The organism is Paraburkholderia sp. J7 (assembly GCF_905220155.1).
Classification (GTDB): domain Bacteria; phylum Pseudomonadota; class Gammaproteobacteria; order Burkholderiales; family Burkholderiaceae; genus Paraburkholderia.
This window is the reverse complement of the sequence record NZ_CAJMYZ010000022.1, coordinates 1-180,474: the sequence shown is the minus strand read 5'-3', so window position 1 is coordinate 180,474 and position 180,474 is coordinate 1. Positions and strand designations below refer to the sequence as shown.

At 64.3% G+C, this 180,474-nt stretch carries 164 protein-coding genes, 7 tRNA genes, 1 other RNA gene, 1 pseudogene and 1 riboswitch; of the genes and pseudogenes, 90 read left to right on the top strand and 83 right to left on the bottom strand.

Going from position 1 to position 180,474, the window contains the following annotated elements:
* A partial coding sequence (locus U5A58_RS30980) for an ATP-binding cassette domain-containing protein (RefSeq protein ID WP_321964278.1) occupies nucleotides 1-328 on the top strand: 328 nt, incomplete at its 5' end.
* A gap of 95 nt (nucleotides 329-423) precedes the next feature.
* On the opposite strand, the gene U5A58_RS30975 is transcribed toward U5A58_RS30980, so the two are convergent.
* The 3 genes from U5A58_RS30975 to U5A58_RS30965 all read right to left on the bottom strand — a co-directional run bounded on the left by U5A58_RS30975 (nucleotide 424) and on the right by U5A58_RS30965 (nucleotide 3,496).
* On the bottom strand, nucleotides 424-894 hold the full coding sequence (locus U5A58_RS30975; protein WP_321964277.1) for a GNAT family acetyltransferase: 471 nt from the start codon (nucleotides 892-894) through the stop codon (nucleotides 424-426).
* Between the two features lie 18 nt (nucleotides 895-912).
* The gene (locus tag U5A58_RS30970) at nucleotides 913-2,097 is read right to left on the bottom strand and encodes an acetylornithine transaminase (protein WP_321964276.1); all 1,185 of its coding nucleotides are present in this window, start codon (nucleotides 2,095-2,097) and stop codon (nucleotides 913-915) included.
* 367 nt (nucleotides 2,098-2,464) lie between these two features.
* Nucleotides 2,465-3,496 (bottom strand): CDP-6-deoxy-delta-3,4-glucoseen reductase, encoded by a 1,032-nt coding sequence (locus tag U5A58_RS30965; RefSeq protein WP_321964275.1) that lies wholly within the window; start codon nucleotides 3,494-3,496, stop codon nucleotides 2,465-2,467.
* Between the two features lie 131 nt (nucleotides 3,497-3,627).
* Between U5A58_RS30965 and U5A58_RS30960 the strand changes: the two genes are divergently transcribed.
* Nucleotides 3,628-4,713: an NAD-dependent epimerase/dehydratase family protein gene (locus tag U5A58_RS30960; protein ID WP_321964274.1), complete on the top strand. Its 1,086-nt coding sequence runs from the start codon at nucleotides 3,628-3,630 to the stop codon at nucleotides 4,711-4,713.
* Nucleotides 4,714-4,747: 34 nt separating this feature from the next.
* On the opposite strand, the gene U5A58_RS30955 is transcribed toward U5A58_RS30960, so the two are convergent.
* Nucleotides 4,748-4,936 (bottom strand): hypothetical protein, encoded by a 189-nt coding sequence (locus U5A58_RS30955; protein ID WP_321913949.1) that lies wholly within the window; start codon nucleotides 4,934-4,936, stop codon nucleotides 4,748-4,750.
* 155 nt (nucleotides 4,937-5,091) lie between these two features.
* On the bottom strand, nucleotides 5,092-5,799 hold the full coding sequence (locus U5A58_RS30950; RefSeq protein WP_321964273.1) for a 16S rRNA pseudouridine(516) synthase: 708 nt from the start codon (nucleotides 5,797-5,799) through the stop codon (nucleotides 5,092-5,094).
* A gap of 267 nt (nucleotides 5,800-6,066) precedes the next feature.
* Between U5A58_RS30950 and poxB the strand changes: the two genes are divergently transcribed.
* Nucleotides 6,067-7,785, top strand: a complete 1,719-nt coding sequence (poxB, locus tag U5A58_RS30945) for a ubiquinone-dependent pyruvate dehydrogenase (RefSeq protein ID WP_321964272.1) — start codon at nucleotides 6,067-6,069, stop codon at nucleotides 7,783-7,785.
* 21 nt (nucleotides 7,786-7,806) lie between these two features.
* Here poxB and U5A58_RS30940 read toward each other — a convergent pair whose 3' ends face one another.
* The 3 genes from U5A58_RS30940 to hemN form a co-directional block, all read right to left on the bottom strand.
* Nucleotides 7,807-8,028: a hypothetical protein gene (locus tag U5A58_RS30940; protein ID WP_321935109.1), complete on the bottom strand. Its 222-nt coding sequence runs from the start codon at nucleotides 8,026-8,028 to the stop codon at nucleotides 7,807-7,809.
* Between the two features lie 206 nt (nucleotides 8,029-8,234).
* Nucleotides 8,235-8,319, bottom strand: a tRNA-Leu gene (locus U5A58_RS30935).
* A 110-nt stretch (nucleotides 8,320-8,429) separates the two neighbouring features.
* Nucleotides 8,430-9,815, bottom strand: coding sequence for an oxygen-independent coproporphyrinogen III oxidase (gene hemN / locus U5A58_RS30930; RefSeq protein WP_321964271.1), 1,386 nt, complete (start codon nucleotides 9,813-9,815; stop codon nucleotides 8,430-8,432).
* 246 nt (nucleotides 9,816-10,061) lie between these two features.
* Here hemN and U5A58_RS30925 point away from each other — a divergent pair, with 246 nt between their 5' ends.
* The 3 genes from U5A58_RS30925 to U5A58_RS30915 all read left to right on the top strand — a co-directional run bounded on the left by U5A58_RS30925 (nucleotide 10,062) and on the right by U5A58_RS30915 (nucleotide 11,982).
* Nucleotides 10,062-10,373, top strand: coding sequence for a YkgJ family cysteine cluster protein (locus U5A58_RS30925; protein ID WP_321964270.1), 312 nt, complete (start codon nucleotides 10,062-10,064; stop codon nucleotides 10,371-10,373).
* A gap of 79 nt (nucleotides 10,374-10,452) precedes the next feature.
* On the top strand, nucleotides 10,453-11,040 hold the full coding sequence (locus U5A58_RS30920; RefSeq protein ID WP_415774319.1) for a DUF1439 domain-containing protein: 588 nt from the start codon (nucleotides 10,453-10,455) through the stop codon (nucleotides 11,038-11,040).
* Nucleotides 11,041-11,127: 87 nt separating this feature from the next.
* Nucleotides 11,128-11,982 carry an undecaprenyl-diphosphate phosphatase gene (locus tag U5A58_RS30915; protein WP_321964269.1) on the top strand — a complete coding sequence of 285 codons (855 nt, stop codon included), beginning with the start codon at nucleotides 11,128-11,130 and terminating at the stop codon, nucleotides 11,980-11,982.
* Nucleotides 11,983-12,043: 61 nt separating this feature from the next.
* On the opposite strand, the gene trmB is transcribed toward U5A58_RS30915, so the two are convergent.
* The 5 genes from trmB to U5A58_RS30890 form a co-directional block, all read right to left on the bottom strand.
* Nucleotides 12,044-12,826: a tRNA (guanosine(46)-N7)-methyltransferase TrmB gene (trmB, locus tag U5A58_RS30910; RefSeq protein WP_321964268.1), complete on the bottom strand. Its 783-nt coding sequence runs from the start codon at nucleotides 12,824-12,826 to the stop codon at nucleotides 12,044-12,046.
* Between the two features lie 307 nt (nucleotides 12,827-13,133).
* Nucleotides 13,134-13,343, bottom strand: a complete 210-nt coding sequence (locus U5A58_RS30905) for a hypothetical protein (RefSeq protein WP_321964267.1) — start codon at nucleotides 13,341-13,343, stop codon at nucleotides 13,134-13,136.
* 249 nt (nucleotides 13,344-13,592) lie between these two features.
* Nucleotides 13,593-13,667: transfer RNA gene (locus U5A58_RS30900), tRNA-Gly, on the bottom strand.
* A 119-nt stretch (nucleotides 13,668-13,786) separates the two neighbouring features.
* Complete coding sequence (locus U5A58_RS30895) at nucleotides 13,787-14,350, bottom strand: YggT family protein (protein ID WP_321913940.1); 564 nt, start codon at nucleotides 14,348-14,350, stop codon at nucleotides 13,787-13,789.
* Nucleotides 14,351-14,455: 105 nt separating this feature from the next.
* Nucleotides 14,456-14,776 (bottom strand): EthD family reductase, encoded by a 321-nt coding sequence (locus U5A58_RS30890; RefSeq protein ID WP_321913939.1) that lies wholly within the window; start codon nucleotides 14,774-14,776, stop codon nucleotides 14,456-14,458.
* A 326-nt stretch (nucleotides 14,777-15,102) separates the two neighbouring features.
* Between U5A58_RS30890 and U5A58_RS30885 the strand changes: the two genes are divergently transcribed.
* Both U5A58_RS30885 and U5A58_RS30880 read left to right on the top strand, forming a co-directional pair.
* Nucleotides 15,103-15,540 carry a hypothetical protein gene (locus U5A58_RS30885; RefSeq protein WP_321964284.1) on the top strand — a complete coding sequence of 146 codons (438 nt, stop codon included), beginning with the start codon at nucleotides 15,103-15,105 and terminating at the stop codon, nucleotides 15,538-15,540.
* Between the two features lie 427 nt (nucleotides 15,541-15,967).
* Nucleotides 15,968-16,282 carry a hypothetical protein gene (locus U5A58_RS30880; protein ID WP_321913937.1) on the top strand — a complete coding sequence of 105 codons (315 nt, stop codon included), beginning with the start codon at nucleotides 15,968-15,970 and terminating at the stop codon, nucleotides 16,280-16,282.
* Nucleotides 16,283-16,408: 126 nt separating this feature from the next.
* Here U5A58_RS30880 and U5A58_RS30875 read toward each other — a convergent pair whose 3' ends face one another.
* The 3 genes from U5A58_RS30875 to U5A58_RS30865 form a co-directional block, all read right to left on the bottom strand.
* On the bottom strand, nucleotides 16,409-17,083 hold the full coding sequence (locus tag U5A58_RS30875) for a LysE family translocator (protein WP_321964266.1): 675 nt from the start codon (nucleotides 17,081-17,083) through the stop codon (nucleotides 16,409-16,411).
* An 82-nt stretch (nucleotides 17,084-17,165) separates the two neighbouring features.
* Entirely contained in the window at nucleotides 17,166-18,638 is a 1,473-nt protein-coding gene (locus U5A58_RS30870; RefSeq protein ID WP_321964265.1) for an NAD-dependent succinate-semialdehyde dehydrogenase, read from the bottom strand.
* Between the two features lie 172 nt (nucleotides 18,639-18,810).
* A complete protein-coding gene (locus U5A58_RS30865; RefSeq protein ID WP_321964264.1) occupies nucleotides 18,811-20,388 on the bottom strand; it encodes a UbiD family decarboxylase in 1,578 nt (525 codons plus the stop codon).
* A gap of 669 nt (nucleotides 20,389-21,057) precedes the next feature.
* Between U5A58_RS30865 and U5A58_RS30860 the strand changes: the two genes are divergently transcribed.
* Nucleotides 21,058-22,278 carry a lytic transglycosylase domain-containing protein gene (locus U5A58_RS30860; RefSeq protein ID WP_321964263.1) on the top strand — a complete coding sequence of 407 codons (1,221 nt, stop codon included), beginning with the start codon at nucleotides 21,058-21,060 and terminating at the stop codon, nucleotides 22,276-22,278.
* 81 nt (nucleotides 22,279-22,359) lie between these two features.
* On the opposite strand, the gene U5A58_RS30855 is transcribed toward U5A58_RS30860, so the two are convergent.
* The 4 genes from U5A58_RS30855 to ribBA all read right to left on the bottom strand — a co-directional run bounded on the left by U5A58_RS30855 (nucleotide 22,360) and on the right by ribBA (nucleotide 25,807).
* The gene (locus U5A58_RS30855; protein WP_321964262.1) at nucleotides 22,360-23,553 is read right to left on the bottom strand and encodes a pyridoxal phosphate-dependent aminotransferase; all 1,194 of its coding nucleotides are present in this window, start codon (nucleotides 23,551-23,553) and stop codon (nucleotides 22,360-22,362) included.
* A gap of 83 nt (nucleotides 23,554-23,636) precedes the next feature.
* Complete coding sequence (gene nusB / locus U5A58_RS30850) at nucleotides 23,637-24,071, bottom strand: transcription antitermination factor NusB (protein ID WP_028205233.1); 435 nt, start codon at nucleotides 24,069-24,071, stop codon at nucleotides 23,637-23,639.
* A complete protein-coding gene (gene ribH, locus U5A58_RS30845) occupies nucleotides 24,068-24,583 on the bottom strand; it encodes a 6,7-dimethyl-8-ribityllumazine synthase (protein ID WP_321913930.1) in 516 nt (171 codons plus the stop codon). The genes nusB and ribH overlap by 4 nt, the downstream gene beginning before the upstream one ends.
* 57 nt (nucleotides 24,584-24,640) lie before the next feature.
* A complete protein-coding gene (gene ribBA / locus U5A58_RS30840) occupies nucleotides 24,641-25,807 on the bottom strand; it encodes a bifunctional 3,4-dihydroxy-2-butanone-4-phosphate synthase/GTP cyclohydrolase II (RefSeq protein WP_321964261.1) in 1,167 nt (388 codons plus the stop codon).
* 235 nt (nucleotides 25,808-26,042) lie between these two features.
* Here ribBA and U5A58_RS30835 point away from each other — a divergent pair, with 235 nt between their 5' ends.
* Both U5A58_RS30835 and U5A58_RS30830 read left to right on the top strand, forming a co-directional pair.
* Nucleotides 26,043-26,324 carry a type II toxin-antitoxin system RelE/ParE family toxin gene (locus U5A58_RS30835; RefSeq protein ID WP_321947112.1) on the top strand — a complete coding sequence of 94 codons (282 nt, stop codon included), beginning with the start codon at nucleotides 26,043-26,045 and terminating at the stop codon, nucleotides 26,322-26,324.
* A gap of 11 nt (nucleotides 26,325-26,335) precedes the next feature.
* Complete coding sequence (locus U5A58_RS30830; protein ID WP_321913927.1) at nucleotides 26,336-26,641, top strand: HigA family addiction module antitoxin; 306 nt, start codon at nucleotides 26,336-26,338, stop codon at nucleotides 26,639-26,641.
* A 43-nt stretch (nucleotides 26,642-26,684) separates the two neighbouring features.
* On the opposite strand, the gene U5A58_RS30825 is transcribed toward U5A58_RS30830, so the two are convergent.
* The 5 genes from U5A58_RS30825 to U5A58_RS30805 form a co-directional block, all read right to left on the bottom strand.
* Entirely contained in the window at nucleotides 26,685-28,520 is a 1,836-nt protein-coding gene (locus U5A58_RS30825; protein WP_321964260.1) for an ABC transporter ATP-binding protein, read from the bottom strand.
* A 407-nt stretch (nucleotides 28,521-28,927) separates the two neighbouring features.
* Nucleotides 28,928-29,566 (bottom strand): riboflavin synthase, encoded by a 639-nt coding sequence (locus U5A58_RS30820; RefSeq protein ID WP_321964259.1) that lies wholly within the window; start codon nucleotides 29,564-29,566, stop codon nucleotides 28,928-28,930.
* A gap of 35 nt (nucleotides 29,567-29,601) precedes the next feature.
* Nucleotides 29,602-30,720: a bifunctional diaminohydroxyphosphoribosylaminopyrimidine deaminase/5-amino-6-(5-phosphoribosylamino)uracil reductase RibD gene (gene ribD, locus U5A58_RS30815; protein ID WP_321964258.1), complete on the bottom strand. Its 1,119-nt coding sequence runs from the start codon at nucleotides 30,718-30,720 to the stop codon at nucleotides 29,602-29,604.
* A 79-nt stretch (nucleotides 30,721-30,799) separates the two neighbouring features.
* Entirely contained in the window at nucleotides 30,800-32,125 is a 1,326-nt protein-coding gene (gene hemL, locus U5A58_RS30810) for a glutamate-1-semialdehyde 2,1-aminomutase (protein WP_321964257.1), read from the bottom strand.
* 178 nt (nucleotides 32,126-32,303) lie between these two features.
* Nucleotides 32,304-32,933: a hypothetical protein gene (locus U5A58_RS30805; RefSeq protein WP_321964256.1), complete on the bottom strand. Its 630-nt coding sequence runs from the start codon at nucleotides 32,931-32,933 to the stop codon at nucleotides 32,304-32,306.
* Between the two features lie 209 nt (nucleotides 32,934-33,142).
* Between U5A58_RS30805 and U5A58_RS30800 the strand changes: the two genes are divergently transcribed.
* Nucleotides 33,143-34,375 (top strand): Bcr/CflA family multidrug efflux MFS transporter, encoded by a 1,233-nt coding sequence (locus U5A58_RS30800; protein WP_321964255.1) that lies wholly within the window; start codon nucleotides 33,143-33,145, stop codon nucleotides 34,373-34,375.
* Nucleotides 34,376-34,445: 70 nt separating this feature from the next.
* On the opposite strand, the gene U5A58_RS30795 is transcribed toward U5A58_RS30800, so the two are convergent.
* The 3 genes from U5A58_RS30795 to zwf form a co-directional block, all read right to left on the bottom strand.
* Complete coding sequence (locus U5A58_RS30795) at nucleotides 34,446-36,362, bottom strand: bifunctional transcriptional regulator/glucokinase (protein ID WP_321947101.1); 1,917 nt, start codon at nucleotides 36,360-36,362, stop codon at nucleotides 34,446-34,448.
* A complete protein-coding gene (gene pgl, locus U5A58_RS30790; protein ID WP_321913919.1) occupies nucleotides 36,343-37,044 on the bottom strand; it encodes a 6-phosphogluconolactonase in 702 nt (233 codons plus the stop codon). The genes U5A58_RS30795 and pgl overlap by 20 nt, the downstream gene beginning before the upstream one ends.
* A gap of 93 nt (nucleotides 37,045-37,137) precedes the next feature.
* The gene (zwf, locus tag U5A58_RS30785) at nucleotides 37,138-38,607 is read right to left on the bottom strand and encodes a glucose-6-phosphate dehydrogenase (RefSeq protein WP_321947099.1); all 1,470 of its coding nucleotides are present in this window, start codon (nucleotides 38,605-38,607) and stop codon (nucleotides 37,138-37,140) included.
* A gap of 576 nt (nucleotides 38,608-39,183) precedes the next feature.
* Here zwf and U5A58_RS30780 point away from each other — a divergent pair.
* The 4 genes from U5A58_RS30780 to U5A58_RS30765 all read left to right on the top strand — a co-directional run bounded on the left by U5A58_RS30780 (nucleotide 39,184) and on the right by U5A58_RS30765 (nucleotide 43,506).
* Nucleotides 39,184-40,431, top strand: coding sequence for an ABC transporter substrate-binding protein (locus U5A58_RS30780; RefSeq protein ID WP_321947097.1), 1,248 nt, complete (start codon nucleotides 39,184-39,186; stop codon nucleotides 40,429-40,431).
* A 133-nt stretch (nucleotides 40,432-40,564) separates the two neighbouring features.
* The gene (locus U5A58_RS30775; RefSeq protein ID WP_321913916.1) at nucleotides 40,565-41,506 is read left to right on the top strand and encodes a sugar ABC transporter permease; all 942 of its coding nucleotides are present in this window, start codon (nucleotides 40,565-40,567) and stop codon (nucleotides 41,504-41,506) included.
* Complete coding sequence (locus tag U5A58_RS30770) at nucleotides 41,496-42,353, top strand: carbohydrate ABC transporter permease (protein WP_233882460.1); 858 nt, start codon at nucleotides 41,496-41,498, stop codon at nucleotides 42,351-42,353. Before U5A58_RS30775 ends, U5A58_RS30770 begins: the two co-directional genes overlap by 11 nt.
* Before the next feature lie 31 nt (nucleotides 42,354-42,384).
* Nucleotides 42,385-43,506 (top strand): sn-glycerol-3-phosphate ABC transporter ATP-binding protein UgpC, encoded by a 1,122-nt coding sequence (locus tag U5A58_RS30765; RefSeq protein ID WP_321964254.1) that lies wholly within the window; start codon nucleotides 42,385-42,387, stop codon nucleotides 43,504-43,506.
* A gap of 99 nt (nucleotides 43,507-43,605) precedes the next feature.
* Here the strand turns inward: U5A58_RS30765 and U5A58_RS30760 are convergent, their stop codons facing one another.
* Nucleotides 43,606-44,382 carry a Smr/MutS family protein gene (locus U5A58_RS30760; RefSeq protein ID WP_321964253.1) on the bottom strand — a complete coding sequence of 259 codons (777 nt, stop codon included), beginning with the start codon at nucleotides 44,380-44,382 and terminating at the stop codon, nucleotides 43,606-43,608.
* Between the two features lie 200 nt (nucleotides 44,383-44,582).
* A complete protein-coding gene (gene trxB / locus U5A58_RS30755) occupies nucleotides 44,583-45,578 on the bottom strand; it encodes a thioredoxin-disulfide reductase (RefSeq protein WP_321935123.1) in 996 nt (331 codons plus the stop codon).
* A 416-nt stretch (nucleotides 45,579-45,994) separates the two neighbouring features.
* On the opposite strand from trxB, the gene U5A58_RS30750 reads away from it, so the two are divergent.
* Nucleotides 45,995-48,316, top strand: a complete 2,322-nt coding sequence (locus U5A58_RS30750; protein ID WP_321964252.1) for a DNA translocase FtsK — start codon at nucleotides 45,995-45,997, stop codon at nucleotides 48,314-48,316.
* A gap of 81 nt (nucleotides 48,317-48,397) precedes the next feature.
* Entirely contained in the window at nucleotides 48,398-49,105 is a 708-nt protein-coding gene (gene lolA / locus U5A58_RS30745) for an outer membrane lipoprotein chaperone LolA (protein WP_321913910.1), read from the top strand.
* A gap of 83 nt (nucleotides 49,106-49,188) precedes the next feature.
* On the opposite strand, the gene U5A58_RS30740 is transcribed toward lolA, so the two are convergent.
* A complete protein-coding gene (locus tag U5A58_RS30740) occupies nucleotides 49,189-50,259 on the bottom strand; it encodes an MBL fold metallo-hydrolase (RefSeq protein WP_321913909.1) in 1,071 nt (356 codons plus the stop codon).
* Between the two features lie 126 nt (nucleotides 50,260-50,385).
* Between U5A58_RS30740 and U5A58_RS30735 the strand changes: the two genes are divergently transcribed.
* The 10 genes from U5A58_RS30735 (at nucleotide 50,386) to bioB (ending at nucleotide 62,035) form a co-directional block, all read left to right on the top strand.
* Nucleotides 50,386-50,832, top strand: coding sequence for a MerR family DNA-binding transcriptional regulator (locus U5A58_RS30735; protein ID WP_321964251.1), 447 nt, complete (start codon nucleotides 50,386-50,388; stop codon nucleotides 50,830-50,832).
* Between the two features lie 31 nt (nucleotides 50,833-50,863).
* Nucleotides 50,864-52,666 (top strand): bifunctional isocitrate dehydrogenase kinase/phosphatase, encoded by a 1,803-nt coding sequence (aceK, locus tag U5A58_RS30730; RefSeq protein WP_321964282.1) that lies wholly within the window; start codon nucleotides 50,864-50,866, stop codon nucleotides 52,664-52,666.
* Nucleotides 52,667-52,739: 73 nt separating this feature from the next.
* A complete protein-coding gene (locus tag U5A58_RS30725; protein WP_158758403.1) occupies nucleotides 52,740-53,936 on the top strand; it encodes an acetyl-CoA C-acetyltransferase in 1,197 nt (398 codons plus the stop codon).
* Nucleotides 53,937-54,022: 86 nt separating this feature from the next.
* Nucleotides 54,023-54,700 carry an SDR family oxidoreductase gene (locus U5A58_RS30720; RefSeq protein ID WP_321913906.1) on the top strand — a complete coding sequence of 226 codons (678 nt, stop codon included), beginning with the start codon at nucleotides 54,023-54,025 and terminating at the stop codon, nucleotides 54,698-54,700.
* A gap of 62 nt (nucleotides 54,701-54,762) precedes the next feature.
* On the top strand, nucleotides 54,763-55,227 hold the full coding sequence (locus U5A58_RS30715) for a YchJ family protein (protein ID WP_321964250.1): 465 nt from the start codon (nucleotides 54,763-54,765) through the stop codon (nucleotides 55,225-55,227).
* Between the two features lie 566 nt (nucleotides 55,228-55,793).
* Nucleotides 55,794-57,176 carry a dienelactone hydrolase family protein gene (locus U5A58_RS30710; protein ID WP_321935125.1) on the top strand — a complete coding sequence of 461 codons (1,383 nt, stop codon included), beginning with the start codon at nucleotides 55,794-55,796 and terminating at the stop codon, nucleotides 57,174-57,176.
* 422 nt (nucleotides 57,177-57,598) lie between these two features.
* Nucleotides 57,599-58,987 carry an adenosylmethionine--8-amino-7-oxononanoate transaminase gene (gene bioA, locus U5A58_RS30705; RefSeq protein WP_321964249.1) on the top strand — a complete coding sequence of 463 codons (1,389 nt, stop codon included), beginning with the start codon at nucleotides 57,599-57,601 and terminating at the stop codon, nucleotides 58,985-58,987.
* Nucleotide 58,988: 1 nt separating this feature from the next.
* Complete coding sequence (gene bioF, locus U5A58_RS30700; protein ID WP_321964248.1) at nucleotides 58,989-60,209, top strand: 8-amino-7-oxononanoate synthase; 1,221 nt, start codon at nucleotides 58,989-58,991, stop codon at nucleotides 60,207-60,209.
* Nucleotides 60,206-60,916: a dethiobiotin synthase gene (bioD, locus tag U5A58_RS30695; protein ID WP_321964247.1), complete on the top strand. Its 711-nt coding sequence runs from the start codon at nucleotides 60,206-60,208 to the stop codon at nucleotides 60,914-60,916. The genes bioF and bioD overlap by 4 nt, the downstream gene beginning before the upstream one ends.
* Nucleotides 60,917-60,958: 42 nt before the next feature.
* Nucleotides 60,959-62,035, top strand: a complete 1,077-nt coding sequence (bioB, locus tag U5A58_RS30690; RefSeq protein ID WP_321964246.1) for a biotin synthase BioB — start codon at nucleotides 60,959-60,961, stop codon at nucleotides 62,033-62,035.
* An 84-nt stretch (nucleotides 62,036-62,119) separates the two neighbouring features.
* Here the strand turns inward: bioB and cytX are convergent, their stop codons facing one another.
* Nucleotides 62,120-63,436, bottom strand: coding sequence for a putative hydroxymethylpyrimidine transporter CytX (cytX, locus tag U5A58_RS30685; protein WP_321964245.1), 1,317 nt, complete (start codon nucleotides 63,434-63,436; stop codon nucleotides 62,120-62,122).
* 235 nt (nucleotides 63,437-63,671) lie between these two features.
* Here cytX and U5A58_RS30680 point away from each other — a divergent pair, with 235 nt between their 5' ends.
* From U5A58_RS30680 to U5A58_RS30670, 3 genes are all read left to right on the top strand, one after another.
* Nucleotides 63,672-65,003 carry a replication-associated recombination protein A gene (locus tag U5A58_RS30680; RefSeq protein WP_233882442.1) on the top strand — a complete coding sequence of 444 codons (1,332 nt, stop codon included), beginning with the start codon at nucleotides 63,672-63,674 and terminating at the stop codon, nucleotides 65,001-65,003.
* Between the two features lie 77 nt (nucleotides 65,004-65,080).
* Nucleotides 65,081-66,373, top strand: coding sequence for a serine--tRNA ligase (serS, locus tag U5A58_RS30675; protein ID WP_321964244.1), 1,293 nt, complete (start codon nucleotides 65,081-65,083; stop codon nucleotides 66,371-66,373).
* A 146-nt stretch (nucleotides 66,374-66,519) separates the two neighbouring features.
* A tRNA-Ser gene (locus tag U5A58_RS30670) sits at nucleotides 66,520-66,610 on the top strand.
* Nucleotides 66,611-66,687: 77 nt separating this feature from the next.
* Here U5A58_RS30670 and U5A58_RS30665 read toward each other — a convergent pair.
* Nucleotides 66,688-67,482, bottom strand: coding sequence for a hypothetical protein (locus U5A58_RS30665; RefSeq protein ID WP_321913897.1), 795 nt, complete (start codon nucleotides 67,480-67,482; stop codon nucleotides 66,688-66,690).
* A gap of 212 nt (nucleotides 67,483-67,694) precedes the next feature.
* Here U5A58_RS30665 and map point away from each other — a divergent pair, with 212 nt between their 5' ends.
* The 8 genes from map to U5A58_RS30625 all read left to right on the top strand — a co-directional run bounded on the left by map (nucleotide 67,695) and on the right by U5A58_RS30625 (nucleotide 73,803).
* Complete coding sequence (map, locus tag U5A58_RS30660; RefSeq protein WP_158758391.1) at nucleotides 67,695-68,480, top strand: type I methionyl aminopeptidase; 786 nt, start codon at nucleotides 67,695-67,697, stop codon at nucleotides 68,478-68,480.
* A 142-nt stretch (nucleotides 68,481-68,622) separates the two neighbouring features.
* The gene (locus tag U5A58_RS30655) at nucleotides 68,623-69,171 is read left to right on the top strand and encodes a GNAT family N-acetyltransferase (protein WP_321913896.1); all 549 of its coding nucleotides are present in this window, start codon (nucleotides 68,623-68,625) and stop codon (nucleotides 69,169-69,171) included.
* Between the two features lie 235 nt (nucleotides 69,172-69,406).
* On the top strand, nucleotides 69,407-70,282 hold the full coding sequence (gene minC, locus U5A58_RS30650; RefSeq protein WP_321964243.1) for a septum site-determining protein MinC: 876 nt from the start codon (nucleotides 69,407-69,409) through the stop codon (nucleotides 70,280-70,282).
* A 92-nt stretch (nucleotides 70,283-70,374) separates the two neighbouring features.
* A complete protein-coding gene (gene minD / locus U5A58_RS30645; RefSeq protein WP_028205181.1) occupies nucleotides 70,375-71,190 on the top strand; it encodes a septum site-determining protein MinD in 816 nt (271 codons plus the stop codon).
* A 14-nt stretch (nucleotides 71,191-71,204) separates the two neighbouring features.
* A complete protein-coding gene (gene minE / locus U5A58_RS30640; protein WP_027795398.1) occupies nucleotides 71,205-71,459 on the top strand; it encodes a cell division topological specificity factor MinE in 255 nt (84 codons plus the stop codon).
* Between the two features lie 231 nt (nucleotides 71,460-71,690).
* The gene (locus U5A58_RS30635; RefSeq protein WP_321964242.1) at nucleotides 71,691-72,008 is read left to right on the top strand and encodes a YXWGXW repeat-containing protein; all 318 of its coding nucleotides are present in this window, start codon (nucleotides 71,691-71,693) and stop codon (nucleotides 72,006-72,008) included.
* A 381-nt stretch (nucleotides 72,009-72,389) separates the two neighbouring features.
* On the top strand, nucleotides 72,390-73,397 hold the full coding sequence (gene waaC, locus U5A58_RS30630; protein ID WP_321964241.1) for a lipopolysaccharide heptosyltransferase I: 1,008 nt from the start codon (nucleotides 72,390-72,392) through the stop codon (nucleotides 73,395-73,397).
* 280 nt (nucleotides 73,398-73,677) lie between these two features.
* Nucleotides 73,678-73,803, top strand: a complete 126-nt coding sequence (locus U5A58_RS30625) for a hypothetical protein (RefSeq protein ID WP_256094537.1) — start codon at nucleotides 73,678-73,680, stop codon at nucleotides 73,801-73,803.
* A gap of 171 nt (nucleotides 73,804-73,974) precedes the next feature.
* Here U5A58_RS30625 and U5A58_RS30620 read toward each other — a convergent pair whose 3' ends face one another.
* The 7 genes and pseudogenes from U5A58_RS30620 to U5A58_RS30590 form a co-directional block, all read right to left on the bottom strand.
* Nucleotides 73,975-74,154 carry a hypothetical protein gene (locus U5A58_RS30620; protein WP_321964240.1) on the bottom strand — a complete coding sequence of 60 codons (180 nt, stop codon included), beginning with the start codon at nucleotides 74,152-74,154 and terminating at the stop codon, nucleotides 73,975-73,977.
* A gap of 155 nt (nucleotides 74,155-74,309) precedes the next feature.
* Complete coding sequence (locus U5A58_RS30615; protein ID WP_321964239.1) at nucleotides 74,310-75,626, bottom strand: MFS transporter; 1,317 nt, start codon at nucleotides 75,624-75,626, stop codon at nucleotides 74,310-74,312.
* Between the two features lie 386 nt (nucleotides 75,627-76,012).
* Entirely contained in the window at nucleotides 76,013-76,534 is a 522-nt protein-coding gene (locus tag U5A58_RS30610) for a TonB family protein (protein ID WP_321964238.1), read from the bottom strand.
* A 128-nt stretch (nucleotides 76,535-76,662) separates the two neighbouring features.
* Nucleotides 76,663-76,875: a hypothetical protein gene (locus tag U5A58_RS30605; protein ID WP_321913890.1), complete on the bottom strand. Its 213-nt coding sequence runs from the start codon at nucleotides 76,873-76,875 to the stop codon at nucleotides 76,663-76,665.
* Nucleotides 76,876-77,385: 510 nt separating this feature from the next.
* Entirely contained in the window at nucleotides 77,386-78,273 is an 888-nt protein-coding gene (locus U5A58_RS30600) for a hypothetical protein (RefSeq protein WP_321964237.1), read from the bottom strand.
* 1,360 nt (nucleotides 78,274-79,633) lie between these two features.
* Complete coding sequence (locus U5A58_RS30595; protein WP_321964236.1) at nucleotides 79,634-81,022, bottom strand: hypothetical protein; 1,389 nt, start codon at nucleotides 81,020-81,022, stop codon at nucleotides 79,634-79,636.
* Between the two features lie 489 nt (nucleotides 81,023-81,511).
* A pseudogene (locus tag U5A58_RS30590) lies at nucleotides 81,512-81,670 on the bottom strand (IS3 family transposase); the annotation flags it as partial.
* A 124-nt stretch (nucleotides 81,671-81,794) separates the two neighbouring features.
* Between U5A58_RS30590 and U5A58_RS30585 the strand changes: the two are divergent.
* The 4 genes from U5A58_RS30585 to U5A58_RS30570 all read left to right on the top strand — a co-directional run bounded on the left by U5A58_RS30585 (nucleotide 81,795) and on the right by U5A58_RS30570 (nucleotide 86,037).
* Nucleotides 81,795-82,835, top strand: a complete 1,041-nt coding sequence (locus tag U5A58_RS30585) for a hypothetical protein (RefSeq protein WP_321964235.1) — start codon at nucleotides 81,795-81,797, stop codon at nucleotides 82,833-82,835.
* Between the two features lie 18 nt (nucleotides 82,836-82,853).
* A complete protein-coding gene (locus tag U5A58_RS30580; protein WP_321964234.1) occupies nucleotides 82,854-83,279 on the top strand; it encodes a hypothetical protein in 426 nt (141 codons plus the stop codon).
* 62 nt (nucleotides 83,280-83,341) lie between these two features.
* On the top strand, nucleotides 83,342-84,682 hold the full coding sequence (locus U5A58_RS30575) for an alkaline phosphatase family protein (RefSeq protein WP_321964233.1): 1,341 nt from the start codon (nucleotides 83,342-83,344) through the stop codon (nucleotides 84,680-84,682).
* A 518-nt stretch (nucleotides 84,683-85,200) separates the two neighbouring features.
* A complete protein-coding gene (locus U5A58_RS30570; RefSeq protein WP_321964232.1) occupies nucleotides 85,201-86,037 on the top strand; it encodes a hypothetical protein in 837 nt (278 codons plus the stop codon).
* 285 nt (nucleotides 86,038-86,322) lie between these two features.
* Here the strand turns inward: U5A58_RS30570 and U5A58_RS30565 are convergent, their stop codons facing one another.
* From U5A58_RS30565 to rph, 5 genes are all read right to left on the bottom strand, one after another.
* Entirely contained in the window at nucleotides 86,323-87,255 is a 933-nt protein-coding gene (locus U5A58_RS30565) for a DUF6538 domain-containing protein (RefSeq protein WP_321964231.1), read from the bottom strand.
* 103 nt (nucleotides 87,256-87,358) lie between these two features.
* Nucleotides 87,359-87,448, bottom strand: a tRNA-Ser gene (locus U5A58_RS30560).
* Between the two features lie 65 nt (nucleotides 87,449-87,513).
* The gene (gene hemW, locus U5A58_RS30555) at nucleotides 87,514-88,683 is read right to left on the bottom strand and encodes a radical SAM family heme chaperone HemW (RefSeq protein ID WP_321964281.1); all 1,170 of its coding nucleotides are present in this window, start codon (nucleotides 88,681-88,683) and stop codon (nucleotides 87,514-87,516) included.
* Between the two features lie 44 nt (nucleotides 88,684-88,727).
* Complete coding sequence (rdgB, locus tag U5A58_RS30550) at nucleotides 88,728-89,375, bottom strand: RdgB/HAM1 family non-canonical purine NTP pyrophosphatase (protein ID WP_321964230.1); 648 nt, start codon at nucleotides 89,373-89,375, stop codon at nucleotides 88,728-88,730.
* Nucleotides 89,368-90,108, bottom strand: a complete 741-nt coding sequence (rph, locus tag U5A58_RS30545; RefSeq protein ID WP_321935136.1) for a ribonuclease PH — start codon at nucleotides 90,106-90,108, stop codon at nucleotides 89,368-89,370. Before rph ends, rdgB begins: the two co-directional genes overlap by 8 nt.
* Nucleotides 90,109-90,411: 303 nt before the next feature.
* Between rph and U5A58_RS30540 the strand changes: the two genes are divergently transcribed.
* From U5A58_RS30540 to U5A58_RS30520, 5 genes are all read left to right on the top strand, one after another.
* Nucleotides 90,412-91,350 (top strand): YicC family protein, encoded by a 939-nt coding sequence (locus tag U5A58_RS30540; RefSeq protein ID WP_321964229.1) that lies wholly within the window; start codon nucleotides 90,412-90,414, stop codon nucleotides 91,348-91,350.
* A 14-nt stretch (nucleotides 91,351-91,364) separates the two neighbouring features.
* The gene (gmk, locus tag U5A58_RS30535; RefSeq protein WP_321964228.1) at nucleotides 91,365-92,078 is read left to right on the top strand and encodes a guanylate kinase; all 714 of its coding nucleotides are present in this window, start codon (nucleotides 91,365-91,367) and stop codon (nucleotides 92,076-92,078) included.
* A gap of 40 nt (nucleotides 92,079-92,118) precedes the next feature.
* Nucleotides 92,119-92,322, top strand: coding sequence for a DNA-directed RNA polymerase subunit omega (gene rpoZ, locus U5A58_RS30530; protein ID WP_006400783.1), 204 nt, complete (start codon nucleotides 92,119-92,121; stop codon nucleotides 92,320-92,322).
* Nucleotides 92,323-92,422: 100 nt separating this feature from the next.
* Complete coding sequence (locus U5A58_RS30525; protein ID WP_321964227.1) at nucleotides 92,423-94,789, top strand: bifunctional (p)ppGpp synthetase/guanosine-3',5'-bis(diphosphate) 3'-pyrophosphohydrolase; 2,367 nt, start codon at nucleotides 92,423-92,425, stop codon at nucleotides 94,787-94,789.
* Between the two features lie 192 nt (nucleotides 94,790-94,981).
* Nucleotides 94,982-95,461: a phage protein NinX family protein gene (locus tag U5A58_RS30520; protein WP_321913885.1), complete on the top strand. Its 480-nt coding sequence runs from the start codon at nucleotides 94,982-94,984 to the stop codon at nucleotides 95,459-95,461.
* 89 nt (nucleotides 95,462-95,550) lie between these two features.
* On the opposite strand, the gene U5A58_RS30515 is transcribed toward U5A58_RS30520, so the two are convergent.
* Nucleotides 95,551-95,627: transfer RNA gene (locus U5A58_RS30515), tRNA-Arg, on the bottom strand.
* 81 nt (nucleotides 95,628-95,708) lie between these two features.
* Nucleotides 95,709-95,785 (bottom strand) — tRNA-Arg (locus U5A58_RS30510).
* 132 nt (nucleotides 95,786-95,917) lie between these two features.
* Here U5A58_RS30510 and greB point away from each other — a divergent pair.
* Entirely contained in the window at nucleotides 95,918-96,481 is a 564-nt protein-coding gene (greB, locus tag U5A58_RS30505) for a transcription elongation factor GreB (RefSeq protein ID WP_321964226.1), read from the top strand.
* A gap of 89 nt (nucleotides 96,482-96,570) precedes the next feature.
* Here the strand turns inward: greB and U5A58_RS30500 are convergent, their stop codons facing one another.
* Complete coding sequence (locus U5A58_RS30500) at nucleotides 96,571-97,719, bottom strand: porin (RefSeq protein WP_321913883.1); 1,149 nt, start codon at nucleotides 97,717-97,719, stop codon at nucleotides 96,571-96,573.
* A gap of 197 nt (nucleotides 97,720-97,916) precedes the next feature.
* Between U5A58_RS30500 and U5A58_RS30495 the strand changes: the two genes are divergently transcribed.
* Nucleotides 97,917-98,105: a hypothetical protein gene (locus tag U5A58_RS30495; RefSeq protein ID WP_321964225.1), complete on the top strand. Its 189-nt coding sequence runs from the start codon at nucleotides 97,917-97,919 to the stop codon at nucleotides 98,103-98,105.
* Between the two features lie 150 nt (nucleotides 98,106-98,255).
* Here the strand turns inward: U5A58_RS30495 and U5A58_RS30490 are convergent, their stop codons facing one another.
* Complete coding sequence (locus U5A58_RS30490) at nucleotides 98,256-98,456, bottom strand: hypothetical protein (RefSeq protein ID WP_321964283.1); 201 nt, start codon at nucleotides 98,454-98,456, stop codon at nucleotides 98,256-98,258.
* A 412-nt stretch (nucleotides 98,457-98,868) separates the two neighbouring features.
* On the opposite strand from U5A58_RS30490, the gene U5A58_RS30485 reads away from it, so the two are divergent.
* On the top strand, nucleotides 98,869-99,072 hold the full coding sequence (locus U5A58_RS30485) for a cold-shock protein (RefSeq protein ID WP_028205165.1): 204 nt from the start codon (nucleotides 98,869-98,871) through the stop codon (nucleotides 99,070-99,072).
* 277 nt (nucleotides 99,073-99,349) lie between these two features.
* Nucleotides 99,350-100,516 carry an exonuclease domain-containing protein gene (locus U5A58_RS30480; protein ID WP_321935140.1) on the top strand — a complete coding sequence of 389 codons (1,167 nt, stop codon included), beginning with the start codon at nucleotides 99,350-99,352 and terminating at the stop codon, nucleotides 100,514-100,516.
* Between the two features lie 3 nt (nucleotides 100,517-100,519).
* On the opposite strand, the gene U5A58_RS30475 is transcribed toward U5A58_RS30480, so the two are convergent.
* The 3 genes from U5A58_RS30475 to U5A58_RS30465 all read right to left on the bottom strand — a co-directional run bounded on the left by U5A58_RS30475 (nucleotide 100,520) and on the right by U5A58_RS30465 (nucleotide 103,207).
* Nucleotides 100,520-101,110, bottom strand: coding sequence for a chorismate mutase (locus tag U5A58_RS30475; protein WP_321964224.1), 591 nt, complete (start codon nucleotides 101,108-101,110; stop codon nucleotides 100,520-100,522).
* Nucleotides 101,111-101,387: 277 nt separating this feature from the next.
* Nucleotides 101,388-101,537, bottom strand: coding sequence for a hypothetical protein (locus U5A58_RS30470; protein WP_027795377.1), 150 nt, complete (start codon nucleotides 101,535-101,537; stop codon nucleotides 101,388-101,390).
* Between the two features lie 551 nt (nucleotides 101,538-102,088).
* Entirely contained in the window at nucleotides 102,089-103,207 is a 1,119-nt protein-coding gene (locus U5A58_RS30465; RefSeq protein WP_321935142.1) for an aldo/keto reductase, read from the bottom strand.
* A 117-nt stretch (nucleotides 103,208-103,324) separates the two neighbouring features.
* Here U5A58_RS30465 and U5A58_RS30460 point away from each other — a divergent pair, with 117 nt between their 5' ends.
* Complete coding sequence (locus U5A58_RS30460; protein ID WP_321964223.1) at nucleotides 103,325-104,287, top strand: LysR family transcriptional regulator; 963 nt, start codon at nucleotides 103,325-103,327, stop codon at nucleotides 104,285-104,287.
* Between the two features lie 148 nt (nucleotides 104,288-104,435).
* Entirely contained in the window at nucleotides 104,436-106,256 is a 1,821-nt protein-coding gene (locus U5A58_RS30455; RefSeq protein ID WP_321964222.1) for a tetratricopeptide repeat protein, read from the top strand.
* An 84-nt stretch (nucleotides 106,257-106,340) separates the two neighbouring features.
* Here the strand turns inward: U5A58_RS30455 and U5A58_RS30450 are convergent.
* The 3 genes from U5A58_RS30450 to pepN form a co-directional block, all read right to left on the bottom strand.
* A tRNA-Thr gene (locus U5A58_RS30450) sits at nucleotides 106,341-106,416 on the bottom strand.
* Nucleotides 106,417-106,483: 67 nt separating this feature from the next.
* The gene (locus tag U5A58_RS30445) at nucleotides 106,484-107,500 is read right to left on the bottom strand and encodes a class 1 fructose-bisphosphatase (protein ID WP_321964221.1); all 1,017 of its coding nucleotides are present in this window, start codon (nucleotides 107,498-107,500) and stop codon (nucleotides 106,484-106,486) included.
* Nucleotides 107,501-107,755: 255 nt separating this feature from the next.
* Nucleotides 107,756-110,446 carry an aminopeptidase N gene (pepN, locus tag U5A58_RS30440; RefSeq protein WP_321964220.1) on the bottom strand — a complete coding sequence of 897 codons (2,691 nt, stop codon included), beginning with the start codon at nucleotides 110,444-110,446 and terminating at the stop codon, nucleotides 107,756-107,758.
* Between the two features lie 374 nt (nucleotides 110,447-110,820).
* On the opposite strand from pepN, the gene U5A58_RS30435 reads away from it, so the two are divergent.
* The gene (locus tag U5A58_RS30435; protein ID WP_321964219.1) at nucleotides 110,821-111,507 is read left to right on the top strand and encodes a DUF4136 domain-containing protein; all 687 of its coding nucleotides are present in this window, start codon (nucleotides 110,821-110,823) and stop codon (nucleotides 111,505-111,507) included.
* 5 nt (nucleotides 111,508-111,512) lie between these two features.
* Here the strand turns inward: U5A58_RS30435 and U5A58_RS30430 are convergent, their stop codons facing one another.
* From U5A58_RS30430 to U5A58_RS30395, 8 genes are all read right to left on the bottom strand, one after another.
* The gene (locus U5A58_RS30430) at nucleotides 111,513-112,085 is read right to left on the bottom strand and encodes a TMEM165/GDT1 family protein (protein WP_321935148.1); all 573 of its coding nucleotides are present in this window, start codon (nucleotides 112,083-112,085) and stop codon (nucleotides 111,513-111,515) included.
* Nucleotides 112,086-112,177: 92 nt separating this feature from the next.
* A riboswitch (yybP-ykoY riboswitch) is annotated at nucleotides 112,178-112,333 on the bottom strand.
* Nucleotides 112,334-112,379: 46 nt separating this feature from the next.
* Nucleotides 112,380-113,687: a guanine deaminase gene (guaD, locus tag U5A58_RS30425; RefSeq protein ID WP_321964218.1), complete on the bottom strand. Its 1,308-nt coding sequence runs from the start codon at nucleotides 113,685-113,687 to the stop codon at nucleotides 112,380-112,382.
* A gap of 193 nt (nucleotides 113,688-113,880) precedes the next feature.
* Nucleotides 113,881-114,954: an adenosine deaminase gene (locus U5A58_RS30420; RefSeq protein ID WP_321964217.1), complete on the bottom strand. Its 1,074-nt coding sequence runs from the start codon at nucleotides 114,952-114,954 to the stop codon at nucleotides 113,881-113,883.
* 40 nt (nucleotides 114,955-114,994) lie between these two features.
* Nucleotides 114,995-116,053 carry a xanthine dehydrogenase accessory protein XdhC gene (gene xdhC / locus U5A58_RS30415; protein WP_321964216.1) on the bottom strand — a complete coding sequence of 353 codons (1,059 nt, stop codon included), beginning with the start codon at nucleotides 116,051-116,053 and terminating at the stop codon, nucleotides 114,995-114,997.
* A gap of 78 nt (nucleotides 116,054-116,131) precedes the next feature.
* Nucleotides 116,132-118,504 (bottom strand): xanthine dehydrogenase molybdopterin binding subunit, encoded by a 2,373-nt coding sequence (gene xdhB / locus U5A58_RS30410; RefSeq protein WP_321964280.1) that lies wholly within the window; start codon nucleotides 118,502-118,504, stop codon nucleotides 116,132-116,134.
* Nucleotides 118,505-118,527: 23 nt separating this feature from the next.
* Entirely contained in the window at nucleotides 118,528-120,093 is a 1,566-nt protein-coding gene (xdhA, locus tag U5A58_RS30405; protein WP_321964215.1) for a xanthine dehydrogenase small subunit, read from the bottom strand.
* Nucleotides 120,094-120,466: 373 nt separating this feature from the next.
* Nucleotides 120,467-120,997: a disulfide bond formation protein B gene (locus U5A58_RS30400; protein WP_321913866.1), complete on the bottom strand. Its 531-nt coding sequence runs from the start codon at nucleotides 120,995-120,997 to the stop codon at nucleotides 120,467-120,469.
* A 162-nt stretch (nucleotides 120,998-121,159) separates the two neighbouring features.
* On the bottom strand, nucleotides 121,160-122,584 hold the full coding sequence (locus U5A58_RS30395) for an amidase (RefSeq protein WP_321964214.1): 1,425 nt from the start codon (nucleotides 122,582-122,584) through the stop codon (nucleotides 121,160-121,162).
* A gap of 160 nt (nucleotides 122,585-122,744) precedes the next feature.
* Here U5A58_RS30395 and U5A58_RS30390 point away from each other — a divergent pair, with 160 nt between their 5' ends.
* The 3 genes from U5A58_RS30390 (at nucleotide 122,745) to U5A58_RS30380 (ending at nucleotide 127,083) form a co-directional block, all read left to right on the top strand.
* Complete coding sequence (locus U5A58_RS30390; protein ID WP_321964213.1) at nucleotides 122,745-124,502, top strand: cation:proton antiporter; 1,758 nt, start codon at nucleotides 122,745-122,747, stop codon at nucleotides 124,500-124,502.
* 173 nt (nucleotides 124,503-124,675) lie between these two features.
* Nucleotides 124,676-126,019: a gamma-glutamyl-gamma-aminobutyrate hydrolase family protein gene (locus U5A58_RS30385; RefSeq protein WP_321964212.1), complete on the top strand. Its 1,344-nt coding sequence runs from the start codon at nucleotides 124,676-124,678 to the stop codon at nucleotides 126,017-126,019.
* Nucleotides 126,020-126,306: 287 nt separating this feature from the next.
* Nucleotides 126,307-127,083, top strand: a complete 777-nt coding sequence (locus U5A58_RS30380; protein WP_321964211.1) for a DUF2968 domain-containing protein — start codon at nucleotides 126,307-126,309, stop codon at nucleotides 127,081-127,083.
* Between the two features lie 113 nt (nucleotides 127,084-127,196).
* On the opposite strand, the gene U5A58_RS30375 is transcribed toward U5A58_RS30380, so the two are convergent.
* Both U5A58_RS30375 and U5A58_RS30370 read right to left on the bottom strand, forming a co-directional pair.
* Complete coding sequence (locus U5A58_RS30375; protein WP_321964210.1) at nucleotides 127,197-128,354, bottom strand: hypothetical protein; 1,158 nt, start codon at nucleotides 128,352-128,354, stop codon at nucleotides 127,197-127,199.
* Between the two features lie 184 nt (nucleotides 128,355-128,538).
* Nucleotides 128,539-129,069, bottom strand: a complete 531-nt coding sequence (locus tag U5A58_RS30370) for a GNAT family N-acetyltransferase (RefSeq protein ID WP_321964209.1) — start codon at nucleotides 129,067-129,069, stop codon at nucleotides 128,539-128,541.
* 345 nt (nucleotides 129,070-129,414) lie between these two features.
* Here U5A58_RS30370 and U5A58_RS30365 point away from each other — a divergent pair, with 345 nt between their 5' ends.
* On the top strand, nucleotides 129,415-130,710 hold the full coding sequence (locus U5A58_RS30365; protein ID WP_321964208.1) for an MFS transporter: 1,296 nt from the start codon (nucleotides 129,415-129,417) through the stop codon (nucleotides 130,708-130,710).
* A gap of 87 nt (nucleotides 130,711-130,797) precedes the next feature.
* On the opposite strand, the gene U5A58_RS30360 is transcribed toward U5A58_RS30365, so the two are convergent.
* Complete coding sequence (locus U5A58_RS30360) at nucleotides 130,798-132,747, bottom strand: tetratricopeptide repeat protein (protein ID WP_321964207.1); 1,950 nt, start codon at nucleotides 132,745-132,747, stop codon at nucleotides 130,798-130,800.
* 142 nt (nucleotides 132,748-132,889) lie between these two features.
* On the opposite strand from U5A58_RS30360, the gene U5A58_RS30355 reads away from it, so the two are divergent.
* The 3 genes from U5A58_RS30355 to U5A58_RS30345 all read left to right on the top strand — a co-directional run bounded on the left by U5A58_RS30355 (nucleotide 132,890) and on the right by U5A58_RS30345 (nucleotide 136,092).
* Entirely contained in the window at nucleotides 132,890-133,210 is a 321-nt protein-coding gene (locus U5A58_RS30355) for a metalloregulator ArsR/SmtB family transcription factor (RefSeq protein ID WP_321964206.1), read from the top strand.
* Nucleotides 133,207-134,277: a cation diffusion facilitator family transporter gene (locus U5A58_RS30350; RefSeq protein WP_321964205.1), complete on the top strand. Its 1,071-nt coding sequence runs from the start codon at nucleotides 133,207-133,209 to the stop codon at nucleotides 134,275-134,277. The genes U5A58_RS30355 and U5A58_RS30350 overlap by 4 nt, the downstream gene beginning before the upstream one ends.
* A 120-nt stretch (nucleotides 134,278-134,397) precedes the next feature.
* A complete protein-coding gene (locus U5A58_RS30345) occupies nucleotides 134,398-136,092 on the top strand; it encodes an FAD-dependent monooxygenase (RefSeq protein ID WP_321964204.1) in 1,695 nt (564 codons plus the stop codon).
* A 55-nt stretch (nucleotides 136,093-136,147) separates the two neighbouring features.
* Here U5A58_RS30345 and U5A58_RS30340 read toward each other — a convergent pair whose 3' ends face one another.
* From U5A58_RS30340 to U5A58_RS30325, 4 genes are read right to left on the bottom strand one after another with little or no spacing between them, the layout of a single operon-like run.
* Nucleotides 136,148-136,393 carry a formate dehydrogenase subunit delta gene (locus U5A58_RS30340; protein WP_321964203.1) on the bottom strand — a complete coding sequence of 82 codons (246 nt, stop codon included), beginning with the start codon at nucleotides 136,391-136,393 and terminating at the stop codon, nucleotides 136,148-136,150.
* A gap of 4 nt (nucleotides 136,394-136,397) precedes the next feature.
* Nucleotides 136,398-139,334, bottom strand: a complete 2,937-nt coding sequence (gene fdhF, locus U5A58_RS30335) for a formate dehydrogenase subunit alpha (RefSeq protein WP_321964202.1) — start codon at nucleotides 139,332-139,334, stop codon at nucleotides 136,398-136,400.
* A 13-nt stretch (nucleotides 139,335-139,347) separates the two neighbouring features.
* A complete protein-coding gene (locus U5A58_RS30330; protein WP_321947053.1) occupies nucleotides 139,348-140,907 on the bottom strand; it encodes a formate dehydrogenase beta subunit in 1,560 nt (519 codons plus the stop codon).
* The gene (locus tag U5A58_RS30325) at nucleotides 140,904-141,419 is read right to left on the bottom strand and encodes an NAD(P)H-dependent oxidoreductase subunit E (RefSeq protein WP_321913987.1); all 516 of its coding nucleotides are present in this window, start codon (nucleotides 141,417-141,419) and stop codon (nucleotides 140,904-140,906) included. Before U5A58_RS30325 ends, U5A58_RS30330 begins: the two co-directional genes overlap by 4 nt.
* A gap of 130 nt (nucleotides 141,420-141,549) precedes the next feature.
* Between U5A58_RS30325 and U5A58_RS30320 the strand changes: the two genes are divergently transcribed.
* The 5 genes from U5A58_RS30320 to U5A58_RS30300 all read left to right on the top strand — a co-directional run bounded on the left by U5A58_RS30320 (nucleotide 141,550) and on the right by U5A58_RS30300 (nucleotide 145,366).
* Nucleotides 141,550-142,632 (top strand): substrate-binding domain-containing protein, encoded by a 1,083-nt coding sequence (locus U5A58_RS30320; RefSeq protein ID WP_321913852.1) that lies wholly within the window; start codon nucleotides 141,550-141,552, stop codon nucleotides 142,630-142,632.
* 112 nt (nucleotides 142,633-142,744) lie between these two features.
* Nucleotides 142,745-143,011 (top strand): hypothetical protein, encoded by a 267-nt coding sequence (locus tag U5A58_RS30315; RefSeq protein WP_321964201.1) that lies wholly within the window; start codon nucleotides 142,745-142,747, stop codon nucleotides 143,009-143,011.
* Between the two features lie 481 nt (nucleotides 143,012-143,492).
* The gene (locus U5A58_RS30310; RefSeq protein WP_321964200.1) at nucleotides 143,493-144,323 is read left to right on the top strand and encodes a TIGR04255 family protein; all 831 of its coding nucleotides are present in this window, start codon (nucleotides 143,493-143,495) and stop codon (nucleotides 144,321-144,323) included.
* Nucleotides 144,320-144,865, top strand: a complete 546-nt coding sequence (locus U5A58_RS30305; protein WP_321964199.1) for a hypothetical protein — start codon at nucleotides 144,320-144,322, stop codon at nucleotides 144,863-144,865. The genes U5A58_RS30310 and U5A58_RS30305 overlap by 4 nt, the downstream gene beginning before the upstream one ends.
* Nucleotides 144,866-144,877: 12 nt before the next feature.
* Nucleotides 144,878-145,366, top strand: a complete 489-nt coding sequence (locus tag U5A58_RS30300; RefSeq protein ID WP_321964198.1) for a hypothetical protein — start codon at nucleotides 144,878-144,880, stop codon at nucleotides 145,364-145,366.
* A gap of 79 nt (nucleotides 145,367-145,445) precedes the next feature.
* Here U5A58_RS30300 and U5A58_RS30295 read toward each other — a convergent pair whose 3' ends face one another.
* The 11 genes from U5A58_RS30295 to ompA all read right to left on the bottom strand — a co-directional run bounded on the left by U5A58_RS30295 (nucleotide 145,446) and on the right by ompA (nucleotide 152,695).
* Nucleotides 145,446-145,829 carry a hypothetical protein gene (locus tag U5A58_RS30295; RefSeq protein WP_321964197.1) on the bottom strand — a complete coding sequence of 128 codons (384 nt, stop codon included), beginning with the start codon at nucleotides 145,827-145,829 and terminating at the stop codon, nucleotides 145,446-145,448.
* The gene (locus U5A58_RS30290; RefSeq protein WP_321964196.1) at nucleotides 145,826-146,248 is read right to left on the bottom strand and encodes a hypothetical protein; all 423 of its coding nucleotides are present in this window, start codon (nucleotides 146,246-146,248) and stop codon (nucleotides 145,826-145,828) included. The genes U5A58_RS30295 and U5A58_RS30290 overlap by 4 nt, the downstream gene beginning before the upstream one ends.
* Nucleotides 146,245-146,748 carry a hypothetical protein gene (locus U5A58_RS30285; protein WP_321964195.1) on the bottom strand — a complete coding sequence of 168 codons (504 nt, stop codon included), beginning with the start codon at nucleotides 146,746-146,748 and terminating at the stop codon, nucleotides 146,245-146,247. Before U5A58_RS30285 ends, U5A58_RS30290 begins: the two co-directional genes overlap by 4 nt.
* Nucleotides 146,745-147,365: a helix-turn-helix domain-containing protein gene (locus U5A58_RS30280; RefSeq protein WP_321964194.1), complete on the bottom strand. Its 621-nt coding sequence runs from the start codon at nucleotides 147,363-147,365 to the stop codon at nucleotides 146,745-146,747. The genes U5A58_RS30285 and U5A58_RS30280 overlap by 4 nt, the downstream gene beginning before the upstream one ends.
* 5 nt (nucleotides 147,366-147,370) lie before the next feature.
* Nucleotides 147,371-147,607 carry a helix-turn-helix transcriptional regulator gene (locus tag U5A58_RS30275; protein ID WP_321964193.1) on the bottom strand — a complete coding sequence of 79 codons (237 nt, stop codon included), beginning with the start codon at nucleotides 147,605-147,607 and terminating at the stop codon, nucleotides 147,371-147,373.
* Nucleotides 147,608-147,743: 136 nt separating this feature from the next.
* Complete coding sequence (locus tag U5A58_RS30270; protein WP_321964192.1) at nucleotides 147,744-148,412, bottom strand: hypothetical protein; 669 nt, start codon at nucleotides 148,410-148,412, stop codon at nucleotides 147,744-147,746.
* Nucleotides 148,409-149,653: a tyrosine-type recombinase/integrase gene (locus U5A58_RS30265; RefSeq protein ID WP_321964191.1), complete on the bottom strand. Its 1,245-nt coding sequence runs from the start codon at nucleotides 149,651-149,653 to the stop codon at nucleotides 148,409-148,411. Before U5A58_RS30265 ends, U5A58_RS30270 begins: the two co-directional genes overlap by 4 nt.
* 173 nt (nucleotides 149,654-149,826) lie before the next feature.
* Nucleotides 149,827-150,196, bottom strand: a transfer-messenger RNA (tmRNA) gene (gene ssrA / locus U5A58_RS30260).
* Between the two features lie 121 nt (nucleotides 150,197-150,317).
* The gene (locus U5A58_RS30255; RefSeq protein ID WP_321964190.1) at nucleotides 150,318-151,040 is read right to left on the bottom strand and encodes an HAD-IA family hydrolase; all 723 of its coding nucleotides are present in this window, start codon (nucleotides 151,038-151,040) and stop codon (nucleotides 150,318-150,320) included.
* 86 nt (nucleotides 151,041-151,126) lie between these two features.
* A complete protein-coding gene (gene ubiG / locus U5A58_RS30250) occupies nucleotides 151,127-151,825 on the bottom strand; it encodes a bifunctional 2-polyprenyl-6-hydroxyphenol methylase/3-demethylubiquinol 3-O-methyltransferase UbiG (protein WP_321935161.1) in 699 nt (232 codons plus the stop codon).
* 225 nt (nucleotides 151,826-152,050) lie between these two features.
* On the bottom strand, nucleotides 152,051-152,695 hold the full coding sequence (ompA, locus tag U5A58_RS30245) for an outer membrane protein OmpA (protein WP_321913848.1): 645 nt from the start codon (nucleotides 152,693-152,695) through the stop codon (nucleotides 152,051-152,053).
* Nucleotides 152,696-153,258: 563 nt separating this feature from the next.
* On the opposite strand from ompA, the gene gyrA reads away from it, so the two are divergent.
* The 17 genes from gyrA (at nucleotide 153,259) to cysM (ending at nucleotide 172,755) form a co-directional block, all read left to right on the top strand.
* Nucleotides 153,259-155,868, top strand: a complete 2,610-nt coding sequence (gene gyrA / locus U5A58_RS30240; protein ID WP_321964189.1) for a DNA gyrase subunit A — start codon at nucleotides 153,259-153,261, stop codon at nucleotides 155,866-155,868.
* A gap of 206 nt (nucleotides 155,869-156,074) precedes the next feature.
* Nucleotides 156,075-156,683 carry a DUF2059 domain-containing protein gene (locus tag U5A58_RS30235; RefSeq protein ID WP_158758339.1) on the top strand — a complete coding sequence of 203 codons (609 nt, stop codon included), beginning with the start codon at nucleotides 156,075-156,077 and terminating at the stop codon, nucleotides 156,681-156,683.
* 225 nt (nucleotides 156,684-156,908) lie between these two features.
* Complete coding sequence (serC, locus tag U5A58_RS30230) at nucleotides 156,909-157,991, top strand: 3-phosphoserine/phosphohydroxythreonine transaminase (RefSeq protein WP_321913846.1); 1,083 nt, start codon at nucleotides 156,909-156,911, stop codon at nucleotides 157,989-157,991.
* Between the two features lie 63 nt (nucleotides 157,992-158,054).
* Nucleotides 158,055-159,140, top strand: a complete 1,086-nt coding sequence (pheA, locus tag U5A58_RS30225) for a prephenate dehydratase (RefSeq protein WP_321913845.1) — start codon at nucleotides 158,055-158,057, stop codon at nucleotides 159,138-159,140.
* Nucleotides 159,141-159,322: 182 nt separating this feature from the next.
* Nucleotides 159,323-160,444 (top strand): histidinol-phosphate transaminase, encoded by a 1,122-nt coding sequence (gene hisC, locus U5A58_RS30220; protein WP_321964188.1) that lies wholly within the window; start codon nucleotides 159,323-159,325, stop codon nucleotides 160,442-160,444.
* Nucleotides 160,440-161,420, top strand: a complete 981-nt coding sequence (locus tag U5A58_RS30215) for a prephenate dehydrogenase (RefSeq protein ID WP_321964279.1) — start codon at nucleotides 160,440-160,442, stop codon at nucleotides 161,418-161,420. The genes hisC and U5A58_RS30215 overlap by 5 nt, the downstream gene beginning before the upstream one ends.
* A gap of 77 nt (nucleotides 161,421-161,497) precedes the next feature.
* Complete coding sequence (aroA, locus tag U5A58_RS30210; protein WP_321964187.1) at nucleotides 161,498-162,802, top strand: 3-phosphoshikimate 1-carboxyvinyltransferase; 1,305 nt, start codon at nucleotides 161,498-161,500, stop codon at nucleotides 162,800-162,802.
* A gap of 28 nt (nucleotides 162,803-162,830) precedes the next feature.
* A complete protein-coding gene (gene cmk / locus U5A58_RS30205) occupies nucleotides 162,831-163,526 on the top strand; it encodes a (d)CMP kinase (protein WP_321913841.1) in 696 nt (231 codons plus the stop codon).
* A 182-nt stretch (nucleotides 163,527-163,708) separates the two neighbouring features.
* Nucleotides 163,709-165,439 (top strand): 30S ribosomal protein S1, encoded by a 1,731-nt coding sequence (gene rpsA / locus U5A58_RS30200; RefSeq protein ID WP_321913840.1) that lies wholly within the window; start codon nucleotides 163,709-163,711, stop codon nucleotides 165,437-165,439.
* A gap of 25 nt (nucleotides 165,440-165,464) precedes the next feature.
* Nucleotides 165,465-165,788: an integration host factor subunit beta gene (locus tag U5A58_RS30195; RefSeq protein WP_027817382.1), complete on the top strand. Its 324-nt coding sequence runs from the start codon at nucleotides 165,465-165,467 to the stop codon at nucleotides 165,786-165,788.
* Nucleotides 165,789-166,085: 297 nt separating this feature from the next.
* Nucleotides 166,086-166,379, top strand: a complete 294-nt coding sequence (locus U5A58_RS30190) for a LapA family protein (RefSeq protein ID WP_321964186.1) — start codon at nucleotides 166,086-166,088, stop codon at nucleotides 166,377-166,379.
* A gap of 64 nt (nucleotides 166,380-166,443) precedes the next feature.
* Nucleotides 166,444-167,619 carry a lipopolysaccharide assembly protein LapB gene (lapB, locus tag U5A58_RS30185; protein WP_321964185.1) on the top strand — a complete coding sequence of 392 codons (1,176 nt, stop codon included), beginning with the start codon at nucleotides 166,444-166,446 and terminating at the stop codon, nucleotides 167,617-167,619.
* A gap of 86 nt (nucleotides 167,620-167,705) precedes the next feature.
* Entirely contained in the window at nucleotides 167,706-169,103 is a 1,398-nt protein-coding gene (locus U5A58_RS30180; protein WP_321935163.1) for a UDP-glucose/GDP-mannose dehydrogenase family protein, read from the top strand.
* On the top strand, nucleotides 169,075-170,079 hold the full coding sequence (rfaE1, locus tag U5A58_RS30175; RefSeq protein WP_321964184.1) for a D-glycero-beta-D-manno-heptose-7-phosphate kinase: 1,005 nt from the start codon (nucleotides 169,075-169,077) through the stop codon (nucleotides 170,077-170,079). The genes U5A58_RS30180 and rfaE1 overlap by 29 nt, the downstream gene beginning before the upstream one ends.
* A 105-nt stretch (nucleotides 170,080-170,184) precedes the next feature.
* Nucleotides 170,185-171,177 (top strand): ADP-glyceromanno-heptose 6-epimerase, encoded by a 993-nt coding sequence (gene rfaD / locus U5A58_RS30170; RefSeq protein WP_321913836.1) that lies wholly within the window; start codon nucleotides 170,185-170,187, stop codon nucleotides 171,175-171,177.
* Nucleotides 171,178-171,250: 73 nt separating this feature from the next.
* Nucleotides 171,251-171,601, top strand: a complete 351-nt coding sequence (locus U5A58_RS30165; RefSeq protein ID WP_321913835.1) for a ComEA family DNA-binding protein — start codon at nucleotides 171,251-171,253, stop codon at nucleotides 171,599-171,601.
* Nucleotides 171,602-171,852: 251 nt separating this feature from the next.
* Nucleotides 171,853-172,755, top strand: coding sequence for a cysteine synthase CysM (gene cysM, locus U5A58_RS30160; protein WP_321964183.1), 903 nt, complete (start codon nucleotides 171,853-171,855; stop codon nucleotides 172,753-172,755).
* A gap of 69 nt (nucleotides 172,756-172,824) precedes the next feature.
* Here cysM and mltB read toward each other — a convergent pair whose 3' ends face one another.
* Entirely contained in the window at nucleotides 172,825-174,132 is a 1,308-nt protein-coding gene (gene mltB / locus U5A58_RS30155; protein WP_321964182.1) for a lytic murein transglycosylase B, read from the bottom strand.
* A 272-nt stretch (nucleotides 174,133-174,404) separates the two neighbouring features.
* On the opposite strand from mltB, the gene U5A58_RS30150 reads away from it, so the two are divergent.
* Together U5A58_RS30150 and U5A58_RS30145 are read left to right on the top strand one after the other, a co-directional pair.
* Complete coding sequence (locus U5A58_RS30150; protein ID WP_321964181.1) at nucleotides 174,405-175,331, top strand: histone deacetylase family protein; 927 nt, start codon at nucleotides 174,405-174,407, stop codon at nucleotides 175,329-175,331.
* A 64-nt stretch (nucleotides 175,332-175,395) separates the two neighbouring features.
* Entirely contained in the window at nucleotides 175,396-176,190 is a 795-nt protein-coding gene (locus U5A58_RS30145) for an enoyl-CoA hydratase (RefSeq protein WP_321964180.1), read from the top strand.
* 13 nt (nucleotides 176,191-176,203) lie between these two features.
* On the opposite strand, the gene U5A58_RS30140 is transcribed toward U5A58_RS30145, so the two are convergent.
* Entirely contained in the window at nucleotides 176,204-177,094 is an 891-nt protein-coding gene (locus U5A58_RS30140) for an alpha/beta hydrolase (protein WP_321964179.1), read from the bottom strand.
* A 281-nt stretch (nucleotides 177,095-177,375) separates the two neighbouring features.
* Between U5A58_RS30140 and U5A58_RS30135 the strand changes: the two genes are divergently transcribed.
* From U5A58_RS30135 to U5A58_RS30120, 4 genes are all read left to right on the top strand, one after another.
* Entirely contained in the window at nucleotides 177,376-178,410 is a 1,035-nt protein-coding gene (locus tag U5A58_RS30135; protein ID WP_321964178.1) for a methionine ABC transporter ATP-binding protein, read from the top strand.
* Nucleotides 178,400-179,053: a methionine ABC transporter permease gene (locus U5A58_RS30130; protein WP_158758320.1), complete on the top strand. Its 654-nt coding sequence runs from the start codon at nucleotides 178,400-178,402 to the stop codon at nucleotides 179,051-179,053. The genes U5A58_RS30135 and U5A58_RS30130 overlap by 11 nt, the downstream gene beginning before the upstream one ends.
* 55 nt (nucleotides 179,054-179,108) lie before the next feature.
* On the top strand, nucleotides 179,109-179,906 hold the full coding sequence (locus U5A58_RS30125) for a MetQ/NlpA family ABC transporter substrate-binding protein (RefSeq protein ID WP_321964177.1): 798 nt from the start codon (nucleotides 179,109-179,111) through the stop codon (nucleotides 179,904-179,906).
* Between the two features lie 223 nt (nucleotides 179,907-180,129).
* On the top strand, nucleotides 180,130-180,474 hold a 345-nt coding region (locus tag U5A58_RS30120; RefSeq protein WP_415774318.1), incomplete at its 3' end, for an electron transfer flavoprotein subunit beta/FixA family protein.

The following is a 180,474-nucleotide window of genomic DNA, read 5'->3' as shown; positions in this document are numbered from 1 at the left end:
ACGCGCCACGCAGCTCGCCGGCACGCTCTCGGGCGGCGAGCAGCAGATGCTGGCCATGGCGCGCGCGATCATCAGCAAGCCGAAGCTTCTGTTGCTCGATGAGCCGTCGATGGGTCTCTCGCCAATCATGGTCGAGAAGATCTTCGAGGTGGTGCGCACGATCTCGTCGGAAGGCATCACGGTGCTGCTCGTCGAGCAGAACGCGCGCCTCGCGCTGCAGGCGGCGAACCGCGGCTACGTGATGGACTCGGGCCTCGTGACGATGGAAGGCGAGGCCAAGCAGATGCTCGACGATCCGAAGGTGCGCGCCGCGTATCTGGGCGAGTAAGCTGCACGGCGTTGCGGTCCTCGCGGCCGCATAAAACAAAAGCCGCATGGGTGGGTCACCCATGCGGCTTTTTTCATGCCATCGACGAACCAGGCTCAGGCGAGCGCTTCGGACTCCTGCACGGCGAGCCGCTTGCCGAGACTCACTACGGCGTCGGCGCGATAGCCGAGCCGCTCGTAGAACGCGAGCACCTCGGCCTTGTCGGTGAGCACCTGAAGGTTGAGTTTCAGGCAGCCCATCGCGGCGAGCGCATCTTCCGCGTGACGCACGAGCCGCGTGCCGAGACCGTGACGCCGCGCTTCGGGCGCGACGGCGACCGAATAGAGCCAGCCGCGATGCCCGTCGTAACCGGCCATCGCCGTGCCAACGAGTGCGCCGTCAACGTCGCCGTCGTTGCGAATCGCGACGAAGAAAAGCTCCGGCTGCGTGCCGAGCTTGTTCGCGATCGACAGCCGCGGATTGCGGTGCGGCCGGCTCGTGTCGTTGTACTCGGGAAACGCCTGCAGCCAGAGCGCGATCACGGCTTCCGTATCGGCTTCGCTGAACACGCGGATCGTGACGGTCATCGCCCGTGCTCCGTCCGATTACAGCGCGTCGAGAATCGTGCGCAGCATCGCCATCATCTGGTCGATTTCCTGCGTCGTCACGTTCAGCGCAGGCATGAAGCGCAGCAGGTTCGGACGCGCGGCGTTGAGCAGCAGGCCGTCGGGTTGCATGAGGCGCGCCTTCTCGACAATCTCCGGGCCGATGTCCTTGCCGAGCAGCAGCGCGCGCAGCAGGCCTTCGCCGCGCTCGCCCTGGAAGCCACGTTCGGCCGAAAGTTCGAGCAGCTTTTCACGCAGATATTCGCCGCGCGCGCGCACGCCTTCGAGGAAGCCGGGCGCAACCAGTTGCGAGATCACCGAATGGCCCACGGCCGTCATCAGCGGGTTGCCGTTGTACGTGCCGCCCTGGTCGCCCGCTTCGAACACGGCGATTTCCTTCTTCGAGAGCAGCGCCGCGAGCGGCACGCCGCCGCCGATGCCCTTGCCGAGCGTCATGATGTCCGGCTCGATGCCCGAAAGTTCGTAGGCGAAGAGGGTGCCGGCACGACCGCAGCCGCTTTGCACTTCGTCGACGATCAGCAGGATGCCGTGCTTTTTCGTGAGCGCGCGCAGTTGCTGCATGAATTCGCGCGTGGCGGGAATGACGCCGCCTTCGCCCTGGATCGGCTCGAGCATCACGGCGACGGTCTTCGCGTTGATGAGCTTTTCAACCGAGGCGATATCGTTCAGGTCGGCCTTCGGGAAGCCCGGCACTTGCGGCGCGTAGATCGTGTCCCAGCCCGGCTTGCCGCTCGCCGACATCGTCGCGATCGTGCGGCCGTGGAAGCTGTGGTCGAACGTGATGATCTCGTAGGCGCCGTCGCGATGCTTCTTGCCCCACTTGCGCGCAAGCTTGATCGCGCCTTCGTTGGCTTCCGCGCCGCTGTTGGCGAAGAACACCTTGTCGAAGCAGCTGTGCTCGGTGAGCAGGCCCGCGAGCTTCGCCATCGGTTCGTTGTAGAAGGCCGGCGACGGGTTGATGAGCAGACGCGACTGCTTTTCCAGCGCCTCGATCATGCCTTCGTTGCAGTGCCCGAGGCTGTTGACGGCCCAGCCCTGGATGAAGTCCAGATATCGCTTGCCTTCGTTGTCGTAGAGCCACGACCCCTTGCCATGCGTGAAAACGATTTCGGGCCGGTTGGTGATGTACATCAGCGACTCGATCGGGTACTCGGAATAATTCATGGCAACGGGCTCCGCGTTGGGGCTGCTAAAGGGTTGAGAACGGGGTTGCAAACGGGGTTACAAACGATACGGCGGAAAAACAAAAAGCCACGGACTGGCCGTGGCTTTCGTGATTCGAACTTGCTGTGCGTTGCGAAGTGCAACGCGCGTCCGCGAGTAGCCAGGCCCTAAAGATGGGGCGAGCGGCGACGTCGGAGGGCGGACAGGATGCAGTTCATGGGCGCAAGAATACGACAAGCCGAACGGCGATGTAAACCGTCAATGTGCCGATTTTGTCCAATCGGCCGAAGAATTTTTCGTGACGGCCAGCTTTGCCGGTCGATGCGGGTCATTGCATTGTGCACGCAACGACCCGCCCCAACGACGTTCAGACGGCGTTCGCGAGGTCCGCGGCGCTCGTGAACGAGTCCGCGTAGAACTCGTCTTCGGGCAGACCGTGATGTTGCGTAAAGTCGCGCTGCGCCGACTCGACCATCACCGGTGCGCCGCACGCATAGACCTGATAGCCCGAAAGGTCCGGCAGATCCTCGATCACGGCGCGGTGCACGAAGCCCGTGCGGCCGGTCCAGTTGTCGTCGGCGGCGGGCTCGGAGAGCACCGGCACGAAGCGGAAGTTCGGGATGTCCTTCGCCCATTGTTCGGCGAGGTCCATCAGGTACAGGTCCTTCTTCTGGCGCGCGCCCCAGTAGAGCGTCATCGGGCGGTTCAGGTTCTTGTGGACCGCGTGCTCGACAATCGCCTTGAGCGGCGCGAAGCCGGTGCCCGAAGCGAGCAGCACGATGGGCTTGTCGGATTCCTCGCGCAGGAAGAAGGTGCCGAGCGGCGCTTCGAAGCGCAGGATGTCGCGCTCCTTCATCTGCGAGAAGACATGGTCGGTGAACTTGCCGCCGGGCATATGGCGGATGTGCAGCTCGATCGGGCCTTCCTCGTGCGGCGCGCTCGCCATGGAGTAGCTGCGGCGCGTGCCGTCCTTGAGGATGAATTCGAGGTACTGGCCGGCGAGATACTGCAGACGCTCGTTGGCGGGCAGCTGCAGCTTGAGGACGACGACGTCGTCGGCCTTGCGTTCGATGGCGGCGATGCGCGTAGGCAGCTTGCGCACCTGCACGTCGCCCACGCCCGCCACTTCGCGGATATCGATTTCGAGGTCGGTTTGCGCCGTCGCACAGCAGAAGAGAGCCATGCCGCGCGTCCTTTCGTCATTGGACAGCGCCGAAGCCGCGTGAGCGCGCTGCTCCACTTCGCCGTGGCAGACCGTGCCCTTGCACGAGCCGCACGCGCCGTTCTTGCAGCCATACGGCAGGCCGATGCCCTGGCGCAGGGCCGCGTTGAGAATGGGTTCGTCGGGCTCGACCTGGAATTGCCGGCCGCTTTGCTTGAGCGTTACGTTGAAAGCCATATTCAGGGAAGTGTAAGTCTGTATCCGAGGGTTGATTCCGGGTGCGGGCCAGTTCCGGACTTTTCCGGCTAGTGTCCGCGTTTGCTTGCCGGCCTTCGCCGCGAGGCCCGGGCCGCTAAAATGGTTCCACCATGATTGCCACACGAACCTTGCGCCGTGCGCGCATCCTGATTGTCGGTTGCGGCGACGTCGGCCTGCGCTGCGTCGCCCAGTTGCGCGAGCGGCCAGACCGCGCGCGCGTGTTTGCGCTCACGCGCCGATCCGAGCGCGCAGACGCGGTACGGGCCGCGGGAGCAACGCCAGTGCACGGCGACCTCGATTTCCGCACGAGCCTCACGCGGATCGCGGGCCTGGCTAGCACCGTCCTGCACCTGGCGCCGCCGCAAAAAAACGGCGACGACGACCTGCGCACGCGCCGCCTGCTCGCAGCACTCGCGGCGCGCCGCCGTGCGAGGGCGCGGCCTGTGCTGGCGGGTGTGGCACCGCACGCATTGCGGCCCCCATTACGTGCTCTCGCGGGCCGCATGCGCCGCAGCGCTTTCGGCCCCGCTACAGGCGCGGGAGCATCCGTTATTGTACCCGAGCGCATCCGGCGGTTTTCTCGGCCCCGGCGCCAGCGTCTCGAACGCACGAAGCTCGTATACGCAAGCACGACGGGCGTGTACGGCGATTGCGGTGGTGCGCGCATCGACGAAACCCGCACGGTGCAGCCGGCTAACGCCCGCGCCAAACGCCGGGTATCGGCCGAACGGCAACTGCGGCGCGCAACGGCGCGCGGCGGCGTGCTGAGCGCCACGATCGCGCGCATTCCCGGCATTTACGCAGCGAACCGCCTCCCGCTCGCACGGCTCGCGAAGCGCACGCCGGCGCTCGTCGTGAGCGACGACGTCTATACGAGCCACATCCACGCGGACGATCTTGCGGCGATTCTCCGGCGCCTCGCGACACATGGCCGCCCGGGGCGCACCATCCACGCGACGGACGACAGCGAACTGAAGATGGGCGAGTATTTCGACCGCGTAGCCGATGCCTTCGGCCTTGCGCGCGCACCACGCGTGAGTCGCGCGCAGGCCGAGCGCGAACTCGAGCCCGTCTTGCTGTCGTTCATGCGCGAGTCGCGCCGGCTCGCCAATACGCGTCTGAAGCGCGAACTGGGCGTGCGTTTGCGTTATCCGGATGTCGATGCTTTCTTGCGCACGCTGCCGCCGCACCCGTGACTTCGGGCGGGCGGCGCGGCGCAAAGCGTGCCGTTCACGTGATGGCCGGCAGCGCTTCGAGCAGGAGGAAGCACATTAGCGCTCCGATAAGCGCCCCGATGAGGTTCGGATGGTACTGATGTCGCATATGCATCGACGCGAGCAGGCCCCCAATCAGAACCGCCCCAAGCGCCATGAAGGCCATCAACACGAGTGAGATTTCGAATGAGCCGTTGATGATCATGATGCCCCTCCTTGCAACTTGTAATCGTTCTACAAACGAGTATAGGGCGGAAGCTCGGCAAGGACATGCTGCGGCGCGGCGATAACGATGCCAGTTTGCAAGCATCGGTGCGTCAGCACACTGAGCGGCGGGCGCTCGCGCCGCCCGGTGGTGGTTTACCCCTTGTTGCGCAACGCGTCGAGCGCGTCGTCGTCGAGCCATTGCCAGGCGCCGGGAGCCAGTCCGGCGGGCAGGGAAAAGCCGCCGATGCGCTCGCGGTGCAACGCCTCGACGCGGTTGCCGGCCGCCGCCACCATCCGTTTGACCTGGTGATACTTGCCTTCGAGCACGGTCAGCTCCAACTCGTGGTCCGCCCGTGCGTTGGCCGCGACGGCGGCGCTCGGCTGGCGCTCGCCGTGCAGAAGCACGCCTTCGCGCAGGGCGTGCAGCTGGGTTTCGTCGAGCGGGTGGCGTGTCGTCGCCACGTAGAGCTTTGGCACCTTGCGCTTGGGTGACGTGAAGGCATGCACGAACTGGCCATCGTCGGAAAGCAGCAGGAGGCCGGTCGTATCTTGATCGAGGCGGCCGACGCATTGCACGTTGCGCTCGGCGAACTGTGGCGGCAGCAGATGAAACACGCTCAGGTGATGCTGCGGATCGCGCGAGCACTCATAGCCCGCGGGCTTATTGAGCGCGATGTACGCGCGCTCGTGAAACGGCCACGGCGTGCCGTCCACGCTGAAGACGAGGCCCGCCGTGTCGAACGTGGCGAGCGGGTTGGTGCACGGCTCGCCCGCGATGGCGACCCGCGCGTCGGCGATGAGCGTGCGGCATTGGCGGCGTGAGCCGAAACCCTGAGTGAAGAGAATGCTTTCGAGATTCATGACGGACGGCGAACAGCGTAGAGCGGGGTATTTTATCCGTCGCGACGTGTAGCGCGCCCCCGCGCGATCCAGGCACGCCCTGCCAATTCGCCGCGCACGGCTTGACCACGTATTTCGGGCGGATGGCGTAACGTAGCGCGAGGTATTGGCAGGCCCGGCCCGGTTGCCGGGCCTGGACGCCTACGTATTTGACCCCCCAAGTATCTTCTCGCGCAGCGCCCGGCCTCGGTGCGCGCGCTGCGCGTTACGGCTCACGTGGAGAACACCATGGCGAAGACGATAGCGGATCATCTGGCAAAAACGCTCGAGGCGGTTGGCGTCGAGCGCATCTGGGGCGTGACGGGCGACAGCCTGAACGGGTTGTCGGCGAGTCTGCGCAAGCTCGGCACGATCCGCTGGATGCATACGCGGCACGAAGAAGTCGCCGCTTTCGCGGCGGGCGCCGAAGCCGCGGCAACCGGCCGGCTCGCAGTGTGCGCGGGCAGTTGCGGGCCCGGCAACCTGCATCTCATCAACGGCCTTTATGACTGCCATCGCAACCGTTCGCCGGTGCTTGCGATCGCGGCGCACATTCCGTCGACGGAAATCGGCCTCGGCTATTTCCAGGAAACGCACCCGACCGAACTCTTCCGCGAGTGCAGCCATTACGTGGAACTGGTGACGAACGCATCGCAGTTTCCGCGCGTGCTCGACACCGCGCTGCGCACGGCGATCGACCAGAAGGGCGTCGCCGTGATCGTGCTGCCCGGCGACGTGGCGCTTCTGGATGCGTCCGACGAGGAGCCGGCGTGGGCCCAGGCGGCGCGTCCGGCGACCTTGCCTTCGTCGGCGGATATCGACCGGCTCGCCGAACTGCTCAATCGTTCCGAGGCGGTGACGCTGCTATGCGGGAGCGGCTGCAAGGGATCACATGACGAAGTGGTGGCCTTCGCGGACGCGCTCGGCGCGCCGACGGTGCATGCGCTGCGCGGCAAGCAGTATGTCGAATGGGATAACCCATACGATGTGGGGATGACCGGGCTGATCGGCTTCAGCTCGGGCTACCACGCGATGATGTCGTGCGACACGCTCGTCATGCTCGGCACCGACTTCCCGTATCGCAACTTCTATCCGCAGCACGCGAACATCGTGCAGATCGACCGCGACGCGGCCGCGCTCGGCAAGCGCGCGCCGCTCACGCTCGGACTCGTCGGCGACGTGCGCGAAACGCTGCGCGCGCTCACGCCGAAGCTCACGCGCACGACCGACCGGCGCTTTATCGATCGCGCGCGCGAGCACTACGCGAGCGCGCGCAAGGGGCTCGACGAACTCGCGCGCCCGGCTGCCGCGGGCAAGCCGCTGCATCCGCAGTACGTGGTGTCGCGGCTCGATGCGCTCGCCGAGGACGACGCGATCTTCGCGGTCGACGTGGGCACGCCCACGCTCTGGGCCGCGCGCTACCTGACGATGAACGGCCGGCGCCGTCTGCACGGCTCGTTCAATCACGGCTCGATGGCGAACGCCATGCCGCAGGCGCTCGGCGCGCAGGCGGCGCACGCCGGGCGGCAGGTGGTCTCGCTCTCCGGCGACGGCGGTCTTTCGATGCTGCTCGGCGACATTCTCACGGCGCGCCAGCTCGATTTGCCGATCAAGATCGTTGTCCTGAATAATGGCTCGCTCGGTTTCGTCGCCATGGAGATGAAGGCTGGCGGCTACGTGGAGACGGGCACCGATCTGGTCGCGACCAACTTTGCGGATATTGCGAAAGGCGCGGGGCTCTTCAGTGTGCGCGTGGAGACGTCCGAAGCGCTCGATGAGGCGTTGCGCGCGGCCTTCTCGCACGCAGGACCGGCGCTCGTCGACGTGGTGACGACGAAGCATGAACTGGCCATGCCGCCGAAGCTGCAGTGGGCGCAGGCGAAGGGGTTCAGTCTCTACATGCTGCGCGCGGTGCTGAGCGGGCGCGGAGACGAGGTGGTGGAGCTGGCGCAGACGAATTTGCGCTGAGGCTCGTGCGGCAGACCTGCGTCAGTCAGTGATCGAGACGCAGGTGTTGTCCTCGGGGTGGGTGATAAATTCATCGACCCGGCCAGCGCGCACGTCGAGCAGCAACCGGTCCAGCACTTCGAGCCTGGCGGATCGGTCGTTGCCCGATTTGATCAGCGTCGCTGCGGTGCGTCCAGAGACGGACTCGTGGGCCTCGATGAGGATGCGTATGGCTTCCTCTCGTGTCATGAAAATGCGGTCCATCGTGCTCTCCCGGCGTGCTATCTCAATAACACCGATAACGATAGCAGCGGGGTGCGGCGAGACACGCGGCATCTGCGAGATGCTTGATCTTCGTCCAATAACAGGCGTGTCGTATTCGAGCGGGCAAGAAAAAACCCGCGAAGCCGTGAGCTTTCGCGGGTTTCTGGATTCCGGCGGCAAGTGCTGAAACCTGCCGGAAAGTATTCTGGTGCCTCGGGCCGGAATCGAACCGGCACTCCTTTCGGAACCGGATTTTGAGTCCGGCGCGTCTACCAATTTCACCACCGAGGCGTGTGCTCGCGTGCTGCGAGCAACCGAGCGCACACGTGTGCGCGCTCGAAGTAGCCGTAGATTATGACGCAAATTGTCCGCCCGGGCAACTACACGGCGGCCGCAAGCCCTCAAATCGTCCGCGAGAACCGTTCGGGCTGCTGTGCGCCAAGATAGCGGTCGAACACCATCGCAATGTTGCGCACGAGCATGCGCCCGGCGGGCAGTACCTCGAGCCGGTTGGCGCTGCGCGCGACGAGACCGTCGCGCTCGAACTCGCGCAGCCGTTCGAGCTCGGTCGCAAAGGTCGCCGGAAACCGCACGCCGTAGGCAGCCTCGAACTCGTCGTAGCGCAGTTCGAGATTGCACATGAGTTCCGTAATGATGTCGCGGCGCAGACGGTCGTCGGCAGTGAGGCGCACGCCTTTCGCGGTCGCGAGCTTGCCCGCGTCGATGGCCGCGCCGTAGCCGATCAGGTCCTTCGCGTTCTGCGCGTAGACGTCGCCGACCTTGCCGATCGCCGAAGCGCCAAAGCCGATCAGGTCGCAGTCGGCGCGCGTGCTGTAACCCTGGAAATTGCGATGCAGCGTGCGTTGCGCCTGGGCGCGCGCGAGCTCGTCGGTGGGCAGCGCGAAATGATCCATGCCGATGTAGACGTAGCCCGCTTCGGTTAGCTGCTCGATCACGAGCCTCAACAGCGCCATGCGCTCGGCGGGCGAGGGCAAGGTGGCTTCATCCATCTGACGCTGCATCTTGAACAAATGCGGCATGTGCGCGTAGCCGAACACCGAGATGCGATCGGGCGCGAGCAGCAGCATCGTCTCGAGCGTGCGGCCGAATGTTTTGACGTTCTGGTGCGGCAGGCCGTAGATCAGATCGACGCTGATCGATTCGAACCCGTTCGCGCGCGCGGCGTTCATGACGTCGACGGTCAGCTCGAGCGGCTGGATGCGGTTGACCGCCTTCTGCACAACCGGATCGAAGTCCTGAACACCGAGGCTCAGCCGGTTGAAGCCGAGCGAACGCAGATGCGCAATGGTCTGCGCCGTGGCTTCGCGCGGATCGATCTCGATCGAGTATTCGCCGGCGTCGTCGGGCTGCAGCGCGAAGTGTTCGCGCGTGGCGGCCATGAGCGCGCTCATTTCGTCCAGCGAGAGAAAGGTGGGCGTGCCGCCGCCCCAATGCAGTTGCGAAACCGGGCGCTTCGTGTCGAAGAGGGCGGCCTGCAGCTCCAGTTCGCGGATCATCTGCGCGAGATACGGTTTCGCGCGGCCGCGGTTCTTCGTGATGACCTTGTTGCAGCCGCAATAGAAGCAGACTGTGTCGCAAAACGGGACGTGGAAGTACAGCGAGAGGTCTGTATCGCTTGCGCCCGGATCGGCAGCCGCACGGCGGTAGTCGGCGGGATCGAAGTCGTCGCGGAACTGCAGGGCGGTGGGGTAGGACGTGTAGCGCGGGCCGTTGGCGCCGTATTTGGCAAGCAGGTCGGGGCGAAAGAGCAGGTCTGCGTCGCTCATGCAAAGCTCACTTGGAAGGGCGGCGCACGGGTGGGCAGCGTCCGGCGCCGCGGAACGCCGCGCACAGGTGGCCTGTCCTTTGTCCTACAGCGCCAGATTGACAAAGTGTACGAGCGGGTAGGAAGAAGCGATTGTGTAAAAAGGTCGCATGCGGGCAATGGCACAATGCGTCTGGTCCGTCGCGGCATGGTGTCGTAGTCTCCAGCGCGCCTCGGACACAATTTGTCAGAGTTCCAGGAAGCCGAAGTGAGTACCGTTTTTCCCGCTGATGTCTCAGTGCATGCATGCCGCCCCGGTTGCGGCGCGTGCTGCATCGCGCCGTCCATTACGAGCCCGATTCCGGGCATGCCCGCAGGCAAGCCGGCCGGCGTGCGCTGCGTTCAACTCGGCGACGACCTGCGCTGCATGATCTTCGGCTCGCCATTGCGCCCGGCATGCTGCTCGGGGCTGCAGCCGCAGCCCGAGATGTGCGGAGCATCGCGCGAGGAGGCCATCGTCTGGCTCACGCGTCTCGAGGCGCAAACGCAACCGCAATCGCAGACGCCGGCCACGCGCTGAACCGGCGCAAACTGCGGCGGCCAGCCGTGATGCGCCAGAATGACGGCGCATCAAACCCGGCCAAACAAGGAGATTTCGCATGATCCACACCGCAACGCGCGTTTCCCGGCGCGCCTTCCTGTTCACAGCCTGCGCTGCGGCGGGAACGGCGATGTCGCTCGGCGCGTGTGCGACGGGGATTTTCCCGTTCATTCCCGATCACTACACGTTTTCGCAACAGCAGGTGCAGGACGCGGTGCAGCGCAAGTTTCCTTATCACCGCTCGATGCAGCAGATTTTCGACGTCTCGCTCACGAATCCCGTGGTCACGCTGCAGCCCGATCGCAACCGCGTGGCGGTGCGGCTCGATGCGCACCTCGAAAGCCCGTTGATGCAGCAACCCGTGAGCGGCGCGTTCACGGTGTCGAGCGAACTCGCCTACGACAGCGCGAGCCGCGCCGTGGTGCTGCGCTCGCCTTCGGTCGATGGCGTCGACATGACAGGCAACGCCGCCGCCTATGCGTCGCAGGTGAGCGCGGTCGCCGCGCTCGTCGCCACGCAGTTGCTCAACAACTATCCGGTCTACACGTTCAAGCCCGACCAGCTCCAGTTTGCCGGCGTCAACTACGAACCCGGTACAATCACCATCCTTACAAACGGCATACGCGTGCAGATCGTCGAGAAGTAAGCAGACGGAACACCGGCACACGCGGCCGTCGTCGGTCGCGTGGCGCGGCGTGCGCCGTCCCGACGCTCAAAAAGAGGGATAAAAGGGATGGACTGGTTTTTGACCTGCAAGGCGTTGATTCTTGGCATCGTCGAGGGGCTGACGGAATTTCTGCCCGTTTCGAGTACCGGGCATCTTATTGTCGTCGGCAGCTTGCTCAACTTCGAAGGCGACTATGCGAAGACCTTCTACGTGGTGATCCAGTTCGGCGCGATCCTCGCCGTGTGCTGGGAGTTCCGGCGCAAGATCGGCGAGGTCGTCGTCGGGCTGCCCTCGCGGCCCGATGCGCGGCGCTTCACGCTCAACGTGATCGTCGCCACCATTCCGGCAGTCGTGCTCGGTCTGATGTTCGAGAAGGCGATCAAGTCGGTTCTCTTTGCGCCGGTGCCGGTCGCGTTCGCGCTCGTAGGCGGCGGCCTTGTCATCCTGTGGGTCGAAAATCGCCTGCGCGGTCCGAAGGGACTGCCGGTCGCGGCGCAACACAGCGCGCGCGTGAACTCGATTGACGAGATCACGCCGCTCGACGCGTTCAAGGTGGGTTGCGCGCAATGTTTCGCGCTGATTCCGGGCATGTCGCGCTCGGGCTCGACCATCATCGGCGCGATGCTGTTCGGCCTCGAGCGGCGCGTCGCGACCGAGTTCTCGTTCTTCCTTGCGATTCCCGTGATCTTTGGCGCAACCGTGTATGAGCTATACAAGAGCTGGCACGAGCTTTCCGCGGACTGGCTCGGGCTCTTCGGCGTTGGCTTCGTCGCCGCATTCGTCAGTGCGTTCGCATGTGTGCGCTGGCTGCTGCGCTTCGTCGCGTCGCACGACTTCACCGCTTTCGCCTGGTACCGCATCGCGTTCGGTCTTGTGATCCTGCTGTTCGGCTATGGCGGCGGCCTCGGCTGGGACGACTAAAAACACAACGGGCGCCGCGTGATATCGCGGCGCCCGTCGTTTTACTGCAGGGTTCCTGGTTTCAGTCCGCGCGGCGACGGAATACGAGATCCCACACGCCGTGGCCGAGCCGCAGACCGCGGCGTTCGAACTTCGTCACCGGTCGGTAGTCGGGGCGCGGCGCGTAGTCGGCGGCCGTGTTCTCGAGAGCGGGTTCCGCGCTGAGTACTTCGAGCATCTGCTCGGCGTAGTTCTGCCAGTCGGTTGCGCAATGCAGGTACGCACCCGGCTTCATGCGCGAGACGAGGTGCGCGACGAACTTCGGCTGAATCAGGCGGCGCTTGTGATGGCGCGTCTTGTGCCACGGGTCGGGGAAGAAGATGTGCACGCCGTCGAGGCTCGCCGGCGCGATCATGTGCTCGAGCACTTCCACGGCGTCGTGCTGGATGATGCGGATGTTCTCCAGATTCTGCTCGCCGATCAGCTTCAGCAACGCTCCCACGCCAGGTTCATGGACTTCGACGCCGAGGAAGTCGTCCTCCGGGCGCAATGCGGCGATTTCCGCCGTGCTCGCGCCCATCCCGAAGCCGATCTCCAGGATGCGCGGCGCGTGCCGCTCGAACACGGCGTCCCAGTCGGTGGCTTCCGGCGCGTAGGGCACGACGAAGCGCGGGCCGAGTTCGTCCATCGCACGACGCTGGCCGGTCGAGACACGGCCGGCGCGAGTCACGAAGCTGCGGATGCGGCGGTGGTGCAGCGCGTCGCCGGCGGGCGACCCGGATTGCTCGTTCGTGTCGGAGGCGGCGTCTTGTGCGTCTGACGATGTGCTGTCGGGACGGGCGGCGTCGTTGGGTTCGTGATTCATCTTCGCGGGTGGGTGTGAGAGCGGCGGATTTCGCGGCTGTCGATAATCGGGGCAGGCTTGGTGCTGGCCATTTCGCGGGCTGTTCAGGGCAGCATATTGCCCGGCGCGAGGCGCCACGGTGTGGCCTGATGCCTTGTGGGCCGCTTTTGCGTTCGCCAGAACCGGCGGCGGCCATCGGCCCGGCGGGGCGGGCGCGGCGCACGTGAAGCGCAGCGGCTCCAAAGCCGTCGCGCATTATATCAGCGCACTCGCACGGGTCCGGCGGCTGGCGGGCGGCGGCGGGGTGGCTGCTCCTCGCAGCGGCACCTCAATCGGCCGAAACCACGACCCGCATGCGCGTGGGTTCGTTCAGCTCGAACGCGTTCGCACGCCCGGCGCGCACGTCGAACAGGAGTCGCGTGAGGTCGGCGGCAGTGGCGCGCAGGCGCTCGGCTTCGGCTAATGGGCGTTCGTCGGCGTCGGCGAGAAGGGATTGGCGCGAGCGCACGATCAGGGCGATCGCGCTCGGCCGGGACATGAAAAATTGATCCATCGGAGGACTGGTGCGCCATAGGGCGCGCAGCGAGTCGTTATGCGGCAGTCGAGCGAAATGCGTGGCGGCTGACCTGCTCGCGGCGCGTGCGGGAGGACCCGAGGAGCGCCAGAGTGCATAGTGCAACGGAGGAATTCAGGTCGTGCCCGGCATGTGCCGGTCGGGCGGGCAAGGCGTCCCGGGAGGGGCGCAGTTCAAAAGCCCTGGCCTCGAAGAGAGGTCGGCAAGCCGACGTGGAGCGGGCGATGGGAATCGAACCCACGTCATCAGCTTGGGAAGCTGAGGTAATGGCCATTATACGACGCCCGCAGAGCGCGCCATTTTACGCGGTTTTGACCGCTTTGCGCAACGCTGCGGTCAAACTACGCGGCGCGCTGGGCGCGCCGCCGGCGCACTGGCGTGTGCGTGGATACGTCCCCGGACGCCGCTCAGATACCAAACAGCGTGAGCGAAACAGCTGCGCGCGTGACCACCATCAGCAGCACCTGCACGATCACGAAGAGCAGGATCGGCGAGAGGTCGAGGCCGCCCAGGTTCGGCAGGATACGGCGCAGCGGATTGAGGAACGGCGCCGTCAGCTGGAACAGCACCGGCATCGCCGCCGAGCGCGGATTGAGCCACGAGAGCAGCGCCATCAGGATCGTCAGCCAGATCAGCAGGTTCAGCGCCCACTTCACCAGCGTGAGCACGGCAACGATGAGAAGCGTCGGCAACAGAGCTAGCGGGTCCACGCCCGCGATCCAGACCATGAGCAGCACGTAAGCAATGGCCGAGATCAGCGCGGCGACCACGCTTGCCCAGTCGATGCCGCGCACGCCGGGAATCACGTGCCGCAGCGGCAGCACCAGCCAGTTGGTGACCTGCTGGATCGCGTGGGTCACGGGGTTGTACGGCGGCACACGCACGTACTGGAGCCAGGCGCGCAGCAGCAGGGCGGCGCCGAACAGCGTGAAGACCGTATTGAGCAGAAAGCGGGCGATATCGCCGAACATCGGTGTTGTTTCCTTCTTGTGTTGGGTGGCGGCGCACCTGGCGTGTGGCGGCCGATGAAAGGTCTAGTCGAAGTCCGCTCGTCCCTGCAGGCCGAGCGGAGCACGTCAGACGGACACCTTGACCTCGCTGATCAGAATGGTGCCATTTCCGCCGTCGGTGTAGTTGGGAATGTCGTCGAGGAGGGTGTCGGCATTCGGTTGAAATGCCGCGTAGAACGCGTCCATCGTCTCGAACAGAAAGTGTCCAGCCGCGACGTACGGCGGCGGCGTGCCCGGCGGCCCCGCATTGATGCCGATGTCGACCGACCAGCCCTTGAGCGATTCGCCAAAGAGCTTTGCCGCGAGCGGCATGTGGTGCGTGCAGTAGTACCCGGTGTCGAAACGCCCGTTCTCGCGATACGGATAGAGGATGCTGACCTTGATCATTGTGCGTTCTCGTCGGTGAGTCCCAAGGGCGCGCGTTGCGTGCGGTTGCGATGCGCGCGCCGTCGCCACATTACCACGGCTCACGCCTCGCCAGTATGGGCGAACGATGCAGCCGCACGGGTTTGGCGCGCAGCTGCAGGTGCGGTTTCCGGCGTGCGCGCCGCACAGAATGGCTGCACTCGCAGCAGGCTTTTCTGCGAACAGATACAGTGTTTCCGACAGACCGCGTCAGACAGGGGCCTTACGACCCGAGTGTTGCGCCGCAGCCGCGCGGTGCGAGAAATGTTCGCTTTCGTACCGAGCACGTGCCGACCGAGCGACTACAAATGACACGGACGGGCGCGACGTCGCTACCGACCGCTTCACGCGGCACGGTTTCTGCTGATGGCTGGCGGGCGCGCCTGTGCGCAGCACCCGAGCCCAGCACGGGGCAGCCGCAACGAACAGTGCGCGGCGCGTATACGGCGCCCGTGAGGCTATCTCGCAACACTGCCATTGTTGTCGCGGAATCTAAGCACAATACTTTTCATTGTTTCGGTTTCGTTGTTGCAGTCGTGCAATTGGGTTTGTTCCTGTCGGTAGTCCGATTCGGGGAGTTCACCATGAGCATCTTCGCTTACCGAAAGCATCTGCGGTTTCTCACGCCATTTCAGCGCCGCCGCTGGTGGGATCAGAAGAAGCGCCTGACACCGCGCGTTCGCATCAGCGGCGCCTATGTGCCACCGAACGTCACGCGCGAGTTCACCTACGTGAAGGTCGGATAGCGGAGAGTGTGTTCCAGTGCGGCGGCGGATTGCGCGCCGTCGGCAAGTCGGACGAGATGCCCGGTTCCAGAACCGGGCATCGTCGTTTACAGTCTCGCCGCGCGCAGGCGGCTGCGGTCGAAGGTCGGCAGCCCAACCAATTTGTAATCAAACATTACCGGGAGACTCGCCTCCTGACGCCCTCGCGCAGGTAACAATGACAGCGCCCTCGTTTTTGTAACGAATGGCGTCGTGACCGGCCGCGTGTGCGGTGATTTTTCACGGCAGCCGCGCCCACTGGGCTTGACGCGCTGTTAAGCGCCCCCCAAGTCGCATTGCAATTCGAAACAAATGGCTACCAATGCCGGCCGCCGTTTTCGATACATTGAATGCGTGGGCAGTGCCCGTAATATGCGCGTCGCCGCTGGCGGCCGCCAGGAGAAGAGAAGTGAAAAAGACCGTATCGTTCATCGTTGCCGCCGCGCTGGGTGTGGGGTTCGTCAGCGCGGCCCAGGCGCACGTCTCGGTGGGTATCGGCATTGGCATTCCGGTGGCCCCGGTTTATCCCGTCTATGCTGCGCCGGTCTACGCACCGCCGCCCCCGCCCGTGGTCTATGCGCCGCCGCCGGTGGTGTACGCTCCGCCGCCTGCTGTCGTCGTTGGCGGCTACTACGGCCGTCCGTACTGGCATCACGGCTACTACCGCGGCGGCGGCTATTACGGCCATGGGTACTACGGCCACGGCGGCTACTACCGTCGTTGAGCGTGACGGGCGGGGCACGCCGCCCGGCCGCAAGTTTGACGAACAGCGCAACGCCGGCTCACGCCGCGTTGCGCTGTTTGTTTTTTGGCCCCGCTTTCACCGGCGGCACTGCGCGCTTGACGCGGATTACGTCACGCCCGCGCCCTGCAGGATCAGGTCGCGATAGCCGTGCACGATCACGCTGTACGAGAAGTATGCGAACAGCAGCGCCGAAAGCACGTGACAGGCGCGCAGCAGACCGGTGCCGGCCCGCTTGCGGCCGTGACTGGCCAGTCCGCAAAGGAACAAGGTCCAGCCGAGCCCGCCCGCAAAAAAGCCCAGCAGAAAGAGCGAAGCAGCGCCGGCGCTCGTTGCTCCCGACTTGGCGATAAGCGCGCCGCCGACAGCGGCAAACCAGAGAATGGCGCTCGGCGACGAGAGCGCGAGCAGCACGCCGCGCCCGAAACTGCGCCATGGGTTGGGCAGCGGCGCGGCGTTGTCGGCTTCGCCTTCCACGGGCGGCGCCGATGCCGGATTGAGCGCTTCGCGCGCCATCTTCCACGTGAGCATGAGCAGCAGGGCGGAGCCGCCGATCCACACGATCCAGCGCACGGGCGAAAACTGCAGCAGCGCGGCCATGCCCGCAAGCGCGAGCGCGGCATAGATGAGGTCGCCGAGACACGAGCCGAGCCCCAGCCAGAAGCCCGAACGGAAGCCGTGCGTGAGCGTGAGCGAGATGATGGCGACGTTGACGAGACCGATGTCGAGGCAAAGCGAAAGCGACAGAAAAAAGCCGTCGGAAAGCAGGGAAACGTGAGACATGAAAACGATTTCTTGTTGGTATGGGACTGCGTGCCGCGCACGCCCGCATCGCAGGAAGCGGGCGTCGCGGCTCAAACGTGCTTCAAACGCCGATGCACAGATACTTCAGCTCGACATATTCGTCGATGCCATATTTCGACCCCTCGCGCCCGAGGCCCGACTGCTTCACGCCGCCAAACGGCGCGACCTCGTTCGAAATGAGTCCGGTGTTGATCCCGACCATGCCGTACTCGAGCGCTTCCGCCACGCGCCAGACGCGGCCGATGTCGCGGCTATAGAAGTAGGAGGCGAGGCCGAATTCGGTGTCGTTGGCGAGGCCGATGACTTCGGCTTCGTCGCTGAAGCGAAATACCGCCGCGACCGGGCCGAAGGTTTCCTCGCGCGCGATCAGCATGTCGCGCGTGACGTCGGCAAGCACGGTGGGCTCGACATAGCGCCCCGAGCTGACCTTGCCGCCCGCCACGAGCCTCGCGCCCTGGGCAGTTGCGTCGCTAATGTGCTGCACGACCTTGGCGACGGCCGCGTCGTCGATCAGCGGCCCCTGGTTCACGCCATCTTCGAAGCCGTTGCCCACCGTGATCTTGCGTGAGGCGGCGGCGAGCTTCTCGACGAAGGCGTCGTACACCTTGTCGTGCACATAGAAGCGGTTCGTGCAGACGCAGGTCTGGCCCGCGTTGCGGTACTTCGAGATCATTGCGCCTTCCACGGCGGCGTCGAGATCGGCGTCGTCGAACACGATGAAGGGGGCGTGGCCGCCCAGCTCGAGGGCGATTTTCTTGACTGTCGGCGCGCACTGTTCCATGAGGATGCGGCCCACTGGCGTCGATCCGGTGAACGAGAGATGGCGCACGACATCGCTTTCGCACAGCGCTTTGCCGATCTCGATGGAGTTCGCCGAGTCGGCGGTGACCACGTTGAACACGCCCTTGGGCACACCCGCGCGCTGCGCCAGTTCTGCGAGCGCGAGCGCGCAAAGCGGTGTTTGCTCGGCGGGCTTCACGACGATCGTGCAGCCCGCGGCGACGGCTGGCGCGACCTTGCGCGTGATCATCGCGATCGGGAAATTCCACGGGGTGATCGAGGCGCACACGCCGATCGGCTGCTTGAGCACGACGAGCTTGCGGTCGTTGGCGGGGCTCGCGAGCACGTCGCCGTTCACGCGCTTGGCCTCTTCGGCAAACCACTCCAGGAACGACGCGCCGTAGATCACTTCGCCGCGCGCTTCGGCGAGCGGCTTGCCTTGCTCGGCGGTCATGATCGCGGCGAGGTCGTCGGCGTGCTCGATCACGAGGTCGAACCAGCGCCGCAGCACGGCCGCACGCTCCTTGCCGGTCTTCGCGCGCCATGCCGGCAGTGCGGCATTCGCGGCCGCGATGGCGCGATGCGCCTCATCGGCGCCGAAGTCGGGCAGGCTCGCGATTTCGCTGTTGTCGGCGGGGTCGAGCACGGCGAACGTGGCCGCTCCGCCACTCCATTCGCCGTCGATGTACGCGCGGGTCTTGAAGAGGGCGGGATCGTTCAGTTGTGTCAGGCGCTCCGATGCGGACAAGCTCATCTTAGAGTCTCCTCAGGTTCACTGGCGCCGCGGCTCGTGCCTTGCACGAGGCGCGACGCGGTAAGCGCGGCGTCGCGAAAAAGGCGTCGCGGATCAATCGGCCGGCGTGGCGCTCGAGGCTTCACGCCTGGCAATCAACGCCCGGTAACGCCGGGTCGCGAGGCCCGGCGCGCTAGCTGTGGCCAAGGCCGAGCTCGTCGTAGAGACGGTCGACGCGCGTTTTCACGGCCGCATCCATCTCGATGGCGCGGCCCCATTCCCGGTCTGTTTCTCCGGGCCACTTGTTGGTGGCGTCCAGCCCCATCTTCGAGCCGAGACCGGCCACTGGAGAAGCGAAGTCGAGATAGTCGATCGGCGTGTTCTCGACGAGGACCGTGTCGCGCGCAGGATCGATGCGCGTGGTGATCGCCCAGATCACTTCCTTCCAGTCGCGGATGTCCACGTCATCGTCGACTACGACGATGAACTTTGTATACATGAACTGGCGCAGGAAGCTCCATACCCCGAACATCACGCGCTTGGCGTGCCCGGGGTAGCTCTTCTTTATCTGCACGATCGCCATGCGGTAGCTGCACCCCTCGGGCGGCAGATAGAAGTCGGTGATCTCGGGAAACTGCTTCTGCAAGAGCGGCACGAACACTTCGTTGAGCGCAACGCCGAGCACTGCCGGCTCGTCGGGTGGCTTGCCCGTGTACGTCGAATGGTAGATCGCATCGCGTCGCATGGTGATGCGCTCGACCGTGAAGACGGGGAACCACTCCTGTTCGTTGTAATAGCCCGTGTGGTCGCCGTAGGGGCCTTCGAGCGCGTGCTCGTACGAGGCGCTCGCGCCTTTGGCGGGGCGCGGCGGCGCACCAGCAGGTGCGGGGCCGGGCTCGCCCGCGTGCGGGTAGATGAAGCCCTCGAGCACGATCTCGGCGCGCGCGGGCACCTGGAGCGTGTCGACGCCGGGCGTCAGGCATTTCGCGAGCTCGGTGCGGGCGCCACGCAACAGGCCCGCGAACTGGTATTCGGACAGCGTGTCAGGCACCGGCGTGACGGCACCGAGGATCGTGGCGGGGTCGGCGCCGAGCACGACCGCCACCGGATACGGCTTGCCGGGGTTCTTCAGCGCAAACTCGCGGAAGTCGAGTGCGCCGCCGCGATGCGCGAGCCAGCGCATGATGAGCTTGTTGCGGCCAATGAGCTGCTGGCGGTAGATGCCGAGATTCTGGCGCGTCTTGTTGGGACCGCGCGTGACAGTCAGGCCCCACGTGACGAGCGGTCCGGCGTCGCCGGGCCAGCAGGTCTGGATCGGCAGCTTCGCAAGATCGACGTCATTGCCTTCCCAGACAATCTCCTGGCAGGGTGGCGCGCTCACGGTCTTCGGCGCCATGTCCCAGACGGCCTTGGCGAGTGTGAGGAGTTTGCCTGCGTCCTTCAGGCCGCGCGGCGGCTCGGGCTCCTTGAGTGCCGAGAGCAGGCGTCCCACGTCGCGCAGCGACTCCAGCGCAGCGCCGTCGCCGCCGCTTTCCGGCGCGTCGATGCCCATGCCGAGTGCGACGCGCCGGGGCGTGCCGAACAGATTGCCGAGCACCGGGAACGCGTGCGTCGAACGGTTCTCAAAGAGTAGGGCCGGGCCGCCGGCGCGCAGGACGCGGTCGCACAGCTCGGTCATTTCCAGCACCGGAGAGACAGCTTGCGGAACGCGGCGCAATTCGCCGAGCGTCTCCAGGCGACCAACGAAGTCGCGCAGGTCTTTGTATTTCATTGGGGGCCAGTCTTGGACAACTCAGTGGGCAACTCGCTGGGCAACCCGGCAGGCGCGGCTCGCGCCGCCAGTACAGGGGCTGGATCGAACAGCTGCACGGCGGTTGCAGGATTGCTGCGGTTCACGGCCGGCGCTTGAAGCCGGGCGAAACGCGGCGTAACGATTGTCGATTTTACCTGTGTTGGTTGGCGCACGCTGATAGCCAATCCGCATAACAAGCCGCAGACCCCCTTGGCGCGCGGTTTCCGACCGATTGAACGGTGTTCATCATTACAATTAGTTATAGATTTGACAATCTATAGTATTGACGATCTATAACAGGCTGCTAGAATCCGTCCACACTGGTTGCAGGGTTTGAAATTTTTAACCACCTTCCCGGCCCTTCAGACGCAACGCGTCGCCGTTTTGCCGAACCCCTGCACGGCTTGCATACGGTCTAGATTGGTTGTTCTTGTCAGCGCCCCTTTGCGCTGGCTTTTCGCGTGAGAACTCCCGGCGCGCGCACATTGCGTGCCTGGTTGTCCAGGAGGAGTTCCACTCACGGCGACTTGCCGTTTTCCCGACACCGCTGCCGCACCAGCCAGGGCGCGCGGTGTCTTGATCCTGTGATTGGCCGTCTGCCTTGTGCCGACTCCTTAGCCGGATCATGCAACATGGGGAGATCTGTAGATGAATACCTGGTTATCGTGGTGGCGCGCCGACGAGCGTGTAGCTCTGGGTCTGCGTGCGCTGCTGCGTCGTGGCACGCGTCTTAGCCATCACCTGTTCAGCATTGTTGGCGGCTGTGCCGTTCTGTTCGCGCTTGCCGTCTGGCTGCTGCCCACGTGGCGCGGCACGCTGGCCGCTCGCGTGATGCCCTTCGTTTCCGCGGCGGTGCAGGCCGGTCCGGCGCGCCTGCTGCAAGGCAACCCGCTGCCCTCGTTCGCGCCCCGCGGCGCCGCGACCAACGACGACAACGCCGACGGCGCGATGCTGCCCACGGCGCTCGCACCCGCTAACGGTGCCGCCGGCCCTGTTGGCGCCACGGGCGTTGCGCCCGCGGGCTCCAACGGCCCGGTCGCGAAGGTTGCGACCGCCGTGTCGAACGGCGGCATCGCCACACTCGACGCTGTGGCGCTCAACGGCCTCGATCCGCGTGCGCTGCCGAGCAACGTCGGCTCGCTCGCGCGCATGATTCCGCCCCAGCGCATCACGCCCGACGCACGCGACGACCGCGTGCTCGTTTCGGCGCGCGAACAGGCGCTCGTCGCCACCTATCTGGCGCGCCGCTACCGCGTTGCGCAGGAGCCGGTTGGCGAACTCGTAAAGGCGGCGTTCGACACCGGCCGTGAAGTGGGGCTTGATCCGCTGCTGCTGCTCGCCGTGATGGCGATCGAATCGGGTTTCAACCCGTACGCCGAAAGCGGTGTGGGTGCGCAGGGCCTCATGCAGGTCATGTCGAAGGTGCACTCGGACAAATTCCAGTATTTCGGCGGCCAAAGGGCGGCGCTCGATCCGCTCGCGAACATCAAGGTCGGTGCGCTGGTGCTCAAGGATTGCATCGCGCGCGGCGGTTCCCTGCCGGGCGGCCTGCGCCTCTACGTCGGTTCGAGTTCGCCCGACGACGGCGGCTACGGCGCCAAGGTAATGGCCGAGCGCGGGCGTCTGCGCGACGTCGCACGCGGCCGCAACGTGCCGATCAACGCGCCGCAGGCGCCCGTCACCAGCACGGCCAGCACGCCTGCGCCGCAGAAGGTGGCGAGCATCAACGGCGAGAAGCGCGTGCACGTGACGCTCGACAACGCCCACGCGATGGTCGAGAAGTCGTCGGCGAACAGCGGTTCCGAGCAGGACGACGCCAGCACGAGCACGACGGCTCAGAAACACGGTTCGTCGGAACTGGGCGCCTGAGTACCGGGCTGAAAGATCAGACGTAACAAAAAAGGCACCCTCGGGTGCCTTTTTCTTTTTCTGTTTGCCGACCCGCGCGGATCAGCGGCCGAAGAACGTGTGCAGCCGGCCGACCGCTTCTTCCAGACGCTCGTACGCCGTGGCATACGAGAGCCGTACATATTGGCGCGGCGCGGCGACGCCAAAGTCCATGCCGGGCACCATCACCGTGCCCGCGTCATGCAGCATCGCGCGGGTGAGCGCGTCGCTGTCGCCGGCGGTGGGGTGCGCGACATTCGAGCAGTCGGCGTAGACGTAGAACGCGCCGTCCGGCACCACGGGCACCGTGAAGCCGAGCGACTCGAGCGCCGGCACGATGAAGTCGCGGCGGCGCTTGAATTCGAGCCGGCGCGCTTCGTAGATCTTGAGCGTGTCCGCCTCGAAGCAGGCAAGCGCGGCATGCTGTGCAAGCGCCGACGCGCAGATGAACAGGTTCTGCGCGAGCTTCTCGAATGCACCCACCAGCGAGGGTGGCACCACGAGCCAGCCCAGGCGCCAGCCGGTCATGTTGAAGTACTTCGAGAAGCTGTTGACGGTCACCACGTCGTCGCCGAACGAAAGCGCGGAGACGGGCGGCGCGTCGTACGAAAGCCCCTGATAGATCTCATCGACGATCGTAAAGCCGCCGCGCGCGCGTACGGTTTGCACGATGCGCCTGAGTTCGTCGGGCTCGATCGACGTGCCAGTGGGGTTCGACGGCGAGGCGAGCAGCACGCCGCGCGTGCGCGGCGACCACAGGTGCTCGACATCGGCGGCGGTGAGCTGGTAGCGCGCCTCCGGGCCGCTCGGCACGAGCACCGGCTTGCCTTCCGCGGCGGCCACGAAGTGCCGGTTGCACGGATAGCAGGGGTCGGGCATCAGCACTTCGTCGTCGCGGTCGACGAGCGCCGTGCATGCGAGCAGGAGCGCCGCCGAGGCGCCCGCCGTCACGACGATGCGCGCGGGGTCGACCGTGAGGCCGTAGGCGAGCTGGTAATGCGCGGCGATTGCCTCGCGCAGCGCGTGGATACCGAGTGCGCTCGTGTATTGGGTGACGCCGCGACGCAGCGCGGCGGCGGCGGCCTCGACGACGGGCTCGGGCGCCGTGAAGTCCGGTTCGCCGATGCCCATGTGGATGATGTCGCGTCCGGCGCGCTCGAGCTTTGCGGCTTCCTTCGCCAGTTCCATGACGTAGAAAGGCTGGATCTCGTCGACGCGCGCGGCTAGCCGCAGCAGCGGTTCGGCAACGATGTTCATGCGGGTAGTTCCAGTACTGACAGATCACGCGGCGCGCGGGGCAGGGCGCTCAGGCGCACCGCTTGCCCCGGCGGCTCGCGTTCTTACGACTTGCGGGCGTTTTGTGCTTCGGTGGCGCGCAGTTGCGCCGCGAGCTTGTCGAGCACGCCGTTCACGTACTTGTAGCCGTCCGAGCCGCCAAAGGTCTTCGTGAGCTCGACCGCCTCGTTGATCACGACGCGATACGGAATGTCGACGTGATGCTTGAACTCGTAGGTCGCGACGAGCAGCACAGCGCGTTCGACCGGCGAAAGCTGCTCGATCGGACGGTCGAGGCACGGCGTGATGGAGGCGGACAGTTCGTCCGACTCGCGGATGACGCCGTGCAGGATCGCGTCCAGATGCTCGTGATCGGCCTTGTCGTAGCCCTGCGAACCGCGCAGCTGCGCGTCGATCTCGCCGGCGGGCACACCCGACAGCAGCCACTGATACAACCCCTGCGTGGCCAGTTCGCGGGAGCGGCGGCGCGCGCTCTTCATTGCTGTTCCTCTTCGTCTTCCTCGTCTTCTTCTTCGTCGTCGCCGCCGTCAAGCTGCTCCAACGCCACCGTCAGGTTCGCCATTTCAACGGCGACACGCGCGGCGTCACGACCCTTTTCCGTCATGCGGGCCACGGCCTGCTCGTCGTTTTCGGTGGTGAGCACGGCGTTTGCGATAGGCACGTTGAAGTCGAGCGAGACGCGCGAGATGCCCGAGCCGCTTTCGTTCGAGACGAGTTCGAAGTGGTACGTCTCGCCGCGCACGACCGCGCCGAGCGCGATGAGGGCGTCGAACTGGCCGCTTTCGGCGAGCTTTTGCAGCGCGAGCGGGATTTCGAGTGCGCCCGGCACGGTGACGAGCAGCACGTCTTCGCCCGTCACGCCGAGGCGCTCGAGCTCTTCGATGCAGGCGTCGGCAAGGCCGTTGCAGACGGGTTCGTTAAAGCGCGACTGGACGATGCCGATGCGCAGTCCGTCGCCGTCGAGGTTCGGTTGGTATTGTCCGATTTCCATGTGGTGTCCGTAAGTTCGGTTGAGCGTGGTGACGCGTGAAATGAGCGCGATGCGACTTCAGGCGCGCGACGAGGCAGGGTCAGCGGCTTCCGGCGGGCAGGGCGCTTCTGCATTGCCGCCGGGCATCGGCACGAAGCCGGTGACTTCGAGGCCGTAGCCCGACATGCTGCCGAGGCGGCGCGGCTTCGAGAGCACCTGCATGCGGCCCACGCCGAGTTCGCGAAGGATCTGCGCGCCGATGCCGTAGGTCTTGAAGTCCACGGGCCGGCGCGCGAGCGCCTCCGCGCGCTCTTTCTGGTCGAACGCCTTGAAGACGTCGATCAGGTGTTCCTTGGGTTCGCCGCAGTTGAGCATGACGATCACGCCCACGTCGCGCGAGGCGATCTCGCGCATGGCGGCGTCGAGCGTCCAGGAATGCGTGGACGAGCCCGTTTCGAGCAGGTCCAGCACCGAGAGCGGCTCGTGCACGCGCACGGGCGTATCGATGCCGGGCTTGGGCGTGCCGCGCACGAGCGCAATGTGCGGCGTGCGCGTGGGGTGATCGACGTACATGATCGCGCGGAACGGGCCGTGCGCCGTTTGCATGGTGCGTTCGGCCACGCGCTCGACGATCGATTCGGTACGGCTGCGATAGTGGATCAGGTCGGCGATGGTGCCGACCTTCAGGCCGTGCTCCTGCGCGAACTCGATGAGGTCGGGCAGGCGCGCCATCGTGCCGTCGTCCTTGATGACCTCGCAGATCACGGAGGCAGGCGTCAGGCCCGCGAGCGCCGTGAAGTCGCAGCCCGCTTCGGTGTGGCCCGCGCGCACGAGCACGCCGCCCGGCTGCGCCATGATCGGGAACACGTGGCCGGGCTGCACGATGTGCTCGGCGCGCGCGTCGTGCGCAACGGCGGCCTGGATCGTGCGCGCGCGGTCGGCGGCGGAAATGCCGGTCGTGACGCCTTCTGCGGCTTCGATGCTGACCGTGAACGCCGTGCCGTACTGCGTGCCGTTGCGGTAGGTCATGAGCGGCAGGTTGAGCAGCTTGCAGCGCTCCTGGGTGAGCGTGAGGCAGATCAGCCCGCGGCCGTACTTTGCCATGAAGTTGATGGCTTCAGGCGTGACGAACTCCGCAGCGATGACGAGGTCGCCCTCGTTTTCCCGGTCTTCTTCGTCGACGAGGATGACCATCTTGCCGGCTTTGAGCTCGGCGATGATCTCAGGGGTGGAGGCGAGCGTCATGTTGGGATTCTGGCTGCGATTCTGGCTGGAAAGGCCACATTTTACGCCACGCGGGCGGGCGCGTCGCCCAGAACGCGGGACAGCGCCACGCCTTTTGCCTGGTGGCCCTGTGTTCCGGCGTATCTGCGCGGCGGCGGGCGGGCTTCCGTGTTGGCCGAACGGCCGACTGGTGCGCGAATCGCACATATTCCACACTAGTAACGCTTGACGTTATTAACGCGAGACGTTACTATCCATGCCGATTACTTCCTTTGCATGCCGCGACACCGCGGCGCTTTTCGCCGGGCGACGTGTCGCCCGCTTCGTTGCCATTGAAACGGTCGCGATGCGCAAGCTGCAGCAGATCCACGCGGCCGCCACGCTCGCGTTCCTGAGGGCGCCGCCGGGTAACCGGCTGGAGAGTCTCTCCGCGGAGCTGGAAGGCTGGTACAGCATCCGCATCAACGGGCAGTGGCGCATCTGCTTTCATTTCGCTGGCGGCGAGGCATCGGACGTACGCATCGTGGACTATCACTGAGGAGCAAAACCATGGCACGTGAAGTACCGCTTGCCACACCGGGCGAGATTCTGAACGAAGAGTGGCTCAAGCCGATGGGCATCAGCCAGTACGCACTCGCCAAGGCGATCGGCGTGCCGCCGCGCCGTATCAACGAGATCGTGCTCGGCAAGCGCGCCATCACGGCGGACACCGCAGTGCGCCTTGCGGTGTATTTCGGCACCGACGCGCGCAGCTGGATGGAACTGCAGGCGCACTACGACACGGAAATCGCCAGCGAAGCGCTGGCCGAGGTGCTCGCGCGCATCACGCCGCACGCGCGCGCCGTTCCCGCCTGAGCCGGCTTGCGGCGGGAGGGCGCGAGCACCTGGGCGTGCGGCGTCAGCGCAGGATCACGTCGTCGGCGAGCCCCTTTGTCAGTTCCAGCGCCTGGCGCTCGAACAGGCGCCGGTACAGGCCGTTCTCGCGGCGCACGAGGGCGTCATGCGTGCCTTCCTCCGCTACGCGTCCGCGCTCGAGCACCAGCAACCGGTCGAGCGCGCGCACCGTCGAAAGCCGGTGTGCGACAACCACGGTCGTGCGGCCCTCCATGAGTCGCTCCATGGCTTGCTGGATCAGCACTTCGCTTTCACTGTCGAGACTCGAGGTCGCTTCGTCGAAGATCAGGATCGGTGCATTTGCGAGAAACGCGCGCGCGATCGCCACGCGCTGGCGCTCACCGCCCGAGAGCTTCACGCCGCGTTCGCCCACGAGCGTGTCGTAGCCATGCGGCAGCGCCACGATGAAGTCGTGGGCGCTAGCAAGCTTCGCCGCACGCTCGATCTCGGCGTGTGTGGCGCCAGGCCGGGCGTAAGCGATGTTCTCGGCAAGCGAGCGGTGAAACAGCACCGGCTCCTGCTGCACGATGGCGATCTGCGAGCGCAGCGACGTCTGCTGTACGCGCGCGATGTCCTGGCCGTCGATCGTGATGCGCCCTCCGGAAACGTCGTAAAGGCGCTGGATCAGCTTGATGAGCGTGGTCTTGCCGGAGCCCGAATGACCGACGAGGCCCACGCGCTCGCCCGGTGCGATGCGTAGCGTAAGGTTCTCGTAAAGCGCCCTCGCGTCCGCGTTCGCGCCATAGCGGAACGTCATGTTCTCGAAGCGGATGTCGCCCTGATCGACCACGATCGGCGGTGCGTCGGTCAGGTCCTCGATGCCGAGCGGCGCCGCGTCGAGCGAGACGAGCTCTTCCATGTCGTTGACCGAGCGCTGCAGGTTGCGCACGTGCATACCCACATCGCGCAGATAACCCTTGAGCAGGAAGAACAGCGTGAGCGCGAACGTAATGTCGCCCACGCTCGCGAGACCGCGTGCCCAAAGCAGCAGCGCTGCGCCGAGGATGGCCGCCTGCATGCCAACGAGCAGCGCGCCCTGCACGCCACCATTGAGCGTGCCGCGCCGCCACGTGCGCCGCGTGCGGCTGCTCCACTTCGATACGACGCGCGCGAGCCGCGCTTCCTCGCGCGTTTCCGCGCCGAAGGCTTTCACGACGGCGTTGCACGAAATGGCGTCGGCGAGTGCGCCGCCCATCTTCGTGTCCCACTGGTTCGCGAGCCGAGCCGAAGGCGCAACGTAAAAGAGCGACAGCGAGACCGTGATCGCCAGATACACCGCCGAGCCAAGGCCGACCACGAGGCCCATGACATGCCACTGCACCGCGAGCAGGATGGTCGAGCCGACCAGCATGACGAGCGACGGGAAGAGGGCAACGAGCAGCGTGTCGTTGAGCAGGTCGAGCGCCCACATGCCGCGCGTGACCTTGCGCACCGTGGAACCCGCGAAGCTGTTCGCGTGCCAGTCCGTCGAGAAGCGTTGCACGCGGTGAAATGCCTGCGTGGCGATCTCGCTCATCATGCGCAGCGTTAGCGTGATGATGTTGCGGTACGCGGCCTGCCGCATGATCGTGCCGGCGAGCCCGAGCGCCGTGAGCGCCCAGAACGCGACGACCGCCGCATGCCATGCGGCAGCGCTGCTCGCGGCGCCGTCGTGGGTGAGGGCGTCGACGAGCTGGCCTGCGTAGTGCGGCGTAAGCACGTCCGCGAGCGCGCCGAGCAGCGAGGCGAGCGCCACGGCCGTCACGCGCGCAGGCTGGCGCGCCCAATGCCGGAAGGTGAAGCCCAGGACCTTGCGGAACGTTTGTCCGCCCGATTCGGGTTTGTTATTTAGCTCTGTCATGGACAGCATGCCCCGGACGTGGCGCCCGAAGACTCTCCTGAAGGAAGCATGAAGCGTTGAGACGGAAAACGGGACTAGCGCGCCCTGGCATGTGTTGCCGGACGGCCTGACCGCGAATTCTCGGAAATACACGGCGCGGCGTTTGAAAACAGGCCGCGCGGGACGCGCTATGGCTGCGCTGGAAGCGGGAAGGTCGCGTGGCGAGACGCGACTTGCAACATCACCCGGACCATCGGCATGGCGGCGCTCGTTTCAATCGTTGCCAACTGTGCCTCCTTGTTCGATTCGGGTGATGGGAACGCGGCAGGCCGTGCGGCGAGCGCGTAGGGAAAGGCTAGATTCTATCAGCGCCCCGGCGCGCGTGCTTGCGCGCGCCCGGGGCATGCATTGCGCTGGCTCAGCCGTTTTCAGTCCTGTGCGGCCGAACCGGCTGCCTTGTCGGCCGAGAGCATGCGCTCCACATACCGCGCAATCAGATCGATCTCGAGATTCACCTTCGTGCCAGCCTGAAGATGCTTGAGCGTGGTCACTTCCACGGTGTGGGGGATCAGGTTGATCGAGAATTCGCAGCCGTCGGCGCGATCGTCGACCGAGTTGACCGTGAGGCTCACGCCGTTCACGGTGATCGAGCCCTTGTAGGCGAGATAGCGGCCGATTTCCGCCGGCGCGAGAATGCGCAGCTCGTGCGACTCGCCCACGGGCGCAAAGCGCGTGACGGTGCCAAGACCGTCCACATGACCCGAGACGATGTGGCCGCCCAGACGGTCGTTTGCGCGCAGCGCCTTCTCGAGGTTCACTTCGCCCGTTGCTGCGAGGCCCACGGTGCGGTTCAGGCTTTCGCGCGAAACATCGACGTCGAAACTCGTTGCCGACTTCTCGATGACGGTCATGCACGCGCCCTGGATCGCGATGCTGTCGCCGAGCTGCACGTCGTCGAGGCCGAGGTCGCCCGCGTTGACGGTCAGGCGCACGCCGGCGTCGGCTTCGGTGCCGAGCGGTTTGATCGATTCGATGCGGCCCACTGCCGCGACGATTCCGGTAAACATCGTGCTGTTCCTTGTGTTCAGTGCATCAGTGAGGGTCAGGCGTCTTGCGTCGTGACGACGCGCGCAAGAATGCGCAGGTCGTTGCCGAGACGATCGACGGAATGAAATGCGAGGCGCGTGCGCTCGTCGAGCGTTGCGGGCGCGGCGATGTCGATCATGCCGAGCGAGTTCGTGCCGAGCAGCGACGGCGCCACGTACACGAGCAACTCATCCACGCAGCCTTCGCGCAGGAGCGACCCGTTGAGCTTGTAGCCGGCTTCCACGTGCAGCTCGTTCACGCCGCGCGCGGCGAGTTCCGCGAGCATGGCCGGCAGATCGACCTTGCCTCGATCGTTGCCAAGCGCAACGATTTCGGCGCCGCGCACGCGCAGCGCTTCGGCGCGTTCTTCGTTGCTCGCATCGAGCGCCGCGCAGAACACGAGTGTCGGCGCGCCCACGAAAATTTGCGCGAGCGGCGAGACGTCGAGCCGGCTGTCGATCAGCACGCGCTTGGGCTGGCGTGGCGTGTCGACGGCGCGCACGGTCATGCGCGGATCGTCTTCCTTCACCGTGCCGATACCCGTGAGAATGGCCGAGGCGCGCGCGCGCCAGGCGTGGCCGTCGGCGCGCGCGGCTTCGCCCGTGATCCATTGGCTTTCGCCCGAGGGCAGGCCGGTGCGGCCGTCGAGCGATGCGGCCATCTTCATGCGCACCCACGGGCGCTTGCGCGTCATGCGCGAAACGAAGCCGATGTTCAGCTCGCGCGCCTCGTTGGCGAGCAGCCCGCAGCGCACGTCGATACCCGCGTCGCGCAGGATCGACAGGCCACGGCCCGATACGAGCGGGTTCGGGTCCTCCATCGCAGCGATGACGCGTCCGACCTTCGCTTCGATCAACGCGTTCGCGCAGGGCGGCGTGCGGCCGAAGTGGCTGCACGGCTCGAGCGTCACATAGGCCGTCGCGCCGCGCAGGTCGTGGCCGCGCGCGCGGGCGTCCTTCATCGCCTGGATTTCGGCGTGGTCCTGTCCCGCCGGCTGCGTGAAGCCCTCGCCAATTACCACGCCGTCCTTCACCAGTACGCAACCCACGCGCGGGTTCGGGTCGGTCGTGTACAGGCCGCGCTGCGCGAGCGCGAGTGCACGCTCCATGTGGACGAAATCGGATTGCGAAAACATCGTCAGGCTTTCTCTCGGGCGGCGGTCAGGTGGTGGGCCGGCGGGCGGGCGCCGCGCCGGCTGTCGATAGCGTGAAGCCTTACTGTGTCACGTTCTCAGCCGCGGCTTCCGCTGCGAACGCGCTGCGCGCCGCGGCGATCGTCTCGTCGAGGATCGCATCGTCGTGGGCGCTCGAGACGAAGCCGGCCTCGTAGGCCGAAGGCGCGAAGTAGACGCCCGCGTCCAGCATGCGGTGGAAGAAGCGGTTGAAGCGCGCGATGTCGCTCTTCGTGACTTCGGCGAAGCTGCCTGGCACCTTGTCCGCGAAATAGAGGCCGAACATGCCGCCCACCGAATCCGCCACGAACGGCACTTTTGTTTCGTGCGCGGCTGCTGTTAGCCCCTTCGCGAGGCGTTCGGTCTTCGCCGTGAGTTGCTCGTAGAAGCCCGGCGCCTGGATGAGCTGCAGCGTCTTCAGACCAGCCGCAACCGCGATCGGGTTGCCCGAGAGCGTGCCCGCCTGGTACACCGTGCCGTTGGGCGCGAGATGATCCATGATCTCGCGACGGCCGCCGAACGCGGCCGCAGGCATACCGCCGCCGATCACCTTGCCGAGGCACACCAGATCCGCCTCGACGCCGTAGAGCGCCTGTGCGCCGCGCAGACCCACGCGGAAGCCGCACATCACTTCGTCGAAAATCAGCACGCTGCCGTGCTTCGACGTCAGGGCGCGCAGCGTGTGGATGAATTCGGGTGTGGCCTTCACGAGATTCATGTTGCCGGCGACCGGCTCGATGATCACGGCGGCGATTTCGTCGCCGAACGCCTTGAACGCTTCTTCGAGTGCCGCGACGTTGTTGTATTCGAGCACCGTGGTGTGCTTCGCGATGTCCACGGGCACGCCGGCCGACGTCGGGTTGCCGAACGTGAGCAGGCCTGAGCCCGCCTTCACGAGCAGGCTGTCGGCGTGGCCGTGATAGCAGCCTTCGAACTTCACGATGCGATCGCGCTTCGTGAAGCCGCGCGCGAGACGCAGCGCGCTCATGGTCGCCTCGGTGCCGCTCGACACCATGCGCACTTGCTCCATCGACGGGACGATCTTGCAGATTTCCTCGGCGATCTCGATCTCGGCCTCGGTGGGCGCGCCAAACGAGAAGCCGTTCGCGAGCACGCGCTGCACGGCTTCGAGCACTTCCGGATGCACGTGGCCGACGATCATCGGGCCCCACGAGCCGATGTAGTCGATATAGCGCTTGCCTTCGGCGTCCCAGAAGTACGGCCCCTGCGCGCGCTCGACGAAGCGCGGCGTGCCGCCGACCGAGCGGAACGCGCGCACGGGCGAGTTCACGCCGCCCGGAATGGTGCGCTGGGCGCGCTCGAAGAGGGCTTCGTTGCGGTTCTGCGTGCTGGACTGGGTGCTGGACATGAGTGCGGGACCTGCGAAAGTGGTGTGGCGCGCGGCCCTGACGAAAGGGGCCGGCGTACGGACCCATGCGGCGCCGCAAGGGCGCGGGCGATGGGGCTGTTCTCTCGAAATTGTACCGGAGTCGCGCGGATCGGGCCGGAGCCCCGGGTTGGCTCGGTGCACCTCCGGGCAGCCGCATTCAGCGCATTGGCTGCCTGCGTTTGCGCGCTGGCGGCGCGAGGTGCGGCGCCGTGTCGCGCACTTCGACTTTGGCGGCCGCGCGTTTGCGGGCGGGCCGAATTGCGCCCGGTGCGGGTGCATCGTTCGCCGCCGATGCCGCGTGCGCGTCGTGCCACGCCTGCATGGCCGCGAGCGCCGGCGCCGGCATCGGCCGCCGCCCGGTCAACTCCGCCCAGCGCTTTTCCAGCGCGCCTTCGGCAACCGGCTTGATGACCGTGCCCGAACTCTGCGCGTCCCAGGTTTGGACCGAAAACGGATGCGCCCGCAAATTGTCGCGGGCGATCACGACTTCCTCGCCCGCGTCGACGAGCCAGTCGTAGACGAAGTCGATGCACAGCCGGTAGCCGCGCTTGTACGCGGCGTCCGGCACCTCGTAGGGCGCGCGCGTGACGTAGCCGGAACCGAAGAGCCCGCGCGGCTCGGCGGCCACGCGGTGCAGGAACACCCGGTCGCCCGGCAGGATGCCGCGTGCGAAGCCGCATCCCCAGGTGTCGGCGACAGCCTCTCCAGCGCGCACGCGGCGCGCGAAGTCGGGCAGTTCGGGCCAGGGCCACTTCTTGGGGCTCCAGATGAGCAGGAAGGCGGTCATGTCGGCGACGTGGCAAGTTGGGCGAAAGCGGGCAGCTTAGCGCAAAGCCGCGGCGATGCCGCATGGGGAGCGGCGAAGGGCGGAGAAAGGGCGTCAGGTACAATTCGACGGCACTGCGTTGCCGTTTTGTCCGCTCCCGCAGCGACGGATAGAACGGCCCATGACATCGAGCACGCGCGAGCCGCGCGTGTTCCGCCGCCCTACACACCATGTCACATTCCCCGCGCCGCCGGCCCGATGGCCGGCTGATCCTGTTGCTGGGCGCACTCGCCGCCTGTGGCCCGCTCGCCACCGACATGTATCTGCCAAGCCTGCCTGCCATCGCGCAGTCGTTCGGCGTGAGCGCCGCCGCCGCGGCCTCGACGCTCACGAGCTTCATGGCCGGCTTCTCGATCGGCATGCTGCTCTACGGCCCGGTTTCCGACGCCTATGGCCGCCGCCCCGTCCTGCTCGGCGGCATCGCGCTTTTCACGCTCGCGAGCATTGCCTGCTGGCTTTCGTTCTCGGTGGGCGAGCTTGTGATCGTGCGCTTTCTTCAGGCGCTCGGCGCGGGCGCGGCCTCGGTGCTTTCGCGGGCTATCGCGCGCGACGCCCACGAGCCTTCCGACGCCGCCAAAGTCCTCTCGATGGTCGCGATCGTCACCGCGATCGGGCCGCTGCTCGCGCCGCTCATCGGTGGACAGTTGCTGCTGATCGGCGGCTGGCGCGTGGTGTTCGTCGTGCTCACGCTCTTCGGCCTCGCGTGCGCCGTGGCGGCCTACCTGCGCGTGCCTGAAACCTGGCCGCCGGAAAAGCGCGAAAGCGCAGCCGTGCTGCGCTCGTTCGCGGCTTATGGACGCTTGCTGCGCGATCCGCTCGTCTGGGGGCACATGCTCTGCGGCGGCATGGCGTTCGCCTCGATGTTCACCTATATCTCCGCCACGCCGTTCGTCTACATCGAGTATTTCCACGTTTCGCCGCAGCACTACGGGTTCTTCTTCGGCGCGAACGTGTTCGGCATCATGCTCGGCAACTTCCTCAACACGCGTTTCATCGGGCGTCTCGGCACGCTGCGCATGGTGTCGATCGCGTCAGGCGTGAGCATCGTTGCGTCGCTGTTCGTCGCGCTCATGTGCGTAACCGGCTGGGGCGGTCTGTGGTCGATCGTGTTCGGCCTCTTCTTCGTGGTGAGCGTGGTGGGCCTACTCGGCGCGAACTGCGCGACCGATCTCATGTACCGCTATCCGAAGAACGCGGGCGCGGCGGCGGCGGTATTCGGCGCGACGCAGCTTGCTCTCGGCGCGCTCGCAAGCGCCGTGGTGGGCTGGTTCCCGGGTATCTCGCCGTTCGGCATGGGCGTGACGATCGGTGTGTGCGGCTTGATGACGTGGGTGGGGCGCGCGCTCGTCGTGAAGTGGCACGGCACGCCGGCGCCGGATACGGTGCAAACGGCCGCGCCGTGAGGGCGAAGTCGCGCAAAACGAAAATGGGACGCCGAGGCGTCCCATTTTTTATCGCTTGATTAAGCGGACTTCAGTCGCGCGCGGTAGGCGAGGCGCCATGGCTCAGCCAGTCGAGCACGGCCGAGGCGTCGTCGTCGGCATGCTCGCGTGCCTTTTCGACGGCGTTGCCGAGATCCGCATCGGGCGAAGCGCGGCGAATCGCGACGCCCACCGCGAGGATGTCGATCATCAGCAAATGCAGAATGCGCGAGATCATCGAAAGCTGCGACTCGCGCATCTCGATGTGATCGGTTTCGAGCGCCACGGTCGCGCGCTTGGCGAGCGGCGTGTTGCTCGACGTGATGGCGATCACCTTCGCACCGGCCTGCATCGCGACGTCGAGCACGCGCAGCAGTTCCGGCGCGCGGCCCGATTTCGACACGGCCACGATCACGTCGCCCTTGCCGAGCAGCGCGGCGGAAGCGGCCTGCATGTACAGGTCGCCATAGGCGATGGTCGGGATACCGAAGCGGAAGAACTTGTAGTGCGCGTCCTGCGCGACGATGTGCGAGTTGCCGAGACCATAGAACTCGATGCGGCGCGCGCCGTTGAGCAGCGTGATCGCGTTCTCGACCTGCTCGAAGTTCAGGTGTTCGCGCAGTTGCAGGATGGCCGAGACGGTGTTGTCGAGCACCTTGGCGCCGAAGTCGGTCGCGGTGTCGCCCAGATGCACCTGGCTGTGGCTCACCGGAATCGTGCCGGTCAGGCCCGTGGCGAGCTTGAGCTTGAAGTCCGAGAGGCCCTGGCAGCCCAGCGAGCGGCAGAAGCGGATGACCGTGGGCTGGCTCACGTCGGCCTTGCGCGCAATATCGACGATCGGATCGTTGATGATCGAGCGCGGATGGTTGAGCGCGAGGTCGGCCACACGGCGCTCGGCGGGCGTGAGCGCGTCGCGCATCTGGCGAATGCGTTCGAACACGGCCGACGATCCGCCGCCCGCGCGATTCGAAAGCTGCTCCGCGAGAATGGCCGACACGCCGAGGAACGCCGGATACTCCGCCGTGATGACGTAGGTGGGCACGTTCGCGAGATAGGTGTCGAAGCGGCCTTTCGACTCGAAGCGCTGACGGAACGACGAGCGCGTGAACAGATCGCCCAGGCGCGGCACCACGCCGCCGCCGATATAGATGCCGCCGAGCGAACCGAGCGTCATCGCGATGTTGCCCGCGAAGCTGCCGAGAATGCCGCAGAAGCATTCGACGGTCTCGAGCGCGAGCGCTTCGCCTTCGTGTGCGCGCTTCACGACTTCGGCCGGGTTGAGGTCCGCGGACACCTTCTTCTTGTCGCGTGCGGCGAGCGCGCGATAGATGAGCTCGACGCCGGGCCCCGCGCATACGCGCTCGAACGACACATGCGGCCACTTCTTGCGTGCGAACTGCAGCACGATGTCTTCGCGCTCGTCCTGCGGCGAAAAGCTGGCGTGGCCGCCTTCGCTGCCGAGCGCGATCCAGCGGTCGTCGGCGGGAATGAGACCCGAGACGCCCAGACCCGTGCCCGGACCGAGCAGGCCGATCACGCTGTTCTGGCGGCGCTGGCCGCCGCCCACCTGCACGCGCTGCGAGTCGGTCAAGCCGGGCAGCGCCATGGCGAGCGCGGTGAAATCGTTGACGACCAGCAGCGTGTCGAAGCCGAGCGCGCGGCGCGTGGCTTCGATCGAGAAGGTCCAGTCGTGATTGGTCATGCGCACCTGGTCGCCGTCGACCGGATTCGCAATGGCGATGGCCGCATGATTCACGCGGCCGATCTTGTTGTCCTTCAGGTATTGCTGGATCACTTCCGCAACGCCCGGATACTGCGCGCACGGATACACGCGCACCTGGCCGATCTCGCCAGGACCCGTTTCCAGCGCGAAGCGCGCGTTGGTTCCGCCGATGTCGGCGAGCAGCCTCGGACCGTCGGCGTGCTGGCCTGCGCCAGGGGCGTTTTTATTAGGCGCACCAGTAGACATCGAGTCTCACTCCCTTGTCGTTCGCCAGCTTCGAGATGGCGTTGTTTTGTTCGGCCGCGGCGGCCTGTTGCAGCACTTCGAGCTTGCGCTGTCCCGCGATCAGCAGGAACAGCCGGTCGACCTGGCGCAGCGCCTGCATCGACCACGAAACGCGCGCGTGCGGCGCGGCCTGCGGATGCACGGCCACGAATGGGCGCGCCGTGGTGATCGCCTCGTGCCATTCGGGGGCGTCGGCGAAAATCGAGGCCGTGTGGCCATCCTCGCCCATGCCGAGCACGGCGACGTTCGGAAGCTTGCGGGCCGGGTCGGCGTTGAGCGCGGCGACGTGCGCGTCGAGATCCTGCGCCACATCGACGAGCGGCAGGAAGCGCGCGTTGGCCGCTTCGTGCGTGAGCAGCGTCTCGCGCGCGAGGCGCGCGTTGCTCGCGGAGTCGGTGTCGCTCACCCAGCGGTCGTCGACGAGCGTGACGTCGATGTGTGCCCAGTCGAAGCGGTGCGTCGACAGGGTCTCGAGGAAGGGGCGCGGGCTCGTGCCGCCGGAGACGGCAAGCGTTGCACGGCGCACGGCAGTACCGGGCGCCGCTTGCTGAGCGGCGAGCGACGCATGTAGCGCGTCGCCCACGGCTCGCGCCAGCGCGTCGGATTGGACGCGCGGGTCGTCGAATACGTGAAGCTCGATCACTTCTCCTCCATGCTGCTTTTTTGTAGGTCTACAGGGTCGTTCATCTGTCCGGTCCGACTTCGCGCTCGCGGTGCGCGAAGCCATGCAATGCCATCAGTTCTCTTCTTCGAGCCAGCAGGTGCCGTGCTGCGCGAGCATCGCGCTTGCCGCCGCCGGCCCCCACGTGCCGGCCGCGTACGGCTTGGGCGCACGCGGCGAAGCCGCCCACTCGTTCAGGATCGGCTCGACCCACGTCCACGCCGCTTCCTGCTCGTCGCGGCGCACAAAGAGGGCGAGGCGGCCGTTGATCACGTCGAGCAGCAGGCGCTGGTAAGCCTCCATCTGCCCTTCGCGGAAGAACTGGTCGAACGCGAGATCCAGATGCACGCTCGCGAGATTCATGCCTTCGCCGGGCTGCTTCGCGAGGCAGTAGAGGCGGATGTTCTCGTTCGGCTGCAGGCGGATCACGAGGCGGTTCGCACCGGGACGCAGCGCCGGCGCGCCGAGCGCCGAATGCGGCACCGGGCGGAAGTTCACGACGATCTCGGCCACGCGGTCGGCAAGACGCTTGCCGGTGCGCAGGAAGAAGGGCACGCCCGCCCAGCGCCAGTTCTCGATCTCCACCTTCAGCGCCACGAAGGTCTCGGTGTGGCTTTCGGGCTTCACGCCATGCTCGGTCGCATAGCCCGGCACCGCCTGGCCGCGGATCACGCCCGCGTGATATTGCCCACGCACCGCAACCTTGCTGATGTCGAGCGGGTTGATCGGCTTGAGTGCACGCAGCACGCGCAGCTTCTCGTCACGCACCGAATCCGAATCCATCGAATGCGGCGGTTCCATGGCGACGATCGAGAGCAGCTGCAACAGGTGATTTTGCACCATGTCGCGCAGCGCGCCAGTGTTGTCATAAAAATCGCCGCGCGCTTCCACGCCCAGTTCTTCGGCAATCGTGATCTGGATGCTCTCGACCCACTCGCGGCGCCACAGCGGCTCGAAGAGCGCGTTGCCGAAGCGCAGCGCGAGCAGGTTCTGCACCGGTTCCTTGCCGAGGTAATGGTCGATCCGGTAGATCTGGCCTTCGGCGAAGATCTCGCCCACGGCGTCGTTGATCGCATTGGACGACTTGAGGTCGTAGCCGAGCGGCTTTTCCAGCACGATGCGCGAGTTCTCGTTCAGACCGACGGCGGCGAGCGCGCGGCAGATCGGCACGAAGAGGGACGGGCCCGTAGCCAGATAGAACACACGAATGCCGGGCAACGACGCAATGCCGTCGCGCAAGTGAGTGAAGTCTTCGGCGCGCGAGAGGTCGAGCTTCACGTAGACGATGCGCTCGAGGAAGCTCGCCCACGCGTTGTTGTCGAAGCCGCCGTTCTTCGTCACATGCGGCTTGACGTGCTCGTCGACCCACTGGATGTACGCCGCGCGATCCTCTTCGTGGCGCGCGACGCCCACGATCTTGCCCGACTCCGCGAGCATGCCTGAACGGTGCGCTTCATACAGGGCCGGGAGAATCTTGCGCATCGACAGGTCGCCGGTGGCGCCGAAGAGCACGAACGTGAAACCTGAATCGATCTGGTTTTGCATGAGTCTCAGTCAGAGTCCTGGGGGGCCGCTGCAGGGTACATCGGGAGCCCATCGATGTGGGCGATCGGGCGGCCGTAGTCCGATAAAATTTTTTTTGACACTGAATTGTAGTTTAACTACAATCCAAATCAAGAGGTAACGTTCATTCGATGAAAAAAGCGTGAAACGCAGCCAGCAAGGCGGTTTGCGCGGTTTCGCGAGCGGACGGAATGCCCCCTCATGTTAACGGAGAACCACGCGGGACTCAGCCGGCTTGCCAGTGAGTCGTGCGCCCGGTTCACCAGCGTGCGGAGGCTTCAAGGCCGTGTGACGCAAGCGGCGCCTCGGCCGGCCAGGTGGCCGGTGAAAATCAAAAGAGGAGACAGTCAAGTTGCATTCAGATCCACTCATCTCTTGAGCGTCCTGCGGCCGGTAACCGGCACGCGGCCCGCGCGCATCTAACGAAAAGCACGCGCGCGCGGCACTCCGGCGCCCGTCCGTCCAGTGTTTTGCCTGTTTTGCCTGTTTGACCAACCACCGCACCCTGGCGATCAGGGGCCAATCGTTTTTTGTTCAGGTGTCTGGAGGAGATAAGCAATGAAATTCCGCGCGATCATGGGCGCCCTGTGCGCAGCAGGTCTGTTGGGCGGCGTCGCCACGGCGCAAGCAGCCGAGTCTCTCGAAGTGCTGCACTGGTGGACCTCGGGCGGCGAGTCGAAGGCCGTTGGCGTGCTCAAGGACGACATGACGAAGCAGGGTTATGTGTGGAAGGACTTCGCGGTCGCCGGTGGCGCGGGCGCGGCGGCCATGACCGCACTGAAGACCCAGGTGATCTCGGGCAATGCGCCTTCGGCAGCCCAGATCAAGGGTCCGCTGATCCAGGAATGGGCCGAGCAAGGCGTGCTGGTGCCGATCGACCCCGTCGCAGGCGACTGGAAGGCCAACCTCCCGCCGCAGATCGACAAGATCATGCACGCAGACGGCCACTACGTCGGCGCACCGTTCTCGGTGCACCGCGTGAACTGGGTCTGGATCAACAAGGCCGCGCTCGACAAGGTGGGCGGCAAGGCGCCGACCACGTGGCCGGAATTCTTTGCACTGGCTGACAAGTTCAAGGCCGCGGGCATCCAGCCGGTCGCCGCCGGCGGTCAGCCGTGGCAAGACCTGACGCTGTGGGAAGACGTGGTCCTCTCGCAGGGCGCGGACTTCTACAAGAAGGCGCTCGTCGACCTCGACCAGAAGACCCTTACGTCGCAGCAGATGGTCGGCGTGTTCGACACGGTCCGCAAGATCGAGTCGTACATGGATAACGCCCGCACGGGCCGCGACTGGAACCTCGCCACGGCCATGGTCATCAACGGCAAGGCCGGCATGCAGTTCATGGGCGACTGGGCAAAGGGCGAGTTCGCGAGCGCGAACAAGCAGCCGGGCACGGACTACGTCTGCGCAGCAGTGCCGGGCACCGCAAAGGCCTACACTTTTAACGTCGACTCGTTCGTGTTCTTCCAGCAGAAGGGTCAGAAGGCGGCAACGGCGGGTCAGCTCGCGCTCGCGAAGACGATCATGAGCCCGGAATTCCAGGAGCAGTTCAGCCTGTACAAGGGTTCGATCCCGGTTCGCCTGGGCGTGGACATGAGCAAGTTCGACGACTGCGCCAAGAAGTCGTACGCGGATGAGCAAACCGCGATCAAGGCCGGCGGCTATGTGCCGTCGCTCGCGCACGGTATGGCTCAGCCGGACGCGACGGCCGGTGCGATCACCGACGTCGTGACGAAGTTCATGAACTCGAACCAGGATTCGAAGAGCGCGGTGGAAGCGCTCGCGAAGGCTGCGAAGACGAAGTGAGCGAAGTGAGCGTAGAAGGTTAGTGCTGTAAGACGGGGTGCGCCACACGTGGCGCACCCCGGGCATGACGGTTCACCCTCTGAACCCCATCATCGTGCGGAAGATGTTTTCGCACCGTACCAGGAGTTGCGCAGTGACTGCTTCTCTTAGCGGCAACGGCAAGGCTGCTACGCCTGCTACCCGCCGCGCGTCGCCGATGGCGGCGCTCGCAGACCGCTGGATCCCGAAGCTGGTGCTTTCGCCCAGCATTCTGATCAGCCTTGTATTCGTCTACGGCTTTATCCTCATCACCGGCTACCTGTCGCTGTCGACTTCGCGACTGATGCCGCGCTATGACTTCGCGGGTCTCGACCGCTATCGCGAGCTGTTCTCCAACGACGTCTGGTGGACGTCGGCGCAGAACCTCGGATGGTTCGGCATCCCGTTCATCGCGATTTGCGTGGCACTCGGGCTGTTCCTCGCGATCCTGCTCGACCAGCAGATCCGTCAGGAAGGCGCGTTGCGCGCGGTGTTCCTCTATCCGATGGCGCTTTCGTACATCGTGACGGGCACGGCATGGCAATGGATTTTCAATCCGGACCTCGGCATTCAACAGGTGATGCACAGCATCGGCTGGACGAGCTTCCAGCTCGACTGGCTCAACAACCCGGACCGCGCCATCTTCTGTATCGTGGTCGCCGCCGTGTGGCAATCCACGGGCTTTTGCATGGCGTTGTTCCTGGCCGGCCTGCGCGGTGTCGATAGCGAAATCTTCAAGGCGGCCCAGGTGGACGGCGCGACGCTGCCCACGATCTACCGCAAGATCGTGATCCCCAGCATGCGTCCGGTGTTCTTCTCCGTGCTGCTGATCCTGTGCCACATCACGATCAAGACGTTCGACCTCGTTGTCGCGCTCACCGCGGGCGGCCCGGGTACGTCGTCGTCGCTGCCGGCCATCTTCATGTACACGTTTTCGTTCAACCGCGGGCAGCTCGGCGTCGGCGCAGCTTCGTCGATGATGATGCTCGCCACTGTCGTGGCCGTGCTCGTGCCGCTCATGTATCTGGAATCGAGGAGCACGCGCAATGCAGCCTAAGATGACTGTGAGCCGCGTGGTCGTGTACGCGGCGCTGATCCTGTTCGCGCTGTACTTCCTGTTCCCGCTCTACGTGATGCTGTCGACGTCGTTCAAGTCGCTCGACCAGATTCACTCGGGCACCATGCTCTCGCTGCCTACGAGCCCGACCTTCGCGCCGTGGATCAAGGCGTGGAGCGAAGCGTGTACCGGCGTGCGCTGTGACGGCATGCAGCCGTTCTTCATGAACTCGGTGAAGATGGTGATTCCGGCCGTGCTGATCTCGTCGATCATCGGCGCGTTCAACGGCTACGTGCTCACGCACTGGCGCTTTCGCGGCGCGGACGCGCTCTTCACGATGCTGCTGGTTGGCTGCTTCATTCCGTTCCAGGCCATCCTGCTGCCGATGGCGCGTCTCGAAGGCTTCCTCGGCCTGTCGAACACGATCGGCGGTCTGGTGCTGGTGCACGTCGTGTACGGTATCGCGTTCACCACGATGTTCTTCCGCAACTTCTACGTGAGCGTGCCCGCTGAACTCGTGAAGGCCGCGCGCATCGACGGCGCCGGTTTCTTCATGATCTTCACGCGCATCATGATGCCGATCTCGCTGCCCATTTTCATGGTGTGCCTGATCTGGCAATTCACGCAGATCTGGAATGACTTCCTGTTCGGTATCGTGTTCTCGGGTGTCGATTCGATGCCGATCACGGTGGCGCTGAACAATCTCGTGAACACGTCCACGGGCGTGAAGGAATACAACGTCGACATGGCCGGCGCGATCATCGCCGCGCTGCCCACGCTGCTCGTCTACGTAATCGCCGGCCGCTACTTCGTGCGCGGTCTCACGGCGGGCGCGGTGAAGGGCTAAGAAGCTCTATTCGATTAAAAGGATTCATAGCATGGCAAGCCTTTCCATTCGCGACGTCTACAAGACCTACCCGAACGGGGTCCCCGTCCTCAAGGGCGTGAACATCGACATCGAAGACGGCCAGTTCCTGATTCTGGTCGGCGGCTCGGGTTGCGGTAAGTCGACGCTGCTCAACATGATCGCCGGTCTCGAAACCGTGACCAAGGGCGAGATCTGCATGGACGGCAAGGTGGTGAACAACCTCTCGCCGAAAGATCGCGATATCGCAATGGTGTTCCAGTCGTACGCGCTCTATCCGTCGATGACGGTGCGCGAGAACATCTCGTTTGGCCTGAACATCCGCAAGGTGCCGAAGGCCGAGCAGGCGCAGATCGTCGACCGCGTGTCGAGCATGCTGCAGATCCAGCATCTGCTCGACCGCAAGCCGGGCCAGCTTTCGGGCGGCCAGCGCCAGCGCGTGGCGATGGGCCGTGCGCTCGCACGCGACCCGATCATGTTCCTGTTCGACGAACCGCTCTCGAACCTCGACGCCAAGCTGCGTATCGAGATGCGCTCGGAAATCAAGCTGCTGCATCAGCGCGTGGGCAAGACGATTGTCTATGTGACGCACGACCAGATCGAAGCAATGACGCTCGGCGACCGTATCGCGGTCATGAAGGACGGCATCGTGCAGCAGTTCGGCGCGCCGCAGGACATCTACGACTCGCCGTCGAACCTGTTCGTCGCGGGTTTCATCGGCGCGCCGCCGATGAACTTCATCGAAGGCAAGCTGGTGGAACAGGGCTCGGGCGTCGGCATCGAACTCGACACGGGCGTCGCGCGCAACGTGCTGAACCTGCCGCTGTTCGACGCGAACAAGCTGCGCAGCTACATCGGCCAGGAAGTGGTGCTGGGCCTGCGTCCGGAGCGCATCACCGACGCGCGCAGCTCGCACGACGGCCACGGCCACGAACTGCAGCGCCACTCGGTGAAGGTCGACGTGATCGAGCCGACCGGCCCGGACACGCTCGTGTTCGCGCAGGTCAACGGCAAGCGTATCGTGAGCCGCGTACACCCCGGCTCGAACCCGCAGCCGCTCAACAGCATGGAACTGCTGTTCGACGTTTCGAAGGCCGTGCTGTTCGACCCGAAGACGGAAGCGCGCATCGCCTGATGTTCGTTCGCCAGATAGTGCTGGCGCGATAAAAAACCCCGTTGGCTGCGTGAGCAGCAACGGGGTTTTTTCATCTCGACACGCCGATAACGGGTTCGGTCAGGGCGCGTGATGATGATGCTGTCCGTGCCCGACCGGATGCGGCTGCAACAGCACGAGCACCGCACCCGCGCCGCCGTCGTGCGGCCGTGCCTGGCAGAACGCGATCACTTCTTCCTTCTGCACGAGCCACGCGCGCACCTTGCCCTTGAGCACCGGCTCCTTGCCGACGGAGCCTAGGCCCTTGCCGTGGATCACGCGCACGCAGCGCAGCCCGCGCTTGCCTGCTTCGCGGATGAAGTTCTGCAGCGCCTCGCGCGCCTCTTCGCGGCGCATGCCGTGCAGGTCGAGCTGCGCCTGCACGATCCACGTGCCGCGCCGCAGCTTCTTGACGACTTCCTCGGAAACGCCGGGGCGGTGGTAGTACAGCGAGTCGTCGGTGTCGAGCAGCGCTTCAGGGTCGAATTCGTCGGAGATCGCTTCGTGCAGCACGGCCTGCTCGTCCAGGCGCGTTTGCAGCGGCAGCGGCACGGGGGCTTCGCGGCGCGGCTGCGCGCGAGCCGGCTGCTTGAGCGGCACGATCTGGCCGATCTCGCGGCGAAAGAGGTCGCTGTCGGCGGCGGCTTCGACGCGCGCCGCCTGCGCGGCCACGCGTTCGCGCTCGCGCTGACGGGTTTGCACCTTGAGCGCGTCGCGCAGGCTGCCGAGGCCGGCGAAGCCGGAAGCCGCCTTGCCGGGCGTGGCTTCGTCTGCTGCGGGGGCAGGCGTGGGCGCCGGTGCAGGGCGCGCCGAGGCGGGGCGCTTGGGCTCGCCCGGATGGGGCACGTTCTTGGGCATGGCGAAAGACGCTGGGTAAATCGGCTGGGGAATCGTTGGCTGCGCGCAAACCGCCGCAAAAGCAAAGGGCCGCCGGCTGACTGGCCGCGGCCCTCGTTGCTGCTGCGCCGCCGGGCTTCAGACCGCTATTTTAGCGGCGTGGCGCCCCGCGCGTTTGCGTACCGCCCGATCGAAGTGTCGGGCGGTACACCGTTCGCTGATTAGCGTTCGGCTTCGGCGCTCATCACATGCGCCTGACCCAGCTCGTTCACGGTCTCGAGGTAGCGCTGCGCGTCGAGTGCGGCCATACAGCCCGTACCCGCGCTCGTGATCGCCTGGCGGTACACGTGATCCTGCACGTCACCGGCCGCGAACACGCCCGGCACGCTCGTGCCGGTGGCGTTGCCGTTCAGGCCGCCGTTCGTGATGATGTAGCCGTTCTTCATCTCGAGCTGGCCTTCGAAGATGTCCGTGTTCGGCTTGTGGCCGATCGCGACGAACAGACCCTGCAGATCGAGATCGGTCGATTCGCCCGTCTTCACGTTCTTGATGCGCAGGCCGTTCACGCCGCCTTCGTTGCCCTTCACTTCGTCGAGCACGTGATCCCACTTGATATCGACCACGCCTTCCTTTTCCTTTTCCAGCAGGCGGTCGATCAGGATCGGCTCGGCGCGGAACTTGTCGCGGCGGTGAATGACCGTGACCTTCTTCGCGATGCCGGAGAGATACAGCGCTTCTTCAACGGCGGTGTTGCCGCCACCGATCACGGCGACGTGCTGGTTGCGGTAGAAGAAGCCGTCGCAGGTCGCGCAGGCCGAGACGCCGCGGCCCATGTACAGCTCTTCGCTCGGCAGGCCGAGGTATTGCGCCGACGCGCCGGTCGCGATGATGAGCGAGTCGCAGGTGTACTCGGCCGAGTCGCCGATCAGGCGGATGGGCTTTTCATTGAGCTTGGCCGTGTGGATGTGATCGAACACGATTTCCGTGTTGAAGCGCTCGGCGTGCTCGAGAAAACGCTGCATCAGCTCGGGGCCTTGCACGCCGTTCGGGTCTGCGGGCCAGTTTTCGACGTCGGTCGTCGTCATGAGCTGGCCGCCTTGGGCGAGGCCGGTGACGAGCAGCGGCGAAAGGTTCGCGCGCGCCGCATAGACGGCAGCCGTGTAGCCGGCGGGGCCGGACCCGAGAATCAGAACTTTGGCGTGTTTGGTTGCAGACATGATCGAATTCCGTAGAAAGACGCTGCGTGGCGCGATATATCGGGCGGCCGGCTCAGGTGCGGCCGGCCTGGGCGCGCCCGGCGTTGTGGCGGGGCTCACGCATGTAGTTGGGCATCAGCCCGCAATTATAAAGGCGGGGGAAGACGGCCGCTCGATGAAGCTTACTGATCGCAGCGATAGCCTGAGTGCTGTCGCGGCGCGGGCAGGGCGGCGGATCGCCGCGTCTGGCGCAGCCTGACGCCACCCCCACACCGTTGTCAGTTACCGTCATTTACAGCGAGGGGCCGCCGGGGCCGAAACAACGCGTTTACAATAGGCCGGATCGGACGACGGCGGCCGCGCCCGTCTGCCCGGGGTTTCGGGCACACGGAAGCACTGGCGGACCGCAAACGCATCAAGAATCAGCCCAGGATTCAATGGCCAAAGCTCCTTATTCCGCGCAGGCGCAGGCATTGCCTCACCGCATGTCGCGCCTTTTCACCGAAATTCGCTGGATCCTGCAGGTCGCGCTAGGCGTGTTCCTGCTGATGGCGCTCATCAGCTACAGCCGCCACGACCCGAGCTGGACGCACGCGGCCCAGGTCGACCACATCTCGAACTGGGCGGGACGCGTCGGCGCGCGCGTCTCGGACATCCTGCTGCTGCTGTTCGGCCTGTCCGCCTACTGGTGGATCGTGCTGCTCGCGCGCCTCATCTCGGCGAACTATCAGCGCATCACGCGCAACGAGGCAATTGCCGACGATGACGACGACAAGCCGCGCGACATCAGCTGGGTCGCCGAAGCCTTGTCGTTCGTGCTCGTCATGCTGTCGAGCTGCGGCATCGAGGCGCTGCGCATGTGGTCCCTCAAGGTGCAACTGCCTCAGGCGCCCGGCGGCGTGGTGGGCGGGGCGGTGGCGCGCGGCGTTTCGCACGCACTTGGCTTCACGGGGGGCACGCTCGCGCTGTTGCTCGCGCTCGCGATCGGCCTTTCGCTCTATTTCCGCTTCTCGTGGCTTTCGGTTGCCGAAAAAGTCGGCGAATCCATCATCAACGCCGTGACCATGGCCAGACTGCGCCGCGAGGCGGGCCGCGACCGCAAGCTCGGCGAAGCGGCGGCCGTGAAGCGCGAAGGCAAGGTCGAGCGCGGCCGCGTGAAGATCGAGGAGCACGAGCCGGTCACGATCGTGCCGCCGGTGGTCACGCCGCAGCGCTCCGAGCGCGTGGAAAAAGAGCGCCAGGTGCCGCTCTTCAAGGACCTGCCGGGCGACTCCACGCTGCCGGCAATCTCGCTGCTCGACCCGGCTTCGGCCACCCAGGAAACCATCTCCGACGACACGCTCGAATTCACCTCGCGCCTGATCGAGAAGAAGCTCAAGGACTTTGGCGTGGACGTAGCCGTGGTGGCCGCGTATCCGGGCCCGGTCGTCACGCGCTACGAGATCGAGCCGGCCACGGGCGTGAAGGGCAGCCAGATCGTGAACCTCGCGAAGGACCTTGCGCGTTCGCTCTCGCTCGTCTCGATCCGCGTGGTGGAAACGATTCCGGGCAAGAATTTCATGGCGCTGGAGTTGCCGAACCAGCGCCGCCAGACCGTGCGCCTTTCCGAGATTCTCGGCTCGGCGGTCTATGCCGACGCGCCTTCGGCGCTCACCATGGGCCTTGGCAAGGACATCGGCGGCAAGCCGGTTTGCGCCGATCTCGCGAAGATGCCGCACTTGCTCGTGGCCGGCACGACCGGCTCGGGCAAGTCGGTGGGGATCAACGCGATGATCCTCTCGCTGCTGTACAAGGCGAGCGCCGAGCAGGTCCGCATGATCCTCATCGACCCGAAGATGCTCGAAATGAGCGTCTATGAGGGCATTCCGCATCTGCTCTGCCCGGTCGTGACCGACATGCGCCAGGCCGGCAACGCGCTGAACTGGACCGTGGCCGAGATGGAGCGCCGCTACAAGCTCATGAGCAAACTTGGCGTGCGCAATCTCGCGGGCTACAACAACAAGATCGAAGAGGCGAACAAGCGCGAGGAGAAGATCCCGAACCCGTTCAGCCTCACGCCGGACGATCCGGAGCCGTGCCAGAAGCTGCCGCATATCGTCGTCGTGATCGACGAACTCGCCGACCTCATGATGGTGGTCGGCAAGAAGGTCGAAGAGCTGATCGCGCGTATCGCGCAGAAGGCGCGTGCGGCGGGCATTCACCTGATTCTCGCGACGCAGCGCCCGTCGGTGGACGTGATTACGGGTCTCATCAAGGCCAACGTGCCCACGCGTATGGCGTTCCAGGTGTCGTCGAAGATCGACTCGCGCACGATTCTCGACCAGATGGGCGCCGAGTCGCTGCTTGGCATGGGCGACATGCTCTACCTGCCGCCGGGCTCGGGCATGCCCGTGCGCGTGCATGGCGCGTTCGTCTCCGATGACGAGGTGCACCGCGTCGTCGAGAAGCTCAAGGAGCAGGGCGAGCCGAACTATATCGAGGGCATCCTCGAAGGCGCCGTGGGCGGCGAGGGCGACGAGGGTACGGCTGCGGGAACCAGCGGCACCGGCGACGAGTCCGATCCGCTGTACGATCAGGCCGTCGAGGTGGTCATCAAGAATCGCCGCGCGTCGATCTCGCTCGTGCAGCGGCACTTGCGCATCGGCTACAACCGCGCGGCGCGGCTGCTCGAACAGATGGAGCAATCCGGGCTCGTTTCGGCGATGTCATCGAGCGGCAACCGCGAGATCCTCGTGCCCAACCGCGGCGACGCCGACTAGGCCACGCCGCGCCTGGCCGCCGCTTTGCCAACCTTTCCGGCATTTCCGGCGGCCAAAGTCACACCTCTTGGAGAACGATAGATGCAGTATCCGGCTGGACTTCCGACCCGCTTTGCGCGCACCGCGCGCCGCATGCTGTTCCTTGCGCTTGGCGCGTCGGTCCTGATGGTCTCGCAGGCGTATGCGAGCGGCACCGATCAACTGAAGCAGTTCGTCTCGCAGGTCCACTCCGCGCGCGGCAGCTTCGTGCAGCGCGAACTGAAGGCGCCTTCGGGTGCGAAGAACGCCAGCGACGCCATTGCCACGGCCACGCTGAACGCCAAGACGTCGAGCGGCACGTTCGTGTTCGCGCGGCCCGGCAAATTCATCTGGTCGTACGAGAAGCCGTATCAGCAGCTGCTGCAGTCGGACGGCGACAACCTCTACGTCTACGACAAGGACCTGAACCAGGTGACCGAGCGCAAGCTCGGCGGCGCGCTCGGCGCGAGCCCGGCGGCGATCCTGTTCGGCAGCAACGATCTCGACAAGAACTTCACGCTCTCGGATGCGGGCGTGAAGAACGGCATCGACTGGCTGGAGTTGATTCCGAAGTCGAAGGACACGCAGTTCAAGAGTGTGGGTATTGGCTTTCGCGACGGGAACCTCGAAGCCATGGAACTGCACGACGTGTTCGGCAACGTGACGCTGCTCACGTTCTCCAACATCGAAAAGAACCCGTCGCTGCCGGCTTCGACCTTCAAGTTCGTGCGGCCGCAAGGCGCCGATCTGATCACGGGCGGCTCGAACTAAGTCACGCGGCTCGCGCTGCGCGCCACGTAAAAACGGGCGGCTCCTTGCGGGGCCGCCCGTTTTTGTTTGTGTGCGCCAGGTAATCAGGCAGCGAACCGGATTACCCCGTCCGCGCCGGTCGAGCGCGTGACTTTGCCCGCGAGCCACAGCAAGTTCAGGTGCGCGAGCGCTTCGCCCATGGCGAAGGTCATCTGGTGGATGTCGAGCTCGCGCTTGAACATCATCGGCACGATGTCGGCGGCGCTTTGCGGTGCTCGCTCGCAGGCTTCCATCACTTCGGCAAGGCGCGCGTCATGGTGCGCGCGCAGTTGCGCGATACGCGTGCGCACGCCCCTGAACGGCTTGCCGTGCGAGGGCAGCACGAGCGTATTTTCGGGCAGCGTTTCGTAGCGGCCGAGCGATTCCAGGTACAGGCCGAGCGGATTGCCTTCCGGCTCCATGTCGAACACGGAGACATTGGTCGAGATGCGCGGCAGCACCATGTCGCCGGAGATCAGCACGCCGGTTTCCTCGCAAAAGAGGGCGCAGTGCTCGGGCGAATGGCCGTAGCCCGTGATGACGCGCCAGCCGCGCCCGCCGATCGCCACCGTATCGGCTTCGCGCAGGCGGCGGTACTGCGTGGGCAGCGCAGGGACGAGGCTGCCGTAATAGCCGCGGCGGTTGCGCAGCTTGTCGAGCGACGCTTCGTCCGTGAGGCCGTGGCGCGCGAAATGGCGCGCCGCCCCTTCGCCGCCCGCGTTCGAGCCGTCGCCGGCGGCCATCACGCGGGCCTGCATATATTCGCCGAGCGTGGCCCACAGGCGCACGTCCCAGCGTGCCTTGTCGCCGCCCGCGCAGATCCAGTGAGCGAGGCCGATATGGTCGGGATGGCAATGCGTGACGAGCACGCGCAACACCGGCAGGCCTTCCAGCTGGTTTTCGAACACCGCTTCCCAGCGTTCCTTGATGGTGTCGTTGGTGATGCCGCAGTCCACCACGGTCCAGCCTTGCTGGCCGTCGATCTCGTCGCGCAGCAGCCACAGGTTGATGTGGTCGAGCGCGAACGGCAGCGGCATACGCAGCCATTTCACGCCGGGCGCGACGTCGAAGGCCAGGCCGGGCTCCGGCAGGGTGTCGGCGTAGGGATAGTCGAGTTGGTGTTCGAGGGCGTTCATTGTGGGTGTCTTCTCCAGTCTTCGCCGGTTGCGCAACCGCGTACTTGACGATAACGTAAACGTCGATTCTATCGTTCCTCGCGCTGTCGTGCAGACCACAGCCGGGCCAGCCGCCTTCCGCACATCATGACGACCCAGTACACGATTACCGAACTTGCCCGGGAATTCGACGTAACGCCGCGCGCAATCCGCTTCTACGAGGACCAGGGCCTCCTTGCGCCGAGCCGCGAAGGCGCGGGGGGGCTGAAGCGCGTCTTTTCGGGGCGCGATCGCACGCGGCTGAAGCTGACGCTGCGCGGCAAGCGGCTCGGCTTCACGCTTTCGGAAATCCGCACGCTGCTCGATCTTTACGAGTCGCCGACCGACACGCTCCCGCAGCTCCAGGCGTTCCTCGACACGGTGGTCCATCACCGCGAGATACTCGAGCGCCAGCGCGCGGACCTCGACGCGACGCTCGAAGACCTCGCGCAGTACGAGACCCAGGCGCGCGCGTTGCTCGACCGGAATGCGGCGCAAGCGAGCGCGGTGCAGGAAAGCGTGGCGCACGAAAGCGGCGCTCCCGCGAAAACCTGACGCTCGCGCTTGCGAAACGGGCATGGCCGCCATGAAACACTTCCCGAAACTGCTCTCTTCGCAGATCGGCTTCGATGTCGCGCAGACCATGCTCGACGGCTTCAACCGTCACTACCGCAACTTCTGCGACGCGGCCGTGCGGGCGCGCACGCTCTTCGAAGCCGCCGACTGGCATGCGCTGCAGCAGCTCGCGCGCGAACGTATCGCTTCGTATGACGAACGCGTGAAGGAGTGCGTGGTCGTGCTCGAAGACGAATACGGCACGGAGAGCATCGACGACGAAGTGTGGCAGCAGATCAAACTGCACTATATCGGCCTGCTCACGACGCACCGGCAGCCCGAATGCGCGGAGACGTTCTTCAACTCCGTGTGCTGCAAGATCCTGCACCGTTCGTACTTCAACAACGATTTCATCTTCGTGCGGCCCGCCATCTCGACGGAATACATCGAGAACGACGAACCTGCCGCGAAGCCCACGTACCGTGCGTACTATCCGGGCAAGGACGGGCTCGCGGCGACGCTCGAGCGTATCGTCACGAACTTTCAGCTGGAAACGCCGTTCGAGGACCTCGGGCGCGACGTCGACTGCATCATGCAGACGATGCTCGACACCTTCGGCGTGGTCGAGCCCAAGCCGAACTTCCAGATTCACGTGCTTTCGTCGCTGTTTTTCCGGCATAAAGGCGCGTACATCGTCGGGCGCATCATCAACGGCGATCTGCTCGCACCGTTCGTCGTGCCGGTGCGTCACGTGGAAGAGGGCAAGCTCGCCTTGGACACGGTGCTGCTGCGCCTCGAGCAACTGCTCATCCTCTTCAGCTTTTCGCACTCGTATTTTCTGGTGGACATGGAAGTGCCGTCTGCCTATGTGGAGTTTCTGCGCACGATCATGCCGCGCAAGGCCAAGGGCGAGATCTACACGTCGCTCGGGTTGCAGAAGCAGGGCAAGAACCTGTTCTATCGCGACTTGCTGCACCACCTCAGGCATTCGAGCGACCGGTTCATGATCGCGCCCGGGATACGCGGCATGGTGATGATTGTGTTCACGCTGCCTTCGTTTCCGTACGTGTTCAAGGTCATCAAGGACAGCTTTCCCGCGCCCAAGGAAACCACGCGCGAGCAGGTGGTGCAGAAGTATCAGCTCGTGAAGCGCCACGATCGCCTCGGGCGGCTCGCCGACACGCTCGAATATTCGAGCGTTGCGCTACCTGTTGCGCGCCTTGACGAAGCGCTCGTGCGCGAACTGGAAACGCTTGCGCCGTCGATGATCGAGTACGAGGGCGACAACCTCGTCATCCGCCATGTCTACATCGAGCGGCGCATGGTGCCGCTCAATCTCTATCTGCAGAACGGCAGCGACGCCGAAGTCGAGCACGGCATTCGCGAATACGGCAATGCGATTAAGGACCTGCTGCGCGCGAACATCTTTCCGGGCGACATGCTCTACAAGAATTTCGGCGTGACGCGCAACGGCCGCGTGGTGTTCTACGACTACGACGAGATCGAATATCTCACCGATTGCAACGTACGTGCCGTGCCGCCGCCGCGTAATGAGGAAGACGAACTATCGGGCGAGACATGGTATCCGGTCGGCCCGCGCGATATTTTTCCTGAGACGTACGGCACCTTCCTGCTCGGCGACCCGCGCGTGAAGCGCGCGTTTCTCGCGCATCACGCAGATTTTTTCGAGCCCGCGCTCTGGCAGGAGAGCCGCGCGAGGCTCATCGCGGGCGAGGTGCCGGACTGCTTTCCCTACGACGCATCGATACGGTTTAGCGTGCGTTACCCCGAACGATTCGCGCGTGACGACGCGCCGGTGGTGCGCGTCGCTTGAGCGCGGCTAACGAGTCAAAACGGATTCACAAGGATTCACAAGGATTCAAACAGATTCATCAAGGAGCAGAAACATGAGTGAGACACAAAAGCAGGACGCCATCGTGATCGTTTCGGCGGCGCGTACGCCGATGGCGGGTTTTCAGGGCGATTTCGCATCGCTCACCGCGCCGCAGCTTGGCGCGGCAGCGATCGCGGCGGCGGTCGAGCGCGCGGGCCTGAAGCCTGAGCAGGTCGACGAGGTCGTGATGGGCTGCGTGCTGCCCGCAGGGCAGGGCCAGGCGCCCGCGCGTCAGGCGGCGCTCGGCGCGGGGCTCCCGCTTGCCGCCGGTGCGACGACCGTTAACAAGATGTGCGGCTCGGGCATGCGCGCGGCGATGTTCGCGCATGACATGCTGCTGGCAGGCTCGGCCGATGTGATCGTCGCGGGCGGCATGGAGAGCATGTCGAACGCGCCTTACCTGTTGCCGAAGGCGCGCGCCGGCATGCGCATGGGCCACGGCCAGGTGCTCGATCACATGTTCCTCGACGGTCTCGAAGACGCCTATGACAAGGGCCGCCTGATGGGCACGTTCGCGGAAGAATGCGCGGGCGAGTTCGACTTTTCACGCGAGCGCCAGGACGCGTTCGCAATCGAGTCGCTCAAGCGCGCGAAGCGTGCGAACGAGGACGGTTCGTTCGCGTGGGAAATCGCGCCGGTGAAGGTCGCCTCGCGTGCGGGTGAAACGACCATCGAGCGCGACGAGCAGCCGTTCAAGGCCAACCTCGACAAGATTCCGACGCTCAAGCCCGCGTTCAGCAAGACCGGCACGGTGACGGCGGCGAACTCGTCGTCGATCTCGGACGGTGCGGCGGCGCTCGTGATGATGCGGGAATCGACGGCGAAGCAACTCGGCCTCACGCCGCTCGCACGCGTGACGGGTCATTCCACCTTCGCGCAACAACCCGCGAAGTTCACAACCGCGCCGGTGGGCGCGATCACGAAACTGTTCGAGAAGACCGGCTGGAAAGCGAGCGACGTCGATCTCTACGAGATCAACGAGGCTTTCGCCGTGGTCACGATGGCCGCGATGAAGGAGCACGATCTGCCGCACGAGAAGGTCAATGTGAACGGCGGCGCGTGTGCGCTCGGTCATCCGATCGGCGCTTCGGGGGCACGCATTCTCGTGACGCTGATCGGCGCGTTGCGCGCGCGCGGCGGCAAACGCGGCGTGGCGACGCTGTGCATCGGCGGCGGAGAAGCCACGGCGATGGGCGTCGAACTGCTGTAGGCTAGCGCCAGGTGAAGCGCGCCGCGTCGAGAGCGGCGAGGCGGCGCGCTGCAGCGTTTCAATGCACGGACAAAAAAGGTGACGAGATGAAAACAGCGTTGATCGTGGGCGCGTCGCGAGGCCTGGGTCTCGAGTTCGCGCGGCAGTATGCGAAGGCCGGCTGGCGCGTGCTGGCCACGGCGCGCGGGCCCGAAGCGCTCGAAGCCTTGCGCGCAATCGGCGCGCAAACCTTCCAGCTCGACATCGCGCGGCCCGAGGAAATCGAAGCGCTCGGCTTGAAGCTCGACGGCGTGCGGCTCGACGTGGCGCTCGTCGTCTCGGGCGTTTATGGCCCGCGCACCGAAGGCGTGGAAACCATCACGGCCGAAGACTTCGAATATGTGATGAACACCAACGTGCGCGGCCCGATGCAACTGATCCCGATCCTGCTGCCGCTCGTCGACGAGGCCCACGGTGTGCTCGCCGTGCTGTCGAGCCGCATGGGCAGTATTGCGGAGACCACGGGCACGACGGGCTGGCTGTATCGCGCGAGCAAGGCCGCGCTCAACGACGTGCTGAAGATCACCTCGCTGCAAACGCGCCGCGCCACCTGCGTCGCGCTTCATCCGGGCTGGGTGCGCACCGACATGGGCGGCGCGCACGCGGCGATCGACCCGGAGGCGAGCGTCGCCGGCATGCGCGAGGTGGTGGCCGAGGCGGCCGCTGCGCGCGACGTCTTCAACGGCCGCTTCTTCCAGTACGACGGCACGGAACTCGACTGGTAAGCCTGGTAAAGCGCCGCTTGTCTGCGCTACGCTTGCGGGCTCTCGCAACGGAGCCCTGACTCATGAACGCTGAAACCGCCCGCGGCACCGGGAAAACCACCCGCCCCGCAGACTGTCCCTGCGGCGGCGCCGCGCCCAACCAGAAGCCGGGCGCGAGGGCGCCGCGCTACGCGCAGTGCTGTGGCCGCTTCATCGACGACGCTGCGGTGCCCGCCACGGCGCTCGAATTGATGCGCTCGCGCTACACGGCATATGCACTGGGCGACGAAGCGTACTTGCGCTCGACGTGGGCGAGCGAGACCTGCCCCGCCGATCTCGACGTGGACCCCGCGGCCGTTGGCGCCCCGCGCTGGCTCGGACTTGCCGTCAAGCGCCACGAACAGCGCGACGACACGCATGCGATCGTCGAATTTGTCGCGCGCTACAAGACGGGCGGCCGCGCGTTCCGGCTGCACGAAACGAGCCGCTTCACGCGCGGCGAGGATGGCCGCTGGCGTTATGTTGACGGCGAGGTTTCATCAAGCTAACGAATAACTAACTGCCGCCGTAATTTGCCGCGGCGAGTTCCCATCCCGGTTCGCCGTCATGGCGCCGGAAATAATGCCTTTGCAAACAAGCGCTTACTGAGCAATCGCGCGGCTGTTGTCCGCGCGCGACGCTCGCCTCCCGGACCTTTTTAAAAATTCCCGCGTTCGCGACTGATCGAAAGCCGCGTGTGCGCCATGCCTCATAGGGCCGCGCGCGGTTGGCATGCCTTATGCCGGGTTACCCCTGAATTGCACAACAAATATTTGTCGTGCGAGTATCTAATCACGGTGCCCTGCACAATACGTAAGTGCATAGTGAAAAACCTTTTTCACGCATGCATGTATTGACTGCAAATGGGTGCTGGCGGCGGGTCTGATCGACGATAGAACTGCGCCGCGCAGGTGTTCTGATCGATGCAATCCCACGTGACGGGTCACACGCCCGCTCCTGGTCTCGCGACCATGAGCAACGGTGTCTCGTTGTGCCCTGAAACGGGCGAAGCACGGGCAATGATCGGACGGTTGGCGGATTCACAGCAGCAGGTTTTTTGCAGGTGGTGTAGCGCATGGCGTTCAGGAAGCTCCTTACCGGATGGGTCGTAGCCGGCACCGCGTGTGTGCTTTCGGTTGCGCACGCAGCGTCGCTTTCCGATCCGGCAAATGCGAGCGCGAACCCGCAACTCGCCGCCAACACTTCCGCAGCGCATTCCGCCAGTCTCGCGGGCGGTCCCCTCGGCAGCGCCAACGTGCCGCGTATTGCGCTCGACGACGCGTATCTGCCCGTCGTGCCCGCCAGCATGAACGAGCAGGTGATCCGCGTTCCCGTCGACGCATCCGGCGACGTCACGCTCGAAACCACGATCTATCGCCCGAACGGCCCCGGCCCGTTCCCGATGGTGATCTTCAACCACGGCAAGATTCCCGGCGACCCGCACCTCCAGGCGCGCAGCGACCCGCTTTCGTTCGCGCGCGAATTCGTGCGCCGCGGCTATGTCGTCGTCGCGCCGAACCGCCAGGGCTTCGCGGATTCGGGCGGCTCGTATCAGCAGGACGGTTGCGATGTTGCGAGCAACGGCCTCGGCCAGGCGGCCGATGTCGCTTCGACGATCGCCTACATGTCGAAGCAACCCTATGTGGACGCAACCCAGATCATCGTCGCGGGCACCTCGCACGGGGGCCTCGCCACGATGGCCTATGGCACCGAGGCGGCGAGCGGCGTGCGCGCGCTCATCAACTTCTCGGGCGGTCTGCGCCAGGACGCCTGCACGGGCTGGCAAAACAACCTGACCCAGGCGTTCGGCGACTACGGCGGCAAGGCTCGCGTGGCCTCGCTCTGGCTCTACGGCGACAACGACTCGGTCTGGTCGCCCGATCTCGTCACGAAGATGTTCGCCGCTTACCGCGACGCGCAAACGGGTGAGGACCACCCGGCCGCGACGGCGAAGCTCGTGGACTTCGGCGCGTACAAGAACGATGCGCATCGCCTCGTGGGCGATCGCGACGGTGTGAAGATCTGGTGGCCCACGGTCGAGGCGTTCCTCGCCAACCGTGGCCTGCCGACGGCGGTGCAGTACCGCGTGGCCACGCAGGCTGCGCCCCGCGGCACCGGCTTCGCGCAGATCGACTCGGTCGGCGCGGTGCCGTTCGTCGATCAGGCGGGCCGCGACGGCTATCGCAACTTCCTCAAGCAGTATCCGAGCCGCGCATTCGCGGTGTCCGACTCCGGCGCATGGTCGTGGGCCGAGGGCGGCGACAATCCGATGGCCGTGGCAATCTCGAACTGCGAAAAGCACAGCTCCGATCCGTGCCGTCTGTATGCCGTGAACAATACGGTGGTCTGGAACAACGGCGGCACGCAGACCGCTCAGAACGGCGACAGCGACACGACGCGCGCCACGGCGGACAACGACAACGCCGACGAGAGCGACCACGCACTGGCGAGCCGCTAAGCGTTGCCATCCGGCTGCTGCCGGGCTCAAATTCCGATCACTGCAGTACAGCGCGGCCCCAATGCGGGCCGCTTTGCTTTTCATTCCCCTCAAGTCATTTCCTCGCACGCAATCCCATCGCGGCGCGCCATATCGTCTGACCTTCGCACACCTGCGCACTTACCACGCGTCGCCAAAAATATCCGTTACGCCGTCCCGCGTTCTGCAATTTCGCACCGCGGCACAGATTTTTTTGCATAAGGCGGGTTCACTTTGCCGTCGTCATCTCCGCGCATTTCTGGTCTTTGTTTTTCATCGGTCACGAGTTGTCCCGAACGGCTCGAAACGCCGTGCCGTCGGGCGTTCGAGCGCAATTTCAGGGGTAGTGCATTGCGGCAGCGAACACGTTAATCTCGGTCCCGCTGTCGTATCGGGAGTCGTATTTGAATTCGCAATCGCACACTGCGCACCCCGCGCACCTTGCCCGCGAAGACCGCGGCGCGACCGACTGGGTCGCTCGCAGCCTGCGCGCCGTGTGGCACCCCTGCACCCAGATGAAACATCACGAGCGCCTGCCGCTCGTGGCTGTCGCGCGGGGCGAGGGCCCGTGGCTTCATGACCGCGAAGGCCGTCGTTATCTGGACGCGATCAGTTCGTGGTGGGTGAACCTCTTTGGCCACGCCAATCCTGCGATCAATGCCGCGCTCAAGGCACAGCTCGACACGCTCGAGCACGTCATGCTCGCGGGCTGCACGCACGAGCCCGCCGTGGAGCTTGCCGAGCGTCTTTCGGCGCGCACGGGCGGCGTGCTCGGCCATGCGTTCTTCGCATCCGACGGCGCGTCGGCCGTCGAAATCGCGCTCAAGATGAGCTTCCACTCGTGGCGCAACCGCGGCGAGAGCGACAAGCGTGAATTCGTCTGCCTGGCCAATAGCTATCACGGCGAAACGATCGGTGCGCTCGGCGTGACCGATGTGAAGCTCTTCAGGGATGCTTACGATCCGCTGCTGCATCACGCGCATGTGGTCGCTTCACCCGACGCACGCGCCACGCAGCCCGGCGAAACGGCGGCGGATGTCGCGGCCCGCGCGCTGGCCGATGTCGAGCGTCTTTTCATCGAGCGCGAAGGCCGCATCGCCGCGCTGATCGTCGAGCCGCTCGTGCAATGCGCGGCCGGCATGGCGATGCACGATCCCGCGTATCTCAAGGGCCTGCGTGCGCTATGCGACCGTCACCGCGTGCATTTGATCGCAGACGAGATCGCCGTGGGCTGCGGGCGCACCGGCACGTTCTTCGCGTGCGAGCAGGCCGACATCTGGCCCGATCTGCTTACGCTTTCGAAGGGCATTAGCGGCGGGTATCTGCCGCTTTCGATCGTGCTTTCGCGCGACGCCATCTACGAATCGTTCTACGACGACGACACCACGCGCGGTTTCCTCCATTCGCATTCGTACACGGGCAATCCGCTTGCGTGCCGCGCGGCGCTCGCCACGCTCGACCTGTTCGAACGCGACGACGTGCTCGTTGCGAACGCGCGCAAATCGGCGCAACTGCGCGCACTGTTCGAGCCGTTCGCCGCGCACCCACTCGTGCGCAACCTGCGCCAGTGCGGCACGATCCTCGCGTTCGACGTAGCGCTGGCCGACCCGCAGCGCGCGGCGACGTTCTCGCGGCGCTTCTTCGAAAACGCGCTGCAGCGCGAACTGCTGCTGCGCCCGATCGGCACGACGGTTTATGTCATGCCGCCATATATTCTGGACAACGAAATGCAGGCGTTCCTCGCAACACGCACGCGCGAGACCTTCGACGCCACCGTCGCGGAGGACCTCTGATATGGCGCATCACAATCTGTTGCTCGATACCCTCGAACAGGGCTTGCGCGACATCGACGCGCGCGGCCTGCGCCGCCGCCGGCGCACCGCCGACACGCCGTGCAGCGCCCACATGCAGGTGGACGGCCGCGCGACTATCGGCTTTGCCAGCAACGACTATCTCGGTCTCGCCGCGCATCCTCAACTGGCTGCGGCCATCGCCGAAGGCGCGCAGCGCTACGGCGCAGGTAGTGGCGGCTCGCATCTGCTGGGCGGCCACTCGCGCGCGCATGCGCAACTCGAAGACGATCTCGCAGCATTCGCAGGTACCTTCGTCGATGCACCGCGCGCGTTGTACTTCAGCACCGGCTACATGGCGAATCTGGCCGTGCTCACGGCGCTCGCGGGCCGCGGCACGACAATCTTCTCCGACGCGCTCAACCACGCCTCGCTGATCGACGGCGCACGGCTCTCGCGCGCCGATGTCCAGATCTATCCTCATGCCGATATGGCAGCGCTTGCTTCGATGCTCGAAAGCTCGGACGCGAGCGCGAAAGTGATCGTGAGCGACACGGTGTTCAGCATGGACGGCGATATCGCGCCGCTCGCGCGCCTCGTCGAACTCGCGGAAAAACATGGCGCCTGGCTCGTGGTCGACGACGCGCACGGCTTCGGCGTGCTCGGCCCGCAGGGCCGCGGCGCGCCGGCGCAAGCCGCGCTGCGTTCGGAACATCTCGTGATGGTCGGTACGCTCGGCAAGGCGGCCGGCGTTTCGGGCGCGTTCATCTGCGCGCACGGCACCGTGATCGAATGGCTCGTGCAGCGCGCGCGTCCGTATATCTTCACGACAGCTTCGTCGCCGGCAGTGGCGCATGCGGTGTCCGCGAGCCTGCGTCTGATCGGGGGCGAGGAGGGCGATGCGCGCCGCGCGCATCTCAAGCATTTGATTGGCCGCACGCGTTCGCTCCTGCAGGAAACCTGCTGGCAGCCCGTCGATTCGCATACCGCCGTGCAGCCGCTCGTCATCGGCGCCAACGAAGCGACGCTCTCGCTGCAGGCCAAGCTCGAGGTCGACGGTCTGTGGGTGCCGGCCATCCGTCCGCCCACCGTGCCCGAGGGCACGTCGCGCCTGCGTATTTCGCTTTCCGCTGCGCATTCGGATGCGGACCTCGATAGGCTGAACGCATCGCTGCAACGCGCGAGCCTCGAAGCACGCGCAAACGCGCAGGAGTTCGCGCAATGACGGTTTCGCTTTTCGTCACCGGCACCGATACCGAGATCGGCAAGACCTTCGTGAGCGCCGCGCTCTTGCGCGGCTTCGCCCACGCGGGGCTGCGCGCGACCGCGCTCAAGCCGATCGCCGCGGGCGCGTACGAGCGCGACGGCGTCTGGCACAACGAGGACGCCGATCAGCTCGACGCCGCCGCGAGCGTGCTGCTGCCGCCGGAGATCCGCACGCCGTTCCTGCTTAAGGAGCCCGCCGCGCCGCACATCGCCGCTGCGCTCGAAGGGGTGACGCTCGACATGGCGCGTATCGTCGATGCTTACCGCGCGGCTCGCGAGCGCGCGGATGCCATCGTCGTGGAAGGCGTGGGCGGCTTTCGCGTGCCGCTCACGGCGACCGAAGACACCGCCGATCTCGCCGTCGCGCTCGGTCTGCCCGTGGTGCTCGTGGTGGGCATGCGCCTTGGCTGCATCAGCCACGCGCTGCTTACGGCCGAAGCGATTGCCGCGCGCGGATTGAAGCTCGCGGGCTGGGTCGCGAACCGGATCGACCCGGCCATGACGTTCCCCGAAGAAAACATCGACTCGCTGCGCGAGCGCCTCGCCGCCCAGTACGGCGCGCCGCTCGTCGGCGTTGTGCCGCATATGCCCGGCGCGAGCGCCGATGACGCAGCAGAACATCTGAACATCGACGCGTTGCTAGCGCGCTTGCGCGCCGACGCTTGACGCACATTCAAGCACAGTCACGTAAAGAAGGACCACGACACCATGACGCAAACCCACATCGACATTACTTCGCTGAAGGCGACCGCGCCGAGCGCCCACGCCGCCGCTGAAGCCGCCGCGCGCTGGAAGGTCGCCGACGTCGCCGCGCTCTACGAGCTGCCGTTCAACGACCTGATGTTCCGCGCGCAGCAGGTGCATCGCGAGCATTTCGACGCGAACGCCGTGCAGCTTTCCACGCTCCTCTCGATCAAGACCGGCGGCTGCGAGGAAGACTGCGCGTACTGCCCGCAGTCGTCGCACTACGAAACCGAACTCGAAGCCGGCAAGCTCATGGCCGTGGACGCCGTGCTGGAAGCCGCGCGCGCGGCCAAGTCCAACGGCGCGACGCGCTTTTGCATGGGCGCGGCGTGGCGCAATCCGAAGGATCGCCATCTGGAGCCGATCAAGGACATGATCCGCGGCGTGAAAGCGATGGGTCTGGAAACCTGCGTGACGCTCGGCATGCTCGAAGATCACCAGGCGAAGGAACTCGCCGATGCGGGCCTCGACTACTACAACCACAACCTCGATACGTCGCCGGAGTACTACGGCAAGATCATCACGACGCGCACCTACGAGGACCGCCTCGAGACGCTCGAACGCGTACGCGACGCGGGCATCAACGTGTGCTGCGGCGGCATTGTCGGCATGGGCGAGTCGCGCCGCGAGCGCGCGGGCCTGATCGCGCAGCTTGCGAACATGGAGCCGTATCCTGAGTCGGTGCCCATCAACAATCTCGTGCAGGTCTCGGGCACGCCGCTCGAAGGCACCGAGCCGATCGATCCGTTCGAGTTCGTGCGCACGATCGCCGTGGCGCGCATCACGATGCCCAAGGCGATGGTGCGCCTCTCGGCGGGCCGCGAGCAGATGGACGACGCGCTCCAGGCGCTGTGCTTCATGGCGGGCGCGAACTCGATTTTCTACGGCGACCAGTTGCTCACCACGAGCAATCCGCAAGCGGAAGCCGACCGCAAGCTGCTGCAGCGTCTGGGCATCACGGCGCAGGCCGCGCAGCACCTGCCCGCTGATGACCACGAGCATCACGACCATTCGCACGGCGGCTGCGGCCACTGCGAGTAACGCCGCGCACGTTGCCGGAAGCAAAAACGCCACGCTGCGAAGCGTGGCGTTTTTCATTGCGCGGGGGACGGGGAGTGCGGCGCCTTAAGCGTAAGCCGCGCGCCGGCGCCCCGCGAGCACGAGATAGCACAGTGCGCCGATCACGAGCGACGGCAGCGTCGCGCCGAGGTTCGGCAGCCACTGGTTGAGCGCCTGATACGCGCCGAAGCCGACCGCCCAGGCAACGAACGCGCTCACGTGCCAGCCGCCCGAATAGCCATACACGCCGTTCAGGTCGGCGAGCGCCTGCGGATCGATACGGCGACGGCGCACGATGAAGTGATCGGCGAGCACCACGCCAAAGAGCGGCGCGAACACCGAGCCGATGAAGAGCAGGAAGTTCTCGTATTTCGCCATCGGCACGACGAGGCCGATCAGCGTGCACAGCGCGCCGAAGGCTGCCGAGAGCCAGGGCACGCTGGCGCGCGTCCAGAACGTGCCGGTCGAGACGGCGGCCGAGTGGATATCGGCGAACGCATTGTCGATTTCGTCGATCAGCACGAGCAGCAGAGCAAAGCCGCCGCCGGCCTGCGCGAGCGCCGTGGTGAGGAGCGCGTCGCCGCCGCCCGCAGCCAGCCCGTACACGGCGCCGAGCGCATAGAACCAGAGGTTCGCGATGCCATAGCCGAACAGCGTGCCGCGGAAGGTTTCGCCCGCTTTGCGGCCGAAACGCGTGTAGTCGGCGATGAGCGGCAGCCACGAGAGCGGCATCGCCACCACGAGGTCGATGGCGCTGCCAAACGGCATTTCGCCCGTGCCGGGGCGGTGCATCAGCGCGCCGAGGTCCTGTTTGACGAGCAGGCTCCACGTGAGCCAGGCCGCGCCCGCGAGCAGCAGCCAGATTCCCCACGTGCGCAGGAAGCGCCGCACGAACGAGAGCGGGCCGCTCACGGCGAGCAGCGTAGCGAGCACGCCGAAGATCACGGTCCAGACGAGCGGCATCGACAGTCCGAAGGCCTGTTTGGCGAGCGCATCGGCGGAATCGCGCATCACGATGATCTCGAACGAGCCCCAGCCCACGAGCTGCACCATGTTGATGACGGCCGGCACCGACACGCCGCGAACGCCGAGCGTCGGGCGCAGCGACGCCATGGCGGCAAGGCCCGTATCCGTGCCGATCACGCCCGCGAGCGCGAGCAGCACGACGCCGATCACGCTGCCGATGGCGATGGCCACGAGCGCGTGCGGCAGCGACAGGCCCGGCACGAGCAGCGCGCCCGCCTGCGCGACCAGCAGGCCGATGCCGAGCGAAAACCACAGCGCGAAGGCGTCGCCGGTGCGGAACTGCCGGCGCGCGTCGGGCACGGGCACGTTCGGCGCGTAGGTGGAGCCGGCCTCGCCGGCGTGCGAATCTTGAGTCATGTGGAACGCTTTCCTCTGTGTCGTGTGGTTTGTCTGTTTTATCCGGGCTCGTCAGCATGAGCGGCTCGGCCCGCGCTTCGCGCCGCGGCACTCGCTGTCATAATGCACGACTGCATCCGGTGCGGCAGGCCGTTTTGTAGTGTCGGACGTTGTGTCCCCGAATCTGCCGCTGACCAGGCATCCTGGGCAGCTCACGCTCGGCCAGCCGGAAAGCCGTCATTATCGCGAAAACGTCATGTTTGAAGAAACCCGTGCCAACGTCCCGCTCGCCGAACGGCTGCGCCCGCGCTCCATCGACGAGGTTATCGGCCAGAAGCATCTGCTCGGGCCCAACAAGCCGCTGCGCGTCGCGTTCGAGTCCGGCGAAGCGCATTCGATGATCCTCTGGGGGCCGCCGGGCGTGGGCAAGACCACGCTCGCGCGCCTTATGGCCGATGCGTTCCACGCCGAATTCATCGCGCTCTCCGCCGTGCTCTCGGGCGTGAAGGACATCCGCGAGGCCGTGGAGCAGGCGCAGTTGCATCGTGCGCGTGGCCACCAGACGCTCGTGTTCGTCGACGAGGTGCATCGCTTCAACAAGAGCCAGCAAGACGCCTTTCTGCCCCATGTGGAGTCGGGCCTCTTTGTGTTCATCGGCGCGACGACGGAAAACCCGTCGTTCGAAGTGAACAGCGCGTTGCTCTCGCGCGCGGCTGTGTATGTGCTCAAGAGCCTCGACGAGGAGGAGCAGGGCGAACTGCTTGCGCGCGCGAGCGAGGAGCTGGGCGGCCTGACCTTCACGGACGAAGCGAAAAAGGCGCTGATCGGTTCCGCTGACGGCGACGGGCGCAAGCTCCTGAACAACCTCGAAATCGTCGCGCGCGCGGCCGCGCAGCAAAAGAAGACCGAGATCGACGGCGAGCTGCTCGGCAGCGCGCTGGCCGAAAACCTGCGCCGCTTCGACAAGGGCGGCGACGCGTTCTACGACCAGATCAGCGCATTGCACAAGTCGGTGCGCGGCAGCAACCCGGACGGCGCGCTCTACTGGTTCTGCCGCATGCTGGATGGCGGCGCCGATCCGCGTTATCTCGCGCGGCGCATCGTGCGCATGGCGTGGGAGGACATCGGGCTCGCCGACCCGCGCGCCGGGCGCATCACGCTCGACGCCGCCGAGACCTACGAGCGTCTGGGCTCGCCCGAAGGCGAACTCGCGCTCGCGCAGGCCGTGATCTATCTGGCCGTCGCGCCGAAGTCGAACGCGGGCTACAACGCCTATAACGAGGCGCGGCGCTTCGTGAGCAAGGACCAGTCGCGCGCGGTGCCCATTCACCTGCGCAACGCGCCGACCAAGCTCATGAAGGAACTCGGCTACGGCCACGAATACCGCTACGCGCACGACGAGCCCGACGCCTACGCGGCCGGCGAGACCTACTTGCCCGACGGCATGCGCGAGCCGCGCTGGTATCAACCCACGCCGCGCGGGCTCGAAGGCAAGATCGGCGAAAAGCTCGCGCGCCTCGCCGACCTCGACGCGCAATGGCGCGACGAGCATCGCGACGAAATCCGCGAAAGGAAGCGCAAAGGCTGATGCCAGTCCCGCCGGGATGCCCCGGCCGGTGCGCTAAAATCGTCCCTTCACACAACGAAACTGCGTCTCACAATCCCATGCTCGACATCCAGCTGCTGCGCAAAGACCTCGACGGCGTCGCGAAGCGCCTCGCCGACCGCGGCTACACCCTCGACGTCGCCGCCTTCTCCGCGCTCGAAGCGGAACGCCGCGCCATCCAGACCCGCACCGAAGAGCTCCAGGCACGCCGCAACAGCCTGTCGAAGCAGATCGGCGCGATGAAAGGCCGCGGCGAGGACACCTCGGCGGTCATGGCCGAAGTGGGCGGCATTGGCGACGAGATGAAGACGTCGGCAGCCAAGCTCGACGAGATCCAGTCGAAGCTCTCGGACCTGCTGCTCGGCGTGCCGAACCTGCCGCACGAGAGCGTGCCAGCAGGCAAGGACGAGGCCGACAACGTGGAAGTGCGCCGCTGGGGCACGCCGCGCGCGTTCGACTTCGAGGTGAAGGATCACGTGGACGTCGGCACGCCGCTGGGCCTCGACTTCGAGACGGGCGCGAAGCTCTCGGGCGCGCGCTTCACGATGCTGCGCGGCCAGATCGCGCGCCTGCATCGTGCGCTGGCGCAGTTCATGATCGACACGCACACGCTCGAGCACGGCTATACGGAAACGTACACGCCGTACATCGTCAACCCGGAAATCCTGTACGGCACGGGCCAGTTGCCCAAGTTCGCCGACGACATGTTCCGGGTGGAAAAGGGCGGCGGCGAGAACACGGTCACGCAGTACCTCATTTCGACCTCGGAAATCTCGCTCACGAACACGGTGCGCGAGAGCATCGTGGAAGGCAGCGCGTTGCCGATCAAGCTCACCGCGCATTCGCCGTGCTTCCGCTCGGAAGCCGGTTCGTACGGCCGCGACACGCGCGGCATGATCCGTCAGCACCAGTTCGACAAGGTCGAAATGGTCCAGATCGTTGCGCCTGAAACGTCGTACGACGCGCTCGAGCAGATGGTCGTTCACGCGGAAACCATCCTGCGCAAGCTCGGCCTGCCGTATCGCGTCATCACGCTGTGCACGGGCGATATGGGCTTCTCGGCTTCCAAGACCTACGACCTCGAAGTGTGGTTGCCGGCGCAAAACACGTATCGCGAAATTTCGAGCTGCTCGAATACGGAAGCTTTTCAGGCGCGCCGTATGCAGGCGCGTTACCGCAACGCGCAGGGCAAACCGGAGCTCGTGCATACGCTCAACGGCTCGGGCCTTGCCGTGGGCCGTACGCTCGTTGCCGTGCTGGAGAACTATCAGGAAGCGGACGGCTCGGTCACCGTGCCGGAAGCGCTGCGGCCGTATATGGGCGGCGTGGCGCGCCTTGCAGTGAGCGCCTGAGGCACTGCTTCGCGAACAGAACATGGGATTGGCTTGCCCTCGAAACTTTTTTCCAAAGAGGGCTTGCGGAATTCAAAAAATGTTCTATAATCTTCGCTTCTCTGGTCGCCGACCAAGATCAGAGAGGCAGTAAATAGCAGTACACCGGAGAGGTGGCAGAGTGGTCGAATGTACCTGACTCGAAATCAGGCGTACGGTTTCCCCGTACCGTGGGTTCGAATCCCACCCTCTCCGCCAAATTCAGAAAACCCCTGCATGCTTAACCGCTGCAGGGGTTTTTGCTTTTCTGCGCAGTGCGCGCGCAGGTGCACGCACTACTGCTGCATATGCCCGCGCATCTCCAGCGCACGCAGGTACGTTCCGGAAATCGACGACCCGCCGTGATGCACGATCTTCTCGTCGACGAGCGCCCACACCGATTTGCCTGCCGCACGCACGCGCCGGCAGAACGACAGGTCTTCCGAGAGGTACACGCCTTTTTCGCCGACGGTGTCGAAGAACGCATAGAACTTGCCGTCCGGCAGGTAACCCGCGTATTGCGCAGGCGGGCGGTATAGCTCCGTGTGCGCCACGATCGACTCGAGTGCGTCGCGCCGCACGAGGAAGATGCCCGTGCCGATATGGCTCACCTCCGCCCAGCCATCGGACACGAAGCTGCTGCCCGCTTCGTCGGCGAGGATCGCCGTGTTGTAGTCCACCGTTTTTTCCTGCCATTCGCGCAGTGTGAGCCCCACATCGGCGGTCGTGATCTGCTTTTCCCGGTCGAAGAAGCGGTACGGGCAGGCAATGCCGGCCACCGGCTTGTCGCCGGCGATCAGGCGCAGAACCGCTTCGCGCGAGAAGTCCATGTCCGTATCGAGAAAGAGGAGATGGGTGAACTCGGGATGGCTCAAAAAATAATTCGCAAAGAAATTGCGCGCGCGGATGATATGCGACGAAGCCGTGTGGATGTACTCGAAGCCGATGCCGCGCTCCTTGAGCGTTTCCATGAGGCGGGCAAGCGCCATGGCGAAGTCGAAATGCACCGAGTTGTCGTAGGTGGGCAGCGCGATCAGGACGTTGAGCGCCGTGTTCGGAGTGGAGGAGGGGGCGGGATGACTTGAGGTCATGATCGGGCTTCCTGCTTGCGATGTAAGATATTTCTCATTTTTGACGGTGGGTTGCGCTCGAACAATCGGAGATATCTGAAAATTCCACGCCCGGCGTCATGGCGATGACGCGCCTTGCTGCGCTAGCGACGCTGCAGCGCCGGTACAATCGCTCCTTTGAATTTGCGGCGAAGCGTTCTCCAGCACACCGCCGCGCCTACTTCGGTCCACAGATGCCTATCACCTACAAGTCTGCCGACGATCTCGCCCGCCTGCGCATTTCGGGCCGGCTCGCCGCCGACGTGCTCGCGATGATCGGCGAGCACGTGAAGCCGGGCGTCTCCACCGACGACCTCGACGCCCTCTGCAACGACTACATCGTCAACACGCTCAAGGCCGTCCCGGCCAATGTCGGCTACCTCGGTTTTCCGAAGACGATCTGCACGTCCGTCAATTCCGTGGTCTGCCACGGCATTCCGAGCCGCGGCGAGGTGCTCAAGGACGGCGACATCATCAACATCGACGTGGCCGTCATCAAGGACGGCTATTTCGGGGACACGAGCCGCATGTACTGCGTCGGCACACCGAGCACGGTGGGCCGCCAGCTGATCGACACGACCTACGAAGCGATGCTCGCGGGCATCCGCCAGGTGAAGCCCGGTGCGACGCTCGGCGACGTCGGCAACGCCATCCAGAAGCGCGCGCAAAGCGATGGCTTCTCGATCGTGCGCGAGTATTGCGGCCACGGTATCGGCAAGGTCTATCACGAAGAGCCGCAGGTGCTGCACTACGGCCAGCCGGGGCAGGGCGTGCGACTGAAGCCGGGCATGGTCTTCACGATCGAGCCGATGGTCAACGCAGGCCGCGCCGGCACGACGGTGCAGCGCGACGGCTGGACGGTCGTCACCAAGGACCGCTCGCTCTCGGCGCAGTGGGAGCACATGGTTGCGGTCACCGACGACGGCTACGAACTCCTCACGCCCTGGCCGGACGGCACAGGCGCCTACGAGGCCCCGTGAGCGCGGTTGTGCGGCCTCTGCGGCCGTCTGTCAAGGATCGCGCGCGAGGCGTGGTCTGCAGGCAATTGTCAAATAAGGATTTGACTCTCAAGCCAGTTCGGTTAAAGCTACGCGTTAGCGCTTTATTGGGGTTTACGACTGCATGAGTCCGTCACTGACCGTTCGCCGTATCGCCGCCGATCAGGGTGCCGTGCTCCGCGAGCTTCGAACAGCATCGCTGCGCGACGCGCCTTATGCATTCGGCGACACGCTCGAAGACGCGCTATCGGCCGATGCCGCCGTTTTCGACGCCGCGGCGGCCCGCCATGCGGTTTCGCACACCGGCACGTCGTTCATTCTCTATACCGAGGGCCATCCGGCCGGGCTGATCGGCGCGAGCTTCGAAAGCGCGCCGGCGCGCCGCGCGTTCGTTTCGGCGCTGTGGGTCGCGCCTGCGGTGCGTCATCTGCGCGGCGGCGAACTGCTTCTGAACAGCGCCATCGAATGGCTCGTGAGCGAAGGCGCAACGCAGGTCTACGCCTGGGTGACCGACGCGAACACCACGGCCATGCGTTTCTACGAGCGCCTCGGCTTTGTCGCCACCGGCGATCACGCGCGCAGCCAGCAACAGCCCGAGCAATGGGAAACGTTGCTCATGCGCGCGCTCGGCGAGCACGCGAAGTCCGCTTCTTCACCGGCTTCTTCGCCATAACACGTGCCGTTCGCGCCGCTGTGCGCGGCGGCGCTCCTGCTTCACTTCCCTCCGTACGACACACCGAACCCGATCGTTCGCGCTCGCGGTCTCGCTTCGCGCGCTTTTTTTGCGCCATTTTTGTTTGTGCGCGGGTTGTGCGTATCGAGCAGGGAATTTGGCCGAATACACCATTAAAAATAATGGCCGTGTGCGTCCGCGCCTGTAAAATACGCAAAATTTTTAGCCGAACGCCATGTCGCCCAGGAAATCGCCATATTTTGAACTGAAGAGCGGTTCAGTCGATACGCTTCTGTTCGTGGTCAAGACGACCGAGCTCGATGCCATGCGCGCAGAACTTACGCGGCGCTTCGAGGCGACGCCTGAATTCTTCGCAAACGACACCGTCGCGATCGACGTGCGGCGTCTCGCCGACGGCGAGCAGGTCGCGCTCGGCGACATCGCGCGTCTGCTGGAAAGCGTGCGCATGCGCCCGGTCGGCGTGGTTGCACAGCCTGAGCAACATGGCTGGGCCGCTGCAGCAGGCCTGCCTTTCCTCGAAGCGCGCGACCGCCGCGGCGCGGGCACGAAGCCGGCCTTCGATGAAGCGGCGAGCGACGGCGAGGCTTCGAATGCGCCTGCCACTGCATCTGCCACCGCCACCGCATCGGCCGCGCCGCAAACCACTGCTGCACAGCCCGAACTCTTTCCCTCCGAAACGGACCCGGCCGCCGCCCAGGCGAGCGCGGCGGCTACGGTGAGCGCCGCGGCGTCGCTCGAAGCCGGCGCACGCGCGGAACCCACGCTCGTGGTCGACCGGCCGCTGCGTTCGGGTCAACGCATCTACGCAAAGGGCGATGTGGTCGTGCTCGGCCTCGTTTCCAACGGCGCGGAAGTGATCGCAGAGGGCAACATCCACATCTACGCGCCGTTGCGCGGCCGCGCGCTCGCTGGCGTGCACGGCAACCACGACGCACGCATTTTCTGCACGAGCCTCGAGGCGGAACTGATTTCGATTGCGGGCATCTACCGTACCACTGAAGTCCCACTCGCCGACGACGTACGCGGCAAGCCGGCTCAAATCCGGCTCGAGGAAGAAAAGCTGTTGATCGAACCGTTGAGGCTCACCTGAGTCGCAGCTCGAGCGTCGTGCGCAGGCGAGCAGGGGCATGAGCGGCACGCGATGAGACCAAACTGAGAAACTGACGAACGCAAGGTAAGGGAATGGCAAAAATCATTGTGGTGACTTCGGGCAAAGGTGGTGTCGGCAAGACGACCACGAGCGCGAGTTTCGCATCGGGCCTCGCGTTGCGCGGCCACAAGACCGCGGTCATCGACTTCGACGTGGGCCTGCGCAATCTCGACCTCATCATGGGTTGCGAGCGCCGCGTCGTGTACGACCTGATCAACGTGATCCAGGGTGAGGCGAACCTCAATCAGGCGCTCATCAAGGACAAGAAGTGCGAAAACCTTTTCATCCTGCCGGCCTCGCAAACACGCGATAAAGACGCGCTCACGAAGGAAGGCGTGGAGAAGGTGATCGAGGACCTGCGCAAGATGGACTTCGAGTACATCGTGTGCGATTCGCCCGCCGGTATCGAGTCGGGCGCGCTGCTTGCGATGCACTTCGCCGACGAAGCGCTCATCGTGACGAACCCGGAAGTGTCTTCCGTGCGCGACTCGGACCGTATTCTCGGCATGCTGTCGTCGAAGACGAAGCGCGCGATCGACGGCAAGGACCCGATCAAGGAGCACCTGCTCATCACCCGCTACAACCCGAAGCGCGTGAGCGAAGGCGAAATGCTCTCGCTGAACGACATTCAGGAGATTCTGCGCATCGAACTGATCGGCGTGATTCCCGAATCGGAAGCGGTGTTGCACGCATCGAACCAGGGTCTGCCGGCCGTGCATCTGGATGGCACCGACGTTGCCGAATCGTACAAGGACGTCGTGTCGCGCTTTCTCGGCGAGGACAAGTCGCTTCGCTTCACCGATTACCAGAAGCCGGGCCTCTTGCAGCGCCTCTTCGGTAGCAAGTAAGGGAGGCGAACGTCATGTCGTTTCTTTCGTTTTTTCTCGGCGAGAAGAAGAAGTCCGCCTCGGTAGCGAAGGAACGCCTGCAGCTCATCATTGCTCACGAGCGCGCAGGCGGCCATCCGCCCGCCGACTATCTGCCGGCCCTGCAACGCGAACTGGTCGCGGTGATCTCCAAGTACGTGAAGATCTCCGATGAAGACATTCGCGTGAGCCTCGAACGTCAGGACGATCTCGAAGTGCTCGAGGTCAAGATCGAGATTCCGCAGGCTTGAGTCTTAAGCGCGCGCAGCCGCTGTGCTGCGCGCGTGGTTTGTCGTATCGCTTCGCTTTTCCTTCGCGCCTTGCTTTCTCGCGCGCTGCGCGCCAACGCCCCGTTGCGCCTTACCGAAATATTCGGTTTCACTTCACCCTGCGCCGTTACACCGCCGCTGTCAGCGCAACGCCCTGTTCGTGCATTGATCGGGTAACGCCAATCATGGCGTGCACATTCAAGGGTGATCAACATGAACAACTCCATTCGCCTCTTCATCGCCAAGGCCGCGATCGTTGCTGCGGGCACATGCGCTGTCGCGGCTCCCGCGCTTGCCGAAATCGTCGTGATCGAGCCGAGCGCGCCGCCGCCTGCCGAACGCGTGGAAGTCATGCCGGCGCCGCGTGCGGGCTATGTCTGGGACAAGGGCCACTGGCGCTGGGATCACGGCCAGTACGTGTGGGTGCGGGGCCATTGGCAGGCTGAGCGTGTTGGCTATCACTGGGTGCCGGGCCACTGGATCGCGCACGGCCCGAACTGGCGCTGGGTCGAAGGCCATTGGGCCGCTTGATCGTTCGAGCCCGAGGGGAGCCTTGACATGAGTAAAAAACTGCTCGCGGCAGCCGTGCTCGCGCTTACGCTGGCGGGCTGCATCGTCGTACCGGCGCGGCCCATGTACGTGAGACCCGCGCCGGTCGTCATCTACTAGCCGTTGACCGTTGTTATCGATCCGTCGACGGGTCGTCCATTCCGGGCCCGACGCGCTTTTGGCGCGTCGGGCCCGGTGTGTTTTGCGGTGCGCGTTGTCGATGCCACACGTCGTTTGAGTAAGAAAGGGACAGATATCGTTCGCATCGAATCGACTATTCGCAGGTTGACGCAAGGTTCGTCCGCTAGAATCTCCGGAAATCCCTTGAAGACTGGAATATCGGGCCCCGCGGTCCGCAGCACAATGAAACGAGTTTTGATTGTCAAAGTGACTTCGCTCGGCGACATCGTCGAAGCGCTTCCGGTTGTCGCCGACGTGCAGCGCGCCTTCCCTGGCGTCAAGGTCGATTGGGCCGCGGACGAGGCCTTTGCCGATATCGTGCGCTGGAACGCAGGCGTCGACCGCGTGCTCTGCGCGCCGCTGCGCCGCTTCAAGAAGGCGCGCCGCTGGAGCGACTTCAAGGCGATCTGGGCATCGATTTCGGAACTGCGCGCTTACCGCTACGACGCGGTCGTCGACATTCACGGCGTGTACAAGAGCGCGATCATTGCGTTTATCGCGCGCGGGCGGCGCCGCTTCGGCTATCTGTCGCAGGACCTCGGCGAGCGCGGCGCGGCCTTCGCGTACAACGGCCGTTTCGGGCCGCGTCCGAAGTGCGATGCATGGCACGGCATGCGCATCAGCGCCGGCGAGGCGCTTGGCTACACAGTCGATACGCCGCCCGACTTTCAGATGCGCATTCCGCGCGACGGCACCGCGCTGCCCGCGCCTGAGGCGCCCACGGCGCTGCTCTTTCATGCGACCTCGAAAGACGAGAAGAAGTGGCCGGTCGCACATTGGGGTGAACTGGGCAACGCGTTGATCGCGCGTGGCCTACGCATTGAACTGCCGTGGGGTTCCGAAAGCGAGCACGCCACGGCGCTCGAGATCGCGGCGCTCATCCCAGGTGCTACGGTGCTGCCGCGCCTCACGGTCTCGCAGGTCGCGCAGCGCATCGAAGATTGCGCGCTCGTCGTCGGCACCGACACAGGCTTCGTGCATCTCTCGCACGCGCTCATCAAGCCGACCGTGATGGTCTTCGTTTCGACCGACGCCGAGCACAGTGGCGTGCGTGCGCCCAATCGTTCGATCTCGATCGGCGATGGCCATCACGTGCCGCCCGTGCAGGTAGCGATCGATGCCGTAGACCGCATCTACCCCGCGCGCGACGGTGGCGCATCCACGCAGGCATCGCGCGTTCACGCCGCTTGAGTTTTCGCGGTTCGGCGCGCGCTTGCCGCGCGCTTTCCTCGCCGTTTTCTCGGGGTTGCCTCGCGTTTCCTATTACGAGCTTGTTAAAAGTGTCGCGCTTGTATTGCACGCGCGCGTGGGGGCGCACGTGCAAAAGGCTTTGGACGCCCATGCTGTTACATGAGCCATACCGCTGCTTACAAATTGCAACGCCTCACGCCTTCGCCGTCGTGTTCAATCGTAACCGTCCAGCCCGACATCGCATGGCTGGACCCAGACACTGACTCGAAGGGAGAACACTGTGAAACGATTGACGCTTACCCTCATCGCCGGCGCATTGCTTGCGGCTTCGCTGGGCGGCTGCGTCGTGGTGCCAGCCGGCGGCTACTACGGCGGTGGCTACCATCACGGCTACTACTACCGCTGATCGCCGCCACACGGCGCAGCACCCCATGGCGCCGTGCGAATGGCACCAGCGGCACCAGCGGCACCAGCGGCACCAGCGGCACCAGCGGCACCAGCGGCACCAGCGGCAACAGCGGCAACAGCGGCAACAGCGGCAACAGCGGCAACAGCGGCAACAGCGGCACGCCGGCCTTCAGGCAAGCAGCATTTCCATTGCGACGACCGCGGCAATTGCCGCGGCGTTCGCCGCCAGCGCTTCGAGCACGACCGCGCGCCAACTCGCGGTGCGCAGGCGAAACGCCATCAGGAGGGAGATGCCCAGGGCGAGGGCGATGATCAGAACAATGTCGGCGTTGCTCAGATGCAGGTTCATCGTCGGCTCCCCCGGGAGATCGCTCCCCGCCTGTTGATTCGAGTATAGCCACGCATTGCGCGTGCCCAAAGCGATCAAAAAACGCGATTTGCAAGGGCGTAAAAAAAGCGGAGTCCGGCTGGCGGACTCCGCTTTTTCTTTGATGCGGCGACGCGTTACGACAGCGACGTATGGCGCGTTTCACGCATGCACAGGACACCGAACAGGCTCACGCAGGCGGCGATCGACACATACGCGCCGACCCACGAGAGACCGCCGCGCGCGGCGAGCACCTGGGCGATATACGGCGCGACCGAAGCGCCGAGAATGCCGCCGAGGTTGTACGCCACGCCCGCGCCCGTATAGCGCACGTTCGTCGGGAACAACTCGGGCAGCAGCGCGCCCATCGGCGCGAACGTGGCGCCCATCAGGAACAGCTGGATCACGAGGAAGAGCAGGACGAGCGGCGTTGCACCGCTGCCGAGCAGCGGCTCCATCGTGAAGCCCGAGAGAATCGCCAGAATGCAGCCGACGATCAGCACCGGCTTGCGGCCGAAGCGATCGGAAAGCCAGGCCGAGATCGGGGTGGCGATGCCCATGAACACCACGGCGATGCACAGCATGCCGAGGAAGGTCGGACGCGGAATATGCAGTGCCGTTACGCCGTGCGAGAGCGAGAACACCGTCGCGTTGTAGAAGAGCGTGTAGCACACGACCATGGCGAGCGCGCCGAGCAGCGTTGGCCACCAGTACTGCGAGAGCAGCGTCGCGACCGGCACCTTGACGCGCTCATCGCGTTCCACAGCGGCCTTGAAAGCGGGCGTTTCCGCGATCTTCAGGCGCACATACAGACCGAGCGCGACGAGCACCGCCGAGACGATGAACGGCACGCGCCAGCCCCACTCACGGAACTGCTGGTCGGAGAGCGTCGAAGCAAGCCCGAAGAAAAGGCCATTGGAGGCGAGGAACCCCACCGACGGCCCGAGCTGCGGGAACATGCCGAACCAGCCGCGCTTGCCTTGCGGCGCGTATTCCGTCGCGAGGAGCGCGGCGCCGCCCCATTCGCCGCCCAGGCCGATGCCCTGGCCAAAGCGCAGGATGCACAGCAGGATCGGCGCGAGGCTGCCAATCGCGTCATAGCCGGGCAGGAAGCCGATCAGCGTGGTGGACAGGCCCATGACGAGCAGCGACGCCACCAGCGTCGATTTACGGCCGATGCGGTCGCCGAAGTGGCCGAAGATGAACGAGCCGATTGGCCGCGCGACGAACGCAATGCCGAAGGTGACGAACGCCGAGAGCGCCTGCGCGGTGGCCGAGCCGTGCGGGAAGAACACGGGGCCGATGACGAGCGCGGCGGCCGTTGCGTACACATAGAAGTCGTAAAACTCGATTGCGGTGCCGATAAAGCTCGCAAAGATCACGCGTGCGGTGCTTTGCTGCTTCGCTGCGTTTGCCTGATCGGCGCGCGCGGGCGAAATGGGGGAGGTGGACATTCAAGGGTCTCCAGTCGTTGTGACGCGCTTACGCCTCCCGTCTTGCAAGGCTTGCGCGGACGTCTTTGTTCAGGCTCGAAGCGTGGCGGGACGCGCTCTGGCGCGCGACGCTCAGGTCACTTCCAGCACGCAGCGTCCGTCAGGCGGCGACGCTTCGCCAGTATGCATCGCACAGCGCGGCTGTGCGCGGTGGTTCCTGACCGGCTATGGCGCGTGCCGATAGGCACGAAGGGGCGCGAGCACGATCGAAGCCTCACGCGGCGGCGCGGATGGCGCGTGGCGAGAGGCATGGCCGGCGGGCGCCGGCTGGGGATAGCGAAAAATTATAACGACCGTGCGCGCCGCGCAGCAAGGCGGGCGTAAACAGGCGGGGGTAAGCGTTGACGTTACTGGAAGTTCTGCGCTTGCGGCGAAGCGAGCGTGCGTAACTGGAACTTGCCGTTGTCGTTGAAGAGCCAGTCCTCGAACATCTCGAGCTGGCCGGCGGAATTGAGCAGGCCGCCGGGCGGTGGCGGCAGCGGGGCGGCACGGCGCAATGTTGCGAGCGCGGTGGCCTCGGCTTCGTTGTCGCCGTTGGTTCGATAAACCGATGACTTCACGATCTGGCCATTGCGATTGACCGTGAACGACACGACCACGAGCGAGCGGAGCATGGCCTGCGGCGTGCCGTGCAAAACGTAGGTCGGGTTGTGCGCGACGATGTGTTTCGCGACCGTGGTGCGGTAGTCGTCGAGTGTGGCGCTGTTGATTGCCGCCGGAGGAATGACGAGGAGCGGTTTGGGCGGCGGCGTGATCGTGCAGGCGCCGAAGCACCCGAGAATCGCGAGCAGCAAAACCAGACCGAGGCGCCGTGCGAGGAAGGCGCAAGGTGCGGACGAACCGCATGACCACTGGACGCAGATGAGCATGTCGAACAAGCTCGGAAGCGGAACCTGATTCGAGCTTAGACGATACGCAGCGGGAAGCAATCAGAACTGTCCCGCGTTGTCACGGGGCGTGGGACAAACGTGCGAAGCGGCGGGGTGCCTGAGCGTGCTTATTCGACCGGGAACTGTGCGCAGGGATCGGCCGTGGTCGTCGCGCAGGCGTACGAGTACTCGCCGCTCTTCAGGAACAGTTCCTTGCCGACCTGGAAGTTGTCGCGAAGATTGGGCGAAGTTTCCCACGCGATGTAGCTGGAGCACATCACGGCGAACAGGACGACAAGCGAGAACGCGAATTTTTCGAGCAGTTGGTATTGGTGCGGCATGGTGATCTTTCCCATCGATGGGTAGGATTTTACCTCATGATTAGGGTTTTCACCTAGTGAATTGCACGTGGCTTCCTGCCGCAATTTATGGGTTTGACCCTTTAATTGCGGGCGTTGTGGCGGGATATTCGATCCGAACGTCGGCGCGCCCTGGCTAAGCGCGGCCTGCCGTCGTTAAATTCATCGCAGTCCTGATTATTTATTGCTCGATGTTGACCGCGCATGCTCTCGTGGCATTGGGGTGGCATCTCGTTGATCAGCGGCGTATTGGCCTGATGGCCGGCGCTTTGACGACACGCTGGCGCGCAGACGCGCCAGGTTTCAAGAATTGGCGGAGGCGGTGAGATTCTCGCTCAGTATAAATCCGGTGCAGTTAAATCAAGGACTTAGGTCAAGTCCCCACGCTGATGCTGGCACACTTCCCCGGCACACACAAGCCCCGCGAGACAGCCCGCGCATCGACACCCGGGACGGCGCGGAGAGGTGGGAAACACATGCAGAAAACAGGACCTAGTCTTGAGCTTGGACCTGGCGCGGCTTCATGCATGGGCCGTTAGTCCGGGCAGCGTTCACGTGTTGGCTCGCGCGGTGTTTCAAGCCAGCCTTTTGCGGCGGCCCGGACGGACGCGCTGCCGACGCCGCCGGTCCCGGTGCAGCGGCAGGGTCGTCAAGCCGACCCATCGCAGGCGACCCGCCTGTCCGGGACCCGGGTTCGTCGAGTCGCCCCATCGCGGATTCGGCAGGTGCAGAGCCGGTGTCGAGCCGTCCCATCTCGGCCTGCTGTGCTGCGGAGCCGGATGCAGAGGACTGGACTGTGACAGGGTAGACGTACCGGATATAAAGGTAGAAGAAGGCGAAGGTGATAACCAGAATCGCCAGTCCGGCCACCGACGACTTGAAGTAAAGCTTGTTGGACTCGGCTCTGAGTTCGGTCGCATCCACGAGCAGTTTCCGCTCGCGCCACGATAGGGCAAAGACGAAAGTGAGCTGCAGGCCCGCGAGAAGAATGCCGCCCCACGTCATCCGTTCGACCAGTCGTAGAATTTCATCGCTTTGCGTCTGCGCCTGCTGAAATGCGCCACGCCGGACTTCCCATTCAGTGAGCTCGTACGCATAGCCGGACTCGCGGAAGCAATCGGCAGACACCAGCCCCAGCGTACCGATGTCTGTTGTCTTCATCCCAAGGCGCGCAAACGAGCGCTCATAGCACGCCAAAAGCTCGGACATTGCAGCGTCCATCGGTCGCGTCGACAGCGCGGACGCTTCCGCTTGTTGGCCGACGCCCCGTGGACTACCCGGCGCGGCCGGCGCGTCGCTCGCCTGGCCATGCGCCGGCTGCAGGGCGCAGAGCGCCATACAGACTGACACGGCCCTCATGGCGCTCCTTATCGTTTTCATGACCACTCCAACACAGGATGGCTTGCCGGATTCTAGTTGCTCGTTCCGCTGCACCAGCACTTTTTCCCCCGTGGACTGCCTGGAGGGAGGGGGCATCGGGTGTCTGCGCCAACGCACCAGACCTGGTCACTAGGCGATGGGCCGCTGGGGGCTACGGAATTGCTCACCCTATTGGGACCGTCGGGCGCGGCTGATTTGACCTCGTCTGCTGTCTTTGCGGCGTTTGCTATGTCGCTGAATAACCCTGCCGAGGTCGCTGCCCACGGCCATGCCAACAGGCAGGCGAGGATACCTGTGGAAATCCTTTGTGATGGACTCACGGTGCCTCCGGTAGAGGGTAATTGCCACATTGCCCGAGCGCATAAAGCGGCCTTCGTTCTTAGACTTTCAGCGATGCTGGATTGGTATTCATTGGCTGACGCCCGGGCACCAGCATTTCTGGCCGCGCGGCGTTCCGCTTGGAAGTAGGCATCGGGTGTCAGCGCTGACGCACCACGCGCCGCCGGTTGGCTGAACCGGACTGCTTCTGTCCGGTCCGGGTGGTGCGTCGGCTCCCGCAGCCCATTCAGTCGGACCACTGGGGGCGGCGGCACCGGCCGCATCACCACGTACCTGTGGACTGGTAGTCTGGGCCAACGTGGGAAATGGCAGTCCCGCCAGACCCGCCAGTATTACCGTGACCAACCGCGTCGACTTACCCATTGCGGACCCCTGGTGTTAACAAGGCTTGCATGCAGCGGCACATTCCCCTTGCAGAAAGGGGCTAGCGATGGCCGGCGTTGGCGCGTCATTCTGTCCACATCACAAAGACGGGCGACAGTCTTATCGATATGGCAACCCCCGCTGCCGACCGGCCTGTCCTATGGACGTGCGAACAATTGCTTTTACGCACAGCGTGCGACGGGCGCTCATGTTCTAGCCGCTCGTCCCGGCACACCAGCATTTTTTCCCACGAGGGGTGCCTGCAGGGAGTGGACAGCGGGTTTCCGGGCCTACGCACCAGACGCCCTCCCCAAACGACGGGGCGGGTGCGGAGGGCGCAGGCGCTGCAGCGTTTGCGGGACCTGCTGGTGCGATAGCTGCTGGCGGTGAAATGCTCCGGCGCATGGTTAAATCGGGGCCTTCGGGAGCGGAAGCCTGTGCCCGGGACACCGCCGGCACTACCACCAGGCAAGCCAGCATGCCTGCGGAAATCCATCGCGCAAAGTTCATAGCGCCTCCTGAAAGCGGGCTTGCCACCCTCGTACAGGAAATACTGGGCGGCCCACCGAGCACAATGCTCATCGTTGAGGGAAAATCTCCCACACGCAAATTTGGCGCGGGCTAGCGCCGACAAACGCATTGCCCTCACAATCGTGGCTTATGTTTGGCGCTCGGGAACTTTAAATCCCAGGTATACGCCGCTACTGATTCCCATGACCGCCAGCAAATTTGTTCCGAATTCCGGCGTCTCCAGTCCGATATACACCTTTCCCACATAAATTACGCCTAGCACCAGCGTCCACGCCATGATTTGCCATCTGTAGATTGTTGGCCCATTTACGTCGTTGACAAGGTCACGAATGAATCCCTGGCTTTTGATTGGTGCGATTTTTGACTGGTATGTTGCCCACAACGTAGCGTATGTGGAGTTGGCCGGCGCATTGGGAATTGTTTGAACGGCCTGCCCAGCGGCGAGGACGGGGTCCATTGCCTTTGTGTACAGTTCTTCTACCTCACTGCTGAGGGTGAGGCCGATTGCCAGGACGGCGGCTTCTATATTGGCAATCGGTCCGTTCTTTGTCTGGTCGATAGCAACTGCACCCAACGCGGTTGCGCTGGAGAGACCGAGAAGGGTGAACGACTCAGGGTTTAGCGAGTTCAGGTCGCCAGTAATCGTCAAAATAAAAATGAATGAAGAAAAAATTAGGCAAAACCAGAATGCCATCTGAACACGGCCGAGGCTATACGGTCGTTCAGGGCGTCGCATCTGCGGAATGACCGTGTCACGAATCATGACTGTTTTGCGGGCGCACATCACGGTGATAAAAGCTACCAGGAATACAGCAAAGGTGCCCAGTATCATTCCAGGAATCGAATAGCGCTGGAAGGTGATGGTTGGATTGGAATTCGGGTTTTTCCCGTCGATAAATTCCAGCTCTTTATGGTCTATCTGTATTGCGAGTGGCAGCTTTGTTACCCTGTTTTGTGAGAACGGTCGGCCAAGAATATCCTGCCAGTCATTCTGATTTTCTCCATTTCGCGTGAATGTGAAAAGAACTTGACGACTTGGGGCTAAGGCGCAGGTTGGCGATAGCTTTGAGGATTTGTTTATCAAAAGGACAATACTCCTGCAATCCTCCGGTTCATCTCCGTCAAGAAGTTGAATGGCGATTTTACTGTCCAAACTTAACAATGGGTTCTGGTAGTCCGAAGCTATACTAAATCTGGTCGGAGCGGCCGACATGGCCAGGCTCGTAAACATGAAGGAGCAGTACATTCCGATGAGGGTTTGCAGGAGAACCTTCATTCTTCGGCCCTTGGAGTATCCGATTACGCGATTGGTGACTTGCCTGGCAACCGAGCGATATTGATTTACGTTGCCTACAACGATGACAGCGTGCTCGGACGACGCGCCGTATCCCGCACGGAGAAATCTGCCGGAAAGTTCATCTCCTTTCAATTGAAGCGTACGCTGATTTTCAGAAAGCAATGGCCTCTTCCATAGCCCGCTCATCATCTTACGTAAAAGAGCTTCAGACGCGTCCATTTGCACGAAGCGTAGATGACGAGGCACCACGACGTATGTAGGGTTAACGTGAAACTCCATTGAAACAGTGCATTTTGTGTCGGATGGCGCACATTTGGAAGTGTACTGGCTAGCATACGTTCCACCACCTCTTCAACTCACCATGGAGTAAATCGAAGAGCGCGAACCCAGCTTTGTAACTCCTCTCGCCTGGCGTTCATGTGTGAGCAAACGAACATTTCTTCACCGTTAAGCCTTGGAGCTTGAAACAAGGCTGAACTAAATTGCTTGAAATCAAACTGTAAACAAATCTGGGCGCGATTGAGAAATGTAGTTCGCGCCAGGGATAGCGAGCATCACCCGCCTCGGAGAGGGCAATAAACGCATTGCGGGAAAATTGGGTAGGGTCGAGCACAGAACTTCGCTACCTTTGACCTTCCCTACGTTTTCCCTTCCGGAAGACTTGAGTTATGCAGTCGAATCCTTTGCCTGCTGAGCGGTGAGCCGGCCTCATAGGAATCGCGTCGGCGATTCAAAGTCGGGCGACGAATGACGACGACGGCGGTTATAAAACACTTCGATGTATTCGAACAAGTACGCAGCGACCTTCCGATGCGGGCGATACCTCATGTCGCGCACCCGCATGTTCTTCAAACTGCTGAAGAAGCTCACATGTTGGCGATGCCCCGTAAATTAGGTGGAAACAATTTGTGCCGGCGACGTTTGCCACTGCATCTACTGCGAGCGAAATGACCTTCATCGAACATTTCCGTTAATAAAAAGGAGAGGAGAAATGTCGAAAGTCCAGCGCGAGTGTCGGTCAGCCATATTCCTGGTGTGCTCGTTGACGAGTGCATGTACGACAAACATGACGAGTGTGGCCACCTTTGGTGACGCGACGGCGTCGGTTGCCACGCAAACGAATGCTGTCTTGACCAAAATGCCGCAGGGTTGCCGCGATAATCTTGCGCTGGTCACGCAGGAGCGTACTCTAGTCGAGTCGGTGCTGACGGCTGGCGGAATTGCTTCCGGAAAAGGGTTATCGCCAAAGAATACTGGCGCGGCTACCATGAATCAGGCGTCAGTACAGAGTGCCATTCAATCGCACCGAGCCGCACTTGACGGAATGCGGGCTGCGCTTCAAACGGCTGAGGAAAGTCTAGCGAAAAGTTGCGAAGAGATGGAGGCTTTGACACCGGCATTAGCAGGCCTGGGAACCATTTTGTCGTCTTATGCGCTGGGTATCAAGGCCTTGGCACAAGATGACTTCGTGACATACAAACCGGAACTGGACAAGTTGCCGACGTCAATAGGTGCAATTCCAAGGCCCGGTGTGCCGTCAGAAACTCTGCTCACAAAGGACCAGGTGGCGAGTATTAGCGATTTGCAGAAGCTTTTGTACAAGGCCGCCATCGAGTCCTACCGCCAGAAGAAACTTAAACAAGTACTTGACGGCAACAACGAGAAGGTGGTGGTCGACCTTGTCGACGCTCTGAGGCAAGTGTCGACGTACTACGTCGGCACTCTCGACTCCGTAAAAACGAGTGCGGATGCGTTAGCGACGGATGCGAAGAAGTTACAACAGGAAGGGTTGCTGTACGAGCCAATAGGTTTGCTGGAGGTCAATGTTCGTATGCAAGGTTTCGCAAACGCAACCGAATTAAAGCTCGATGCAGTTAAAGAATACGTTGCCCTGCTTGAGAAGGTGCAGCCTGCGTTTGAGAAGGCGCGCGATTCTATTAACACTGTACCAGCGCAAGATATCGTGGCTGAAGTCAAGGATTTTGCGCAGTCAGCATACGAAGTTCAACAAAAAATGCAGAAGGCATTCTAGAGCCAAGGAGGCGATGCGATGGCCATCTCCGTTCAACCGAACACTGACGAGATTAACCAGTTAGTGGGAGACTCAATGACGCTGGTGCATGCAATCGGTAACCAGCTGCAAGCGTCTGTTGAGAACACAGATGTTTCGCTATCCGATAAAGATTACTGGGATTTGCGCGCGAAGCAACTACTCCTTCAAGCTCAGATTATGGGGTGGCTCAAGGACGGAATTCAAGTCACTCTCCAAAATGCAGGTCAAGCGGTCGACGCCATCAACAAGTCCACTCAGGCGCTCGAGCATGCGCTGCACGTCACACAGGAAATTGCCACAGATATCGCGTTTGTTAGCGCATTCGTTGACCTTGCCGTGGCCATTACGACCGGGCAACCACAGGGAATCATTTCTGCCGGGCAGGCATTCCTGAGTTCCGTGAAAAAGGTGGTGCCTGCGTAGGCAACGCGCAATTCGCATCGCGCGCTGGCCTGTAATGTTCGTAGCTCCTGCGGGGAGGGACCATGCCGAAGATTAATCGCATCTTTGTTCTTATGCTCGAGAACCGTTCTTTTGATAGCGTATTCGGATTTTCTGAACTGACCGGCACGCTGCCAGATGGAACACCGGCGAAAGCGAATGGTCTACCAGTCGGCCCAATTCTGAATTCGGACCGCAAAGGGAAGTCGTATTCTTTTGGAAAAGGCGCGCCGTTCTTCCTGGGTTTTGACCCGGGCCATGAGTTCACTGACGTCTGTGTGCAACTCTGCGGCCTGAGCGTTGCGACTGCAGACGATGTTGAGGACGACCGGCTTGTATTGGGACCGACGGGGTACCCGGCGCTCGTACGCGACCTCGTGTCCACCGGATTCTGTGCAACATACGGGGATGTTGGAGGTAAGCCGGCCGACGCGTTCTGCGCGTTTACTCCCGACCAACTCCCTGTGCTTAATTTTCTCGCCAACCAGTATGCGGTTTGCGACGGTTGGTTTTCTTCAGTGCCGGGGCCGACATGGCCGAACCGCTTCTTCGCAGTCGCAGGCACATCGTCAGGGCTAGACAACTCTCCTAGCGAGGCCCGGGTATTCGAGGCTCTGTTTACCGATGTCCCTGTCTATGCTTTTCCGAACGGCACAGTATTCTCGAAACTTGCCCCGACGGACTGGCTAGTGGTCCAGGGAGACGTAGCCCAGGCGCGCGCTATCGCCGGTATTCATGAACATCGTGACAGGTTTGTCGGAATGGACAATTTCCTGACGCAACTCCGCGCGGGCACACTCGGTGCAAAATTTGTATATATCGAACCGGAATATGACGCAAAGAATGACTTCCGAAATGGAAATTCCATGCATCCGGCAGGTGATGTCCGGCGCGGTGAGGCATTGATAAAAACTCTATACGACGCAATCAGCACGTCGGCTTTCTGGCCTGAGAGTGTCTTTTTGATTGTTTTCGATGAACACGGTGGTTTCTTCGACCATGTTCGTCCGCCCCCAGCCGTGCAACCAGGCGCGCCAGAAAGTGCCGGACTTAATGAGCATAACTTCCGGTTCGACCGATACGGCGTTCGGGTTCCCGCAGTGGTCATTTCGCCATATGTACGTGCGGGTACCGTCGACCATACTATTTACGACCACACTTCGATACTGAAGACCACTGATAGGTTGCTTGGCCTCAACGGTGCATTAAATTTTTCGGCTCGCGTACGCGCTGCGAATGACTTCTCAAAAGTGCTATCACTTGACGCGCCGCGCGCCGACACTCCTAAGTGCCCCGAACCTGTCGCCATAGACGGTGAGACGGCAACCAGTAGCGGAGCGCCGCGAGCTAAAGACCCGTTCTTGCCGCTCTATGCTCATCGATGAAATCAGCGTGGCCGCTATCGACTGAATACACAACGGGTGCGCTTGGAGCATGGCTGTAACGTGTAAGTCGTTCAGGCGTAACTGAGACGAGAGCGCGCGTCTAATGTGCAGAGGACCCACACCAGTCAGTAGGGCCCAGTGCGCTTCTAGAAAAGTCTCACTAAATCAGCTCCAGGAAAGCGCCAGGAGCATCCGCTGTTGTACGATGTTTCGCCGCAAACTCTGCCGGCGAAGGGTAGTTCATCGGTGGTGTGCGGGCAAGCCATCCGGGTGCCAGATTGTACGCACACAGGCGTTCGACGACGTATCGAGAGTTCCTAGAAGTGATGTAGCAATCTCACCGCGACGCTCCTTCAGTTCATGGACACCGACGCGTAGAAATTCATTCGATGCACTCAAAAATCGGGCAAACCCTCGCTGTTAAAGCACTGCGCGATATCTTGACGCTGTAGCGGTAAAGCCACTATTATGCTTTAAGCTGTCGGGGGAAATATCCGTATCCTAAAAAATAGAGTGGCATGATGGTTATTATAATAATTGCGCTGTTTTTGCTTGGTTTTTTCTTTCAGCCATTGTGGTTGATTCTCGTCGGGTATTTAATTTATATATACGCGTCCAAAAAAAGTCGTCGCGATGAGGCGGTCGAGCGAAGAATAAAAGCGATGGTTTCCTCAGGGGAAAGGCATGCGATATTTAGCGAGCTTTATTTCGAAGGAGCTCATTCTTACGCTATCGCCAAAGGTGCGCAAGCGCCGGAACAGAACGCCGCATCGGCCCATATACTTGTAAACGGGGAGCAGTATTTTGCCACCTTCGTGCGGACAAATACCGGGGGAACCGAAATTTTTCTGAATTTATCCTCATCCGTCAGAAATAGAGTCACAGCTCACATTGCTGCAGATACTTCTCAAGTCGAGTCGACCTCTCGCTCACTTCGGGATGAAATGGATTGTTTGGTTGAGGAGTTAATGGGGATTAAGAGTCCAGAAGGATTTGTTGATGAATATTTTTGCAGTATAAATGATTTGGGTTTTTCGAATATCGATGTGAGGCCAACGTGGTTTGAGAGTAAGGGGGAATTGAGCGGCTTTATTTTTGGTGTTGCTATTAAATCATTTCAGGCCGATATTGCGGATGCATATACGGTGCTTATGTTAAAGGAGGACGGCTTTCGTAAATTGCTGTTTTCTTGCGTGGCAGCGGCTGAGTCAGGTAATTTTGATGTCGCGTTTCAAGAAGGCGTAGCTGCCGCATTTATTAAAAGGGCGTGGGGGCGGCTCGATGATGCACAAAGGGCGCAATTCAGGAATATGCCGGATGATGCTTTAGCTTTCGCTCTACAGTTGAACGACTGACTGGCCATTTTGCCTTGAAAGCCGCAATGGACCAATACTGGGCAGAACGCCGGGGTTCAGTCGGGCCGAGAATGCTACTTCGGAAAAGCTGCCTGAAGATGCCAGCCTCTAGGTGAAAAAGAGGGTGTGTCTGGCCTACAGAACGCCCGCTCGCTGCCAGCCATGATTGGCCCGCGTTTCTGTTACGCGAGGTGCTATGGCTTCGCATCCGGACACGACGTTATTGCTAACGAATCGCGATGGAAAACTATGGGAAAATCTGACCAAGCAGATGCATAGGTTCACTCAACGGTTGTCGTCGGTGTGAAGGCGGTCTTCGAGAAAGCGATAGATATCGCTTGCGCTCACTTCCTCAAGCGGCACATCGCCGATGCACTCAATGAGGCGTTTCCAGACTGACACGCTTTTCGAGATGGACTTGTCGTCGATGGAGCCTTTCCTGTGCGCTTCGTAGGCGGGAATCATGGCAGACAGCAGGGCCCCGGACGCGTCAGGGACCTCAAACTGCGCCGCCTGTCCGCTGAGTATCTCCGAGATGGTGTGTTGAGTCTTCAGCTCCGCTTCTGTGAATGCCAGAACGAGGTCCGGCACCAGCGGGTCGTCGGGCGCGACGAGATATCCGACGTCTTCGGCATATTCGAGCGCGCCTAGCTCAAAACTGGCCCAGGCGCGGGCCGCCTGACCACGGGCGATAACCGTTTTTGCCATGCGGGCGGTCCGCCGACTGAACGACTTTGCCTCGCGCGCCAGCTCTTTGGCTGCGAGCCTGTCCTTCCTTGCGTCGTCGGTCTTGACACCCCGGTCAAAGCGATGTGTATGTTGCCAGTCCGCCGCGCGCATCGCGCAGATTCGGGTGATGAGAGAGGGCGAGAGCGAGGTCGGCTTGCCGGGGGAGTCGTATTCCCGTGGAGGCGGCAACTTGTTGAAGCGCGAGCCTGCCTGTGCTTCGGGAACGTGTCCAGTCGGGGAGGAGGTCGTGTCGACCAGCGAGCGCCCGGGAGAAGCCTGGGCCGCTTTCGTGGCCAGCTCCTGCCATTGGGCGCGCAGCTCGGCTTCGATGCGTGCGCCGACCGCTTTTGCGAGCGTGCGGTCAGCCGTGCCTGTCGACAGGCGGACCCGGGTTTTTCCGACGACGGCCTGCAGTTCCGCAGGCACCGTGATGTCGACATACCAGAACCGGCTGCGGCCGGATGGATGCTTAATCAGTCTGACGGACACGGCGTCCTCTCGTACATCACTGGCACACATTTCCGGCACACCAGACCCTGCTAACGTGTTGAAAACGCAGGATTATACGAGAAATCAACGCCTTATGATGACGTGGCGGAGGCGGTGAGATTCGAACTCACGGAAGGGTTACCCCTTCGCCGGTTTTCAAGACCGGTGCATTCAACCACTCTGCCACACCTCCGGAGCCGCGCATTGTAACCCGAAACGCAAGCGCGGCGGCACTCGCCCAGTCGATCCAGGTCGACCTTATTGCGGGTCCTTCAGGAACAGCGCCTGCAAGTCGTTCAGGAAGCGCTGTCCCAGTTCGGTCGGCGCGATTTTTTCGTAATCGCGCGTGATGAGCCCGCGCCGCTCGGCTTCCTGCAGCGCCGGTTCGATCGTCGTGATCGGCAGGCCCGTGCGCTCGATGAAGCGATGCACCGGGAACCCTTCCACGAGCCGCAGCGCATTGAGCATGAACTCGAACGGCAAGTCGCGCGCATGCACTTCGTGCTCTTCCTGCACCGGCGTGCCCGCGCGCGCCTGCTCGATAAAGGTCGCCGGATGCTTGTAGCGCGCCTGGCGCACGACGCGGTTCGGAAACGAGAGCTTCGTGTGTGCGCCCGCGCCGATCCCGAGGTAGTCGCCGAAACGCCAGTAGTTGAGGTTATGCCGGCACTGGCGATCCGGTTGGGCGTATGCCGAAACCTCATAGCGTCCGTATCCCGCGCCCGATGTGCGCTCGTGAATCCAGTCCTGCATGTCGGCGGACTGGTCGTCGTCGGGCAAGGCAGGCGGGAACTTCGCGAACAGCGTGTTCGGTTCGAGCGTCAGGTGATACAGCGACAGATGCGGCGGCTTGAACGAGAGCGCCGTCTCGATGTCGGCCTGGCATTCGGCGAGCGTTTGCTGCGGCAGCGCGAACATCAGGTCGAGGTTGAAGTTGTCGAAAGTATTCGCCGCGACCTCGACCGCGTGTCGAGCCTGCGCCGCGTCGTGAATACGCCCGAGCGCTTTCAGATGCGCCTCGTTGAAGCTCTGGATGCCCACCGAGAGCCGGTTCACACCGCTCGCGCGAAACTGCGCGAACTTCGCGGCTTCGAACGTGCCGGGATTCGCTTCGAGCGTGATTTCCGCGTCGGCATCGAGTGGCAGCAGGGCGCGCACATCCGAAAGCAGCCGATCGAGACCCGCTGCGGAAAGCAGGCTGGGCGTCCCCCCGCCGATGAACACCGTATGCACCTGGCGGCCCCAGACGAGCGGCAACGCCTGTTCGAGATCGGCGCGCAGCGCGTCGAGGTAGTCGTCTTCGGGGAAGCGCTCGCCCTTCCATTCATGCGAGTTGAAATCGCAATACGGGCACTTGCGCACGCACCACGGGAAATGCACGTAGAGCGCGAGCGGCGGCAGCGAAGTGAGGCGAATGCTGCCAGGCATCGTGAACGACTGCACCACGTCGATGCCGATTCGATGCTGCTGGCTCACGCTTCCTCCTGCAGTCGCGCGAGCAGTTGGCGCAGGGCGACTGCGCGATGGCTCGACGCGTTCTTGAGCGCCGGATCGAGTTCGGCGGCGGTGGCTTCCAGCTCGGGAACGTAGAAGTAAGGGTCGTAGCCGAAGCCGTTGTCGCCGCGTGGCGAGTCGAGCACCTCGCCGTGCCAGCGGCCTTCGGCGATGAGCGGCTCGGGGTCGTCGGCATGGCGCACGAGAGCGAGCACGCAGTAGTAGTAGCCGCGGCGATCCGCGTGATCCTTCAGGTTCGCGACGAGCAGCGCATTGTTCGCCGCGTCGCTCTTCTCGCCGCCCGCCAGTTGCGCATAGCGCGCCGAATACACGCCCGGCGCGCCGCGCAGCGCACGCACGCACAGGCCCGAGTCGTCGGCGAGCGCGGGCAGGCCCGTGAGCTTCGCCGCGTGGCGTGCCTTGGCGAGCGCGTTTTCCACGAAGGTCGGATGCGGCTCCTCGGCTTCGGGCACGTTGAGCGCGCCTTGCGGGACGAGCTCGATGCCGGCCGCGCCGAGCAGCGCCGCGAACTCGCGCAGCTTGCCCGCGTTGTTCGAGGCGAGCACGACGCGCGCGAGCGCGTGAGCCGCGGTATTAGCCGCCGATTCCGGCTGCAAGTCAGCCATGCGAGCTCTCCAGCGCCGCCTTCTGCTTTTCGATCAGCGAACGGATGCCGCCTTGCGCGAGATCGAGCAGCGCATTCAGTTCTTCACGCGAGAACGGCGCGCCTTCCGCCGTGCCCTGGACTTCGACCATGCCGCCCGAGCCCGTCATGACGACGTTCATGTCGGTGTCGCATTGCGAGTCTTCGTCATAGTCGAGATCGAGCACCGGCACGCCTTCGTACACGCCGACCGAAATCGCGGCCACGTAGTCGGTGATCGGCGAGCGCTCCAGGCGGCCGGTGGCCAGCAGCTTCGAGACGGCGTCGTGGGCGGCCACGAACGCGCCCGTGATACTCGCGGTGCGCGTGCCGCCATCGGCTTGCAGTACGTCGCAGTCGAGGTTGATGGTGCGTGCACCGAGCGCCTCGAGGTCGAACACCGCACGCATGGCGCGGCCGATCAGGCGCTGGATCTCCTGCGTGCGGCCCGTTTGCTTGCCGCGCGCGGCTTCGCGGTCGCTGCGCGTGTGCGTGGCGCGCGGCAGCATGCCGTACTCGGCGGTGAGCCAGCCCTGGCCCTTGTCGCGCAGGAACGGCGGCACGCTTTCGGACACGCTCGCGGTGCACAGCACCTTCGTGTCGCCGAACTCGACGAGGACCGATCCTTCGGCGTACTTCGTGTAGTTGCGGGTGATGCGGACTTCGCGAAGCTGGTCGGCGGCGCGGCCGGAGGGGCGCTGGTTGGATTGGGTCATCGTGAGGGTGCGCGAGGGCACGAGAGGGAAGGGGAAACCATGATTTTACCGCCTAAGCGCGCCTCGCGATGGACGCCACCCGAAGGTGGCGAGGAGGCGCCGGGAGGGGAAAAAGGGGGCCGCCTGAGCGAGGCGCGCCATGCAGCCCGCGCTTGCGAAGGCGCGCCCTCAAAAATGGGATAATGTGGATTCTCCGCCCCGCGCTTTTCGTCCAATCGCGACAACACGCCGGGCGCCTCGATTCCTCCGCCGTGACCCGAGCGCCTTGCGCACGACGCCACGGCTTTCTTCGCGAGACGAACCATGATTTACAGCATGACCGGCTATGCCAGCGCCACGCGCGAGCTTGCTGCGGCATCGGGCACGGGCGGCGCCAGTGTCTCCGTCGAATTGCGCACGGTGAATTCGCGCTTTCTCGACCTGAACTTCCGCATGCCCGAAGACGTGCGCGTGTGCGAGCCCACGCTGCGCGAAATGCTGATGACGAAGCTCTCGCGCGGCAAGGTCGACATCCGCATCAACATCCAGAAGAGCGAGCAAGGCGCCAATGCGGGCACGCTCAACCGCGACGCGCTCGATCAGCTCGCCGGACTCGAGCGCGCCGTGCTCGAAGCGTTTCCCGAGTCGGGCCGTTTGCGCACGGGTGAAATCCTGCGCTGGCCCGGCGTGCTGGCGGAAAGCGGCGTGGCGGCGGAAGTGCTGCGCGACGCCGTGCTCGGCTGCGGCAAGCAGGCCATCGTCGATCTGATCGAAGTGCGCGCTCGCGAAGGCGCGCAGCTCGCCAACATGCTGCTGGCGAACGTCACCGAAATGGAGGCGATCGTCGCGCGCATCACGCCGCTCGTGCCGGAGCTGATCGCGAAGCACCAGCAGAAGATCGTCGAGCGTCTGCAGGAAGCGCTCGGCATTGCCGCGCCGGACAGCAATGGCAACGGCGGCAGCATCGGCAATATTTCGCGCGAAGAAATTGCCGAGCGCATTCGCCAGGAAGTGACGATGTACGGAATTCGCATCGACATCGCCGAAGAGCTCTCGCGCCTCACGGCGCACCTGAACGAAACGCGGCACGTGATCGAGAAGGGCGGCCGCGTCGGCAAGCGCCTCGACTTCATGATGCAGGAGCTCAACCGCGAAGCGAACACGCTCGGCTCGAAGGCGGCGGCGAAAGAACTCGCAGACGCCTCGATGACGCTCAAGCTGCTCATCGAGCAGATGCGCGAGCAGGTCCAGAATCTCGAATGAAGGAAGCAACGAACATGACCGACCAAAGTAGCGCCCCCAAAGCGGACGCGAAGCACGACAAGAAGCGCAATCCGTATGCGGGCATGTACCCCGGCAACCTCTTCATGGTGGTGGCGCCGTCGGGTGCGGGCAAGTCGACGCTCGTGAACGCGCTGCTCGCCGAAGACAACGCGATCCGCCTGTCGGTTTCGTACACGACGCGCGCGCCGCGTTCGAAGGAACGCGACGGCGAGCACTACCACTTCACGTCCGTCGACGACTTTCTCACGCGCCACGCCGCGGGCGAGTTTCTCGAGAGCGCTGAAGTGCATGGCAACTACTACGCCACGTCGCGCGTGTGGATCGAAGACCAGATGAAAATCGGCCATGACGTCCTGCTCGAAATCGACTGGCAAGGCGCGCAGCAGGTGAAGAAGCAGTTCCGCAATGCCGTGGAAATTTTCATCCTGCCGCCGTCGCTCGAAGCGCTTGCCGACCGCCTGAAAAAGCGCGGCGAAGACGAGCCGAACGTCATTACGCGACGCCTGCTTGCAGCGGGCAGCGAGATCGCACACGCGAGCGAATCGGAGTACGTCGTGATCAACGAGAACTTCGATCGCGCGTTGCAGGAGCTGCGCAATATCGTGAGCGCCACGCGCTTGCGCTTCGCTTCGCAATACGCGCGGCATACCGAGCTGTTCGTGCAGCTCGGTATCCACCACCCGCAGCCCGGCGCATCGGGCACATAAGGTAGAATAAGAACCTGCTGAGAATGAGAAGGAACCCGACATGGCCCGCATCACCGTCGAAGACTGTCTGAAACAGATTCCGAACCGCTTCGAACTGGCGCTCGCCGCGACTTATCGCGCTCGCCAGCTCGCACAAGGTCACACGCCGAAGATTGAAAGCCGCGACAAGCCAACCGTTGTCGCGCTGCGCGAGATCGCGGCTGGCCAGGTCGGCCTCGAAATGCTGAAGAAGGTGCCCGTCTAAGGGCGCGTTCGCAGGCATTCCGCCAGGCATGTAGTTCGTACCGCGCGCAGTTGCATGAACCGGCTTAACCGTCAACGCCAAACCTGATACGGAGGGGAACATGAGCACCACGCCCTCGCCGGCCACCGACGTGGACCAGGAAGCGGAGACAGCGAGCCCTGCGCGCAATTACATCGACGCGGTCCTCGAACAGTCGTTTCGCCATCTGTTCGGGCCGACCGCGACGCCGGAGCAGCCCCGCAAGCACGGGGTCGTCTCCATCGCCAATCTGACCGCCGCGCTCTCCGGTTACCTCACCCCCGAGGAAATCAAGGAGGTCAAGGCGGCGTTCCACTTCAGCGATGAAGCCCACCTCGGGCAATATCGCCAGAGCGGCGAACCCTATATCACCCATCCCGTCGCCGTCGCGGAAATCTGCGCCGGCTGGAAGCTCGACGCGCAGTCCATCATGGCCGCGCTCCTGCACGACGTGATGGAAGACCAGGGCGTGACCAAGGCGGAACTCGCCGAGCGCTTCGGCGCGAAGGTCGCGGAACTGGTCGACGGCCTGTCGAAACTCGACAAGATGGAGTTTCGCAACCGCGAGGAAGCGCAGGCGGAAAACTTCCGCAAGATGCTGCTCGCGATGGCGCGCGACGTGCGCGTGATTCTGGTGAAACTCGCCGACCGGCTGCACAACATGCGCACGCTCGGCGCGGTGCCGCCCGAAAAGCGCCGCCGCGTGGCGCGCGAGACCATCGACATCTACGCGCCCATCGCGCACCGTCTTGGCCTGAACAACACCTATCGCGAGCTGCAGGACCTGAGCTTGGCGAACTTCAACCCGAATCGCTACGCCACGCTCGAAAAGGCGGTGAAGGCCGCGCGCGGCAATCGCCGCGAAGTGGTGAGCAAGATTCTGGAAGCGGTGCAGCGGGCAATTGCCGACGCCAAGCTCGACGCCGAAGTCACGGGCCGCGAGAAAACCATCTTCAGCATCTACAAGAAGATGCGCGACAAACAATTGTCGTTCTCGCAGGTGCTCGACGTGTACGGTTTTCGTGTCGTGGTCGAGTCGGCGCTCGAGTGCTACACCTGCATCGGCGCGCTCCATGCGCTCTACAAGCCGGTTCCGGGCAAGTTCAAGGACTACATCGCCATTCCCAAGGTGAACGGCTATCAGTCCCTGCACACCACGCTAGTGGGCCCGTTCGGCGCGCCCATCGAGTTCCAGGTCCGCACGCGCAAGATGCACGAAATCGCCGAGGCTGGCGTGGCCGCGCACTGGCTCTACAAAAACGGCGGCGCGGATCTCAACGACGTGCAAAAACGCGCGCACCAGTGGCTTAAGTCGCTGCTCGACATCCAGAGCGAGGTCGGCGACTCGAGCGAATTCCTCGAACACGTCAAGATCGACCTGTTCCCGGACGCCGTATACGTGTTCACGCCGAAGTCGAAGATCATGGCGCTGCCGCGCGGCGCCACGGCGCTGGACTTCGCTTATTCGATCCATAGCGACCTCGGCAACCAGTGCGTGGCCGTGAAGATCAACAACGAGCTGCTGCCGCTGCGTACGGAACTGAAGAGCGGCGACATCGTCGAGGTGATCACCGCGCCGTACTCCAAGCCGAATCCGGCGTGGCTCGGCTTCGTGCGCACCGGCAAGGCGCGTTCGGCGATCCGGCACTATCTGAAGACGATGCGGCTCACGGAGTCGGTGCAGCTTGGCGAGCGGCTTGTCGATCAGGCGCTCAAGGGCTATGGCTACCAGCTTTCGGAAGTCACGCCCGAGGTGTGGGAAAAGCTGGTGCAGTGGACCGGCAACAAGAACCGTCAGGAAATTTTCGCGGACATCGGTCTTGGCCGGCGCGTGGCCGCGGTCATGGCCAAGCGCATCGAAGTGCTGATGAGCGGTCAGGATGCCGACGATGCCGAGCATCATCATCCGCCGCGCGACCCGAATGCGCCGCCAGCGCCGCCTGTCGTCATCACGGGCACCGAAGGCATGTCGGTGCAGCTTTCGGCTTGCTGCCGCCCGATCCCTGGCGACGACATCATGGGCTATATCGGCATCGGTCTCGGTATGGCGATCCATACGACCGACTGCCGCGTCGCGCAACGTATCCACCGCCGCGATCCGGGCCGCTGGATCGACGTGGCATGGGCGCCGCAGCCGGGGCGTCTGTTCGACGTCGCGGTGAAGGTGCTCGTGAAGAACACCAAGGGCGTGTTCGCCCGGGTGGCGGCCGACATTACCTCGGCGGATGCCAACATCGTGCACATCGCGATGGACGACGATCTGGCGCAGGAATCGAACATGTTGCGTTTCGTGATCCAGGTGAGCGACCGCGTGCACCTCGCGAACGTCATGCGCCGTGTGCGCACGAATCCGGACGTGATGCGCATTGCGCGTGAGCGTTCGAGCGACGACGGGCACCACCGCCATGACGGCGGCATGCGCATCGAACGAGAGCGCGCGGATTATTGATCGGGGCGGGTAGCTCGGGGCGCGTCGCGCTGGCGCCTCGCATCACGATGTGCCGTTACGTGCCACGAATCACTCCCACCGAGCGCCTCGCGCGGTAATCTACCGTTATCTCATGCCGCATCGCTGCGGCAACCTGGCCGGGCTTGCCGGTCATGCCGCCATCTTCCTTCGACCCGAAACGAGGGACTCGAAATGAACGTAGCTGAACTGACCGGCCTCGCGCTCGATTATTGGGTGGCGCGCAGTCTGCCGGACTTCGTACGCGAAATCTATTTCACCGACAGTGGCGAGACAGTCGCCGTGCGCGGCAACGACCGCGGGCGTCCATGGGATGGCCGCTTCATGCCGACCGATTCGTGGGAGGCGGCCGGCGTGGTGCTGGATCGCGCAAAGCGCGTGGAGCTTCGCGAAGGCGAGCCGGCTTCCTGTGTGGCGGAGTTCGAGAGTGGGGCGGGCGCCGTGAAAGCCCACGGAGAAACCACGCGTGAGGCGTTGCTGCGGGCGTTCGTCGCAAGCCGCTTTGGTGAGACGGTAGGGGAGATGCTGCGACAGCCCCAGGCATTGCTGGGCATGGGCATGGAGCCCGTGGCGGAGCCCACCGCGATTGGCGACGTGGAGGACCTGCCGCGACCCGACGCGCAAATCGGCGACATCGGTACGCCGCCGCGCTAGGGGCGTGCATCGCGCGAGACAGCAGACATACCCGATTCTGCTGCTGAAAAGACAAAGGGCCTTTCCGTTCGGAAAGGCCCTTCGAATGGTGGCGCGGCTGGCAGGATTCGAACCCACGACCCCTTGGTTCGTAGCCAAGTACTCTATCCAACTGAGCTACAGCCGCACGCTAAAACGATACTACTTACAACACGATACTGCTTGAAAGTGTTCCAAGATCAAATTGACAGGGAACATTTCGAATAAGTGGCGCGGCTGGCAGGATTCGAACCCACGACCCCTTGGTTCGTAGCCAAGTACTCTATCCAACTGAGCTACAGCCGCACGCAGAAGTGAGATTATAGCAGGGGTTCGAAAAAAGGGAAGACCCTTATCGCGATTTGTCTTGGGGCGAGGTTCGTGTACGCTGGCAGTAGTGAGTTGAGTGAGCCAGTACACGTACGTAGTGATCCCATCATGAACAAGGCCTTTGTCAAAGAATCGACCGACTACGACGACGACGATCTCGAAGCCGGTCACCCCGAGATTCCCGCCGGCACGAAGAACTACATTACGCCCGCCGGCTATGAGCGCATGCGCAGCGAGTTGCTGCGCCTGATAGACGAGGATCGGCCTGAAGTGGTCAAGCTCGTCTCGTGGGCCGCCTCGAACGGCGACCGTTCCGAAAACGGCGACTACATCTACGGCAAGCGCCGGTTGCGGGAGATCGACCGCCGCATCCGCTTTCTCACGAAGCGGCTGGATCTGGCCGAAGTCGTGGACAGTAGCCGCCAGGAGAGTGTGGACCAGGTGTTCTTCGGGGCGACCGTCGAGTACGGCACCGAGGACGGCGAGGCGCATACGATCACGATTGTCGGTATCGACGAGGTCGATCTCGATCAGGGCCACGTGAGCTGGATTTCGCCTATCGCGCGGGCGCTCCTGAAGGCGAAGATCGGCGATCAGGTGACGCTGTACACGCCGGCGGGGCCGGAGCCGATCGACGTGCTGGACGTGCGCTATCCGCCGCCGCGCGCCTGAATTCGAGCTTTCGCAGCGCAAATAAAAAAAGGCACCCGAGGGTGCCTTTTTTGCTGCAGTGCTGGCCGAAGCGGCCAGCAGCGTGCCGCTTAGAAGCGGTGACGCATACCAACCGTCACAGCGACCTGGTCTTGACGGGTCGAAGCCGAACCCAGACCGTTCAGGTAAGCGCCGATACCTTGCGGGTTCGACGACACGTGCTGCCAGTCGCCTTGCAGGTAGACGTCGGTGCGCTTCGACAGTGCGTAGTCCGACTGCAGTGCGACCGTGTTGTAGTTCGGGTTCTCGCCGCCGCCGAAGTTCGCGCGGGTGTACGTGTACGCGCCAGCCAGGCTCAGTGCCGGGGTCAGAGCGTAACGGACATTGCCTTCGAAGTTCTGGAAGCGGGCGCTGTTGCCGCCGAGGCCGATGTTGCTCGACCGGCCAGCTTGCGTGCCCGAGATGGCGACTGCGTTGCCCAGTTGCGTTTGCGTGTACACGAAGCCAGCCGTTGCCGGGCCGAACGTGTAGTTGATGCCGCCGCCGAACGTGCTTTGACGGCCTGCAGCGAACGTCCACTCACCCGTTTGCGCGCCCGAGTTGCTGGCGAGGTTTTGCAGGTTGTTGACGTCGTTGTTCAGGTGCAGGTAGCCAGCCGCAACGTTCAGGCCGCCCCAGTTGTACGATGCGCCGACGCTGTATGCGCGGTTGTTCGCGAATTCGGTGCTGTTCGAGAACGAGTACGTGCCGCCGAACTTGAAGCCAGCGTAGTTGACGCTCGAGTACTTGACCGTGTTGTTGAAACGGATCGAGTTGTTCAGGTTGTCGTTATCGAACGGGTGCGCAGCGATCGTGCCGCCGTATTGCGTGCCCGTGTTCGACAGCGGTGCGAGGTAGTCGACCACGGAGTCGTACTGACGACCGAGGGTGACGGCACCGTACTGGTCGCTTGCCAGACCGACAAACGCTTGACGGCCGAACATGCGGCTCGACTGGCCGGAGTTACCGTTCATGATGTTGAAGCCGTTCTCCAACGTGAAGATCGCGTGCAGACCGCCACCGAGATCTTCAGAACCGCGCAGGCCCCAACGGCTGCCGTTGACCGTGCCGCTCGATGCCTTCCAGAGGCTGTGGCCGCCGGAGTTGTTTGCGTAGGTGATGCCTGCGTCGATCAGGCCGTACAGCGTAACGCTGCTTTGCGCGTGTGCAGCCGTTGCAAAAACGCCCGTCAGGGCGGCGACCATGAGAGTCTTTTTCATCTTTGTAAACTCCGAGAACAGAGGTGGGTTTCGTTGAACCCTGTTTGGGAAACCGCCCATGCGAAGCGCAGCGAGAGGCAAAGTTCGCGTGGTACGAATTAATCCGTGCCAGTCGGTTTCCAGACAGGCAGAGTGTAGAGAGGGTGCTCGGAGAGGGGGTATTCCGAATTCCGCAATAAAGTATTGCGCTATCGGAAATGATTATCGCGCTCGCCTTAAGCCCTGCTGGTAAAGGCTTTGAGCGGATTTCCCGGGAGGAGGGTGAAACTGTCAACCGCGCGAGCGTTGTGCGATCGCTACAACAATTGATTGCGGAAAACGGTTTAAATCAATCTGAACTGATTATTGCGTCTGGCGTAACAGATGATTGTGCGCCGTATGCTTAATCGTCAGACGTGGGTCCGGCTATACTTCAATCGCTGCTTTCCGAAGCAGACTTTTTCGTTGACGAAAAAGATCTCCAAACCTTTGTCGGCGCGGCCTTTTCAGCCGCGCTTTTTTTTGCCCGTCTTCAGGCCACGCGCTACGCGCACCGCTTACTGGGTGCCCGCTTGCGGCGGCTCAGGCTGCAGGCTCCAGTCTTCCATTACGTAGTGCCTTGCGTCCATAGGGGAACACAGCAGGTTGTGCCAGTGGTCCCCGTGCCATGCGCCATAGGTTTCGGCTTCTTCGGCCGTTGGTGCAATCCCGTCCGTCTGTACGAGCCAATGAATCAATCGCCGCAGAGTTGTCAGCATGATGACCTCCGATGCCGCTAACAATATGGATCATGAATTGAATGTATTACTCGAACAACCGGGAGAAACACTTACGTTTGACACGAATTGTTACACTTCGGGAAAACTTCCCGGTAGAAATGACGTGATCAAGATAATCGCGTAAAAATGACGCGTTCTTATATATTGATTCGGATCGCATACGATTTTTTGTCGGCTTTTTGATGCGTACCGCTTTTATCGTTGAATCGGGAAAGCTGTTATAAAAAATTCGCTTGACTGGCGATTGGCGTTCCCCGTATAACGGCAAAGCTGATTTTCGTTCCGCTGCAATTTCAAACGCGGAATTCGCTGAAGCGGGACGGCGGGAATTGGCTGGATACGGCGTGAGGGTTATTGCCCGCGCCATTAAAATCTCGAGGGAAACGGAAACATGGAAACCGGTATCGTCAAATGGTTCAATGATGCGAAGGGCTTTGGCTTCATCACGTCTGACGCCGGCGGCGACGATCTGTTCGCGCACTTCTCGGAAATCCGCGCCGACGGCTTCAAGTCGTTGAAGGAGAACCAGCGTGTGTCGTTCGACGTCAAGGTCGGTCCGAAGGGCAAGCAGGCCGCGAACATCCAGCCGCTGTAAGTGCAGCGTGCGAGTGCTCGCCGCGCGAGCGCTCATGCAACATCAGGCCCCGGGCAAACCCGGGGCTTTTTTATTTTTGGCATATTGATATTCGAGCAATATTAGTAGCCGCTTTTTTTAAACACATTTAATCGGGAAAACCCTGGGATCTCGCAATTTTCCTGATTCGGGTTTTCACTAAATACCCAAAGTTGCACTTGCGCTGTCGGAACCGTCGGCGCGTGGCGTCCAAACGGTGCATACTTGGGCCGTTTTCCATTTCCCCTGTCGTTTCACCATGCTTGAGTCCTCCTTGAACGCCGCACAGCCCGCCGGCGACCTTCCCATCGTCTTCGTAGACCTCGAGACGACCGGTGGTTCGGTAGGCGAGCACCGGATTACTGAAGTTGGCGTGGTGGAGGTGGCGCAAGGGCAGGTGACACGATGGAGCACCCTCGTCGATCCCGGTCAGCCCATCCCGCCCTTTATCCAGCAGCTCACCGGTATTACGGACCAGATGGTGCGCGGCGCGCCGCGCTTCGCCGACATTGCCGCGCAACTGCACGGGCGACTCGCCGGCAAGCTCTTCGTGGCGCACAACGCGGCCTTCGACCGCGGCTTCCTGCGTGCGGAATTCGAGCGTGCGGGCTATTCCTTCAACCCCGATGTACTGTGCACCGTGCGCCTGTCGCGGGCGCTCTTCCCGGGTGAGAAGCGCCACGGGCTCGACGCGCTGGTCGAGCGCCATGCACTCGTGCCATCGGATCGCCATCGCGCACTCGCCGACGCCGATCTCCTCTGGCAGTTCTGGCAGCGCCTGCCGGCGCTGGTGCCGGGGGAGGCGCTGGCGGCGCAGATCGAGCGCACGACGCGCCGTCACGTGCTGGCCGGCGACATCACCGACGACCTCATCGATACCGCGCCGGCAGGTCATGGCGTGTATGCGTTTTACGGCGAGGACGACGTGCCGCTCTACGTGGGCCGCAGCGTGCGGGTGCGCCAGCGCGTGCGCGCGCATCTTTCGGGGGAGCGGCGCTCTTCCCGCGAACAGCGAATGGCGCAGCAGGTGCGCCGGGTGGAGTGGCGTGCAACAGGCGGCGAGCTTGGTGCGCTCCTTGTCGAAGCGCAATGGATCGCAGCGCTCAAGCCCTCGTTCAATCGCGTGCCGCGTGTATCGAAGCGCGATCCCGCCGACCTTGGGGCGGCGCCCTGGCCGTTCGACGGCGCAGTGGTCGTGCTGGAGCAGGACTCGACGAATGGCGGCGACGTTTATCACCTGATCGACCGCTGGTGCTATATGGGTGCCTTTCAGAGCACGACCGAGGCTGAGGCGTTGGTGGACCACGGCGCCGAGCGGGTGTTCGAGCTTTCGACTTGGCGCATTCTGCAGACGCACTTCGAACGCGGCCTGCGTGTGCAGGTGCTGCAGCCAACCGAGGCCGACGGCCTCACGAGCGCGGCCTGAGCCTTAGGCGACGCCGCCCACGCCACCCGATTCGCACACATGCTCCAGCGCCTGATTCATCGCATTCGTGCGCGCGGAGTCGTAGCGGGTGAGCGCTTTCCAGTTCGCAACTGTACGTGCGACGCGCGCCGGGCAATCCGGTGCGCCGCGCATTGACTGCACGCGAGCAAGCGCGCCGATCAATTGCCCGGTGAGTCTGTCGAGTTGGGGCCGCGTGGCCGTAGCGAGATCGGGCGCCGGGTCGCTGGGCGCCTGCGAGGCACGCCACGTGTCGAACAGCGACTTCTGCATTTGCGTGCTGGCATCGATCTGATCGCGGAAGAACGCACGCGCGAACGCGGGGTCGACGCCGGCCGCCGTGGCGCGCTTTTGCACGTCGGCGAGCAAGGCGTCTTCACGGGGCGTATCGGTGATCGGCTTGTGATGTTGCCATTTCCAGTGTGCAACCGGCTCGGCGAGCGCCAGCCGCTGCGAAACAAGCGCGACGAGGTTGGTCAGGGCGGTGTCGTCACCGTCGGCGTGGGCGGATGCGATCGGCAGGGCGAAGAGCAGCGCGGCAGCACAACGCGCACTTGCGCGGGTCAGCAATGTCATCGAGAGGAAGAAAGACGCCGGCAATAAAAACCGAAGCATAGCCGGTTACGGTGCGCTTGCGTCTAATAGCGCAGAAGGGCGCAGAAGTCGAATCGCGATGGCCGCATGAACGCGCGCGCTCGAACGAGCGTGTCGAACGCGAATCGCTTCAGCGCGCGACGGCGCAAAACCGCGCGCGCAGCATGACACGCGCGTCCCCGTACTACGCGTGTCGATCTGCACACGAACGTCTACTGCGCGCGTTCCCCACGCGAGCGCGAACGTGTGCGTTTCCCCGTCACTTCTGTTCGTGTGCCTTGCGTTGCTCGTCCAGAAAAGCCCGCACGTGAGCAGGCAATTCGTCGCCGAGAAACTCAACGGCCACCGGTTCCGGATCCGGGCTGAAGACTTGGTCCGGGGTCGGAATCCTTGGCGGTTTGGCGTCCATGATCTTTCTCCTATGTAAGCCGATTATCCGGCTCGGCACTTCTACTGCGCTAGTCCCGCTTACGGTAACAGTGCTTTTCTCGCACGCGTGTTGCTTTCTTCGCACAGCGATGCAAATGATTAACGGCGCGGGAATATAATTGTTGAGATGTCCTTCACACTCGCACATGCTGCGTGAATCGGGTTCGGTTCTCGATTCGCCGAATCTCGCGCACACCGGCTGCTGCGGTCGCACAACGCCTCAATCGCACTTCCCCCGGCTCTGAGACCCGCGCTCGCTCGGGCTGCCTGCCGCGCCTGTGTTGCGCGGCGCCGCAAGCGAGGGGCGAGTCCCGCCGGATCAACGTGCACCATCGTTCATCTACAACGGACGATTATGCTTAGCCGTTGACGTCGAAACGTTAATAAGAATTAAAACTATGTAAGTGTCCGTTTCTATCCGATCGGGCGATTAATACTTTGATCCGTGTCATTTGGCCGCGACTTAATGACCGAACGTACGTAAATCGCCGCGCATTCCAGCGCGGCGTATTGATGCACTCCGATAATTCGTTACGTTTGTTCGTTCGCCGGGGCCGGCACGCGTTGCACGTGAGCGTGGTTCGCGGGCGTCGCGCGTACGTCCACCTGGCCATGAATGCGTGACTGGTGGCCGTCCGCGAACATGTAGTACGGAAACGGATGTGCGGGTTCGGAGGCGGCGTCAAGGCGCGCGACCAGTTCGGGGGCGAGCGTGAAGTCGAGCGAGCCGAGCGACTCTTCGAGTTGCGCAGCTTTGGTTGCGCCGACGATGATGCTCGCCACGCCGCGCTTTTGATACAGCCAGTTCAACGCCACCTGCGCCATGGGCCGGTTGGCCTCGTGCGCGACGCGCTCGAGTTCTGCCACGATCGCGAAGTTGCGCGCGGAGAGCTTGTCGAAGCCGGGCGGCGGCTTCGCGCCCACCGTCTGCAGGCGGCCCGCACCGCTCACACCTTCGCCAGCCTGTGACGGCCGATATTTTCCCGACAGCACGCCCATCCCGAGCGGACTCCACGGCACGAGCCCCATGCCGAGTTGCGTCGCCACATCGGCGAATTCGTGCTCCGCGTTGCGCTCGATCAGCGAATATTCGAGCTGCATGGCCGCCACCGGCTCGAAGCCGCGCCAATCGGCCAGCGTCTGCGCGCGGCCTGCGTACCAGGCGGGCACGTCGGAGAGACCCACGTAACGGATCTTGCCCGCGCGCACAGCGTCGTCCATGGCGCGCATTACCTCGTCGGCGGGCGTCATGCGGTCCCATGTGTGCAGGTAGTAGAGATCGATGTAGTCGGTGCCGAGCCGCTTGAGCGAGCCGTCGAGCGCTCTCAGCAGGTTCTTGCGATGGTTGCCGCCGGCGTTCGGGTTGCCCGATTCCGCGTTGTAGGAATACTTGGTGGCGATGACGAGCCGCTCACGCAGACCGCGCGCCGCCGCGAAGCGCCCCACCCAGGTTTCGCTGGTGCCCTCCGTGTAGAGGTCGGCGGTGTCGATGAAGTTGCCGCCCGCGTCGACATAGAGGTCGAAGAGCCGCTGTGCGCAAGCTTCGTCGGCGCCCCAGCCCCATTCGGTGCCGAACGTCATCGTGCCGAGGGCGATGGGGCTGACACGCAGGCCTGAGCGGCCGAGCAGGGTGTAGCTATCGAGTTTCATGGCGGTGTCCTTAAAGGATGGGTGGCGAACGCGAACTCATCTTGCGCCTTTCCTTTTTGTGGAAAAATCGGGTTCACGTGAAATAACTGTGAAGCTGATCTTCACAACGGAGTCGGCATGGGCCCGCTTTCCGATCCGGCGTCAGTGCCGAGCGCCGCGTCCGGGCTGGCGGGACGCTTGCCCGCTCTGCTCGCCGTGGCTGCCGTCGCACGGCACGGCAGCTTCACGCGTGCGGCGTTAGCCGCGGGCTTCTCGACTTCGGCGCTATCCCAGGCCGTGCGTGCGCTCGAAGTGCAACTGGGCGTGCGGCTCTTCAATCGCACGACGCGCCGCGTCGCGCTGACCGAGGCGGGCGCGCAGTTTCTGGCGCGCGTGCAGCCCGCGCTCACTCAGATCGAAGCGGCGTTCGATGCGCTCGACGCCTCGCGCGACGCGCCGGCCGGCACGCTACGCATCAACCTGCCGCGCGTGGCGAGCGAATTGCTCGTCATGCCGCATCTCGCGGAGTTCATGACGCGCTATCCGCAGATCAAGCTCGAACTCGCGCTCGAAGATGGCTTTGCCGATCTGGTGGGCGAGGGCTTCGATGCGGGCATTCGCCTGGGCGAATCAGTGGCGCCTGGCATGATGGCGGTGCCGATCGGCGGGCCGATACGCATCGTCGTGGTGGGCTCGCCGCAATACTTCGAACGCCACGCGCGCCCGGTTACCCCCGAGGATCTGGCTGCGCATGATTGCCTGCACTATCGCTTCGCGACGGGGGGCGTCTACCGCTGGGAGTTCGCGCGGCCGGACGATCCCCGGCGCGTATTCGACGTGGTCACCGAGGGCCGCTTCGTGACCAACGATCTGCGCACGATGGTGCGCGCCGCGGAGCAGGGCGTGGGCCTCCTGCACGTGATCGAAGACTACGTGCGCTCGCCACTGGACGAAGGCCGGCTCGTGCCGGTGCTCGAGTCGTGGGGCGCATCGTTTCCCGGCTTCTATTTGTATACGGCCGGGCGCGCCCAGTTGCCGCCCAAACTGCGTGCGTTCATCGACTTCCTGCGCGAGAAGCGTGAGGAGCCTGGATTCGCGTAGCCGTTTTCAGATACGTCTGATTCGGTCGCGTGAAGATCGCGCTTATCTTTAAAAGATTCGCACGTGAGGCTCATGACGCCGAACGGCGCTCCCCTTTTTTCAGATAGCAACGTAACCGAGCCGCGCGCCACATTGCCGGCGCGATCCTATGATGAGCGACCCTGCCACCACGCCGGCCGAAGCCTCGGACGAGCAAGCGCGCACGAAGGCGGCGCTTGCGCTCGCAAACCAGCACTTCGACTCGGGCAGAACGCGCGACGCGGTACTCGCGTATCAGGAACTGCTCGCGCACGAGCCACGCAACGCGCATGTGTTGCATCGTCTGGCGCTCTCGTATTTTCGCGACGGACAACGCGACCTCGCGCGCGACCATCTGGAACGCGCAATCGGCGTGGCGCCCGAACGCGCCGAGCTCTGGGAGCATCGCGGCTTGCTCGCGGCGATGGCGAACGAGCACGTCGCCGCCGAGGCGTTCTACCATCGTGCGATAGCGCTCAGCGGTGGCACAGCCAGCTTGCATCGCAACCTGGCCGACGTGCTCAAGCTGGCGAAGCGCCGCGCGGAAGCGCGCATGCACTACGAAAAGGCGCTCGACTATGCGCCCACGCTTCATCACGCATTGCGGTGCCTCGCGCGACTGAATCTCGAAGACGAACGCCTGGAAGCGGCTGCGGAATATCTGCGCCGCGCACGCGCAGTGGGGACCTCGCGGCTAGCAGATGGGCTCGAGTTGCTAACGGTCCTCGTGCGCCTCGAACGCCCCGCGGAACTGACCGCGCAAATCTCGCAGATGCGCACCGAATTCACGGCAGACGCGGCAGCACTCGAAAGCCTCGCCTTGCGGCTCAACGAGCTTCATCGCTTCGACGACGCGTATCAGGTCGCGCGGGAGGGACTTGCCGTCGATGCCACGCGGGGCAAGCTCCATCACAATGCGAGCTACGCATCGAACATGCTCGGCGAACATGCGCGTATGCGGCATCACGCTGCAGAGGCGGCGCGCTTGCTTCCCGACGACGAACATGTTCAGTTCAACGCCGCCGTCACGATGCTGCGCGACGGCGACTTCGAGCGAGGGTGGCGGCACTATCACTGGCACGAACGCTTGCCGCAGAACAGCACGCTCGTGCGTCCTGGCTTTCCGGAGTGGTCCGGTGAAGCCGTGAAGGGGCGGCGGTTTTTGCTGATCGGCGAGCAGGGATTGGGGGACCAGCTTCAATCCTTGCGCTACATCGACTGGCTGCAGCGCCACGGCGCGACGGTCGATGTCTGGGTCGACAAGGCGATTGGCGACGTCGCGGCATGCGCGCGTGGAGTGAACAAGGCCTGGACCACATTGCCGCCTGGTCCCTATGACTTCTGGAGCCGTATGTTCCGCTTTCCAGAGTCCATGAAACTCACGGTGGGCATGCTGCCGCTGGCCATGCCTTATCTGGGCGCGCCGCCTGAGTGCGTCGGCCATTGGCGTGAGCGGGTTGCCGGCGGGGCGCACCGTGGCGCGCGCCAACGCCGAGTTGGGCTCGTATGGGCTGGGAACCCCGACTACGAATTCGACCGTTACCGCTCGCTTGCGCTGCACACGTTGCTGCCTGTGCTCGCCCGGCGTGGCGTGTCGTGGTTTTCGCTGCAGAAGAGCGGTGCGCAAAGCGAGTTGGAGGCGTTGCATCACGACATCGACATCACGCCGCTCGGGCCGGAGATCGCGAACTTCGTGGACACGCTCGCCATCGTCCGGTCGCTTGATCTTGTGATCACCGTCGACACCTCGGTCGCGCATCTTGCCGGGGCGGCTGGCGTGCCGGTGTGGATCCTGCTGCCGACCTGCACGGACTGGCGCTGGATGACGCAGCGCACCGATAGTCCCTGGTATCCGTCGGCGCGACTTTTCAGGCAGCGCGAACTGGGGCGATGGGATGAGGTAATCGAGGAGGTAGGCGAGGCGCTGGATGCGCTGCCGCCGAAAGCGTGACGTAGCCGCTGCTCGGCACCGCACGCAGACAGCGTGCGCAAAGCAAAAAGCCCAGTCCGAAGACTGGGCTTTTTGCTTGAATCCTGGTGCCGGAAAGAGGAATCGAACCCCCGACCTTCGCATTACGAATGCGCTGCTCTACCGTCTGAGCTATTCCGGCGTCACATCAGAGAAGAAAGATTATAGGAAGTCGCCGCGAACTATGCAAGCCCTTTCCTCATCTTTTTTCATTTTTTGGCTTCGTGGTGATAGCGCGTGACGCGTTCGACCTCGTTCTTCGAGCCGAGGAACACGGCTACGCGCTCATGCAGGCTCGTCGGCTGGATGTCGAGAATGCGCTCCTCGCCGTTGGTCGCCATGCCGCCCGCCTGCTCGACAATGAACGACATCGGGTTCGCTTCGTACATCAGGCGCAGCTTGCCGGGCTTCGACGGGTCGCGCTTGTCGGCCGGGTACATGAAGATGCCGCCGCGGTTCAGGATACGGTGCACGTCGGCGACCATCGAGGCGATCCAGCGCATGTTGAAGTTCTCGCCGCGCGGGCCGTCCTTGCCTTCGTTGAGTTCGCCAATGTACTGCTGCACCGGCTCATACCAGTGGCGTGCGTTCGATGCATTGATCGCGTATTCGCGCGTGTCTTCCGGAATGCGCATATTGCTCTGCGTGAGCACCCACGAGCCCAGTTCGCGGTCGAGCGTGAAGCAGTTCACGCCGTTGCCGGTGGTGAGCACGAGCACGGTTTGCGGGCCGTACACGGCGTAGCCTGCGGCGACCTGCTTCGTGCCGGGCTGCAGGAACGATTCTTCGGTCGCCTGCTGGCCGTCCGGGCAGCGCAGCACCGAGAAGATCGTGCCGATCGACACGTTCACGTCGATGTTCGACGAGCCGTCGAGCGGATCGAACACCAGCAGGTATTCGCCCTTCGGATAGTTGGCCGGGATCGGGAAGAACGTTTCCATTTCCTCCGAGGCCATCGCGGCGAGGTTGCCGCCCCATTCGTTGGCGTCGAGCAGGATCTCGTTCGAGAGGATGTCGAGGTTCTTCTGCACTTCGCCCTGGACGTTCTCGCTGCCGGCCGTGCCGAGCGCGTCGCCAAGCGCGCCCTTGCTGACGTTGAAGCTGATCGCCTTGCACGCGCGCGCGACGACTTCGATCAAAAGACGCAGATCGGCGGGCAGGTTGCTGTGCTGGCGCTGCTGCTCGATCAGGTACTTGGTGAGGGTGGTGCGACGTTGCAAAGCCATTGCAGTACTCCGGATACGCTTGGGAATAGCGCAATTCTACCCGCTCGACTGTGACCGCCCGCCGCACAGCCGCGCAAAATAAAGCGCCGGGGCGCGGCCCGGCTTGCTGGTGCGGCTTTTCGCCCGGTGGCGGGTGTAGTCGCGCCGCTGAAAATAATCGCGAAAAAAATGCGCAAAAAAACCGGCCTAAGGCCGGTTCGTGGGTTGGCGCGCGGTGCGGATCAGGCACCGCGCGTTGCGCCTCGTTTCGTCTGATCAAGCCAGCGCTTTTTCGACGATCTCGCGCACGTCGCGCGATTTGGCTTCGGCGGCTACACGCTCCAGCGCCGCGCGCATCGCGTCACGCAGCGCGGGCGTGAAGCGGCGCCACAGTTCGAGATTGCGGGCGAGGCGTGCCGCGACCTGCGGATTGAGCGCGTCGAGCGCGATCACCTGGTCGGCCCAGAACGCGTAGCCCGAGCCGTCGGCGGCGTGGAACTGCGCGGGGTTCGCCGCGCAGAAGCTGAAGATCAGCGAGCGGGCGCGATTCGGGTTCTTGATGTTGAACGCCGGGTGACCCATGAGCGCGCGCACCGTCTCGATGGTCGGGCGTTGCGCCGTGCCCCGTTGCGTGGCCTGCAACGCGAACCATTTGTCGATGACGAGCGGCTCCTTCTCGAAGCGCACATAGAAGTCTTCGAGCGCCTTGCGCGCGACGTCGCCGCCGCCGGCCGCCTGCACGTTCAACAGCGCGGAAAGCGCCGCCGAACGATCGGTCATGTTGTTCGCCGCGTCGTATTGCGCCGTGGCGAGGCGTACCGCCTGTGCGGCATCGTCGAGTTCCGAGAGATAGGACAGCGCAAGGTTCTTCAACCCGCGGTGTCCGGCCGCCTCGGGCGTCGGCTCGTACGCGCCCGGCGTGACATTGCGCTCATAGGCCGCGAGCCATTCGCGTTGCAGTGCGGTTGCCAGTTGCTTGCGCACGAACTGGCGCGCCGCGTGCACGGCGGCCGGGTCGGATTCGGCCATCTGCTCGGCAAGATAGGTTTCCGAAGGCAGCATGAGCGCAAGCTCGCGGAACGACGGCGAGAGCGATTCGTCGGTCAGCACGCGGCGGAACGCGTCGACGAGCGCGCTGTTGATTTCGAGCGGCTGGCCCGCGGCGGCGCGAGCAGCAAGCGCGAGCAGTTCGCGCGTGGCGAGGCGCTGACCCGCTTCCCAGCGGTTGAACGCGTCGCTGTCGTGCGCGAGCAGGAAAGCGAGTTCGTCGTTGCCATAGTCGTAATCGACGATGACCGGCGCCGAGAAGTTGCGCAGCAGCGAGGGCAGCGGCTTGGCCATCACATCGGCGAACGTGAAGGTCTGCTGCGTGTCAGTCAGCTCCAGCACGCGCGTCGTGCCGTGCGCGGCGGCTTCGCCTTCGAGGCGCAGCGGCAGGTCCGCGCCGTCCGGGCCGATCAGGCCAATTGCAAACGGAATGTGCAGCGGGCCCTTTTGCGTTTCGCGCGCGGCGGGCGAGCCGTTGGCGTAGCCCTGCGTGAGCGTCACGCTGTAGCAGCGCGTGCCTTCGTCGTAGCTCGTCGTCACGCTCACACGCGGCGTGCCCGCCTGGCTGTACCAGCGCTCGAACTGCGCGAGGTCGCGGCTATTGGCGTCGGCCATCGCGTGGCGGAAGTCGTCGCAGGTCACGGCCTGGCCGTCGTGGCGCTGGAAGTACAGGTCCATCCCCTTGCGGAACCCGTCGCGACCGAGCAGCGTTTGATACATCCGCACGACTTCCGAGCCTTTCTCGTAGACGGTCATCGTGTAGAAGTTGTTGATCTCGACGTAGCTTTCCGGTCGCACCGGGTGCGCCATCGGACCCGCGTCTTCGGCGAACTGCATCTGGCGCAGCACGCGCACGTCCTCGATACGCTTGGTCGCGCGCGCAGCTTCGTTTTCGTCGCCGCCCGACATCGCCGCCGAGAATTCCTGGTCGCGGAACACCGTGAGGCCTTCCTTCAGGCTCAGCTGGAACCAGTCGCGGCAGGTCACGCGGTTGCCGGTCCAGTTGTGGAAGTACTCGTGGCCGACCACGGCTTCGATGTTCGCGAAGTCGACATCGGTGGCCGTTTCGGGATTGGCGAGCACGTACTTCGTATTGAAGATGTTGAGCCCCTTGTTCTCCATCGCGCCCATGTTGAAGTCGCTCACGGCGACGATCATGAAGCGGTCGAGATCGAGTTCGAGGCCAAAGCGCTGCTCGTCCCAGTGGATCGAGTGGATGAGCGAGTCCATGGCGTGGCGCGTCTTGTCGAGATCGTGCGGCTCGACCCACACCTGCAGCAGCTTTTCCTTGCCCGAGCGGCTCTGGATGCGTTCTTCCAGCGCCACGAGCTTGCCCGCCACGAGCGCGAACAGGTAGCTCGGCTTGCGGAACGGGTCTTCCCATTTCGCATAGTGACGGCCGTCGGCCAGGTCGCCTTGCGCGATCAGGTTGCCGTTCGAGAGCAGGACCGGATAGGCGGCTTTGTCGGCGCGCAGCGTGACCGTGTAGGTCGACATCACGTCGGGGCGGTCGAGGAACCAGGTGATGCGGCGAAAGCCCTCGGCCTCGCACTGCGTAAAGAAGTTGCCGCTCGACACGTAAAGGCCCGAGAGCGTGGTGTTGGCGGCCGGGTCGCACGCGCCGGTGAGCGTGAGCTCGAACGCCTCGGGCACGTTCTCGACCGTGAGGCCGTGCTCGTGTGCGCGCACGTTCGCGTACGGTTTGCCGTCGATCGCCGCGCCCATGAATTCGAGCTGCTCGCCCATGAGTTCGAGATGCCCGGTGGGTTGCGCGTCGGGATTGCGACGCACGCGCAACGTGCTCTTGACGACCGTGCGCTCGGGCGCGAGGTCGAATTCGAGGTCGACGGTATCGATCAGAAACGCGGGCGGTGCGTAGTCTTCGCGGCGGATCACGGTGGGCGTGGCAGTATCGGACATGGTCTGGATAGGGGCGTGTCGGATCGGTGTGGATCGATCGTGTGGATCGGATTGGCCGGCCGCGGCGGCGTGGGCGCCCGCTGGGCGCTGCCTGCCGTCGCGGGAGCACGGCGGTTCGCCCCATTGTACAAAGGCTCGGGCCGCTTTGTCCGTCAGGGCTTGGTCCGCGAACTTTCGCGCCGCGCCGCGAGTCAGTATGATCAGGCCCTGCCGCGCGGCAACAGACAACAAAGCGGGCCACAAGACAGGACACGACCGGCATGGAGCGCGCACGGACCGGACAGGGCACCAACAGGGAATAAGCGCGGCGCAAAGTTCGTATCGGAGAGAGCGGCCCCCACGACTGCACCTTTCCAACTGAAGACGAGAAGACCATGATGCACGACCGATGGACCCGCCGCGCCCTACTGATGCTGGCGGCGCTCGCACTCACGCTCTCCGGCTGCACGACTTACGTGACGAGCCAGGTGACCGCTTTCTCCGCATGGGACGGCGGCAGCGACGCCACGCGCACCTTTGCGTTCACACGCAGCGCCGAGCAGAGCCAGAGCATCGAGCAGAGCACCTACGAGCAGTTCGTCGCCAACGGGCTCGCGACGCATGCGTTCCGCCTCGTGGCCGAACCGCAGGCGCACTACCTCGTGGGGCTCGCTTACGGCAGCCGCACCGACACGGTGACGGTTGCGCAGCCCGTGTTCTACAACCCCTGGCCGGGCCCGTACTGGGGCCCCTGGAACCCGTGGGGCGCGTGGGGACCGTATCAGCCCGCCTACGTGAACCAGACCTATCCGGTGTATTCGCATGCGCTCGGCATTCGCATCACCGAAAGGGCGAGCGGCAAGGAGGTCTACAACGTGACTGCGCGCACTTCCGGCGACGATCCGTCGCTCGTGCGTGTGATGCCCTTTCTCGTGCAGAGCGCGCTCGGGAATTTCCCTCTGGCTAACGGCACCGTGACGGAGGTCAAGATTTCGCTAGGCAAGGGCGGCGGCGAACCGAACGAGACCAGTGCGGCCTCGCCTGCTGCGGCGCAGGGTGCCGCAGCCGCACCCGCCAAATAGGCACGTCAGAACCCCACGCCCAGAATCGCGAGCACGCCGAGCACGACGAACAACACCGCCGCGATCGCATGCACGAGCTTCGTCGGCAGCTTGTGGGCGAAGCGGTCGCCGAGCAGGATTGCGGGCACGTTCGCGATCATCATGCCGAGCGTCGTGCCGGCCACCACGCCGAAGAAGTCGTGAAAGCGCGCGGCGAGCGCGACGGTGGCGATCTGCGTCTTGTCGCCCATCTCGGCGAGAAAGAAAGTCACGACCGTCGCGCCGAACACGCCGAGCTGCGAGCGGTTCACGCTCGCTTCGCCTTCTTCGAGCTTGTCCGGCACGAGAATCCACAGCCCCATGGCGACGAACGAGGCGGCGAGCGCCCAGCGCATCACGCCCGGCGTGACGAGCGCGCCGAGCCACGTGCCGAGCGCGCCCGCGCCCGAGTGATTGACGAGCGTGGCGACGAGCACACCGAGAATGATTGGCACGGGTTTGCGGTAGCGCGCCGCGAGCACGAGCGAGAGCAACTGCGTCTTGTCGCCAATTTCGGCGAGCGCGACGGCGCCGGTGGAAACCAGAAAGGCTTGGTTCACGTTGTGGTGGATCCTCGGGCCGTGGTGTGTGCGAGCGACGACCCACGAACCGCCGGGCCCTGTTGCGGCGGTCATGGGTCATCGGTCTCGCCAGGCCCGGGATAAAGGCTGCGTCCGCCATGGCCGCGCAGGCCAAGTCTGTTGACGGACGCCCCCGCGAATTCGCGCGCGGCAAGCGTGGGGTCTTGAGACCGGCGCTGCGGCACTGTGGCGCGATTCGGAGGCGGCTACTCCCCAATGAGGCGCGGATTATACCATGCAGGTTTTCCCTGCAACCCGCGCCGGGTGGGGCTTTCAGCGGTGCGCGCCGGCGCGGCTGTGCACGCGTTTGCCCGCCGCGTAGGTCTCGAACACGGCGCGGTCGTCGCCGAGCAGGGCGAGCGCGAACAGCAATTCTTCCAGCGATTCGGCGCGCGCCGTACGCCGCGCGAGCAGCGGCGTGGACTGCGCATCGAGCACGACGAAGTCCGCTTCGCTGCCGGGCGCGAGCGTGCCGATCTTGTCGGCGAGATCGAGCGCGTGGGCCGCGCCCGCTGTCGCGAGCCAGAACATGCGCGTGGCCGTGAGATGGTGGCCGCCCATGCGCGCGACCTTGTGCGCCTCGTTCATCGTTTGCAGCATCGAGAACGAGGTGCCGCCGCCCACGTCGGTGGCGAGCGTGACAGGCATCGACGATGCGCCCGCCTTGTCGAAGTCGAACAGGCCGCTGCCGAGGAACAGGTTCGAGGTCGGACAGTGCGCTGCGACCGTGCCGGTGTCCGCCATGCGGCGGCGGTCTTCGTCGTCGAGCCAGATGCAGTGACCATATACCGCGCGCTTGCGCAGGAGTCCGTAGTGATCGTACACGTCGAGGTAGCTGCGATGGCCAGGGAACAGTTCCTTGACCCACTTCACCTCGTCGGGGTTTTCCGCCACGTGGCTCTGGATGAAGATGTCGCCGTGCGCCTTCGCGAGCGCGCCGCACGCTTCGAGCTGCGCTTCGGTCGAGGTGGGCGCAAAGCGCGGCGTGAGCGCGTACATCTGGCGCCCGCGGTTGTGCCAGCGCTCGATCAGCTCGGCGCTGTCGTCGTAGCCCGTTTGCGGCGTGTCGCGCAGGAACTCGGGGCAGTGGCGGTCCATCAGCACCTTGCCCGCGACCATGCGCAGGTTCTTCGCTTCGCTCGCGGTGAAGAGCGCATCGGCGGACTGCTTGTGCACGGTGCAATACACGAGCGCCGTGGTCGTGCCGCAGGCGAGCAGTTCATCGACGAAAAAGCGCGCCGTGTCCTGCGCCACCGCTTCGTTTTCGAAGCCGCGTTCGGTCGGGAACGTGTAGGTGTTCAGCCACGGCAGCAGACCCGGCGCAGGCGAGGCGATCATGTCCGTCTGCGGATAGTGGATGTGCGTGTCGATGAAACCCGGCACGATCAGCTTGTCGCGCAGGTCATGGACCGTTGCGCCATCGCTCACACGCGACTTGAGCGCGGACCACGCGCCCGAGGCGAGCACGTGGCCGTCTTCGACGATCACGACGCCGTCTTCGTTGAAGACCGCGGCGTCGGACGATTGCGCGGGATCGCCGGTGAACGTCAACAGTTTTGCGCGGTAAGCCGATTGAGTCATGGGAACTTCGTCTCCGATAAATTCAGGTATTCGTCCAATGCATGCCCCGCATGTCGCGCGCCGCTCCTGAAAACGAGGCGCGAGAGGGCCCACGGTCCGGCGCTCGCGCGCTGGACCGGATTCGTGTGACAGCCCGGGCTGGGGCTTGCTGTGCGGACGAGTCCGCGTTTTTGTTCGCGCGTTAGTGCACGCTTTAAGCCGTTGTGCGCTTCCAGTTCGCGTCGAGCTTCGCGATCAGCGCGGCGCGCTCTTCGGGCGTCACGAACGAAGCCTCGAAGCCGTTGCGCAGGATCGCGTACACCTCGTCGTCGTCGAGCTTGAGCGCTTCGATGATGGCGCGGTAGTTCTCGTTGACGTAGCCGCCGAAGTAGGCGGGGTCGTCGGAATTGACGGTCACCGCAACGCCTTTGTCGAGCAATTGCTTGAGCGTGTGCTGCGTCATGTCGTCGAACACGCACAGTTTGGTGTTCGAGAGCGGGCACACCGTGAGCGCCACGCGCGTGTCGGCCAGACGCGTGACGAGCGCAGGATCTTCGATGCTACGCACGCCGTGATCGACGCGATCGACCTTGAGCAGATCGAGCGCTTCGTAGATGTACGAGGGCGGGCCTTCCTCGCCCGCGTGCGCAACGAGCTTCAGGCCCATCGCGCGTGCTTTCTCGAACACGCGCTCGAACTTCGAGGGCGGGTGGCCGCGCTCGGACGAGTCGAGGCCCACGCCGATCAGGCGCGCATAGCGCGCGAAGAGCGGCTGCGCGGCATCGAAGGTGGCGAGTGCATCGGCTTCGCTCAGGTGGCGCAGGAAGCACAGGATCAGCTTGCTCGTGAGGCCGCGCTTTTCGGCGTCGGCGAGCGCGCGGTCGATGCCCGCGACCACGGTTTCGATCGGCACGCCGCGTTCGGTGTGCGTTTGCGGATCGAAGAATATTTCGGTGTGCACGACATTGTCGGCGAGCGCGCGCTCGCAGTACGCCATCGTCATGTCGTAGAAGTCCTGCTCCGTGAGCAGCACGCTCGCGCCTGCGTAGTAGATGTCGAGAAACGACTGCAGGTCGGTGAACGCGTAGGCCGCGCGCAGCGCGTCGATCGAGTCGTACGCGAGCTTCACGTTGTTGCGCTGCGCGAGCGCGAAGATCAGCTCGGGTTCGAGCGAGCCTTCGATATGGATGTGCAGCTCCGCCTTCGGCGCGTTGGCGGCCTTTTCGACGAGTGCCGTTGCGCTCGCGGCGGTGTTGGCGGCGGGGTTGGCGGGGATCGTGATCGTCATGTTCGTTTCGATTCGCTTATGGGTTCTTCAGTGTTTGACATCACGCGGAATGAGTGGCGGGGACATGCGCCGCGCTCGCCAGCTTCGCTGCCTCGATGGCCTGCAGCAGTTGCGCGGCGGCCGAGACGGCGATGACTTCAGGCGACTTGTCGACGATACCGTCCACGCCGAGCGGGCAGTTCATGCGCGCGATCTGCATGGGGTCTATGCCGCGTGCGGCGAGCCGGTGCTCGAACTGCTTGCGCTTCGTGTGCGAGCCGATCATGCCGAAGAACACGAAGTCGCCGCGGCGCAGAATGCGCTCGGCGAGATCGAGGTCGCGCGAATGATCGTGCGTCATCACGATGAAGCTCGTGCCGGGCGGGGCGGTGTCGACGGCTTCGTCGGGCGCGTCGTTCGCGTCGATCGCGACGTTGGGCGCGCCCAGCAGCGCGAAGGCCTCGGGCGTCGGAAACGCGGCGTCGCGCTCGTCGACCCACAGCACACGGCAGGGCAGCGTGCCGAGCACGCGCACGAGCGCTGCGCCCACGTGGCCCGCGCCGAACAGCACGACGGGAAAGTCGTTCGGCGCGATCGTCTCGGTGAGGAGCAGCGCGCCGCCCGTTTCCCAAAGCAGGCAGTCGGGCGCTTCCACGCCCGGTTCCGGCTCGGAGAGCATGGCCGGATCGGCTGCGGTGCCTTCGCCCTCGGGGCTCCCGTTCCGCGAGGAGCGGAATGATACGCTACGCACGGTCGACGCGCCTGCCGCGAGGCGGCGCGCGAGCGTGGCGAGCCAGCCGAGGTCGGCTACGTCGAGGCGCTCGAACGCGAGCACCACGGCGCCGCCGCAGCACTGGCCGAGGCTCGGCCCGAGCGCGAGGCGCTCGAGTCGCCGCGCGTGCGGCGTGCGCATGCCGTCGCGCAGCACCTGGCGCGCGATTTCAATGGCCTTCCATTCGAGGTGGCCACCGCCAATGGTGTGGCGGGCCGCTTCGCGCGTGACGATCATCTTCGTGCCGGCCTCGCGCGGCGCCGATCCCTCGACGCGCGCCACGGTGACCAGCACGGCGGCGTCGCCGTGCGCGAGCAGTTGCTGCAAATCGGAAAGCCAGGCTTGCATCTGGCGGTTCTCCCTACGGGGCGGCACGTTGTAGCCTGTGCCGCCGGTTAATCTTCGTGGCCTTGTTTCGACCGCGCCTCACGGTTGGAGCGTGTGAAGCGCCGCGGGTTCGCTCGCCCGCAGCGCTTCCAGCGCATCGAGAATCGCTTCAGGCGTCGCGGGCGCGCGCAGCGGCGCAGCCTCGCGCGCCTCGGGCACCGCCGCGCCCACGGCGTCGCGAATCGCGAGAAAGACCGAGAACGGCAAAAGCAGGGGCGGTTCGCCCACGGCCTTCGAGCGGAACACGGTCGGCTCCACATTGTCGTTGCCGCCGCTGCGATACAGCCTCACGTTGAACGCCTCCGGCGTGTCGCTCACCGCCGGGATCTTGTACGTGGACGGCGCGTGCGTCATGAGCCGCCCGTCGCGGTTCCACCAAAGCTCCTCGGTCGTGAGCCAGCCCATGCCCTGGATGAAGCCGCCCTCCACCTGGCCGAGATCGATGGCCGGATTGATCGACTGGCCCGCGTCGTGCAGCACGTCGGCGCGCACGAGCTTCCATTCGCCGGTGAGCGTATCGACGACCACTTCCGATACCGCCGCGCCATAGGCGAAGTAGTAGAACGGATGGCCGGTGAGCGTGCGCGCGTCCCAATGCACTTTGGGCGTGGCGTAGAAGCCATCGGACCACAGTTGCACGCGCTTCATATACGCGAGTTCGACGAATTCGGCAAAAGCGATCGCCTGGCCGTTTGCCCGCACGAGGCCCCCTTCGAACGCGACATTTTCGGGCGCGCCGCCGTATTGTGCCGCCGCGAACGCCGCGAGGCGCGCGCGGATCGTCAGCGCGGCGTCCTCGGCGGCCTTACCGTTGAGGTCGCTGCCCGTGGACGCCGCCGTGGCCGACGTATTGGCCACTTTCGACGTATCGGCGGCGCTCACGCGCACGCGTGCGAGCGGCAATCCGAGCGTGCCCGCCACGACCTGCGCGACCTTGGTGTTGAGCCCCTGGCCCATTTCGGTGCCGCCGTGGTTCACGAGCACGGAGCCGTCGCGGTACACATGCACGAGCGCACCCGCCTGGTTCAGATGCGGCACGTTGAACGAGATGCCGAACTTGACCGGCGTGAGCGCCATGCCGCGCTTGAGCACGGGGCTCGTGCGGTTATACGCGTCGATGGCCGCGCGGCGGTCGCGATAGCGGCTCGACACGAGCAGATCGTCGGTGAGCGGCGCGAGCACGTTGTCCTCCACGCGCTGGCCGTATGGCGTGACGTCGCGCTCGCCAATGCCGTAGTAGTTCGCGCGCCGCACATCGAGCGGATCGCGGCCCAGGGTCCTCGCGATTTCGTCGAGCATCACTTCCATCACGAGCGCACCCTGCGGGCCGCCGAAGCCGCGAAACGCGGTGTTCGACTGCGTGTTCGTCTTGCAGCAGAGCGCGACGATTTCGACGTCCGGAAGATAGTAGGCGTTGTCGAAGTGACAAACCGCGCGCGTGGCGACCGCGCCCGAAAGATCGGCGGAATAGCCCGCGCGCAGCGCGATCTCCACGCGTGCGCCGAGGAGCCGTCCTTCGTCGTCGTAGCCCGCTTCGTAGGTGTAGAGCGCGTCGTGGCGCTTGCCGGTGATCATGAAGTCGTCGTCGCGATCCGCGCGCAGCTTCACGGGGCGCTGCAGCTTGTGCGCCGCGAGCGCGGCGACGCAAGCGAACAACGCCGACTGCGATTCCTTGCCGCCGAAACCGCCGCCCATGCGCCGGCATTCGCAGCTCACGCGGTGAGCGGGCCAGCCGAGCAGATGCGCGACGACTTGCTGCATCTCGCTCGGGTGCTGCGTCGAGCTATAGACGAGCATGCCCGTTTGCTCTTGCGGCAGCGCGTAGGCCACCTGGCCTTCGAGATAGAACTGCTCCTGGCCGCCCACGGTGAACGTGCCCGCGAGGCGATGCGGCGCCGCGGCGAGTGCTGTATCGGGCGCGCCGCGCACGAGACGCAGCGGCGGCAGCACGTAATGCTGGCGCTTGCGCGCCTCTTCGATACTGAGAACAGGTTCCAGTGGCTCGTAGCGAACGACGTCATCGCTTGCCGCGAGCGTCGCGGCGCGGCGTGCGAGTTCGTGGCTCGTGGCGATCACCGCGAACACGGGCTGCCCGAGGTACTGCACGACGTCGCTTGCGAGCACCGGGTCATCGTGCACGACGGGACCGCAGTCGTTCTCGCCGGGGATGTCGGCGGCTGTCAGCACCGCAAGCACACCCGGCGACGAGCGCACGCGTTCGAGATCGAGCGCGACGATGCGCGCGTGCGCATGGCGCGCGAGGCCGAGCGCCGCGTGCACGGTCCCGTGCAGTTCGGGGATGTCGTCGGTATAGCGCGCCTCGCCGCTCACATGGGCGTCCGCCGATTCGTGCGGCAGCGGCGCGCCGAGCGCGTGTTCGTGGGCGTGCTCATCGCGTTGTTCCTGGCGCATGACGAGCGGTTCGGCTTGATCGTTCATGGCGTGGCTCCGGCGGTTGCGCTGTCCTGATCATCCCGGCCATCGTCGTCGCCTTCGGCGAAGGCGAACGCGTTGACGTCGCACAGCGCGAGCGGCGCATCGTCGCGCGTTTCGAGCCAGCAGCGCCACAGCAGGTTACGTGCGACATTTAGACGATACGTGCCGCTCGCGCGCATGTCCGTGAGCGGCCGATAGTCGGTGGCGAGCGCATCCATCGCGCGCTGAACGCTGGTTTCGTCCCAGTTTGCGCCGCTAAGCTGCGCCTCGGCGAGCGCGGCGCGCTGCGGGATCGCGGCCATGCCGCCGTAGGCGATGCGCGCGCTCGCGAGTGTGCCGTCCTCACGCACGTCGAGTGCAAACGCGGCGCACACCGCCGAAATATCCTGGTCGTAGCGCTTCGAGACTTTGTAGGTGCGAAAGCGCAGAGTCGGCGCGGGGCGCGGCACGCGGATCGCTTCGACGAATTCGCCCGCTTCGAGCGCGTTCTTCTGATAACCCGTGTAGAACGCCGCGAGCGGCAGCGTGCGCACGCGCGCCGCGCGGCGCAGCACGAGCGTGGCGTCGAGCGCGAGCAGCGCGGGCATCGAGTCGCCGATCGGCGAGCCGTTCGCGACGTTGCCGCCGAGCGTTCCCGCGTTGCGGATGGGCAGCGAGGCGAAACGCGCCCACAGTTCCGCGAGTTCCGGGTAGTCGATGGCGAGCGCCGCGTAGGCTGCTTCGAGCGGGACCGCCGCGCCAATCGTGAGCGTCTGGGCGTCGCGCGAAACGGTCTTCATTTCCGCGACGTTGCCTGTGTAGATGAGGTCGCCCAGCTCGCGGAACTGCTTCGTTACCCACAGGCCGACATCGGTGCTGCCCGCCAGTACGCGCGCGTCAGGATGCGCGGCACGCAGCGCCGCGAAGGCTTCGAGCGTGCGCGGCGCGTAGAACGCACTTTTGCCGTGCGCGGCGCCCCGCACGTCGGGGCCGTGATATTCGAACGTGCCGGTGCGCTGCAGCGCGCGCAACTGGGCTTCGACGCGAGTGCGATCGAGCGCCACGCGCGGGTGACAGGTTTCGTCGAACATGCGCAGCGCCGCTTCGATGATCGGCCGGTAGCCGGTGCAGCGGCACAGATTGCCCGAAAGCGCTTCGTTGATCTCTTCGCGAGTGGGCAGGCCTGCGCCGACAGGCTGATTCTCGTAGAGCGCCCACAGGGACATAACAAAGCCCGGTGTGCAGAAACCGCACTGCGAGCCGTGGCAATCGACCATTGCCTGCTGAACCGGGTGCAGCGCGCCATTGGGCTGGCGCAGATCTTCGACGGCGTAGAGCGCGCGGCCGTCGAGGGTAGGCAGGAACTGGATGCAGGCGTTGACGGCCTTGAGCGCGAGACGGCCTTCGCCGTCGAGTTCGCCCATGACGACGGTACAGGCGCCGCAGTCGCCCTCCGCGCAGCCTTCCTTGGTGCCACAGGCGCGCAGATCCTCACGCAGATGCTGAAGCACCGTGCGCGTGGGAGGCAGGCCGCGCACTTCGTGCACGGCGCCTCGGTGGAGGAAGCGGATGGTTTGCGTTGTCATGGTGAACCCGGGGACATTGCGGATCAGGCGCGCGTTACGAGAGGGGCGCGCCAACACCGGCCTCGCGCACGTAGATCGCCATCCAGTTCCGAAGATAGCACCGCTCGCCGCAGGAAAGTATTTCCCCCGCTAGATGGGGGTTATGTGACTTGGGTCATGAAGCCGTCACAGCGCGTATGGCGGTGCGCAGCCGTTGCATGCGGCGAACGCGCCTGGATGGCCGGGAAGATGCGGGAGTCGTGCGCGATTCGATGTTGCTGCGCAAAGCTGACGCTCGAATCGCGCTGGCGGGGCGCGCCGCCCGATGGTTGGGCGGCGGCGGATGAGGCGCGGGAGTTCGGGCGGGCGCGTGCGCGCCGTGCCCAATAGCCGGTTAGCGGCGGATGCCGGGCCAGGACACCTGGCGGCGTCGGTTGCGCCACAGGCTCAAGGTCACGGCCAGGAACGCGACGATGAACGCGAGCAGCGCCCACATCGGCATGGTCAGGCCAAGCGTCGCCGGATAGGTGGTTTCGCAAAGGCCTTGCACCTTGAACACGCCGGGCAGCCAGTGCGCGAACGGCAGGCTGTCGACAATGGGCTGCAGCGTGTCGAAACCGCAGCTGTAGCTCGGGAACGCCTGCACCCACACGAGCTTCGCGGCCGCGACCGCGCCGCCAGCCGCCGAAAGCGCCACGAGCGCTTCGAGCACGCGAACGCCGCGCCAGCTCGTCATGCGCGCGCCGAGAAAGGCGAAGACCGCGATGAGGACCAGGAAGTAGCGCCCCAGGATACACAGCGGGCAGGGGTCCTGATGCTCGACATACTGGAAGTACAAGGCGCCGGCGAGGAGCGCGAGGCAGATCAGGCCAAGGAGGACCAGCAGGCCGCGCTCGCGGCGCAACAGCGCGTTATCGTCGTTCATGAGGCTCGTTTATTGGCTCGTTCGTTCGGGTTGTCTGGCGCAGCGACCTGGCGGTTTCCGGCGGCTGCGACGGCGTGACGGGATTCTAGCGCGAAGGTTGCGCGCGGCGCGGACGTGTCCTTGCTCGCGCGCAGCGGTTGCTTCGAGCGACTTGCGCTCAGGTCAGCGCAGCGGTGCGAGCACCGCCTCGACGCCGCGGCCAATGGCGAGCAGCACGTCGTCGTTGTCGGGCGCGGCGGCGAGCATCAGCCCGACGGGCGCCGCGCTATAGTGATGGCACGGCAGCGAGAGCGCGCACGCATCGAGGAAATTGAACGCGCTCGGATTGCGCAGGACGAGCGCGTTGGTGCGTGCGAAGACGTCGTCGTCGGCGGTGAGCGGCGCGACGGGCGGCGGCGCGATCGGCACGGTTGGCGCGATCACGACGTCAAAGCGCGACCAGAGCGTGGCTTGGGCCTCCACCATGACCGCCGCGCGCGCGGCGATCAGATCCAGATAGTCGGTGGCCGTAGCGTGTTCGCCTTTCAGGATGCGCACGAGCACGCGCGGGTCGTACTGATCGCGATGCTTCGCAATCAGCTCGCGATGCCACGCATACGCCTCCATCGGCGAGAAGCCGATGCGGTTGATTTCGCCGAAGCGCTCGAAGGGGGCAAAGCGGACTTCGCTCACGATCGCGCCGGCCGCATCCAGATGCTTGAGCGCCGTATCGATCGTCTCCGCGACTTCGGGGTCCACGCCGTCGGTGACATAGTTGGTGAGCACGCCAAGGCGCACGCCTTCGAGGTGGCGCGCGGCCGGCACACGCGGCGCGAGCCCGGCGAGCACGCGGTCCACGAGCGCGCAGCACGCCACCGTGTTGCCGATCGGGCCAAACGAGTCGAGCGTGGGGGACAGCGGTACGCCGCCCGTTTTCGGAATGCGCCTCGCGGTGGGTTTGAAGCCCGTGAGGCCGCAGAACGCGGCGGGAATGCGGAGGGAGCCGCCGGTGTCGGTGCCGAGCGCGACGGCGGCCATGCCGTCCGCGACCGAGGCCGCCGCGCCCGAGGACGAGCCGCCCGCCACGCGCGCATCGCCCGCCACGCGCGCATCGCCCGCCACGCGCGCATCGCCCGCCACACCGCGATGCCAGGGCGAAAGCGGCGTGCCGTAGTGCGGATTCAGGCCGAGCCCCGAGAACGCGAACTCGCTCATGTTGGTCCGGCCGACCAGCACCGCGCCCGCATGGCGCAGCCGCGCGACAGCGGCGGCGTCCTCCTTGGCTGGCGCCGCATTCGCGAGCGCCGTGGAGCCGGCGCGCGTGACTTCGCCCGCCACGTCGAACAGATCCTTCACCGAGACGGGGATGCCCGCAAGCGGCGACAGCACGGTGCCGGCCGCGCGCAGGCGGTCGAGTGCGTCGGCGGCGGCGCGCACGCGCTCGGCATCGACATGCGTGAAGACAGTTGCGCCCTGGCCGGCCGGGTCGGCGATGCGCTCGAGTGCGGCTTCGGCGAGCGCGCGGCTCGTCGTGCGGCCTGCGGCGAGATCGGCGCCGAGCTGGGCAAGGGGAGGGAACGGCGAAAAGGCAGTGGATGCGGATGTCATGGCGGCAGAAGATTCGGTCGATGCGCTGCGGCGCGGGCGGGCATTGCCTGCGAGGGTCGCATCATTGTAGGTCGGCTTTTTTCCTTGCGTGCGATTTGGCTCACGCCGTGCATCGGGTAACATGCGGAGATTCGATAGCAATTTGTAAGGAAAGACCTTCATGCATCAGGGAATCGGCTTCATTCAGGATCTGGCAGTCGTGATGGCGCTCGCGGGCGTCGTCACCGTGCTGTTTCATCGCCTGAAGCAGCCGGTCGTGCTCGGCTATATCGCGGCGGGCGTGATCATCGGGCCTTATACGCCGCCGTTCCAGCTCATCCACGACGAGCAGACCATCCAGACGCTCGGCGAGCTCGGTGTGGTGTTCCTGATGTTCTCGCTCGGGCTCGAGTTCAGCCTGCGCAAGCTTTTCCAGGTGGGCGCGACCGCCATCGTCGCGGCGCTTTCGGAAATCGTGCTGATGCTGTGGATCGGCTACGAGATCGGCCGTGCGTTCGGCTGGGCCACGATGGATTCGCTGTTCCTCGGCGCGATTCTCGCCATTTCCTCGACGACCATCATTGTCAAAGCGCTCTCCGATCTCGGCGTGAAGCGCGAGCCGTTCGCGCAGCTCGTGTTCGGCATCCTGATCGTCGAGGATATTCTCGGCATTGCCATGCTCGTGCTGCTGGGAGGCATTGCGCAGACGGGCGAACTCTCGCCGGGCATTGCGCTCATCACGCTCGGCAAGCTGCTGCTCTTCATGCTGGTCTCGCTGCTCGCGGGCATCCTGATCGTGCCGCGCGTGCTCGGCTACATCGCGCGCGTAGGCAACGACGAGATGCTGCTCGTTTCGGTGCTGGGCTTTTGCTTCGGCTTTTGCCTGCTCGTCGTGAAGCTCGATTATTCGATCGCGCTCGGCGCGTTCCTGATCGGCGCGGTCATGGCCGAGTCGCGGCATCTGCATCGCATCGAGCATCTCGTTGCGCCGCTGCGCGACGCGTTCTCCGCGATCTTCTTCGTGACGATCGGGCTCATGCTCAACCCGCTCGTGCTGGTCGACTACGCGTGGCCGATCGCCGTGATCTCGATTGCCGTGGTGCTCGGCAAGCTCGTGTCGTGCGGCCTCGGCACGTTCCTCGCGGGCCGCGACGGACGCACCGCAATGCGCGTGGGCATGACCGTCTCGCAGATCGGCGAATTCTCGTTCATCATCGCCTCGCTCGGCCTCACGCTGAAGGTGACGAGCGGATTTCTCTATCCGATCGCGGTGACCGTCTCGGCCATCACGACGCTCACCACGCCTTACCTCATCCGCATTGCGGACCCGCTCTCGCAGCGTCTCGCGCGCGCCATGCCGCCAGCCGTCTCGAATGTGTTCGGCATGTACAGCCAGTGGCTGCGCTGCCTGATGCCGCGCTCGGACGGGCCCACGATCTTTTCGCTCACCAGGCGCATCGTCGTGCAGATTGCCGTGAATCTCGCGCTCGTCTCGGCGATCTTCATCGGCGTTTCCTATGGCGCGCGTTACGCGGCGCCGTTGCTGGCGCAGTGGATCGGCGACGAGCGCATCCAGCGCGTCGTGCTCTGGAGCGCCGCGCTCGTGCTCGCGATGCCATTTCTCGTGGCGGTATGGCGCAAGACGCAGTCGCTCGCGCTTCTGCTCGCCGAAGTGAGCGTGCAGCCGGAGAAGGCAGGGCGCTTCACGCGCGCGATCCGTCATGTGATTGCGGAACTGGTGCCCGTGGTGTCGATGTTCGGCGTGTTCGTGCTCGTGGCGGCGCTCTCGGGGACGATCCTGCCGCCCACGGGTTTCCTTATCGGCGTGCTGGTGTGCGCCGCGGCGCTCACCATGCTGCTGTGGCGCTGGTGCGTGAAGATCCATGCCTCGATGCAGATTGCGTTGCGCGAGACCTTCGACGAACGGCCGGATGCCTGACCTCGCCTTTGCGAGCAAAGGCTTGGCAAGTGGCGCGCTTCGCACGCCGGTTTGAGCCGGTTCATGTGTGACGGGATGTGAGCAATTGTGCACGGGGGTGGCGGCGATGTGCCGCGCGACGGATAATCGAATCTTGTTCATTCGTTCGCGCGCCGCGCGCCTGACCCCACGTCATGAGCGATAACAAATCAGACCATCCCGAGGTCCCTGACGGCGCAAGCCGTCCTGCCGATGCCGGTCCCGCCGGCGCCTCCTCGTCCTCTCCTCCCGCCGGCTCTCCTGGCGCTTCTGCTGGTTCTCCCTCTGCATCGACCGCCGCTTCACCTTCAGCTTCGCCCACTGGGGAAGCCGCGCAACGCGCTTCGACCGATGCGCCCGAAAGCGCCTCGGCCGTCACGCCTGGCGAGCCGCCGAAGCAGGTGCCGGCCGGCACCACACCGAGTATCCCGATCGAGGAAACCGCCGAGGCCGGCAAGTCCGCGCCCGCGCCGGCCCCGCATACCGAACCGGCGAGCGCTGGCGAGGCGGCAACGTCTGCTGCGCCGCAACGTCCTGGTGCTGCGCCTGCGGGCTTCGGCCAGGCGCCCGACTTCTCGGCGCATCACCCACCTCCGCCCGGCGCGATTCCGCCGGAACCGCCGCGCTATTTGCGCGCGAGCGATTCAGCTTGGGCGATCTTCGGCCGCATCGTCGCCGCGCGTGCGCGGCAATTGTTCGATCGCGCCGGTCAGCGCATTACGCAGCGCACGCTGCGCATTGGCGTCTCGGCGCGGATCTTCCACCCGGAGCCGGGCGCACAAGGGCTGCGCGGCAAGACGCTGCAATACCTGGAGGAATCGATCGCGCACTGGGTGATGTCCCGGGGCGTCATCGTGTTCATGATCCCGACGGTCGGGCACGAGGGCATGCTGCATCCGAGCAATATCCGCTTGCGCGATTACGCGAAGCATCTCGACGGTCTGCTCCTCCAGGGCGGCGCTGACGTCTCGCCGCAAACATACGCGGAGATCTCGCCACGCCCCGAATGGCCGGGCGACCGCGTGCGCGACATGTACGAGCTCGAACTGCTGCATGAATTCGTCGAGTCGGGCAAGCCGGTGCTGGGGGTGTGCCGCGGCTGCCAGCTCATTAACGTGGCGTTTGGCGGCACGCTTTATCAGGACATCGCGTCGGACGTGCCGACGGCCGGCGTGCATGTGAGCGAGCATTACGACCAGCATCGCCACGCGGTCACATTCCCGGAGGGTTCGACGTTCGCGTCCATGTTCCCCGGGCGCCGCGAGGCCATCGTCAACTCGATTCACCATCAAGCCGTGAAGAACCTCGGACGCGACCTGACCGTCGAGGCTGTTTCGGCGGGCGACGGGCTCATCGAGGCGGTGCGTTACCGGCGCTCGCCGTTCGTCGTGGGTGTGCAGTGGCACCCTGAATTCCATCGCGCGGGCGGCGCCGAACTGCTCGATTGCACGCCGCTGCTCGACACCTTCTTGCGAGCCGCGCGCGAAACGCGCTTTTGATTGCAAACTATTGATTGCAAACCACGGGCGAAATGCAACGCGTCAAAGCAACCCGCAGCAACCCCACACAGGCCGCGCGCAACTTGCGCGCGGCCTTTTCATTTCGCTCATCTGCTTCGGCGTCCTACGCGCCTTGCATCCTTTCTGTTCTTGATCGGCGTGCTTCCTACGTAAGATTCGTCCTAATCTTCCGATTCCACTGCTTATCCAAAATTAAACGTCGTTTTTGAGATTTCCCGGCGGCGATAATGAAGGGTTACTGAGAATCCTGAATGGAATAGGCAGGTATGAAGCACTCAATCACGTTGCGTCGTGTGATGCTCAGCGCCGCAGCGCTCGTGCTGCTCCAGCAGGGCACGACAGCATGGGCCGGCATGCCGGCCGACGCGGCGAATGCGGCGAACGCCGCCGACATGTCTGGCGCAGCCGCAGAGCGTGTGCCGCTCGCGGGTAGCCGACCCTCGCTTGACAGTTTGACGCCGCAGCCAGCCGGTGCGTTGCCGCCGTCGAGCGGTATGGCCAACGCGGGCGAGCAGGCCAGCGCCGGCGCCGTGCAAGGCGACGTTGCCACGCTTATGCAACTGATTCACGACGCCCAGCTCGTTGAACTGCGTACGACCTATAACGCGAGCTATGGCGCGAGTCTCTTCTTCTATCCACCGGAGATGACGTACTACGTCGTACTGTTTCAGGACAAGCACTTCTGGCGCGTGATCCGTTCGCAGGACGAAGCACGTTCAGAGGCGATCTATGCAGACTTCGTGCGCCAGACCGAGCAGCTTTCCCAGGTAGAAATACGCCGTACGGAGCTCGAGGCGCAAAAGGCGTTCATCGAGCGCGTGATCGCGATGTCCGAAGAACGCGCGCGCCGTCTGCAGGCCGATCTTGCCATCGCGCGCACGCAGCAGGCGCGAGTCGACGATTACCAGCGCCAGGCGCAGGGCGACGCAGCCGCGCTCAATGCACAGAAGGCACAGGCACAGGCGCAATTGCGCGAACTGCAGAGGCAAGTGGACGCACTGCAGCGCGCAACGGAGGCAGGACTGCCCGGGGCGCGGCGCTGAGCGTTGCGGGGCGGCGTTTCGCCCCACTGGCGGAGCCCCTTTCCTGCAAACAACAAAAAAGCCCGGCAACTGCCGGGCTTTTTCTATGGTGCAACGGAGGGCAGATCGGCGCATTACTTTGCGAATCGGTCCGGCACCTCGGTGATACGGCGTTGCGAAACGTGATTCACCCATTCCGTACTGTCGGCAGGCACGGCAGGCGAATTCGATACGCGTGCCGGCACGTAGGTTTTCGCATAGGAAAGGATGGACGCGTATTCATCCGCGGGATTCGCGCCGGTTTGCCGTGGCGAAAAGCCTTGCGCTTCCGAGTAGGCACCATGCGTGCGATGTGACGTCACCGGAGCGGCTTCACGATATGGCGCAAACGTGCGGATGTCGTGGCGCGGGCTCGTACCGCGTTCTGCAACGCGTTGACCGCTGCCGCGCTTGACTGCACGCTCGTTGCCGTGCGTTTCGCGCTGGACCAGTCTCGCGGCCGATGTGGGCTGCGTGCGCGCTCGCGCGGCGAAATCGGGTTTCGCGTGTGCTGGCTCCACGGCCTGCAAAGGCGTGCGAGTACCGACGACGGTCGTTTGGGACACCTGCGCGGGCACAGCGACCGGCGCTTGCACCGGCTTCTCCACCGAGCGAGGCAAGATCGCGCCAGGCGTGGGTGCAGGAGGGCTCGTTACATTCACTGCCTCGGTGGTAACGCGCTCGTGCTGCGTACGCGCTTCGGCAAGGCGCTGCGAGGTGTCTTGACTCGCGCTCGCAGTGGGGCGTGGGCTCGTGTTGCCGGTTGTGCCTGTTGAATCGTGCGGTGCATGACTCGCCACGATCCATGCGAGCAGTGCTGCGCCGCCTATCGCAACCGCGCCGGCAGTGAGCTTGTGTTGCTGAAACGGCGTTATGTGGTTTGGCGTGTGGCCTGGCGAAACCCCAGGGATGCTCCGCGCGTTTGCAGCGCACCTGGCTGGCGGATTACCGGCGGCTTCCCGCGCGACGGACCCCATGGAAGCAGCCGGCGCGACAGGCGCAGCAACGGGCCTGGGCGGTTGCGCAGCGGGCCGGTGATCGTTGCCCCAGCCTACCGCGGCGCGAAATGCTTCGGCGCTCAGGCAAACCGTACGCATGAAGGCCGCATAGAGCGCGCGCAGTTCAGTGCGCAGACTGAAATGGGGAGGCGTTAGCGCCCATTCCCGGCCAAACGACGCGGGTAAGCGGGCAAGCGGGCGAATGTGCGGCAACGCGAGCGCGCCTTCGACCTGAACGAACGGAAATGTGGACATCGTCTCTCGCAACCCTGATTTGGCGATGGCGCCGGGCGGCAATGTCATCGGCGGCGCGCGTTGATGGGCCGCCTGCGGCGCGTGTAATTAAACGGATGGCGCTGATGATGACCGTCACCATTCCGCTGTTCTATCGGAAATGTCTGAAAAGCCGGAGACCTTTGCGCCAGGCCGCGGGTGCGCTTTACGTGCCGTCGAGCCTATACACGTAACGCAGTGCCGTGATGTCGATACCGCCCATGCGGTCGGGTTCGGAGCCCGAATAGGTCCAGCCCTGGCGCTCGTAGAACGTGATCGCGGGCGTGTTGCCGTCGAGCACGTACAGGTAGAGCTGCGTCTCGCCCTGGGCACGCACCCAGTCCTGCGCCGCACGCATGAGTCGCTTGCCCACGCCGATGCCCTGATGTGCCGGCAGCGCATGCAGATTGTCGAGCAGCACGCCCCACGGGGAGCCCGGCTGGCGTTCGACGCACACGAAGCCCACGGCCGCACCCGATGCCAGCTCGGCGATCAGAACGAGACGCCGGTCGCCGCCAGGGGCTTCCATGCGTGCGCGCCAGTAGGCCGAGCGCTCGGCGTCGACTTCGCGTTCGAGAAATGAGGCGGGCAGCAGCGCGCGATAAGTGGCCTGCCAGCTTGCGGCGTGCATGGCGGCGAGCAAGGGTGCATCGGCAACGCTGGCCGGGCGCAGCGTGAGGGTGGAGATTTGGGTCATGCGGATGGATGACGTGTGGACGTCCGGATCAAGGCGCGCGTCGGGGGCCGCGTGCCGAGCCCTGCTGCAAAGTATTGTGCCCCAACCGAGGGCACTCGCGGCAGGCTCGCCAAATATGAAAGCGCATAGAACGGCAAAAGTAATAAATATGAAAGATAAGGCAAGCATTGACGCTTTTTGCTAGCCTCTTTTAAGGAAATGCCCGAATATCTGACTCCCGGCGCGTACCGCACAATAAAATGCCCGCGCGCGCGCCCGCGCGACCCCTCGCTTTACCGCAGGTGATTGTTTTTCACTGTCCCGCGAGCCGCACTGGCTTCCCGGACAGTCTCTTCAGAGAGTGTCATGTCTACCGCGTCCCACGCATCCCCAAGCGAATCAAAATTCCGGACCGTTTTCCGCGTCGTCAGCGGCAACTTCCTGGAAATGTACGATTTCATGGTCTACGGCTACTACGCCTCGGCGATCGCCCGGACCTACTTCCCGAGCGACAATGCGTTCGCTTCGCTGATGCTCACGCTGTCCGTCTTCGGCGCGGGCTTCCTCGTGCGTCCGCTCGGCGCCATTGTCCTCGGCGCGTACATCGACCATCACGGCCGCCGCAAGGGCCTCATGCTCACGCTCGGCCTGATGGCGCTCGGCACGCTAGCGGTCGCCGTCGTGCCCGGTTACGCAACCATCGGCATACTCGCGCCGGCGCTCGTGCTGGTCGGGCGCCTGCTGCAGGGCTTCTCGGCGGGCGTGGAACTGGGCGGCGTATCGGTTTATCTCTCCGAGATCGCGACCAAGGGCAACAAGGGTTTTTACGTTTCATGGCAGTCGGGCAGCCAGCAGGTCGCCGTGGTGTTCGCCGCGCTGCTGGGCGTGCTGTTGCATCGCCTGCTGCCCGTCGAGCAAATGACGAACTGGGGCTGGCGCGTGCCGTTCCTCATCGGCTGCCTGATCGTGCCGTTCCTGTTCATCATTCGCCGCTCGCTCCAGGAAACGGAGGAGTTCGCGAAGAAGAAGCATCGTCCGTCGATGGGCGAAATCATGGCGTCGATGGTGCAGAACTGGGGCGTCGTGATCGCCGGTATGGGCATGGTCATCATGACCACCGTGTCGTTCTACCTCATCACTGCCTACACGCCGACCTTCGGCAAGGAAGTGCTCCGCCTGAACGAAATCGACACGCTGATCGTGACGGTCTGCATCGGCTTGTCGAATCTGTTCTGGCTGCCGGTTTCCGGCGCGGTTTCGGACCGTATCGGCCGCCGCCCGATGCTGATCACCTTCACCGTGCTGACGATCCTCACCGCGTATCCGGCGGTGCAGTGGCTCGTGGTCGAGCCGTCGTTCGGCCGCCTGCTCACCGTCGAACTGTGGCTGTCGTTCCTCTATGCCTGCTACAACGGCGCGATGGTCGTGGCGCTCACGGAAGTCATGCCCGCCGATGTGCGTACCGCTGGCTTCTCGCTTGCCTACAGCCTCGCGACGACGGTTGGCGGCTTCACGCCGGCGATCGCGACGTACCTCATCCACGTGAGCGGCAACAAGGCTGCGCCGGGGGCGGTGATGGGCGTGGCGGGCGTGTGCGGCCTCATCGCGACGCTCGTGCTCTATCGCACGCCGGAAGCGCGCAATCAGTACAAGGCGGCTTGATTGGGTGAAGCAGTAATCTCGCAATGCCAGCAATAAAAAATGGGGCGCTTAGGCGCCCCGTTTTCTTTGTGCCGCGTGTTGCGCTGATTATGCGTCGCGCAATTCACGCGCGACCGTTTCCACGACGTCCGCCCATGCGTGGGGGCGCGGCTGACGCACGAGCCGCGCGCGCGGGTACCAGGGGCTTTCATCGGTATCCGCGAACCAGCGCCAGTCGGCGGCGAACGGCAGCATGACCCAGAGTCGGGCGCCAAGCGCGCCCGCCAGGTGGGCAATCGACGTGTCGATCGACACGACCGCGTCCAGACGTTCGATGACGGCTGCGGTATCCGCGAAATCCTGCAGTTTGCTGCCGAGACGATGGATCGAGCGCGAGCGCGGATGGGCGTCGAGCGCCGCGTGTTCGGCTGCGCTGAGTTCGGGCTGCAGCACGATCCAGTCGATACCGTCGAGCGCAAAGAGCGGTTCGAGCGCGGCGAGCGCAACGGCGCGGTTCTCGTGCTTCTGGATGCGTCCGGACCATGCGAGTCCGATCTTGCGGCGCGCCTGGCCGCCCAGCGAGCCGCGCCATTTACGCCCGTAGGCGGGACTGGCGTTGAGATAGGGCGTGCGCGCGGGCAGCGTGTCGATGCTCGTGCCGAGCGCGAGCGGCAGCGAGAGGAGCGGGCAGTGCAGGTCGGCGGCGGGGCGTGGCGCGCCTTGCTCGATGAGCGTGACGCGCCATGCTTCGGCCGCGGGCGCGATGAGCGGCACGAGCGCTCGCTGCACTTCAAGCACGACACGCGCGTTGCCTGATTGCGCCGCGGCCGCCGCGACAAGCGGCACGAAGCGCACGAACTGAAGCGTGTCGCCGAAACCCTGTTCGGCCTCGATCAACAGCGTGCGCCCGTTCAGGGGCTCGCCGTGCCAGCGCGGCAGCGTGCTTTGCGGCGTGCGAGGCGCAATGGATGCCGCCCGTGCGTTCACGGGTGGGGGCAGCGCATAGCCTGCGCCGCGTGGTGCGTTGGCATGCGCCTCGTCGCGGGCGGCCGGATCGAGACGCCATTCGTACTCGGGCAGTCCGCGCCGGAAGTCGCCGAGCGTGAGCCACGTGAGCGCGCGATTCAAATGCGCGGCGGCCAGATCGGGGCGCACACGCAGCGCTTCGTCGAAGGCGCGCAGTGCGGCCGCATGCCGGCCGATTGCGTGATGCGCCACGCCGAGCGCGAGCCAGGCGAGCGCGAATTTCGGATCGAAGCCGATCGCACGCTCATAGGGTCCGATGGCCTCGTCGTGGCGGCCGAGCGCGGCAAGCGCATTGCCGAGCCCGAAGAGGGCCGGCGGGAAGTGGGGCTGCAGCGACAGCGCCGTTTCGAAGGCGGCCACGGCTTCGCGGTGATGGCCGGTCGCATCGAGCGTGTTCGCAAGATTGAAGTGTGCGGCGACGAAGCGCGGCTGCACGCGCAGCGCCTTCTGGAAGTGCTCGATCGCGCTCGCGCTGTCGCCAAGGGCGTTGAGCGACATGCCGAGGTTATTGTGCGCCCCCGCGTGGCCCGGGCGGATCTTGAGCGCGCGGCGAAACGAGTCGGCGGCTTCGGCATGGCGGCCGAGCGCGTGCAGCGCGTTGCCAAGATTGTTGTGCGACGAGGCGTCGCCGGGCTGCAGGCGCACGGCCTGGCCGAACGCGTACATCGCGTCCTCGTGGCGGCCGATCGCCGCGTAGGCGTTACCGAGGTTATAGTGCGCGAGCGCAAAAGCGGGCGCGAGCGTAAGGGCGTTGCGAAAGCGCTCGATCGCGCCCTCCAGCTCGCCGAGCGCCTTCAGCGCGTTGCCCAGATTCAGCTGGAGCGCGGCGTCGTCGGGGCGCAAGGCGACCGCGCGGCGCACGAGGTCCGCGGCTTCGGCGTGCTGGCCTCGCTGATGCCGTAGCACGCCGAGCAGATGCAGCGCATCGACGTGCACGGGATCGGCGGCGAGCGTCGCGCGATAGTCGCGCTCGGCGTCGTCCAGCCGGCCGTCGCGATGTGCGGCGTACGCGCGGACAAAAAGCTGTTCCATGACTGAAGAAGCAAAACGATCGAGACACAAAGGCGGCATTTTCCCACACTCGCGGACCTGCTCCAGAAGTTCGCCCGAGTTTGACGGGAATCCGTTGCTGAACTAACATATGAACACGTGTTCATATGTATGATATGTAGCCATGACCCCAGTTTCCGACGACGAGCGTGTCGTCCCGCTTGCCGACCTGTTCCGTTTGCTCGGCGACGCTACGCGCTTGCGCATCGTGCTCGCCTGCGTGCAGGGCCGGCTTGCCGTGGGGGCGATTGCCGACGCGCTCGGTTTGTCGCCCTCGCTCGTGAGCCATCATCTGCGGCTCCTGCGTGGCGCGCGCATCGTGCGCGCCGAACGTGCGGGCAAGCAGGTGTTCTATGCCGCCGCGGACGCGCATATCAGCGCGATGATCGCCGGCATGCTGGAACACGTTGCCGAGCCTTCGGCGCAATGGCAGGAGGGCGCATGAGTGCCGCCGACCACGAGCATGCGCATGACGCCAAAGGCGTAGGGAAGCACGAGGACAAGGGTGAGCATGGCCACGATCATGCGCATGACGGCGCTGGCGCGCACGACGCTCACGCGGCGCAAGGGCACGGCCACCATCACCATCATCACGCACCTGTTGCGGGGCATGGCCGCGCGTTCGCCATCGCCGTCGCGCTGAACGTATTCATCGTCGTCGTCCAGACGGTGTACGGCGTGCTTGCCCATTCCACCGCGCTGCTCGCCGACGCCGGCCACAATCTCTCCGACGTGCTCGGCCTGTTGCTCGCCTGGGGCGCCGCGTGGCTCGCAACCCGCCGTCCGTCTGCGCGCTTCACGTTCGGCTTTGGCAGCTCGTCGATTCTCGCCTCGCTCGCCAACGCCGCGTTGCTCCTTCTCGCGTGCGGCGCAATCCTCGCGCAGGCGGTTGGGCGCCTCTTCCATCCTGCGCCGGTCGCGGGCTTCGACGTGTTCGTCGTGGCGACCATCGGCATGGTGGTCAACGGGTTTTCGGCGTGGCTGTTCATGCGCGGGCAGAAGGACGACCTGAACATTCGCGGCGCCTTCCTGCATATGGCCGCCGACGCCGGCGTGTCCGCCGCCGTGGCCGTGAGCGGTCTGGTGATTCTCGCAACCGGCCGCAGCTGGATCGATCCGCTCATGTCCATCGCGGTCGTGCTCGTGATCGTGTACGGCACCTGGGGGCTGCTGCGCGAGTCGGTGCGGCTCGCGCTCGCCGCAGTGCCCGAGAACGTCGACATCGTGCGCGTGCGCAGCTTTCTCTCGCAGCAGGAAGGCGTAGTCGATGTGCATGACCTGCATGTCTGGGCGCTTTCGACCACGGGCTGTGCGCTCAGCGCGCATCTCGTGATGCCGGCGGGGCACCCCGGGGACGCCGCCCTCGATCGCATGGTCGAGTCGCTCGAAGTGCGCTTCGGCATGCGGCACGTCACGCTACAGGTGGATCTCGGTACGAGCGAGCATCGCTGCGCGCTGGACATGCCGCGCGCCGCGCACAAGCATGCGCACGGCCATCCGCACGCACACTGAAGCGCGGCAATTTGCAGCGCGGCGTGCCGAGCCGTCCAGGCTGCTTTTGATGCGCTGCCGCGCGACCGCTTAAGGCGCGGGCGATACACTACGTAACGTGTCGAGCGCATGGAGGTCTGCATGGCCGTGGCTTCTTCTCTCGCGCCCGTGCTTATCGTGGGTGCGGGGCCTACCGGGCTCGCCGCCGCGATGAGTCTTGCGCGCGCGCATATTCCCGTGCGGCTGATCGATCGCGCGCCGCAGCCAGGACGCCACTCGCGGGCGATCGGCATTCAGGCGCGCACGCTCGAACTGTTCGAGCAGCATCGCGTCGTCGAGCCATTTCTCGAGCTTGGCCACCGCGCGCATATCGCGAATCTTTATTCGAACGGCCAGCGCCGTGCGCGGCTCGACTTCGATCCGCTCTTCACGCGTTATCCCTATTTGCTCTTCATTGAGCAGACCGTTACCGAGCGCATTCTCGCCGGGCATCTCGCGACGCTTGGCGTGGAGATCGAGCGCGGCTGCGAGTTGCTGGAGTACACCCAGGGCTCGGCCGGTGCGAGCGCGGAAGTGCGCCGCCCCGACGGCCGCGTGGAGTCGCTGCGCTGCGCTTATGTGATTGCCGCCGACGGCGCGCATAGCACGGTGCGCCATCGCCTCGACATGAAGTTCGACGGCGAGACGATGGCGCAATCGTTCCTGCTCGCCGACCTGAGCGCGAGCACGCCCTGGTCCGACGACGAATTCCACATCTTCGCCTCGGGCGATGGGCTTGCCGCGCTTTTCCCGTTCGGCCACGGCCGCTACCGCCTGATCGCCGATCACAAGGCGATGCTGCCCGCCGCGCCGGAAGGCACGATCCCCGTGCCCACGCTGGAAGAATGCCGCGAGATCATCCAGCAGCGCGTGCATCACCCGGTGTCCGTCTCGGACATGGGTTGGGCCTCCTACTTCAGCGTGAACAGCCGCATGGTGCGGCAACTACGCGTGGAGCGCACCTTTTTTGCCGGCGACGCCGCGCACGTACACAGTCCTGCAGGCGCGCAGGGCTTGAACACGGGCATCCAGGAAGCCTTCAACCTCGGCTGGAAGATCGCGCGTGTGCACGCTCGCGGCGCGCCGGAGCGCCTGCTCGACACCTATCACGCGGAGCGCTACCCGATCGAGCGGCTCGTGCTGCAGCAGACGAGCTTCATGACGCAACTGGTGGAGGCCGATCACGGCCCGCTCAAGCTGCTGCGCGAGCGCGTGATGCCGGCGCTCGTCGCGCTCGGGCCGCTGCGCGACGCGGCGCGCCAGGCGGTGAGCGAGCTGTCGATCCAGTATCGCCGCAGCCCGCTCACGCTCGAGCGCGTGCTGGACGGCGGCCCGCGCGCGGGCGAGCGCGCCCCGGACGCTTTCGTGCGCGTGGTCGACGGTCCGCTAGGCAAGGCGCCGGGCAAGGGGCGCATCTTCGATCTGCACGACCCGGCGTGTTTCTCGTTGTTCATGCTCGTCGAGGGCGATGCAGATATCGCAGGCGCGGCGGCAAGAAACGGCGAAGAAGCGGGCGCTACGCTCAAGCGTTTCGTCGAAGCCGTCGAGCGGCTCTTTCCGCAAGCGCTGCGAGTGTGGTGGATCGCCGATCTCGCCAACGGCGAGACGCCGCTGGCGGGCGAGGGCGCGGCCTCGCTAAGCGAATCGTACGGGCGCACGCGGCCCGCGTTTTATCTGGTGCGGCCCGACGGCTATATCGGTGCGCGGGGGCGTCCCGCGTCGGACCTCAATGCGTTGCTGCGCCACTGCGAGACGTGGTACGCGGCAGCGGGATTCGCACAGGCGCCGCCGGTCTGAGCGAACCGGCGGCGCCGTGCGCGCGCTGCAATGGCGCTGGCCTGGCTGGTACAGATCAAGCCGCCACGGGCATCAACGCCTCGCGATGCTTCGTGAGCGAGGCGAGCACGATTTCCGTGAAGCCCGCTTGCTCGCCTGCGCCTTCGCCATCGAGTGCCGCGAGCAGCGTGCGGCGCATGCGCGGCTCCCAGAACTTGCGGATGTGCTCCGCGATGCCCGTGAGCGCTTCTTCGCGATCGGGCAGCGAGTCGAAGAACATGCCTATCTGGTTCGCCATTTCGATCAAGTGATCGGCTTTCATCGCTTTATTTCCCTGAGGTTGTAAGCGGTTCTCGCTTGCTCAGCAGCTCGAGCTGGGTCGTGTTGAAGCGCGAGTATTCGCGCTGCCATTCCGAGGGCTGCTGCACGTGGCTGACCTGCACCGCCGTCACCTTGTATTCCGGGCAGTTCGTGGCCCAGTCGGAGGCATCCGTGGTGATGACGTTCGCACCCGATTCGGGGAAGTGGAACGTCGTGTAGACCACGCCCGGCTGCATGCGCGTGCTGACCTTTGCGCGCAGCACCGTATGCCCCGCGCGCGATTCGATGCCCACCCAGTCGCCGTCGCGAATGCCACGGTCTTCGGCGTCCACCGGATGGATCTCGAGGCGGTCTTCTTCGTGCCAGCGCGAATTCTCGGTGCGGCGGGTTTGCGCGCCCACGTTGTACTGCGAGAGGATGCGGCCCGTCGTGAGCAGGAGCGGGAAGCGGCGCGTGACCTTCTCCGGCGAGGCGATGAACTTCGTGATGACGAACTTGCCCTTGCCGCGCACGAATGCGTCGATGTGCATGATCGGCGTGCCATCGGGCGCTTCCTCGTTGCACGGCCACTGGATGCTGCCCATCTCGTCGAGCCGCTTGTACGAGACGCCGTGGAACGTAGGCGTGAGGCGCGCGATCTCATCCATGATCTGCGACGGATGCGTGTAGCCCATCTCGTAGCCAAGGGCGCGAGCGAGCAGGATCGTCGCTTCCCAGTCCGAGTAGCCGGCGACAGGCGGCATGACCTTGCGCACGCGCGAGATGCGGCGTTCGGCGTTGGTGAACGTGCCATCCTTCTCCAGGAACGACGAGCCCGGCAGCAGGACGTGCGCGTACTTCGCCGTTTCGTTCAGGAAGATGTCCTGTACGACGATGCATTCCATCGACGAAAGCGCGGCCGCCACGTGCTGCGTGTTCGGGTCGGACTGAACGATGTCCTCGCCCTGGCAGTAGAGGCCCATGAAGGTGCCGTCGAGCGCTGCCTCGAACATGTTCGGAATGCGCAGGCCAGGCTCGCTTTGCAGCGCGACGTTCCAGGCGTCTTCGAAGAGCGCGCGCGTCGTGGCGTCGCCCACGTGGCGATAGCCCGGCAGCTCGTGCGGGAAGGAGCCCATGTCGCACGAGCCCTGCACGTTGTTCTGTCCGCGCAGCGGATTCACGCCCACGCCTTCGCGGCCGATGTTGCCCGTGGCCATCGCGAGGTTGGCGATGCCCATCACCATGGTCGAGCCTTGCGCGTGTTCCGTGACGCCGAGGCCATAGTAGATCGCCGAATTGCCTTGCTGCGCGTAGAGACGCGCGGCGGCGCGAACCTGCTCGGCCGGCACGCCGGTCACTTCGGCCATGGCTTCTGGCGAGTTTTCCGGCAGCGAGACAAAGTCGCGCCATTGCTCGAACGCGCGCGTTTCGCAGCGCTCGGCCACGAACGACTCGTTCACGAGCCCTTCAGTGACGATCACGTGCGCGATCGAGTTGACCATCGCGACGTTGGTGCCCGGACGCAGTTGCAGGTGATATTCGGCCTTCACGTGCGCGGTATCGACGATATCGATGCGGCGCGGATCGACAACGATCAGCTTCGCGCCCTGACGCACGCGGCGCTTGAGCCGCGAGCCGAACACGGGGTGGCCGTCGGTGGGATTCGCGCCGATCACCATGATCACGTCGGAGTGATCGACCGAGGCGAAGGTCTGCGTACCCGCCGATTCGCCGAGCGTCGTCTTCAGGCCATAGCCCGTGGGCGAGTGGCACACGCGTGCGCAGGTGTCGACGTTGTTGTTGCCGAACGCGGCGCGCACGAGCTTCTGCACGAGATACGTTTCCTCGTTCGTGCAGCGCGACGACGTGATGCCGCCGATCGAATCGCGCCCGTGCTTCGCCTGGATGCGGCGGAACTCGCTCGCGGCGTAGTTGATCGCTTCGTCCCAGCTCACTTCGCGCCACGGATCGGTGATCTTCGTGCGGATCATCGGCTTTTTGATGCGGTCCTTGTGCGTGGCGTAGCCCCAGGCGAAGCGGCCCTTCACGCAGGCATGGCCTTCATTCGCCTGGCCGTTCTTGTGCGGCACCATGCGCACGACTTCGTTGCCCTTCATCTCGGCCTTGAGCGAGCAGCCCACGCCGCAATAGGCGCAAGTCGTCACGACCGAATGTTCGGCCTGGCCCAGCATCACGACGGTTTTTTCCTGCAGCGTGGCGGTCGGGCACGCGGCCACGCAGGCGCCGCACGACACGCATTCCGAGTCCATGAACGCTTCGCTCGCGCCGGCGGCGACACGCGATTCGAAGCCGCGCCCGGCGATGGTCAGCGCGAACGTGCCCTGCGTCTCTTCACACGCGCGCACGCAGCGATTGCAGACGATGCACTTCGACGGGTCGTACGTGAAGTACGGATTCGATTCGTCTTTCTTGTCTTTCAGGTGATTCGCGCCGTCAAAGCCATAGCGCACTTCGCGCAGGCCCGTGACGCCCGCCATGTCCTGCAGTTCGCAGTCGCCATTGGCGGGGCAGGTGAGGCAGTCGAGCGGGTGATCGGAGATGTACAGCTCCATCACGTTGCGGCGCAGCTTTTGCAGCTGATTGCTTTGCGTGCGCACCTTCATGCCCGCTTCGACGGGCGTCGTGCACGAAGCGGGGTAGCCGCGGCGGCCTTCGATTTCCACGAGACACAGGCGGCACGAACCGAACGGCTCGAGCGAATCGGTGGCGCACAGCTTGGGCACGTTGATGCCGGCCTCGATGGAGGCGCGCATCACCGAAGTGCCGGCCGGCACCGTGACGGACTGGCCGTCGATTTCGAGCGTGACGTCGACGTCGGCGTGGACGAGCGGCGTGCCGAAATCGGTGTCGTCGAAGGGCGAGCGTTGCTTCATTGCGGCCGATTTGCAGGCGCAATTGCCGGAACCGCAACCACCGGCTTGGGACATGAGCGTGTCGGACATGGTGGTTCCTCGTTCAGGCTGCTGCTGCCGGAGCGGCAACAGGTTCGAGACCGAAATCTTCAGGGAAATAGTTGAGTGCGGAGATCACGGGGTAGGGCGTCATGCCGCCCATTGCGCAGAGCGACCCGGACACCATCGTCTCGCACAGGTCGCGCAACAGCGTGACCTGCTTCTCCGACGTGTCGCCCTTGCGGATCTTCGCGATCACCTCGACGCCGCGCGTCGAACCGATGCGGCACGGCGTGCACTTGCCGCACGATTCGAGCGTGCAGAACTCCATGGCGTACTGGGCGAGTTCGGCGAGATTCGACGTATCGTCGTGCACGACGAGGCCGCCATGGCCCACGACCGCGCCGACGGCCGCATACGCTTCGTAGTCCATGGGAATGTCCCACTGGCTTTCGGGCAGATAGGTGCCGAGCGGGCCGCCCACCTGCACGGCGCGCGCCGGACGGCCGCTGGCGGTGCCGCCGCCGTAGTCGACCATCAGCTCGCGCAGCGTCACGCCGAACGCAAGCTCGACGAGGCCGCCACGCGCGATGTTGCCCGCAAGCTGGAACGGCAGCGTGCCGCGCGAGCGGCCCATGCCGAAGTCCTTGTAAAACGCCGCGCCCTTCGCAAAGATGATCGGCACCGTGGCGAGCGTAATGACGTTGTTGATGACCGTGGGCTTGCCGTAGAGACCGGAGAGCGCGGGCAGCGGCGGCTTGGCGCGCACGATGCCGCGCTTGCCTTCGAGCGATTCGAGCAGCGCCGTTTCCTCGCCGCACACGTAAGCGCCCGCGCCCTTGGCCACGAACAGCTCGAAGCGCTTGCCGCTGCCGAGCACGTCGTCGCCGAGCCAGCCCGCCGCACGTGCGCGCTGGATGGCTTCCTCGAGCGCCGCGATCGAATGCGGATATTCGCTGCGCACGTAGATATGGCCAACGGTGGCGCCCACCGCAATGCCCGCGATCGTCATGCCCTCGATCAGCACATACGGGTCGCTTTCCATGACGAGGCGGTCCGAGAACGTGCCCGAATCGCCTTCGTCGGCATTGCAGACGATGTACTTCTGGTCGGCTTGCGCATTCGCGACCGTGCGCCATTTGATGCCGGCCGGGAACGCGGCGCCGCCGCGGCCACGCAGGCCCGATTCGACGAGCGCTTCGCAGATCGTGGCGCCGGTCATCGTCAACGCATTGCGCAATCCTTCGAGGCCGCCGTGGGCGACGTAGTCGTCGGTGGAAAGCGGGTCGGTGATGCCGATGCGCGCGAACGTGAGGCGCTGCTGTTTGCGCAGATACGGAATCTGCTCGACGAGCCCGACGCTGCGCGCGTGCTGGCCGCCTTGCAGGAAGCCGGCGTCGAAGAGCGCGCCCACTTCATCGGGCTCGACGTTCGCGTAGCCGACGCGGCCGTCGGGCGTTTGCACTTCGACGAGCGGTTCGAGATAAAGCAGGCCGCGCGAGCCGTTGCGCACGAGTTCGATGCTCGCGCCGCGCGCGGCGGCCTCACGTTCGATGGCTTCGGCGATGGCATCCGCGCCGAGCGCGAGGGCCGAGGAGTCGCGGGGTACGTACACGCGTGTCATGCGGCCTCCTCGGTGCGGGCGACCGCCGTCATGGCGGCGGCGAAGAGCTTGTCGAACTTCTGCGGGGTCACTTTTGCGTGCAAGGTGCCGTTAATCATCATGGCAGGCGAGAGCGCACATTGGCCGAGGCAATAGACGGACTCCAGCGCGACCGGACCTTCGTGGGCATGCGCGTGTTCGGCGTCGTGGCCGTGCTGTCCGAACCGGCAGCCGGTATGCGCCTCGACGTGCTGCGCGAGCGCTTCGCTGCCCATGCTGCGGCACGCCTCGGCGCGGCACAGCTGGACCGTGACCGGCGCGGGCGGCGCAGTGCGGAAGTGGTGGTAGTAGGTGATCACGCCGTGCACCTCGGCGCGCGAAAGACTCAGCGCCTTCGAGAGCGGCACGACGGTGGACGGCGGCACGAAGCCGACGTCGTCCTGGATCGCATGCAGGATCGCAAGCAATGTGCGGCCCGGTTGCGCGTGACGCAGGACGAGATCGTCCGGCGTGCTAACAGCTGTCTCTTCCATCATGGGGCTTCTCCTGGGCGTATATGCACTTGTTATTCATAAAGTGTGCATCTATGCTGCGGTTGTCTTGTTGTCTGACCGAACAATAGGCCCGTGGAAAGGCAGACGCAATAGGAAGGAGCATTTCATAATGATCAAGGTCGAGTGCCATGCGCAGCTAGTCGTGCGCGACGCGGATGGCCGCGAGGCAAGCCTGACGGACGTTGTGCCGTTGCTTGCGCTTGTCGCGGAAGAAGGAAGCATTGCGCAGGCCGCGCAGCGTAAGGGTTTGTCCTATCGCCATGCGTGGGGTGTTTTGCGCGAAGTGGAGGAGCGCCTGGGCGGCGCGCTGATCGCGAAAGCGCGCGGCCGCGGCTCCGTGCTCTCCGAACTGGGCGAGGCTGTGCTGCGCTCGCAGCGCCTGTGCGGGGAACGCCTGCAGGGTAATCTCGAGGCGCTGGCAAGCGAGGTGGCGAGCGACCTGAACCGCTGGCTCGCGCCTCACGCGCAGGATCTGCGCATCCACGCTTCGCACGGCTATGCGGTGGCGGCGCTCGTGACGGCGCTCGTCGCCGACCAGGTGCCCGTGGAGATCAAGTACCGCGATAGCGTCGATGCGATCACGGCGCTCGCGCGCGGCGAATGCGATTTAGCGGGCTTTCATTTGCCGCGCGGCGACTTTCGCGCCGCTTGTGCCAACGCCTATCGCAGCTGGCTCGACCCGCAGCGGCACGTGCTTATCCATCTGACGCAGCGCAAACAGGGGCTCTTCGTCGGGCGCGGCAACCCGAAGCACGTCAAGGGCCTGGCCGACCTCGCGCGCGGCGATATCCGCTTTGTGAACCGGCAGCCGGGCTCGGGCACGCGCATGCTGATCGACCTGCTGCTCACTCGCATCGGCGTCGATCCCGAGCGCGTGAACGGCTATGCGTCTTCGGAGCTCACGCACTCGGCGATTGCCGCGTTCGTGGCGAGCGGCATGGCCGACGTGGGTTTCGGCGTGGAGCCGGCTGCGCACCACTTCGGCCTCGATTTCATTGAAATCGCCGACGAAGACTACTATTTCGCGTGTGATCGTGGTCACCTCGCACACGAGCCGCTGGCGACGGTTCTGTCGTTGCTGCGCGGTGCCGGGTTCCGCGCTTCGGTTGCCCAGCTCGAAGGGTACGATCCGGCCGCGTGCGGTGACGTCGTGGAACTCGAAGCTGCATGGGGCGAGCCGCGGGCGTTGTAATAGAAGGCAACGTATTGGTCGGACTACGCTGCAGACTGCGGCGCTTTTTGTGATACTTTCAGTTTGTATTCGCTCTCACGTTTCAGATGCGCGTTCGTCGCGCCGATCGACCATGAAATTTGTCCTCAAAGTTGGTGCTGCCGCCGCTACGGCCGCGGCGTTGTTGGCTACGTTCAACCTCGCATTCGCGCAGAACTCGCCGGGCGTCCCCGGCGGCATTCTGAGCGATCAGTTCAAGTTCAACGAGCATCCGCAAATGCAGTACGCCGCTTCGGCGCCGTCGGACAAGTATCAGCATGGCAAAGCGTCCGCCGCACGTAAGCGTGGTGATCTGGGTGATCCGAACGGCTGTAATCTGCAGTGCCCGCAGGACAATTAATCGCGTAAGGGTAGTGGCGGTAGTCGCGCCGCTTGCGGAATAAAAAACTCGCGAGGCCCGAACGGGCTGTCGCGAGTTTTTTTGTGTGCGCGCTTTGCCGGGTTGGGCTAGCCAGCGCCAGGCATCCGTGGAAAGCAAAAAGCCCCGACAGCCTTGCGGCGCCGGGGCTTGAGTCCGTTCGTCGTGGACGACCGGAAATATCTGGTGGAGCCGGCGTCAATATAATCCTCGGGCCAGGGCAAGCTAGGTAAAAGATTGGTGCGCTATTGCTGAGGAAATATGCCCCCAAATGTGCCCCCAAACATGGGTAGGTTTTCATGGGGAGAATGGTTGACTGACGTGCTTTGCAGCCCAAATCTTCTTCTGCCAATTGATTTCATAATATGGTACATGCCTTGCTCGTGCGGTGAATCTTGAGTAGGCTTCAGGCGGTACTGGCAGCGTATGGCCGTTTCACCAACACAAATCTAAGCCAACGAACGTGACGATCGTCTTCAAGAACCCCCCCCTAGTGGAATTGATGGCCGAACTGAGGTGGGGCGCTCCGACGGTGGGCCTTATGCCAGGCGGTTCCGGTATGTTCGCCTTTCCCGCCGGCGGCAATCCACAGCAGTTGCAGATAGCGTTCGCCTCGTCTTACGAAGCGTTCTTTATGAGGTTCGCGGTGGAAGCGCACAAGATGGGCTTCACCATCCAAGAACGCATCGTGCCGCCGAATACGGCGCTTATGCCATTTCAGACTGTTTGGCGTTGGAAGAAACCGGACGTCGACGCGCTGTTTCTACAACTCGGTGTAGGCGTATTCACGGTAAATGGCGGCCCGCCCGCGTACACGCATTGGGATGATCAGTTCGTTACTACGGTACAGGATGGTGTGCGCGGGCTGATTGCAGCGATTGAGACATACCCCGAGCCGCGCCCGACGGCGTTCGGCCAGACGTTGCTCCGATACATCGACTTATTCGATAGTGAATCGGTCAAGGACTCGCCCCCTTTAGCCTTTTTCCGCGACGTCATGGGCTTGAAGATCGACCTTCCCGACACCATTTCGAAGTTTGCCACCGACAACGTGCTGCCTCACCTTGGCCTTCAGGTTCCGATCAGTGACGGGGTAATGAGCCTTACCTTCACGCACGGTGTGGTCGCTGGGCGTAGCGGTCATGTGTTCGACTCGACAGTAACGCGAAATGCCGAAGTGCCGTTCGACGCGGCGGCCGTCGCTGAGAACTTCACGGCGTCCCACGCAATTACGAATGAAATGTTCATGGCGTTGACGAAGCCGCTTCACGGGGAAATGGAGCCAATAAAGTGAACCTATCAATATTGGGGGGGCATGCAGACGGCAAGCCCACGCCAGCGATTGCGCTTCGAAATGCCGTTTTGACTGGTGCTCCAAATTCGACGGCGTTCTCGACGGTTCAACATCTCCCGTCGATCTACGCGGCGGCGTTACCAACAGCAGCCATCATTTGCCAGGTGCAACACAACAGGGAAACTGCGCTCATCGACGAGTACGGGCAACTTCGTGAAAATTGGGACGGCTACGATGCTGATCCGATCAGTGAAGATGCGTGCGCGGCAGCGAAAGAATTTCTTCAATCGTTGCCCTCAAATTTCGCATCGCCTGACCTTTGCCCGAATCCTGGCGGCACGATTTCGATGGAATGGGCATCTGGTAACGGCACGGCTCAAGTAGAGTTCGGTCGAAGCAAATTTAGCTTTTATCTTCGGCGCAAGGGCGCACCCACGCTGTATCACAGGGGGGAGGCAAAGTCTGCATCAACCGTCTACGCGTTCTTGGCGGTGTTGTATGCAAACCCGCGTCCCAGATCCATTACGCAGATCGGTTATTGATCAGACTTGGATATGGCAGAGGACGTCGAAAAAGTCATTAACGACAATGAGAACGTCGTTCGGGGCATCTGCACTCCGTACCACTACGACTCCAGGAAGGGCAGGCTGAAAAAAGGCGCGTTCAAGCAGAAAGATCCAACGCGCGGCGTCTCGACATATCGCACGATTATTCTTTCTGCTGACAATTGCAAGCAGCGCGCGAAATCGTTGGGCAATGCCGACAAGCAATATGTCGGCTTGGCAACGGTTGCCGCTGGGGCTGTGCGTTCCGCGAACGCGGCTATTGAAGACACGCGCGAGGCGATGTTTTACGGGCACGCTGATATTTTCATCGTTACCGGCGCTGACGGCTACGAGCACGAAGCTGGAGAACCTTTACCGCCAGAAATATCGGAGTTGGTCGACGGCCGCATTGATGCGATTCTTGCCTCGACGAATTTCTATCTCGATCCGCAACCGGAAGCCGACGAATGGCAGGGTCCGGGCCTTATCGCCGCGTGAGATCGTGTCGTTCAAGTTTTTGAGGTTTCGTGAGCGGTGCACACTCGCGCGCGCGCCCGCGTGAGAGCGGGCCAATACCTTACGGCGGGCGTGAATCCTTGTCGAATTCCTGCACGTCATCCGCGGTTACGTAACAGCCGCTGCCATCGGGGCGCAACACCCAGCAACGGGTTATGTATGGCCCATTTACGTTGCTGGGTCGCAGCGAGTGGAGGATTTCATTCCGCGCACGCTGCACGCGCCGGGCAAACTCGCGAGCCTCCTGCGGGGTTTCATTGCGGGCGCACACGTTCGCCCGCAACAGCCGGTTGAGCACAGCCGATTGCGATTCTCCGCGTTGCCTTAGCGCTGCCAGATTCCGGCGTGCCTCGGCGCATAGGAAAAAGCTCACGCGTGAGAAACCCGCCGCCGCCAGCATTTCCCGATGCCGCGCCATGCGCTCATCAAAACTCGATTCGCTCATAGTGCCCCCGCCTCCGCGCGCTGGCGCCCCGCTTCGACCTCGCGGACCACGGAAGCCCAGGCGCTCACCGTCGTTGCGCAGACGATCTCAAAATCCTGCCAACCGTCCACCATCGGCGCGCCAAGCACCACGCTCAACGGCCAATAGACCTGCCACGGGCTCCGGTCGGCGTGCACAAACAGGGCAGGCCGCATACCGACTGCCGTAGCCTGTCGCGCCGCCCACCACACCACAACGTCTCTACGCGGCGCGGTCTTGTGTCGCTTGACCTCGCAACACCACTCGCCGACCTCGATATCGGCGTCGCTGCCGTGCTGGCGGACCTTGCGCGCCACGCTCACACCCAACTCCGCGCCAATCGGGGCGGCGAGTTCCAATTCGCCTCGCGCGCCCTTTCTGCGACTCGTCAACCCGCTCATGCGTTCTCCTTTTCCGGGCCGCCAGTGGCCTCATTGCCTTCGCCTATGCCACCAACCTCGCCAGCGCGTTCCTCGCCCGCAGCGACCGGCATAACCGCATCCATCGGCGTTTTCACGGCAACGAGGCAGCTTTCGCAAAACAGGCCGCGCGCACGGTACAGCCACAACGCCGCGCTCTCGCGTTCGTCCAGCCCGCGCGGCAACCCTTCGACTGTCCGCACAGTAGGCGCGAGATCGGATCTGCCGTGCCGTTCGCAGTAAGCACCAACTGCCCGCCAGCGGCCCTGCGGCCCGACCCATTTATGCGGCGACATTTGCTGCACGCGATAGATCAGGTTCAGCCACCAGGCATGTTCGCGGATCCAGCGCGTTACCGCAGGCCATTGCGTCGCGTTCGCGGCAGCGTGCTGGGCGCAGACCCAGGAGCCGCCCGCCTTGACAGTCGGAAAGCCGACGCAGCCGCAAGCCGCGCAGCATAGGGAATCGTCTGTGGGATTCATCGAATCACCTTGCTTCGCAGCAACTTCAACGATTCGGCGACCGCCGCGCGCGAGGCAGCCGTTCCGCGCGTGGGCGATTCGCTCGCGCTGTCCGTAGTGGTACTGCCAACGCCGTCCGATTGATTTTTCCGATTGCTTTTACTGATTCCGGGGGCAGCCAGCGGCCCCCTTTCTGTGAGTGAAACTACCCCCTTTCCGTTAGCCAAATTGCCCCCTTTCCTCCCGACAAAGGGGGCGAAATTCTGACCTCTTGTGGAGTCCTTAACGGGGCGGCTAGCTGCCCTCTTTGCGCTGGTTGTGGCATTCGGCTTTGACGGTTTCGCGCGCTTTGCTTGGCGCAGTGCATCAACCGGGGGTAGCGATAGCTTGTAGACGCGGATTTGGCCCGTCTGCCCAACGCGCTTTTCTGTATCGACAAGAAACCCGTTGGCGCGAAGCTCGCGTAGCGAGTGCTTGACCGTGCTGCGGCAAAGTCCAGTCTCGGCGCACAGGTACGCGATGGACGGGAAAACCAAACCGTCCGGGTTCGCCATGTCGGCCAATGTCAGCGCGACTGGCAACAAAGGGCCAAGCTGGGCTGTCATGGCAGCCACCGAGCGCAGGGCGTCGAAGCTCATGGCGTTCACGCTGCGGGCTGCGTTTCTGCTTTGGGCGTGCCGTAATTTTCCGGGTCGGCCAACCAGGCGAGCAGATCGGCGTTGCGCCAAGCCGCCGTGCGCGGGCCGAGCGAGACGTGCTTTGGGAACAAGCCGCGTTGTTCCTTTTGGCGCACCGTCTCGCGGCCCATACCGACAAGGTTGCGCACGGTTGGCCAACGACTAAAACCTTCGGGCGGCAGCGTCGCCCTCGTGTCGATCATTGCCGCCTCGTTCGCTCGCCTTTTCATCATTCCCCCCTTTTTTCGCCCTACTGGGCGTCACGGTGTCTGGAGGGTAGAAACAAGCGCGCGCTATTTCATGTCGCAAAAGGTGAGGGGGCTTTTTCAGCCGCTGGCATTACCGTCGAGAAAAATAGGCGGCTAGGTCGTCGCGGTGTTCGTAATACAGGTCTCGTATGTGCTTCGGCTTTACCGCCAGCGGCCTTGCTACCATGGCGAATGCTTGCTCCGCGGGTACGTTTTCGCGATGGATCAACCACCACGCGTCACGTGCAGCGAGCATGTCACGCTCTTTCCCGGGACGGCGATGGCCGATTTTGAGGCGAAGCGCCATGGATGGCTCGGCGCCCTTGGCGATTTTGCGGAAGGCCGTAACCCAATGATCGCGCTGGGCGATCCAATAATCGCGCTGGGATTCAGGAATGCCCGGCGGAGGCGGCAGACCGGCAACTGTGCCGATCCATTGGCCGAGCATCTCGCGAACCAGGGCCGGACTGGCTTCGCCGGATTCGAGTTTTTCAGACGTTGTTGGCAAAAGCGCATTCGGAGTGGGCGCCCAATACGGAAACTTCGACCAATACACGGCCAGCTTTTCCTCTGTATGCCTCTCGGCTCGCACATTCAGATAGGCCAATACACGCGTTTCGCGGGCTTGCCGGCGGGCCCGCTCGCGCTCGCGCCGGCGTTCCTGAAGTGCCCGCGCGCGCACAGGACGAGCGCGGCGTAGCGCGGCAATGCTCGGTGCACGCCTGCATTTGCGGCGTGCGGGCTTTATCGGGCGGATCATGCGGCGGCATTGCCGCCAATCGGGACTACCTGGGCACCCCGCTTCAATTCGTCCAGGTAATCGGCCCATTTCTGCATGAGGTCGCGCCGCGCGTCGAGCCACTGCGTGCGGTTGTAGGCCCTACCGAGGGTGTCGCGCACCTCGTGCGCAAGCTGCATCTCGACCACCTCGGCAGGCGCGCCCAGCGCCTCTACTGCGAGCGTGCGCGCCGTCGCACGCCACCCGTGCGGCAGCGCCGTGTCTGAATCGAAGCCCATCCGTTTGAACGCCGACGACAATGCCATATCGCTCATGCACCGGTCTGCCCCGCGCAGGCTCGGGAAAACGAAGCGTCCGCGCCCGGTCAGCAAATGCAGGTCGCGCAGGATCGCGACGGCCTGCCGGCTGAGTGGCACCAGGTGATCGGGGCCATTCTCTTTGCCTGCCTTCCGGCGCTTCATGCGCGAAGCCGGCAGTGTCCACATGGCGCCGTCGAGGTCGAATTCGGTCCATTCGGCCTGCCGCAATTCGCCCGGTCGCTGGAATACGAGCGGGGCGAGCCGCAGCGCGGCGGTCACGGTCGCCGTGCCGCTGTATCCGTCGAGGGCGCGTAGAAGCGCACCGAGCGCGACAGGTTCCGTGACGGCGGCATGGTGTTTCACCTGGGGGGGTGCCAGTGCGTCGCGCAGGTCGGCGGCCACGTCGCGCTCGGCGCGTCCGGTCGAGACGGCATAGCGCATTACCTGTCCGATCAGCACGCGCACGCGGTGCGCCGTTTCGATATGTCCCGTTTTCTCAATCCGATAGAGCAGAGGTAGCAAGTCTGCCGGCTTCAGGTCGGCGATTGGGCTACCGCCGACGTATGGGAACGCATGTTGTTCAAGACGGCGTAGGTTGCGCTTCGCGTGCGACTCGGACAGGGCAGGGGAGAATTTCAGGTGCCACTCACGCGCCACGGCTTCGAATGTGTTGGCGCCATTCACGCGTTGAGCCTGCTTTTCGGCCTTCCGGGCTACGCTGGGATCGACGCCTTGCGAAAGTAGCTGGCGGGCCGCGTCGCGGCGTTCGCGCGCCTGTTTCAGCGCCGTCTCCGGGTAGACGCCCAAGGCCAGACGCTTTTCCTTGCCGCCGTAGCGGTATTTCAGGCGCCAGTATTTCCCGCCAGCCGGCGTGATCTCAAGATACATGCCTGCGGCGTCCGCGAGCCGGTAGGGCTTCTCGCGGGGCGCGGCGTTTCGGATGGCCAGATCAGTGAGGGACATTTTGCGGCTTTGGGGGCATCAGGTAGCGGAAGGACTCGCATGCCCCCGAAGATGCCCCCAAAAACACGGGGTGTCAATGGGTCACTTGGTGCAAAGTTAGGCAAGAAAAAACCCGCGAAGCCTTTGCTGTCGCGGGTTTTCGGGGAGGTACGGGGTGTTGCTGGGAAATGTCTTGGTGGAGCCGGCGGGAATCGAACCCGCGTCCAGAAGCAGTCCATAACCAGTTCTACATGCGTAGTTCTGTCATTTGATTTAACCGCAGCGACGCGGACGAACACGCTGCGCTACGGCGATTCACTAGATTTTCGACCTTGGCGTCGTGACGCCGACAAGGCTTAACTGACGTAAATGACCTCTGGCGGTATTGCTACCGGTCTTGCGACGCTAGCCCGTCAGTAAGCTAGGCAGAGGACGGCGGCCCTTAGGCTGCCAGTGCGAACGTATCGTCGTTTGCAGTTACGTTTTTCCCATTGATTAACGAGGTGACGGGTCCTCGGCATGCCCTGATTACTTCATAACCCCTGTCGAAACCAGGTCGGCCCCAGAGGAGAGAACAATTATCACATAGTTCGCCATATGAGGCGAACCGCGCCCGGTTCAAGGGGGCGCGGGGCCGTCTGCGCGTAAAACCCGCTTCGGCTTCTACGTCCGTCTTCACGTTGCCTCAGGCCGGTTTTCCGATGTGCTGGAGCAGAGCGAACAGCGTCGCCGTGGTGTCGGCGACATATTGCGCATCCCACTGCGAGGGCGGCACGTCGTTGCCGCAGTAGCCGTAGGCGGCGGCGATGGTCGCCATACCCGCCGCGGCGCCTGCCTGCACGTCGCGCAGATCGTCGCCGACATACACCACACGCTGCGGCGCGATGCCGAGCGCCTCGGCTGCGTGCAGCAGCGGCGCCGGATGCGGCTTGGAATAGGGCGTGGTATCGCCGCTCACCACGCAGCTTGCGCGCGTGTCCAGATGCATCAGCTTCACGAGCGGCTCGGTGAGACGTGCGACCTTGTTCGTCACGATGCCCCAGCGCACGCCGCGCGTGTCGAGGTCGTCGAGCACGGCGTCGATCCCGGCGAAGAGCGCTGTCTCGACGCGCAAATTCGCCTCGTAATTGGCGAGGAATTCCTCGCGCATGGCCGCGAACTCGCGATCGTCGGGGCCAATCCCGAACGCGCCGCCGATCAGGCCGCGCGCGCCGGCCGAAGCGAGCGGACGCAGCTTCTCGAGCGGCGCGGGCACGAGGCCGCGCGCGTGGCGCATCTGGTTGACGGCAGCGGCAAGGTCAGGGGCCGTATCGGCGAGCGTGCCGTCGAAATCGAACAGCACGGCGTCGCAGGTGGCGAGCGCTGCGGCGCTGACCGCGGCAGATTGGGCGTTCGTGGGTGAGTTCATGTCTGGAAGCGATGGCGCGGCGCGCCCGTGTGCAGGAAATGCCGCCGGAGCAGGGTGGTCCGGCGGCGCCGATCGCGCAAGCGCCGTCAGGCGTCGCGCCGGCAGGCGATCATGTAATTGACGCTGGAGTCGTTCGAAAGCGCGAAGTGCCGCGTGATCGGGTTATACGTGATGCCCTTGATTTCGGCGACACGCATGCCGGCGTCGCGCACGAATGCGGCAAGCTCCGAGGGGCGGATGAAACGCGCGTAGTCGTGCGTGCCCTTGGGCAGCATCTGCGCGATGTATTCCGCACCGATCACGGCGAGAAGATACGACTTCACGTTGCGATTGAGCGTCGAAAAGAACACCCAGCCGCCAGGCTTCACGAGCGTTGCGCAGGCCTTCACGACCTCGGCGGGCTCCGGCACGTGTTCGAGCATTTCCATGCAGGTCACGACGTCGAACGACGCAGGTTCGCGTGCGGCGATCGCTTCGGCGGCGATCAGCTCGTAGTCCACCGTCACGCCGCTTTCGAGGCTATGCAGGTCGGCTACGCCGAGCGCCTCGCGCGAAAGGTCGATGCCTTTCACGGTCGCGCCCAGCCCCGCCATCGATTCGGAGAGGATGCCGCCGCCGCAGCCGATGTCGAGCACGCGCTTGGACGGCAGGTGCGCATGACTGTCTATCCAGCCAAGGCGAATGGGGTTGAGTTCGTGCAGCGGCTTGAATTCGGCGTTTGGGTCCCACCAGCGATGAGCGAGATCGCTGAATTTCTGCAGCTCGTGGGGATCGGCATTCGTCATGTCGTGGCAGCCTGAAGCGCGGTGCGGGTCAGAAAGAATAAACCCCGAGTATATCTGCGGGTGCACAGGGCGGCCAAATGCCACGCTGTGCCGTAAATCTTTCCAAAACGATAAAGCCGCGCAGAGTCAGGCGAAATGAAAGAAGGGAAAAAGGAGGAAAGCGCTCGGGATAAAAAAAGCCCCGCCGAAGCGGGGCTTTTGAGACTTGCGGTCGAAAGCTCGCGATTACTGCTTTTGCGTGCCGACGACTTCGACTTCCACGCGACGGTCCGGTGCGAGGCAGGCGATGAGAGCCTTGTGGTTCTTCTGGTTGCAGCCCGTCGTAACCGGGTTGCGCTTGCCCTTGCCTTCCGTGTAGATACGCTCTGCCGGAACGCCCTTGCTGACCAGGTACGACTTGACGGCTTGCGCACGGCGCAGCGACAGACGGTCGTTGTAGGCAACCGAGCCGATACGGTCGGTGTAGCCCGTCGCGACGACGACTTCGAGGTTCAGAGCCTGGATCTTGCTTGCCAGGTCGTCCAGCTTTTCCTTGCCTGCCGGCTTCAGGATCGCCTTGTCGAAGTCGAACAGGGCGTCAGCTTGGTACGTGATCTTCTGGCTGGTGATGGCCGGAGCGACCGGAGCGACCGGCGGCGTCGGTGCCTGGGCGACCAGGGCGCCATCGCACTTGGCGTTGGCGGTGGCCGGCGTCCAGAATGCATCGCGCCAGCAAAGCTCGTTCGTGCCGTTCATCCACACGTATTCGCCGGTACCATTCACCCAGTTGTCATTGACGGCTTGTCGCGACGCCGGCACCGATTGTGCCTGAGCGGATGCAGCCACAACTGCGGTAGCTGCAATGAACGCGAGCTTTGAAAGTTTATTCATATTTCTCCTCTCGAAATTGAGATTACCGCAGGTTTACTGCGAGCCATATGACGAAGACAAGTCATACATTGCTCGAAGTATAACATTGGCAAGTTGTGGGGAACGCTTTGCGTTGTGTAGACTTCGAGCAGTGTCTAACTTTGTGCGTTGGCATTTTGCCATATCGTTCCCCTCCGACGATAAAAAAAATCCGCCCCTTTCACTGCGGCTTGTCGAACGTGGTACGCCCGCAACAAAAAAGTTCCCGTTATTTTACCTGGTAGTGCGCCTGGGTAGGCGGGCTGTCACACATTGTTATCCAAATCGCTGGCGGTGCATCTGATTCCGGTTCGCACTGCGGCGTTTGCGCCACGCTCAAGGCGCTTTTGAGCGCTTCGGCGCCACTCCTCTAATAGGTATACGCAGGCGGCGGGCGAGGGTGTCGTGCATGGTAGAATCGCGTGATGCGCTGCGTCCGCGGCGTCCATGCGACAGCTGGGCGTCTCGCGGTGGCCGCGGCGACCTCCGTCCTTCCAGTTGGGGCGAGGCGCTAGCACACCGCGTGCCCAAATAAGACATCGATAATGGATCAATTCGCCAAAGAGACTCTGCCAATCTCCCTCGAGGAGGAAATGCGCCGCTCGTATCTCGATTACGCGATGAGCGTGATCGTCGGGCGGGCACTTCCGGATGTTCGTGACGGCCTCAAGCCCGTCCACCGGCGCGTGCTCTACGCGATGCACGAGCTGAATAATGACTGGAATCGCGCTTACAAGAAGTCGGCGCGTATCGTCGGCGACGTCATCGGTAAGTACCACCCGCACGGCGATACGGCCGTCTACGACACCATCGTGCGTATGGCGCAGGACTTCTCCCTGCGCTACATGCTGGTCGACGGCCAGGGCAACTTCGGCTCCATCGACGGCGACAACGCCGCCGCCATGCGGTACACCGAAATCCGCATGGCGAAGATCGGTCACGAGCTGCTGGCCGACATCGACAAGGAAACGGTCGACTTCGGGCCGAACTACGACGGCAGCGAAAGCGAGCCGCAGATCCTGCCCGCGCGCATTCCGAACCTGCTGATCAACGGGTCGTCGGGTATTGCGGTCGGCATGGCCACGAATATTCCGCCGCACAATCTCAACGAAGTTGTCGACGCTTGCCAGCACCTGCTGAAGAGCCCGCACGCGACGATCGACGAGCTGATCGAGATCATCCCCGCTCCTGATTTTCCGACCGCCGGCATTATTTATGGCGTCGCTGGCGTGCGCGACGGCTATCGCACGGGCCGCGGCCGCGTGGTGATGCGCGCGGCCACGCACTTCGAGGAAATCGATCGCGGTCAGCGCATGGCGATCATCGTCGACGAGCTGCCGTATCAGGTGAACAAGCGTTCGCTGCTCGAGCGCATTGCCGAGCTCGTCAACGAGAAGAAGCTCGAAGGCATTTCCGATATTCGCGACGAATCGGACAAGAGCGGCATGCGTGTCGTGATCGAGCTCAAGCGCGGTGAAGTGCCCGAGGTCATCCTCAACAATCTTTACAAGGCGACGCAGCTGCAGGACACGTTCGGCATGAACATGGTCGCGCTGGTGGACAACCAGCCGAAGCTGCTGAACCTGAAGGAAATGCTCGAGCATTTCCTCTCGCATCGCCGCGAAGTGCTCACGCGCCGCACGGTGTACGAACTGCGCAAGGCGCGCGAACGCGGCCACGTGCTCGAAGGTCTCGCCGTTGCGCTCGCGAACATCGACGACTTCATCGAACTGATCAAGGCCGCGCCCACGCCGCCTATCGCGAAGCAGGAGTTGATGAACCGCTCGTGGGATTCGTCGCTCGTGCGCGAGATGCTCACGCGCGCGGAGCAGGACAACGCGGGCGCGGGCGGGCGCGGCGCCTACCGTCCGGAAGGGCTGAACCCGCAATATGGTATGCAGGCCGACGGCCTCTATCGTCTGTCCGACACGCAGGCGCAGGAAATCCTGCAAATGCGCCTCCAGCGCCTGACTGGCCTGGAGCAGGACAAGATCATCGGCGAGTACCGCGAAGTCATGGCGCAGATCGCCGACCTGCTCGACATCCTTGCGCGTCCCGAGCGCGTAACTACCATGATCTCCGACGAACTCACCTCGATCAAGAGCGAATTCGGCGATGCCCGCCGCTCGAAGATCGAGATGAACGCCACGGAGCTCAACACCGAAGACCTGATCACGCCGCAGGACATGGTCGTGACCATGTCGCACGCCGGTTATGTGAAATCGCAGCCGTTGTCGGAATATCGGGCCCAGAAGCGCGGAGGTCGCGGCAAGCAGGCGACCTCGATGAAGGACGACGACTGGATCGACACGCTCTTTATCGCCAACACGCACGACCACATTCTGTGTTTCTCGAATCGTGGCCGCGTGTACTGGGTGAAGGTGTATGAAGTGCCGCAAGGCTCGCGCAACTCGCGCGGCCGTCCGATCGTCAACATGTTCCCGCTGCAGGATGGCGAGAAGATCACGGTCGTGCTGCCGGTCAAGGAGTTCTCGGCCGACAAGTTCGTTTTCATGGCCACCGCGTTGGGTACGGTCAAGAAGACGCCGCTCGAAGCCTTCAGCCGCCCGTTGCGCAAGGGTATTATTGCGGTCGGTCTCGACGACGGCGACTACCTGATCGGCGCCGCGATCACCGACGGCGAGCACGACGTGATGCTGTTCTCCGACGCCGGCAAGGCTGTGCGCTTCGACGAGAACGACGTGCGCCCGATGGGCCGCGAAGCGCGCGGTGTGCGCGGCATGCAGCTCGAAGACAATCAGCAGGTCATCGCGCTGCTCGTCGCAGGCGACGAGCAGCAGTCGGTGCTCACCGCGACCGAGAACGGTTACGGCAAGCGCACGCCGATCACGGAGTACACGCGCCATGGCCGCGGCACGAAGGGCATGATCGCGATCCAGACTTCGGAGCGTAACGGCAAGGTGGTTGCGGCCACACTCGTCGACCCGGAAGCGCAGATCATGTTGATCACCACCACGGGCGTTTTGATTCGCACGCGCGTGTCGGAAATTCGCGAAATGGGCCGTGCAACGCAAGGTGTTACACTCATCAGCCTTGACGAAGGGACGAAGCTCTCCGGGCTGCAGCAGGTCGCCGAAGCAGACGCAGAGGCGGACGCCGAAGATGAAGGCGAACCGGGCGAAGGCGAAGAGTGATGCTTCATCCAGGCCCGCAGAAGTGCGTTCAATCGATGCGCTTACGCGGGCTTTAAGGTGGGTTTCAGCGAACCTTGTTAGTGTCAGCTAATGAATGGTGTGCCGGGCGGACCGGCCGGCGGGCGCACGACGCAAATGAACGCAAATGCGGCGCCCCGCAGTCCGCGCGGCAGTGCAAATCGATTAATTTCTCAAAGGGAGTAATGATGCAAAAACGATTCAAGCAGGTGATGTTGCTGGCCGCTCTCGTGCCGACGTTTGCCATGGCTCAGGCGCTCCAGAACCAGGCGCCCGCCCCCCAGGCACCGGCAGCGGCTGCAGCACCCGTCGATCCGGCCAAGCAAGCCGCGATCAAGGACCTGCTCGACGCGATCGACGCACAGAAGCTCGTCGGCGCAATCGGCAACAGCGCCCAGATGCAAGCCAAGCAGCTCGTCCCGGCAATCCTGTCGGACGCGCTCTCGGAAAACAAGACGATGACGGACAAGCAAAAGCAAGCTGCCGTCCCGTCGCTGCAGAAGAACGCCGTGCCGAAGCTGGTTGACTCGGCAGGCCAGGTCTTCGCGACCGACTCGTTCAAGCAGGACGCCATGCAAGCTCAGTACGACGCGTACGCGAAGTACTACAGCACGCAGGAAATCAAGGACCTGACCACGTTCTACCGCAGCCCGACCGGCCGCAAGTTCATTCAGGTTCAAGACCAGGTTGGCCGCGACGTCGTGAACAGCCTGATGCAGAAGTACATGCCGCAGTCGATCAAGGCAACGCGCGACCAGGCCGACAAGGAAGTCGCTTCGGTCAAGGCTGCCAAGTAAGCCTTCCGGCATTACGCGCCCTCCGGTTCGTCGCCATGAAGTACGGTAGCGGGGCCGGATTGGCCGCGTAGGCCAGGAAACCCACCGCCGCGCCACGCGTGGCGGGTTCCCGGCGACAATGCGATAATGGTCGTTTGCGCGATAAGCGCAAGCGGCCATTTTCTTTTTCTGGCGTGTTTTCCGGTGGTTTTTGCCACAACGCCTGCCTCGGGGATCCTTTTTACGATGCGCGTCTACAACTTCTCAGCCGGACCGGCAGCGTTGCCAGAAGAAGTCCTGCGTCAGGCCGCCGACGAAATGCTCGACTGGCACGGCAGCGGCATGGGCGTGATGGAAATGAGCCATCGCGGCCCGGAATTCATGCAGATTCATGCCGAGGCGCTGCTCGATCTGCGCGAGCTGATGCAGGTGCCCGCCAGTCACCAGATTCTATTTCTGCAGGGCGGCGGCATCGGCGAGAACGCGATCGTGCCGCTCAACCTGTTCGGCTCGAAGCCGCGCGCCGACTTTGTCGTGACTGGCTCGTGGTCGCAGAAGTCGCAGAAGGAAGCGCTCAAGTACGGCGAGGCGCACATTGCAGCGACGGGTCGTACCGAGGCCGGCTTCACGCATTCGCCGCCGAAGAGCGAGTGGAAGCTTTCCGACGACCCCGCTTACGTGCACCTGTGCACGAACGAGACGATCGACGGCGTCGAGACCTTCGAGATTCCCGACCTCGGCGACATTCCGCTCGTGGCCGACGCCTCGTCGCACATCCTGTCGCGCCCGATGGACATCGCCAAGTACGGCGTGCTCTACGGCGGCGCGCAGAAGAACATCGGCATGGCGGGCGTGACGGTCGTGATCGTGCGCGAGGACCTGCTCGATCGCTCGATGCCGATTTGCCCGTCGGCGTTCGAATGGAAAACCGTGGCCGCGAACAACTCGATGTTCAACACGCCGCCGACCTACGCGATCTATATCGCAGGGCTCGTTTTCAAGTGGCTCAAGCGTCAGGGCGGTCTCGAAGTCATCGAGGCGCGCAATGTGGAAAAAGCGAAGCTGCTTTACGACACGATCGACGCAAGCAGCTTCTACATTAACAAGGTGGAGCGCCGCGCGCGCTCGCGGATGAACGTGCCGTTCTTCCTCGCCGACGAAACACGTAACGCAGATTTCCTCGCCGGCGCCAAAGCGCGCGGGCTGTTGCAGCTGAAGGGCCACAAGTCCGTCGGCGGCATGCGGGCATCGATTTACAACGCGGTGCCGCTCGAGGCAGTGAAGGCGCTGGTCGAGTACATGAAGGAATTCGAGGCGAAGCACGCGTAAGCGCGCCTCGCTCACCGAGCGAAGCGACGCCGCGCGCATCCTTTCAGATTGCCGGTTTTACGCATGGACGACGAACTCAACTCCCAACTCAAGCCGCTGCGCGAACGCATCGACGCGATCGACGCGCAGCTCATCGCGCTCCTGAACCAGCGCGCCTCGGTCGCGCTCGAAGTGGGCGAGGTCAAGAAGCATTTCAACGCGCCGGTGTTTCGCCCGGAGCGCGAGCTTCAGGTGATCGAGCGCCTGCAGAACATGAGCGACGGTCCGCTCGGCAACGATCACATCAGCGCGATCTGGCGCGAGATCATGGCCGCGAGCCGTTCGCTCGAAAAGACGATTTCGGCGGCGTTCCTCGGCCCGGTCGGCACCTATAGCGAACAGGCGATGTACCAGTACTTCGGTCAGTCGATCGAAGGCCTGCCGTGCCCGTCGATCGACGAGGTGTTCCGCTCGGTCGAGGCGGGCGCCGCCGAGTTCGGTGTCGTACCCGTCGAGAATTCGACCGAGGGCGCCGTGTCGCGCACGCTCGACCTGTTCCTCGAAACGCAGCTCGTCATTGGCGGCGAAATCGCGTTGCCGATTCAGCACAATCTGATGACGCTGAGCGGCAACCTGAACGGCGTGAAGCGCGTGTGCGCGCACCCGCAGGCGCTCGCGCAGTGCCAGCACTGGCTGACCGCGAACGCGCCGCAGCTCGAGCGTCAGCCGGTGTCGAGCAATGCGGAAGCCGCGCGTCTCGCCGCCGCCGACCCGACGGTTGCGGCGATTGCCGGCGACCGCGCCGCCACGCACTACGGTTTGCTGATCGCCAACGCGCTGATCCAGGACGACCCGCACAACCGCACGCGCTTCGTGATGATCGGCAAGCAGCCGGCGGGCGCGACGGGCCGCGACCAGACCTCGATGATCGTTTCGGTGAAGAACGAGCCGGGCGCGGTGTACAAGCTGCTCGAACCGCTCGCGCGCCACAGTGTGTCGATGACGCGTTTCGAGTCGCGGCCGGCACGCCTTGGCAGCACGTGGGAGTACTACTTCTACATCGACTTCGAAGGCCATCGCGACGAACCCGCCGTGGCCGCCGCGCTCGACGAACTCAGCAAGAAAGCCGCGTTTCTGAAGATTCTCGGCTCGTATCCGCGCGCGCGCTAAAGCGCGGAAGGCGCGGGCGGCCCTCCGCCGAACGCCGCCCAATCGCCGCCCGCCGCATGAGGATGCCGGGCGGCGCGCCTTTCCCGATCCGTCCGCTACCGGCCGTCCGCAACCGGCCGTCCGCAACCGGCCGTCCGCAACCAACCGTTGTACGCCCGGCGCCTTGAGCCCTGGAGAGACGCATGACCACGCAATTCGGCCCCTCGTATGTGCGCGCCATCGCGCCTTACATCGCCGGCAAACCGATTTCCGAAGTCGCTCGCGAGTTCGGGCTCGACGAGGCGCGCATCGTGAAGCTCGCGTCGAATGAGAATCCGCTCGGCGTGCCCGAGTCGGCGCAGCGTGCGATCGCGCAGGCGGCAAGCGAACTGGGTCGCTATCCCGATTCGAATGCGTTCGAGTTGAAGGCCGCGCTGGCCGCGCGCTACGACGTGCCGGCCGAATGGATCACGCTTGGCAACGGCAGCAACGACATTCTCGAAATGGCCGCGCATGCGTTCGTCGAGCGCGGTCAGTCGATTGTCTATTCGCAGTACTCGTTCGCGGTCTACGCACTTGCGACCCAGGGCCTCGGCGCGCGCCATCTCGTGACGCCGGCCGTGCGCTACGGGCACGATCTCGACGCGATGCTCGCGGCTATCGATGAAGACACGCGTCTCGTGTTCGTGGCGAACCCGAACAACCCGACGGGCACGTTCATCGAAGGCGCGAAGCTCGAGGCGTTCATCGCGAAGGTGCCGGCTCATGTCGCGGTCGTGCTCGACGAGGCGTACACGGAATACCTCGCGGCGGAGAAGCGCTACGACTCGATCGCGTGGGTGCGCCGCTATCCGAACCTGCTCGTTTCGCGCACGTTCTCGAAGGCCTACGGGCTCGCCGGCCTGCGCATCGGCTTTGCGATTGCGCAGCCGGAGTTGACCGATCTGCTCAACCGTCTGCGCCAGCCGTTCAACGTCAACACGCTCGCGCAGGCTGCCGCTATCGCCGCGCTTGGCGACACGGCGTTCCTCGAGCGCAGCGCGGCGCTGAACGCCGAAGGCTATCGCGCGCTAACCGCGGCGTTCGAGCGCCTCGGCCTCGAATACGTGCCTTCGGACGGTAATTTCGTGCTGGTGCGCGTGGCGAAGGATGCAGCGGACGACGGCGCGGGCGAGCGCGTGAACCTCGCTCTGCTCAAGCAGGCTGTGATCGTGCGGCCGGTGGGCAACTATGGTTTGCCGCAGTGGCTGCGTGTGACGATCGGTTTGCCCGAGGAGAACGCGGCGTTCGTCGCGGCCCTCGAGCGAGCGCTCGGCGCGCATTGAGCGCGCAACTTTAACTTTATTCGGTGGCGTCGTGACTGCGTTTTCGTTTAACAAACTCGTGATTTTCGGTGTGGGCCTGATCGGCGGGTCGCTCGCGCGTGCGTTGCGCGAGCGCGGTTCGTCTGCACGAGAGGGCGCGCAGGTGATCGGCGTGGGCCGCAGCGCGCACTCGGTGTCGCGCGCGCTCGAACTCGGCGTGATCGACGCCGCCGCGACGCTCGACGACGAAGCGGCGCTTGCCGCCGCGCTCGATGGTGCCGATATCGTCTTGATCGCCGCACCCGTTGCGCAAACCCTGGCGCTGCTCGAGCGCATCGCGCCGCACCTCGGCAGCGAGACCATCGTCACCGACGCCGGCAGCACCAAAAGTGATGTGATCGCCGCGGCCCGTGCGGCGCTCGGTGCGCGCATCGCGCAGTTCGTGCCGGGACACCCGATCGCCGGGCGCGAGTCGAGCGGCGTCGACGCTGCGTTGCCCGATCTCTACGTGGGCCGCAACGTCGTGCTGTGCCCGCTCGAGGAAAACGCGCCGGCATCGGTCGAGCGCATTGCCGCGATGTGGCGCGCCACGGGTGCCGTGATCGGCGAGATGCCGGCCGCGCAACACGACCGCGTATTCGCTTCGGTGAGCCATCTGCCGCACGTGCTGTCGTTTGCACTCGTCGACCAGATTCTGGCTTCGCCCGACGCGCAACTGAAGTTCTCGTTCGCGGCGGGCGGCTTTCGCGACTTCACGCGCATCGCCGCGTCGAGCCCCGAAATGTGGCGCGACGTGTGCCTTGCGAACCGCACGGCGCTGCTCGCCGAACTCGACGGCTACACTGAGGTGCTGGCAAGGCTGCGCGCGGCGATCGACGCCGGCGACGGCGCGGCGCTCGAAACCGTGTTCGCGCGTTCGCGCGCGGCGCGCGAGGCATGGCAGGAGCGCGGCGGCAAGGGCGCCGCGGCGGCCATCGACGCAGCACCAGGCAAATAAGCAAGCAGGACTTAAGCCCGGCGGCGCGAGCGCCGCAAAAACCAGGCTGCAACCCCAGGCATTCTCAGGACACGCTCATGGAACACCTCGATCTCGGACCGTTCACCCGTGCGTCCGGCACGATCCGTCTGCCCGGCTCGAAAAGCATCTCGAACCGCGTGCTGCTGCTCGCGGCGCTGGCCGAGGGCGAAACGACCATCACGAACCTGCTCGACTCCGACGACACGCGCGTCATGCTCGACGCGCTGGAAAAGCTCGGCGTGAAATTGAAGCGCGAGGGTGACACCTGCGTCGTGCAGGGCACGCGCGGCGCGTTCCAGGCGGTGCGCGCCGATCTCTTTCTCGGCAACGCGGGCACGGCCGTGCGACCGCTGACGGCCGCGCTCGCGGTGAACGGCGGCGACTACCGCATTCACGGCGTGCCGCGCATGCACGAGCGGCCCATCGGCGACCTCGTGGACGGCCTGCGCCAGATCGGCGCGAAGATCGATTACGAAGAGAACGAAGGCTTTCCGCCGCTACGCATCCGCCCGGCGCCGATTTCGGTCGAGGCGCCGATCCGCGTGCGCGGCGACGTGTCGAGCCAGTTCCTCACCGCGCTGCTCATGACGCTGCCGCTCGTGCGCGCGAAGGACGGCATGACGATCGTCGAGGTGGACGGCGAGCTGATCTCCAAGCCCTACATCGAAATCACGATCAAGCTGATGGAGCGTTTCGGCGTGAAGGTCGAGCGCCACGGCTGGCATCGTTTCGAGATCCCGGCGGGCGTGCGTTACCAGTCGCCCGGCAAGATCATGGTGGAGGGCGATGCGTCTTCCGCGTCGTACTTCCTCGCCGCGGGCGCGATTGGCGGCGGCCCGCTGCGCGTGGAAGGCGTAGGGCGCTCGAGCATCCAGGGCGACGTTGAATTCGCGGCGGCGCTCATGCGCATGGGCGCGAACGTCACGGTTGCCGACGACTGGATCGAAGTGCGCGGGATCGGCAACGATCACGGCAAGCTCGACCCCATCGACATGGACTTCAACCTGATTCCCGACGCGGCCATGACGATCGCGGTCGCCGCGCTCTTCGCCGATGGCGCGACCACGTTGCGCAACATCGCGAGCTGGCGCGTGAAGGAAACCGACCGCATCGCCGCGATGGCCACCGAGCTGCGCAAGGTGGGCGCGAATGTGGAAGAGGGCCCCGATTACCTGATCGTGCGCCCGCCCGAGAAACTTACGCCGAACGCCGCGATCGACACCTACGACGATCACCGCATGGCGATGTGCTTCTCGCTCGTGAGCCTCGGCGGCGTGCCGGTGCGCATCAACGACCCGAAGTGCGTCGGCAAGACGTTCCCCGATTATTTCGAGCGCTTCCTGGCGCTCGCGCAACCTTGATTCAAACGAAGCCGAGTACCTTTGCCGCATGAAATCGACCCGTCCCTTTTATCCGACGCCCGTCATCACGATCGACGGCCCGACCGCTTCCGGCAAAGGCACGGTGGCCGCGCTGGTCGCCGCCCAACTCGGCTTTCACCTGCTCGACAGCGGCGCGCTGTACCGGCTCGCGGCGCTTGCGAGCGTGCGCTACACAATTGCCGCCGACGACGCCGAGAGCCTGGCGAAACTGATCGACGACCTCCATATCACGTTCCGCGAGGGGCTCGCACAGCTCGACGGCGTTGACGTTTCGAACGATATTCGCGCCGAGGAGGTGGGCAACCGCGCCTCGATGATCGCCGCGCATCCGGCCGTGCGCACGGCGCTCGTGGCGCGCCAGCGGGCGTTTCGCAAGCTTCCCGGGCTCGTGGCGGACGGCCGCGACATGGGCACCGTGATCTTCCCGGACGCCGTTCTGAAGGTGTTTTTGACGGCCAGCGTGGAGGCCCGCGCGGCCCGCCGGCATAAGCAATTGATCCAAAAAGGTTTTTCTGCTAATATGGATGACTTGCTTCGGGATTTGCGTGAACGCGACGCGCGCGACAGTAACCGCGCGGCCGCGCCGCTCAAGCCCGCAGCAGATGCGCAGCTTCTCGATACTTCGGCGCTCTCCGTCGACCAGGCGGTCGAACAGGTGGTGCGGTGGTATCAGGGGGCGAGCCAACTGCGGCCCGTGCGGTAATTCACGAGCGCGGCAAAGCGCAGTAAAGAAAGCAGTAGCAGTGCTAGTTGGTGCCCTGGAAAGAAACAGGGCGTGTGTTAAACCCTTTAACCCAGTATGGCTTTTGCATCTGTGCCGCGAGCGTAAGCGTTCCGGCCTCAACGCACCACCGGTCAAGACTGGCCAACGGTGCAGCGAAAACCATGCAAATCCAGATTTTTATGTCCGACCTGCAAACCTCCACCCCCAATACCGAATCCTTTGCGGCTCTGTTCGAAGAGTCGCTGACCCGCCAGGACATGCGCGCCGGCGAAGTCATCTCCGCTGAAGTCGTGCGCGTCGACCACAACTTCGTGGTCGTGAACGCTGGCCTGAAGTCCGAGGCTTATATTCCTATCGAGGAATTCCTGAACGACCAGGGCGAAGTGGAGGTTCAGGCGGGTGATTTCGTTTCCGTCGCGATCGACGCGCTGGAAAACGGCTACGGCGACACCATCCTGTCGCGCGACAAGGCGAAGCGTCTCGCTTCGTGGCTGTCGCTGGAAAAGGCCCTCGACAACAACGAACTCGTGACCGGCACGATCACGGGCAAGGTCAAGGGCGGCATGACTGTCATGGTCAACGGCATCCGCGCGTTCCTGCCGGGTTCGCTCGTCGACACGCGTCCGGTCAAGGACACGACGCCGTACGAAGGCAAGACGCTCGAATTCCGCGTCATCAAGCTCGACCGCAAGCGTAACAACGTCGTGCTGTCGCGCCGCGCAGTGATCGAAGCCACGCAAGGCGAAGAGCGCGCAAAGCTGCTCGAAACGCTGAAGGAAGGCGCGATCGTCAACGGCGTGGTCAAGAACATCACCGACTACGGCGCGTTCGTGGACCTCGGCGGCATCGACGGCCTGCTGCACATCACCGACATCGCATGGCGTCGCGTGCGTCACCCGAGCGAAGTTCTCTCGGTTGGCCAGGAAGTCACCGCGAAGATCCTCAAGTTCGACCAGGAAAAGAACCGCGTTTCGCTCGGTATCAAGCAACTGGGCGACGATCCGTGGGAAGGCATCTCGCGCCGCTACCCGTCGGGCACGCGCCTGTTCGGTAAGGTCACGAACATCACCGACTACGGCGCGTTCGTCGAAGTCGAATCGGGCATCGAAGGCCTGGTTCACGTGTCGGAAATGGACTGGACCAACAAGAACGTTGCTCCGTCGAAGGTTGTCCAGCTGGGCGACGAAGTCGAAGTCATGGTCCTCGAGATCGACGAAGACCGCCGCCGCATCTCGCTCGGCATGAAGCAATGCAAGCCGAATCCGTGGGATGACTTCAGCCGCAACTTCAAGAAGGGCGACAAGCTGCAAGGCGCAATCAAGTCGATCACCGACTTCGGCGTCTTCATCGGTCTGCCTGGCGGCATCGACGGTCTGGTTCACCTTTCGGACCTGTCGTGGTCGGAAGCTGGCGAAGAAGCCGTTCGCAAGTACAAGAAGGGCGACGAAGTCGAAGCCGTGGTTCTGGGCATCGACGTCGAGAAGGAACGCATTTCGCTCGGCATCAAGCAGCTCGAAGGCGACCCGTTCAGCAACTTCGTTGCAATCAACGACAAGGGCGCAACGGTCGACGGCGTCGTGAAGTCGGTGGACGCGAAGGGTGCAGTTATCACCCTGACGGCGGACGTCGAAGGCTACCTGCGTGCTTCGGAAATCGCGCAAGACCGCGTGGAAGATGCTCGCAACGTGCTGAAGGAAGGCGACAAGGTCAACGCGATGATCATCAACATCGATCGCAAGTCGCGTGGCATCAACCTGTCGATCAAGGCAAAGGACTCGGCTGAGACGCAAGAAGCACTGCGCAGCATGTCGGCTGATTCGGGTCAGGCTGCCACCGGCACGACCAACCTCGGCGCGCTGCTCAAGGCCAAGCTCGACGGCCAGAACCAGTAAGCCTCAAACGGGGGCAAGCTGAAGTATGACCAAATCTGAATTGGTCGCGCAGCTGGCTACGCGATTTCCGCAACTTGTTCTCAAGGACGCGGATTTCGCGGTCAAGACGATGCTCGATGCGATGTCCGAGGCGCTTGCCAAGGGCCATCGCATCGAAATTCGTGGCTTTGGCAGCTTCGGCCTGAATCGTCGGCCGTCGCGCGTTGGGCGCAATCCCAAGTCGGGTGAAAAAGTGCTGGTGCCTGAGAAGTTCGTACCGCACTTCAAGCCGGGCAAGGAACTGCGCGAGCGCGTGGACCGTAATTCGGGCGAGCCGCTGAAGGCGGACGAGCCGGACGACGACCTGTAAGCGTTGGATCGTTTTTGCGATCAGGCGATTGCGGTCGTCGGCGGTCAATGCCAGATGGCCAGAATGCATGGACCGGTAAAAAGCGCTGGGGTGAACCACCCCGGCGCTTTTTTTTCGTCTGCGCCTTTTCGACGCTGTTTGCGTTGGCGCCCCGGTTTGATCTGGCGCCGCGATCGCTCACACGTGTCGGCGCGCGAGCCGTTCAATTACAATACGGGACACTTCGGCGCGGCTTGTGCTGCGGCGCAGCATGTCCGCCACGCCGGCGCCTTTCTCAACTGCCAAGAGAATCCTTCAATGAGATTGATCGCCTGGGTGATCCGTGTGCTGGTGTTCGTGCTGCTGCTCGTACTCGCGCTCGCCAACACGCAAACCGCGACGCTGAACTTTCTGGCCGGATATTCGTGGCAGGCTCCGCTGATCCTGATCGGCCTCGCGTTCTTTGTGGTGGGGCTGCTGGCGGGGCTGCTTTCCGCGCTGCCCGGCGTGTTCCGGCTGCGCATGGAAAACGGCCGCCTCAAACGCGACCTGCGTGTGGCGCGTGAAGCGCCCACGCCGAGCGTCGAGCCGCCGCTGCCGCCGCTCATCTGATTTGTATTGCCGTGCCGCGCGCCTGAACGGGTGCGGCTGATTTTCCGCTCATACCATCGCTCGCATGGATCTCGATTTTTGGTGGCTCCTCGTCATTCCCGTGGCTTTCGCGCTCGGCTGGATGGCGTCGCGCTACGACCTGAAGGCACTCCTTTCCGAAAGCGCCAACCTGCCGCGCTCGTATTTCCGCGGGCTGAATTTCCTGCTCAACGAGCAGCCGGACAAGGCCATCGACGCGTTCATCGAGGTCGCCAAGCTCGACCCTGAAACCGTCGAACTGCACTTCGCGCTCGGCAATCTGTTTCGCCGCCGCGGCGAGACCGATCGCGCGATCCGCGTGCATCAGAATCTGCTCTCGCGCTCCGACCTGCCGGTGAACGAGCGCGACCACGCGCTCTATGAACTCGGCCAGGACTTCCTGAAGGCCGGCATGCTCGACCGCGCCGAGGAAACCTTTGGCAAGCTCAAGTCGGGTGACTTCGCGCTTGGCGCACAGCGCGCGCTGCTCGCGATCTACGAGATCGAGAAGGACTGGAACCGCTGCATCGACACCGCACGACATCTCGAAACGATGGGCGCGGCTTCGCTCGACCTCGAGATCGCGCAGTTCCATTGCGAGCTCGCTCAGGAAGCGCTCCAGCAGAAGAAGCCCGACGAAGCACGCCGTCAGCTGACGCTGGCGCTCAAGGCCAATGCGCAGAACGTGCGCGCGACGATCCTCGCGGGCGATGTCGATGCGGCAAGCGGCGATTGCGAGACGGCGCTTCGTCACTGGCGCGAAGTCGAGGCGCAAAACCCCGCGTATTTGCCGCTCGTCGCTGAAAAGGTCATGAAGGCCTATGAGACGCTCGGCCGCGCCGAAGAGGGAGCGCAACTGCTCACGACGTGGGTCGATGCGTATCCGTCCAACGACCTGCTCGACGTTGCGTACAAGCATGTTGCAGCGCTGCGCGGTGCGGAAGCGGCGCACACGCTCGCGCGCACGCAGATGGAGAAGTCCCCGAATCTCGCCGGCATGGCGCGCCTGCTTGAAGCGCAGCAGGCGAGCGCCGAAGAGCCGCGCCGCAGCGAACTCGAACTGATGCGCAAGCTGCTCCAGCAGCGCACCAAGAACCTGCCTCGTTATACCTGCCAGAACTGCGGCTTCCGGGCGCGCCTCTTCTACTGGCAGTGTCCTGGCTGCAGCGGTTGGGAAACCTATGCGCCGCGCCGCGTCGAGCCGGTTCCCGCGTCGAGCTGAGCCTAAGAGCAGCGCCCGTTGCCGGGCGCCTGGGCGGCCACGCACACACAGTCAATACAACATCAGCATCTGTCACCGGAGCGCCTATGAAGATCACCATTGTCGGTACCGGCTACGTCGGCCTCGTCACCGGTGCGTGTCTTGCCGAAATCGGCCACGACGTGTTTTGCCTCGATGTCGATCCGCGCAAGATCGACATCTTGAATGGCGGCGGCGTGCCGATTCACGAACCGGGCCTGCTCGAACTCATCGCGCGCAACCGCGCGGCCGGGCGCATCACGTTTTCCACCGACGTGGCGGCGAGCGTCGAGCACGGCGAGGTGCAGTTCATCGCCGTGGGCACGCCGCCTGACGAAGACGGCTCGGCCGATCTCCAGTACGTGCTCGAGGCGGCGCGCAGCATTGGCCGCCACATGAACGGCTTCAAAGTGGTCGTCGACAAGTCGACGGTCCCGGTCGGCACGGCGCAGCGCGTGCACGGCGTGCTGGCCGAAGAACTGGCCAAGCGCGGCCTCATGCATAGCGTGGACCATCGCTTCTCGGTCGTCTCGAATCCCGAGTTCCTGAAAGAGGGCGCGGCCGTGGACGACTTCATGCGCCCGGACCGCATCATCATCGGGCTCGACGAGGACGAGAACGGCAACGCCGCGCGCGAGAAGATGAAACGCCTCTACGCGCCGTTCAACCGCAATCACGAGCGCACGATCTACATGGACGTGCGCTCCGCCGAATTCACGAAGTACGCGGCCAACGCCATGCTCGCCACGCGCATCTCGTTTATGAACGAGATGGCGAATCTCGCCGACCGCGTGGGCGCCGACATCGAGTCGGTGCGCCGCGGCATCGGTTCCGATCCGCGCATCGGCTATCACTTCCTGTACGCGGGCTGCGGCTATGGTGGCTCGTGCTTTCCGAAGGACGTACAGGCGCTGATCCGCACGGCCGCGGAATCGGGCCAGAACCTGCGCGTGCTCGAAGCGGTCGAGGAGGTCAATCACGGCCAGAAGGAAGTGCTCGTCAAGAAGATCGCCAAGGTGTGCGGCGAAGACCTCACGGGCAAGCACTTCGCCGTGTGGGGCCTCGCATTCAAGCCGAACACCGACGACATGCGCGAAGCGCCGAGCCGCCGCCTGATCGCCGACCTGCTTGCACGCGGCGCGACGGTTGCCGCATGGGATCCGGTCGCGGCCGAGGAAGCGCAGCGTGTATTCGCGCTCGATCTCGCGCACGCGCCCGAGCAGCATGCGCGCCTTTCGTTCGCATCGAGCCAGGACGACGCGCTCACGGACGCTGACGCGCTCGTGATCGTCACCGAATGGACCGCGTTCAAGGCGCCCGACTTCGTGCACTTGAAGAAGGTGCTCAAGGCACCGCGTATCTTCGACGGACGCAATCTCTACGAGCCCGACGCCATGGCGGAGCTCGGCATTGACTATCACTCGATTGGGCGGCCCCATGTCAATCTCGCAAACTCCGCAGCCTGAAGCCGCGCATGTCACCGCGCTTGCCACGGCGATCGCGCCCGAAGTGCGCGTCGTGCCGCGCGAGAAGCTAGCCACCTCGCGCGTGCTCGTGGTGGGCGACGTCATGCTGGACCGCTACTGGTTCGGCGACGTCAACCGCATCTCGCCGGAAGCGCCGGTGCCGGTCGTGCATGTGCAGCGCAAGGAAGACCGCCTCGGCGGCGCCGCGAACGTCGCGCGCAACGCGGCGGCGCTCGGTGCCCATGCGGGCCTCCTGTGCGTGGTGGGCCACGACGAACCCGGCGAGCGCATCGTCGAGCTGCTCGACGAAAGCAACGTGAACGCGTATCTCGAACGCGATCCCTCGTTGCCAACCACCATCAAGCTGCGCGTGCTTTCGCGCCAGCAACAGCTCTTGCGCGTGGACTTCGAGAACACGCCCGCACACGAGATCCTGCTTGCCGGCCTCGCACGTTTCGACGCGCTGCTGCCCACGCACGACGTGATTCTGCTCTCCGACTACGCGAAGGGCGGCCTCACGCACGTCACGCAGATGATCGCGAAGGCGCGCGCTGCGGGCAAGGCCGTTCTGGTCGACCCCAAGGGCGACGACTGGGAGCGCTATCGCGGCGCGAGCCTCATCACGCCGAACCGTGCGGAGCTGCGCGAAGTGGTGGGCACCTGGAAGTCCGAGGAGGACCTGCACGCACGCGTGACGAAGCTGCGCCGCGAACTGCAGTTCGACGCGCTGCTGCTCACGCGCTCCGAAGAGGGTATGACGCTCTTTTCCGATGACGGCGCGCTGCACGCGGCGGCTGACGCGCGTGAAGTGTATGATGTCTCGGGCGCCGGCGATACGGTGATCGCGACTGTCGCGGTCATGCTGGGCGCGGGTTTGCCGCTCGTCGAGGGCGTTGCGCTCGCGAATCGCGCGGCCGGCATCGTGGTCGGCAAGCTCGGTACGGCCACCGTCGACTACGACGAACTCTTTCAATAACGTTCCGCACGCGCTCGCGCCCCGGCTGGGATTTCCGGAGAGTTTTCCCGGCTGTGGGTCAACCTCGCATCAACCTCGCGTGAACCTCGTCACCGCAGACCTATCATGACTCTCATCGTCACCGGCGCGGCCGGCTTTATCGGCAGCAACATCGTCAAGGCGCTGAACGAACGCGGCGAAGACCGCATCATCGCCGTCGACAATCTCACCCGCGCGGACAAGTTCAGGAATCTCGTCGATTGTGAGATCGACGACTACATCGACAAGACCGAGTTCGTCGAGCGCTTCACGCGCGGCGATTTCGGCAACGTGCGCGCGGTATTCCACGAAGGCGCCTGTTCGGACACGATGGAAACCGACGGCCGCTACATGATGGACAACAACTTCCGCTATAGCCGCGCTGTGCTCGACGCGTGCCTCGCACAGCGCGTGCAGTTTCTGTATGCGTCGTCGGCCGCGATCTATGGCGGCTCGACGCGCTTCGTGGAAGAGCGCGAAGTCGAAGCGCCGCTGAACGTGTACGGCTATTCGAAGTTCCTGTTCGACCAGGTGATCCGCCGCGTGCTGCCCAAGGCGCAAAGCCAGATTGCGGGCTTTCGCTACTTCAACGTGTACGGGCCGCGCGAGACGCACAAGGCGCGCATGGCTTCGGTGGCGTTCCACAACTTCAACCAGTTCCGCGCGGAAGGCCGCGTGAAGCTGTTCGGCGAATACAACGGCTATGCGCCGGGCGAGCAAACGCGCGACTTCGTCTCTGTCGAGGACGTGGTGAAGGTCAACCTGTTCTTCTTCGATCATCCGGAGAAGACGGGCATTTTCAATCTCGGCAGCGGCCGTGCACAGCCGTTCAACGACATCGCAACGACCGTGGTGAACACGCTGCGCGCGATGGAAGGCAAGCCTGCGCTTTCGCTCGCCGAGCAGGTCAAGGAAGGGCTGATCGAGTACATCCCGTTCCCCGACGCGCTGCGCGGCAAGTATCAGTGCTTCACGCAAGCGGACCAGTCGAAGCTGCGCGCAGCGGGCTACGACGCGCCGTTCCTGACGGTGCAGGAAGGGGTGGATCGTTACGTACGTTGGCTTTCTGGCCAGGTGTAACGCGAAGCCGTGACTTCATAAACTGGACTCTCCTCGCCGGCGATGGTCGCCGGCGTTTTCAGGGAGATCCAGCATGTTCCGAAAAATCCTTGCGGCGGCCGCGCTTCTGGCCGTATTCAGCCACGCCTTCGCGGCCGTGGACGTCAACACGGCCAACGAAGACGCGCTTCGCGGCATCAAGGGTATTGGGCCCGCGCGCGCCAAGGCCATTCTCGACGAGCGCTCCGCGCACGGCCCGTACAAGGATGCCGCTGACCTCGGCAAGCGCGTGAAGGGCCTCGGTGGCCATACCGTCGAACGTTTGCAGGCCGAAGGATTGGCCGTCGGGCCCGCGAATGCCCAGGCGGGGCAGGCGAAGGTTGCGCAGGCAACGCCCGCGAAGGCGGGGGCGCCTCAGCCGGCTACCGTGGCCGTCAAAAAGTAGGCGTCCGTTCGCGTTTTACCCCGCGCTTCTGGCGTCCAGCGCGGGGTGCAGTCTCCTTCAGGTGTCGCTCAGGTGAAGTCGGCCCGCGACGTTGACCCGCGGCCCGGGCCGCGGGCTTTTTGCCGCGCATCGAGATTGGGTCGCGAGCCTGCGGCCATACCAGCGTAGTGGGTTCCAGCGGGGTCTCCAGCGGTCGCTGGCCGCGTGGTTTAGAATCGACGGATCCGTCATTGCGCCTTACTGCCATTCCCATGCCCTACAAGACTATTGAAGACACGATCGGCAATACCCCGCTCGTGCAGCTCGTCCGCCTGCCGGACGACGAAATCCGCGCCCGCAATAACGTCCTGCTGGCCAAGCTGGAAGGCAACAACCCGGCTGGGTCGGTGAAGGACCGCCCGGCGCTTTCGATGATCCGCAAAGCCGAAGAGCGCGGCCGCATCAAGCCGGGCGATACGCTCATCGAAGCGACGAGTGGCAATACGGGCATCGCGCTCGCCATGGCAGCGGCGATTCGCGGCTACAAGATGGTGCTCATCATGCCGGAGGACCTTTCGGTCGAACGCCGTCAGAGTATGGCCGCTTATGGCGCGGAAATCATGCTCACGCCCGTCAAGGGCGGTATGGAATATGCGCGCGACCTCGCCGAGCAAATGCAGCGCGACGGCAAGGGCATCATCCTCGACCAGTTCGCCAATCCGGACAACCCGCTTGCGCATTACGAGGCCACCGGCCCGGAAATCTGGCGCGACACCGAAGGGCGCATCACGCACTTCGTTTCGTCGATGGGCACGACCGGCACGATCATGGGCACGTCCCAGTTCCTGAAGGAAAAGAATCAGGCCATCGAGATCGTCGGCGCGCAGCCGGAAGAAGGCTCGCGCATTCCGGGCATCCGCAAGTGGCCCGAAGCGTATCTGCCCAAGATTTTCGACCGCAGCCGCGTGGATCGCGTGGAGAACGTGAGCCAGGCCGCCGCCGAAAACATGGCGCGCCGGCTCGCCTCGGTCGAAGGCATTTTTGCGGGGATCTCGTCGGGCGGCGCATGCGAGGTGGCGCTGCGTGTTGCGCGCCAGGTCGAGAACGCGACGATCGTGTTCATCGTCTGCGACCGTGGCGACCGCTATCTGTCTACGGGTGTGTTTCCCGCTTGATTGAAGCGTAAGTGCGAACAAAACGGCCTTCGAAGTTTTCGAAGGCCGTTTTGTTTTGTGCCGCTGAAATTAGTCTTGCTGACCGGGTGGCGTCGTGCCTGAACCGCTCGGCGTGCCGTTCATGCCGTTGCCATTTCCGTTGCCGCCGTTTCCACCATTCTCACCATTGCCGTTCGCCGGGCCCACACCCACGCCCGGCTGCGTCGCCAGCATCTGCGCCTTCACGCGCATACCCAGCTGATACACCGCAAGTGCATAGAAGAAGCTGCGGTTATAGCGCGTGAGCACGTAAAAATTCTTGAGCCCGAGCTTGTACTCGGTGCCGCGTCCCGGCGAGGGCAGGTCGATCACCGTGACGGGCGTGCCCGCCTCGGCGGCAATGTCCACGTCCGGCTGATCGAGCACGAGCCCCGAGCGCAGCAACTGGCTGAGCGGCCAGCGCGGTTCCGGCTTGCCGTCCGCCGCGGCTTGCGCAATGCCGAGGCTGCCCGCGTCGGTCGCGATATTCCACACCACGGGCCGGCCCGATTCCCAGCCGTTCTGCCGCAGATAGTTCGCCACGCTGCCGATCGCGTCGGCCGTGCTCGCGCGCAGGTCGATGTGATTGTTGCCTTCATAGTCCACCGCGTACTGCACGATGCTGCTCGGCAGGAACTGCGGAATGCCGATCGCGCCCGTGTACGAGCCGAGCACCGACGACGGATCGATCTGGGAGTCGCGCGTCCACACGAGATAGTCTTCGAGATTCTTGCGGAACGTTGCCATGCGCTCGGCGCGGTTCGGCGTGTTCGGATAATCGAAGGCCAGCGTGGTGAGCGCATCGAGCACGCGGAAGTTGCCCATGTAGCGGCCATAGATCGTCTCCACGCCAATGATGCCGACGATCACCTCGGGCGGCACGCCAAACTCTTCCGACGCGCGCTGGAGCGTAGCCTGGTTCGCGCGCCAGAAGCGCACGCCCGCATTGATGCGCACTGGGTCGAGAAAGCGCGCCTGATACGCGCGCCAGTTCTTCACGCCCGGAACGGGCGAGGGCGTGACGAGCTTCACCGCCGTCGCCGAATAATTCGCGCTCGCGAAGAGCGCGTGCAGCGCAGTGGGATCGAAGTCGTAGCGCGCCACCATGTCGTTGATGAAGCCATCGACGTCCGGATTGTTCGCGTAACGCTGCGGGACGATTTCTTCTTCGAACGTCTGGCCTTGCGCCGGCGTTTGCGGCTGGGCTTGCGCGAGCGTGAGCGGCGTCTGTCGCGATTTCGGCGCGGCAGTTTGCGCGCGCGCCGCGCCGGTGCACAGCGACGCCGCAACGCAAAGTGCGAGTGCGAGGGTCGTGCGACGTGGGCGGCTGGAAGCGGACAGAGCGGTCTTGAGCGTCATGAGCGAGAGAGGGGGAGAGCGGTCCAGGAAGATCCCGGGCAGTATAACCGAGCGCCTTATGGGAATTGGGCCGTTGCGCGCCGGCGTGGCGCGTGAGCACCAGGTCGCTGTGGTAACGTGGTGTCTGTTCGCGCGCCGGCCGGCGCGCCGCCACACAAACGCAATCAGATTGCATGGGACCAGAGTCGGGCGCTAAAGCGCCAACTCTGGCCGACAGATCGAAGGAGACCCGCGGCCGCGCGCATGCGCGAAGCCCGCGGTTAGTGCGACCCATGACGACCGGTTTCTTCTCTCACCCCGATTTTCTGCGGCACGAGATGGGCGAATGGCATCCCGAATGCCCGGCGCGCCTGCAGGCCATCGAAGACCAGCTGATCGCGAGCCGCATCGACGCTCTGATCGAGCGCGACGAATCGGCGCCGCTCGCGACCGAGGCGGACCTCCTGCGCGTGCATACCCAGGCGCACATCGACTTCATCCGCAACACGGCGCCCAAAGAAGGCTACGCGAGCATCGACCCCGACACGCTGATGAATCCGCACACGTGGCAGGCGGCGCTGCGCGCGGCGGGCGCGGCGATCGCAGCCACCGACGCGGTGCTCGCAGGGCGCTACGAGAACGCATTCTGCAGCGTGCGGCCGCCCGGCCATCATGCGGAGCCCGCGCGCGCGATGGGCTTTTGCTTCTTCAACAACATCGCGATCGCGGCGCGCCATGCGCTGGAAGTCCATGGTCTGCAACGCGTGGCGATCGTCGATTTCGACGTCCATCACGGCAATGGCACCGAAGCCGCGTTCGCGGGCGATTCGCGCGTGCTGATGTGCAGCTTTTTCCAGCATCCGTTCTATCCGTACTCGGGCGCCGAGAATCCGGCGCCGAATATGGTCAATCTGCCGATCGCGGCGCGCACGAAAGGCATGGAAGTGCGCGAGGCCATCGACATCATGTGGCTGCCGCGGCTGCACGAGTTCAAGCCGGAGATGGTGTTCGTCTCGGCGGGCTTCGACGCGCATCGCGAAGACGACCTCGGCAACATGGGGCTCGTGGAGGACGACTTCGCGTGGATCACGGAACAGATTCGCGAGATCGCGCGCCGCTATGCGAAGGGGCGCATCGTGAGCAGCCTCGAAGGCGGCTACAACCTCTCGGCGCTGGGCCGCAGTGTGGTGGCGCATTTGCGCGTGCTGGCCGATATCTAGGCAACCCGCGCCGCCTTGGGCGCGGACCCGCATCGCATACATTCGAACGTAGGAGACACGCATCGTGAATGCCAATCCCTGCTCATCGCCAACGCTGATTGAAGTGGCGCACGACGCGTACGGCGTGCCAGGCGTCGTGCGCCTCACGCTGAATCGCCCGGATGCGTTCAACGCGCTTTCCGAAGCGCTGATCGATGCCGTGCAGGCCGAACTCGCCGCGCTCGCGAAATCCGATACGCGCGTGATCGTGATCGCTGCAGCGGGCCGCGCGTTCTGCGCGGGCCACGATCTCAGGGAAATGCGCGAGGCGCCCTCGCATGAGTACTACGCGAAGCTGTTCGAACGCTGCTCGAAGATGATGCTGGCCATTCAAAAGATGCCGCAGCCGGTGATCGCGCGCGTGCAAGGCGTGGCGACGGCGGCGGGCTGCCAGCTCGTCGCGATGTGTGATCTGGCGGTGGCGGCGGACACGGCGCGCTTTGCCGTCTCGGGCATCAATCTCGGGCTCTTCTGCTCGACGCCTGCTGTGCCGCTCTCGCGCAACGTTTCGCGCAAGGCGGCCTTCGAGATGCTCATGACGGGCGAATTCATCGACGCCGAAAAGGCGCTGCGCGAAGGCCTCGTGAATCGCGTGGTGCCCGCCGAAGAACTCGACGCCGCCGTGACGGCGCTTGCCGCGAGCATCTGCGCGAAACCGCGCGAGGCGGTCGAGGCCGGCAAGGGGCTCTTCTACCGGCAGATCGAAATGGGCATCGAAGCTGCGTATCAACTGGCCGGGCAGACCATGGCCTGCAACATGATGACCGACCCCGCGCTCGACGGCGTGCAGGCATTCATCGAGAAGCGCGCAGCGAAATAGCGCGTGTGGCCGCTCAGCAGTGCTGATCGATCCACTCGATCATTGCGCCGATCACGCGCTCGCGATCGAGGTCGTTGAGCGTTTCGTGGTAGCTGCCTTCATACAGCGTGAGCGTGCGATCGGGCGATCCCACGTTCGCGCCGAAGGCGCGGCTGCCGTCGGGCTCGGTGAGCTTGTCCTCGGTGCCATGCCAGATCAGCACGGGTAGCCGCAAGTGCGCGCGGCCCGCCTCGATGCGCTTCATCGCTTCCAGCAATTGCGCGCCCGTGCGCGCGGGTATCGCGCCGTGATGCACGAGCGGATCGGCGCGATTCGCTTCGACCACGGCGGGGTCGCGCGCGAGCAGGGCCGCGTCGATCTTCATCGCCGGAAAGGTCGGCCAGATCGCGCTGATCACGCGGCTCGCGGCGATCATCCATGCGGGCACGTCGCGGCCCGGCGCGAGCGCCGCGCTCGAGAGCAGCAGGCCCGCGAGCGGCACGCGCGTTTGCGGCAGGCGCTCGACGGCGTAGAGCGCGGCGATCGCGCCGCCCATGCTGTGCCCCATCAGGAAGAGCGGTGTGCCCTGTGTGGCGCATTGCGCGCTTGCGTGGGCGAGAAGCGCATCGGCGTCGTCGAGATATTCGTCGACGCGCGCGACCCACGTGCGGCGGCCGGGTGCACGCCCATGACCGCGCAGATCGATTGCGTAGACGTCGATGCCTGCAGCGTTCAGGCGCGCGGCAAGCGCCGCATAGCGGCCCGCATGCTCCGCCAGGCCATGAACCAGGGCGAGGGCCGCGCGCGGCGGCGCGCTCGCGCGCCAAACGTAGAGCGGCAGTTCGACGCCGTCGCGCGTGAGCAGCGTCGATCGCTCGGTGGGTTCCATGGCTTCTGCCGCGCCGGTTTTCTGACGGGTCTCCATCTCGCTCCCTGGTTGGGCGGTTCGTTTTCGGTATCAGTCTGTCGGCAGCAGTGTAGCGGCCGAACGAGCGCCGACGCGCTGCCAGCGCCCTCTAATGCAAATGGGTTATGAAAATATCGAAATTGATTATTAAAAGGAATTTTGCGTGCCAGGGTAAAATGGCGAGCTAAATCCAGTCCATCAAACGGCGGCTGTCTGCCGGCGCGACGTGTTTTCCGAGAATCCGAAAGGGGCGGTCAATGCGAGCGGCGCGCGGCACACCCGCCGTTTTGCTTTTTTCCATGATCGAAATTCGAAACGTGTCCCAGCGCTTCACCGGCCCACAAGGCTGGATCGAGGCGCTGCACAACGTCAATCTGACGATTCCGCCGGGCGAAGTGTTCGGCATCATCGGGCGCAGCGGCGCAGGCAAGAGCACGCTCGTGCGCACCATCAACCTGCTCACGCGGCCCACCGAAGGCGACATCGTCGTCAACGGGCGCACGCTCACGTCGCTCTCGTCGGCCGACTTGCGCGAAGCGCGCCGCGAGATCGGCATGATCTTCCAGCACTTCAACCTGCTGTCGTCGCGCACGGTATTCGACAACGTTGCGCTGCCGCTGGAGCTTGCTGGCGTGAAGCGCGCCGAAATCGAAGCGACGGTGCTGCCGCTGCTCGAACTCGTGGGCCTCACCGCACAGAAGGACCGCTATCCCTCGCAGATCAGCGGCGGCCAGAAGCAGCGCGTGGGCATTGCGCGCGCGCTCGCGAGCAAGCCGAAGGTGCTGCTTTCGGATGAGGCGACCTCCGCGCTCGACCCCGAAACCACGCGCGCGATTCTCGACCTGCTGCGCAAGATCAATCGCGAACTGAATCTGACCGTCGTGATGATCACGCACCAGATGGAAGTGATCAAACAGGTCTGCGACCGCGTGGCCGTGCTCGATGCGGGCCGCGTGGTGGAAAGCGGCCCCGTGCTCGACGTGTTCCTGCAGCCGCGCCACGAAGTCACGCGCGCACTGCTCGGCGACGTGATCGCCCAGGAGTTGCCGCCCGCGCTCAAGGCGCGTGTGGCCGAGCGTCTCGCGAAGGGCAGTGGCCACTTGCTGCGGCTTGCGTTCAAGGGTACGGGCGTCGACCAGCCGGTGTTGTCGGAAACGATTCGCCGCTTCGAACTCGATTTCAACATCCTTCATGGACAGATCGACGAGATCCAGGGGCAGGCGTTCGGCTCGCTCGCGGTGCTCGCGGCCGGCGATCCGGTGAAGGTGGCGCAGGCCATTGCATGGCTGCGCGAGCAAGGTGTCGTGGTGGAGGAGCTGTCCCATGTGGAGTGAAATGTTCGACATGTTCGTCCAGTCGTTCTGGGAGACGCTCATCATGGTGGGCATCTCGGGACTCGTGGGCGCGGCCATCGGCCTGCCGCTCGGCGTGCTGCTCTATCTCACCGACCGCAACGGCGTGCTGCAGAACATCGCCGCGAATCGTGTGATGGGCGTGATCGTCAACGCCGTGCGATCCACGCCGTTCATCATCCTGCTCGTCGCCGTGATTCCGTTCACGCGTGTTGTGGTCGGCTCGTCGATCGGCACGGCGGCCGCCATCGTGCCGCTCACGATTGCCGCTGCGCCGTTCATCGCGCGTCTCGTGGAAACGGCGTTGCGCGAAGTCGATCGCGGCCTGATCGAAGCCGCCCAGGCCATGGGCGCGAGCACGAGCCAGATCGTCTTCAAGGTGCTGCTGCCCGAGTCGCTGCCCGGCGTGGTGGCGGGGCTCACCATCACGTTCATCTCGCTCGTTGGCTATTCGGCCATGGCGGGCGCGATCGGCGGCGGCGGTCTTGGCGACCTCGGCATCCGCTACGGCTATCAGCGCTTCGAGCCCGAAGTCATGCTGATCGTCGTCGTGATCCTGATCGTGTTCGTGCAGCTCGTGCAGTCGTTCGGCGACTGGCTCGTGCGCCGCTTGAGCCATAAATAAGCCTTAAAACAGGCCGTTTTTCGATCAACATAACTACACAAGACAAAGGTTTGGTATGCAACGTCGTTTCATGATCCGGCTCGCGGCAGCGCTTGGCGCGGCTTCGCTCATCGCTCCACTTGCTGCGCACGCGGACGAAACCATCAAGGTGGGCGTGACGGGCGGCCCGCACGAGCAGGTGATGGAAGTCGTGAAGAGCGTAGCCGCGAAGAACGGCCTGAACATCAAGATCGTCGAGTTCTCCGACTACGTGCAGCCGAACGCGGCGCTCGCCGGCGGCGATCTCGACGCCAACAGCTACCAGCACGGGCCGTATCTCGATGCGCAGGTGAAGGATCGCGGCTACAAGCTCATCAAGATCGCGGACACGGTCACGTTCCCGATGGGCATCTACTCGAAGAAGATCAAATCGCTGTCCGAACTGAAGCCGGGCGCTCGCATCGCGGTGCCCAATGATCCGACGAATGGCGGCCGCGCATTGCTGCTGCTGCAAAGCCAGGGCCTCATCAAGTTGCGCGCCAACGCAGGCCTGAAGGCGACGCCGCTCGACATCGTGGAAAACCCCAGGAAGCTGAAGATCGTCGAACTGGACGCCGCGCAAATTCCGCGTTCGCTCGACGACGTGGACGCCGCCGCGATCAACACCAACTTCGCGATGGAAGCGGGCCTGAAGCCGAAACAGGACGCGATCGCAATCGAAGACCCGAAGGGGCCTTACGTGAATATCCTCGCGATCCGCGAAGCCGATCGCAACAAGCCCTGGGTGGCCAAACTGATCGCCGCGTACCACTCGCCGGAAGTGAAGCAGTACATTGAAACGAAGTTCGGCGGGGCGGTTATCACCTCCTGGTAAGCCCCCTCCAGGCCGTGAAATTAGAGATATTTTTCGGCGCCCGGGCTTGATGCCCGGGTTTTTTCCACCGTAAAATCGCACGATCGTTCGCTACTGATGGCCGGAGTGAAGCAGGGGGTGCGGCAGCGGTGGTTCGTGAAAATTGCTGGTGGCAGATCGGCCCGACAGGGCTATCGCTATAATGTCCGCCAGGTTGACGTATTCGTAACTTCGGAGCATGTGAATGAAAGTCCTTGTGCCAGTCAAACGCGTAGTCGATTACAACGTGAAGGTTCGTGTGAAGTCGGATGGCACGGGCGTCGACATCGCCAACGTGAAGATGTCGATGAACCCGTTCGACGAAATCGCTGTGGAAGAAGCGGTGCGTCTGAAGGAAGCGGGCGTGGCGACGGAAGTTATCGCCGTTTCCGCGGGCGTGACGCAAGCGCAGGAAACGCTGCGCACGGCGCTGGCCATCGGCGCGGACCGCGCGATCCTCATCGAGTCGAACGAAGACCTGCAGCCGCTGGCTGTCGCCAAGCTGCTGAAGGCGCTGGTCGACAAGGAACAGCCGCAACTGGTCATCCTC

What these genes read in the sequence shown, in the direction of transcription:
- U5A58_RS30375 (WP_321964210.1), bottom strand. Translation starts at nt 128,354, where the DNA reads ATGTCCACATTTCCGTTCGTTCAGGTCGAAGGCGCGCTCGCGTTGCCG.
- U5A58_RS30870 (WP_321964265.1), bottom strand. Translation starts at nt 18,638, where the DNA reads ATGAGCTTGTCCGCATCGGAGCGCCTGACACAACTGAACGATCCCGCC.
- U5A58_RS30265 (WP_321964191.1), bottom strand. Translation starts at nt 149,653, where the DNA reads ATGTCCCTCACTGATCTGGCCATCCGAAACGCCGCGCCCCGCGAGAAG.
- U5A58_RS30400 (WP_321913866.1), bottom strand. Translation starts at nt 120,997, where the DNA reads ATGAACGACGATAACGCGCTGTTGCGCCGCGAGCGCGGCCTGCTGGTC.
- U5A58_RS30865 (WP_321964264.1), bottom strand. Translation starts at nt 20,388, where the DNA reads ATGAAATACAAAGACCTGCGCGACTTCGTTGGTCGCCTGGAGACGCTC.
- U5A58_RS30965 (WP_321964275.1), bottom strand. Translation starts at nt 3,496, where the DNA reads ATGGCTTTCAACGTAACGCTCAAGCAAAGCGGCCGGCAATTCCAGGTC.
- ribH (WP_321913930.1), bottom strand. Translation starts at nt 24,583, where the DNA reads ATGGAAATCGGACAATACCAACCGAACCTCGACGGCGACGGACTGCGC.
- U5A58_RS30180 (WP_321935163.1), top strand. Translation starts at nt 167,706, where the DNA reads ATGAAGATCACCATTGTCGGTACCGGCTACGTCGGCCTCGTCACCGGT.
- U5A58_RS30710 (WP_321935125.1), top strand. Translation starts at nt 55,794, where the DNA reads ATGGCGTTCAGGAAGCTCCTTACCGGATGGGTCGTAGCCGGCACCGCG.
- U5A58_RS30500 (WP_321913883.1), bottom strand. Translation starts at nt 97,719, where the DNA reads ATGAAAAAGACTCTCATGGTCGCCGCCCTGACGGGCGTTTTTGCAACG.
- gmk (WP_321964228.1), top strand. Translation starts at nt 91,365, where the DNA reads ATGACCGACCAAAGTAGCGCCCCCAAAGCGGACGCGAAGCACGACAAG.
- bioF (WP_321964248.1), top strand. Translation starts at nt 58,989, where the DNA reads ATGGCGCATCACAATCTGTTGCTCGATACCCTCGAACAGGGCTTGCGC.
- U5A58_RS30325 (WP_321913987.1), bottom strand. Translation starts at nt 141,419, where the DNA reads ATGGAAGAGACAGCTGTTAGCACGCCGGACGATCTCGTCCTGCGTCAC.
- trxB (WP_321935123.1), bottom strand. Translation starts at nt 45,578, where the DNA reads ATGTCTGCAACCAAACACGCCAAAGTTCTGATTCTCGGGTCCGGCCCC.
- U5A58_RS30285 (WP_321964195.1), bottom strand. Translation starts at nt 146,748, where the DNA reads ATGAATCCCACAGACGATTCCCTATGCTGCGCGGCTTGCGGCTGCGTC.
- U5A58_RS30665 (WP_321913897.1), bottom strand. Translation starts at nt 67,482, where the DNA reads ATGACCTCAAGTCATCCCGCCCCCTCCTCCACTCCGAACACGGCGCTC.
- gyrA (WP_321964189.1), top strand. Translation starts at nt 153,259, where the DNA reads ATGGATCAATTCGCCAAAGAGACTCTGCCAATCTCCCTCGAGGAGGAA.
- U5A58_RS30475 (WP_321964224.1), bottom strand. Translation starts at nt 101,110, where the DNA reads ATGACATTGCTGACCCGCGCAAGTGCGCGTTGTGCTGCCGCGCTGCTC.
- U5A58_RS30130 (WP_158758320.1), top strand. Translation starts at nt 178,400, where the DNA reads ATGTGGAGTGAAATGTTCGACATGTTCGTCCAGTCGTTCTGGGAGACG.
- U5A58_RS30480 (WP_321935140.1), top strand. Translation starts at nt 99,350, where the DNA reads ATGCTTGAGTCCTCCTTGAACGCCGCACAGCCCGCCGGCGACCTTCCC.
- hisC (WP_321964188.1), top strand. Translation starts at nt 159,323, where the DNA reads ATGACCACGCAATTCGGCCCCTCGTATGTGCGCGCCATCGCGCCTTAC.
- U5A58_RS30920 (WP_415774319.1), top strand. Translation starts at nt 10,453, where the DNA reads ATGATCCACACCGCAACGCGCGTTTCCCGGCGCGCCTTCCTGTTCACA.
- U5A58_RS30620 (WP_321964240.1), bottom strand. Translation starts at nt 74,154, where the DNA reads ATGAACCTGCATCTGAGCAACGCCGACATTGTTCTGATCATCGCCCTC.
- ribBA (WP_321964261.1), bottom strand. Translation starts at nt 25,807, where the DNA reads ATGACGCTCGCCTCCACCCCTGAGATCATCGCCGAGCTCAAAGCCGGC.
- U5A58_RS30825 (WP_321964260.1), bottom strand. Translation starts at nt 28,520, where the DNA reads ATGACAGAGCTAAATAACAAACCCGAATCGGGCGGACAAACGTTCCGC.
- U5A58_RS30860 (WP_321964263.1), top strand. Translation starts at nt 21,058, where the DNA reads ATGAATACCTGGTTATCGTGGTGGCGCGCCGACGAGCGTGTAGCTCTG.
- U5A58_RS30140 (WP_321964179.1), bottom strand. Translation starts at nt 177,094, where the DNA reads ATGGAGACCCGTCAGAAAACCGGCGCGGCAGAAGCCATGGAACCCACC.
- waaC (WP_321964241.1), top strand. Translation starts at nt 72,390, where the DNA reads ATGAAACGAGTTTTGATTGTCAAAGTGACTTCGCTCGGCGACATCGTC.
- bioD (WP_321964247.1), top strand. Translation starts at nt 60,206, where the DNA reads ATGACGGTTTCGCTTTTCGTCACCGGCACCGATACCGAGATCGGCAAG.
- U5A58_RS30905 (WP_321964267.1), bottom strand. Translation starts at nt 13,343, where the DNA reads ATGTCCCGGCCGAGCGCGATCGCCCTGATCGTGCGCTCGCGCCAATCC.
- U5A58_RS30290 (WP_321964196.1), bottom strand. Translation starts at nt 146,248, where the DNA reads ATGAGCGGGTTGACGAGTCGCAGAAAGGGCGCGCGAGGCGAATTGGAA.
- lapB (WP_321964185.1), top strand. Translation starts at nt 166,444, where the DNA reads ATGGATCTCGATTTTTGGTGGCTCCTCGTCATTCCCGTGGCTTTCGCG.
- U5A58_RS30420 (WP_321964217.1), bottom strand. Translation starts at nt 114,954, where the DNA reads ATGACGATCACGATCCCCGCCAACCCCGCCGCCAACACCGCCGCGAGC.
- U5A58_RS30470 (WP_027795377.1), bottom strand. Translation starts at nt 101,537, where the DNA reads ATGGACGCCAAACCGCCAAGGATTCCGACCCCGGACCAAGTCTTCAGC.
- minC (WP_321964243.1), top strand. Translation starts at nt 69,407, where the DNA reads ATGTCGCCCAGGAAATCGCCATATTTTGAACTGAAGAGCGGTTCAGTC.
- U5A58_RS30765 (WP_321964254.1), top strand. Translation starts at nt 42,385, where the DNA reads ATGGCAAGCCTTTCCATTCGCGACGTCTACAAGACCTACCCGAACGGG.
- U5A58_RS30525 (WP_321964227.1), top strand. Translation starts at nt 92,423, where the DNA reads ATGAGCACCACGCCCTCGCCGGCCACCGACGTGGACCAGGAAGCGGAG.
- fdhF (WP_321964202.1), bottom strand. Translation starts at nt 139,334, where the DNA reads ATGTCCGACACGCTCATGTCCCAAGCCGGTGGTTGCGGTTCCGGCAAT.
- U5A58_RS30485 (WP_028205165.1), top strand. Translation starts at nt 98,869, where the DNA reads ATGGAAACCGGTATCGTCAAATGGTTCAATGATGCGAAGGGCTTTGGC.
- U5A58_RS30190 (WP_321964186.1), top strand. Translation starts at nt 166,086, where the DNA reads ATGAGATTGATCGCCTGGGTGATCCGTGTGCTGGTGTTCGTGCTGCTG.
- U5A58_RS30770 (WP_233882460.1), top strand. Translation starts at nt 41,496, where the DNA reads ATGCAGCCTAAGATGACTGTGAGCCGCGTGGTCGTGTACGCGGCGCTG.
- U5A58_RS30165 (WP_321913835.1), top strand. Translation starts at nt 171,251, where the DNA reads ATGTTCCGAAAAATCCTTGCGGCGGCCGCGCTTCTGGCCGTATTCAGC.
- U5A58_RS30570 (WP_321964232.1), top strand. Translation starts at nt 85,201, where the DNA reads ATGATGGTTATTATAATAATTGCGCTGTTTTTGCTTGGTTTTTTCTTT.
- U5A58_RS30270 (WP_321964192.1), bottom strand. Translation starts at nt 148,412, where the DNA reads ATGATCCGCCCGATAAAGCCCGCACGCCGCAAATGCAGGCGTGCACCG.
- U5A58_RS30255 (WP_321964190.1), bottom strand. Translation starts at nt 151,040, where the DNA reads ATGAACTCACCCACGAACGCCCAATCTGCCGCGGTCAGCGCCGCAGCG.
- U5A58_RS30610 (WP_321964238.1), bottom strand. Translation starts at nt 76,534, where the DNA reads ATGCTCATCTGCGTCCAGTGGTCATGCGGTTCGTCCGCACCTTGCGCC.
- pepN (WP_321964220.1), bottom strand. Translation starts at nt 110,446, where the DNA reads ATGTCCGATACTGCCACGCCCACCGTGATCCGCCGCGAAGACTACGCA.
- U5A58_RS30680 (WP_233882442.1), top strand. Translation starts at nt 63,672, where the DNA reads ATGTTTGAAGAAACCCGTGCCAACGTCCCGCTCGCCGAACGGCTGCGC.
- ubiG (WP_321935161.1), bottom strand. Translation starts at nt 151,825, where the DNA reads ATGACGAATGCCGATCCCCACGAGCTGCAGAAATTCAGCGATCTCGCT.
- U5A58_RS30750 (WP_321964252.1), top strand. Translation starts at nt 45,995, where the DNA reads ATGGCCAAAGCTCCTTATTCCGCGCAGGCGCAGGCATTGCCTCACCGC.
- minD (WP_028205181.1), top strand. Translation starts at nt 70,375, where the DNA reads ATGGCAAAAATCATTGTGGTGACTTCGGGCAAAGGTGGTGTCGGCAAG.
- U5A58_RS30275 (WP_321964193.1), bottom strand. Translation starts at nt 147,607, where the DNA reads ATGATCGACACGAGGGCGACGCTGCCGCCCGAAGGTTTTAGTCGTTGG.
- mltB (WP_321964182.1), bottom strand. Translation starts at nt 174,132, where the DNA reads ATGACGCTCAAGACCGCTCTGTCCGCTTCCAGCCGCCCACGTCGCACG.
- U5A58_RS30875 (WP_321964266.1), bottom strand. Translation starts at nt 17,083, where the DNA reads ATGTCTCACGTTTCCCTGCTTTCCGACGGCTTTTTTCTGTCGCTTTCG.
- U5A58_RS30390 (WP_321964213.1), top strand. Translation starts at nt 122,745, where the DNA reads ATGCATCAGGGAATCGGCTTCATTCAGGATCTGGCAGTCGTGATGGCG.
- U5A58_RS30805 (WP_321964256.1), bottom strand. Translation starts at nt 32,933, where the DNA reads ATGACCGCCTTCCTGCTCATCTGGAGCCCCAAGAAGTGGCCCTGGCCC.
- hemN (WP_321964271.1), bottom strand. Translation starts at nt 9,815, where the DNA reads ATGAGCGACGCAGACCTGCTCTTTCGCCCCGACCTGCTTGCCAAATAC.
- U5A58_RS30605 (WP_321913890.1), bottom strand. Translation starts at nt 76,875, where the DNA reads ATGCCGCACCAATACCAACTGCTCGAAAAATTCGCGTTCTCGCTTGTC.
- rpsA (WP_321913840.1), top strand. Translation starts at nt 163,709, where the DNA reads ATGCAAATCCAGATTTTTATGTCCGACCTGCAAACCTCCACCCCCAAT.
- hemL (WP_321964257.1), bottom strand. Translation starts at nt 32,125, where the DNA reads ATGTCCAGCACCCAGTCCAGCACGCAGAACCGCAACGAAGCCCTCTTC.
- trmB (WP_321964268.1), bottom strand. Translation starts at nt 12,826, where the DNA reads ATGAATCACGAACCCAACGACGCCGCCCGTCCCGACAGCACATCGTCA.
- U5A58_RS30295 (WP_321964197.1), bottom strand. Translation starts at nt 145,829, where the DNA reads ATGAGCGAATCGAGTTTTGATGAGCGCATGGCGCGGCATCGGGAAATG.
- U5A58_RS30380 (WP_321964211.1), top strand. Translation starts at nt 126,307, where the DNA reads ATGAAGCACTCAATCACGTTGCGTCGTGTGATGCTCAGCGCCGCAGCG.
- aroA (WP_321964187.1), top strand. Translation starts at nt 161,498, where the DNA reads ATGGAACACCTCGATCTCGGACCGTTCACCCGTGCGTCCGGCACGATC.
- ompA (WP_321913848.1), bottom strand. Translation starts at nt 152,695, where the DNA reads ATGAATAAACTTTCAAAGCTCGCGTTCATTGCAGCTACCGCAGTTGTG.
- U5A58_RS30575 (WP_321964233.1), top strand. Translation starts at nt 83,342, where the DNA reads ATGCCGAAGATTAATCGCATCTTTGTTCTTATGCTCGAGAACCGTTCT.
- U5A58_RS30355 (WP_321964206.1), top strand. Translation starts at nt 132,890, where the DNA reads ATGACCCCAGTTTCCGACGACGAGCGTGTCGTCCCGCTTGCCGACCTG.
- U5A58_RS30635 (WP_321964242.1), top strand. Translation starts at nt 71,691, where the DNA reads ATGAACAACTCCATTCGCCTCTTCATCGCCAAGGCCGCGATCGTTGCT.
- U5A58_RS30125 (WP_321964177.1), top strand. Translation starts at nt 179,109, where the DNA reads ATGCAACGTCGTTTCATGATCCGGCTCGCGGCAGCGCTTGGCGCGGCT.
- guaD (WP_321964218.1), bottom strand. Translation starts at nt 113,687, where the DNA reads ATGACTCAATCGGCTTACCGCGCAAAACTGTTGACGTTCACCGGCGAT.
- U5A58_RS30655 (WP_321913896.1), top strand. Translation starts at nt 68,623, where the DNA reads ATGAGTCCGTCACTGACCGTTCGCCGTATCGCCGCCGATCAGGGTGCC.
- U5A58_RS30360 (WP_321964207.1), bottom strand. Translation starts at nt 132,747, where the DNA reads ATGGAACAGCTTTTTGTCCGCGCGTACGCCGCACATCGCGACGGCCGG.
- U5A58_RS30915 (WP_321964269.1), top strand. Translation starts at nt 11,128, where the DNA reads ATGGACTGGTTTTTGACCTGCAAGGCGTTGATTCTTGGCATCGTCGAG.
- xdhA (WP_321964215.1), bottom strand. Translation starts at nt 120,093, where the DNA reads ATGACAACGCAAACCATCCGCTTCCTCCACCGAGGCGCCGTGCACGAA.
- U5A58_RS30855 (WP_321964262.1), bottom strand. Translation starts at nt 23,553, where the DNA reads ATGAACATCGTTGCCGAACCGCTGCTGCGGCTAGCCGCGCGCGTCGAC.
- U5A58_RS30795 (WP_321947101.1), bottom strand. Translation starts at nt 36,362, where the DNA reads ATGTCTACTGGTGCGCCTAATAAAAACGCCCCTGGCGCAGGCCAGCAC.
- U5A58_RS30890 (WP_321913939.1), bottom strand. Translation starts at nt 14,776, where the DNA reads ATGATCAAGGTCAGCATCCTCTATCCGTATCGCGAGAACGGGCGTTTC.
- serC (WP_321913846.1), top strand. Translation starts at nt 156,909, where the DNA reads ATGCGCGTCTACAACTTCTCAGCCGGACCGGCAGCGTTGCCAGAAGAA.
- U5A58_RS30365 (WP_321964208.1), top strand. Translation starts at nt 129,415, where the DNA reads ATGTCTACCGCGTCCCACGCATCCCCAAGCGAATCAAAATTCCGGACC.
- cysM (WP_321964183.1), top strand. Translation starts at nt 171,853, where the DNA reads ATGCCCTACAAGACTATTGAAGACACGATCGGCAATACCCCGCTCGTG.
- rph (WP_321935136.1), bottom strand. Translation starts at nt 90,108, where the DNA reads ATGACCCAATCCAACCAGCGCCCCTCCGGCCGCGCCGCCGACCAGCTT.
- U5A58_RS30330 (WP_321947053.1), bottom strand. Translation starts at nt 140,907, where the DNA reads ATGACACGCGTGTACGTACCCCGCGACTCCTCGGCCCTCGCGCTCGGC.
- U5A58_RS30960 (WP_321964274.1), top strand. Translation starts at nt 3,628, where the DNA reads ATGATTGCCACACGAACCTTGCGCCGTGCGCGCATCCTGATTGTCGGT.
- cmk (WP_321913841.1), top strand. Translation starts at nt 162,831, where the DNA reads ATGAAATCGACCCGTCCCTTTTATCCGACGCCCGTCATCACGATCGAC.
- U5A58_RS30735 (WP_321964251.1), top strand. Translation starts at nt 50,386, where the DNA reads ATGACGACCCAGTACACGATTACCGAACTTGCCCGGGAATTCGACGTA.
- U5A58_RS30135 (WP_321964178.1), top strand. Translation starts at nt 177,376, where the DNA reads ATGATCGAAATTCGAAACGTGTCCCAGCGCTTCACCGGCCCACAAGGC.
- U5A58_RS30950 (WP_321964273.1), bottom strand. Translation starts at nt 5,799, where the DNA reads ATGAATCTCGAAAGCATTCTCTTCACTCAGGGTTTCGGCTCACGCCGC.
- aceK (WP_321964282.1), top strand. Translation starts at nt 50,864, where the DNA reads ATGAAACACTTCCCGAAACTGCTCTCTTCGCAGATCGGCTTCGATGTC.
- U5A58_RS30800 (WP_321964255.1), top strand. Translation starts at nt 33,143, where the DNA reads ATGTCACATTCCCCGCGCCGCCGGCCCGATGGCCGGCTGATCCTGTTG.
- zwf (WP_321947099.1), bottom strand. Translation starts at nt 38,607, where the DNA reads ATGCAAAACCAGATCGATTCAGGTTTCACGTTCGTGCTCTTCGGCGCC.
- U5A58_RS30280 (WP_321964194.1), bottom strand. Translation starts at nt 147,365, where the DNA reads ATGAGCTTCGACGCCCTGCGCTCGGTGGCTGCCATGACAGCCCAGCTT.
- U5A58_RS30465 (WP_321935142.1), bottom strand. Translation starts at nt 103,207, where the DNA reads ATGAAACTCGATAGCTACACCCTGCTCGGCCGCTCAGGCCTGCGTGTC.
- U5A58_RS30780 (WP_321947097.1), top strand. Translation starts at nt 39,184, where the DNA reads ATGAAATTCCGCGCGATCATGGGCGCCCTGTGCGCAGCAGGTCTGTTG.
- rfaE1 (WP_321964184.1), top strand. Translation starts at nt 169,075, where the DNA reads ATGTCAATCTCGCAAACTCCGCAGCCTGAAGCCGCGCATGTCACCGCG.
- U5A58_RS30580 (WP_321964234.1), top strand. Translation starts at nt 82,854, where the DNA reads ATGGCCATCTCCGTTCAACCGAACACTGACGAGATTAACCAGTTAGTG.
- U5A58_RS30600 (WP_321964237.1), bottom strand. Translation starts at nt 78,273, where the DNA reads ATGAAAACGATAAGGAGCGCCATGAGGGCCGTGTCAGTCTGTATGGCG.
- U5A58_RS30370 (WP_321964209.1), bottom strand. Translation starts at nt 129,069, where the DNA reads ATGACCCAAATCTCCACCCTCACGCTGCGCCCGGCCAGCGTTGCCGAT.
- U5A58_RS30455 (WP_321964222.1), top strand. Translation starts at nt 104,436, where the DNA reads ATGATGAGCGACCCTGCCACCACGCCGGCCGAAGCCTCGGACGAGCAA.
- pheA (WP_321913845.1), top strand. Translation starts at nt 158,055, where the DNA reads ATGGACGACGAACTCAACTCCCAACTCAAGCCGCTGCGCGAACGCATC.
- rpoZ (WP_006400783.1), top strand. Translation starts at nt 92,119, where the DNA reads ATGGCCCGCATCACCGTCGAAGACTGTCTGAAACAGATTCCGAACCGC.
- rdgB (WP_321964230.1), bottom strand. Translation starts at nt 89,375, where the DNA reads ATGGCTGACTTGCAGCCGGAATCGGCGGCTAATACCGCGGCTCACGCG.
- U5A58_RS30345 (WP_321964204.1), top strand. Translation starts at nt 134,398, where the DNA reads ATGGCCGTGGCTTCTTCTCTCGCGCCCGTGCTTATCGTGGGTGCGGGG.
- U5A58_RS30495 (WP_321964225.1), top strand. Translation starts at nt 97,917, where the DNA reads ATGATTATCGCGCTCGCCTTAAGCCCTGCTGGTAAAGGCTTTGAGCGG.
- U5A58_RS30520 (WP_321913885.1), top strand. Translation starts at nt 94,982, where the DNA reads ATGAACGTAGCTGAACTGACCGGCCTCGCGCTCGATTATTGGGTGGCG.
- rfaD (WP_321913836.1), top strand. Translation starts at nt 170,185, where the DNA reads ATGACTCTCATCGTCACCGGCGCGGCCGGCTTTATCGGCAGCAACATC.
- U5A58_RS30540 (WP_321964229.1), top strand. Translation starts at nt 90,412, where the DNA reads ATGATTTACAGCATGACCGGCTATGCCAGCGCCACGCGCGAGCTTGCT.
- U5A58_RS30585 (WP_321964235.1), top strand. Translation starts at nt 81,795, where the DNA reads ATGTCGAAAGTCCAGCGCGAGTGTCGGTCAGCCATATTCCTGGTGTGC.
- poxB (WP_321964272.1), top strand. Translation starts at nt 6,067, where the DNA reads ATGGCGAAGACGATAGCGGATCATCTGGCAAAAACGCTCGAGGCGGTT.
- ribD (WP_321964258.1), bottom strand. Translation starts at nt 30,720, where the DNA reads ATGTTTTCGCAATCCGATTTCGTCCACATGGAGCGTGCACTCGCGCTC.
- U5A58_RS30975 (WP_321964277.1), bottom strand. Translation starts at nt 894, where the DNA reads ATGACCGTCACGATCCGCGTGTTCAGCGAAGCCGATACGGAAGCCGTG.
- U5A58_RS30315 (WP_321964201.1), top strand. Translation starts at nt 142,745, where the DNA reads ATGAAATTTGTCCTCAAAGTTGGTGCTGCCGCCGCTACGGCCGCGGCG.
- U5A58_RS30830 (WP_321913927.1), top strand. Translation starts at nt 26,336, where the DNA reads ATGGCACGTGAAGTACCGCTTGCCACACCGGGCGAGATTCTGAACGAA.
- U5A58_RS30820 (WP_321964259.1), bottom strand. Translation starts at nt 29,566, where the DNA reads ATGTTTACCGGAATCGTCGCGGCAGTGGGCCGCATCGAATCGATCAAA.
- lolA (WP_321913910.1), top strand. Translation starts at nt 48,398, where the DNA reads ATGCAGTATCCGGCTGGACTTCCGACCCGCTTTGCGCGCACCGCGCGC.
- U5A58_RS30970 (WP_321964276.1), bottom strand. Translation starts at nt 2,097, where the DNA reads ATGAATTATTCCGAGTACCCGATCGAGTCGCTGATGTACATCACCAAC.
- bioB (WP_321964246.1), top strand. Translation starts at nt 60,959, where the DNA reads ATGACGCAAACCCACATCGACATTACTTCGCTGAAGGCGACCGCGCCG.
- U5A58_RS30940 (WP_321935109.1), bottom strand. Translation starts at nt 8,028, where the DNA reads ATGGACCGCATTTTCATGACACGAGAGGAAGCCATACGCATCCTCATC.
- hemW (WP_321964281.1), bottom strand. Translation starts at nt 88,683, where the DNA reads ATGCCTGGCAGCATTCGCCTCACTTCGCTGCCGCCGCTCGCGCTCTAC.
- U5A58_RS30460 (WP_321964223.1), top strand. Translation starts at nt 103,325, where the DNA reads ATGGGCCCGCTTTCCGATCCGGCGTCAGTGCCGAGCGCCGCGTCCGGG.
- U5A58_RS30320 (WP_321913852.1), top strand. Translation starts at nt 141,550, where the DNA reads ATGATCAAGGTCGAGTGCCATGCGCAGCTAGTCGTGCGCGACGCGGAT.
- U5A58_RS30760 (WP_321964253.1), bottom strand. Translation starts at nt 44,382, where the DNA reads ATGCCCAAGAACGTGCCCCATCCGGGCGAGCCCAAGCGCCCCGCCTCG.
- nusB (WP_028205233.1), bottom strand. Translation starts at nt 24,071, where the DNA reads ATGAAGAGCGCGCGCCGCCGCTCCCGCGAACTGGCCACGCAGGGGTTG.
- map (WP_158758391.1), top strand. Translation starts at nt 67,695, where the DNA reads ATGCCTATCACCTACAAGTCTGCCGACGATCTCGCCCGCCTGCGCATT.
- U5A58_RS30720 (WP_321913906.1), top strand. Translation starts at nt 54,023, where the DNA reads ATGAAAACAGCGTTGATCGTGGGCGCGTCGCGAGGCCTGGGTCTCGAG.
- U5A58_RS30195 (WP_027817382.1), top strand. Translation starts at nt 165,465, where the DNA reads ATGACCAAATCTGAATTGGTCGCGCAGCTGGCTACGCGATTTCCGCAA.
- U5A58_RS30835 (WP_321947112.1), top strand. Translation starts at nt 26,043, where the DNA reads ATGCCGATTACTTCCTTTGCATGCCGCGACACCGCGGCGCTTTTCGCC.
- U5A58_RS30715 (WP_321964250.1), top strand. Translation starts at nt 54,763, where the DNA reads ATGAACGCTGAAACCGCCCGCGGCACCGGGAAAACCACCCGCCCCGCA.
- U5A58_RS30435 (WP_321964219.1), top strand. Translation starts at nt 110,821, where the DNA reads ATGATGCACGACCGATGGACCCGCCGCGCCCTACTGATGCTGGCGGCG.
- xdhC (WP_321964216.1), bottom strand. Translation starts at nt 116,053, where the DNA reads ATGCAAGCCTGGCTTTCCGATTTGCAGCAACTGCTCGCGCACGGCGAC.
- U5A58_RS30595 (WP_321964236.1), bottom strand. Translation starts at nt 81,022, where the DNA reads ATGGACGCGTCTGAAGCTCTTTTACGTAAGATGATGAGCGGGCTATGG.
- xdhB (WP_321964280.1), bottom strand. Translation starts at nt 118,504, where the DNA reads ATGCGCCAGGAACAACGCGATGAGCACGCCCACGAACACGCGCTCGGC.
- serS (WP_321964244.1), top strand. Translation starts at nt 65,081, where the DNA reads ATGCTCGACATCCAGCTGCTGCGCAAAGACCTCGACGGCGTCGCGAAG.
- U5A58_RS30740 (WP_321913909.1), bottom strand. Translation starts at nt 50,259, where the DNA reads ATGAACGCCCTCGAACACCAACTCGACTATCCCTACGCCGACACCCTG.
- U5A58_RS30395 (WP_321964214.1), bottom strand. Translation starts at nt 122,584, where the DNA reads ATGACATCCGCATCCACTGCCTTTTCGCCGTTCCCTCCCCTTGCCCAG.
- U5A58_RS30445 (WP_321964221.1), bottom strand. Translation starts at nt 107,500, where the DNA reads ATGGCTTTGCAACGTCGCACCACCCTCACCAAGTACCTGATCGAGCAG.
- greB (WP_321964226.1), top strand. Translation starts at nt 95,918, where the DNA reads ATGAACAAGGCCTTTGTCAAAGAATCGACCGACTACGACGACGACGAT.
- U5A58_RS30385 (WP_321964212.1), top strand. Translation starts at nt 124,676, where the DNA reads ATGAGCGATAACAAATCAGACCATCCCGAGGTCCCTGACGGCGCAAGC.
- U5A58_RS30150 (WP_321964181.1), top strand. Translation starts at nt 174,405, where the DNA reads ATGACGACCGGTTTCTTCTCTCACCCCGATTTTCTGCGGCACGAGATG.
- U5A58_RS30340 (WP_321964203.1), bottom strand. Translation starts at nt 136,393, where the DNA reads ATGAAAGCCGATCACTTGATCGAAATGGCGAACCAGATAGGCATGTTC.
- U5A58_RS30235 (WP_158758339.1), top strand. Translation starts at nt 156,075, where the DNA reads ATGCAAAAACGATTCAAGCAGGTGATGTTGCTGGCCGCTCTCGTGCCG.
- U5A58_RS30885 (WP_321964284.1), top strand. Translation starts at nt 15,103, where the DNA reads ATGACACGGACGGGCGCGACGTCGCTACCGACCGCTTCACGCGGCACG.
- U5A58_RS30615 (WP_321964239.1), bottom strand. Translation starts at nt 75,626, where the DNA reads ATGTCCACCTCCCCCATTTCGCCCGCGCGCGCCGATCAGGCAAACGCA.
- U5A58_RS30725 (WP_158758403.1), top strand. Translation starts at nt 52,740, where the DNA reads ATGAGTGAGACACAAAAGCAGGACGCCATCGTGATCGTTTCGGCGGCG.
- cytX (WP_321964245.1), bottom strand. Translation starts at nt 63,436, where the DNA reads ATGACTCAAGATTCGCACGCCGGCGAGGCCGGCTCCACCTACGCGCCG.
- minE (WP_027795398.1), top strand. Translation starts at nt 71,205, where the DNA reads ATGTCGTTTCTTTCGTTTTTTCTCGGCGAGAAGAAGAAGTCCGCCTCG.
- U5A58_RS30955 (WP_321913949.1), bottom strand. Translation starts at nt 4,936, where the DNA reads ATGATCATCAACGGCTCATTCGAAATCTCACTCGTGTTGATGGCCTTC.
- U5A58_RS30490 (WP_321964283.1), bottom strand. Translation starts at nt 98,456, where the DNA reads ATGCTGACAACTCTGCGGCGATTGATTCATTGGCTCGTACAGACGGAC.
- U5A58_RS30350 (WP_321964205.1), top strand. Translation starts at nt 133,207, where the DNA reads ATGAGTGCCGCCGACCACGAGCATGCGCATGACGCCAAAGGCGTAGGG.
- U5A58_RS30300 (WP_321964198.1), top strand. Translation starts at nt 144,878, where the DNA reads ATGGCAGAGGACGTCGAAAAAGTCATTAACGACAATGAGAACGTCGTT.
- U5A58_RS30895 (WP_321913940.1), bottom strand. Translation starts at nt 14,350, where the DNA reads ATGTTCGGCGATATCGCCCGCTTTCTGCTCAATACGGTCTTCACGCTG.